Annotated in this window: 205 protein-coding genes, 3 pseudogenes, 1 riboswitch and 1 other annotated feature (2 of these 210 running past the window's edge); of the genes and pseudogenes, 132 read left to right on the forward strand and 76 right to left on the reverse strand. The window is 52.9% G+C overall.

The window, feature by feature from the left end; all coding sequences use genetic code 11:
- A protein-coding gene (locus ACKGJP_RS04625) for an MFS transporter (RefSeq protein ID WP_409344514.1) crosses the window boundary here: on the forward strand, positions 1-450 show its final stretch. 813 nt of this gene lie to the left of the window's left edge; only the last 450 of its 1,263 coding nucleotides appear in the window; the start codon falls outside the window, past its left edge; the stop codon is at positions 448-450.
- 46 nt (positions 451-496) lie between these two features.
- Positions 497-1,288, forward strand: a complete 792-nt coding sequence (locus tag ACKGJP_RS04630; protein WP_409344515.1) for an ABC transporter ATP-binding protein — start codon at positions 497-499, stop codon at positions 1,286-1,288.
- 14 nt (positions 1,289-1,302) lie between these two features.
- Here ACKGJP_RS04630 and ACKGJP_RS04635 read toward each other — a convergent pair whose 3' ends face one another.
- The 3 genes from ACKGJP_RS04635 to ACKGJP_RS04645 all read right to left on the reverse strand — a co-directional run bounded on the left by ACKGJP_RS04635 (position 1,303) and on the right by ACKGJP_RS04645 (position 4,029).
- Positions 1,303-1,866: a hypothetical protein gene (locus ACKGJP_RS04635; RefSeq protein ID WP_409344516.1), complete on the reverse strand. Its 564-nt coding sequence runs from the start codon at positions 1,864-1,866 to the stop codon at positions 1,303-1,305.
- A 185-nt stretch (positions 1,867-2,051) separates the two neighbouring features.
- The gene (locus ACKGJP_RS04640) at positions 2,052-3,605 is read right to left on the reverse strand and encodes a diguanylate cyclase (protein WP_409344517.1); all 1,554 of its coding nucleotides are present in this window, start codon (positions 3,603-3,605) and stop codon (positions 2,052-2,054) included.
- A gap of 115 nt (positions 3,606-3,720) precedes the next feature.
- The gene (locus tag ACKGJP_RS04645; RefSeq protein WP_409344518.1) at positions 3,721-4,029 is read right to left on the reverse strand and encodes a hypothetical protein; all 309 of its coding nucleotides are present in this window, start codon (positions 4,027-4,029) and stop codon (positions 3,721-3,723) included.
- Between the two features lie 63 nt (positions 4,030-4,092).
- On the opposite strand from ACKGJP_RS04645, the gene infC (ACKGJP_RS04650) reads away from it, so the two are divergent.
- The 16 genes from infC (ACKGJP_RS04650) to ACKGJP_RS04725 all read left to right on the forward strand — a co-directional run bounded on the left by infC (ACKGJP_RS04650) (position 4,093) and on the right by ACKGJP_RS04725 (position 24,619).
- Entirely contained in the window at positions 4,093-4,569 is a 477-nt protein-coding gene (gene infC, locus ACKGJP_RS04650) for a translation initiation factor IF-3 (protein WP_409344519.1), read from the forward strand.
- A gap of 21 nt (positions 4,570-4,590) precedes the next feature.
- The gene (locus tag ACKGJP_RS04655; protein WP_409344520.1) at positions 4,591-5,187 is read left to right on the forward strand and encodes a YdeI/OmpD-associated family protein; all 597 of its coding nucleotides are present in this window, start codon (positions 4,591-4,593) and stop codon (positions 5,185-5,187) included.
- 272 nt (positions 5,188-5,459) lie between these two features.
- Entirely contained in the window at positions 5,460-6,215 is a 756-nt protein-coding gene (locus ACKGJP_RS04660; RefSeq protein WP_409344521.1) for an SDR family NAD(P)-dependent oxidoreductase, read from the forward strand.
- Positions 6,205-7,242 (forward strand): S-adenosylmethionine:tRNA ribosyltransferase-isomerase, encoded by a 1,038-nt coding sequence (locus ACKGJP_RS04665; protein ID WP_409344522.1) that lies wholly within the window; start codon positions 6,205-6,207, stop codon positions 7,240-7,242. Before ACKGJP_RS04660 ends, ACKGJP_RS04665 begins: the two co-directional genes overlap by 11 nt.
- 22 nt (positions 7,243-7,264) lie before the next feature.
- Complete coding sequence (locus ACKGJP_RS04670) at positions 7,265-7,648, forward strand: VOC family protein (protein WP_409347075.1); 384 nt, start codon at positions 7,265-7,267, stop codon at positions 7,646-7,648.
- A gap of 94 nt (positions 7,649-7,742) precedes the next feature.
- Positions 7,743-8,792 carry a DUF4855 domain-containing protein gene (locus ACKGJP_RS04675; protein ID WP_409344523.1) on the forward strand — a complete coding sequence of 350 codons (1,050 nt, stop codon included), beginning with the start codon at positions 7,743-7,745 and terminating at the stop codon, positions 8,790-8,792.
- 698 nt (positions 8,793-9,490) lie between these two features.
- Complete coding sequence (locus tag ACKGJP_RS04680; protein ID WP_409344524.1) at positions 9,491-10,900, forward strand: ABC transporter substrate-binding protein; 1,410 nt, start codon at positions 9,491-9,493, stop codon at positions 10,898-10,900.
- Between the two features lie 158 nt (positions 10,901-11,058).
- Positions 11,059-13,944, forward strand: a complete 2,886-nt coding sequence (locus ACKGJP_RS04685) for an extracellular solute-binding protein (protein WP_409344525.1) — start codon at positions 11,059-11,061, stop codon at positions 13,942-13,944.
- Positions 13,945-13,959: 15 nt separating this feature from the next.
- Entirely contained in the window at positions 13,960-14,913 is a 954-nt protein-coding gene (locus ACKGJP_RS04690; RefSeq protein WP_409344526.1) for a carbohydrate ABC transporter permease, read from the forward strand.
- Between the two features lies 1 nt (position 14,914).
- Positions 14,915-15,793, forward strand: coding sequence for a carbohydrate ABC transporter permease (locus tag ACKGJP_RS04695; RefSeq protein WP_409344527.1), 879 nt, complete (start codon positions 14,915-14,917; stop codon positions 15,791-15,793).
- A 28-nt stretch (positions 15,794-15,821) separates the two neighbouring features.
- Positions 15,822-17,873: a YIP1 family protein gene (locus ACKGJP_RS04700; RefSeq protein WP_409347076.1), complete on the forward strand. Its 2,052-nt coding sequence runs from the start codon at positions 15,822-15,824 to the stop codon at positions 17,871-17,873.
- A gap of 4 nt (positions 17,874-17,877) precedes the next feature.
- On the forward strand, positions 17,878-20,442 hold the full coding sequence (locus ACKGJP_RS04705; protein ID WP_409344528.1) for a DUF5696 domain-containing protein: 2,565 nt from the start codon (positions 17,878-17,880) through the stop codon (positions 20,440-20,442).
- Between the two features lie 6 nt (positions 20,443-20,448).
- Positions 20,449-21,351 (forward strand): carbohydrate ABC transporter permease, encoded by a 903-nt coding sequence (locus tag ACKGJP_RS04710; RefSeq protein WP_409344529.1) that lies wholly within the window; start codon positions 20,449-20,451, stop codon positions 21,349-21,351.
- Between the two features lie 15 nt (positions 21,352-21,366).
- Positions 21,367-22,347 (forward strand): carbohydrate ABC transporter permease, encoded by a 981-nt coding sequence (locus tag ACKGJP_RS04715; protein WP_409344530.1) that lies wholly within the window; start codon positions 21,367-21,369, stop codon positions 22,345-22,347.
- A gap of 21 nt (positions 22,348-22,368) precedes the next feature.
- Positions 22,369-23,307, forward strand: a complete 939-nt coding sequence (locus ACKGJP_RS04720; protein ID WP_409344531.1) for an AraC family transcriptional regulator — start codon at positions 22,369-22,371, stop codon at positions 23,305-23,307.
- 238 nt (positions 23,308-23,545) lie between these two features.
- On the forward strand, positions 23,546-24,619 hold the full coding sequence (locus tag ACKGJP_RS04725) for a DUF4855 domain-containing protein (protein ID WP_409344532.1): 1,074 nt from the start codon (positions 23,546-23,548) through the stop codon (positions 24,617-24,619).
- Between the two features lie 852 nt (positions 24,620-25,471).
- On the opposite strand, the gene ACKGJP_RS04730 is transcribed toward ACKGJP_RS04725, so the two are convergent.
- On the reverse strand, positions 25,472-25,834 hold the full coding sequence (locus ACKGJP_RS04730) for a hypothetical protein (protein WP_409344533.1): 363 nt from the start codon (positions 25,832-25,834) through the stop codon (positions 25,472-25,474).
- Positions 25,835-25,956: 122 nt separating this feature from the next.
- Positions 25,957-26,123, reverse strand: a riboswitch (cyclic di-AMP (ydaO/yuaA leader).
- 499 nt (positions 26,124-26,622) lie between these two features.
- Here ACKGJP_RS04730 and ACKGJP_RS04735 point away from each other — a divergent pair.
- Complete coding sequence (locus tag ACKGJP_RS04735; RefSeq protein ID WP_409344534.1) at positions 26,623-27,465, forward strand: SDR family oxidoreductase; 843 nt, start codon at positions 26,623-26,625, stop codon at positions 27,463-27,465.
- Between the two features lie 142 nt (positions 27,466-27,607).
- On the opposite strand, the gene ACKGJP_RS04740 is transcribed toward ACKGJP_RS04735, so the two are convergent.
- Positions 27,608-28,120, reverse strand: a complete 513-nt coding sequence (locus tag ACKGJP_RS04740) for an acyl-CoA thioesterase (RefSeq protein WP_409344535.1) — start codon at positions 28,118-28,120, stop codon at positions 27,608-27,610.
- An 84-nt stretch (positions 28,121-28,204) separates the two neighbouring features.
- The gene (locus ACKGJP_RS04745) at positions 28,205-28,855 is read right to left on the reverse strand and encodes a rhomboid family intramembrane serine protease (protein WP_409344536.1); all 651 of its coding nucleotides are present in this window, start codon (positions 28,853-28,855) and stop codon (positions 28,205-28,207) included.
- Positions 28,856-29,098: 243 nt separating this feature from the next.
- Between ACKGJP_RS04745 and ACKGJP_RS04750 the strand changes: the two genes are divergently transcribed.
- From ACKGJP_RS04750 to ACKGJP_RS04775, 6 genes are all read left to right on the forward strand, one after another.
- Positions 29,099-30,838, forward strand: a complete 1,740-nt coding sequence (locus ACKGJP_RS04750) for a sensor histidine kinase (protein WP_409344537.1) — start codon at positions 29,099-29,101, stop codon at positions 30,836-30,838.
- Between the two features lie 18 nt (positions 30,839-30,856).
- Positions 30,857-32,227, forward strand: coding sequence for a response regulator (locus ACKGJP_RS04755; protein ID WP_409344538.1), 1,371 nt, complete (start codon positions 30,857-30,859; stop codon positions 32,225-32,227).
- Positions 32,228-32,340: 113 nt separating this feature from the next.
- Complete coding sequence (locus ACKGJP_RS04760) at positions 32,341-34,053, forward strand: extracellular solute-binding protein (protein WP_409344539.1); 1,713 nt, start codon at positions 32,341-32,343, stop codon at positions 34,051-34,053.
- Positions 34,054-34,256: 203 nt separating this feature from the next.
- On the forward strand, positions 34,257-35,126 hold the full coding sequence (locus tag ACKGJP_RS04765; RefSeq protein ID WP_409347077.1) for an ABC transporter permease: 870 nt from the start codon (positions 34,257-34,259) through the stop codon (positions 35,124-35,126).
- Positions 35,127-35,144: 18 nt separating this feature from the next.
- Complete coding sequence (locus tag ACKGJP_RS04770) at positions 35,145-36,035, forward strand: carbohydrate ABC transporter permease (protein WP_409344540.1); 891 nt, start codon at positions 35,145-35,147, stop codon at positions 36,033-36,035.
- A gap of 37 nt (positions 36,036-36,072) precedes the next feature.
- Positions 36,073-37,341 (forward strand): family 16 glycosylhydrolase, encoded by a 1,269-nt coding sequence (locus tag ACKGJP_RS04775; RefSeq protein ID WP_409344541.1) that lies wholly within the window; start codon positions 36,073-36,075, stop codon positions 37,339-37,341.
- Positions 37,342-37,455: 114 nt separating this feature from the next.
- Here the strand turns inward: ACKGJP_RS04775 and ACKGJP_RS04780 are convergent, their stop codons facing one another.
- The 4 genes from ACKGJP_RS04780 to ACKGJP_RS04795 form a co-directional block, all read right to left on the reverse strand.
- A complete protein-coding gene (locus ACKGJP_RS04780) occupies positions 37,456-38,361 on the reverse strand; it encodes a helix-turn-helix domain-containing protein (RefSeq protein ID WP_409344542.1) in 906 nt (301 codons plus the stop codon).
- 165 nt (positions 38,362-38,526) lie between these two features.
- Entirely contained in the window at positions 38,527-39,366 is an 840-nt protein-coding gene (locus ACKGJP_RS04785) for a hypothetical protein (RefSeq protein ID WP_409344543.1), read from the reverse strand.
- Positions 39,367-39,383: 17 nt separating this feature from the next.
- The gene (locus ACKGJP_RS04790) at positions 39,384-40,445 is read right to left on the reverse strand and encodes a Gfo/Idh/MocA family protein (RefSeq protein WP_409344544.1); all 1,062 of its coding nucleotides are present in this window, start codon (positions 40,443-40,445) and stop codon (positions 39,384-39,386) included.
- 122 nt (positions 40,446-40,567) lie between these two features.
- Positions 40,568-40,894, reverse strand: coding sequence for a YnfA family protein (locus tag ACKGJP_RS04795; RefSeq protein ID WP_409344545.1), 327 nt, complete (start codon positions 40,892-40,894; stop codon positions 40,568-40,570).
- Positions 40,895-41,195: 301 nt separating this feature from the next.
- Here ACKGJP_RS04795 and ACKGJP_RS04800 point away from each other — a divergent pair, with 301 nt between their 5' ends.
- From ACKGJP_RS04800 to uvrA, 8 genes are all read left to right on the forward strand, one after another.
- Positions 41,196-42,185 (forward strand): Rpn family recombination-promoting nuclease/putative transposase, encoded by a 990-nt coding sequence (locus ACKGJP_RS04800; RefSeq protein ID WP_409344546.1) that lies wholly within the window; start codon positions 41,196-41,198, stop codon positions 42,183-42,185.
- Between the two features lie 505 nt (positions 42,186-42,690).
- Positions 42,691-44,310, forward strand: a complete 1,620-nt coding sequence (locus tag ACKGJP_RS04805; protein WP_409344547.1) for an extracellular solute-binding protein — start codon at positions 42,691-42,693, stop codon at positions 44,308-44,310.
- A gap of 162 nt (positions 44,311-44,472) precedes the next feature.
- Positions 44,473-45,438 carry an ABC transporter permease gene (locus tag ACKGJP_RS04810; protein WP_409347078.1) on the forward strand — a complete coding sequence of 322 codons (966 nt, stop codon included), beginning with the start codon at positions 44,473-44,475 and terminating at the stop codon, positions 45,436-45,438.
- Positions 45,432-46,307: a carbohydrate ABC transporter permease gene (locus ACKGJP_RS04815; protein ID WP_409344548.1), complete on the forward strand. Its 876-nt coding sequence runs from the start codon at positions 45,432-45,434 to the stop codon at positions 46,305-46,307. Before ACKGJP_RS04810 ends, ACKGJP_RS04815 begins: the two co-directional genes overlap by 7 nt.
- A gap of 70 nt (positions 46,308-46,377) precedes the next feature.
- Positions 46,378-48,675: a helix-turn-helix transcriptional regulator gene (locus tag ACKGJP_RS04820; RefSeq protein ID WP_409344549.1), complete on the forward strand. Its 2,298-nt coding sequence runs from the start codon at positions 46,378-46,380 to the stop codon at positions 48,673-48,675.
- Entirely contained in the window at positions 48,672-49,676 is a 1,005-nt protein-coding gene (locus ACKGJP_RS04825; protein ID WP_409344550.1) for a zinc-dependent alcohol dehydrogenase, read from the forward strand. Before ACKGJP_RS04820 ends, ACKGJP_RS04825 begins: the two co-directional genes overlap by 4 nt.
- Before the next feature lie 231 nt (positions 49,677-49,907).
- A complete protein-coding gene (locus ACKGJP_RS04830; protein WP_409344551.1) occupies positions 49,908-50,870 on the forward strand; it encodes a hypothetical protein in 963 nt (320 codons plus the stop codon).
- Between the two features lie 7 nt (positions 50,871-50,877).
- Positions 50,878-53,790: an excinuclease ABC subunit UvrA gene (gene uvrA / locus ACKGJP_RS04835; RefSeq protein ID WP_409344552.1), complete on the forward strand. Its 2,913-nt coding sequence runs from the start codon at positions 50,878-50,880 to the stop codon at positions 53,788-53,790.
- A 937-nt stretch (positions 53,791-54,727) separates the two neighbouring features.
- On the opposite strand, the gene ACKGJP_RS04840 is transcribed toward uvrA, so the two are convergent.
- Positions 54,728-55,486 carry an SDR family oxidoreductase gene (locus ACKGJP_RS04840; RefSeq protein WP_409344553.1) on the reverse strand — a complete coding sequence of 253 codons (759 nt, stop codon included), beginning with the start codon at positions 55,484-55,486 and terminating at the stop codon, positions 54,728-54,730.
- Positions 55,487-55,701: 215 nt separating this feature from the next.
- Here ACKGJP_RS04840 and ACKGJP_RS04845 point away from each other — a divergent pair, with 215 nt between their 5' ends.
- The 4 genes from ACKGJP_RS04845 (at position 55,702) to ACKGJP_RS04860 (ending at position 60,097) form a co-directional block, all read left to right on the forward strand.
- On the forward strand, positions 55,702-56,313 hold the full coding sequence (locus ACKGJP_RS04845; RefSeq protein WP_409344554.1) for a TetR/AcrR family transcriptional regulator C-terminal domain-containing protein: 612 nt from the start codon (positions 55,702-55,704) through the stop codon (positions 56,311-56,313).
- Positions 56,314-56,655: 342 nt separating this feature from the next.
- Complete coding sequence (locus ACKGJP_RS04850) at positions 56,656-57,627, forward strand: ABC transporter permease (protein WP_409344555.1); 972 nt, start codon at positions 56,656-56,658, stop codon at positions 57,625-57,627.
- A 27-nt stretch (positions 57,628-57,654) separates the two neighbouring features.
- Positions 57,655-58,527, forward strand: a complete 873-nt coding sequence (locus ACKGJP_RS04855) for a carbohydrate ABC transporter permease (protein ID WP_409344556.1) — start codon at positions 57,655-57,657, stop codon at positions 58,525-58,527.
- Positions 58,528-58,561: 34 nt separating this feature from the next.
- Positions 58,562-60,097: an extracellular solute-binding protein gene (locus ACKGJP_RS04860; protein ID WP_409344557.1), complete on the forward strand. Its 1,536-nt coding sequence runs from the start codon at positions 58,562-58,564 to the stop codon at positions 60,095-60,097.
- Between the two features lie 71 nt (positions 60,098-60,168).
- On the opposite strand, the gene ACKGJP_RS04865 is transcribed toward ACKGJP_RS04860, so the two are convergent.
- From ACKGJP_RS04865 to ACKGJP_RS04880, 4 genes are all read right to left on the reverse strand, one after another.
- Entirely contained in the window at positions 60,169-62,493 is a 2,325-nt protein-coding gene (locus tag ACKGJP_RS04865; RefSeq protein ID WP_409344558.1) for an AraC family transcriptional regulator, read from the reverse strand.
- A gap of 195 nt (positions 62,494-62,688) precedes the next feature.
- Positions 62,689-64,392 (reverse strand): CotH kinase family protein, encoded by a 1,704-nt coding sequence (locus ACKGJP_RS04870; RefSeq protein WP_409344559.1) that lies wholly within the window; start codon positions 64,390-64,392, stop codon positions 62,689-62,691.
- 15 nt (positions 64,393-64,407) lie between these two features.
- On the reverse strand, positions 64,408-65,100 hold the full coding sequence (locus ACKGJP_RS04875; RefSeq protein ID WP_409344560.1) for a DUF4956 domain-containing protein: 693 nt from the start codon (positions 65,098-65,100) through the stop codon (positions 64,408-64,410).
- A gap of 2 nt (positions 65,101-65,102) precedes the next feature.
- Positions 65,103-65,822 carry a polyphosphate polymerase domain-containing protein gene (locus ACKGJP_RS04880; protein WP_409347079.1) on the reverse strand — a complete coding sequence of 240 codons (720 nt, stop codon included), beginning with the start codon at positions 65,820-65,822 and terminating at the stop codon, positions 65,103-65,105.
- A gap of 299 nt (positions 65,823-66,121) precedes the next feature.
- On the opposite strand from ACKGJP_RS04880, the gene ACKGJP_RS04885 reads away from it, so the two are divergent.
- Positions 66,122-67,348: a fibronectin type III domain-containing protein gene (locus tag ACKGJP_RS04885; RefSeq protein WP_409344561.1), complete on the forward strand. Its 1,227-nt coding sequence runs from the start codon at positions 66,122-66,124 to the stop codon at positions 67,346-67,348.
- A 16-nt stretch (positions 67,349-67,364) separates the two neighbouring features.
- Here ACKGJP_RS04885 and ACKGJP_RS04890 read toward each other — a convergent pair whose 3' ends face one another.
- The 4 genes from ACKGJP_RS04890 to ACKGJP_RS04905 all read right to left on the reverse strand — a co-directional run bounded on the left by ACKGJP_RS04890 (position 67,365) and on the right by ACKGJP_RS04905 (position 72,822).
- Positions 67,365-68,264, reverse strand: a complete 900-nt coding sequence (locus ACKGJP_RS04890; protein ID WP_409344562.1) for a cation diffusion facilitator family transporter — start codon at positions 68,262-68,264, stop codon at positions 67,365-67,367.
- Positions 68,265-68,482: 218 nt separating this feature from the next.
- On the reverse strand, positions 68,483-69,367 hold the full coding sequence (locus ACKGJP_RS04895) for an alpha/beta fold hydrolase (protein WP_409344563.1): 885 nt from the start codon (positions 69,365-69,367) through the stop codon (positions 68,483-68,485).
- A gap of 6 nt (positions 69,368-69,373) precedes the next feature.
- The gene (locus tag ACKGJP_RS04900; protein WP_409344564.1) at positions 69,374-69,997 is read right to left on the reverse strand and encodes a TetR/AcrR family transcriptional regulator; all 624 of its coding nucleotides are present in this window, start codon (positions 69,995-69,997) and stop codon (positions 69,374-69,376) included.
- Between the two features lie 1,352 nt (positions 69,998-71,349).
- On the reverse strand, positions 71,350-72,822 hold the full coding sequence (locus ACKGJP_RS04905; protein WP_409344565.1) for a hypothetical protein: 1,473 nt from the start codon (positions 72,820-72,822) through the stop codon (positions 71,350-71,352).
- A gap of 193 nt (positions 72,823-73,015) precedes the next feature.
- On the opposite strand from ACKGJP_RS04905, the gene ACKGJP_RS04910 reads away from it, so the two are divergent.
- The 5 genes from ACKGJP_RS04910 (at position 73,016) to ACKGJP_RS04930 (ending at position 78,987) form a co-directional block, all read left to right on the forward strand.
- Positions 73,016-74,197, forward strand: coding sequence for an oxalate decarboxylase family bicupin (locus tag ACKGJP_RS04910; protein ID WP_409344566.1), 1,182 nt, complete (start codon positions 73,016-73,018; stop codon positions 74,195-74,197).
- A gap of 201 nt (positions 74,198-74,398) precedes the next feature.
- Positions 74,399-75,898: an ATP-binding protein gene (locus tag ACKGJP_RS04915; protein ID WP_409344567.1), complete on the forward strand. Its 1,500-nt coding sequence runs from the start codon at positions 74,399-74,401 to the stop codon at positions 75,896-75,898.
- Positions 75,876-76,571 (forward strand): response regulator transcription factor, encoded by a 696-nt coding sequence (locus ACKGJP_RS04920; RefSeq protein WP_409344568.1) that lies wholly within the window; start codon positions 75,876-75,878, stop codon positions 76,569-76,571. The genes ACKGJP_RS04915 and ACKGJP_RS04920 overlap by 23 nt, the downstream gene beginning before the upstream one ends.
- 128 nt (positions 76,572-76,699) lie before the next feature.
- Entirely contained in the window at positions 76,700-78,202 is a 1,503-nt protein-coding gene (locus ACKGJP_RS04925; RefSeq protein WP_409344569.1) for an S-layer homology domain-containing protein, read from the forward strand.
- A 68-nt stretch (positions 78,203-78,270) separates the two neighbouring features.
- Entirely contained in the window at positions 78,271-78,987 is a 717-nt protein-coding gene (locus tag ACKGJP_RS04930) for an ankyrin repeat domain-containing protein (RefSeq protein ID WP_409344570.1), read from the forward strand.
- A gap of 472 nt (positions 78,988-79,459) precedes the next feature.
- Here ACKGJP_RS04930 and ACKGJP_RS04935 read toward each other — a convergent pair whose 3' ends face one another.
- Together ACKGJP_RS04935 and ACKGJP_RS04940 are read right to left on the reverse strand one after the other, a co-directional pair.
- A complete protein-coding gene (locus ACKGJP_RS04935; RefSeq protein WP_409344571.1) occupies positions 79,460-79,666 on the reverse strand; it encodes a DUF6444 domain-containing protein in 207 nt (68 codons plus the stop codon).
- A 166-nt stretch (positions 79,667-79,832) separates the two neighbouring features.
- On the reverse strand, positions 79,833-81,041 hold the full coding sequence (locus ACKGJP_RS04940) for a YecA family protein (RefSeq protein ID WP_409344572.1): 1,209 nt from the start codon (positions 81,039-81,041) through the stop codon (positions 79,833-79,835).
- A 199-nt stretch (positions 81,042-81,240) separates the two neighbouring features.
- On the opposite strand from ACKGJP_RS04940, the gene ACKGJP_RS04945 reads away from it, so the two are divergent.
- From ACKGJP_RS04945 to ACKGJP_RS04955, 3 genes are all read left to right on the forward strand, one after another.
- A complete protein-coding gene (locus ACKGJP_RS04945) occupies positions 81,241-81,843 on the forward strand; it encodes a TetR/AcrR family transcriptional regulator (protein ID WP_409344573.1) in 603 nt (200 codons plus the stop codon).
- Between the two features lie 82 nt (positions 81,844-81,925).
- Positions 81,926-82,480 (forward strand): hypothetical protein, encoded by a 555-nt coding sequence (locus ACKGJP_RS04950; protein ID WP_409344574.1) that lies wholly within the window; start codon positions 81,926-81,928, stop codon positions 82,478-82,480.
- A gap of 3 nt (positions 82,481-82,483) precedes the next feature.
- Positions 82,484-83,146 (forward strand): GNAT family N-acetyltransferase, encoded by a 663-nt coding sequence (locus ACKGJP_RS04955; RefSeq protein ID WP_409344575.1) that lies wholly within the window; start codon positions 82,484-82,486, stop codon positions 83,144-83,146.
- A gap of 16 nt (positions 83,147-83,162) precedes the next feature.
- Here the strand turns inward: ACKGJP_RS04955 and ACKGJP_RS04960 are convergent, their stop codons facing one another.
- Positions 83,163-83,855 (reverse strand): helix-turn-helix domain-containing protein, encoded by a 693-nt coding sequence (locus ACKGJP_RS04960; RefSeq protein WP_409344576.1) that lies wholly within the window; start codon positions 83,853-83,855, stop codon positions 83,163-83,165.
- 193 nt (positions 83,856-84,048) lie between these two features.
- Here ACKGJP_RS04960 and ACKGJP_RS04965 point away from each other — a divergent pair, with 193 nt between their 5' ends.
- Positions 84,049-85,602 (forward strand): WG repeat-containing protein, encoded by a 1,554-nt coding sequence (locus tag ACKGJP_RS04965; RefSeq protein ID WP_409344577.1) that lies wholly within the window; start codon positions 84,049-84,051, stop codon positions 85,600-85,602.
- 72 nt (positions 85,603-85,674) lie between these two features.
- Here ACKGJP_RS04965 and ACKGJP_RS04970 read toward each other — a convergent pair whose 3' ends face one another.
- The 4 genes and pseudogenes from ACKGJP_RS04970 to ACKGJP_RS04985 all read right to left on the reverse strand — a co-directional run bounded on the left by ACKGJP_RS04970 (position 85,675) and on the right by ACKGJP_RS04985 (position 88,061).
- On the reverse strand, positions 85,675-86,550 hold the full coding sequence (locus ACKGJP_RS04970; protein WP_409344578.1) for a radical SAM/SPASM domain-containing protein: 876 nt from the start codon (positions 86,548-86,550) through the stop codon (positions 85,675-85,677).
- 161 nt (positions 86,551-86,711) lie between these two features.
- Positions 86,712-86,927 (reverse strand): annotated as a pseudogene (locus ACKGJP_RS04975) (iron(3+)-hydroxamate-binding protein yxeB); the annotation flags it as partial.
- 15 nt (positions 86,928-86,942) lie between these two features.
- Positions 86,943-87,413: a VOC family protein gene (locus ACKGJP_RS04980; RefSeq protein WP_409344579.1), complete on the reverse strand. Its 471-nt coding sequence runs from the start codon at positions 87,411-87,413 to the stop codon at positions 86,943-86,945.
- A 258-nt stretch (positions 87,414-87,671) separates the two neighbouring features.
- Positions 87,672-88,061, reverse strand: a complete 390-nt coding sequence (locus tag ACKGJP_RS04985; protein ID WP_409344580.1) for an iron chaperone — start codon at positions 88,059-88,061, stop codon at positions 87,672-87,674.
- Positions 88,062-88,480: 419 nt separating this feature from the next.
- On the opposite strand from ACKGJP_RS04985, the gene ACKGJP_RS04990 reads away from it, so the two are divergent.
- Positions 88,481-89,248 carry an S-layer homology domain-containing protein gene (locus tag ACKGJP_RS04990; RefSeq protein WP_409344581.1) on the forward strand — a complete coding sequence of 256 codons (768 nt, stop codon included), beginning with the start codon at positions 88,481-88,483 and terminating at the stop codon, positions 89,246-89,248.
- Between the two features lie 176 nt (positions 89,249-89,424).
- Here ACKGJP_RS04990 and ACKGJP_RS04995 read toward each other — a convergent pair whose 3' ends face one another.
- The 3 genes from ACKGJP_RS04995 to ACKGJP_RS05005 are packed head-to-tail and all read right to left on the reverse strand — an operon-like array spanning position 89,425 to position 91,548.
- Entirely contained in the window at positions 89,425-89,580 is a 156-nt protein-coding gene (locus ACKGJP_RS04995; RefSeq protein ID WP_409344582.1) for an aspartyl-phosphate phosphatase Spo0E family protein, read from the reverse strand.
- A complete protein-coding gene (locus ACKGJP_RS05000) occupies positions 89,577-89,708 on the reverse strand; it encodes a hypothetical protein (RefSeq protein ID WP_409344583.1) in 132 nt (43 codons plus the stop codon). The genes ACKGJP_RS04995 and ACKGJP_RS05000 overlap by 4 nt, the downstream gene beginning before the upstream one ends.
- A gap of 25 nt (positions 89,709-89,733) precedes the next feature.
- Entirely contained in the window at positions 89,734-91,548 is a 1,815-nt protein-coding gene (locus ACKGJP_RS05005; RefSeq protein ID WP_409344584.1) for a hypothetical protein, read from the reverse strand.
- Between the two features lie 990 nt (positions 91,549-92,538).
- On the opposite strand from ACKGJP_RS05005, the gene ACKGJP_RS05010 reads away from it, so the two are divergent.
- Complete coding sequence (locus tag ACKGJP_RS05010) at positions 92,539-93,036, forward strand: DUF2199 domain-containing protein (protein WP_409344585.1); 498 nt, start codon at positions 92,539-92,541, stop codon at positions 93,034-93,036.
- Positions 93,037-93,107: 71 nt separating this feature from the next.
- On the forward strand, positions 93,108-93,539 hold the full coding sequence (locus ACKGJP_RS05015; protein ID WP_409344586.1) for an N-acetyltransferase: 432 nt from the start codon (positions 93,108-93,110) through the stop codon (positions 93,537-93,539).
- Between the two features lie 192 nt (positions 93,540-93,731).
- Here ACKGJP_RS05015 and ACKGJP_RS05020 read toward each other — a convergent pair whose 3' ends face one another.
- From ACKGJP_RS05020 to mscL, 9 genes and pseudogenes are all read right to left on the reverse strand, one after another.
- Positions 93,732-95,942: a hypothetical protein gene (locus tag ACKGJP_RS05020; protein WP_409344587.1), complete on the reverse strand. Its 2,211-nt coding sequence runs from the start codon at positions 95,940-95,942 to the stop codon at positions 93,732-93,734.
- Between the two features lie 59 nt (positions 95,943-96,001).
- Positions 96,002-96,709 (reverse strand): DNA alkylation repair protein, encoded by a 708-nt coding sequence (locus ACKGJP_RS05025; RefSeq protein WP_409344588.1) that lies wholly within the window; start codon positions 96,707-96,709, stop codon positions 96,002-96,004.
- Positions 96,710-97,088: 379 nt separating this feature from the next.
- Positions 97,089-97,232 (reverse strand): hypothetical protein, encoded by a 144-nt coding sequence (locus ACKGJP_RS05030; RefSeq protein ID WP_409347080.1) that lies wholly within the window; start codon positions 97,230-97,232, stop codon positions 97,089-97,091.
- A 143-nt stretch (positions 97,233-97,375) separates the two neighbouring features.
- A complete protein-coding gene (locus ACKGJP_RS05035) occupies positions 97,376-97,636 on the reverse strand; it encodes a hypothetical protein (RefSeq protein ID WP_409344589.1) in 261 nt (86 codons plus the stop codon).
- A 181-nt stretch (positions 97,637-97,817) separates the two neighbouring features.
- A complete protein-coding gene (locus ACKGJP_RS05040; protein ID WP_409344590.1) occupies positions 97,818-98,387 on the reverse strand; it encodes a hypothetical protein in 570 nt (189 codons plus the stop codon).
- A 177-nt stretch (positions 98,388-98,564) separates the two neighbouring features.
- Positions 98,565-99,494: an RluA family pseudouridine synthase gene (locus tag ACKGJP_RS05045; protein ID WP_409344591.1), complete on the reverse strand. Its 930-nt coding sequence runs from the start codon at positions 99,492-99,494 to the stop codon at positions 98,565-98,567.
- 17 nt (positions 99,495-99,511) lie between these two features.
- Positions 99,512-100,069: pseudogene (gene rlmD, locus ACKGJP_RS05050) on the reverse strand (23S rRNA (uracil(1939)-C(5))-methyltransferase RlmD); the annotation flags it as partial.
- A gap of 315 nt (positions 100,070-100,384) precedes the next feature.
- Positions 100,385-101,299, reverse strand: a complete 915-nt coding sequence (locus tag ACKGJP_RS05055) for an aminoglycoside phosphotransferase family protein (protein ID WP_409344592.1) — start codon at positions 101,297-101,299, stop codon at positions 100,385-100,387.
- Between the two features lie 126 nt (positions 101,300-101,425).
- Positions 101,426-101,899 carry a large conductance mechanosensitive channel protein MscL gene (mscL, locus tag ACKGJP_RS05060; protein ID WP_409344593.1) on the reverse strand — a complete coding sequence of 158 codons (474 nt, stop codon included), beginning with the start codon at positions 101,897-101,899 and terminating at the stop codon, positions 101,426-101,428.
- A 303-nt stretch (positions 101,900-102,202) separates the two neighbouring features.
- On the opposite strand from mscL, the gene ACKGJP_RS05065 reads away from it, so the two are divergent.
- The 3 genes from ACKGJP_RS05065 (at position 102,203) to ACKGJP_RS05075 (ending at position 106,131) form a co-directional block, all read left to right on the forward strand.
- Positions 102,203-102,427: a hypothetical protein gene (locus ACKGJP_RS05065; protein WP_409344594.1), complete on the forward strand. Its 225-nt coding sequence runs from the start codon at positions 102,203-102,205 to the stop codon at positions 102,425-102,427.
- A 150-nt stretch (positions 102,428-102,577) separates the two neighbouring features.
- Entirely contained in the window at positions 102,578-104,353 is a 1,776-nt protein-coding gene (locus ACKGJP_RS05070; RefSeq protein ID WP_409344595.1) for a B12-binding domain-containing radical SAM protein, read from the forward strand.
- Between the two features lie 857 nt (positions 104,354-105,210).
- Positions 105,211-106,131 (forward strand): nucleoside hydrolase, encoded by a 921-nt coding sequence (locus ACKGJP_RS05075; RefSeq protein WP_409344596.1) that lies wholly within the window; start codon positions 105,211-105,213, stop codon positions 106,129-106,131.
- 170 nt (positions 106,132-106,301) lie between these two features.
- Here ACKGJP_RS05075 and ACKGJP_RS05080 read toward each other — a convergent pair whose 3' ends face one another.
- From ACKGJP_RS05080 to ACKGJP_RS05095, 4 genes are all read right to left on the reverse strand, one after another.
- Positions 106,302-106,805, reverse strand: coding sequence for a DinB family protein (locus tag ACKGJP_RS05080; protein WP_409344597.1), 504 nt, complete (start codon positions 106,803-106,805; stop codon positions 106,302-106,304).
- 75 nt (positions 106,806-106,880) lie between these two features.
- Positions 106,881-107,849 (reverse strand): type I phosphomannose isomerase catalytic subunit, encoded by a 969-nt coding sequence (locus ACKGJP_RS05085; protein ID WP_409344598.1) that lies wholly within the window; start codon positions 107,847-107,849, stop codon positions 106,881-106,883.
- A 120-nt stretch (positions 107,850-107,969) separates the two neighbouring features.
- Entirely contained in the window at positions 107,970-108,548 is a 579-nt protein-coding gene (locus tag ACKGJP_RS05090; RefSeq protein ID WP_409344599.1) for a class I SAM-dependent methyltransferase, read from the reverse strand.
- Positions 108,549-108,575: 27 nt separating this feature from the next.
- A complete protein-coding gene (locus ACKGJP_RS05095; RefSeq protein WP_409344600.1) occupies positions 108,576-109,553 on the reverse strand; it encodes a TIGR01212 family radical SAM protein in 978 nt (325 codons plus the stop codon).
- 256 nt (positions 109,554-109,809) lie between these two features.
- Between ACKGJP_RS05095 and ACKGJP_RS05100 the strand changes: the two genes are divergently transcribed.
- From ACKGJP_RS05100 to trmB, 3 genes are all read left to right on the forward strand, one after another.
- Positions 109,810-110,343 (forward strand): WGxxGxxG family protein, encoded by a 534-nt coding sequence (locus tag ACKGJP_RS05100; protein WP_409344601.1) that lies wholly within the window; start codon positions 109,810-109,812, stop codon positions 110,341-110,343.
- A gap of 344 nt (positions 110,344-110,687) precedes the next feature.
- Complete coding sequence (locus ACKGJP_RS05105; RefSeq protein ID WP_409344602.1) at positions 110,688-110,891, forward strand: hypothetical protein; 204 nt, start codon at positions 110,688-110,690, stop codon at positions 110,889-110,891.
- Between the two features lie 118 nt (positions 110,892-111,009).
- Positions 111,010-111,765 (forward strand): tRNA (guanosine(46)-N7)-methyltransferase TrmB, encoded by a 756-nt coding sequence (gene trmB / locus ACKGJP_RS05110; RefSeq protein ID WP_409344603.1) that lies wholly within the window; start codon positions 111,010-111,012, stop codon positions 111,763-111,765.
- 52 nt (positions 111,766-111,817) lie between these two features.
- On the opposite strand, the gene ACKGJP_RS05115 is transcribed toward trmB, so the two are convergent.
- Positions 111,818-112,345 carry a phosphatase PAP2 family protein gene (locus tag ACKGJP_RS05115; RefSeq protein WP_409347081.1) on the reverse strand — a complete coding sequence of 176 codons (528 nt, stop codon included), beginning with the start codon at positions 112,343-112,345 and terminating at the stop codon, positions 111,818-111,820.
- Positions 112,346-113,346: 1,001 nt separating this feature from the next.
- On the opposite strand from ACKGJP_RS05115, the gene ACKGJP_RS05120 reads away from it, so the two are divergent.
- The 9 genes from ACKGJP_RS05120 to ACKGJP_RS05160 all read left to right on the forward strand — a co-directional run bounded on the left by ACKGJP_RS05120 (position 113,347) and on the right by ACKGJP_RS05160 (position 123,063).
- Entirely contained in the window at positions 113,347-114,582 is a 1,236-nt protein-coding gene (locus ACKGJP_RS05120) for a glycosyltransferase family 2 protein (RefSeq protein WP_409344604.1), read from the forward strand.
- A 215-nt stretch (positions 114,583-114,797) separates the two neighbouring features.
- Positions 114,798-114,934, forward strand: a sequence feature (ribosomal protein L20 leader region).
- Positions 114,931-115,473 (forward strand): translation initiation factor IF-3, encoded by a 543-nt coding sequence (infC, locus tag ACKGJP_RS05125; RefSeq protein ID WP_409344605.1) that lies wholly within the window; start codon positions 114,931-114,933, stop codon positions 115,471-115,473. It overlaps the preceding feature by 4 nt.
- An 81-nt stretch (positions 115,474-115,554) precedes the next feature.
- A complete protein-coding gene (gene rpmI / locus ACKGJP_RS05130) occupies positions 115,555-115,755 on the forward strand; it encodes a 50S ribosomal protein L35 (RefSeq protein ID WP_113030870.1) in 201 nt (66 codons plus the stop codon).
- Between the two features lie 112 nt (positions 115,756-115,867).
- On the forward strand, positions 115,868-116,227 hold the full coding sequence (gene rplT / locus ACKGJP_RS05135) for a 50S ribosomal protein L20 (RefSeq protein WP_409344606.1): 360 nt from the start codon (positions 115,868-115,870) through the stop codon (positions 116,225-116,227).
- A gap of 748 nt (positions 116,228-116,975) precedes the next feature.
- Positions 116,976-118,718 carry a biosynthetic-type acetolactate synthase large subunit gene (gene ilvB, locus ACKGJP_RS05140; protein WP_409344607.1) on the forward strand — a complete coding sequence of 581 codons (1,743 nt, stop codon included), beginning with the start codon at positions 116,976-116,978 and terminating at the stop codon, positions 118,716-118,718.
- Positions 118,719-118,720: 2 nt separating this feature from the next.
- The gene (gene ilvN, locus ACKGJP_RS05145; protein ID WP_409347082.1) at positions 118,721-119,197 is read left to right on the forward strand and encodes an acetolactate synthase small subunit; all 477 of its coding nucleotides are present in this window, start codon (positions 118,721-118,723) and stop codon (positions 119,195-119,197) included.
- Between the two features lie 169 nt (positions 119,198-119,366).
- A complete protein-coding gene (gene ilvC / locus ACKGJP_RS05150) occupies positions 119,367-120,359 on the forward strand; it encodes a ketol-acid reductoisomerase (protein ID WP_409344608.1) in 993 nt (330 codons plus the stop codon).
- A gap of 139 nt (positions 120,360-120,498) precedes the next feature.
- Positions 120,499-122,049, forward strand: a complete 1,551-nt coding sequence (locus ACKGJP_RS05155) for a 2-isopropylmalate synthase (protein WP_409344609.1) — start codon at positions 120,499-120,501, stop codon at positions 122,047-122,049.
- 231 nt (positions 122,050-122,280) lie between these two features.
- Positions 122,281-123,063, forward strand: a complete 783-nt coding sequence (locus ACKGJP_RS05160; protein ID WP_409344610.1) for an SDR family NAD(P)-dependent oxidoreductase — start codon at positions 122,281-122,283, stop codon at positions 123,061-123,063.
- Between the two features lie 91 nt (positions 123,064-123,154).
- Here the strand turns inward: ACKGJP_RS05160 and ACKGJP_RS05165 are convergent, their stop codons facing one another.
- Entirely contained in the window at positions 123,155-123,421 is a 267-nt protein-coding gene (locus tag ACKGJP_RS05165) for a DUF2573 family protein (RefSeq protein ID WP_409344611.1), read from the reverse strand.
- A 248-nt stretch (positions 123,422-123,669) separates the two neighbouring features.
- On the opposite strand from ACKGJP_RS05165, the gene ACKGJP_RS05170 reads away from it, so the two are divergent.
- Together ACKGJP_RS05170 and ACKGJP_RS05175 are read left to right on the forward strand one after the other, a co-directional pair.
- Positions 123,670-124,251: an RNA polymerase sigma factor gene (locus tag ACKGJP_RS05170; protein WP_409344612.1), complete on the forward strand. Its 582-nt coding sequence runs from the start codon at positions 123,670-123,672 to the stop codon at positions 124,249-124,251.
- Positions 124,241-125,032 (forward strand): DUF4367 domain-containing protein, encoded by a 792-nt coding sequence (locus ACKGJP_RS05175; RefSeq protein ID WP_409344613.1) that lies wholly within the window; start codon positions 124,241-124,243, stop codon positions 125,030-125,032. The genes ACKGJP_RS05170 and ACKGJP_RS05175 overlap by 11 nt, the downstream gene beginning before the upstream one ends.
- A 44-nt stretch (positions 125,033-125,076) precedes the next feature.
- Here the strand turns inward: ACKGJP_RS05175 and ACKGJP_RS05180 are convergent, their stop codons facing one another.
- Positions 125,077-125,619, reverse strand: a complete 543-nt coding sequence (locus ACKGJP_RS05180) for a hypothetical protein (protein ID WP_409344614.1) — start codon at positions 125,617-125,619, stop codon at positions 125,077-125,079.
- Positions 125,620-125,840: 221 nt separating this feature from the next.
- Between ACKGJP_RS05180 and ACKGJP_RS05185 the strand changes: the two genes are divergently transcribed.
- From ACKGJP_RS05185 to ACKGJP_RS05225, 9 genes are all read left to right on the forward strand, one after another.
- Positions 125,841-127,370, forward strand: coding sequence for a DEAD/DEAH box helicase (locus ACKGJP_RS05185; protein WP_409344615.1), 1,530 nt, complete (start codon positions 125,841-125,843; stop codon positions 127,368-127,370).
- Positions 127,371-127,492: 122 nt separating this feature from the next.
- Entirely contained in the window at positions 127,493-128,035 is a 543-nt protein-coding gene (locus ACKGJP_RS05190) for a hypothetical protein (protein WP_409344616.1), read from the forward strand.
- A 70-nt stretch (positions 128,036-128,105) separates the two neighbouring features.
- Positions 128,106-129,086, forward strand: a complete 981-nt coding sequence (locus ACKGJP_RS05195) for an NAD(P)H-quinone oxidoreductase (RefSeq protein ID WP_409344617.1) — start codon at positions 128,106-128,108, stop codon at positions 129,084-129,086.
- Positions 129,087-129,392: 306 nt separating this feature from the next.
- Complete coding sequence (locus ACKGJP_RS05200) at positions 129,393-130,376, forward strand: aldo/keto reductase (RefSeq protein WP_409344618.1); 984 nt, start codon at positions 129,393-129,395, stop codon at positions 130,374-130,376.
- Between the two features lie 88 nt (positions 130,377-130,464).
- Positions 130,465-131,820 carry an LLM class flavin-dependent oxidoreductase gene (locus ACKGJP_RS05205; protein ID WP_409344619.1) on the forward strand — a complete coding sequence of 452 codons (1,356 nt, stop codon included), beginning with the start codon at positions 130,465-130,467 and terminating at the stop codon, positions 131,818-131,820.
- Between the two features lie 32 nt (positions 131,821-131,852).
- Positions 131,853-132,629, forward strand: a complete 777-nt coding sequence (locus ACKGJP_RS05210) for an ABC transporter permease (RefSeq protein WP_409344620.1) — start codon at positions 131,853-131,855, stop codon at positions 132,627-132,629.
- A gap of 32 nt (positions 132,630-132,661) precedes the next feature.
- Positions 132,662-133,684 (forward strand): ABC transporter substrate-binding protein, encoded by a 1,023-nt coding sequence (locus tag ACKGJP_RS05215; protein WP_409344621.1) that lies wholly within the window; start codon positions 132,662-132,664, stop codon positions 133,682-133,684.
- 24 nt (positions 133,685-133,708) lie between these two features.
- Positions 133,709-134,482 carry an ABC transporter ATP-binding protein gene (locus ACKGJP_RS05220; RefSeq protein ID WP_409344622.1) on the forward strand — a complete coding sequence of 258 codons (774 nt, stop codon included), beginning with the start codon at positions 133,709-133,711 and terminating at the stop codon, positions 134,480-134,482.
- Positions 134,483-134,659: 177 nt separating this feature from the next.
- A complete protein-coding gene (locus ACKGJP_RS05225) occupies positions 134,660-135,514 on the forward strand; it encodes a sulfurtransferase (RefSeq protein ID WP_409344623.1) in 855 nt (284 codons plus the stop codon).
- Between the two features lie 357 nt (positions 135,515-135,871).
- Here ACKGJP_RS05225 and ACKGJP_RS05230 read toward each other — a convergent pair whose 3' ends face one another.
- Both ACKGJP_RS05230 and ACKGJP_RS05235 read right to left on the reverse strand, forming a co-directional pair.
- A complete protein-coding gene (locus ACKGJP_RS05230) occupies positions 135,872-136,669 on the reverse strand; it encodes a hypothetical protein (protein ID WP_409344624.1) in 798 nt (265 codons plus the stop codon).
- Between the two features lie 3 nt (positions 136,670-136,672).
- Positions 136,673-138,382 carry a zinc ribbon domain-containing protein gene (locus ACKGJP_RS05235; RefSeq protein WP_409344625.1) on the reverse strand — a complete coding sequence of 570 codons (1,710 nt, stop codon included), beginning with the start codon at positions 138,380-138,382 and terminating at the stop codon, positions 136,673-136,675.
- Positions 138,383-138,991: 609 nt separating this feature from the next.
- On the opposite strand from ACKGJP_RS05235, the gene ACKGJP_RS05240 reads away from it, so the two are divergent.
- The 4 genes from ACKGJP_RS05240 (at position 138,992) to ACKGJP_RS05255 (ending at position 142,604) form a co-directional block, all read left to right on the forward strand.
- Entirely contained in the window at positions 138,992-139,564 is a 573-nt protein-coding gene (locus ACKGJP_RS05240) for a PadR family transcriptional regulator (protein ID WP_409344626.1), read from the forward strand.
- Complete coding sequence (locus ACKGJP_RS05245; RefSeq protein ID WP_409344627.1) at positions 139,548-140,534, forward strand: BtrH N-terminal domain-containing protein; 987 nt, start codon at positions 139,548-139,550, stop codon at positions 140,532-140,534. Before ACKGJP_RS05240 ends, ACKGJP_RS05245 begins: the two co-directional genes overlap by 17 nt.
- Positions 140,535-140,830: 296 nt before the next feature.
- The gene (gene catA / locus ACKGJP_RS05250) at positions 140,831-141,487 is read left to right on the forward strand and encodes a type A chloramphenicol O-acetyltransferase (protein WP_409344628.1); all 657 of its coding nucleotides are present in this window, start codon (positions 140,831-140,833) and stop codon (positions 141,485-141,487) included.
- A 205-nt stretch (positions 141,488-141,692) separates the two neighbouring features.
- Positions 141,693-142,604, forward strand: a complete 912-nt coding sequence (locus tag ACKGJP_RS05255; protein WP_409344629.1) for an SDR family oxidoreductase — start codon at positions 141,693-141,695, stop codon at positions 142,602-142,604.
- A gap of 188 nt (positions 142,605-142,792) precedes the next feature.
- On the opposite strand, the gene ACKGJP_RS05260 is transcribed toward ACKGJP_RS05255, so the two are convergent.
- The 4 genes from ACKGJP_RS05260 to ACKGJP_RS05275 form a co-directional block, all read right to left on the reverse strand.
- A complete protein-coding gene (locus ACKGJP_RS05260; RefSeq protein ID WP_409347083.1) occupies positions 142,793-143,779 on the reverse strand; it encodes an NAD(P)-dependent alcohol dehydrogenase in 987 nt (328 codons plus the stop codon).
- Complete coding sequence (locus ACKGJP_RS05265) at positions 143,776-144,465, reverse strand: DUF4386 domain-containing protein (RefSeq protein WP_409344630.1); 690 nt, start codon at positions 144,463-144,465, stop codon at positions 143,776-143,778. The genes ACKGJP_RS05260 and ACKGJP_RS05265 overlap by 4 nt, the downstream gene beginning before the upstream one ends.
- 240 nt (positions 144,466-144,705) lie before the next feature.
- Positions 144,706-144,924: a helix-turn-helix transcriptional regulator gene (locus tag ACKGJP_RS05270; protein WP_409344631.1), complete on the reverse strand. Its 219-nt coding sequence runs from the start codon at positions 144,922-144,924 to the stop codon at positions 144,706-144,708.
- A gap of 1 nt (position 144,925) precedes the next feature.
- Positions 144,926-145,372, reverse strand: coding sequence for a hypothetical protein (locus ACKGJP_RS05275; protein ID WP_409344632.1), 447 nt, complete (start codon positions 145,370-145,372; stop codon positions 144,926-144,928).
- Between the two features lie 211 nt (positions 145,373-145,583).
- On the opposite strand from ACKGJP_RS05275, the gene ACKGJP_RS05280 reads away from it, so the two are divergent.
- The gene (locus tag ACKGJP_RS05280) at positions 145,584-146,015 is read left to right on the forward strand and encodes a BlaI/MecI/CopY family transcriptional regulator (protein WP_409344633.1); all 432 of its coding nucleotides are present in this window, start codon (positions 145,584-145,586) and stop codon (positions 146,013-146,015) included.
- A complete protein-coding gene (locus ACKGJP_RS05285; protein WP_409344634.1) occupies positions 146,012-146,812 on the forward strand; it encodes a M56 family metallopeptidase in 801 nt (266 codons plus the stop codon). Before ACKGJP_RS05280 ends, ACKGJP_RS05285 begins: the two co-directional genes overlap by 4 nt.
- Positions 146,813-146,991: 179 nt before the next feature.
- Here ACKGJP_RS05285 and ACKGJP_RS05290 read toward each other — a convergent pair whose 3' ends face one another.
- The 4 genes from ACKGJP_RS05290 to ACKGJP_RS05305 all read right to left on the reverse strand — a co-directional run bounded on the left by ACKGJP_RS05290 (position 146,992) and on the right by ACKGJP_RS05305 (position 151,176).
- A complete protein-coding gene (locus ACKGJP_RS05290; protein WP_409344635.1) occupies positions 146,992-147,738 on the reverse strand; it encodes a bleomycin resistance protein in 747 nt (248 codons plus the stop codon).
- A gap of 303 nt (positions 147,739-148,041) precedes the next feature.
- Entirely contained in the window at positions 148,042-148,344 is a 303-nt protein-coding gene (locus ACKGJP_RS05295; protein WP_409344636.1) for a putative quinol monooxygenase, read from the reverse strand.
- A gap of 240 nt (positions 148,345-148,584) precedes the next feature.
- On the reverse strand, positions 148,585-150,153 hold the full coding sequence (locus ACKGJP_RS05300) for a methyl-accepting chemotaxis protein (protein ID WP_409344637.1): 1,569 nt from the start codon (positions 150,151-150,153) through the stop codon (positions 148,585-148,587).
- 378 nt (positions 150,154-150,531) lie between these two features.
- On the reverse strand, positions 150,532-151,176 hold the full coding sequence (locus ACKGJP_RS05305) for a TetR/AcrR family transcriptional regulator (RefSeq protein WP_409344638.1): 645 nt from the start codon (positions 151,174-151,176) through the stop codon (positions 150,532-150,534).
- A gap of 163 nt (positions 151,177-151,339) precedes the next feature.
- Here ACKGJP_RS05305 and ACKGJP_RS05310 point away from each other — a divergent pair, with 163 nt between their 5' ends.
- The gene (locus ACKGJP_RS05310) at positions 151,340-152,890 is read left to right on the forward strand and encodes an MDR family MFS transporter (RefSeq protein ID WP_409344639.1); all 1,551 of its coding nucleotides are present in this window, start codon (positions 151,340-151,342) and stop codon (positions 152,888-152,890) included.
- A 253-nt stretch (positions 152,891-153,143) separates the two neighbouring features.
- Here the strand turns inward: ACKGJP_RS05310 and ACKGJP_RS05315 are convergent, their stop codons facing one another.
- Positions 153,144-153,794 carry a DUF2306 domain-containing protein gene (locus ACKGJP_RS05315; protein ID WP_409344640.1) on the reverse strand — a complete coding sequence of 217 codons (651 nt, stop codon included), beginning with the start codon at positions 153,792-153,794 and terminating at the stop codon, positions 153,144-153,146.
- A 349-nt stretch (positions 153,795-154,143) separates the two neighbouring features.
- Between ACKGJP_RS05315 and ACKGJP_RS05320 the strand changes: the two genes are divergently transcribed.
- Positions 154,144-155,196: a hypothetical protein gene (locus tag ACKGJP_RS05320; RefSeq protein WP_409344641.1), complete on the forward strand. Its 1,053-nt coding sequence runs from the start codon at positions 154,144-154,146 to the stop codon at positions 155,194-155,196.
- A gap of 45 nt (positions 155,197-155,241) precedes the next feature.
- Here the strand turns inward: ACKGJP_RS05320 and ACKGJP_RS05325 are convergent.
- Positions 155,242-155,562, reverse strand: a pseudogene (locus tag ACKGJP_RS05325) (hypothetical protein); the annotation flags it as partial.
- Positions 155,563-155,819: 257 nt separating this feature from the next.
- Between ACKGJP_RS05325 and ACKGJP_RS05330 the strand changes: the two are divergent.
- The 4 genes from ACKGJP_RS05330 to ACKGJP_RS05345 all read left to right on the forward strand — a co-directional run bounded on the left by ACKGJP_RS05330 (position 155,820) and on the right by ACKGJP_RS05345 (position 158,579).
- A complete protein-coding gene (locus ACKGJP_RS05330) occupies positions 155,820-156,272 on the forward strand; it encodes a MarR family winged helix-turn-helix transcriptional regulator (RefSeq protein WP_409344642.1) in 453 nt (150 codons plus the stop codon).
- Positions 156,273-156,392: 120 nt separating this feature from the next.
- Positions 156,393-157,208 carry an SDR family oxidoreductase gene (locus ACKGJP_RS05335; protein ID WP_409344643.1) on the forward strand — a complete coding sequence of 272 codons (816 nt, stop codon included), beginning with the start codon at positions 156,393-156,395 and terminating at the stop codon, positions 157,206-157,208.
- Positions 157,209-157,290: 82 nt separating this feature from the next.
- Positions 157,291-157,863 (forward strand): TetR/AcrR family transcriptional regulator, encoded by a 573-nt coding sequence (locus ACKGJP_RS05340; protein ID WP_409344644.1) that lies wholly within the window; start codon positions 157,291-157,293, stop codon positions 157,861-157,863.
- Between the two features lie 26 nt (positions 157,864-157,889).
- Positions 157,890-158,579 carry an NAD-dependent epimerase/dehydratase family protein gene (locus tag ACKGJP_RS05345; RefSeq protein WP_409344645.1) on the forward strand — a complete coding sequence of 230 codons (690 nt, stop codon included), beginning with the start codon at positions 157,890-157,892 and terminating at the stop codon, positions 158,577-158,579.
- Positions 158,580-158,666: 87 nt separating this feature from the next.
- Here ACKGJP_RS05345 and ACKGJP_RS05350 read toward each other — a convergent pair whose 3' ends face one another.
- Both ACKGJP_RS05350 and ACKGJP_RS05355 read right to left on the reverse strand, forming a co-directional pair.
- The gene (locus tag ACKGJP_RS05350) at positions 158,667-159,461 is read right to left on the reverse strand and encodes a VOC family protein (protein WP_409344646.1); all 795 of its coding nucleotides are present in this window, start codon (positions 159,459-159,461) and stop codon (positions 158,667-158,669) included.
- A gap of 261 nt (positions 159,462-159,722) precedes the next feature.
- On the reverse strand, positions 159,723-160,241 hold the full coding sequence (locus ACKGJP_RS05355; RefSeq protein ID WP_409344647.1) for a GNAT family N-acetyltransferase: 519 nt from the start codon (positions 160,239-160,241) through the stop codon (positions 159,723-159,725).
- A gap of 660 nt (positions 160,242-160,901) precedes the next feature.
- Between ACKGJP_RS05355 and ACKGJP_RS05360 the strand changes: the two genes are divergently transcribed.
- From ACKGJP_RS05360 to ACKGJP_RS05380, 5 genes are all read left to right on the forward strand, one after another.
- The gene (locus ACKGJP_RS05360) at positions 160,902-161,231 is read left to right on the forward strand and encodes a PadR family transcriptional regulator (protein WP_409344648.1); all 330 of its coding nucleotides are present in this window, start codon (positions 160,902-160,904) and stop codon (positions 161,229-161,231) included.
- Positions 161,232-161,245: 14 nt separating this feature from the next.
- A complete protein-coding gene (locus tag ACKGJP_RS05365) occupies positions 161,246-162,112 on the forward strand; it encodes a pentapeptide repeat-containing protein (protein WP_409344649.1) in 867 nt (288 codons plus the stop codon).
- Positions 162,113-162,124: 12 nt separating this feature from the next.
- Positions 162,125-162,886, forward strand: a complete 762-nt coding sequence (locus ACKGJP_RS05370) for an ABC transporter ATP-binding protein (RefSeq protein ID WP_409344650.1) — start codon at positions 162,125-162,127, stop codon at positions 162,884-162,886.
- Positions 162,887-163,654: an ABC transporter permease gene (locus ACKGJP_RS05375; protein WP_409344651.1), complete on the forward strand. Its 768-nt coding sequence runs from the start codon at positions 162,887-162,889 to the stop codon at positions 163,652-163,654.
- A 204-nt stretch (positions 163,655-163,858) separates the two neighbouring features.
- Positions 163,859-164,917 carry an NAD(P)/FAD-dependent oxidoreductase gene (locus tag ACKGJP_RS05380; RefSeq protein ID WP_409344652.1) on the forward strand — a complete coding sequence of 353 codons (1,059 nt, stop codon included), beginning with the start codon at positions 163,859-163,861 and terminating at the stop codon, positions 164,915-164,917.
- A 145-nt stretch (positions 164,918-165,062) separates the two neighbouring features.
- On the opposite strand, the gene ACKGJP_RS05385 is transcribed toward ACKGJP_RS05380, so the two are convergent.
- The 5 genes from ACKGJP_RS05385 to ACKGJP_RS05405 all read right to left on the reverse strand — a co-directional run bounded on the left by ACKGJP_RS05385 (position 165,063) and on the right by ACKGJP_RS05405 (position 170,569).
- Complete coding sequence (locus ACKGJP_RS05385; RefSeq protein WP_409344653.1) at positions 165,063-165,908, reverse strand: sulfurtransferase; 846 nt, start codon at positions 165,906-165,908, stop codon at positions 165,063-165,065.
- A 279-nt stretch (positions 165,909-166,187) separates the two neighbouring features.
- A complete protein-coding gene (locus ACKGJP_RS05390) occupies positions 166,188-167,426 on the reverse strand; it encodes a winged helix DNA-binding domain-containing protein (protein WP_409344654.1) in 1,239 nt (412 codons plus the stop codon).
- Positions 167,427-167,518: 92 nt separating this feature from the next.
- Entirely contained in the window at positions 167,519-168,751 is a 1,233-nt protein-coding gene (locus ACKGJP_RS05395; RefSeq protein ID WP_409344655.1) for a WD40/YVTN/BNR-like repeat-containing protein, read from the reverse strand.
- A 185-nt stretch (positions 168,752-168,936) separates the two neighbouring features.
- Positions 168,937-169,467 carry a TlpA family protein disulfide reductase gene (locus tag ACKGJP_RS05400; RefSeq protein ID WP_409344656.1) on the reverse strand — a complete coding sequence of 177 codons (531 nt, stop codon included), beginning with the start codon at positions 169,465-169,467 and terminating at the stop codon, positions 168,937-168,939.
- Between the two features lie 31 nt (positions 169,468-169,498).
- The gene (locus ACKGJP_RS05405; RefSeq protein ID WP_409344657.1) at positions 169,499-170,569 is read right to left on the reverse strand and encodes a hypothetical protein; all 1,071 of its coding nucleotides are present in this window, start codon (positions 170,567-170,569) and stop codon (positions 169,499-169,501) included.
- Positions 170,570-170,705: 136 nt separating this feature from the next.
- On the opposite strand from ACKGJP_RS05405, the gene ACKGJP_RS05410 reads away from it, so the two are divergent.
- From ACKGJP_RS05410 to ACKGJP_RS05435, 6 genes are all read left to right on the forward strand, one after another.
- Complete coding sequence (locus ACKGJP_RS05410; protein ID WP_409344658.1) at positions 170,706-171,668, forward strand: sulfurtransferase; 963 nt, start codon at positions 170,706-170,708, stop codon at positions 171,666-171,668.
- A gap of 15 nt (positions 171,669-171,683) precedes the next feature.
- Complete coding sequence (locus ACKGJP_RS05415; protein WP_409344659.1) at positions 171,684-172,076, forward strand: rhodanese-like domain-containing protein; 393 nt, start codon at positions 171,684-171,686, stop codon at positions 172,074-172,076.
- Positions 172,076-172,336: a sulfurtransferase TusA family protein gene (locus tag ACKGJP_RS05420; protein ID WP_409344660.1), complete on the forward strand. Its 261-nt coding sequence runs from the start codon at positions 172,076-172,078 to the stop codon at positions 172,334-172,336. Before ACKGJP_RS05415 ends, ACKGJP_RS05420 begins: the two co-directional genes overlap by 1 nt.
- Before the next feature lie 105 nt (positions 172,337-172,441).
- A complete protein-coding gene (locus tag ACKGJP_RS05425; protein ID WP_409344661.1) occupies positions 172,442-173,560 on the forward strand; it encodes a YeeE/YedE family protein in 1,119 nt (372 codons plus the stop codon).
- 100 nt (positions 173,561-173,660) lie between these two features.
- Positions 173,661-174,095: a Dps family protein gene (locus ACKGJP_RS05430; protein WP_409344662.1), complete on the forward strand. Its 435-nt coding sequence runs from the start codon at positions 173,661-173,663 to the stop codon at positions 174,093-174,095.
- A gap of 268 nt (positions 174,096-174,363) precedes the next feature.
- Positions 174,364-176,997: an Ig domain-containing protein gene (locus ACKGJP_RS05435; protein ID WP_409344663.1), complete on the forward strand. Its 2,634-nt coding sequence runs from the start codon at positions 174,364-174,366 to the stop codon at positions 176,995-176,997.
- A 507-nt stretch (positions 176,998-177,504) separates the two neighbouring features.
- Here ACKGJP_RS05435 and ACKGJP_RS05440 read toward each other — a convergent pair.
- Positions 177,505-178,257 carry a Crp/Fnr family transcriptional regulator gene (locus ACKGJP_RS05440; RefSeq protein ID WP_409344664.1) on the reverse strand — a complete coding sequence of 251 codons (753 nt, stop codon included), beginning with the start codon at positions 178,255-178,257 and terminating at the stop codon, positions 177,505-177,507.
- Positions 178,258-178,562: 305 nt separating this feature from the next.
- On the opposite strand from ACKGJP_RS05440, the gene ACKGJP_RS05445 reads away from it, so the two are divergent.
- From ACKGJP_RS05445 to ACKGJP_RS05480, 8 genes are all read left to right on the forward strand, one after another.
- Complete coding sequence (locus ACKGJP_RS05445) at positions 178,563-179,015, forward strand: GAF domain-containing protein (protein ID WP_409344665.1); 453 nt, start codon at positions 178,563-178,565, stop codon at positions 179,013-179,015.
- Between the two features lie 85 nt (positions 179,016-179,100).
- Positions 179,101-179,754, forward strand: coding sequence for a response regulator (locus ACKGJP_RS05450; protein WP_409344666.1), 654 nt, complete (start codon positions 179,101-179,103; stop codon positions 179,752-179,754).
- Positions 179,744-180,865 carry a PAS domain S-box protein gene (locus ACKGJP_RS05455; RefSeq protein ID WP_409344667.1) on the forward strand — a complete coding sequence of 374 codons (1,122 nt, stop codon included), beginning with the start codon at positions 179,744-179,746 and terminating at the stop codon, positions 180,863-180,865. The genes ACKGJP_RS05450 and ACKGJP_RS05455 overlap by 11 nt, the downstream gene beginning before the upstream one ends.
- Positions 180,866-181,107: 242 nt before the next feature.
- Complete coding sequence (locus ACKGJP_RS05460) at positions 181,108-181,989, forward strand: helix-turn-helix domain-containing protein (protein WP_409344668.1); 882 nt, start codon at positions 181,108-181,110, stop codon at positions 181,987-181,989.
- Positions 181,990-182,113: 124 nt separating this feature from the next.
- Positions 182,114-184,645 carry a glycosylhydrolase-like jelly roll fold domain-containing protein gene (locus ACKGJP_RS05465; RefSeq protein WP_409344669.1) on the forward strand — a complete coding sequence of 844 codons (2,532 nt, stop codon included), beginning with the start codon at positions 182,114-182,116 and terminating at the stop codon, positions 184,643-184,645.
- A gap of 28 nt (positions 184,646-184,673) precedes the next feature.
- Positions 184,674-186,998, forward strand: a complete 2,325-nt coding sequence (locus ACKGJP_RS05470) for a family 78 glycoside hydrolase catalytic domain (protein ID WP_409344670.1) — start codon at positions 184,674-184,676, stop codon at positions 186,996-186,998.
- A gap of 270 nt (positions 186,999-187,268) precedes the next feature.
- Positions 187,269-187,958, forward strand: coding sequence for a response regulator transcription factor (locus tag ACKGJP_RS05475; protein ID WP_409344671.1), 690 nt, complete (start codon positions 187,269-187,271; stop codon positions 187,956-187,958).
- The gene (locus tag ACKGJP_RS05480; protein WP_409344672.1) at positions 187,948-189,042 is read left to right on the forward strand and encodes a sensor histidine kinase; all 1,095 of its coding nucleotides are present in this window, start codon (positions 187,948-187,950) and stop codon (positions 189,040-189,042) included. Before ACKGJP_RS05475 ends, ACKGJP_RS05480 begins: the two co-directional genes overlap by 11 nt.
- A 95-nt stretch (positions 189,043-189,137) precedes the next feature.
- Here ACKGJP_RS05480 and ACKGJP_RS05485 read toward each other — a convergent pair whose 3' ends face one another.
- Positions 189,138-190,583, reverse strand: coding sequence for an alpha/beta hydrolase family protein (locus ACKGJP_RS05485; RefSeq protein ID WP_409344673.1), 1,446 nt, complete (start codon positions 190,581-190,583; stop codon positions 189,138-189,140).
- A 179-nt stretch (positions 190,584-190,762) separates the two neighbouring features.
- The gene (locus ACKGJP_RS05490) at positions 190,763-192,424 is read right to left on the reverse strand and encodes an FAD-dependent oxidoreductase (RefSeq protein WP_409344674.1); all 1,662 of its coding nucleotides are present in this window, start codon (positions 192,422-192,424) and stop codon (positions 190,763-190,765) included.
- Positions 192,425-192,785: 361 nt separating this feature from the next.
- Here ACKGJP_RS05490 and ACKGJP_RS05495 point away from each other — a divergent pair, with 361 nt between their 5' ends.
- Both ACKGJP_RS05495 and ACKGJP_RS05500 read left to right on the forward strand, forming a co-directional pair.
- On the forward strand, positions 192,786-194,066 hold the full coding sequence (locus ACKGJP_RS05495; RefSeq protein WP_409344675.1) for an S-layer homology domain-containing protein: 1,281 nt from the start codon (positions 192,786-192,788) through the stop codon (positions 194,064-194,066).
- Between the two features lie 319 nt (positions 194,067-194,385).
- A complete protein-coding gene (locus ACKGJP_RS05500; RefSeq protein ID WP_409344676.1) occupies positions 194,386-195,177 on the forward strand; it encodes a class I SAM-dependent methyltransferase in 792 nt (263 codons plus the stop codon).
- Positions 195,178-195,250: 73 nt separating this feature from the next.
- On the opposite strand, the gene ACKGJP_RS05505 is transcribed toward ACKGJP_RS05500, so the two are convergent.
- The 3 genes from ACKGJP_RS05505 to ACKGJP_RS05515 form a co-directional block, all read right to left on the reverse strand.
- A complete protein-coding gene (locus tag ACKGJP_RS05505; protein ID WP_409344677.1) occupies positions 195,251-195,400 on the reverse strand; it encodes a sporulation histidine kinase inhibitor Sda in 150 nt (49 codons plus the stop codon).
- Positions 195,381-195,590: a hypothetical protein gene (locus tag ACKGJP_RS05510; RefSeq protein WP_409344678.1), complete on the reverse strand. Its 210-nt coding sequence runs from the start codon at positions 195,588-195,590 to the stop codon at positions 195,381-195,383. Before ACKGJP_RS05510 ends, ACKGJP_RS05505 begins: the two co-directional genes overlap by 20 nt.
- A gap of 205 nt (positions 195,591-195,795) precedes the next feature.
- On the reverse strand, positions 195,796-195,978 hold the full coding sequence (locus tag ACKGJP_RS05515; RefSeq protein WP_409344679.1) for a hypothetical protein: 183 nt from the start codon (positions 195,976-195,978) through the stop codon (positions 195,796-195,798).
- 74 nt (positions 195,979-196,052) lie between these two features.
- Between ACKGJP_RS05515 and ACKGJP_RS05520 the strand changes: the two genes are divergently transcribed.
- The 6 genes from ACKGJP_RS05520 to phnE (ACKGJP_RS05545) all read left to right on the forward strand — a co-directional run bounded on the left by ACKGJP_RS05520 (position 196,053) and on the right by phnE (ACKGJP_RS05545) (position 202,493).
- Positions 196,053-198,389 (forward strand): ATP-binding protein, encoded by a 2,337-nt coding sequence (locus tag ACKGJP_RS05520; protein ID WP_409344680.1) that lies wholly within the window; start codon positions 196,053-196,055, stop codon positions 198,387-198,389.
- Positions 198,386-199,018 (forward strand): response regulator, encoded by a 633-nt coding sequence (locus ACKGJP_RS05525; RefSeq protein WP_409344681.1) that lies wholly within the window; start codon positions 198,386-198,388, stop codon positions 199,016-199,018. The genes ACKGJP_RS05520 and ACKGJP_RS05525 overlap by 4 nt, the downstream gene beginning before the upstream one ends.
- Positions 199,019-199,032: 14 nt before the next feature.
- Positions 199,033-199,956 (forward strand): polyprenyl synthetase family protein, encoded by a 924-nt coding sequence (locus ACKGJP_RS05530; RefSeq protein ID WP_409344682.1) that lies wholly within the window; start codon positions 199,033-199,035, stop codon positions 199,954-199,956.
- Positions 199,957-200,143: 187 nt separating this feature from the next.
- Positions 200,144-200,917, forward strand: a complete 774-nt coding sequence (gene phnC / locus ACKGJP_RS05535) for a phosphonate ABC transporter ATP-binding protein (RefSeq protein WP_409344683.1) — start codon at positions 200,144-200,146, stop codon at positions 200,915-200,917.
- The gene (gene phnE, locus ACKGJP_RS05540; RefSeq protein ID WP_409344684.1) at positions 200,914-201,696 is read left to right on the forward strand and encodes a phosphonate ABC transporter, permease protein PhnE; all 783 of its coding nucleotides are present in this window, start codon (positions 200,914-200,916) and stop codon (positions 201,694-201,696) included. The genes phnC and phnE (ACKGJP_RS05540) overlap by 4 nt, the downstream gene beginning before the upstream one ends.
- Positions 201,693-202,493, forward strand: coding sequence for a phosphonate ABC transporter, permease protein PhnE (phnE, locus tag ACKGJP_RS05545; RefSeq protein ID WP_409344685.1), 801 nt, complete (start codon positions 201,693-201,695; stop codon positions 202,491-202,493). The genes phnE (ACKGJP_RS05540) and phnE (ACKGJP_RS05545) overlap by 4 nt, the downstream gene beginning before the upstream one ends.
- Positions 202,494-202,639: 146 nt before the next feature.
- On the opposite strand, the gene ACKGJP_RS05550 is transcribed toward phnE (ACKGJP_RS05545), so the two are convergent.
- Complete coding sequence (locus ACKGJP_RS05550; protein WP_409344686.1) at positions 202,640-203,554, reverse strand: phosphate/phosphite/phosphonate ABC transporter substrate-binding protein; 915 nt, start codon at positions 203,552-203,554, stop codon at positions 202,640-202,642.
- Positions 203,555-203,725: 171 nt separating this feature from the next.
- Here ACKGJP_RS05550 and ACKGJP_RS05555 point away from each other — a divergent pair, with 171 nt between their 5' ends.
- The 3 genes from ACKGJP_RS05555 (at position 203,726) to ACKGJP_RS05565 (ending at position 209,320) form a co-directional block, all read left to right on the forward strand.
- The gene (locus tag ACKGJP_RS05555; RefSeq protein ID WP_409344687.1) at positions 203,726-205,315 is read left to right on the forward strand and encodes a bifunctional metallophosphatase/5'-nucleotidase; all 1,590 of its coding nucleotides are present in this window, start codon (positions 203,726-203,728) and stop codon (positions 205,313-205,315) included.
- A 454-nt stretch (positions 205,316-205,769) separates the two neighbouring features.
- Entirely contained in the window at positions 205,770-208,343 is a 2,574-nt protein-coding gene (locus tag ACKGJP_RS05560; protein ID WP_409344688.1) for a PAS domain S-box protein, read from the forward strand.
- 686 nt (positions 208,344-209,029) lie between these two features.
- Complete coding sequence (locus tag ACKGJP_RS05565; protein WP_409344689.1) at positions 209,030-209,320, forward strand: CD3324 family protein; 291 nt, start codon at positions 209,030-209,032, stop codon at positions 209,318-209,320.
- 39 nt (positions 209,321-209,359) lie between these two features.
- Here the strand turns inward: ACKGJP_RS05565 and ACKGJP_RS05570 are convergent, their stop codons facing one another.
- The gene (locus ACKGJP_RS05570) at positions 209,360-210,247 is read right to left on the reverse strand and encodes a LysR family transcriptional regulator (protein ID WP_409344690.1); all 888 of its coding nucleotides are present in this window, start codon (positions 210,245-210,247) and stop codon (positions 209,360-209,362) included.
- Between the two features lie 141 nt (positions 210,248-210,388).
- Between ACKGJP_RS05570 and ACKGJP_RS05575 the strand changes: the two genes are divergently transcribed.
- Positions 210,389-211,672: an adenylosuccinate synthase gene (locus tag ACKGJP_RS05575; protein WP_409344691.1), complete on the forward strand. Its 1,284-nt coding sequence runs from the start codon at positions 210,389-210,391 to the stop codon at positions 211,670-211,672.
- 68 nt (positions 211,673-211,740) lie between these two features.
- Complete coding sequence (locus ACKGJP_RS05580) at positions 211,741-212,124, forward strand: gamma-glutamylcyclotransferase (protein WP_409344692.1); 384 nt, start codon at positions 211,741-211,743, stop codon at positions 212,122-212,124.
- Positions 212,125-212,147: 23 nt separating this feature from the next.
- On the opposite strand, the gene ACKGJP_RS05585 is transcribed toward ACKGJP_RS05580, so the two are convergent.
- The 3 genes from ACKGJP_RS05585 to ACKGJP_RS05595 all read right to left on the reverse strand — a co-directional run bounded on the left by ACKGJP_RS05585 (position 212,148) and on the right by ACKGJP_RS05595 (position 216,244).
- Positions 212,148-212,522, reverse strand: a complete 375-nt coding sequence (locus tag ACKGJP_RS05585) for a helix-turn-helix transcriptional regulator (protein ID WP_409344693.1) — start codon at positions 212,520-212,522, stop codon at positions 212,148-212,150.
- 353 nt (positions 212,523-212,875) lie between these two features.
- A complete protein-coding gene (locus ACKGJP_RS05590; protein WP_409344694.1) occupies positions 212,876-213,919 on the reverse strand; it encodes an HD-GYP domain-containing protein in 1,044 nt (347 codons plus the stop codon).
- A gap of 162 nt (positions 213,920-214,081) precedes the next feature.
- Complete coding sequence (locus tag ACKGJP_RS05595) at positions 214,082-216,244, reverse strand: HelD family protein (RefSeq protein ID WP_409344695.1); 2,163 nt, start codon at positions 216,242-216,244, stop codon at positions 214,082-214,084.
- A gap of 384 nt (positions 216,245-216,628) precedes the next feature.
- Between ACKGJP_RS05595 and ACKGJP_RS05600 the strand changes: the two genes are divergently transcribed.
- The 7 genes from ACKGJP_RS05600 (at position 216,629) to ACKGJP_RS05630 (ending at position 225,675) form a co-directional block, all read left to right on the forward strand.
- The gene (locus ACKGJP_RS05600) at positions 216,629-217,537 is read left to right on the forward strand and encodes a Gfo/Idh/MocA family protein (protein ID WP_409344696.1); all 909 of its coding nucleotides are present in this window, start codon (positions 216,629-216,631) and stop codon (positions 217,535-217,537) included.
- 48 nt (positions 217,538-217,585) lie between these two features.
- Complete coding sequence (locus tag ACKGJP_RS05605) at positions 217,586-218,611, forward strand: Gfo/Idh/MocA family protein (protein WP_409344697.1); 1,026 nt, start codon at positions 217,586-217,588, stop codon at positions 218,609-218,611.
- 174 nt (positions 218,612-218,785) lie between these two features.
- The gene (locus tag ACKGJP_RS05610; RefSeq protein ID WP_409344698.1) at positions 218,786-220,081 is read left to right on the forward strand and encodes a hypothetical protein; all 1,296 of its coding nucleotides are present in this window, start codon (positions 218,786-218,788) and stop codon (positions 220,079-220,081) included.
- Between the two features lie 103 nt (positions 220,082-220,184).
- Positions 220,185-221,474 (forward strand): hypothetical protein, encoded by a 1,290-nt coding sequence (locus tag ACKGJP_RS05615; protein ID WP_409344699.1) that lies wholly within the window; start codon positions 220,185-220,187, stop codon positions 221,472-221,474.
- Positions 221,471-222,394 (forward strand): helix-turn-helix transcriptional regulator, encoded by a 924-nt coding sequence (locus tag ACKGJP_RS05620; RefSeq protein ID WP_409344700.1) that lies wholly within the window; start codon positions 221,471-221,473, stop codon positions 222,392-222,394. Before ACKGJP_RS05615 ends, ACKGJP_RS05620 begins: the two co-directional genes overlap by 4 nt.
- A gap of 271 nt (positions 222,395-222,665) precedes the next feature.
- Positions 222,666-224,324, forward strand: a complete 1,659-nt coding sequence (locus ACKGJP_RS05625; RefSeq protein ID WP_409344701.1) for a transporter substrate-binding domain-containing protein — start codon at positions 222,666-222,668, stop codon at positions 224,322-224,324.
- A complete protein-coding gene (locus tag ACKGJP_RS05630) occupies positions 224,293-225,675 on the forward strand; it encodes a sigma-54-dependent transcriptional regulator (protein ID WP_409344702.1) in 1,383 nt (460 codons plus the stop codon). The genes ACKGJP_RS05625 and ACKGJP_RS05630 overlap by 32 nt, the downstream gene beginning before the upstream one ends.
- Before the next feature lie 226 nt (positions 225,676-225,901).
- On the opposite strand, the gene ACKGJP_RS05635 is transcribed toward ACKGJP_RS05630, so the two are convergent.
- Positions 225,902-226,171, reverse strand: coding sequence for a hypothetical protein (locus ACKGJP_RS05635; protein ID WP_409344703.1), 270 nt, complete (start codon positions 226,169-226,171; stop codon positions 225,902-225,904).
- Between the two features lie 126 nt (positions 226,172-226,297).
- Between ACKGJP_RS05635 and ACKGJP_RS05640 the strand changes: the two genes are divergently transcribed.
- The 5 genes from ACKGJP_RS05640 to ACKGJP_RS05660 all read left to right on the forward strand — a co-directional run.
- Positions 226,298-227,137: a transporter substrate-binding domain-containing protein gene (locus ACKGJP_RS05640; RefSeq protein WP_409344704.1), complete on the forward strand. Its 840-nt coding sequence runs from the start codon at positions 226,298-226,300 to the stop codon at positions 227,135-227,137.
- Positions 227,138-227,212: 75 nt separating this feature from the next.
- Positions 227,213-227,890 carry an amino acid ABC transporter permease gene (locus ACKGJP_RS05645; RefSeq protein WP_409344705.1) on the forward strand — a complete coding sequence of 226 codons (678 nt, stop codon included), beginning with the start codon at positions 227,213-227,215 and terminating at the stop codon, positions 227,888-227,890.
- Positions 227,887-228,648, forward strand: a complete 762-nt coding sequence (locus ACKGJP_RS05650) for an amino acid ABC transporter ATP-binding protein (protein WP_409344706.1) — start codon at positions 227,887-227,889, stop codon at positions 228,646-228,648. Before ACKGJP_RS05645 ends, ACKGJP_RS05650 begins: the two co-directional genes overlap by 4 nt.
- 40 nt (positions 228,649-228,688) lie before the next feature.
- Positions 228,689-229,672 carry an agmatinase family protein gene (locus ACKGJP_RS05655; RefSeq protein WP_409344707.1) on the forward strand — a complete coding sequence of 328 codons (984 nt, stop codon included), beginning with the start codon at positions 228,689-228,691 and terminating at the stop codon, positions 229,670-229,672.
- Between the two features lie 198 nt (positions 229,673-229,870).
- Positions 229,871-230,686 carry the 5' end (the start) of a plastocyanin/azurin family copper-binding protein gene (locus ACKGJP_RS05660; RefSeq protein WP_409344708.1) on the forward strand. 816 nt of this gene lie beyond the right edge of the window, so the window shows 816 of its 1,632 coding nt (coding positions 1-816); the start codon lies at positions 229,871-229,873; the stop codon falls past the right edge of the window.

Raw genomic sequence — 230,686 nt, forward strand, 5'->3', positions numbered from 1 at the left:
CTGCTGGCCGGCATGGTCGGCACTTTTCTGGGCGGGCCTATGGCGGACCGTTTCGGCCGCCGTAACATGATCTGGTTCTCGATACTCGGAACGGCGCCGTTCTCCCTGTTGCTTCCTTATGCTAGCAGCATGCTTTGGGCAGTCGTGCTGTGCATCTGCATCGGCTTTATTCTGATGTCCGGCTTCTCGGTCATCGTCGTTTATGCGCAGGAGCTGCTGCCGAATAAGGTCGGAACCGTATCCGGCTTGGTGTTCGGCGTTTCATTCGGGCTCGGGGGCGTCGGATCTGCGGTGCTGGGGAAGGTTGCGGACGTTTCCGGCATTGCTTTTGTCATCGAGATTTGCGCATATTTGCCGCTGCTCGGCGTGCTGGCCGCTTTCCTGCCGACCGACCGGAAGCTGCACGCACTGTCTGCCGTACCTGAGGGGCGGCAAGCCGTTAAAGGGTAAGAAGCGTTCATGTAAGAGGCTGCGCAACCAAAAAGGGGGGACGAGCGTGACGAATGTCATCGAGGTGGATAACGTATCGTGCCGGCGCGACCAGAAGACGCTACTGCACAACGTCAGCTGGAAGGTGGCCAAAGGCGAGCATTGGGCCATTTTGGGACTGAACGGCTCCGGCAAAACGACGCTTCTGAATATGATTAACGGCTACATCTGGCCGACCAAAGGGACGATAAGCGTCTTCGAAAGGCTCTTCGGGACGGTCGATTTGCGCGAGCTGCGCAAGTCGATCGGTTGGGTCAGCTCGTCCTTGCAGGAAAGGCTGTATGCCGGTGACAAAACGCAGTCGGTCGTCCTCAGCGGCAAATTCGCGTCGATCGGACTTTACGACAAGCCGACGAAGGAGGACGAAGACTATGCGGTCGAGCTGATGGAACAGCTGCGCTGCTCGCATCTGATCGACCGGGGGTACCAGTCGTGCTCCCAGGGAGAGAAGCAGAAGCTGCTGATCGCGCGGGCGCTTATGGCTTCCCCGAAGCTGCTCATTCTGGATGAGCCGTGCAACGGGCTCGATTTTATTTCAAGGGAGCAGCTGCTTTCCAGCATCGAGCGGCTCGCGCAAAGGGCGGACGCGCCCAACCTCGTTTACGTCACCCACCACACGGAGGAAATCGTGCCGCTTTTCGGCCACTGCTTGTTGATGCGCCGGGGCGAAGTATTCCGTACGGGACGGACGGCTGACGTGCTGACGGAGGACGTTCTGACCGATTTTTTTGAGACCGGGATCTCCGTCCATTGGCATAACGGGCGCGCCGTGTTGTCGTGGAACGGGCATGGGGAGTGAAGCTGCGGTTCGGCTTATGTGGCCAGGAGCCGCGCCATTTCATCCAAATGCCCGTCCAGCGTAATCGGGTCGTAGAGCCCCCATTTGTGCTCCGTCACATAGGCGTGTCCGCTTCGGACGGCCGGCAGGCTAAGCCAATGCTCGCTGTGCATGATGTCCCGCGAAGCCCGCAAGGCGGGTTCGTCGTTCGTCACGGCGAGAAATACGCGGTCGCCCGCATAATCCTTGAGCGCTTCCGGCGGAATGGCCTTCCACCGGAAGCTTTTTTCGCTGTCGATCAGCGATCTGACGGTATCGGGAGGGGAGAAATGCAGGTCTCCGATCGTCTGGAGCCGCGTAAAGGCATCGACCGTGTAGCTGACCGCAACCGTAGGCGCGATTTTGGTAAGGGCTTCTAGGCTCTTATCCTCCAGGAAATCCGGAACAAGAATCAAGTCCGGGCTGAGGGAAAGCACCTTCTCCGCGTTCGGATTGACGCCTTCTCCGGCGACATCCTCAATGCCTTGAAGCTGCTCCTTCGTAAGAATTTGCCCTGCGGTGGCAAAATTCGTGCCGACCGGCTTCACACCGATCGCCATCGTTTCCGCGGCATAGTAATGGGCGATGATCCGTTTCGGCTGCGCAGGAATGACAACCTCGCTGATGGAGGGAAGGAGGTGTTGGACAAGGGGAAGCCGAGGGAAACGGCCGGATAAATGAAAAAAGCTCGCGGCTGTAAGCTACAGCAGCAAGCTTGGCGGTGCAGGGGCAGGTCTGACCATCCCTAGGAAGCGGACTGGTTTGCCAAGACGATCCGGTTCTTGCCGCTCTGCTTGGCCTTGTATAGAGACTGGTCCGCTTTCGCGTACAGCTGCTCGAAGCTGTACGCCTCCGGCGCCAGCTCTGCGACGCCGATGCTCACGGTAAAGCGGATATCCTCGTTGGCCGCGGTGCGGATCGCAATCGTTTCAACGGCCTCGCGGATGCTTTCCGCAACGTCTTCCGCCTGCGCCGCCGCCGTTTGCGAAAGCGTGAGCGCAAATTCCTCGCCGCCGATTCTTCCGAAAAGAAAGGACGCGCCGATGATGCGGTTGACCGTGTCGACGAAGGCGCGAAGCGCAAGGTCTCCCGTTTGGTGCCCGAACCGGTCGTTGATGCTTTTGAAATCGTCGATATCGGCGACAAGCAAGCTGAGGGCTTGTCCCTCGTCAACTGCCGCGTCTATCATTCGCTCGGTCGCCTCGATAAATCCCGCGCGGTTATAAATGTTCGTCAGCCCGTCGGTCACCGCTCTTCTCCGGAGCTCCCGCTCGGCTTCGACTTTATCCGTTATATCGGTGGCGACCGACATCGATCCCGTAAAGATGTTTTTGCCGCTCATGACCGGACTGATTTTGACGGATAAGTGGAAGCTTTCCGCGCCCGCTGCGAACGACAGCTCGATCTGTTCCTCGCTCCTCCGGCTGTGGGCTTCGATCCACGGCCTGATGCCCGAAGCGAGCTCCTCCAGCTTCTTTCCGTTCGGCTGCTGAACGGGGGAACCGCTTATTTGGGACAGCATTTGCCTTGCTGCAAGATTGGTATCCACGATCCGCGCCTCCGCATCCAGCACGACAATACCTTCCTTCATCACATCAAACAGCTTGTTGCGGGCGATCGGTACGGCTTCGAACAGCTGATACTTCAGCATGCCCCAGACCAGGAACAGGAAGCCGGGGCAATAAGTAACGGCGACGGAAGCGGCGTAGCCCGTTTCCGGAAAGAGGCCCAGATTGCGAAGCAAAGAGACGAAGAAGGGCAGGAAGAGGCCGAGAATCAGCATGAGCAGCTGTTTTCTCTGCGTGCCGTTCGTAAAAATCATCGTACGGACAAACAAAAAGAAGCTGATGACGAACAGAAAAAAGCCATGCAGCAGGAGAGCGCTGTTTAACGTCGTTTTTACGATATGCAAGGTACCCTGTGTATCTATGGAAACCGATTTACGCATCAGATGATGGTAGGAATTCGTGAAAATCAAGAGCAAAGCCGCGGTCGGTACGAGGTGTACGAGGATGAGCAGCTTGCGGGTAATCCGGCTTTCGTTCCGGGAGTAGACGAGCGCAAGCAGCAAAACCATGACGGGCGAATAAAAAAAGCCGATCTGCTGAACGTTGCGCCACCAAAGCTTCGTTTCGAAGAAGATGCTGTTGTATTCGATACTGGAGGCAAACGTAACGAGTCCTGTTAGCGCGCTCAAGATCAAAAAGTAATGCCTGCCCGGCAGCTTCTTGTATCGCCAAGCCATGATCGTTGCCGCGAAAGCGAAAATACCCGATAGCAAATACGCTAGCGTAATCACCGTACCATCTCCCCTGTCTTCCATATTATAGCATGAATGCATCGGCATTTTTTTTAATTTTCGACGGGAATCGGGGAGAATGGATAGAAACCGTTCCGGCCGGCAGCCGGACGGCTTAGCGTTTGCCTGTCTTGCGTGCGGCAATGGCCTCGGTGACGACGAAAGCCAAGTCTTCGTTGCCGAATAGGGACAGCACGGTAAGGACGGTATCGTCCGTAATGTCGCCTGCCTCTTCCTTCGAAACCGTTAGCTCGACTGCTTGCTGCAGAGCGGCGTTCGCTTCTTGCTCCGGATATGCCTGCAAATAGAGCGCAGCCGGATCGAGGCCGTTATTGACGCACCACTGGGCGAAAATAAGAATCATGGTCTGTTCGTCCCGCTCATAGTTTCGTATAATCTCTTCTTCCAGCTCGGTGCGGCGCATTGATAAATCTCCTTCCAGACGGTAAGATGGGTTCATTATAGCGAAAGTTCAGGTGTGTCCACAATGATAAAGAACGAAAAAATCAAAGCGTTCGAGGTACAATTGACAGGCGTGAACGGCGAGGATTTGGGTATCGTCCCGACGTCGGAGGCGCTGGCCATGGCGCGGAAGCTGAAGGTGGATCTGGTATGCACGTCGATGATGAGCAGCCCTCCGCCCTGCAAGCTGATCGGCGCCGGAGCAGCCAAGCAGGAGGCCCAGCAGGCGCGCAAGCAGGAGAGGGCGCCGAAGCTCAAGGAAATCCGCCTTACTCCCCATATCGAGGATCACGATTATGAAACCAAGCGCCAGCAGGCGGAACGTCTGCTGAACGCCGGCGACGCGGTTATGCTTGTCGTCAAGATTCAAGGGAAGGAAGGCGCCAAGGCGAAGGAGCTGCTGGAAGCGCTGGTCAAGGAGCTCAAACCGTCAGGCAAACCGAAGACCGGCATTCAGCTTAGCGGCAAGCAGGCGGCGGTTCAGCTCGATCCGTTGCAATAATCGATAAGGGAGCGATCATCGATGGCCGAATCTATGAAAGAACCGGCGCAGCCTGCCTTCTTCGCGGCGCCTTCCGATTTCGGAGCGTGGCTGGAAGAGCATCACGACAAGTCCAAGGAATTATGGGTCGGCTACTATAAAGTCGGTTCGGGCAAGCCGAGCATGACCTGGCCGGAGTCGGTCGACGAAGCGCTTTGCTGCGGCTGGATCGACGGTCTTCGCAAGGGCATCGACGACATCAGCTACATGATCCGCTTCACGCCGCGCAAGCCGGGAAGCATATGGAGCGATGTCAACGTTGCCCGCGTGACGGAGCTTACGGCGCTAGGCCGTATGCGGCCGGCAGGGCTGAATGCCTTCGAGAAGCGTAAGGCGAATAAGTCCGGCATTTACGCTTACGAGCAGAAGCAAGAAGCGAAATTGAGCGACGCGCAGGAAGCGGAATTTCGCGCCAACAAGCAGGCGTGGGATTTTTTTCAGTCGCAGGCCGCTTCGTACCGCAAAACAGCCATTTGGTTGATCGTCAGCGCGAAGAAAGAAGAGACGAGAAGGAGCCGTCTAGCCGAGCTCATCGAAGATTCGGCGAACGGACGAAAGATTAAGCGGCTGTCGTATTAGGAGGACGTTAAGCTCAAGCGCCGGGGCTCCGTCCAGCCGCATCCGTTTCCGGCAAACAGGCCGAACGGTCTACAGGGTAAGCCGTGTCATGTCATCAAACAAGCAGTCCCATGCAAAGTCTGGAGTATTCCGAACGAATCGGATTCCCGGGCTTTTTGTTTTTTCAAAAAAATGGTTTACAAATCGGGAAACCAGCCATATTATATACATAACAAACATATAAGTATATAAAGTATCTGAAGTGTGGGTTCAAAACGAGAGGAGAGGTTACGATGACAGGAAGAGACTTGAACGGGAACGTTGTGATGATAACGGGGGCTTCCAAAGGTTTGGGGAGGGCGCTCAGCTTCGCATTTGCCAAGCGAGGCGCCAAGCTTGCCATTTCGGCGCGCGGAGAGACGGCGCTCATGCAGGCGAAGGCGGAGCTGGAAGCGTTAGGCGCCGAGGTGCTCGCCGTAGTCGGCGATATGTCCGTGTCCCGCGACGTCGAACGGTTCGTGGCTACGGCGGAAGACGTATACGGTAAAATCGATGTGCTGATCAACAACGCCTCCATACTGGGTCCGAGCCCGATGCCTCTGCTGCTCGATTTCCCGGAGACGGACTTTGCCGAAGTGCTTCGGGTCAATGCCGTAGGGCCCTTCCTCATCACCCGGCGCGTCATCGCGAATATGCTTGGCCGCGGCCGCGGTTCCGTCATTAACGTCACCTCTGCTGCAGGGAGCGTCGGTTATGCGGGATGGGGGGCCTACGGGATTTCAAAGTTCGCTCTGGAAGGATTGACGGAAACGTGGGCCGATGAAGTGCAAGAGACCGGGGTTCGCGTCAACATGGTGGATCCCGGGGAAATGGACACGGATATGCACGCATTGGCCGTTCCGGACTGCGATTATGAACTCGCGAACCCGAACGATGTGACGGACGTGTTCCTGTATCTGGCTTCCGACGATGCAAAGGATGTAAACGGACAGCGTTTGGAGGCGCAGGAATTTGTGCGGCCCGAAGGAGAGGAGAACCATGAACGCTAAAACGGCTGTATTCGAGCTGCCGGAAGAGCTGAACGCCGCGATGCCGCCGGAGCGTAGAGGGATTCGGCGGGATCATGTCAAGATGCTGGTTCTGGATCGGCAAAACGGGCAAGTATCGCATACTCGTTTTTACGAGCTGGATCAATATTTGCGAACAGGGGATCTGCTTGTGTTGAATGCAAGCCGAACGATTCCCGCCGTGCTGCACGGCAAATGGATAAGGAGCGGCGTCGTTCTGGACGACAACGCCGAGATCCGGCTTGCCCGGCGGGTGGACGAACGGAAATGGGAGGCGCTGGCGGTAACGGCAAACGTGATTGCAGGCGATACGTTTGAATTTACCCCGGCTTTGTCCGCAACCGTGACGGATACGTCGCCGAAGCCGTTTGCCGCCATTGTTTTTTCCGTGCAAGGAGCTCTATTGATCGACCGGATTTACGCCCTCGGGGAACCGGTTCGCTACGAATACATCTCCCACCCTTGGGAGCTCGATTACTACCAAACCGTGTATGCCTCCATCCCGGGTTCGGTCGAAATGCCGTCTGCGGGCCGAGCGTTTAGCTGGGAATTGCTTTTTAGACTGCGGCGCCGCGGCATTCGTATCGCTTACGTTCAACTGCATACCGGTCTCAGCTACTTGCTTGAAGATTCCGGGCATAGGAGTCCGAAAGAGAATTTCGAACAATTCGATGTGCCGTCCGAAACGGTGGAAGCCGTTAAGCAAACCAAGCAGGCGGGCGGAAAAGTCGTTGCCGTCGGCACGACAGTCGTTCGCGCGCTGGAATCGGCCGTCGCTCCGGACGGAAACCTTGCCGCCGAATCCGGATGGACCAACTTGATGATCGACCGCTCGATGCCCCTAAGGGTCGTTGACGGGTTGATTACCGGATTTCATGAACCGGAAGCGAGCCACCTGGACTTGCTGTCCGCGTTTATCGATCCGGATCTGCTGGTAGGGGCTTATCAAGAAGCGATTGAGCGCGGCTATCTGTGGCATGAATTTGGCGATATGAACCTGATTGTATAGCGGAGGAGGTGTCGGCGGAGTGATGAAGGGGCATCATTTTTCAATCGAAGTCGGCAATTTGGAAAGATCCGTATCTTTTTATGAGAGAATCATGGGCTTCGTTCCCGAAATGCGGCTGCAATGGGAGGACGAACGGATCGCTTTTCTGACGCTCGGGCATTTCCGATTGGAACTGGTGCAGCCGGAAACGTTCATCTATATGCCTTCCAATACGCATATGGCTTTTGAAGTCGATGATTTGACTCGTCTGTGCGAATGGTTGGTAAGCGAAAGCATTCCGCTCGTCGAGAAGCCCGTGATCCTGGACAACGGCTGGAAAAGCGTCTTTGTGTCGGGTCCCGACGGCGAACTGCTAGAATTCTTGGAAATCCCCCCTCTCAAAATCGTGGAGGATATCACAAGTTAACTGATCTATTGTTAAAAGAATATTTCAGAAAGCCTTATATAATGGGGTTCAGTTACCTATTCCAGTTTTTATCAGAGCAAGGAGTCGAAAACCGATGGCTAGCGATTATTTGCGCTCGGGCGAGCAAACCGGCGGCATTCGGAATCTGATGTTGTTCTATAACGGTCACTACGAGAACGGAGCGGGCGTTTGGAAGAAGGGCAAATTTCTCCCTTACGTCGCTTACTTGAATCCCGAAGGGGAGCCGCTCGAATGGTTGTTTGACGGCGGGCTGTTTTTGGCCAAATGGTCGTTCGCCCGTCACGGCTTTGAGGAGTCCCACGACCCGACCGACATGCGCGACTGGCTCTGGTATTTGGACAAAACGTTCGCGCCCGGCGGCGATTTGGCGGAGCTGAACGCAGCCGTTGCGGAAGCGGGAGAGAAACTGGGTGACGCCGGGTATCGGATGAAGGTCGTGCTGATGATTCCGTATCCGGCGCCGAATCAAGCGTTGTTCGGGGAGCTGGACGGCCGTATGCTTTGCTTCGATCATGCGGCCGCAGGTCCGGAGGAAGCACAGCGGAACAAGCGGCATGCGCTCGATTGGTACGTGGCCGAGCTGGCGAACCGCTGGCGCATGGCGGGTTTCAACCGGCTTCGCCTGAGCGGGCTGTACTGGATGAATGAAGCGGTGCGCCGGGATGTGCCGGGGGAGGAAGAGCTGGTCCGTTACGCGGGAGAGCTCGTTCACAATTTGCAGCTTCGCTACTTCTGGATTCCGTATTTCCGGGCGGAAGCGTTCGAGTCGTGGGCCGGCTACGGGTTCGATGCCGCGGTGCTGCAGCCGAACCACTTTTTCTCGGAAACGACGGACGAAGGGCGCATAGCCGAGTCGGCGCAGCTTGCCAAGCAAGCCGGCATGGGAGTAGAAGTCGAGGTCGATTTCCGCATATGGGAGGCGGGCGGAAAATTTCGCCGCAAGTATCTCGATTATTTGAACGGCGGCTTGAAGCACGGGTTTGACGGCGACGTGTTCCGCGGGTATTACCAGGATGTCGACCTGATGGCGGCTTCCGCCTACAGTAAAGATCCGGCACGCCGGGAAGCGTACGATTGGACATACCGGTTCGTGAAGGGCAAGTTCGAACGGCAGGACGGTTGATGATCCCCCGCACAATTGGCGCTATGCACCGTTTGGGAAGAAAATGCTGAGTTTCAAGTTTTTATTTTCGCCAATTCGGACGTCGGCATTCATATGCCGTTAATAAGGTCGAGGTCCAAAAACCATTCCTCCCCTCATGGGGAGGAATGGTCTTTTTTGTAGCTAAAGAAAGCTTATATCCTTTATGGAACTAAAGCGTAATAGTGTTTCTTCGTGATTGGACGGAACGTCGATCTCTTATTTCTCTTCGCAGTCGATGTTATCGTCGCTTCGCGAAAGCGCGCCAACGCCTCCCGTCACCGGCGGCAGGCCGGGCATTCCCGCTTTTAACGGGCCAAAAACGAACTTGAAACGGCAAATCAATACCCGAATTTATGCCATCTGAGAACTCGATCGGACAATTGAGAACTATTAAAAAAACGATCACGGGTGCTACGATTTTCATACCGCAAAGGGAGATTGGGTGATATTGGATGATAATACAACTTCCTTGAACAATAGATAAAACATCCTAGTGCGGACACTCTCTATAATAGGTATTGTTTCGAAATGCATCGCTGCGGCTTCATAAAAAAGAAATTTTGTCTTTGAGGATTCGACCAAGAGCTTGAGGAGGTGATCCGGCATCGTTTGATGGAAGTCTGACTTGGCGTTTGTTTTCTGATTGACAGCAATACAACTTGGGGAGGGTATTGTCAATGCGCAAGTTGAAAACGTTTGCATCCATCATTTTAGGACTCGTACTTATTTTTATCACCGCGTGCACAGGTTCGGGAACAACGGACACGGGGAAGGAACCGGCGAAAACGGAAACGCCAAAAGCGGAATCGCCAAAACCGTCGGCATCGAATTCGCCGGCCAAAACGGAAGAACCGAAAGTCGATCTGGGCGGCAGAGAAATCCGCATCCTGCTCGACGACGCCGAACAGCGCGCTCTGGGCGCTCCGGTTGCAGGAACGAAATTCGGCGATATGCGGCTAGCCAAGCAAAAAGAAGTCGAGAAAAAATATAACGTAAAAATCGTTTACCAGCCGCTGGGATGGGGGCAAGTCAGCGAGAAGCTGGTTAACGCAGGGCTTTCCGGCGATTCGGTTGCGGACATCGTCGCGTTTGACAAATATTTCGCGATTCCGCTCATCAACCAAGGATTGCTGCGTCCGGTCGACGGTTTGTTCGATTTTAACGATCCGAAATGGCCCAAAGGAATTAAAACGTTCGGCGAATGGAACGGCAAAATGTACGGGTTCATGGATTCGGTCAATGCCGGCGCCGGCATTTATTACAATAAAACATTATTTAAACGCGAAGGCTTGCCTGATCCGCACCAACTGGTCAAAGAAAACAAATGGACTTGGGATGCGTTCCTCGATATTGCCAAGAAAGCGACAAAGGATACAAACGGCGACGGCAATATCGACCAATGGGGTCTCGCCAACCATGCTCCGATCCTTTCTCGTCTGATCATGCATTCGAACAATGGATCGCTGATTACAAAGAAAGACAACAAATGGGTATTCAGCGGCGATGAGCCGAATGCGATCGAAGCCATGCGTTTCTTGAACGATCTGGTCAATACGCACAAAGTCATGATGCCGAACAAAAACGGCAGCTTCGACGATTACAACGATTCGCAAACGGCATTTCATACGGGCAAAGCGGCAATGGTATCCGGAGAACTGTGGGAAGCCGGAGGCCGCGGTAAAATGACGGACGAATTCGGATTCGTCTACTTCCCGAAAGGTCCGAAAGCAACCGAATACGCAAGCTATCTGGTCAACTACACCGAATATTTCATACCGGCCAACGTGAAGCAGCCGGAAGTCGTAGCGAAAATTTGGGATGAACTGACGCTGTGGAGCGAGCTTCGCAACATTCGCAAAGAGTATAACGAAAAATTGATGCAAAGTCCTGAAGACGTCGAGATTGCATTGAAGATAGCCGATTACGCATTCCCTGTTCCATGGGCCGGGGTAGGCAGTATTGAAGGAACCGTGTCCAAAGCCGTCTGGGGCTTCGTGAGAGACGGCGGTGCGCCGGAATCGGAAATGGAAAAAGCCAAACAGCCGATTCAAGCCGATCTGGATAAAGTGTTGAATACAAAAAAATAATTGATTCGGATGGATACCGTTCGTATATCCCCGCCCGCTCATGAAAAAATGGCAGGATGCTTCAAGTTATGCAGTGCGATGCTGCCGATTGAAGGGCGGGGATTCCTTATCGATACGAAAGGGGCCGGGATTGATTATGCAGGAGAGGAGAGCTAGCGGTGCGGATCTTAAAGAGAAAGCTTGTTGCTGCTGTTTCCATCATGGCTATCGTTTCCGTATGGATGATCGGTTCCTTCGTGTCGGCGGACCAGCCGGCGGGAAGCGGGAAGGGAGCGGAACAAGCAAAGTCGTCGGCGAACCAAGCTGAAGATGCTGCGGATGCCCAGTCGTCAACGCTTCGCTATGAACAGTATATTGGCCGATACTCGAAAGCGGCGCATCCCGAGGTTACGCAGCGGATCGAAGCGGAAACGTTTGCGGGAACGGAAGGGATGAAAGCGAGTATTCTGGATGCATTCGAGCATGCAACGAGCCCCGTCGTGCGAACGGAAGAAACGGGCTCCATTTACTGGAATATCGAGGTGCCGGAAGACGGATTGTATCAGTTAGGGATTCGCTATTTTCCTGTGGAAGGGAACAGCTCCCCGATTGAAAGGGAACTCCGGATTGACGGTGCCGCTCCGTTCGACGAGGCAAACAGGCTCGTATTTTCTCGGGTATGGCGCAATGAACTGTCGGAAGTGCAGCGTGACCTTAACGGCAATGACTTGAGGCCGAGGCAAATCGAAAGTCCCGCGTGGCAGGAAAAAAGCTTTAGCGATGCGGAAAGCAACTACCAGGAGCCGTTCTCCTTTTATTTGACGAAAGGCAAGCATCGCATCGAATTGGGTTCGCTTCGTGAGCCGATGGTCATCGATTATTTGCAATTGTTTCATGAAAAAGCGCCGATTCCCTATAAAGAGTTGGCCGGTGACTATCGTACCCAAGGTTACCGGGAAACGAAGGATATTCTGATAAAGATTCAAGGCGAAGATGCCGTCACCAAATCCAATCCTTCCCTTTATCCGATCAACGATCGAACAAGTCCAGGTACGGTCCCCTACCACGTATCCAAAATTCGGATGAATTCGATCGGCGGGGTCAATTGGAAAGTACCGGGCCAGTGGATTTCCTGGGAAGCCGACGTCCCCGAAGACGGCTTGTATCAGATCGGTTTCCGCTACAAGCAGAATTTGTCCCGCGGCGTCAATGTTGTGCGCAAGCTGTATATCGACGACCGGATTCCGTTCAAGGAAGCGGAACAAGTATCCTTCCAACACGGCGGCGCCTGGCAAATTGGCGTTACCGGACAAGAGGATCGGCCGTATTTGTTCTATCTCACCAAGGGCAAGCATCGGATCAAGCTTGAGGTGACGATGGGGGACTTATCGGAAGTCATTCAATCCGTACGGAAGAGCATTCTGGAGCTGAATGCCCTGTACAGGAGAATCATCATGATCACCGGAACGCAGCCGGATACCTTCCGCGATTATCAGCTGGAGAAGCTCATTCCGGGATTGGCGGACATGTTCCTCGGACAAAGCAAATCACTCCATGACGCAGCCGACCAGATGGACCGATTGATCGGAAGATCGAGCGAAAGCGCAACGATTCTGCGAACGACGTCGTTCCAACTGGACGATCTTGGCAACCATCCGGAAACGCTCACGAGCCGATTGAAAAAATTCAAGGACAACGTATCCTCGCTCGGGACATGGCTGTTAAGCGTCAATCAACAGCCGCTTGAGCTCGATTATTTGTTTCTCAAATCGCCGAGTGTCGATACGCCTCCGGCGACGACCGGCTTTATCAGCCGCATGAAGCACGATGTGCTTTCCTTCTGGTATTCGTTCTCCGAGAACTATAACAATGTCGGAAGCGGCATCAAGGGCGATGCGGTGACCGTGTGGGTAAACGGCGGCCGGGATCAGGCGCAGCTGCTGCGGTCGATGATCGACAATTCGTTTACACCGAAGACCGGAATTACGGTTGATTTGCAGCTGGTCGACAGCAAAGTGCTGCTGCCGTCGACATTGGCCGGCAAAGGCCCCGATGTGGCGCTAACGACCACTGACGTCGTCAACTTCGCGATGCGGAACGCTCTGGAGGATTTATCGACTTACCCGGGCTTCGATAAGGTAAAGCAGCGGTTTATGGATAGCGCATTTGCCGGATTCACGTATCAGAACGGAATTTTTGCGATTCCGGAAAAGCAGACTTTCCCGATGCTGTTCTACCGTAAGGATATCCTTGACGAACTTAAGCAAAAGGTTCCCGATACGTGGAAGGATTTGTACCACGTCATTCCCGAGCTGCAAAAGCATCATATGCAAATCGGGATGACGCCGACGCCCGTATTTGAAATGCTTCTCTACCAAAACGGCGGCCAGTACTACAAGGATGGCGGGAAATCGACCGATCTGGGCTCTACGGTCGGGATTACGGCGTTCAAGAAGTGGACGGAGCTGTACAACAACTATAGCCTCCCGCAGGAATTCGAATTTGCCAACCGCTTCCGAACAGGCGAAATGCCGCTCGGGATTGCGGACTATACGACTTACAATACGCTGACGGTCTTCGCGCCGGAAATTCGCGGGCAGTGGGGCTTTGCTCCCGTTCCCGGCGTGCTTGGCGAAGACGGCAAGGTTCATCGCGAAGCGCTGTCGATAAGCGCCGGAACGGTCATGTTCAAAAGCGCCAAAAACAAGGATGCGGCATGGAAGTTTATCAACTGGTGGACCGATACGGAAGCCCAGGCGACATTCGGCCGCGAATTGGAGGCGCTGCTCGGGGAATCCGGCCGGTATGCGGCGGCGAATAAAGAAGCGATGAAGCAGCTGCCATGGTCCGCCAGGGAGTACAACAATCTGTTGTCGCAGTGGCAATGGGTGCGCGGGACGCCTGAAGTTCCGGGCGGTTATTCGTTAACGAGGCATTTGCAGAACGCATTTTATGCGGTCGTTCAAAATAAAACCGACGCGAGGGAAACGCTTCTCGATTACGTGCGCACCATTAATGAGGAAATTACGATTAAACGCAAAGAGTTCAAGTTACCGACAGAGTAGAAGGGAGGGCGACGCATGATTCCATTAAGCCGGAAAACGGGTGAACTTGTACAGGACCGGAAAAAACCGTCGGTGCTTGCAAGGAAGGTAAGCGAGATGAAACAAAGCCGTACCTTGTATTTAATGATTGCGCCATATTTTTTGATCTTCTTCGTCTTTACGGTTTTTCCCGTTTTCCTGTCGCTCTTGGTCAGCTTTACGAATTTCAACATGCTCGAGTTCCCCGATTGGGTTGGCTGGCAAAACTACGCCCGATTGTTCGTCCGGGACGATATCTTTCTGCTCGCTGTGAAAAATACGATTTTTTTTGCTGCCATTACGGGACCGGTCAGCTATATTTCTTGTTTTTTGCTTGCTTGGGTTATCAATGAGCTGTCGCCCAAAGTTAGGGCGGTGGCGACACTTGTCTTGTATGCGCCGGTATTGTCAGGCAATGCCTACATCGTATGGACATTATTGTTCAGCGGGGATTCTTACGGCTATATCAATTCCTTCCTGATGAAATATCGCATCATCACGGATCCGATCTTATGGCTGAAAGATCCGGAATATATCATGACGATCATTATTATCGTACAGCTCTGGCTCAGTCTCGGCACCAGCTTCCTCGCCTTTATCGCGGGATTGCAAGGTCTGGACAAGACATTGTTCGAAGCGGGGGCGATTGACGGCATTCGTAACCGGTGGCAGGAGTTGTGGTTCATTACGCTCCCTTCGATGCGGCCCGCGCTTATGTTCGGCGCCGTGATCCAGATCACCTCGTCGTTTGCCGTCGCCGAGGTCGCGACAACGCTTGCCGGGTTCCCGAGCGTGCAGTATGCGGGCCATACGATCGTGACGCACTTGATGGACTATGGCAATATCCGATTCGAGATGGGATACGCCTCTTCGATCGCAACCGTATTGTTCGGCATCATGCTCGGCTCCAATTTGCTAGTGCAGAAGCTGTTGAAGAAGGTCGGTGAATGAGATGAATGTCGCAGTCAAGCTTCTGCGAGGGAAGAAAGTGAACCGGTCGCGCGTAGGGGATTTCCTGCTTTTTTTGTTCATTGCGGCGATCGGTTACTTCATGGCGCTGCCCCTTGTGTTCGTAATCAGCAATGCCTTTAAACCGATCAACGAAATCTTGCAGTTCCCGCCGAAATTTCTGGTTCGCAACCCGACTTTGAACAACTTTACCGATCTATATTATTTGATGTCAGGCACATGGGTACCGTTTACGAGATACATGTTCAACACGTTTTTCATTGCATTCGTCGGGACGGCAGGCCATGTCGTTATCGCATCGCTCGCCGCTTACCCGCTGGCCAAACGGAAATTTCCGGGCAAGTCGGTATTGTTCACCATCGTCGTCCTGTCGCTGATGTTCTCCGGTACCGTAACCCAAGTGACGAACTATATGACGATGTCTTGGCTCGGCATGATCGATACGTATTGGGCGGTCATCATTCCGGCGATCGGCTCGTCGCTCGGCCTTTACTTGATGAAGCAGTTTATGGAGCAAATTCCGGATGCGCTGCTGGAAGCGGCCCAAATCGACGGCTGCAGCGAGTTTCGGATTTTCTGGAGCATCGTCATGCCGACGGTTAAACCGGCGTGGCTGACGCTGATCATTTTCTCGTTCCAAGGCTTGTGGGGAGCCGGAGGCGCCGCCGGATCCATGTATATTTACAGCGAGCAATTAAAAACGATCGATTACGCGCTCGGTCAAATTCTTGCCGGGGGCATTATCCGTACGGGTCCTTCCATGGCGGCAACGCTGCTCATGATCTGCGTTCCGATCATCATCTTCGTGATCACGCAAAGCAACGTCATCCAGACGATGTCGACCTCGGGCATGAAGGAATAAGAGAAAGGAGAAGCCTATAGTGAAGCGAATGCGCAAGATTGTGACGCTTTTCCTGTTCTTGTTTGCAGCGTTTGGGGCCGTGCCTACGACATTCGCCGCTCCGTATGACGGATACAACTATGGAGAATATGGCGAGCCCGAAGCGGCGCCGGCCCCTTATTTGCCGGTCAGGCAAATAACCGGCACCGGCTTGAATATCGGCTCCTTCAAAACGCCGGAAGATTTCCATATTTCGAAAGACGGCCATATCTTCCTTCTCGATTCAGGGAATGGGCGCATTGTCGTGACGGATAAAAATTGGAACGTGCTGCATGTGATCGATCGTTTCCAGAATGGGGACAAAAACGATACGTTCAAGGATCCGCAAGGCATCTTCGTCAGCGACCGCAATCGCCTGTTCGTTGCCGACACCGGCCATAACCGGATCGTGGAGCTGGAGACGGACGGCCGGTTCATTCGGGAAATCGGGCCGCCGAAAGCGGATATTCTGCGCGACAATTTCAAGTATGTACCGACCAAGCTGGTTGTGGATACGGCAGGACGCTTCTATATCGTCAGCAAGGGGGTATTCGACGGCATTATCGAGCTCGATGCAGACGGCAAGTTTACCGGATTCATCGGCGTGAATCCTGTCAGAGTCGATCCCGTCGAATTGTTCTGGAAGCAGATCTCCACCAAAGCGCAGCGGGATGCGATGGCCTTGTTTATCCCGGTGGAGTTCAACAATATCGATATCGATGGCGAAGATTTTCTGTATGTTACGACGAGCGACGGCAGCTCGTATGAACCGGTTCGGCGTTTAAATCCTTCGGGAGCCGATGTGCTGAGGCGAGAATTTTGGTTTCCGCCAAGAGGCGACATCAAATTTACTTTCAGAGGAACGCGACAAGGACCTTCCACGATCGTCAGCGTAGCCTCGGATACGAATGGCATGTACAGCATCTTGGACAGCAAGCGGGGGCGTATTTTCAGTTACGATAAAGACGGTAAGCTGCTATATCAATTCGGGGCGCTCGGCGAGCAATTCGGCCAGTTCAAAACCCCCGTTGAAGTCGGTATTTTGGGCGATGACCTCGTTGTGCTGGACCGGGGCTTGAATCATCTGACCGTATTCGAGCCGACAAGATATGGGAAAACCATACGGGATGCCGTAATCGAGAACGATCTCGGCAATGACGACAAATCCGTCGTCTTGTGGCAGAAGGCCCTAAAGTTAAACAGAAATCTGGAGATGGCTTACCTCGGTATCGGCAAAGCGGAGCTTGTTCAGAACAACAACTACTCGGCGATGGAAAACTTCAAACTGGGGGTGCATCCGGAATATTATTCCCGTGCATTCGACCGGTACCGGAAGGAATGGCTGTGGGATCATTTTCCTGCCCTTGCAACGGCCGGCATCGTCGGGATCGCTATGCTGATAACAGCCTTCAAAGTCATCCGGGTTAGCGACAGGGAACCAGGGGCAGTCCGCTCGGCATGGCATACCGTTTTCAGACCGTTTAACGGATTCTGGGATATGAAATATGAGCAAAAAGGGAGAGTTTGGTTAACGCTTCTGATCTTGCTGCTGCTCACCGTCATGTATATTTTGAAACGGCAGTACTCGGGATTCATCATAAATCCCGTGAACGATGTTGTCGTCAACAGCCTGGATGAACTTAAATTTATCGTCATTCCGTTTTTCCTCTGGTGCGTGTCCAACTGGGCGATTACGACGCTTATGGACGGCGAAGGGAAGTTCAAGGAAATCGTCATGGCGACGGGGATCGCATTGATTCCGCTGTTGCTTGTTCAAGGACCGCTCCTTCTCTTTTCCAGAGTGCTTACCTTAAAGGAAATATCCTTCTACGGCTTGATCGAAACATTCGGCTTTATGTGGTTTATCTGGCTGTTGTTTATCGGAATGCTGACCGTGCATCAATACAACATACCGAAAACGATTCTAACCATCCTGCTGACGTTGCTCGTCATGGGGATTATCATCTTCCTGGGCATGTTGGTCGTCAGCTTATTGCAGCAAATCGTATCGTTCGGAACAACGATCTATCAAGAGATCATGTTCCGGATCGGGGAGGGATGAACCGATGACAGTACACCGTAAGCGCATCGTTGCGGTATTATCCTTGCTGGTTGTTCTTGTTGCGGCCATATTCGGAGGTACCGTCCTGTCTTCGAAGCCGACTCGTTCCGGAAGTCTGCCTGAAACCTACGAATCTCGTGCCGAACGGAAAACCGCGTCCAATGACAAGAAGGTGTCGGTCGCATCGGTCGAGGTACAGACGCCCGAAGGCATGGAGCCAGTTCTGGAGAACGAGACGCTTCGCTTGTATATCAACCGAACGACAACCGAGGTTGCCGTATCGGACAAACGAAGCGGACAATTATGGAGATCCAATCCCGCTGACCGGGAGAAGGATCGACTTGCCACACCGGAAATCAAATCGATTCTTTCTTCTCAATTGTTGTTGACGTATTTTGTGCAAAACAATCAGACGAAAACCTACAACAGCTATTCGGACAGCGTGCAGTATAAACAGTTCAACATTGAGAAAACAGACAAGAGCGTTACGGTTACCTATCAATTTGGGAGTCCGGAGAAAGGCATCGAATCGATTCCGCTAAAAATAAAAAAAGCAAGATATGACGAAAAGTTGAAAAACCGTCTCGACGACCCGAACGATAAAGAGGAACTGGACAGCCGGTTTAAGTTTAATGAAGAAGCGCAAGTATACGAGCGGCGGGAAGTTCCGAAGGCGGCTGTCAAGCGGCTGATCGCGCTGTTAGAGAAAGCGGGTTACGCCGAAGAAGATTTGGCGCAGGACAATCAGGAGAATGGGGTCGAAAGTACGGGCGAAGGCGGAGGAAGCGCCAAATTTACGGTGCCCCTGCAGTATTCGCTTGATGGAGACAGCTTGATCACTTCGGTCGATACAACCAAAATCGAGGAAAACAAATCCAATGCCCTTCAATCGATCAAGTTGCTTGGCAGCTTCGGAGCGACCGGATTGAACGATAAAGGCTATATGCTTGCTCCCGACGGATCCGGAGCGTTGATTTATTTGAACAACGGCAAGCTGCTGTCTCAACCGCTGATCATTCCGATTTATGGCGACGACGATTCGATAACGAGAGAGGAAAAGGCTTTTACCGTCGAAACGAACCGGATGCCGGTGTTCGGCATGAAACGTGGCGACGCCGCATTTTTCGCCGTCATCGAGGATGGCGAAGCTCTCGCGAAAGTAAATGCGGACATTAGCGGCAGGTATCATGATTATAATACGATCGGAAGCGAGTTTACGGTTCGAGCTAAAGACATTGTGAATTTGAACGAATCCGAGCAGTTGGTCAAGACGCCAAAAGAAATGTACCCGGGAAAGCTGCAAATAAGGTATGGGTTCATGGACGGCGATCAGGCGACTTATTCGGGAATGGCCGCTTATTATCAGAATTATTTGGAACAGAAGATTGGACTCAAGAAGCAGCAATTCCAAGGCGATACGCCGTTTTATATGGAATTGTTAGGCAGCATGTCCAAGCCGGACAGCTTTCTCGGGATTCCTTACGATTCGCAGGAGACGTTAACCGATTTCGCGCAGGCGAATCAGATCCTTGACGAATTGAACGGGCAAAATATCCGCAATATTCGAGTTAGCTACAACGGTTGGTTTAACGGCGGACTGGATCATCGCATTCCGACCGGCGTGAAGCTTGAAAGCGCGCTGGGTACCCGGAAAGAATGGGAAGCGCTGGGAGCCAGGCTTGCGCAAAACGGGGGAGGCTTGTACCCGGGCGTATCCTTAGTCAAGGTGCATCGCAAATCCGGCTTTAATCCCGCCCGGGATGCTGCGCAATTTTTGTCACGGAAAATTACGAAGATTTTCGACTATAATTTGGCGACCTATCGGAAGGATTCCTACGAATTCTCCCATTACAATTTGTCGCCGAATAAGCTTGACGGGGTCGTAAGCGATTTCCTTGAGGATTATAAGGACTACAATCCGGGCGCGATTTCTTTGATTGATCTCGGGGCGAATATCCATTCGGACTTCTCGGCTGGGGAAACGGTCGACAGACAGCATTCGTCCAAAATCAATGCCGCGGAGGCCGAACGCATTCATAAGGAGATTTCCGACATCATGGCAAGCGGAGGCAATGCGTCTGTGCTGCCGTATACCAGTCATCTAGTGAATGTGCCGCTTGACAGCAACCGGTATCAATTGGCTGATGAATCGGTTCCGTTCATGGAAATGGTCCTGCATGGATATGTGGAATATGCCGGCAAGCCGTTTAATTACGCCGACGATCAAGATGTCCGAAAGCTTGTGCTGAAATCGCTGGAGACGGGAGCAAACGTGTACTACAAGTGGATGTATAAGGACCCTGCTTCGATTAAGCCGAATGTATACAAGGAACTGTACGCGACTTATTACAAAGACTGGTTTGATGAGGCCTCGCAAGCTTACCGGGAGGTAAACGAGGTGCTGAAGCAAGTTCGCGGGCAGCGTATCGTTTCTCATGAGAAGCTGAAGGACAACGTCTACAAGACAACCTATGAAAACAGTCTGGAAGTCATTGTGAATTATAACCGGGAACCGGTTGTGATCGACGGCGTAACCATTAAAGCCGAGCATTATCATGTGAAGGGGTGAATGCGCATGGCGCAAAAACGACTGCTCAGCCTGGAAAGAAAAAAATCGATTTTTGGCGTGTTGTTTATTTCCCCCTGGTTAATCGGTTTTTTGCTTCTGATGGTTGTACCGTTGTATCATTCGATTCAATTTAGCTTCAGTAAATTGACCATTACGGGGGCGGGGTACGATCTCGAATATGTCGGATGGGACAATTTCAATCAAGCGTTTTTCGTAGATACCAGCTTTAACCGGGCTTTAGTGGAAGCGATCACCAAAATGCTGCTGAACGTGCCGCTTATTATTTTTTTCAGCTTGTTTACGGCGACGCTGCTCTCTCAAAAATTCAAGGGAAGGATGATCGCCCGTTCCATCATCTTCCTTCCCGTCGTCATGGCATCGGGGATCATTGCCGGTCTGGACGGTACCAATTTATTGGCTAATATGATGGGCGGAGCCGCTACGGAAGCGGAAGGCAACTATACCGGGCTCAGCGGCTTCGATGTGATCCCGTTTCTGCTGGATGCCGGCATAAGCAGATCCGTCGTCATGTATTTCGCCGAGGCGATCAATCGGATTTATCAAATCGTGACTTCTTCCGGCGTGCAAATTTTAATTTTTCTTGCCGGAATCCAGTCCATTTCTCCATCCTTATATGAAGCTTCGAAGATGGAGGGAGCGACCGGCTACGAATCGTTCTGGAAAATTACGTTTCCGATGATGACCCCGCTCATTTTGACAAATACCGTTTATTCGATCGTCGATTCCTTCTATAAGAACAACGTCACGAATTATATCAAAAATATGGCGTTCGGTACTTTGAATTTCGGATTAAGCTCGGCGATGTCATGGGCGTACTTTGTCTTGATCTCCATCATCCTGCTGATCTCGACCTACCTCATTTCCAAAAGGGTGTTCTACTATGATTAAGGCGGGGGGATTCGAATGAAAGCGGCAATGAACAACCGTGCGGGCGCAGCTGCCGCCGCCGTCGTCAAATGGAACGGCGTGCATCGTCCTGTCGATAAAGTCAAGCACTGGTTATGGATCATTTCACGATTCATTCTGCTATTCGGCATTTGTTTCATCATCATCTATCCGATCCTGACGAAATTGTCGCTTGCCTTCAGAAGCAGGGAGGATCTGTTCGATGCGACCATCGTATGGATTCCAAGACACTTTACGCTCGACAATATTTTCAAGTCGATGGAGCTGCTGAATTACTTCAAGGCCTTGAAGAACACGTTCATACTCAGCGCCGGAACCTCCATCCTGCAAGTCGTCTCCTGTGCGCTTGCCGGTTACGGATTTGCGAGATTGAAATTTAGGGGCAGCGGCATCTTGTTTGCGCTTGTCGTATTCACGATCGTCATTCCTCCGCAAACGATCATGATTCCTACTTACCTGCATTTTCGATTTTTCGACGTATTCGGCTTGGTTCATTTATTCACCGGCAAACCCGGCGTGAACCTGCTGGAAACCTTCTGGCCGTTTTTTATATCGTCGGCGACGGCGATGGGGATGAAGAACGGGTTGTACATCTTTATATTCCGGCAATTTTTCCGCGGACTGCCGAAGGAGCTTGAGGATGCTGCGTACGTGGACGGAGCGGGCGTACTGAAAACATTTTACCGGGTCATGCTGCCGAATGCGATCCCTGCGATGGCGACTGTCATTCTGTTCTCCTTCGTCTGGCAGTGGAACGACGATTATTTCACCAATTTGTATATGGCCAATTCCGTGACATTGTCAAAAATGCTATATATGCTCACATGGAATCTCCTCAATATCCGGTATGAATACGCTTATGTGTCATTGCTCATTAACACGGCCACACTACTCGCCATTGCACCTATTTTCCTGCTGTATATGTTCGCGCAAAGATATTTCGTCGAAAGCATCGAGCGAACGGGTCTTGTAGGATAAAAAGGGAAAAGGGTGATCCGCATGATTGCGTTTGTCATCGATAACCATCGGTTGTACTTGGGCGGCAAGCGATTCTTCTATTCCGAGCTGGAGCTAAGAAGCAAATTCCCGTGCAAGCTGTACAAGATCGACGAGACGTTCGAGGCGGTTCAGGAAGATCATTCCCACGACTATATCCAGATTTGGTATGTCAACAAAGGCGAATTCATTCATTGCATCAATAATCAGAAGTACAAGATGGTAAAGGGAAATTTGTTCGTCATTCCTCCCTTTGCGATCCATCGCGTCGAATGCTTGCCCGGCAAGGAGCTGGAAATTATCGGCTGCGAGTTTACCCCGAATTTTATCAATGACCGGTACCGGCAATCGCCCGTTAAGAACGATTTTTTCGATTACGCTTACTTGGAGCAGTTTCTGACGGCGGAGGATAAAGTGAAACCGAAAATCACGCTTACGGGCAGCATCGACCATCAGGTAAGCCAATTGCTATACGGCATGTTGGAGGAATACACGGCCCGGGATTCTTACTACGAGCTGATGATCAAAGGCAGCCTGCTCAAGCTGCTGTCCGTCATTATCCGGGCCTACCGCGAAGACGCCGTCAAGGAAATGGGCGATAAAGCGGACAAATACCGGCCGCTCATCAAGGCTGCGATCGATTACATGCATCAGCACTACGATCAAGAAATCCGGCTGGACCAGATGTGCAAAATAACGATGCTGTCGAAGACGTATTTTTGCGATTTGTTCAAGCATCTCACCGGCAAAACGTTCAACGACTACTTGATCAACCTGCGCATCAAAAAGTCGACGGAGCTGCTCGTTCAGGCAAACCTGACGATAACGGACGTTTGCTTTCAAGTCGGCTTCAACGATTTGACGTATTTCTCCCGCATTTTCAAAAAGCATACGGGCATTTCCCCGTCCTACTACAAGAAATACGCGGCGTCGAGCAGGTAGAAGCGCGGGACGGCTGTCGGTAGGCAAATTTGGACACATCGACAGCAAATGGAGATAATAGGTCAACAATTTTGTCCGATAGTTCAATCATTGCGTTGCCTCCGGCTTTATAATCTAAGGAAAAAGCCCTAAGAGCGAGCGTTCAAAAAGTCGGCTTATCGGCACCGAGAAGGCAAGCAGAAGGAGAGTACAGGGTAGGCGACTTCTGAGAACAACCTCTAAGAAGGAGTAGACGGCGTTGTCGAATATCGGCGAATACATGCAAGGATATATGCCGCAAGGCAGCAAACGGGCAGCCGGAGCCAAACACATTCTGCTCGTCTATTGCGGTTATTACGAGAAGAAGGGAAGCGGCAAGCTTCCTTGCGGCCAGTGGACGAAAGACACGTTCCGGCCATACGTGGCACATTTGGATAAATCGGGCGAGCCCGACGACTTCTTCTTCGATACGTTCCTGTTCCTCGCGCTGCGAACGCCGGCCAGTGGCAGCCTCCACCGGTTCTACGAGTGGGTGATCGACTCGGTCCCCGGCGCGGCGGACGACTGGGGATGGATCATTCGCCGCGTGTTCGAGGAGAACCGGCAGCTGTTCGCCTTGAACGAGGCGGTCGCGGAAGCGAAGGAGAAACTCGGGCGCCCGGACCATAAAACCAAGGTCCTGATGATGCTCCCGTTCCCGGACAGCCAGAGCGTCCGTTTCGGTATCGGTTCGCGGGCGGTTCCTTATAGCCTGAAATCGACGGAAAGCCGGAATGCCGCCGTCCGCTGGTATATCGATGCGTTCCTGGAAGCCTTCCGCAAAGCGGACTTGCAGCATCTTGAGCTGCTCGGCTTTTACTGGATGCAGGAAGATGTCGATCCCGGCATTACCGGCGAGCTGGACAATATACGATTTACGCTTGATTATTTGCACGGGCAAGGACTCGTTCTCGGCTGGACGCCTTGGTGGGGAGCGGAGTTTAAAGCGGACGCCGAGCGGTTCGGCTTCGACTTCTCCATTTTGCAGCCGAACCATTACACGCAGGAGGAAACCACGTACGAACGGATTCGCGAAGCCGCTCAGCTCGCTGCACAGACGGGCCAAGGCATCGAGGTCGAGCTCGATTCGGCCGTTCTTTCCAGCCAAAAGCACCGGGAAACGTTCTACCATTACTTGAAAGGCGGCGTTGCGTTCGGCTACATGCGGGAGGCGGTAATGGCCTACTATCAGGACGTTCATGCGCTGTATGAGCTGTACCACGAGGGCGGCGAACGCGGCCGGAAGGTGTACGACGATATTTATGCGTTCACGAAGGGGACGTATATCGGCTGAGAGAAAGGCAAGTTGACGCGGCTGCAGAAAGCGTCCGGTTACGGAAGCAGGCGGCGTCAAGCCGCTGAACGCGAACTCAATTCGACTGCAAGAGCTTCAACAGTCGTGGTACGCGAATGGGAGCAGGGGTGTCCAGTCTGGGAATGAGATGGAGGCTGTCTCGAAAGCCATGAAAATGGCGGAGGGATTGCCTCTTCGCATTAGTAAGCCAACCGGAGATTTTTTGGTTGGCCTTCTTTACGATTCGTGTATCCTGTTTGCTGCCAAAAAATATGCTCTTCTCGGATGAAGCAACTGGAAAAACTCCATTTATTATGGCCAGTTTGATCTGCAGCTTGGAGTTAAATGGATTTTCTCCATCTTATTCCGCATGTTACTTACACAAATGGGAGAATTCTCAGAATGAACGGTAAGTTTTCCAGTTAGATGACGTTACGAAGCCCGTAGGAACAATAATTAACAGCATGTTTTCCAGTTAAAAGATCATGCGAATACGCACGAATAGTGTGTGTTTAAAAAGGCCACTTTTCAGAACCGAGAAGGTTGGATGAATCCGAGGAACGAGGACACGGAGCGTAGGCAAAACCTACGTGAGTACCGCAGTTACCGGATGAATTCAAGATTCGATGTCGAATAACCCACCTGTTCTGCTTCGTTATCAAAAGGGGGCTTTTTAAACAACCTCGAATAGTGTGTGTTTCAGAACCGAGAAGGTTGGACGTATCCGAATAAATCCCCCACAGCTACGAACGTTGGTAAGCCGCGAATGTGCAGCTGCGGTACGCATGCAAAGAGCCTCCGAATCCACAGCTGGTGGAGTCGGAGGCTCTTAGTCTTTGAGAGCGGCGACGGTCAGTCGCAAATGAATTTGCTTTCGACATCCGATTCAAAATGAATGAGATCCAGTTTCTCGCCCGTGTCCAGATAGATGTCGGATTGAATGGACGTCACTTCAAAGCCCGTGATGTCGGTCAGCTTCTGCTTCAGCAGCCCGTGCAGCCGGTCGCGATCCGTTTCGAGCGCATGAGGGTGGCCGTCTTCGCCGTATACGGGGAGCGCCATAGGGGATTGCCCGGTTTCGTCGCCGTCGATGCGCATGATCACGATATGATTGCGCACGATGCGGACGTCCATGTCGCTTACCTGCAGGCCGGATACTTCCAAGTGGCATTGCAGATAGGCAGCCTCGATTTGATTGCGCAGTTCGTTCATCATAATGCTTCTCTCCTTTTTGATGAAAGTTGGTCTAAAATGAATGCAAAAAAGAAGCCTAAAGAGCAGAGAAACTCTGCTCCGGCTTCTACGATTAGCGAAATAAGCGGTAGAGGCGCGAGTAGCGGTTCTCTCTCAAAGCGCTTACGAGGTTAGCTGTCGGATTCGGGCTTGAGAGTGCCCTACCCGAGCATACGAGGTATGCTCAAGATTCACCCCATGAAACCGGATTTGCGAACCGGCTTCGAATGGTTCCCCCGCTTCCCTTTCGGGAACTCAGCGATAGTTAAATCATGAAACTATTTAATCCTATAATACCGTGATTAGTCGGCAAAGTAAAATGAAAAAATTATACTTTCGTTTCCGTGCGCCGGGTCTAACATCCACGTCGAACGCTTCGCCATATATTTTGCGGGGACCACACCGGGGGTTCGCCTGCAGCTGCTGCGGAACGTCAGTGCCTTATTTCGGTTAGTTAGCGAGTAGATAGGCATTTCGCGGAACGAGGTGCCTTATTCACGGTAATATCGGCGATGTAGAGCGAATTACGGCCGAATAACGAACTGTCGTTCCGCGGCGTATCGCATTCAAGGGACTTGCTGCAAAATAGCGCATCTACGATCCGCTTAAACAGGAAACCGAGAGGATGTAATCACCGCGCTGGAGTCTTGAGGCCGGAACGAACGTAACCGATTAAACTGCATATCCGTTTCTCCTTGAATGTTCTTGCAAAACGGACTACCATTGATCTTATCGGGATATTTTGTGCGAAGAAAGCGGGAGGATCGGTCATGACGATGAACGGAAAAATAGTGATGGTTACCGGAGCGAACTCGGGGATCGGCAAAGCGACTGCGCTGGGCCTTGCCAAGCAAGGGGCCGCGGTTGTTATGGTAAGCCGCGACCGCGGCCGCGGCGAAGCGGCCCGCAAAGAAGTCGCCGAGCTTAGCGGGAACGGCGATATCGAGCTCCTGACGGCCGACTTTTCGTCCTTGGAGGACGTGCGGGAGCTGGCTCGGAAATTCCGGGAACGCTTCGGCAAGCTGCATGTACTGGTCAACAATGCGGGCGGCATGTTCTCGAAGCGCGAAAGCAGCAAGGACGGCTTTGAGATGACGTTCGCCGTCAATTACTTGGCGCCGTTCCTGCTCACCCACTCGCTGCTGGACACGCTCAAAGCGAGCGCGCCGTCCCGTATCGTGAACGTGGCCTCGCAGGTGCAGGCCAAAACGATCAACGCCGATACGGCGCTGAATCCGCCCGCCTATAAGGCGTTCGCCGCCTACGGCGAGGCCAAGCTTGCCGTCATCATGATGACGTATACGCTTGCCAAGAGGCTGCAAGGCTCTGCGGTAACGATTAACGCGCTCCACCCGGGAGCGGTTTACACGCCGCAATCGGCCAAGTTCGCGCCGGCCCCGCTGCGTCCTCTCATGCGTTTGTTTATGAAGACGCCGGAACAGGGGGCGCAGACGTCTTTGTTTCTCGCTTCGTCGCCGGAAATGGAAGGCCGGACCGGGAAGTATTACAAAGATTTGCAGATCAAGCAGACGGGAGCCGCTTCCTACGATATCGCCCTGCAGGAGCGGCTGTACGCCAAAAGCCTCGAATGGACCGGCGCAGAGCGGCCGTAACTCTTTATTGCCTGAAGAGGCTTCGCTCCCGAATGGCGGCAGGCGAGCTGATCCACGAATTCACACGTCGCGACGGGTACAGAAAAGGGCTATCCAAGATGCTCCGGGAAGGAGACTTGGATAGCCCTTTTCTTGCTTACGCTTATTCCCAAGGGAAGTTCATGATCAAGTGGTCGGAAAACTTCTTGCTTTCCTCCCGCCGGTATTTCCGCATTTCCGCCCGCTGCTTCGCGGATTCGTGGAGCATGATTTCTTCGTTCGTCTCTGGAACGACCTGGGGAATGGGCGCCGGCTTTTTATTCTCATCGAGCGCGACGAAGGTCAGGAATGAAGTGGCGGCAATGTCGCGCTTCCCGCTTCTTAAATCCTCCGTAATGACCTTGACGAACACCTCCATCGAGCTTTTGCCCGTCCAAGTGACGAACGATTCCAAGCATACCGAATCCGTCGGACGGATCGGGGACAAGAAGTCGACGGAGTCCGTCGAAGCGGTAACGACCGAGCAGCGGCTATGCTTGCAAGCGGAGATGGATGCGATATCGTCGATATACGACATCAGTTTTCCGCCGAACAGCGTGTTGTGATTGTTGACGTCCGTCGGAAAGATGCGCGACGTTTTGTAGGTTCTCGATTCTTTGACGTATCTGGTTTCCATGTTTGTGCGACCCCTTTTGTCTTGAAATATACGTTTATGTGGTGGATGCTTTGTAAACGGCGTGAGCTGCAAAGGAAACCGGTTTTATTCTTGGGCGTGCTCTCCGGGCTCTTGGCGTTCGATCCGGTTCCGGTATCTGCGTTTGATGGACAGCGCGATCAGCGCAATCGTAATAAACCCGCCCGCGAATCCGCCGAAATGGGCGTACAGATCGATGTTCGGCACGATAACCGAATACAGGAAGCCGATCACGATAATCGTAACGATCGTCTGCTTCGTCTGCTTGTCGATGATGTCTCTGCGGAAAATCGCCAAGTACAAGTAAGCGGCGTAGATGCCGTAGATCGCGCCTGACGCGCCCGCCGAGACGAAATAATCCGGGTGCAGCCACATGCTGGCAATATTGCCAGCAATCCCGCTGATCAGATAAAAAAGGACGTACCGCCATCTGCCCAGCATGATCTCAAGCGGAGGCGCAAACACGTAAAGCGTAAAGCTGTTGAACAGCAGGTGCGAAAAGCCAATATGCAGGAATATGGCCGACACGTACCGCCAAGGCTCCGTCGTCACACCCGGCAGCTCGAACAGAGCGCCGAACCGGAGAAGCGTTTCCGTGTCGCGGGAGGAGCCGTACCACTCCATGAGCCCCATGAGAATTAGATGAATGACGATTAAAGCGGTCGTAACCGGATACAGCCGGATATATTGCTTTAAGCTTTCCGTTCTGGCGAACATCGCCGATCCCTCCTTTCTATGCTGCGATGGTCTTGATGGAACAGTCGATCGTACGGGAAAGTTCTTTGTAAAACCCTTCTTCCCAACAGTATACCAAGAAGCAGGCGAATAATCACACTGTCTTCACGGGGACGACAGGTAAACATACAAGAAGGAAGTAAACAAATTGATATTGCTGCCGGGAACGCTTGGACTCTATGATAGAGTGGCACCTTTTTTTCCGTATTTCTGAGGAGGGGTTACGTGAAGCAGCCGCGTTTCAAGCTCGAGCTTTTCGTTTATCAAAAAATCATAATTTTATTTGCCGCGCTGATCCTTTCGGTATATTTGATTAATCTATGGATCAATATGACGGGGCTTTCCTTCATCAAGCAGCAGGTGACCAGCTCGATTACGACGAATGCGCAGTTTTACTCCAAGCAGCTGAACGATCAAATTTCCTTTATCCGCAATCAGCAGCTGCAAGCGCTCAACGATTCCGATCTGCAGAAGCTCAGCTTCATAGCGGGCACGCTGGAAGGCTATGAGGAAGTGGAGCTTGTCAACCGGGTGAAGGAGCGTATCGCCACGGTCCATAACTCAAGCGCTTACATCGTCAATGCCGGCGTATATATCAAGTCGCTCCGTAAAACGATTTCGACGAAAGGCGGCATATCGGCGCTGCCGAACGAAGAGTTCGACATGATTGACAGGTTGTTCGATCCGAAGGAGAAGCCGCCGATTTATCAGGAGAACGAGAAGCTTTTTTTTATCGAGCCGGCGAACAATGCAAGCATCATCCTCTATTTGGAGTTATCCAGAAGCATGCTGCTGGAGACGCTGCGCCATTTGGTTGACGCGAAGAACGACTCCGGCGCGCTGCTTGCGGACGACTCCTTCCAGAACATCATTACGCTCGCCCGGAACGAGCAGGTCTTGAGCAGCTTGAAGGCGGTCGGATCCCCTGACGGCATCGGCTATTACGGCAGCAACGACGGCAGCGGCACCGTCATGAAGGCCGGCAATCAAAGCTACAGGGTCACCTATAACCGGATCGGTTCTTTGGGCTTAACGCTGTACACCTATATGAATCAGTCGGAAATTACGGGGCCGCTCAAAAAGTTTAACGTCTGGTTCGGCCTGTTGTCCGCGTTCTCCGTGATCGTGATCATCGTATTTTCCCTATTCGGCAATGTGATGATTCACAAGCCGCTCAAAAAGCTGATCAAAGCGTTCCAAAGCCTTGAAACGGACAATCTCGACGTCTTGATCGAGGTGAAGGGAAATAACGAATTCGGTTATTTGTACCGAAGCTTCAATCGAATGGCCGAGAAGCTCAAGCAATCGATCAGGCAAAATTACGAGCAAAAAATCGCTCTCCAGCTGTCGGAGCTGAAGCAGCTGCAATCGCAAATCAATCCGCATTTTTTGTATAACAGCTTTTTTAATATTTATATGATTTGTAAAAGCGGGGATGTCGAAAACGCCTCTACGCTTGCCCAGAAGCTCGGAAGCTACTACCAGTTCGTGACGCGCAACAGCTCGGACGAAGTGCCGCTCATGAAGGAATACCGGCATGCGATCGACTATTGCGAAATTCAGAACATCCGCTTTTCGAACAGGATCGAGGTGGATTTCGACGAGCTGCCGGACGCATGCAAGCCTTTATCCATTCCCAGGCTGATCATTCAGCCCGTTGTGGAGAATGCCTTCGAGCATGCCTTCGAGAACGGGCTGCGCCGCGGCCGCGTGAGGATCAAGGTTGCGTTCGCCGACCGTACGCTGCGGATCGGGGTGGAGGACGACGGCGATACGTTGACCGCGGAAGCCTTGCGCCTGCTTCAGGAGAAGCTGGCCGACTCGTCCGATCTCATCGAGAAGACGGGACTTCTCAATGTCGGCAGACGTATCCGGTTAAGATTCGGGGACGAAAGCGGCGTTTTTTTATCCCGCAGTCCGCTTGGCGGCTTGCATGCGGAAATCGTAATCCAATACAGGATGTAATCGTGGGAGGGACGGAATTTGTACAGACTTCTGATTGTGGACGACGAGCCTGCCATCGTGGACGGCTTGGTGCAGCATTTTCAAGAGAACGAAGAGCTGGAACTCGACATTTGCAAGGCATACACCGCATTCGAGGCGCTGGATATCGTCAAAAAAACGAAGATCGACATCGTGCTCAGCGACATACGGATGCCGGGCAAGAACGGTCTGCAAATGATCGACGACCTGCTGTTTTACTGGCCGTCCTGCCGGATTATTTTTTTGACGGGGTACAGCGAATTCGACTACATCTACTCGGCGATCCGCAAAAATATCGATCATTACCTGCTGAAGACGGAGGGGCTGCCCGCCATTTCCGACGCAGTCCGGGATGCCGTCCGCAAGCTGGAGGAAGAGAAGAGGAACAGCGAGCTGCTGGAAAGAGCCCAACAGCAGATGATGCTGACGGGAACGCTGCTGGAAAGAGCCCAACAGCAGATGATGCTGACGGGAACGCTGCTGAAAAAAGAGATGCTGGAGGCGATCCTGCTCGGCGACAGCGCGGCAGCCGTTTTTGCCGATGCGGGACTCGGGGAAACGGAATGGAACGTACATACCGACCGGCGGATGATCTTGCTTGCCGGCAAGGTTGACGGCAGTTTGGATAAATACGCGTACACTCAAAAGCTGACTCTTTTTTACGGGATACGCAGTGTGCTGGAAACGCAGCTTCCGGATTCGTTCCGCTCGGAATTTCTTATTCACGATCATGCCGTGCTCGTTTGGTATATGCAGCCGGACCGGTCGGAGGAACGGTTCCGCAATGCGGCCGGAGAAACGGACTGGAGAGGGATGATCACTTATTTGAAGGGGATTTTGGAGTCCGTTCAGAACGAGTGCCGGGATCGGCAGGGCGTCTCGGTTTCTTTTGCGGTATCCAGCGGAGCCGTGGACTGGGAAGAGGCCGGCAGCCATTTTGCAAGCCTTCGGGAGCTGATGGAGAAACGTGCGCTTTCCGGATACAAAATGGCGGTCATCGATCCGGGGATGCCGGACAGCTTGGTCAAAGCGGAGCCTGCGATGCTGGTGGACCGCATTCACCGCTTTATCGCGGATAACCTCGGCGGCGATCTTTCGCTGGTCCGAATCGCGGAAATCGTCTATTTTAACCCGTCCTACCTGTCGCGGTTCTACAAACAGACGACCGGGCGCAATCTGACCGAGTATATCAATGCCGAGAAAGCCCGCGCGGCCTCCGACATGCTGGCCGACATGCAGCTCAAAATCAACGAAATCGCGCTAAGGCTCGGCTTCGAGTCGCCATCTTACTTTACGTCGTTCTTCAAAAAAATGCGGGGAGCGACTCCCCAGGACTTCCGTGAAGCGATCGTTCAGCGGAATAACAGGTAAAAAAAACGAAAGCAAGTAAAGAATTTAGGATTTCGGCGGAATACCCCGAGGTTTTACAATAAAAAGCGTAGAGCTCGATCCTGCACCGAACACTCATAATGGGGGGAAATCGCTTGAAAAACAAAATAATCGGTACCGCTTTGATTGCGGCTCTAGCGGCAACGTCGCTCGCAGCTTGCAGCAAGAAAGATGAAAACGCTTCAACGACGCCGTCGTCAACCCAGCAAACAACCGGCAATGACGCAAAGAAAGCCGAACCGGCCGATCCGATGGGGAAATACGCCCAGCCCGTTACTGTTACCGAAGTGCTCGGTTTCCGTCCTCCCGAGGATCCGAAGACGCCGAAGGGCATTACGCCTGAGCAGAACGCTTACTTGAAGGACTTGAAAGAAACGCTCAATATCGACTTGAAATATTTGTGGACCGTGCCGTCCGACCAATTCGAGCAAAAGTTTTCGCTCGCCCTCGCTTCCGGCGATCTGCCGGATATTCTCGATCTCGATATGCAGCAATTCGAAAAGCTGAAGGGCCAAGGTATGCTTGCGGATTTGACGGAGGTATACGAGAAGTACGCGTCGCCGGCACTCAAAAAATATATGCAATCCGACGGCGGGTTCGCCATGAAGACGGTTGCTTCGGACGGCAAGCTGCTGGCCATTCCGGGGTTCGAGGATCCGTATTTGTCCACCCAGATTTTATGGATTCGCAAGGACTGGCTGACGGGCCTTGGCCTGCAGCCGCCCAAAACGATCGACGAGCTGGAGAAAATCGCGGAAGCGTTTGTCAGAAACGATCCGGACAAAAACGGCAAAAACGATACGTACGGCATATCGATGCAGAAGAAGCTCAGCTTCTGGGGATTTGACGCGAGAGGGCTTTTTAACGGATTCGGCGCTTATCCGAACGCATGGATCAAAGGCAAAGACGGCAAGCTTGCGGCCGGGGAAGTGCAGCCGGAAACGAAGAATACGCTGGCGAAGCTGCAAGCGTGGTACCAAAAAGGCATTCTCGACAAAGAATTTGCCCTGAAGGACGAAAATAAAGCGGTCGAAGACATCGTCGCCGGGAAGGTCGGGATTTCCTACGGCGAATGGTGGTATCCGAACTGGCCGCTCAATATGAGCGTCGACAAAGACCCGAAGGCGGAATGGGAAGCGTATCAAATCCCCTCGCTCGACGGACAGCCCGGCAAATCGCTTGTCGGCAAAGTGCGGCTCAGCCACGTGATCGCCGTCAACAAAAAGGCGAAAAATCCGGAAGCGGCCATTAAGATGATCAACTTCTATATGGAAATGGGCAAGAAACAATATCTCGAGAAGAACAAGGCGGAGAACGGGTACGTGTACAACTGGTTTTCCCCGAGAATTTACAACCCCGCTCAAATCGATACGATCTATACGGAAGTCAACAAAGCGCTGGATGCCAAGCAAGAAGCGATTACGCTCGATGACGAGAATTACAAGAACGTCGCGGACGTCTTTAAGGCGACTAAGGATTTCTTATCGGGAGACACGAAAACGAACACGAAGGGCGCGAACTGGGGCCAATACTACAGCCGGGCTGCCAAGAACGGGGGCTGGGGACTGACCCGTCAGATCCGTGAAAGCAAGATGGTCGTCTTTAACGAGTTTTACGGCAATCCGACCGAAACGCAGGTGGAAAAAGGACCGCAGCTGGAAAAGCTGATGGACGAAACGTTTACGAAAATCATCATGGGCTCGCCGATCGGCGACTTCGACAAGTACGTGGAAAGCTGGAAGAAGCTGGGCGGCGACGATATCACGAAGGAAGTCAACGACTGGTATGTTAAGAGCGCAGTCAAATAAGAGCGGCCGCGAACCGGAGGGGGAGAGAACAGTCGATGCTCTCTCCCCGTTCCATTGGAACGTATCGGGACTCGCCGTCATGCAAGCGGAAAAAGCATCATAATCGGGCTTCACGTTGGAGAATGTAGCAGCTCGAACTTTCGGTAAAAGGGAGGCACCAATACGTGAACAATACGATCGGCACGAGAAATCGGAAACCAACGATGCCGCTGCACCTGATGCTGCTCCCGGGTGTGCTGGTTACCCTCATATACGCTTACGGACCTATGTTCGGCATCGTCATGGCCTTCCAAAAGTTTGAGCCCGTGCTCGGTTTTTTTAGATCGAAGTGGGTCGGGCTGAAAAATTTCAGATACGTTTTTAATTTGCCGGATTTTAATCAAGTCCTGTGGAATACGGTGTTGATCGCAACGCTGAAGGTTGCCTTGATCCTGATAGTGCCGCTTGTTCTGGCGCTGCTTTTGAACGAAATCACGAAAAATTGGTTCAAACGGCTGATCCAGACCAGCGTATTTTTTCCGTTTTTTCTATCGTGGACCGTGCTCGGAGGAGTCGTTCTTGAGCTGTTTTCGTTGAAGGGCCCGGTAAACGGCTTGATTTCAGGTTTCGGTGTGGAGCCGATTATGTTTATGGGGAGCAACAACTGGTTTCGTGCGATTATCGTCGGCTCGGATGTTTGGAAGGGCATGGGCTACAACATGATTATCTTTTTGGCAGCCATAACCGCCATCAATGCGAATTTGTACGAAGCGGCGGAGGTGGACGGAGCGGGCAAATGGAAGCAGATGATCCATATTTCCTTGCCCGGCATGATGCCGATCATCATTTTGCTGACCACGCTAAGTCTCGGCAACATCTTGAACGCGGGCTTCGATCAAATCTTGATCATGTATAATCCGACCGTCTATGAAGGCGGCGATGTCATAGATACATTCGTCTACCGGCTCGGCTTGTTCAGCCAGCAGTACGGACCTGCGGCGGCAATCGGGCTGTTCAAATCGGTCATCTCCGTAGGACTGGTGTCGATTTCCTACTACATGGCATTTAAGTTCAGCAATTATCGTATATTTTAGCTGCCGGAGGATACTCGCATGGTGTATAAACAATCGCTTAGCAGAAAGCTATTTATCGCTGTGAATGTGACGGCGCTGACGCTCATCACGTTTCTTGGGATCGTGCCCTTCATTCATCTGTTGTCGGTTTCGTTAAGCTCCAATACGGCGGCGATGGCCGGCGAGGTCAAGCTTTGGCCGATAGGCTTTACGCTGGACGCTTACCGCTATCTTGGCGACAAGGTTGAGTTTATCCGATCGCTGGCCGTTTCGGTCGAAAGGGTTGTTCTCGGTACCGCGATCAACATGTTCTTGATATTCATTACCGCCTACCCCCTCTCCAAATCGACGGAGCAGTTCCGCTGGCGAACCGTGTACGTATGGTTTTTTGCAGTTACGATGTTTTTCGGCGGAGGGCTGATCCCGACATATATTATCGTAAAAGAGACCGGGCTGATCAATTCGATCTGGGCGCTTATTTTGCCGGGCGCGCTGAATGTGTGGAATATGGTGATGATGCTGAATTTCTTCAGAGGCATTCCGAAGGAAATGGATGAGGCGGCGACCATTGACGGAGCAACCCACTGGCAGCTGCTGTGGAAAATTTATTTGCCCGTATCGCTCCCGGCGATTGCGACTATCGGGCTGTTTACGGTGGTGGGGCACTGGAACTCCTGGTTCGACGGCATTCTGTATATGAACTCGCCGGAAAAATATCCGCTGCAAACCTACCTTTCCACCTTGATTACGGCCGTTAATGCGCAAATGCAAGCCGTATCGATCGAGCAGCTGAAGGCGCTCGAAAATATAAGCGAGAAGACGCTAAGAACCGCGCAAATATTCATGGGCGCGCTCCCGATTATGCTTGTCTATCCGTTCCTGCAAAGATATTTCATCAAAGGGATGACGGTAGGCAGCGTCAAAGAGTAGCGGTGATCGTAACCAAGGACGGAAGGAAGGATGCATCGTGAACAAAAAGAACGGCTTAAAGGGATTTCCGGCTAACCCGCCGGAAAAAGCGGGATGGCAGCTTGTTTTTCGGGAGGAATTCGACGAACCGACGCTTGACGACAGCAAGCTGCTGCCCTACGGGCTTGCGCACTGGTACGAGCCCGAAGCGAGCCTTGCGGCCTACGAGCTTCGCGACAGCTGCATCGTGCTGCAGCTGCCCGGTCCCGACAAGCGGATATCGGCTATCGCAACCGGCATGCGGGACGGTCTGCACCGGTTCTGGGATGAGCTGGAGCTGCGGCATCACAAGCGGGCTGCAATGAATCTCGTTACGCAATACGGCTATTTCGAGCTCCGGGCCAAGGTGGCCAAAGGGAGCGGGCTCAATTCCGCATGGTGGATGATCGGCTTCGAAAATCAGCTGCAGCAAAACGCCGAGGTCGATATTTTTGAAATGCTCGGTAAAGATACGCGCGTCATGAACTCCACCCTGCATGCGCTGCGGGATTCGAGCTTGCAGTACGACCATTTGCCCTACGAGTCGGCTGCCGATTTATCCGAGCAATTTCATGTGTACGGCTTCGAATGGGACGAGAGCGGGATGACGTTCTATTTGGACAACAAAAAGATCTGGCACACGAAGCAGTCTCCGAATTATCCGATGGTTACGCTGCTGCAAATCAATGAATCGGATGGCGGCTGGGTCGGGGAGCTGGACCGCAGTATACCTTACCCGAAGGAGTTTGCTATCGATTACTTCCGCGTTTATAAGCGCGAAGGAATGCCGATGGAGTTAATTCCTTCCGAGCGTCCGCAGGATGGCGATAATTTGGCGCGCTTGGCGGTTGCAGGCAGCGGCAATGACATCGTTTGGGGAGATTTGTATGAGGCCAATTCCCATATATGCGCGCTAAATGACGGGCAGTCCGATACGTTCGTCGTGAGCAAGCCCGGCGAGCCCTTGCCTCATCTTTATTATTTGGATTGGATGGAGCCGAAATCATTCGATACGGTGACGGTAACGCTTGCGGCAGAAGGGCGCGGCGGATGGACGGACTGGGCGGTCGAGGTGTCCGAGGACGGCTTGGGCGGATGGCGCAAGGCGGCCGATTCGAGCCAGGCCAGGCAGCTTGCCGGGGACGGGGAGTTAGCGACCTGCGAGGTTGCTTTCCCGGCGGTACACGGAATGAAAGCGCTCCGGCTCGTCGTCAGCGGCACCGCAGACGGAAGCCAAAGCTACCGCATCGGCGATTTGGCCGTATACAGGCGCGGGGAAACGGGTTGACGGCGTGACGGCGGCGGGTATCTCTAGGAGGAGCGTGAGCGCAGGAGATACCCGCAGCCGAATCGCCTTCTCTGTTTCGATCTTTCCCTTTATCGCCGCCAAAAAGAAGCCGAATCATTCCGATTCGGCTTCTTGGCGCTGCAAGGCGACGTAGTGGGACGGCGGGTAGCCCATAATGCGCGAGAATGCTTTGCTGAACGACTGAAGCGTCTCGTAATGGAGTCTCGAGGCGACCTGCTTTACGGAGAGATTGCCGTATTTGAGCAGCTCGAGCGCTTTTTCCACTTTCTTGTGATTGATATAGCGCTGCAGGGTCATTCCCGTCTTATCCTTGAACGTATGGGACAGGTACGTATAGCTGTAGCCGAGATCCTCGGCGATCGTCCGGATGCTTTTAAGCTCGAAAATGTTGTTTTCGATATAACGGATAACGGAATAGACCGTGTAGCCGACCGATTGCGCCGATTTTTGCGGGGCATACCGCGTAATTTTGCCGTCCTTTTCCGTAAAGGAGCGGTAGGCGAGCACGATGATTTCTTCCAGATAGTTTTTGATCATGATGCGCGAATAAGGCTTTTGCGAATAGAACTCGTCGATATTGCGGAGAAAAGGGATAATTAGGTTGTAGGTGTCCTTTGCATGGCGGTAAGGGGCGGATTGCAAAAAAGAGTGGATGTCCGCGAACTCCTCTCCTGCCTCCTTGTTGAACATGAAGCCCATGTAGACGAAGCGAAGCATGCTGGACGCATCCGTCCGAATGGCGTGCGTGTGGCCGACGGCATTGCAAATGATGTCCCCTTCGCCGACCTTAATCTGCGTATCGTCAATATAGAAATATCCGCTCCCGGAAACGATGTAGCTAAACTCCAGGCATCGCTGATCGTGCGCGAGGATTTCATAGCCGCATTCGCAGCATATTTCCCCGATTTGATACAAATCGATGCCGCCGAAGGTCATTTGTCCTTTGGCAAACACATTGTCGAAGTGAAAAAGACAGCCCGCATGTCCCTTTTCGTTCATCCCGTCTCCCGCTTTATCCGTTTTCGGAAAATTGTATCAGATTATGGACAAACAAGCTATGACGATCGGACGCAAAATTTGCAGGTTCTTCTATTCGGCAGCGGCAAAAACGCCCACATCGCCGCATCCGCAAGGGATACGCCGTTGGGGCGTTTGGCTTGAAGCTTAATTCCGCGGAAGCTCGACCCATTGGTACGGGGTCTGCATCGCCTGAAAGCCGTATTGAATGATGGTGATTACCGCAATCGTCTCGCTCGGATCGACCGTCGTCTCGCCCGTTTCGAAAAAACGGACCAGATCTTTAATAAATTCGGCGAAAAAGTTGGATTCGGCCTTAAGCGAGACCGATTTGCCCGTTTCGTAGCCGACCGACAGGCTGAACCCGCTGTCTCCGAAATGGTGGATCGTGGCGGTTCTGCCGCCGGAAAACCCGATCAGCAGCGCCGTGGAGCGCTCCGTGCCGATAAACATGACGCGCTCGGCTTCGCTGCCCATCAGCGATACGATCGGTTCGATCTGATGGATCGAATAGTTGTCGTATTTTCCCGGCCCTATGCTGGAGATCGTATCGATTCCTTGTTTGTCCGCACCGGCGTATTCCGTGGCAAACCGGAGAGCCGAGGAAGAATAAAGCGGTGTACCGTGCTTCGCGGCCGTATCGAACAAGAGCTTCGCCGTTTGGCGGTCGGGTGCGAACGTTTTGTCAACATAAGTCGGTTTGCCGGATTGCAGCGGAAGCATCGCAAGCTCTTCGTGGAACTCGGGATAGTCGGGCGACAGCACGATCAAATAATCGCTCTTCGCGACGACCTCTTCGATCGAGCCTAACAGCTCGATTCCTTTGTTCCGGCACCAGGCGGCATTGTCCAGTCCGTTCTCCGAATCGACTTTGCCATAGGCGTAAGCGACCTTCAGGCTTCCCCCGGACGCTTGCTCGATCCACTCCGGATATTTATTCGCATGCCACTCGTCGAGAAAATAATCGATGAACCCGATCGTTTTCATTTATTACGCCCTCCATTCTAGCCCAGCGAAATTTCCGTACGCTGCTCGGAAGAATCGTAGATCGCCTGAATGATTTGCGAAGAAAGAATGACGGTATCGATGTGGGACGCCGCTTTTTCGCCGGTGCGCACGCATTCCAGGAATGCGTCGATTTCGTTCTGGAACATGTCGCGCGATGTGAATTTAGGCGTCGTTTCGAGCAGGGCCCCGTCCTTCGCGCTATAAATTTTAAAGTCCTTGCCGTATTGCAGACGAATGCCGGCTTTGTCGCCGAGGAAGTCGATGTACATTTCGTCTACGCCGATGTTTTGCGCCCAGGCGCCGTTCACGGTAATCGTAGGCCCCTCGGTGCGGATCATGGCGGTTACGAAGTCGTCCACGTCGTACGTGCCGTTATAGTTCGGCGGGCCTGCCCACATGCTGACGTACGTATAGTTTTCCATGTCGCGTCCCAACTTGCTGTAAGCCTGGCCGGAAACCGTCTTCGGCTTCGGATCGCCTGCACAATACATGACGACGTCGAGGAAGTGAACGCCCCAGTCGATCAGCGCGCCGCCGCCTGCGATGGCTTTCGTCGTGAAAGCGCCGCCGAGTCCGGGGATGGAGCGCTGCGAACGGAAGCTGATATAGACGTGATAAAGTTCGCCCAGCTCGCCGTTTTGGATCATTTTTTTGATCATGTTGACGCCTGTGTTGAACCGGTTGACGACGCCGATGTTGAGCACCTTGCCGGTTTCGTGCTGAACCTTCTGCATTTCGAGCGCTTCCGCATACGTTCTGGCCGCAGGCTTCTCGCAAAGCACGTTTTTGCCCGCGCGCAAAGCGTCGATCGTGATGGAGGCATGAACGTTATTCGGCGTACAAATCGAAACGGCTTCGACCTCCGGATCGTTCAGAACGACGTGATAATCTTCAACCGCTTCGCCGCAGCCGTAATCTTTCACGGCCTTTTCCGCTCTCTCCTTATTAATATCGCAAAAATATTTGATCTCCGCATTCGGATTCCCTAAGTATGACCTGATGTGCGCGCTGTTGGCGATCGTGCCGCAGCCGATGATGGCAACCTTGATTTTACTCATCGTTAGTCCCTCCCAAATAAGTGTAGACATGTTCAATTGTAGTCCATTGCCTAAAATAAACAATAGATAAGTTCAACTATGCGCTTATCCCAATTTGCTTTTTGATCGGGGATAGGGCGCTTTCAGCTGCGCGGCGCCCAAAGCATGATGGAAACGCCCAGGATGCATACCGCCGCACCGACCCAATCGTAGAGATCCGGCGTCTTTTTGTCTACGAGCCATCCCCACAGAACGGCGAGAATAATGAAGACGCCTCCGTAAGCGGCGTAAACTCTGCCGAAGGAGGGGAATTTCTGCAGCGTGGGAATAATGCCGTATGCGATCAGAATGACGCCGCCCGCCAGTCCGTACCAGCCTGGCTTGGACTCCCGCAGCCACAGCCAAATCAAATACCCGCCGCCGATTTCCGCCAGGCCCGCGACGACAAATAACAGTACAGCCATGATCATTGAGCCGATCCTCCCGAATATTCGATACATTGAAGATACGGAACGAACGCTTTTTTGTAAAGAGCTTGTACGGGGTCCGAGGTTCGCGTCCGGCGGGGGGCCAGTGCACGATTCGCGGGCGTTGACAGGCCGTTCAACTCGGGTTATCGTTACAGAATAAACGTACGCGAGGAAGCACCTCCGACAGGCATTGCCTGCTTTGGGGGTGCTTTTTTTCATTTTTCGATCAAAAGGAGGGGGAAACAGGCGGTTTACGCGGCAAAACGCCCGCCGATTTGGTATACTCAAAGGAGGGAAACGGTTGGACGCTAGAGAGTTGTTGAAGGATCATGACCGGTTATTCAAGGAACTCATTCAGACGTTTTTTGAGGAGTTCATGCTTCTCTTCTTTCCCGAAGCGCACGAGGCGATCGATTTCTCGGAAGCCGTGTTTTTGTCGGAGGAAGTGTTTACCGATATTACGGCAGGGGAGAAGCGGCGGGTAGACCTGCTGGTGCGGACAAGGCTGAAGGGTGAAGAAGGAATCGTTATCGTACACATCGAGCCGCAGTCGTATAAGCAGGCCGACTTTAACAAACGCATGTTTATTTATTTCAGCAGGCTGTACGAAAAATACGATCAGCGGATTTTGCCGATTGCGGTCTTTAACAACGGCCGGGTCGGCGAGGAAGCGGATGTGTTTTCGGTATCTTTCCCGTTTTTGAACGTGCTGCAATTCCAGTTCTATAAATTGGAGTTAAATAAAAGGGAATGGCGAGACTATATTCATCAAAATAATCCTGTTGCCGCAGCGCTGCTTAGCAATATGGGCTACCGGGACGAAGAACGGGTCGAGGTCAAAAAGGAATTTTTGCGCATGCTCGTCCGTTTGCGTCTCGATCCGGCTCGAATGTCGCTGATTGCCGGTTTTTTTGACGCTTACCTGAAGTGGGGAGAGCAGGAGGAACGGCAGCTCGCCGACGAGCTGCATAAATTGGAGGCCGGTGAGGAGGCGCGCATTATGGAGCTGAAGACGTATTGGGAGAAGGAAGCGGAGCTAAAGGGGAAGCATGAAGGAAAGCTTGAAGGAAAGCTTGAAGGAAAGCTTGAAGGAGAGGCTATCGGAAAGAGGGAGTTTATCGGCAAATTTCTGCATGCCCAATTCGGCGAAGCGGCACAAGAGCTGTGCGAAGCGATCGCCAAAGTGACGAATCCGGAGCTGCTTGACCGCATCGTAGATCCGTTGTTCCATACCCGAAGCCTGGAAGAGGCGGAAACGATCGTGAGGCGCGCACTGCAAAGCAGGAAATAAAGGTGGGACCCTTCTAGCATAAAACCCGCTCATGCGAATGAACTTCGCGTGAGCGGGTTTCTTTCATAAGCCTAATCGTTCAAGACGGTCAAATATAATAACCTGTTTCGGCAGGACGGCTCATGGGGGACAATGGGGCTCAAACGATGCGTTTTGGTCAGAGGACGGACTTCTAAGGATGACTTTTCGGGCGTCACGGCATCCGAGTACAGTCTGCAAAACTAGCCGCCGTTGTTGTGCGCTTGACGCGAGTGATACTATAAAGCAAATATGTTTTATTGATCATTTTCCACCTCTTTAGCATTTTCTACACGCGAAAAACCCTTATGAACCAAGGGTTTTTCGGTTCGTTAAGCGGTTTCTGGCGAAAAAACGAAGCCGAATGAAAACGCTTCGTTTACAGTTCGTGAAAGCGTTTTTACAATGGGGAATGTACCCGGTGACAGCCGAATGGGATGAACCGGGAAGCAAGCCAAGCACCACAAACAAAAGGGAGGAAAAAGAAATGTCGAAAAAGAAAAAGCATCTCGCCGTTCTTTCCGCAATCACGCTGGTCGCATCGTTTGTTGCCGGCTGCGGCGGCGGCACGAAGACAGAAAACGGAGGGACGTCGTCATCTCCATCCGCATCGCCGTCTGCATCCGCTAACGCCAACGCGAAAAACGTCGGAGATACGGGCGGCCTCAAGCTGCCGATCGTCGACAAGCCGACTACCTTAACATGGATGCTCGTCAGCGACAACACGAATTTGCCGAACTCGATGGTCGTTAAGGAAATCGAAAAACGTACGGGGATCAAGCTCGATATTCAAGCCTATTCGTCCCAAACGTATAAAGATAAATTGAAGATCGTCGTCGCATCGGGCAAGCTTCCGGATATTTTCCACGGCCTTACGCTTAACGAAGCGAACAAAATGGGCTTGCAAGGCGCACTGGAGCCGATCAACAAGCATTTGAACGACCTGCCGAACTTTAAGAAGCTATACGCCGATAATCCGGAAAACAGCTGGGTCATGAAATCGTACTCGGACGATAAAAACAACCTGTACACTTGGCCGGTCTACGGCTTGCAGCGCGACGTCAACCACGGCTTCCTGTACCGGAAGGACATCTTCGACAAGCTGGGCATCAAGGAATGGACGAACACCGACGAGTTCTACCAAGCGCTTAAGAAGCTGAAGGAAGCTTATCCGCAATCGTATCCACTCGCTTCCAAAACGAAGGAAATCATTTTCAGCGATTGGGCCTACGGCTGGGGAATCGGCGGCGGAAACTTTCCTGCTTATTATGACGAAAAATCCAAAACATGGAAGCTTCAATACTTGCAGCCCGAATACAAAGCCATGCTCGACTACATGAAGAAGCTGTATAACGAGGGGCTTATGGATCCGGAATTCATTACGGATACGGACGCTTCCTGGACAGCAAAAATGACAACGGACAAATCGTTCGTCACCTTCGACTGGATCGGAAGGCTCGAGCAGTTCGCCACTCAAGTCAAGGCGCAAAACCCGGCCTACAACCTGCGTTACGGAAATCCGGTCGGCCCGACAGGCAATATCCGGACGCTGCCTAAGATCGACAACTTCAGCATCGTCGTATCGAACAACGAGAAGAAAGACATCGCACTCAAGCTGCTTGACTACTTGACCAGCCCGTCCGGCTCTTCGCTCGTCACGATGGGCGTTGAAGGCGAAACCTACAATCTCGTGGACGGCAAACCGGTTTATCCGGAGCTGAAAGATGTCGCGAATGTCGATATCAAAACGCTTGATGCAAAGTACGGCATGTGGCTCGAAGTCATGTACCTACGTCCGGACAAGCGCAGCGTATACTACAAGTTCACGGAGAAAGAGCAAGAAGCCCAAGACAAGATCGTCAAGGCTAAGAAATTCGAAGCGGCCGATCCTGTGCTGAAATTCTCGGATGAAGAAACGAAAACGATTGCGGAGCTCCGCGCTTCGATCCTCAAAGCCGCTAACGAATTCAGCACGAAGTACGTCATGAAGAAAGAATTTGGCGACGCGCAGTGGGAAGAATGGAAGCAAACGGTTGAGAAGCTGGGTGCGGCTAAGTTCATCGAGTCCTTCAACTCGGCGCAGAAGCGTTACGACGAAGCGAAATAATAGAGGAACGCGTTTGGCCGGCGGCACCCGGATATTATCGATTCGGGTGCCCCTCTCTTTCACCATTCGGAAGATGATACCACGATGAAATGTTCATCGCCTCGGTAACGCACGGCAGCACAGCCGCCGGACGTTTACCTTTGTAATCGGAGGGATTTAATGATGCAAACAACACATTCGGAGATGAACCCCCTGCCTAAAGTAGAGAAACCGCGTTCCGGGTTCGCTTCGTTATGGAAAAATATACGGCGGGACCGGCAACTGCTTATTTTGTTCATTCCTTGTATCGTTTTCTATGCTTTGTTCCGGTACGGTCCGATTTACGGGCTGATTATCGCCTTTAAGGATTACAGCGTTTATGAAGGCATAATGGGAAGCAAGTGGGTCGGCTTCGAGCATTTTCAGCGTTTTTTCGATAGTCCGGATTTTTGGCTGTTGTTCAAAAATACGTTCTTGCTGGGTCTTTTCACGCTTATATGGGCGTTTCCGTTCCCGATCATATTCGCGCTCCTGTTAAACGAGGTCCGCGGCATCAGATTCAAGAAAACCGTGCAAACGTTCAGCTACCTTCCGGCTTTCTTGTCGGTCGTTATCGTCTGCAGTATGGTGATCGACTTTCTCTCCCCGACGAACGGTCTGATCAATACGGCGCTCAAAGCGATGGGCTTCGAGGGCATTTATTTCCTGGCCGCTCCGGAGTGGTTCCGTACCATATTCATATCGTCCGAGATATGGCAGCATATGGGTTACGAAGCCATTATCTATCTTGCCGCCATTGCCGGCATCGATCCGACCCTGTATGAAGCGGCCAAGGTGGACGGCGCGAAGCGCTGGCACATGATGCGGTACATTACGCTTCCTAGCATCATGCCGACGATTCTGATTCTGTTTATTATCAAAAGCGGCTCCGTCTTCCGGATCGGCTACGAGAAGGTGCTGCTGCTCTACAATCCGATGACGTACGAGGTGGCGGACGTATTCTCCACTTACGTGTATCGGAAAGGGATGCTCGAAACGAATTACAGCTATGCGGCCGCGGTCGGCCTGTTCGAAGCGGTTATCGCTCTCGTCATGCTGCTGATTTCCAACACGATAAGCAAGAAAGCGGGAGGGAAAGGGCTATGGTAAGAAGAGGCGCCCTGGGGCAGCGATTTACTCTGTTTGATTTTTTCCTCACCGTGGTATTAAGTTTGGTCGCCATCGTAACGGTGTATCCGGTCGTTTATATCGTGGCGGTATCGTTCAGCGAAACGTCCTACATCGTGCAGAACAAAGTGTTTTTATGGCCGAGAGGGTTCAACTTCGATGCGTATAAGGAAATTTTGGAGAGTCCGCGCATTCCGAGGGCGTACCTGAACACGATTCTCTATACCGCGGTCGGCACGTTCATTAACCTTCTGATGACGGCCATAGCGGCGTATCCGCTGTCGCGGCATGGGTTTGTGGGCAAGAAGTTTTTTATGGTGGCTATCGTGCTTACGATGTTCTTGAACGGCGGCATCATTCCGACCTTTTTGATCGTACAAAAGCTGAACCTGATCGATTCCATCTGGGCGATCGTGCTGCCGAATGCGATCTGGACGGTCGAACTTCTCATTATCAAGAGCTTCTATGAGGCGATGTCTCCTTCCCTGCGCGAATCCGCGGTGATGGACGGCGCTTCCGAATACCGGGTCTTGTTTAGCATCGTCATCCCGCTTTCCAAGCCTGCCCTCGCGTCCATCGGACTGTTTTATTTCATGGGCCATTGGAACAGCTTCTTCATTCCGATGATTTATTTGAATGACGCCAAGCTTTATCCGCTGCAGGTCGTGCTTCGAGATATGCTGTTTTTCGATACGAACAAGCAGTCGGGGCTGATCGAGCAGGCGCTGTTAGCGCCGCAAGCGCTGAAGAATGCGACGATTTTCATTTCCATGGTGCCGGTCTTGCTCATCTATCCGTTTGCCCAGAAATATTTTGCCAAAGGCATTATGTTAGGGTCTGAAAAGGGATAGCTCCCCCTTTGTCGAAAGAGTAAGGAATGTGACGATTTTTGTCGTTTGCATTCATGGGGGGTAGGGCTTGATGACAACATTGCGCTGGATGGCGAACAGAGGCTTCCTTAAAATTTTCACGGCATTGCTGTTGATTGTAATCATTATGTTCGTTTCCAACTACATGGTGTATAAGAAGTCGCTTTCGGGCATTTACGATCAGGTCAGCGAAAACAATAGGCTTGTCGTTAAAAACACGATTCGCGTCTTCGACGAAAGCTTCAAAGATATTAACGATATCATCTATTCCATCCAGTCCCTTCCTTATATCACTTGGAAGATAACGGAGTCCAGCTTAGGAACGGAAGATTTGCACGAAGTGTACTTGATGAGAACAGAGATTAGTAAGATCGTTACCCGGGTCGATTACATCGAAGAGGTAGTCGTCTTTCACAACAATTCCGATCTTGCCATCACGACGGCCGGGACGATCCATCTGAAGGATCTGTTCCGGCTGAAATTCAGCAACCAGATGTACAACTCCGAATTTTGGATGTCCTTCGGGCGGAATACTCACACGTCGAAAATATTCCCATCGCAATGGTACGGCCAGTGGAACAGCGAGACGGGAGCGATCAATGAGAAGCTCCGGAAGCTTCTCGTCGTGGCAAGCGGAAATCAGATCTACAATCATAATGTCCTCGTCTTTCTGAACGTGGACAAACTGCTGCAGCACGTCAACCAATCGGCGATGATGCAGGGCACCTCGCTGGTCGTACTCGATCAGGAGCGCAACGCCATTCTGAGCACCGAGGAGTCGCTCGATCTCATCAACGTATTGAGCGAGCTTAATGGAAAGACAGGGCAGGAAGTTACGCTCAAAAAAACCGGCAACGAATACAACCTGTATAAATCCGACTTTAACGGCTTTACCTATGTCAACAAGGTGCCGTATCAATTTGCGGATATGAAGCCGGTCAGTGAAGCGAACCGCCGTATCATCATGATTGCGATTATATTCGCGGTCATTCTATCGGGCGTGCTCAGCTTATATTTATATAAGCCGATGCGGGTTATTTTCAAGCTGATGGGCGGGCGGGATCCGCGGGAAATCGATTTTCGGCGGATCAGTTCGGGCATCGTCAAGCTCCGGGAGGAGAATGAAGCCTTCAAAGCCCGGATGGAGGAAATGGATGCGGATATGGTAAAAAGCGCTTTCTTGAATACGCTCGAAAACCGGGTCCAATCGCAGGAAGCGGAGTTCCGTATGCGGCGCCGGTTTACCGAAGAGTTCAAGGAGTCGTATTTTATGCTGGCTGCCTTTCATTTCAAGCGGGCTGGAGAAAGCAATGAGGCGGGCTCCCTGGATCCCGGTTATACGACGGATGCCATACGCGACGGTTTGCAGGCCGAAGTCGGGTATAACGCCGTATTTCATGCCGGGCGGGAAACGTTCTTGGCCGTTATCGGCGTCGTTTCCTCGGCGGAGCGCGAGAATGCGGTCAGAAGGCTTCGCAGTTATGTGAAGCATGCGGAGAAGGATGTGTGGAACGATTTTTCGATGCTCGTTGTGGTCAGCCGGCTCTACCCGTCCAAAATCGAGCATTGCAGCAAAGCTTACCGGGACGTAACGGAAGGCCTGTCTTACCGTAACGTAGGAGCCGAGGGCCCGGTGATCGACGTGCAAGCTATCCGATATACGTGGCGGGTCTATTTTCCGCTCGATGAAGTCGAGAAGCTTTCCCATTTCCTCGCCAGCGGCAACGAGCGGGAGTGCATCCGGATCATCGACGACATTTTCGCCAAAAACGCGGAACGGCGCATCCATCATCATCAGCTGATACCGGCTGCGAAAATGATGTTTTACGATATGTTGAAGCTGCTTGATAGTAACGATGCCGATCCGAAGGAGATCATGCAGGCGGAGACGGCTTTTCTTGAGAAAACGGCGTCCGCCTTCCGTCACGAGGATATTCGCGACGCGCTCGTTCAAGCGGCGAAGGGAATCGCAGAGAGCGCCAAGCGGGAGGCCAAAAGCAAGCTGAATGCGGCATCCATCGCCAAATATATCGATAGCCACTATATGGACAATCTGCATTTGGACCATATGGCGGAGCAAATGGAGACGAGCCCCAAATATTTCTCCAACTACTTCAAGAAGACGTTCGGCGTCAACTTCGTCGATTACATCAACAAGGTGCGCTTGTCCCATGCGAAGGAACTGCTTCGAAGCACGGACTTGTCGGTCGCCGAAATCGGGGAAAAAACCGGTTATTTAAATTCGTCCACCTTTACAACGACGTTCAAAAAATATTACGGCATTTCGCCGAGCGAATATCGCCGAAATGTGTCAGGCGAATACTTGCAATCCGGAGGGAAAACGAAATGAAAGCGATTGTCGCCCGCAACGGGTCGATTTATACGATGGAGGTTGAAGAGCCCGAGCTGCTTCCGGGACATGTGCTCATCCGCACGGAATATACCGCGGTAAGCCCGGGTACGGAGATGACGGCGGTCAGAAGGTCGTCGGATGCCCCGGCTGCATTAGGTTATAGCGGCGTTGGCATCGTCGAGCGGACGGCTGACGACGTAGCGGGTCTGAGAAAGCCGGGGCAGCGAGTGGCATGCTATGGCGGCCCTTATGTGCGGCATGCGGAGCTGCTGGCCGTTCCGGTCAATCTGACCGCACCGGTTCCGGATCATGTCAGCCCGGAGGAAGCCGCTTTTTGCGGTCTTGGGGCTATCGCCATTCACGCTTTGCGGACGGCCGATTTACGGTTCGGCGAGAACGTCGTTGTGGTCGGGCTCGGCATTCTCGGGAATTTAACCGGCCAAATCGCGGCAGCTGCGGCCTGCCCGACGATCGGCTATGACCGGAACGCTTACCGCGCGTCGCTTCTGCAGCAATGCGGCATCAAGCATGCTTATGCGGAGCAGGAAGACGTGGAGGATGCCATTGCCCAAGTGACGGACGGCTTCGGGGCGGACAGCGTGCTGCTGTGCGCGAGCGGGAACGGCGAGGCGATGATCAACAGCGCGTTCGATTGGATACGCGACAGGGGCAAAATCGTAGTAGTTGGCGACGTATCGACCGAATTTTCGCGGGGCAAAATGTTCGGCAAGGAAGCGCAGGTGCTGATCTCGCGGGCTGGTGGTCCCGGCCGGTACGATGCGGCTTACGAGCGGGAAAACCGCGATTACCCGGTAGGCTTCGTTCGCTGGACGGAAGGACGAAACATTCGGGAGTATATCCGGCTGCTGGACGAAAAGCGGGTCGGCGTGCAATCGCTGATCAGCGGCATTTATGCCGCCGCGGACGCTCACAAGGCGTACGAGGAATATGCATCGTCATCGACGACGGCTATGGGGACGCTGTTCCGGTTCGCCTAATCTCCGTTTTCGATTTCGGAATAAAACGGTAAGTTATCTAGGGCTCAAGCATGAACCATGCTTGAGTTTTTTTATTATGGCGTCAATCTCAATAAAATAAAAGGATAATATATACATGAGAACGTATGTTTGATAGAATGGTTAAAAGTAAATATTTTGAAAAAAAGGGCATTGGACTGACGATGAATATTTGCGATTGCTGTACATCAATTGTCATGCAAGGAGGTTTATATGGAGAACGTAAAAGCCGCGGGCGACATAACGGTCCTCTACCGCGAAGCGCTGAAAGCCTTCGTCGATAAGATCAAGCGTGACGAGCAAGTGATTGCCGCCGTCCTGCTCGGGAGCTTGTCGTACGACCAGGTGTGGGAGAAGTCGGACATCGATCTGAAGATTATCGTGCACGATCAGAAGCTGAGGAGCGGCTACATGTGCTTCGTCGAGAACGAGGTGCCGATCAACGCGGGCATTCAGACGCGGAACGAGTTCAAGCGCTGGATGGAACGGTCGGTGCAAAGCTCCATAAGCCATTCGATGCTCATTCGCAGCACGCTGCTGTTCACGAAGGATCCGTCGATCGCCGAATATTTCGAACAGATCCGCTACGTAGGGGAGCGCGACCGTCAGCTGCAGCTGATCCGTCTCGGGGGATATACGCTCGGTTTGCTCGCCAAGGCGGAAAAATGGCTGTACGTGAAGCAGGATGTGACCTACAGCGCTTTTTGGCTGATTAAAATGGCTGATGTGCTCGCGCAGGTAGAGGTGGTGCTGCACGGGGAGGTCCCGATGAGGGAAGCGGTTCAACAGGCGATCGCGCTTAACCCGGCTTTTTTCCGGAGGACGTATACGGAGCTGGTTGGCGGCGAGGTCGATCGGCAGCAGGTGACCGGTGTCATTCAGCTTATCAATGAATACCTGAACGAAAGGGCCGAGCGTCTGTTCAAGCCGGTTCTGGATTATTTGAAGGAAGAAGCGGATATGCGTACCGTTACGGATATCGCGGAGAAGTTCGGGGTGGTCATCGAGCTCGATACGGGCTCGGTCGCGACGATATGCGACTGGCTGGCGGAGCGGGGACTTCTGGCAAAGATGGAGTCCGAGACGAAGGTGACGCCCAAGAGCAGGCTGCAGGTAACGGAGCCGGCTTATTTCTATGAGGATGCAGAAGACTCGATGCCGGGATGGGAGACGTGAGGAGCAGGTGAAGCAATTTATCGAAGTGCGCGGGGCCAGGCAAAACAATTTGCAAAGCATCGACGTGGATATTCCACGGGATAAGCTGACGGTCATTACCGGGGTTAGCGGCTCGGGAAAGTCCTCCTTGGCGTTCGATGTCGTGTATGGCGAAGGACAGCGCCGGTTTCTGGAATCGCTTTCTACGTTCGCCAAGAGCCGGATGAATCAGCTGAAGAAGCCGGATGTGGACTTCGTCTTCGGGCTATCTCCGGTCATTGCCATCGAACAGAAGAAAGGGATTGTCAATCCGCGCTCGACGGTCGGCACGATGACCGACATGTACGACTTTATGCGGCTTCTCTTCGCATCGTCCGGGGAAGCTTGCTGCCCGTTCTGCGAACATCCCATTCCGATCCGTACGGCGGCGCAAATGGTGGATCATATGCAGCGGCTGCCCGAAGGAACGGAGCTGGAGGTGCTGGCTCCGATTTACAAAATTTACGGCGAAAATTATGAAACGACGCTTGATGAAATTCGCGCAAAAGGTTTTCGTACGGTCAATATCGACGGTGTGCGGCACAGCCTCGGCGATCCGCTTGAGCTTGATGAAGAAGCCGATTACCGGATGGAGATCGTCGTTGACAAGGTGGTCATCCAGCCGAACGTGTTCAAGGTGCTGACCAAGACGATCGAAAACAGCCTGAAGCTGGTTGGAGAAGGTTATATCCGTTTTGAAATCGCCGGCCAGCCGAAAGGGAAAGGAAAAGGGAAGGCATTCGATATTGAAGATTTTTACCGGGGCTTTGCCTGCCCGGAGCATCATCTTACGATGGGCGAACTGCAGCCGAATTTCTTTTCCTTCAATGACCCTGACAGCGCATGCCGGACTTGCGGGGGGATCGGGACCTTCATGCGTTCGGAAGCGCGTTTCCTGATCAAGAACGGGGACAGGAGCATCAACAAGGGAGCGATCGATCCGAAGCTGCTGAACACGAGCAACCCGGGGACATGGCTGTGGACGCTCGTGCGAAGCATGGCCAAGCATTACGGCTTCAGTCTGGATACGCCGCTGCAGGAGCTGCCGGAAACGGTCAGGCGCATGTTGTTTTACGGTACCGCGGGAGAGAAATTCCCTTTTCTTCCCGAAGGCGAAGCAAGCAAAACGCAATCGCGTCATGCAGGCAAGCTGATGAGCTTCGGCGGCTTCGTTCACATTATCAATTGGTGGTATAAGCTGTACTTGAAGCGCAATGCGAAGAGCAACACGGAAGACGAGTTCTACAAGCGAGCGATGGTGGAGCATGTATGTCCGGACTGCGAAGGGAAGAAGCTGAAGCCGCAGCGCTTTTTCGTCAAAATCGGCGGCGCCGACATCCATGAGCTCTGCGACATGCCGCTCAAGGAGCTTAGCCGGTTTCTGGAAGGCGTTACGTATTTGCCGGAAAAGGCGCATGTCGGGCGTCAAATCGCTCACGAGATTCAATCCCGGCTGAACCTGCTGCTCGACATCGGGCTGGACTATTTGAGTCTGGGCCGGCGTTCGGACACCATCTCCGGCGGGGAGGCGCAGCGTATCCGGCTTTCGACGCAGATCAGCTCCGGGCTGATGGGGATGCTCTATGTGCTCGATGAGCCGAGCATCGGACTGCATGCAAGGGACAGCATACGCATTATCGATACGCTGAAGAAGCTGCGCGATATCGGCAATACGATCATCGTCGTCGAGCATGATATCGATACGATTTGCAGTGCGGATCATATTATCGAGATCGGGCCTGGACCCGGCAGGCACGGGGGGCGGGTGATTGCGGAGGGAACGGCGGATAAGCTGCGGGCGAATCCCGATTCCATTACCGGCTCATTCTTATCGGGCAGCCGGAGAATCGAGGTGCCGGCCGTACGCCGGCGCTCTTCCGGTTTGACGCTGTCGATCCGCGGGGCAAGGGCGAATAATTTGCGGAATATCGACGTAACCATCCCTCTTGGCGTGATGGTCTGCATCACGGGCGTATCCGGATCGGGCAAAAGCACGCTGATCAACGAGGTCATGTGCAAGCAATTGTTCTCGCTGTTCCACGACGCGAGGATCGTTCCCGGCGAGCATGAAGCGCTGGAAGGACATGAGCATTTGACCGGTATCGTCACCATCGATCAGTCGCCGATCGGACGAAGCACGCGTTCCAATCCGGCTACGTATGTCGGCTTCTTCGATAAAATCCGCGAGTTGTTCGCGGATGCCGCGGCTGCGGCGGGTAAAGAGCTGAGCAAGAACGATTTCAGCTTCAACCAGAAAAACGGCGGCCGCTGCGAGCATTGCCAAGGCGAGGGCATCGTCACGACGCAGCTTCAGTTCATGCCGGATGTCGAGTCCGTCTGCCCGGCGTGTCAAGGCGCAAGGTTCAACGCCGATGTGCTGGACGTCCGAATTCACAACATGCACATCGCGCAAGTGCTGGACATGAGCATCGAGGAAGCGGTCGTCTTTTTTGCCGATCAGCCTTACATTCTGCATAAGTTGAACGTGCTGAACCAGCTGGGACTCGGCTATTTGCGGCTCGGCCAGTCGTCCACGACTTTGTCGGGCGGAGAGGCCCAGCGAATCAAGCTGGCGACCGAGCTAAGCAAAATCAAACGCGGCTCGCATAACCTGTACGTGCTCGACGAGCCTACTACGGGATTGCATTTGCGCGATATTCAGAAGCTGATCGATTGCCTTCATCAGCTGGTCGATGCTGGACACTCCGTCGTGGTCATCGAACACCACTTGGATATGATCAAGGTCGCCGACCATGTCATCGATATGGGACCCGAAGGCGGCAAAAACGGCGGACAGGTCGTCGCGTCCGGCACGCCGGAGGATGTGGCGCAGACGGAAGGCTCGCTGACCGGAACGTTTTTGAGGGAGATGCTTGTGCCGCAGGAGGCCGGCGCAAGGTAAACGGAATTCGTTCTCGCCCGAGTTCTTTTATTTCCAAAGGCTATAGCAATGTCCTTGTCGCCGGCAAAAAACGTAGGCGCTACGTCGCATACGGCAGCGCGCGCATTCATACGTGAGGGAATCGGCATCATCGAGGGCAACAATAGCTAGAGTCGCGAGAAATAAAAGCGGAAACGCGTTCAGATTAACTGGAAAAACTCCAGTTAAAATGGCTTGTTTTGTGATTGTACGTTCATTGAGATGGATAACCTACAGGTAATTCGGACGATCAGCCGCTATTTGCAAAGAATCAACCGATTTACCTTCAGGAAATCCAGTTAGTTCAATAGGGATGTTAGTCTGAGCAGCAGCAACTGCAGGTTTTCCATTTAGGTTGTCCGTGCAGCGTAGAGTTACTCTCCAGTTTACGATGTAGAAGCCGTTCGCCAGGTACCGGGCAAGGTTACTCCTAGTTAACCCTGTAGAGTTACGCACCAGTTTCCCGTGAAAAGCTCATCCCGGTCTATTGGCTAAAAAGCTACGCACCAGTTTCCCGTGAAGAGCTCATCCCCGGTCTATTGGCTAAAAAGCTACGCACCAGTATCCCGTGAAGAGCTCACCCCCGGTCTATTGGCTAAAAAGCTACGCACCAGTTTCCCGTGAAAAGCTCATCCCGGTCTATTGGCTAAAAAGCTACGCACCAGTTTCCCGTGAAAAGCTCACCCCCGGTCTATTGGCTGAAAAGCTACGCAACAGCTCACCCTGGAGAGCTCCTCTCCAGTTTATCTGCTAGAGGCGTTCACCAGTCCTCCGGCTAGAGCAGCACGCCAATTCTACCAAAAAAAACCGGCAGTCCGAACCCATATAGGTCCGGACTGCCGGTTTTTCGTTTCTGCACAGCGCAGCTCTCAGCGAGCGGTGGGGCGATACGTGTTGGTTGTCAACCACACGTTCCCCGTTAGATCGCCGTCCAGCCTGCATCGGCCGTAACGACGATTCCGTTCACGAAGCTGGAATCGTCCGACGCGAGGAAGAGCGCCACCTGTGCGATTTCCTCCGGCTCGCCCACTCTCGGCATCGAACCCATGCCGGGCATAGACCGTTCCATGCCGAACGGATGAGGCTCTTTGCTGCCGGTGCCGATGCTCGTGTTGACGCCGCCAGGTGCGATCGCGTTGCAACGGATGCCGAGCTTAGCGTATTGATAGCCGACGTTCTTGGTCATGCCCACGACGGCGTGCTTGGAAGCCGTGTAAGCCGTACCGGCCCGCGAGCCGAACAAGCCGCCGACCGATGCGATATTGATGATGCTGCCTTTGCCCTTGGCTTTGAATATCGGCAGCGATTTGCGGATGGCGCGCATCGGCCCCGTCGTATTCACGGCAAAGACGCGTTCCCACAGCTCGTCCGTCAGTTCCTCGGCAGGTACGAAGCCGTCCATAATGCCTGCATTGTTAACCAGAATATCGAGGGTTCCATACCGTTGAAGCGCCATGTCGATCATGCGCTGCACGTCCGCTTCCAAGGCCACGTTCGCCGCTACCGCAGCTGCGCTGCCGCCGTTCGCTTCAATCTGCGCGACCGTTTCTTGGGCCGCCTCCGAATTGATGTCGGAGACGACGACCTTGGCGCCTTCCTGCGCATAAAGAACCGCAATCGCTCTGCCCATTCCCGAACCCGCGCCTGTCACGACCGCTACTTTACCGCTTAGCTTCATTGTGTACGACCTCCGTTAGGATATATTGTGGTGTTCGCTTAAAGGAAATAATCATATGGTAAACAGCTGTTCGTTATTCAACAACTGTTTATATTTCAAGTATAATGAGAATGGATTGGGCGAACAATCATCAAAAAACAGCGCACTGTCGGTAAACGTACAAATCGGGGCGATCTGTTCGGGAAGTCCACAAAATAACACAAAGGTGATAAGTCATGTCGAAGAACGAGCAGCGCGTCGACCGGAGAGTCGCTAGAAGCAAGCACGCTTTTAAAGCGGCATTATTGGCCTTGCTGGCGGAGAAAGATTTTCAGGACATTAAGATCACCGAAATCGTGGACCGCGCGGACTTTAATCGCGGCACTTTCTATGCGCATTACGTGAATAAGGACGGGCTGCTCGACGATGTGATCGACGACGTGCTGTCCGGTCTTCGCGATTCTTTTCGGGAGCCGTATAAGCGTTTGGAAGAGTTCCATCTGGACGAATTGTCCGGAAATGCGGTCAAACTGTTCGATCACATTTATGAGAACGCGGATTTTTATACGACGATGCTGAAGGCCAAGGGCATAGCCGGGTTTCAGGAGAAAATGTTTCAAGAGCTGAAAACCGTTTCGCAGGAGGAGTTGACGGTTGTTTCTGCCGATACGCCTCCGAACCTAAATTCGGATCTTCAGCTTACGTATCAGATTTATGCGCTGCTCGGCATGATCGTGTACTGGGTGGGAGAAGGGTTCAACTATTCGCCCGGATACATGACGGAGCAGCTGCTGCTTATTCTGAACCGCAAGCCGAATCAAACGATTGTGAAGCGCAAGAAGGAATAATATCGGCTGTATGTACCGATAGCATCTTTTTGCACGATGCAGTTTCCTGGCTTCCGTAAGGCCGATTTCGGCCTAGGCGGGGGCCTTTTTCATGGCGGGGCAAAAAAGTGCTATCGTCCGATCGAACCGGGGGAAAGCCCGATACCAAGGGACTTTTGGCACCCTATCTCAACAAATACAGGGTTGTCCGGTCAAAAAAGGATCAGGCAAAAACTTATCATTGTGCGAAATGACGCACGTTTGTAAAGTAAAACATATGAAAACGAGGTGCGGACGAATCGGACCGAATGGAAGCGCTTCTGTCAATTAGGAAACATACCATCTAAGAAAGAAGGGGTCCCGATGAGTTCACATGTTTCGGAGGTTGGAACAAATCCGAAAGCGGTACAAACGCCGAGTGCGTCGAAACGGCTTTGGTTTGATTTGAAACGCGATAAATACTTATATTTGCTTGCGCTTCCCGGCCTTCTCTATTTTCTGGTCTTCAAATATATCCCGGTCGGCGGCTTGGTCATCGCTTTCCAGGATTACTCGCCTTATCTTGGCATTACGAACAGCGATTGGGTTGGTCTGGAGCACTTTCAGCGGTTTTTCTCCAATAAAGATTTCGTGATGCTGCTCCGCAATACGCTGGCTATCAGTTTGCTGAACATCGTCTTCTTCTTTCCGTTCCCGATCGTCGTATCGCTACTGCTCAACGAGCTGCGCAGCATGGTGTTCAAACGTCTCGTGCAGACGGTCATCTATATCCCGCATTTCTTGTCTTGGGTTATCATCGCCGGTCTGACGTTCCTGATGATTTCAGAGTCGGAGGGCCTCATCAATAAAATATTAGAAGCGCTCGGCATGGAGAAGATAGGCTTCTTGACGGAACCTAATTATTTCTGGGGCCTTGTCACGATTCAGTCCATCTGGAAGGAAGCAGGCTGGGGAACGATCATCTTCCTCGCCGCCATCGCCGGTGTCAACCCGCAGCTGTATGAAGCGGCGGTCATGGACGGCGCAAGCCGCATGCGTCAAGTATGGCACATTACTTTACCGGCTATCCGCAATGTCATCATCATTCTGTTTATTTTGCGCCTCGGCTCCATCATGGATACGGGCTTCGAACAAATTTACTTGATGATGAACAACAATGCGACCGTAACCGAGGTTGCCGACGTATTCGATACGTACGTGTACCGTTCGGGTATTCAGCAAGGCCAGTTCAGCTATAGTACGGCGATCGGCTTGTTCAAATCGATTATCGGCATAACGCTTGTCACGATTGCCAATAGAGCCGCGAAGCGTTTTGGCGAAGAGGGCGTTTATTAGAAATCGGGCAAATAGGAGGTCAGCAGCATGAGAAGCAAAAGCTTATCCGGACGAATATTCGATACGTTAAACGTGACATTTCTCGTCATCGTATCCATCGTAACGTTTTTTCCGATCTACTATACGGTGGTGCTGTCGTTTACCGATCCGGTTCAATACTATCAAGACAAACTGATTTTATTCCCGAAAATGTGGTCGCTCGAAGCTTACAAAACGCTGCTTTCGACCAAAACGTTTCCGAGCGCAATCGGCGTGAGCACGTTTCTGGCTACCGTCGGTACGGCGATCAGCCTGATCGTGACGTCGGGTCTGGCCTATGCCGTATCCCGCAGGCGGCTTCGTTTCCGCAGATTCATCATGTTCCTGCTTATGTTCTCGATTTTGTTCCAGCCGGGCCTCATTCCTTCTTATTTGGTTGTACGGGAGCTGGGCTTGATCGACAGCATCTGGTCGCTCATTCTTCCGGTTATGACCAGCGGTTGGTACGTGCTCTTGATGAAAGGGTTTTTCGACAGTATCCCGGACAGCCTGGAGGAAGCCGCACGAATCGACGGCGCCAACGAAATCGGGATATGGTTCCGGATCATCCTGCCGTTGTCGCTGCCTTCCCTGGTCGCCTTCGGATTGTTCTATGCAGTCGGCTACTGGAACACGTATTTCAACGCGCTCATGTACATTAACGATTTCACCAAATGGCCGCTTCAGGTCGTGCTGCAAAACATGCTAGTCGATCCCGCTTCGGCGACAGGCAATATCGATTTCCGTTCTAACAAGCAAATGCCTACGGAAACACTCAAAATGGCTGCGGTTGTTATCGCGACCGTTCCGATCATGCTGGTGTACCCGTTCCTGCAGAAACATTTTGCCAAAGGCGCAATGGTTGGTTCTGTCAAGGAATGATCACAATATAAACAATCAAATGGGAGGTTTGGTCATGAAAGTAAAGAAAATGGTAAGTCTCTCTTCGGCTCTCGTCCTGTCCTCGTCCCTCGTGCTAACGGCATGCGGCTCGAAGGATAACGCATCTTCCGGCGGCGACGGCGGCAAAAACGCAGCTCCAACGGATATCAACATCTCGGTTATCAGCTATGCGGACGAGTTCATCGACAACACGAACAGCTTGTGGCAGGAATTCGAGAAGAAAACGAATACGAAGCTGAAAATCAACTGGATTTCCGCAACGACGTTCGAAGACAAGATCAACGTATTGCTGGCATCGGGCAACTTGCCCGACCTGACTTTCGTAGAGGACATTACGGCTGCGCCGGTAGGTCCCCAAATCCGCAATATGATCAAGCAAGGCGCTTTCTGGGATCTGACGCCGTTCCTGAAGGATTACCCGAACCTGAGCGCGCCTGAATTGAAAGAAACGTTCGATAAATCCAAAATCGACGGCAAAAACTATACGATTCCGCGGTACTACCCAAGCTACGGCGGCGGCGTATTCCCGATCCTGCGTCAAGATTGGCTGGACAAGCTCGGCCTCAAAATGCCGGAAACCGTCGACGAATTCTACAACGTGCTGAAAGCGTTTAAGGAAAAAGATCCGGACGGCAACGGCAAAGCGGATACGGTTCCTTATGCGGCAAGCCCGGCTTACATCGGCTTCATGTATAACGTATTCAACGATACGCAAGGCGCCTGGAAGCTGCGCGACGGCAAGCTGAATTCGATCCTGACCGAAGATGCTTCCAAGGATGCGATGCTGTGGATCAAAAAAGCGTATGACGACGGCCTGTTCCCGGCTGACTTCGCAATCCTGAACTTCTCGCAAATCAACGACGTATTCCAAAGCGGCAAAGCCGGCGGCGGCGGTTATGCGATGAACAACGCTTGGAGCCGTCTGGCACCGATACAGAAAGTCGATCCGAAGGCTGAGCTTGTTCCGGTAACGGCATTGTCCGGCCCGAGCGGCAATAAATATACGCCATCCGGTTCGCCGTTCTACGGTCACTACCTGATTCCTAAGAAAGTGTCGGAAGACAAAGTCAAGAAAATTTTGGCGTTCATGGACTACGGCTACGGCAAAGAGGGCAACAAGCTGGCACGTTACGGGATTCCGGACGTCCACTACAAAGAGGAGAACGGCAAAATCGTTCCGACGGAGCAAGCGAAGAAAGACAAAGTTACGACGAACCTGATGGATTCGCTTTTCCAAGAAATCAACCCTTACTCGGCTGTTTATGCTCAAGGCATGACGGATGAGTTCCTGACGCGTCAGAAGAAAATTGTCGACGAGCGCACCAAAGTAAAAGTGGCGAAGCCGGACGACGGTCTTGTCTCCGATGCGTACAACAAGTACTACAGCGAAATTAAGAAAAAGACGGATGACATGCGCGTAAAAGTCATTCTCGGCAAAGCAACAATTGCAGAGTACGACAAATTCATCGCCGATCTGAAAGCAGATCCGAACATGCAGCTCATCACCAAAGAAATGAACGAAGCGTACCAAGCAGCTCAGAAAAAATAAGCTTGAATTACGAAAAACGGTCAAATCGCTCGATGCGATTTGACCGTTTTTTTGTGCGGCGCCATGTAACGCTACCCCTGCTGCGCATATTTGTCCCGGTACTGCCCCGGCGTCATACCCTCGTTCTTTTTGAAAATGCGGATCAAATAGGAAGGCTGATAGCGAAGCAGCTCCGCGATGTCGTTGATCTTCAGGTCGGTCGTCAGCAACAGCTCCTTGCACCGGTTCAGACGCAGCCTCGTTACGTAATCGATAAAGTTGGTGCCCGTCAGCTGTTTGAACGTTTTGCTGAGCTTATAGGGGGTCATGTGCAGCTCGTCCGCATACGATTCCAGCGAGATGTCGGAGAGGAACTCCTCCTGCAGCCGCAGCAGCAGATTATCGATCAGCCGCTTCAACGCCGGATCGTAAGCGAGCGACAGCGTTTGAATATAAGGCCCGACTACCGTCGTCCGGAACCAGGCGAGCATTTTTTGCGGTTCGCGGATTTGCATCAGCTCTTCGTACAGATGGGTGCCCTCGTACAGCGTATACGGGTTCGTATCGTTGCGCATAATCGCGTTAAGGATGCTGCCGAGGAGCAGCAGCATGCTTTGATGGACGATCAGTTCTTGCCTGGTGTTCTGCTGCAGCTGGCGCAGGAACTCCCCGATCAGCCGAATGGCCTCTTCTTCCTGCCCCATCCGGACGGCTCCGGTAATCTCGCGTTCCAGCTCGAACGGATATTGCGCGGCGTTGCTCTCCTCCGTCTTGAAATCGCTCATGCTGAGCACTTCATTGGTACGCTCGATGTCGCGGAACAATAACGCTTTGCGGGACTGCTCGAGCATGTCCGGCGTCTGAACAATCGAATCGGTGATCGGACTGATGACGATCGTCGCTTTGACGCTCAGCACCTCGTTGATCGCCTGTATCATTTGCTCGGAGAGCGCGTGCAGCTGGCTCGACGATTGCTCTTCCGTTTCATCCCCGTCAAGCACGATCAGCATCGAAGCGGACAGATCGTGGAAGTCGATGACATGGTTTTGCGGAAAACGGGAGGAAGCCAGCTCCTGTACGATTTTAGAAGCGGCGAAGGAGACGAGCTGTTCGTCCTTCTCGGAGAACTTCCCTTCGGAGCTGAACATGCCCTGCAACTGCACCATAATGAAGGCAAACCTTTTGTCGAGAATGTCCCAGTCGAGCTGGTTCATCTTCTCGATAATTTCGGATTCGGAATAATAGTAGTGATGTCCCTGCAAGAACTGGTTCAGGAAGCCTTCCCTAAGGCGGGGCAGCACTTCCTTCAGCCTGGTGGACAACGTTTCGTTCTGCAAAAGGTTATGCTTCCACTGGCTTTCGAGATAGGCGAATTCATCTTTGCCTTCCGGTCTTTTGTCGCCTTCGATCAACCGCATGAGCCTCCCGATCGGGTCGTATATACGGCGGGATGCGAACCAGGCGAGCAATAAGGCCGCCAGCAGCCCGATGCAGCTGATGACGATGATGGATGTGGACATCGAGTTGAAAGGCGCCGTAATATTCGATAGCGGCGTGGCCGAAATGTACGTGAACGTGGAGACGAGAAACGCCATTTTACCGTAAGATACGGAGTAGCTCTCTCCGCCCCACTCCATGACGAACGTATTCGAGTCGTGTCCTTCTTTCAGAATACGGGTTTTCAGCGCTTCCTCGAAGCTGCTGGCTGCTCCGTTGTCGGCCGGACGAGGAGAGGTGATATACTCGCCGCTGCGGTCGATTAAGAATGCGGCTCCGTCTTGGGAGGTCAGCTTTTCTACGAGTTCGTTCAGCCTTTGCTGATTGATGTAGATGATGAAAGCGCCGTACGAATTTTCTTGATAGCCGCCGCCCGGCAGCTTGATGACGATCGCTTTTTCGGGGGAATCGGGCCGGTCGATACGCTTAAGGCCGTTTTTCCAATAGATCCCTTCCATAGGAGCAAGCAGAGAAAGAAACAGCTTCTGGTCTTCCGCATCCGTGATCCGTCTGACGCCGGCCGCATCTCCGATGAGGCTGTTTTGGTCCTTCAGGTACAGAAACACGCTGCTGATGAACGGATTCGTATCCCGCATCAAGCTCAGCGACTTGAGCAGTTCTTTCGTCTTCTCGAATTGGCCGACGAAATCGAGCGTTTTGATAGACTCGTCGAAGCCGGGGTTAAACGCCAGCTGCGTGGAATACAGCTCCAATTGCGAGAAATAGTCGTTCATCCGCTGAATCGACTGATTGAGCTGGACCTGATGCGATTTGTTCAGCTCGTTCACGATCCGGCCGCCGCCCGCATAGTACAGGCTGATACCGATGAACGTAACGGGCAAACAGGTTATGAGCAGAACGAGGATTAAGCTTTTGCGGTAAAAAGACCCCTTTTTTATGTCAAGCCGTCGGATATTCACTAATTAAGATCACTTCCTTATTTTAAAGACGAACCAATAATATTCTATAAGTATGGTCGAAAATCCTGTCGATCATTGCGATCCTCAAAAAATTGTCACAAATGCAAAACAGCCGTAGCAGGAAGAGCGGCATGGATAAACGGGTTAGGAATGCAAAGGGGGTGTTCCGTTATCCCGGAACACCCCCCTTTGCAATTATATTCGCTTCTTCTTGAATGTAGCGACGAATAGACAAGCTAACGCAAGTACCGCAAGCGCGATAAGCGTCGCGAGCGCTTCGGCTGCGCTGCCCTGCGGTGTTGCGGCGCCGGGCGCGGCCTGTCCGCCGAAGCCGCCGGGCCCTCCCATCCCTCCGCCCATGCCGCCCGGAGGGCCCATGCCGCCTTGACCGCCGCCGAAGCCGCCTGGGCCTGGGCCCATGCCCTGCTGGCCGCCTTGCGCTCCCGCCTGCGGCTGCAGAGCTTGCTGGCCGCCTTGCGCCCCCGCCTGCGGCTGAAGAGCTTGCTGACCGCCTTGCGCTCCCGCCTGCGGCTGAAGAGCTTGCTGACCGCCTTGCGCTCCCGCCGCGCCTCTGCCGCCTCTGCCGCCGCCCATACCGCCACCCATGCCGCCTCCGCTTCCGCTACCGTTGTTGGTGGAAGCGGCTTTGCCGTCAAGCTGCTGGGTAACCGTGCCGCTGTAGGTCGCGTTGAAAGCCGTCAGCGTTTGTATGCCGCTCCGGAATTGATCGTACGTGTAGAAAGGCCGCGGGTCCTGCTTGACGGAGGCGGAGATCATGTCCGCTATTTCCTGGGCGCGCGCCGTAAAAGCATCGGGAGCCAAGTAACCCTGCAACGCGCTGCGGATGATGTCGTGATATTTCTCCTTGTACTTGTCTACGGCAAGCAGCTTTGCGATCAGAGGCCGCTCGGTTACCGCGCCCTGGGTCGGCTCGTCGATGTAAATTTGCGAGCCGCCGAAGCCGCCGAACGCCATGTTGTAGTCCCACGGAAGCACCGAGAATACGCCTTTATTTTCATACAAATAATAATTTTGCTTGTTGGAGCCAAGGTAGCTGTCCATATTCGAGGTGACCGTATTGAGGGCGATATATTTGAGCGCCTCCTCGACGTCCAGCACGTTTTCGTAATCCGTTCCGTTGTTCAGCTCGTCGAGCATCCGGATCAAGGCGTCGCCGCCCGAGGACGCCGACTTTTGTACCAGCGCCGGATAGGACGAAAGCGAGCTGTCCTGCCATTTCAGATCCCCGCCGTTCCCGTTCATTTCGGCTTTGTACAGGGCGCCGGAGGAATCGCCGAAATTCCGCTCGAGATAAGCGTCACCGATCTGCTCGACGGCCAAATAGAACCCCCAAAGCTTATCGTTCACATACACGTTCACAAAAGAATACCCTGGCACAGGAAGACCCATCTGTTCGGCTAGCTCGTAAGTCATAAACTCCCGCATGTAGGTGGCGTCGCTGTAATTGTTGTTCAGGTTGATTTTGCCGATGCCGTAGAGCGTTTGATTCGATAAATATTCGTCAAACGAAAGCTTGAAGCTGTACCGGTCCGACTCCGAGTTCACGACGCTTCGCAAGGACAGATTCCCTTTGGTGCGAATGCCGATATTGTCGTAATGGATGCCGTTATAGTCGACGGAAGCCGTCTTCAGCTCTTCCGCCGCCGCATTGTCCAGCATACTCTGAAAATCGTTTTCGTCGATCGTTATTTTGACGTCGATCACTTTGTCCTTCGGAAACACGTTCTCTTGGATCTTGCTGGCGTTCGCTGTCGCCGACGTGTCCGCTTTCCCGTCCGGGCTGCCGCCGTTATCCGGCATAAGCGCAAGAGCAAGTCCGATGATCAGCACGGCTGCACAGGCAAGCGCGATAACGGGCAGTCTCGATTTCTTTTTCATGATCGCCACCACCTGTTACTGGGATACGTAATCGCCGCTGTAGCTGATCAGCACGGCGTTCCTTACGCCGTCAAGCTCGGTAAGCTGATTGACGAAGCGGGGCTCGTTCTGGCCGAGGCGCAATTCCACCGTCATTTCAATGTTGTCGGACGTAATCGTTTTTTGCTTGACGTTATAGCGTTTGACCAGCGAATCGAGCTTCTGGACGATCGCTTGCTCGCTTTGATCGGAATCGCAGTTGACGACGAGCAGGTAAGGCGTTTCGAAGGAGGCTTTCTTGATAAAAACGAACAGCACCAGACCGACGATCACCGAGCCGATCACCGCGAGCGTATAGAAGCCGGCGCCTGTGACGATTCCCGCAACGGCTGCCCAGAACAGGAAGATCAGATCGGTCGGATCTTTGATCGGCGTACGGAAACGGACGATGCTGAGCGCGCCGACCATGCCGAGCGACAGGACGAGATTGGAATTGATCGCGATAATGACGAGCGCGGTAATGAGCGTCATGCCGATCAGAGATACGTTAAAGCTCTTCGAGTACAGCACGCCGCTGAATACCCGCTTGTACAGCATGTAGATAAACAAGCCGATCAGAAAGGCGATGGACATCGTAAGCAAAATTTTGACGATGCTGATATCCGAGCTGAAATTGGAGAGCACCGACTTTTTGATGACGTCGGTGAAGTTGGTCGTGTTTTGATCCATCGTTATTGATCCTCCCAGGAGTTGGATTTAAGGAATTTTCTGCAAATGACGTATTTCGAGTTCGATTGCCTGATCAAGCCTTCGGCCTGTATGGCGGTGCGGATATATTCGGGAAGAAACTCGTCGTACTTCACCTCGAACACGATGAAATTGTTGTCGTAGGCGTGAATCGTGCTAAGCTCCGGGTTGAAAATATCGACGCTGTTCAGGCCCGTCCTGAGCTGCTTATCGAAGGTAATGCGGACATTGCCCGCATACGAGATATAGGCTTCGCGAATGTAATCGACGATGACCTTAGGCCGGAGCAGCCTGCTTTTCATTTCGCGGTACACCTCGTACAGCAGGGGCTTTTCGGGTACGTTCAGCACCTCGTAGTCGCCCGCCAGTATGGCGTCGGCCATTTCCCTCGTCAGACGTTCCTTCACCTTGGCGATGTAATCGTTCTTTTTGATTTTTTTCTCCAGATGAATGACTTTGTCCGAAAAGTTGTAAATGCGCATCCGGTATTTTTCACGGTCGCGGACGCCGCCGAGCTTCTCATGCAGCGCTTTGTTGTCGATATCGTCGAAGTATAGGCTTCGAATATGATAGTCGCCGGCGGCATCCGCATTTCTGTCCCTCTTAAGCAGGTGTTTCAGCTGCTGGCGGATGATTTGATATTGATGATGGTTCATGTAATATTTCAATTCGTGACGATATTTCACTTTGGGATTTGCGTTCATGATCAAGGGGCACACCTCTTTCTCCATGTTCTATCCGCTCGCAGGGACGATGCTCGCGTTCGCTTGTTATTTCAGGCATGCCGGAAGAGCGGCTTGCTTTACAATTACTTTACAATAGGTGAATGAACGTACCCTGAGCGGAGGCTGAACGGAAACTGAAAGTTGATCGTATCCGGTAAAATGGAAGATAAACGCTCCCGGCTGTCGTGAGATGCGGCCAAGACGGATTTTTTTGACTTGAAAGGCGGTTCCCGGTAATCTCGGATGAAAGAGGTTGCGTACGGTAAAGGAGGAGCGGTGTGGGCGGACAAAAAGGAATGTGGATAGTAGGCGGGCTGCTCGTATTGTCGATTGCGGCGTTCGCGGGCGTAGAGCTGCTGAAGTCCAGAGCCGCTTCGCCGGCAAAGCCGAAAGCTCTGGTGACGACCTTCAAGGGAGATCCCCGGACAAGCAGGGCGTTTACGTGGCATACCGGAAATCCGGAAGCGGCGGCGGTCGTTCAAGTGGTCAAGGGAGCGGAGAATATCACCTTCGAGGAAAAAATGACGATGACGATAAAAGGGGAGACGACTTCCATCGAAGTCGCCAAGGGCCGGCGGCAAGGCGTGCATAAAGCGATCGTCACCGACCTTGAGCCCGGAGCCGTTTATACTTACCGGGTAGGGAGCGGGGAAGCGGGCGGCTGGAGCGAACCGGCTATTTTCATGACGGAGCCGGAGGCCTTGACGGATTTCACCTTCCTGAATGTGACGGATTCGCAAGGCGTGACGGAGAATGATTTTGCTTTGTGGGGGAAGACGCTGGATAAAGCTTTTGCGGTTTTTCCGGAGGCTGGTTTTATCGCGCATAACGGGGACTTGACGGAGAACCCGGAGGACGAGTCGGCTTGGGACGCATTCTTCGGCAAGGCCGGGCGCTGGCTGTCGCGGTTTCCGCTTATGCCGGTGACGGGTAACCATGACGAGGCGGACAAAAAGGCCGACCGGTTTGTCTCGCATTTCAGCCTGCCCGATAACGGAGCCAAAGGCTCGATCAATGGAACAAGCTATTCGTTCGATTACGGCTTGGCTCATTTTGTCGTCCTGAATACGGAATCCAATGGGAAGGAACAGACGGAATGGCTCCGCAGCGATCTTGCCGGGTCACAGAAGATGTGGAAGATCGCCTTGCTGCACCGCGGGCCTTATGGGGGCAACCAGGACGAATCGGTGCTCCAGCGCTGGGTGCCGGTATTCGACGAGTTTGGCGTCGATCTGGCGCTGCAGGGACATAACCACGAATATTCGCGGTCGTACCCGCTTAAGGACGGCCAAATCGTCCGAGAAGGGGAGGGCACCGTGTATGTCGTCACCAATACGTCCGGCCCCAAATTCAATAAGAAGAAGGCCGATCAGTTTTATCACCGGGTCCATTTTCAGAACGGCAAGCAGATGTTCGCCGGAATCCGGGTGAACGGCAATGCGCTTACCTATCAGGCGTATGACGTAGACGGGAACATGCTTGACGCCTTTACGCTGCAGAAGTAAGCGCTTTGTGCCTGTCTTACGTATGCTTGGGTCTCTTAAACTTGGCCGGTGTGATCGGTTCGATATGGATGTGAACATGCGAGATGTTATGCGACTCCAGTATTCGTTTCTCGATATGCTCCGTAATGTCGTGGCTCTCGCTTACGTTGAGATTGAAGTTTACGCCGATGGTGGCGTCGACGAGCGTGTTGTTTCCGTGGATACGCGCTTTGACGTCGATCAGCTTCTCGACGCCCGGCGTTTCCCGGATCGTCTGCTTGATCGTTTGCAGCTCCCCGTCGTCGAAGCCGTCGGTTAGCGCATGCGAGGCGTCGCGGAAAATGCTCCACGCCGTTTTGCAGATGATCGCCCCGACGAGCAGCGCCGTCAAAGGATCAAGCCACGGCAGTCCGAACTGGGCGCCGACGATGCCGATGAACGCGCCGATGCTGACCAGGGCGTCGGCGCGGTTGTCCTGCGCCGCGGCCGTCAATGCGCTGCTGTTAATCTTTTTTGCCAATCTGATGTTGAACCTATAAACAAGGAACATAACGAGCGCGCAAAAAAGCGCGGCCCACGCCGCGAGCATGCCGGGCGTTTCGAAGGTCCACGAGGTGAACTTAACGACCGCTTGATACAGCACCTGAATGCCGACGGCAATCATGATGAAGGACGCGATCAGCGCCGCCACGGTTTCCGCCCGGTAATGACCGTAGCGGTGATCCTTGTCGGGCGGCTTGCGCGATATTTTGAGACCGGCCAGCACCGCGATCGAAGCGATGATGTCGGTCGAATTATTCAAGCCGTCGGCCAGCAGAGCCTCGGAATGGGCCGCATAGCCGATCGCCAGCTTCAGGGCAGACAGGCAAATGTAGACGATGATGCTGAGCCAGGCGCCCTTTTCTCCCTGTTTGATGTCCTCGTATGTGTTCTCCATTTCAGCAATCCCCACTCACTTCGCAATGTCAAAACTTATGGTACCCGAAGAAAGTCGTGTGGGTCTAGAGAAACAGTGTTGTCGCCGCGCTGTAAACTTTGAACGGCCAAAGAATGTTGTACGAGTCCAAGTATGGCCCGGCAGCTTGCGGCTGCGGAAGACGGGCGGTTGAGCCGCGGCATATCGTTCTATCCGTACGTCTTTTTAGCGCTTACCGGCTAAGGAATGTAAGCCTTCTCTTCCAGCAAAAAGCGAATCATTTCCTCGTGCACCTTCTCCGGCTGCTCGTGATTGATGCCATGGCCGGCGCTTTTGACGATCCGGTAGGTCAGTCCGTGTACCTGCAGCGCCTGGATCGCTTTGGGATAGTTGGACAGCCGGTCGAACTCGCCGATCAGGAACAGCGCTTTTTCCCGTAAAACGGCTAAGTCCGCTTCCGTGAACGGGACGTATTTATGAACCATCATGGAGCGGTTGTTAAAATATTTCAGCAAATAGCTCCAGTGAAGCAGGAGCTCGGGGTTGCTTTCGAACGCATCGGAGCCAGGCGCCGTCAGCTTGCGCAGCAGTCTTCTCGTATTGGCTTCGGTAGGAAAGAGCGCTTCCGGCAAAAAAGCGAGCAGCATCCGTACCGGACTGATCTTGATCCCGCCGGCCATGCAGACGACGCCCCGCACCTTGTCCGGATGTTTAGCCGTATAGCAGCCGGCCAAATAAGCGCCGTTGGACACTCCCGCTATATGAGCCTTGTCCAGACCGAAATAATCCCAAATCGAATCGATCCAAAGAGACTGCTTGAAATGCTTGAAATAAGCCTCGTTCGGCTCGCTTTTACCGGGACCCCCGATCGTATCTACGGCAATGACATAGAAATAACGGGCCAGCTCGCGCATATTGTAGATCCACATGAGTGCGGCATTATCGCCGACGCCGTGGAACAGCAGCAGCGGAGGATTGTCCGGGTTCCCGCAAACAATGGCATGCGTCATGCCGTAAGGGGTTTCGAAATCAAGCTCTTTTTTGTCTACTCCCCATTGCGCCAGCAAGACGTCGTAGGAATCGTAAATCAATGCTTTGCCTTCCGCTTTTTTGAACCGCTGCATGGCCGGCTACCTCCTCAAGAAACGAAGCACTAGCTCCGTGGTCGGAAAAGGAATGTCTCTTCCGTGCTGCATTCTGGTAATCCCCAAGCCTTGGATAATGGAAAAATAAGCGATGGCCAGCACAAGAGGGTCTTCCTTGACGATTTGCCCCGCTTCCTGCCCCGCGATCAGGATGGGAATCAGATGCTCGAACGGCTTTTTCATCTTTTGTTCGATAAGCCGCTTCGCTTCCTCGGGAATCGCGTCCGAAGTGGAGGCTTGCACCACGATGAGCCTCCAGTGCTGCATGGCGATGCTGTCCGGCGATAAGAACGCTTCCGTCAGCCAATGGATTTTATCGTAGGGCGATCCTTCCAGCTCCGCTGCGTATTGGACGGACCGACCGGCGCCATCTGCCGCCAAATCGACGATTTTGGTGAAAATATCGTCCTTGGACGAAAAATAGTTGTATACGAAGCCTTGGCTGAAGCCCGCTTTCTCCGCAATATCCTTGATCTTGGTCCCGGCAAGTCCTTTCTTGGCAAACACCTCCACCGCATGGAGCAGAATTTGGCGTGTTTTCTTATCCGGAACGGCTTCTTCAAAGCCTTCCATAAACTTGCTTTCCAATCGTTCGCTTTGTGTGGACATAAGGAGCCTCCGTTATGAAGTCATTATGAATGAACGTTCATTCATAATATAGCGTGGCGGGGTGATTTGGTCAATCCTGGAATTGTGCGAATGTGGCTTTTCGGCAGCACGAATAAGCATCGTCCCCAACGAACGAACTTACTTGAAGGCAATCGAAGCTTGGAAGGAGCATGCTTATTTGAAGCGGGAGAGACAAGGATGAAAGGAAATTCAGGAGCATTTCGCAAGCTGCTCGATCGTCAGACCAAAGGATTTGAAGCGGATAGCCGCGCTCGGCGCCAGAGCGTTCATCGGTGAGCCGTAGGGTGCCAAAGCGTAGTGCTCCTCCGTGGGACGCCAAAGCGTATGACAAAAGAGAGGCCTGCTAGGCCTCTCTTTCGGGGGGGACTGCACTAACTGCTGAAGGGAAGCAGGATGCGCTTCCGGCTGCCGCAATGCTTTTTACAGCAGGGTGATCTGCTGGGCAGCTCTAACTCTGACTCTGACTCTGACTCTGACTCTGACTCTAACTCTAACTCGAACTCTGACATTTGTGCTAACTGGAAAACCTCCAGTTATTTTGATGTTAAAAGAGGAATATTAGAGGAATAAATGGAAAACCTCCATCTATTTCTTCCCATATTCGGTGATTAGGCCATTTCCGTCATATTCAACGGGAGGAATTCCAGTTAGTTTAAAGTCATTGGCTTTTGAGCGGTATTAACTGCATGTTTTACAGTTAGCTTCTATGGCAACGGCAATCGTTTAGGCAGCTGCTAGCCAACCCCCTCCGAATCGCCCTCGTGTTCACGCCAGTCAATCCACCGGATGCTCTTTCCGGGCCACTCGCTCGGTCGCGTTTCCGGGGAGCGCGCTTTGCCGTCCGGCCAGCTCGGGCCAGCGTGTATTCGCTAGGCACCTCCCCGGTATCGCCCTCGCGTTCACGCGACGTCGCCCTGCGCAAGTATGCGTGCGACTTCGCCGAGCGCCGCCAGCCGCCGGCACGTACCGCCGTCGCCCTGCGCAAGTATGCGCGCGACTTCGCCGAGCGCCGCCAGCCGCCGGCACGTACCGCCGTCGCCCTGCGCAAGTATGCGCGCGACTTCGCCGAGCGCCGTCAGCCGCCGGCACGTACCGCCGTCGCCCTGCGCATGTACGCGCGCGACTTCCCCGAGCGCCGCCAGCCGCCGACACGTATCGCCGTCACCCTGCGCATGTATGCGCGCGACGTCCCCGAGCGCCGCCAGACGCCGGCACGTACCACCGTCGCCCTGTGCATGTACGCACGCGACTTTGCGAGGCCGCCAGCCTCCGTCCTGCCCTTGCGCGCCGCCAGCCGCCGGACTCCTTCCGCCGCTCCCTGTCTCCTACGGTTACTGCGCCACTCCGCCGGCCGCTTCCCGGAGCTCATAGTCCCACCAGAAACGGCTTTTGCCGGTAAAGAGCTCGGTTACCGTATTGTTCGCCTGCACGAACAAGCGGTGATCGCCCGTCGCGTAAGCGTTGTTCGGGTAAAAGCCGGCGACGGTGTCCTTGATCTTCTCGTAGGTGCCGTTCTGATGCAGGCGGTAATAGCCGTGGGGCTTGGATTCCCGGTCCTCGCCGATCAAATTGTACGCTTGGGCGATGACGTCGCCGCCGTTCACATCGAGGCTGGCCAAATATTGCACGCCAAGCACGTCGTTCCACAGACGGACTGTGCCGTCATGGCCCAGCCAGACGATCTTGCCGAACGAGCCGGCATTGCTTGCCCTGATTTCCTGAGGCGAATAACTCCATAGCCAGAAGCCCTTTTCCGTTCGGGATACGTTCTGAATGCGCTGATCGAAGCCGTTCACTTGCTCCGCTTTGCCGTCGCGCACGCGGAACAGCAGGTCGCTGTGCGGTGTGTACGGGCCCGGAATATGCATGAGCGTATAGATTCGGACGGAGACGAGGGTATCCTTATCCCCAGGGGGGTATACCGACGATTGAATAGCGATATCGTGCCGGCTGTATTCCGGATTGGCGTCATAATAGGCGTTATTTTCGTCAATGATCGGTTTGAGCGGGAGCAGCTCCAGCCCTTCGAAGGTGAGCGCTCCGTTTTTTTGCTCCGTCTTGCGTGCCTCATCGGGCTTCAGTGCAGAAGCTGTCCCGGCCGCTTCGCGTTTCTTCCAGATGGCCGCCGTTTCGGCCTTGCCGAGGTATTCCGGCGTCCCGTCCAAATTTTTGGAGATCCGGAAGAGGCCGTTCAGGCCGTTATAGCCGGTGGTTACATAGAGCGACGTTTCATCGTCGTACAGGATGCCGCTTAAGTACGGAATCTGCCACGTTTGGATCGAGAAACCGGCTTGATCGTCCCATGCGGTTTGCCAATTGAACGACTCGACCGCAAAATGCCAAGTCATCGGAAAATAGGTAATATCCCGAAACAGCAGCAGCGGATACGTCTCGGAGGCATTGTCGACATATTCGGAACCGACCTGAACCGGGAAAGACGCGACCGTAGCCGAATACCTTCGGTTTAGGCTGTTGTCGCCGCCTTTTTCCATTTCGAGCTTTGCTTTTTGGCCGAATCCGGGACTAATGTTCAGTCCGGCTTTCTCCGACCAGTCGATGGACAAGCCCATGCCTTGCCCGACATTCCACGTCATCGGGAAGTACGTAATGTCTTTGTAGACGAGCAGCGGGTATTTTAATTCGCGGCTGTCGATCTTCTGTCCGTCTATCGTTACCGGGAAGCCGGGAATCGTAACGCTTACTTGTTTACCGGGCGTTTCCGCGGATGCGGTCGCTCCGAGCATGCTCAGCATGAAGCCGATGGCTAACAGCAGGGAAAGTCCCTTTTTCCATTTGAATACCATTTACTCATCCTCCATTCGATCCTCCGCAGGGAAGCTATTCTATTAGACATTCGGTATTTCAAAAATGTTGCAAATATGCCTAGGGCAGCCCGGTCGTCTGCAGCATACGGCCAAACCCCCCTCTCATACATTACTTAAATGACCCGTTCGGTTCCCTTTGTGCGTCCTAAACAAGCGAAAGGAGCATGTCACTATGGAGAAGAGGCCCTTGCCCCGGAATGGAAAAATACAAATACCGCAGCCTATACGCGAGGACGGTGCCGGAGCCACCGATTTCGGACCTAGAGACGTGATGCGGGATATGGAAAATCCCGACATGCTGGTACCGCCCGCAACCGATGCCGGCATGATGCCGAATTTGAAGTTCTCTTTCTCGGATACGCACATGCAGCTTAATCACGGGGGCTGGTCGCGGGAGGTGACGGTGCGGGAACTGCCGATCGCGACCACCCTGGCGGGCGTCAACATGCGCCTCACGGCGGGCGGGGTTCGCGAGCTGCACTGGCATAAGCAAGCGGAATGGTCGTACATGATTTTGGGACGGGCGCGCATTACCGCGGTCGACCAGGACGGGCGTAACTTTATCGCGGATGTGGGCGTAGGCGATTTGTGGTATTTTCCGCCGGGTATTCCTCACTCGATTCAAGGACTGGAGGAAGGCTGCGAGTTTTTGCTCGTCTTCGACGACGGGGGCTTTTCGGACATCAATACGTTCTCGTTCACCGACTGGTTCGCGCATACGCCGAAGGACGTGCTGTCGGCTAATTTCGGCGTGCCGGAAAGGGCGTTTGCGCATTTGCCGAAGGAGCAGCGGTATATTTTTCAATCCAAGGTGCCCGGGTCTCTCGAGAGCCAGAAAGTAGAGGATCCGTACGGTACGGTGCCGCGAACGTTCACCCACCGGCTGCTTGCCCAGGAACCGATTCGGACGCCCGGGGGAACGGTGCGCATCGTCGACTCGAGCAATTTCCCCGTATCAACCGCGATAGCGGCGGCGCTCGTGGAAGTGAAGCCGGGCGGCATGCGGGAGATGCACTGGCATCCGAACAATGACGAATGGCAGTATTACTTGACGGGAACGGCCAGAATGACCGCGTTCGCAGCGCAAGGAACGGCGCGCACGTTCGATTACCGGGCGGGAGACGTAGGCTATGTGCCGTTCGCATACGGCCACTACATTCAGAACACCGGCGATCAAAACCTCTGGTTTCTGGAAATGTTCAAGAGCGACCGCTTCGCCGACGTATCGCTCAATCAATGGATGGCCCTGACGCCGCAGGAGCTTGTTCAGGATACCCTCCATGCAAGCCCGGAGCTGATGGGCGCCCTGCGAAAGCAGAAATGGCCGGTCGTCAAATACCCGGACAACAAGTAGCGTTAGTACGCCTAGAGCAGCCCGTTTTTGCGAACGGCTGCTTTTTTTGCGCCATTTTTCCGCTGGACTGGAAGATCGGAGGGGTGATAAAATGTCTGGCAAAGCATAGGGAGCCGGCTGCCGGGCGGCAGCGCCATAAACGTTTGCGGCTTCACCCGCTTGTGTATAATGGACCATGTCGGGAGATCGAGAGGTGAAATCATGTCCATCCGCATTAAATTACTATTGTCTTATACGGGAATGCTCGTCATCAGCCTGCTGATGTTCGTGCTTACCGCGCTTCTCTTTACGGTTGCTTCGACCGGGGATATTCATAATCTTCGCGATTTCTATAAAGTGCATTATCAGCTGAATCCGCTGACCGAGCAGGAGGAATCCATTTTTCTCGAACTGAAATATTTGGCCAAGAACGATCCGGACGCGCTGCAAAACGCGCAACTGATGCGGGATTACGATTATAAGCTAAGAACGGAGAAAGCCGGTCTGTTCGTCCGCCGGGAAAGCAATCAAATCTATGAATCCATTACATTCGTTCAACCTCAGCTGAAGGAGGCTTTGCCTCCATACGATCTGAACAACAATCAGATTCGGAGCACGTTTTATATCGGAGAGCGTTTCTATGCGTACGCCAAATTCGACTTTAAATATTCGGACGGGGCGAAGGGGAGCGTATTCGTCATCCGGGAGCGGAGTCCGTTCGCGGGCTTGACGCGCAAGCTGCTTCCCGTGCTGTCGCTCATTTTGATCGGCGTGCTGGTCGTTGCGAACGTGCTGCTGTACCGTTGGATCACGAGAAGCGTCGTTAAACCGCTTAATGTGTTAAGGAGTTCGGCAGAACGCATTGAGGAGGGGAATCTTCAATTCAAGCTGGATCTGCATTCGAAGGATGAGATCGGGCAGCTGAACGATGCGTTCGAAAGAATGAGGCAGCGGCTGCAGGACTCCGTAAACCTTCGTCTGCAATACGAGGAGAACCGGAAAGAGCTGATATCGAACATTTCGCATGATTTGCGGACGCCGATCACGAATATTAAAGGCTATATCGAAGGGATTCGGGACGGGGTTGCGGATACGCCCGAGAAGATGGAAACGTACGTCAACATTATTTATGCCAAAGCCGTCGACATGGACAAGCTGGTGGACGAGCTGTTCTTGTACTCCAAGCTGGATCTGAAGCAGGAGCCGTTTACGATGGATCACGTGGATATCGTCGCCTTCCTGGACGATTTCATCGATGAGCTCCGGTACGATCTAGTGGAGAAGGGCGCGACGATCCATTGGAACCGTGAAGCTCTGGGAAGCACCGAGGTTGTTGCGGATTTGGAAAAAATAAAACGCACGATGCTTAATATTATCGAGAATGCCGTGAAATATTCGAATAAGCCGGATAAGCATATCGCCATCTCGCTTCAAGCGGATTCCGAATGGGTAACGGTTGAAATCAGAGATAACGGCATGGGGATTCCGTCGGAAGCCGTCCCTCATATCTTTGAACGTTTTTACCGTGCCGAATTGTCGCGGAATTCCTCGACGGGCGGGAGCGGTCTGGGACTTGCCATCGCACGCCAAATAATCGAAGCGCATGGCGGCTCCATATGGGCAAAGAGCGAGCAAGGAACCGGCACGAGCCTGTTCTTCACCTTAAAGCGAACATCGACAGAGGGAGGTTCCGAGCAAAGTGACCCGCATACTCATCATTGAAGACGAAACGACTATCGCTCAGCTGGAGCGGGACTATTTCGAATTGAACGGGTTTTCCGTCGAGCTGATCCACACCGGAGACGAAGGGCTGAAGCGGGCGCTTGAAGAGGAATATAGTCTCGTTATCGTCGACCTGCAGCTTCCCGGCTTAGACGGCTTTGAGCTATGCCGCCGTTTAAGGGAGGCGAAGGAGGTTCCCATCTTAATCGTATCCGCCAAAAAGGAGGAGATCGATAAGATTCGGGCCTTTAAGCTGGGGGCCGACGACTACGTCACGAAGCCGTTCAGCCCGAGCGAGCTGGTCGCGCGGGCAAAAGCGCATTTGACGCGGTACGAGCGGCTGCTCGGCAAGCAAGAGACGGCGCGCAAGAACGATGAAATTCATATTAGAGGCATTGTCATCGATAAAGCTTCGCGCCGGGTATACGTCCGGAACAAGGAAGTCGTGCTTCCGACAAGGGAGTTCGATCTGCTTGAATTTATGGCGAGCCGCCCGAATCGGGTTTTCAGCAAGGAGGAGCTGTTCGAACGGATATGGGGAATGGATTCGAACGGCGATATTGCAACGGTTACGGTTCATATCCGCAGGGTGAGGGAGAAGATCGAGACGGATCCCTCCAATCCGCAGTATATCGAGACGGTATGGGGAGCGGGCTACCGTTTTACCGTGTAAGCCAGTCATTAACGAGGAATTAATACGCCGTTTAGATTTTGTTAATATCTCGTTTCTAGGCAGTTTAAGTCTATCCCTTATGATGAAGTTGTAAGCAGCAAACAACTCATTCGAGGAGGACATATAACATGAAAAAGCATACACAAAAAATTGCCGCCGTTTTGGTGGCGACGGCACTTGGAACTACATCGCTGCCTTTTGCGGTAATGAATGTACAGGCCGCTGCAGACACGAAAGCAGCCGTTACGGCTCCAGCCGGCAACCAGTCGATCGAGGCGGCGGTCAAAGCGCTTATCCAATTGGGCGTACTCCACGGCTATGAAGACGGTTCGATGCGCGAGCAAAATCAAATCACCCGCGCCGAGCTGGCGAAAATGGTGCTTCTGACGTTCGGTCTGCAAGGCAAAGCGGATAAACCCGCCCAGTTGTCGGACGTGAGCGCGGATGCTTGGTACTACAGCTATGCGAACGATGCAGTCGGACAAGGCATTATGGCGGCCGATAACGGAAAATTCAATCCGGCGGCAACGGTGACGGGCGATGAAATCATCCAAACCGTATCCAAAGCGCTTAAACGCGACGTGAAGTCTTTGCAGCACTGGATGGGCCAATCGTATGCGGCGAGCAAAACGATCACCCGCGGCGAAACAGCCGTTCTGCTGCAAACCGCGCATCAAGCGATTCCTTCCGAAAACGCGAAAATCACCAGCGTAAAATCGCTGAATGCGATCACGCTGATCGTCACCTTCGACGCTCCGCTGACATCGGCAAACGAAGCGTTCGACAAAGCCAAAGCGGATTTCGCCTTCAATGACGGCTTGACCCTTACCAACATGCCGCGCCTGAAAACCGGTTCGGTTGCAACCTACATCGTTCCGACATCGGTGCAAAAAGCAGGCACGACGTACAACCTTACGTACAAAGGCGCGCAGGTAGGCACGTTTACGGGCAACGAAACGAAGCTTGATATGACGGAAACCAGACAAGTGACGAACGACACGTTCGAGATCGAAGCGCTGAAAGCGAACGGAGTCGTAGACTACGGATACATCATTTCCGCTTACAGCGGAGGCCGCGGCGCCAACGCCTTCGTCATGAACGACGACAATACGGCGGACGGCAAATCGTATCAAGTCATTTCTTCGATGCAAGCCAGACAGGTAACGATTACGCCGGAGGGCGGACAGCCGATCGTCGCCAAATACGTGCCGTTTACGCAATCGACGGACGGCAAGCAGGAGCCGAAATTCCGGCTGCCTGAAGGGCAAGTCTTGACTCCGGGCGTCAAATATACGGTAACGTCCGATTGGGCGAACATTGCGAATCCAACCTTCGTGGCCAAAGAATTCGCAGCGCTGCAGCTTTCCGGCGCAGAAGCGGTCAGCGCAACGTCGATCAACGTTTCGTTGACGCAGGATCCGGGCGACGAGTTGTTCTCCGGACGCAGCGTCGAGCTAACGGCTCCGAACGGCGACAAGCTGACAGCTACTTATAAATACTCCAGCCGCAAAGGCGCGGTAGGCGTATTCGATCTTCAGAAGGACGCAAAGCTGGTTTCGGGTACGGCTTACACGGTCACTCCAGTCGGAGCATGGGCGACTTCCTCCGCAGTCACTTTGACGGCGAAGTAATAGCCGGCCGGCGGTTTGGATCGGATCGGATCGGAGCGTCCGAGGGATAGGAAAGGTGTTGGTTTCTTATGCTGCGCCTAATCGTATTGCTGGTAGTTCTTGTAGTAACAGGGTGTCAGGTGGATTACGGCACCCTGTTAACGAATGAAGAACAGCAAGCTGCCCAATCGGTGAAAAATGAAAAGGACAAGTTGAATCAGGCTCTGCTTGAAGCCGCCGCTAAAGGCGATCAGGCTGCCATTGCGAGTCTGCTTGCGGACGGCGCGGATATTGACGCTACGGACGATCGCGGCAGAACATCGGCCATGATTGCGGTTCACACGAAGCAGCTTTCCATCTTTACCTTGCTGGCGGAGAAGGGAGCTAACATTAATATTCGCGACGAACGCTCGGATAATCCGCTTCTGTACGCAGGCGCGGAGGGGTTGCTCGACTTTGTGAAAGCTTCGCTTGCCGCGGGAGCCGATACCCGGCTCACCAACCGGTTCGGCGGAACGGCCCTGATTCCTGCCGCTGACCGCGGTCATGTAGATGTCGTGAAGGAGCTATTGGCCCATTCCGACGTGGCGGTGGATCATGTCAATAATTTGGGCTGGACCGCATTGCTGGAAGCGATCATTCTCGGCGACGGCGGAAACGATCATCAAGCCATCGTGAGGCTGTTGATCGAACACGGAGCGAACGTAAATCTCGCCGACCGTGAAGGCGTAACGCCGCTCAAGCACGCCGAGACAAGAGGCTATAAAGAAATGGCTAAAATGTTGACGTTAGCCGGAGCGAAATAACGAATAAACCTCCAATCCCGCAGGCGGGTTGGAGGTTTATTTGCATTTCTGGGAGGGCTGATCTGCCCTCGCTGAATTAGCTTAGAGCGGGTGCGAAGCAAAGTTCACTATCGGCCACCAGCGAGCGTTTTCCAAGCAAATAGTGAACTTAGGCTCACTAATAGTGAAGTAAAGTTCACTATTCGGGTGCGGAAGTGAGCTTTACCGGCTAATAGTGAAGCAGACGTCGCTATTTTGCCGTGAGGTTCACTAATAGTGAAGCTGGGTTCACTATCGGCCACCAGCGAGCGTTTTCCGAGCAAATAGTGAACTTGGGCTCACAAATAGTGAAGCAAAGTTCACTATTCGGGTGCGGAAGTGAGCTTTACCTGCGAATAGTGAAGCAGACGTCGCTATTTTGCCGTGAGGTTCACTAATAGTGAAGCTGGGTTCGTCGGGGGCTCGACACAGCAAAGGTGTGCCGTTGCGATGTTTAGGAGCTCCCTTTTCTTTTACCACCTGATTGCCGTAGGTTGGTCGGTTTGCTTAATCCGTCGCTTGACGGAGGTTTTCTGCTATTTTTATTTTTTTGGTTCAGTTGGTGTTCAAGGTCCTGTACGCGGGCTTCCAGTTGTTCAATCCGCTGGGTCAACATCGTGATAAAAGCAGCGATTTCCGTATCACCCTTGCTGATCTGCAAAATTTGCTCTTAGCTCAGTTTCACGATAGGTTCCCTTTTTTTCAGTTATTCTCACTATAACTTACTTCCAATCGGTTTAACCGGAGGTACCCTGGGTTCACTATCGGCCACCAACGAACGTTTTCGGATATTGCCCTCTCGAGCACGCCGCTAGCCCGGTCTGCCATTACTTGCCGCAGCATTTTTTAAACTTCATGCCGCTGCCGCAAGGGCAAGGATCGTTTCTCCCTATCTTCTTCTTCGAAGCGAAGTCGATGACTTCTCCTGCGGGGCCTTTTGACCGCTCTTGCGCCGGATTCCGCGCTGCGGAAAGCTCGTCCGGCGAGTAGCCTTTCAACGTCCACTGTTTCGTATTATTGTGTAGCAGGACGAGATGGTCCATGAGAGCCTTTGTCGCTTCGAGGGTGGCGATATTGAGAAACTGCTGCAAATATTGAAACAGCTGGCTTGGCGTTTGATCGATCCGTATTGCGTATACGCATTCCTCGGCAAGCTGATCCGCCTGTTCCCGGTTATAGGGATAGTTTTTGATAATAAAGCTGACGAATGCCTCATAGGCGGGGTTCCGGTCCACGAAATTCGGCTCTCCGGCCTTCAAGAGCTGGGCTTTGGTGAACGGATAGAACGTCAGGCTGGATCTGAAGGCATGCCCTTTGATAAGATCTTCTGCGTTCCATACCCTGCTGTGATAGAACCCTGCGGCATCGTGTCTGATCCCTTGATCGTATTTGATGGCATCCAAAATGATATCCAAATAATCCTGCGGTTTCGGCTTCTCCCCCGTATATGGGGTCAGCAACGTTTCGAGCTGATCCAAGTTCAGCATACCGTAGTAGTGCAGCATGCCGTACGTGAGCTTGATCCACTCCGTGTTGCGGCGAAGTGTTTCACGATACGAGTTGTGGTTCAGCGCCGTGAAAGCCTTGGCAATTTCGACAGGCATAACCAACGTTTTTTGGCCATTAAAGGTCCCTGGAAAAAGGAGACCTCGATCCGTAAAGTAGCCGATCTGACTCGAGTCAAGCGGCAAGTAAGCGTGCCCGCCGCGTTCGGCGATATGCTTTAAGACTTTATACCGGTCTTCATCGAAGCTTATAAGTAGAGCTGGCAGCGCACCGGGAATCTGCTGCGCCAATACTTCGGCCAGCTCTTGCTTCTTGAGCGTGCTCGCTCCCTTGATATCCAAGTTTACGCGTATGTCCGTCAGATCGTTTTTAGTTAGTCGTACCAGAGCGTCTATGAGGGGAAGCGGGGTCTCGATTTCCGACCACCTTTTGTCCTCTTGCTTAGCCGCCATTTGCCGGCTAGCCTCTTTTGCGCTCTCTAATGCGTTCAGCAGCGTCTTTTGGTCTTTGGCGCTTAGCTGCTTGTTCATGCGCTCACCCCTTCCAAACAAATGAAAAACCCATCCGCGCAAGTGCGAGGATAGGGATAGTTAACTCTAACATACTATACCGAATTTCGACATGCATATCCAGCCCCATTTATTTGAGACTACCGGATCAGTACATGTCCAACATATTGACTGTACGAACGGTCAGTTATATAATGGAGGAAATTGGAGGCATCGGTTCATGGATACAAATCCGCTTGATAAGCGAATGGAGAAGGGCGAGCAGACGAGGGCGCGCATCTTGAATGCCGCAATAGCCGTCATTGCCGAGAAAGGCATCAAAGAGGTTTCTGCCGCGAAGCTGGCGAGCGCTACCGGCGTCAGCAAAAGCAATATTTTTCATCATTTCAAATCCGTTGACGAGATCCTGATCGGCGTCCTGCATATTATTTTTAATGAGCTTCTGGAGTCGATGACGCGGGCTTACCCGGATACGGAACAATTTCTGAATGCGCTTGGCGACGCTATTTTCCACGTACCCGAAGAGGATAGGAGGCTGTTTAAAGCTTTCTTTTCGTTTTATTATGAAGGCATGTTTAACGCTGAATTTCAAAAAGCGCTGGATTCCTACCTGAATCAAATTACGCAGCTCATTCAAAACCGGCTTGCACGGCTGGCCTCGCGATCCGTTGCCGAAGAAACCGTTCAAGCTGCGGCCTCGCTAGTGCTGTCGTCTTTGGACGGCATGGGCCTGCATTTCTTGCTGAATGGAAACGCAGCGCATTATGAACGGGCATGGCGGCTTCAGGTGCGGATGATTGCCCGGCTCTTATCGGAACCGTAAGCCCGACTTGTGCGGGACTTACGATTTCAAATAACTGACCGATCGATCGGTCAATAATAAAGTGAATTGGAGGAGATCAGGAATGAAAACCGTCAAAATACCGTCCTTTTTTCACGAGGTTTTTGGGGAAAAGCAGACTGCTGCGGAGTTGTTCTTCATCATAGTGTTCGGTGTGGGCATGAGCGGATTGATGCTTGCTTGCACCTACCCGGAGTGGGGCGGCCTCGCATGGTGGAAAATCGGATGTCTCGCGCTGCTTGCGCTAGATATCAATGGAGGAGTCGTTGCCAATGTAACCTTGTCGACGAACAATTACTACAAGGCGAGTTCGAGAGCGAGACTTCTTTTTATTGCCATTCATGTTCAGCCTGTCTTATTGTCTCTTATATTCGGAGAGTCCTTGCTTCTCTGTCTTCTCGTCTGGGGTTATACGATCGGCTCGGCACTCGTCGTTAATGCCCTGATTCGATATCCGGCCCAGCGTACGGTTGCCGCCGTTTTGGCTGCTGCGGGGTTCGGAGGACTGCTTATGCTTCCGGGCGATATGCCCAAGATCCTTATCGTCACGCTGCTTTTCTATATGTTTAAGGTCATTTACAGCTTTGCGGTCGATCATTATGCCCAGAGAGGAGAGTAAGCGATGGATAATGAACGACTATCCGGCGGAAGCAGGGAAATCGTGCGTCTAAAGGAAGAGCATCGACAGCAAGCCGTAGCGATGCTGCCGGAGGCTTTCGCGAACGACCCGTTGTTTCACTATCTGTTTGCTGGTGCTCCTGCGGGACGGAAAATACAAACGCGGCAGTTTTTCAGCTTTTTGTTCGATAAAAGCCTCATACTGAAAGAAAGTCTGATTGGCGCCACGGAGAATGGCGTGCTCTGCGGCGCAGCGAGTATAGAGCTTCCAACCAGCACAGCGGGAGCGGGGGTGCTGCTCAACCCGTTATTTCTGTATCGGGCCATGCGGTTGTTCGGCAGCATTCCCATACGTTCCTTTACCATGCTTAACCGGTACATGCAGCTTACCGTTTCGGTTCGGCCGAAGGTTCCTCATCATTATTTAGTTTTCTTGGGCGTTGCGCCCGAGCGCCAAGGGAAGGGGCTAGGCAGCATGCTTTTACACGAAATTCACGAGATGGCGGATCGGGATCCGTCCTCGGCCGGCATCGGACTAGACACCGAAAATCCGGAAAACGTAAGGCTGTACGAACGTTTCGGCTATCGAGTCGTTGCCGGGAAGAGGCTAGGCGGCATTATGGTATACGGCATGTTCCGACCGAGCCGAAGAGGTGTTGTCACTTGATCAACGCCCGCTGCCGTTATGATTTTGCCGCTTTAATCAGCTCGTTGCCGTTAATCTCGAGCAGTTCGTACGCCCTGCTAACCATTTCTTGATCTTGTCCGAACAGATGGATGGATCTGATGCCGCTTTCGGATGTAACATGATTAAGTTGCTGCACCATAAACGCCGAATTGCACAACACGACAACCCTTTTGCTGTAGGTCATCAACCCTTGCTGAAAAATGACGGCTTGCTCCGCGACATCCGGAGAATAAACGGCAGGCTCGCCATCCGCAGTTTTCATTTCCCGGTGATCGACCAAGATTTCCAGCTCCTCCTTGCCGTAGGCGGAACAAATACCGAGCAGAGTCGAGGCCATATACTCCACGTTTTCTTTGCTCAGCAGTCCGGTTACTTGGAAGGACAGCACTTTCTTTTCTTGGTCGAGATGATATACAAACCGCTCCGAGAAAGGGACGCTAAAGTCTTTTTGCAAATAGGCCGGGTTGGTCGAAAAGCGTTCGTTCGAAAACATATATTCGATGGATACGTTAAGAGCGGCGGCAATCCGCTCGATATTGACCAAGCTGACGTTGCGCTCGCCCCGTTCCACCCCGCTTATATAGGTTCTGTCCAGTTCCGATCGCAGCGCGAGCATTTCCTGCGACATGCCGCTGCGCGCGCGAAGCTCCCTGACCCGCAATCCGAATTGTGAGCGGATGTCCAACAATACCTATCTTCCTTTCCAAATAGGATCCAATATATACAAATATATATCGGTTAAATGGGTCTTGAGATGTAGAATTTTGTCATTTTCGATGGATGTGACTTATAGTCCGTGGAAAGGGAGAACGATTTCCCGGTATCCTTGAATTTAGGTATGCCATTCTTACCTAATCATTATGAAAGAGGAGACGATTCGATTGAAAAAGGTTGTAAGCTTGATGATGAGCCTGGCTTTACTGCTGGGCATCGTGCCGATGGCCTATGCCGAGACGGCGCAGCCTTTCGCAATAAGTCCGCAATATGACGACGCGAGAAGCTTCAGCGAGGGTTTGGCGGCGGTTCAAATCGGCGGCAAATGGGGATACATCGACCATACGGGAAAAACAGTAGTGGAGCCCAAATATAAGCTGGCGAACAACTTCAGCGAAGGATTTGCTTCCGTTCAACTGAACGGCAAATGGGGGTTCATCGACAAGTCCGGCCAAGAAGTCATCAAGCCCGCCTATGAGGGCATTTATGGCAGCCCGATGCCGATGGCTTTCCGAGAAGGACTGTCAACGGTTGCGGTGGACGAGAAAATAGGGTTTATCGACAAGGCCGGCAGCATGGTGATCGAACCGAAGTACGACCTTGCCTATGGCTTCAGTGAAGGCCTGGCGGCGGTGCTTGTAGACGGAAAGCTCGGCTTTATCGACAAATCGGGCAAGGAAGTAGTGAAGCCTCAGTACGAGGTGGATGAGGACGAGTACAGCGAATTGCAGCCGATTCTGTTTAGCGGCGGTTTGGCCAGAGTTAGCAAAGGCGGCAAATGGGGCTACATCGACAAGACCGGCAAAGAGGTAATCGCGCTGAAATATGAAGGGGCGTACGCCTTTAGCGAAGGCATGGCCGCTATTGTGGTGGAAGGCTATGTAGGCTTTATCGATACGACGGGCAAAGAAGTGATTCCTCCGACGTATGCCCGTTTCTATACGGACGATTACAGGTTTCAGGAAGGGTATGCTCTGGTTGCCCACGATGACGAATCGTTAAGCTTTATTGACAAGGAAGGCAAGCCGTTTATGTCCCACGGTTACTATACGGCGTTTACCGAAGGGCTGGCAGGCACATATAAGGAAGAGGGGCTGGGCTTTATCGATAAAACCGGTAAAATCGTCGTACAGCCTCAGTTCGAAAACTTTTACACGCCCGACACCTACGAAGAGCATTACCGGTTTCAAGAAGGACGGGCTGCCGCTTATTGGGGCGAAAAGTGGGGATACTTGGCGAGCCCGCTTGCATCGTCCGAAACGGCTAAGCCGGGTGCCGTCGAATCCGGAACGAAGTCGGCCGCCCCGACAGCCTCCAAGGTCGTCGTTGACGGCAAGGAAGTGGCATTCGAAGCATACCATATCGACGGAAACAACTTCTTCAAATTGCGTGATCTCGCGATGGCGGTGAACGGAACCGGCAAGCAGTTCGAGGTGGGCTGGGATAACGCGAAGAATGCGATTAACTTGGAGTCGGGCAAAGCGTATACGGCAGCCGGCGGCGAGCTTACGGTTTCCGGTCAGGCATCGGCCAAAGAAGCGAAGCCGACCTCCTCGAAATTGTTTATCGACGGCAAAGAAGCTCAGCTTACGGCTTACAACATTGACGGCAACAACTATTTCAAGCTGAGAGACATAGCGAAGGCGATTAATTTTGGCGTGACCTGGGACGGAAGCAAAAATCAAATCGGCATCGATTCGAAGCTGAGCTATACGGAGTAACCATGCAAAAAGCACCTTCAAGCGCCGGTAAACGGGCCTGTAGGTGCTTTTTTCTTGGATAGGAGGATAGGATTACGTCCCGAATCTTTGCCTGTAGCCGCATTTGCGGCATAGCTCCTCGACGGCTTCCCTGCGCGAAAATCCGTAGAAAAGGTTGTTCGCCCGTTCGCTCTCCACGATCTCCGAGAACGGCGTCGTGTGAACGTTCCCGAGGTTGATGACGCCCTCGCCATCCAGGCAGCAAGGGATGACCGTCCCGTCTACAAGAACGCCGGCTTGCGTGCGAAGCCCGTGACAAAAGCCTTTGCCGTCGTCCTCCGGCGCTTGCAGACTTGGCCATTGGAATTCGTATTCCTGATTCAAATAAATATTTTTCGCAATCTTGACGCCGCTGCCCGGCTGGACCTTTTCTTCGATTTTGAAATCGAGGTTGAACTCTTTCTCGAGAACCTCCAGCGTTTCGCGGTTTCGGTTCCGCTGCATGTTCGTTTCGTTGTCCTGATCCAGGTTCCACAGCCGGAACGAAATAATCACATTATGCTCCGCCGCTTCCCGTACGAAGGAAAGAATATTGGCGAGGTATCCTTCCCTGTCGACGGAGCCTTCGTGCCCGTCAAAGCTATGGAGCGAGAAGTTCATTTGACGCAGCGCCGGCTTGCCGAGAAGCTTGTGCCGGTTTTTGACGATGAGCGTGCCGTTAGTCGTGATGTTTACCTTAAAGCCTTTGGCATGGCTGGCGTCGAGCAGCTCGTCGATTTTGGGATGAAGCAGCGGCTCGCCCTTCACGTGAAGATAAATATGGTTCGTATGCGGCTTGATCTGATCCAGCACATGGTTAAACGTATCCAGTTGTATGAATTTAGCCTGCCTGCTCGTTTGCGGACAAAAGCTGCAAGCGAGGTTGCACACGCTGGTCACTTCGATGTATACCTTTTTGAACGTCTTCAAGACTTGATCCCCATTCCGTAGCTTTCTGCGATATATACAGGCTGCGATTTTTGTCCGGTAAAAGAGCCCAAGCATCGTTTCACTTGAACTCTACCTAGTATTCTATCACAGGAAAGGGGACGGCTTGATAGGAAAATATTAAAGGTGCGGCGCGGCAACAGTTATTTTTTGTTCTCTTTGCTTCTCTGGAGCAGCATATCGACGATCAGATCGATTTGCCCCATAATCGCGATCGGGTCGTACCGGTAGAACGTATCGAAATCGTTGTAGAACAAGGTGTTGTTCTTGGCGGCGTTCAAGCTTTGCCAAACCGCGGAGTTCTTCCGTTTTTTGAGCTCATCGCCCTTTTTCTCGGGACCGTAGGTCGTCAGGAACATAGGTCATACCGTACCTTACCCCTCATACGCTTGCTTTAGAACGGCAATGTCGATTTTGTCCATTTGAAGCATAGCCTTCATGACTCTTCCCGCCTTCTCGGGATCCTTGTCATGCATCAGCTTGCCTAACGCAGTGGGAATGATCTGCCAGGAGACCCCGTATTTGTCCTTAAGCCAGCCGCATCTTTGCTTTTCTCCGCCCTCGGAAAGTTTCTCCCACAGGTCGTCCACTTCTTCCTGCGTCTCGCAGTTTACGAATAAGGACAGAGCCGGCGAGAAGGTAAACTGCGGACCGCCGTTTATCGCCATAAAGGATTGTCCTTCCAGTTGAAACGTGCCGGATATGACCGAACCCTTCGATTCGGGACCTTCCCCTCCAATGCGAATCATGCTCTCGATCTTGGAATTGTTGAAGACGGAGGTGTAAAAAAGTATCGCCTCCTCGGCATTGCCGTCGAACCACAGGAATGGGGTGATTTTTTGCATGTTTTTTCGCTCCTTTTTCTTAAATAATGGAGTGCTGGTGATCATTTATGCAAAAACCGGTTGTTATCTAGGCTGCTGCAAGCTCCTCGAACGATTGTCGCAGGGGGACTTTTATCACCGCCATTGACAAGATAATAGTAGCATAAACGATTGGCCGAAATTTCTTTTATATTGCGGTATGCATAAACGATTTTCCGATTAAGCAAAAACCCCATCCGTCATGTAGATGGGGTAGTGCTTGCTGCTGACTGATGCGGGTTATTTCTTCTTTTTAGGCTTGTTTTTTGCTTTTTCCAGGTTCCCGGCAACCCTATATTTCACGATCCTGCTTATCAATTCATAGGGCAGCGGCTTGTCTAGGGGGAATCGTATCGCCCCTTTTGACCGCGGATATGCGGATAACTCCTCTTCAAACTCAGTAATCCCGCTCGGAGCCGGATAAAATCCGATGTGATTCTTATAAGCCGCAAAATGCACCAGATTTCCATGCAGCTCAAAAGTAGGCATTTGATAACTGATCTTTTCTTTTGCGTCCGGTGCCGACTCCTTGATTACGTTTCGCAACGTTTCCAGTATGCCCTGAACTTCGGCAGGAAATGTTGAAATATAGGCATCGATCGATGCATACGTGATTTTGTTTTCTTGCATGGTTTCTCCTTTCACAGGTTTTTGTTTCGAACCGACGGCTTGGTCAAAAAGCCTACCTTCAGCTTAGAAGCCTTAACCTTTTTGGCCAAGGCAGTCGGAGGGCGGATAATAAAAACGACTGTTGTCAGCCGCTCGGATAGTATAATCATTTTGATGTAAGAAGGGATAGAGCTGCTTGGGGCAATTGATTGCTTACCTAGCGGCATTGTTGTTATTGACTAGCTTGTAAAGCTTGTAAAGCTAACAGCTTATGAGCTATTATCATGATAAACTTCCCCGCGTATATGCTATATTTTCCTGTTGCCTCTTAATCATACTATATGTGGGAACTTTCATCCAATTTGTTTAGGATCCCTATCTTAGGAAGCCAGAACACGAGTTCATATTAAACAGAACACCCACAACCAGGAGGAAATCACATGAAAAAAGCAATCATCGCTCTTCTAACTGCCGTTACATTGGTAGCGGCAACACCGGTAATGGCGGCAAGTAAGTTTTCTGATGTAAAGGAGACGAACTGGGCCGCCCCCTCCATCGACTTCATGGTGAATAAGAAGGTTCTGAGCGGATATGAAGACGGCACATTCAAACCTGAAAATCCAGTAACGAAGGCCGAGCTTGCTCATATGTACCGCGCCTTATTCCCGACAGCAGGCAGCAGGGCGACCGAGGAGCTCCCTTTCGTCGATATAAAAGGACACTGGGCGTCCGAAGACTTCTCCGTTCTTTTCAGTGAAGACTATTGGTCTTTTGCTGATTACTTTGATGAAAACGAGCAACCGTACTTGGCCCCCGAAAAAGAACTTACCCGGTGGGACGTCATGATGATGATTGGCTTGCTCACAAAAGAACTCGATCTTACGTCCGATAACAATGGGATCGTTGTGGTAGGCGCTGATGAAGTGCTTACTACCATAGCGCAGTACAAAGACATAAAAATAAGCCCCATGGTAAGCTTTGAAGATTCGAGCTTTTACTCCCCTGAAATTCTTACTTACACGTTCGAAGGAGACGAGACTACATACGCAGGCGATGTAGAGAACATTAAAGCAATTCTCCTCTACTCCATTATCAAGAGCGGAATCATGGTAGGCGCTGACGGGAACTTTAGGCCGAAGGATAAAGTAACGCGGGCTGAGGCCGTAACGATCTTACACCGCGTCTATACGAAATTAGGAAACAAATAGGCAAAAAGGACCCTTAAGGGGTCCTTTTTTTGTCCGGTCGGCAATCAATAGCGAGTATAAAAGCTGAACCCGGAAAGCGTGTCACCGATGGATACAATAGGCTGCTCGGCAATTCCCTCCTCAATGGTGAACGCGCCTTTTTGATGAAAAAGTTCATTTTATTCGTAACTGTAGCCTTATTTGGATGAAGCTTTTCTTCGCAGTATTCTCTTCATGTAGTGCGCGATAAGCTTGTCCAACTGTTGCGATTTTTTGATGACCAGGGGATCCAGCAAGCTACGCTGTTGCGTAAGCTGGTTGAGTTCGCTGCGCAATCTCTCGATTTTTTTCATATGGCATTATACTCTTCCAGAATGCCGACTGTTAATATTTCCGCATGCGCTTTGTTATCCCATTGAATCATCAATAATCCGAACATCAAGCCATGAAGAACAATACCGAAAGAAATGCTTTTTCTCATATCCTTCCACATCCTTTTCTCATTATTAATTCATAATTGAGAAAAGGATGTGCCTAGGCGGCTTTATGGGAGGCTCGTTAGCCCATTTGGTGATCAATCGTCTTGTGTTTTTGGCATATATTCGTTTACTCGCCAATTTGAATGAAATGCTTTCCTCCAGCATCGCATCCGGACTGCCCGTCAGATGAGGACCGCCGCCGGCCGATCCGGATTGACTTTGAACAGGCTGTTTGACTGAGATGGTTGCCGGGGGCATGACGGGTATATCCCTTTTATGATACGGCAGGGGAGATTTTGGCTTGCTTGGCATTGCAGTCTTTGAGGCAACTGCCGTTTGAACGCCGCCGTTTTCGTCGGACTTTCTCGACAAATGAATATCATTGCTTGGATTGTCGGCTGTTTGTTGTTCAGTGAAGATAACCGATCCGTCTCTTGCAGCTTCAGAAGGGGACCTGCAATCGGTTACATACGGCCGGCTAAGGTCAGGGTTATCGGCAGATTCTTTAGGGCTGCTAAAACATCCTGTCTGCTGCCTATATCTTGGTTGGCCGTCTGCGTGTACTTCATTGGCGCTGCTCTTCTCATGATTGGCAGAAGCATAGTTTTGCACTTCATCCACTCGGGTATTTTCCTGATCAACAGGAGGTTTGTCTTGCACTACATTGGCATTGTTTCCTTCTTGTTCGGTATAAGGCTCCCGAACGCCGTCAGTTTCGGAAGACTCTTGGTCTACAGGAACATCGACTGGTTCTTCAACCGGTGGAACTGAGGGGCCGCCTTCATCCGTTTTAGAGCCAATCAGTTCATCGATAGCATGTCCAACGCCATCGACCACGCCGCCGACAGTATGTCCTACGCCATCAACCACGCCGCCGACAGTATGTCCTACGCCATCGACCACGCCGCCGACAGTATGTCCAACGCCATCGACCACGCCGCCGACAGTATGTCCAACGCCATCGACCACGCCGCCGACAGTATGTCCTACGCCATCGACCACACCGCTGACAGTATGTCCTACGCCATCGACCACGCCGCCGACAGTATGTCCTACGCCATCGACCACGCCGCCGACAGTATGTCCTACGCCATCGACCACGCCGCCGACAGTATGTCCTACGCCATCGACCACGCCGCCGACAGTATGTCCTACGCCATCGACCACGCCGCCGACAGTATGTTCTACGCCATCGACCACGCCGCCGACAGTATGTCCTACGCCATCGAACACACCGCTGACAGTATGTCCTACGTCATCGACCACGCCGCCAGGAGTATGTCCAACGCCATCGACCACGCCGCCGACAGCATGTCCAACGCCATCGACCACGCCGTTTACAATCCCGCCCGCAGCTATACCTGCACCGCCCAGCCCGTCTAGGAGTCCCGGCAGTAGCCGGTTCGAGGAGGAAACTGCGGATTTTGCGATAGGTGCCCCGGAATCAGCAACGCCGGAAGCGCCGTTATCAGATTCGACAAGACCTTGCTCCGCTGGAGGTCCCTGTTCCAAGGACAATACGGAGCTTAATCCGGAGGTTTGCTGGATGGCATCTATCGCAGGTTCTGCAATTGTCGCTACTTGATCAATCGTCTCAACAAGTCCGGGAGACGGCATTTCCTCCAAAGGAAGGGCTTTGACGACATTGGAGGTTGTCACTTCCAAAATGTCCGCTATGCCTTTAACCGCATTAAGCAGTCCGAGGCCCTTCGGCGTTTGTTCTGCGGAATCCTCTTTGCCTGTCTGAAAAGCTGATTCACGAGCCTCTGCCGTGCCGACCAAAAAAGAACATATGCAAGCGGCCAGCAAGAAGGTGCATAAGCATTTGATCCATACGCTCATTAAGATCACCTCCTTTCGGTTTCCAAATATTTGAATACACTGGATATCGAATATTATAGAAAACTGTCGAAGAGTTGTCATCGGAATAAAGACGCAGCCGGGCTGGGCGAGTCAGATAAGAGAATTTTGGATATATCGCTTTCGAATACAAAAAAAAGTCGAAAATTATTAAGTTATCTCCCAGTTCATGGTCGATAGTCCCGAACTTGTCGATTATGGGACTATTTTTGGGGAGGACTAAGACCCAACTCCGGCCAACGGGACCACCTTGATTTATTTAATTGGTTTAAACTTTATCCAATCAAACACAATTTATAATTTGAATAGCAATTTTAGTAATATCAGCTGCGACTTTTCAATCAGCAGGTGGATCTGGGATGAAGTTCAGAACTACTGAAGATTACCTCGATCCATCATTGATTGGTAAAGACTGAGACTAAAAGCTATACTTACCGAGATGGGGACGGAAAGACTGCGCGAAATGTTGCGGATGAACTAGGCGTTACTTACGCTTTGAGCGAATATCCAAATACACAACTCATTAATAAGATAGCCAAAGATTTTGACATTTTCATTGGAGAAACAAAGAAAGAAATAACCACAATACTTAATGAATCAAATGGTGGGAACGGATATCATGATAGTGAAAAATAGTTGTTCTCAGATGAACAGGTCAATTTTATTAAGAAATCAATAGTAGCTATGGACGTTCACGATGAAAATGGTGTCTATCATTATGAAGGCATTACTTTCCGTAAAAACAAGAAACTGAAAATCGAAGGACAATAAAACGGGGATTTCAATTTGATGTAATGGGGGAACCTTATGCCAAGCATATCTGAGAGCAGTCAGAAAAAACTAGAAGCATTCTTTCTGAGAAGGGCTAAAGAATGGGCAAATAGCCTTAATGATAAACATAGAGGCATGGATGTGTGGGAACTAATAGGTCGGTCGAAGGAAATTGATGGTTTATAAGGAGGAGTAGAAACAATGAAATGCCCTCATTGTAACAACGAATTAAGAGAAGTTCCTTTATGTTACGGAATTGAAGCGCCGTACTATTTTTACAAGGTGCCAGAAGAGAAAAGAACGGAGTTAATTAGAGATTTTTGCGTAATTGATGAACAGTTTTTTTATATTAGGGGACATATTGAAATACCGATAATTGATAGTAAAGAAAAATTTATATGGAGTGTTTGGGTTTCACTTAGTGAAGAAAATTTTTTTAAAGCCAATGAATTATTGAATGTACAAGGAAGAGAAAAGGAACAACCATATTTTGGTTGGTTGTCGACGGAACTTTCAATATATCCAATAACTACACTGTCGTTGAAAACAAGGGTACATACACAAGAAGTTGGCGCTGTTCCGTTAATAGAACTAGAACAGACTGATCATCCACTTGCAGTTGAACAAAGAGAAGGAATTACAATGGAGAGAGTAACAGAGATTGCTCACTTAACAAATCACCACATGAACGAAAAATAAAAAATGAAAACTGACTTTCATAGGAAAATGAAAGGGATGTAAATCAACCGATTATTTGGAGGAGTATATAAATGAACATAAGATTATATACAGAAAATGATGTAGATAAGATGGTAGAGATTTGGTTTGAAGGTTCTAAGCTAGCACATAATTTCATAAAGGAAGATTATTGGAAATCAAATCAGTCAGCAATGAAAGAGAAGTATTTTCCAATGTCTCAGTCGCATGTTCTTGAAGTGGATGGTATTATAGTGGGGTTTATTTCCATGATTGATGACTACCTAGCAGCTTTGTTTGTAGATCCTAATGAACAAGGTAAGGGATATGGAAAGATACTTCTGAATTATGTTAAAGACCAGAAAGCATGTATGAGCTTACAAGTATATCATGAGAACGAAAGCGCGATCAGATTCTATCAAAAAAATGGTTTTATTATCTCAAGCGAGTCAATAGATGAAAATACATCTGCAAAAGAATATGTTATGACATGGAAAAAAGAGTAGTAAGCAAATGAAAGGTCAATTTTATATGGAAAGAGGTGACAGGAAAAAGTGATTCGCCTTAAGAAGGCATCCATTGACCAAAAAAGAAGAATGGTTGAGCAGGCATTGCAAGCTGCTCAACCATTTTTTTGTTAGACCCTCTAAAAATCGCTTTACATGCAATTGCTTCCCACTAGCGAACGTGAACAGGGATCACCTTTCGATTAATCTGATCGTGATTTTCCAAAAGGTATCATCTTGGTAAGTCTTTACTTGTACGTGATGATTCCGGCTTTTACTTATTTCAATGATGGAAGAGCCGTTGTCACTAAAGCCGACGGATTCCTCCGTCGATTTTGCTTTCACGTAAACACGCACGCTGCCCATCCCCTCGAACTTCACTTCATACATCCCTTTTCGAAAAAAAAGATCTTTAAATACTTGCTGGTTCATGCCTGTAAATTCGTATTCCTCCGGTATACTATCCACGCCCGAGCCGGCAATTTGAATATCCTCCAGATGGTCCTCCAAGGCGGACGCCGACTGTTCATAGGCATAGACCAAATCGTTCAACTCCCGAATACGCGCTTGGATCGTTTTGAGTTCTTTTTTCAATTCTGCCGAAATTTCTTTAGCCGAGTATGTCATGCCATCGCCTCCGTTTGCTGTTCGAAGCAGGGTTTTCTTGGTGACTGTCACAGCAGCCTGTACGTATTGTTTCAAGTCGGGGGCCGGTTGTGTCTGATCGTTCTCATGCTCGGTTAGCCTTGCGTCTTCCAGCTTATCAGGCTCATGCGTCTCCTCTGTTCGAAAGCGTTGCAGATGCTCACTCGCCATACTGCTAATTCGCTCAAGAGCCTGATGAACATCGGAGGACTGATAGTCGATCATTATTTGTTCAATGGAGCTTGCGTAAAAATGATGCAGTTGACGAATATCCTCTTTATGCTTATCCGAGACAGATGGATTATTGAGAAAGTCAGCAGCCGTCCGGACGTGGACCGTTCGATTAGGAATCGGCTTCAACTCTAAATAATGGAGATCTTCCAAAATCCAATATTCCAGCCTTTCGCAATATGGAAGGTACTTGGCAGTCGTATGGTTGTTGTATTCCGTAATCTCTTTACCTCGTTGCGGAGGATCCTCTCGAAAAATAAATTTATCACTCTTTTTACACTCGATCATGAGAGCAGCATGCGTTAGTTTCCCATTCTTGTATGTGACGTTTTCATTCACTACGATATCGGGAATAAATCCGTTGGGAAGCTCAGGATGAATCAGCACTTCACCGTACATATCCTGCGCAATATCGCGGCAGAGCGCCTCCCACCTGTTGCCGGTTTGAATATCCAAGTTGTCCGCAGGATCTTCGGACTCTTCAGGCAAACCGAATATTTGATAAATGTGAATTGCGAAATCGGGCAACTGCCGCTCATGCTCGTAATAATACCGGCAAATGTGTTCAAACAAGCGCAGCGCTTCAACGTCGCCTGCCACCAGCAGCGCTTTAAGAGCTTTAGTATTCGGTGAAAAATTAAAGTCCTGTACCGCAATGGATGTATACCAGGCAGGGTTTTCTTGAATCGAACTCCATAGAGACTCAGGGGGAGTTGATCCAATCTGCCGATTTATATAGTAAGCTGTCTGCGGGATCATCGCAATCATACCTAGTACGAGATCCCGAAAACGCGAATCCCCAGAGCAAATTTTATCCAGCACCACATTGTCCTGCAAGGATACGACATCATCCAGCGAAAACAACGGCTCCTTGTTTTCATGAATCCAGTCGAAGCTGAGCTCACGGAACAGAAGCAGCCAGAACTGATAAAATTGCAGTTTGCGGACTATGCTATTCCGCAATGAAGCTGGAAGATCCGATATGACGTAAGCTTTGTCCTCAAACTCGGAATGCATAGCGGATGCGAGTTCTTCATCGCTGAGAATCCGCCAATCGCCAAGTCCCATGCCTCTGCGGAAGTCTTCCAGAGCTGCCGGATGCTGCTCCCGCAAGGTTATCAGTAAAGTGGTTCGGAACCCGACAGCTTCAAGGTGCAGCTCTTGCAAATACTCGTACAGGTCAGCAAAACGGATATGGGCAGATATATATTTTCTTGTTGAACGGATGAGCCTAAGGCCAACATTGTCGACGCGATCCAGTTCATGCTCGTCCATTATCGGATTGTATTTGTCCCGGTATTCACGGAGCCAGTTGAGCAGCAAACAGCTGGTTGCCGGACCGGATCGACACATGATTTGAATGATACTGCTGGTTTTATCCGAGTTATCCCCCATGAAGTGGGGAAAAAGCTCGTCGACCGGCATACTCCCGTTAGCCAGTAAGGCAATTACGCCGTCCACAGCCTTTTGTCTCGTACGCTTCCGCTCGACAGCTAGATCCTGCAGTAGTTCTTGATGGCTGTTCATGGTACGACTCCTTATCGAATCCCTGTATAGGAATAGCGTTACGGCTTTTGTTGCAACAATTAACACCTTACATATTTTCGTTTGAAACCAAGTTGCCCTCTACCTATTGCTTTTTGAATATTTTCGGAAGCGAGCAGGAACTTGCTTTTTGTCTTGTCCCGTTGGACTTCTACTGGGCCTACTGCCTTTGCGGTCTCGACCGCCTTATCATGGAGCGGCAAATAGGATATCCCCACTGTGTAAATAAAATTATTCATTGCGTATTTCGTTCGTTCGGGGGAATCGTGTATCGTATTTTCTACAAGTTCAAGCATATTGGCAATTTTGCTTTCGGAAAATTCACTGTCCGGTCGATTACCCAAAAGCCAGCAGTAACAACTCCAGCCCGCTGACATTCTCAGCTCTTCGCCGCTTGAGATCCATTTATCGGCTACTTTTTGTGCAATATCAGTTTCCGCCAAGGTTACTGCAACCACATAATCGGACAGCATATAAAAATAAGCCGCATCGATCCAACGCTCAAAATCCGCTTCAGTCATCGCTTTTGGGTCTGCAATGATGCCGGCAAAGTACATGGCGTCGTAGTTCCCTGTGGCGTAAAGCTCCTCAGCCAAAGGCTGGTTTTTTTTAATTTTCTTGACGATGGGCTTCATCTCGCCTGTAGCCACGCCAAAAAGCGGTTCATGCGCACCATTGGATCCGTAAATTTTCTTGGTTCGTTCCTTACCGAGAGCTTCAAGCTCCTGCATAACCATTTCAAAATTCATTGTTTCACACTTCCTTCTTTTTGGAGGTTTTGCCCTTAAGGTTTAAGCCCGGGAGGAACGAACGTTACTTAATAAAATGCGGAAACTTTTCAGCGCTATTCGAATTTCCTTGGCTAGACGCTCATATGCTTCAGTCAATTTTATAGATCGAACTCTCATTGCCTTTTGATCGCAAGGTTCGATAAACTCTTCTTACCTCCAACGAATTACTTTTTCCCTGACGGAACGATCCGACAAACGAAGGAGTTCCCTCAGTTCGCTTGTCGTAATTGAATCCTGTTTAAAGGTTAGTTGAGCAAAAATCATCCTCTGCTGAGGGCCTCAAAATAATAATTGTGATGCAGTCCCAATTGAAGTCTGCGGTAGCCACGCGGGGATCTCAACTTCGGCGGCGCCGACGCCGAAGTTCTACATTCATAATGCCGTTTATCTCAGCAGTACGCTTCGCGTACGCGATCGCCTCTGGCACGGTCAAGATACCATATACCTTGCGGGTATGCTGCGCAAGGAACAACGAAATCATTCCGATGCTACAAAAGACATCGATCAATACTTCATTGCTGAGTCAACCTGACGTACACCAACGCTTTAATATTTCCAAGCAAACATAATGATCTTGGATGCGAGGTTCTTACAAGTTAAAGTTACAGGTTTAGCAACCTCAATTTATATTGGTCCTCCAATATGATAATACTCTGGATCAAGTATAAACTCACTACCCGTATTATCGAGCCAATCATTACTAATTTGAACCATTTTACATATACACTCACTAAAAGTTTCCGAATTAGCTGGGTTTAACTTGAAATATGAAATTAGAAAATCCTTTTCAACCTTTATCATTGTTCCAACATTTATTACATGACCTTGTTCTTCATCAATCTTTTTTAATAGGATATAAGAATCATCTCTATTAAATTTGTTCATTTTTCCTGCATGGACAACAATATATGCTCTGTCAGGGTCTAATTTCTTGATATATACCGGATATTCTCTTCTAAATGAAGTGTGCCATTGAAAACTTTAAGAACAACCCTGATACAATGTGCCCCCATCAAAACCATTCACGGATCTCAAATTACAATCTTTCAATGAAAGTTATTTATTTTCACAATGTACTAAGCCGTAATTCATAAAAATACTGCACAATTGGATGCTTTATCTTCATCTTCTCGGACATGTTTAAAATTCGCTTTTTCCCAACTCGTCTGTCCACCAAAGCTAGAATATTCAATAAGATAACATTGCTCTCTATGCTTTCTTCTATAGAAATAGATAAAAACTTATTAGCTACAACGATAAAATTTGATTTACTTAATGAAGCCTGTGCTGACAAAAGCTCTTTTGCATATACAGATATTTTTCTATTTCTTGCAATTACTATAAGACGATCTTCCGGAACTTTCCCCTTGGTATCTTTTCTGACCGCTTCAATTTCTTCATTGTTGATAGGAATTTGGATATCTAAATCATTCTTAATTTCCAGCTCCGTCTGATACCATTTGATTAAGCTAGTTTTATCACTCATATTGAATATGTTCTTTTTATCTACCGAAATATAACAAAGTCCCACTTCATTAGGTGAATAATAGTAACTGGTTGCACGATATTCGACCCTTCCATCTAACGCAGGACAGAGAAAACTCTCCAGTTGTTGCTTCAACTTGCTCCAGGACATGTATCCTCCTATGTTCTCAAAGCCTGACTACAAGTATTTGCGACTGTCAGGCTATCTTTTCGAAACAATACCTCGTTTAATGATGGCTTATGACAGTTGGGTAAAGAAATCCCATTATATCCACTGCGATTCCGAACATGGTTTCAGATTTAAAAAGACAGATATCCTCGTCAACGGTTAATTTGATTCAGAAGAAGATTGTCGAAAAGGGTTAAGAAACGACTTGGGGATGTCAGTTTCAAAACGCAAGAGATGACCTTTTGTAGGATGTATAAAAGCTAACACTCGAGCATGGAGACCGAGTCGTTTAATTGGATTTGACTTCGAACCATATTTTTTATCCCCCACAATGGGATGCCCTATGTCTTGCATGTGGACGCGTATTTGATTTTTTCGCCCTGTTTCGAGTCGGACCTCCGATAAGGTAAAGTTACTATTGGATTGAATGATTTTGTAATGTGTCACAGCGTGTTGACCGTCATTCGGACGATTACTGGAATACATTTTTAGTGTGCTGCTTTCTTTCAACCAAGACGAAATCGTGCCTTCCGGTTTCTTAATCTTTCCTTCAACCAATGCAACGTATGTACGCTCCTTTACGGTGTCTTGCCAGGAGTTCTGAAGCAATTGCTGAACCCTCTCGCTCTTGGCGAACATCATCACACCGGAAGTATCTCGATCCAGACGATGAACGACAAAAACCCTGCTTCCAGGATCTTTAATTCGAACATGAGCCATTAGCTGCCGGTAAGCTGTCATTTCGTTTTCTTGGGGAGATGCGATCGACAGCAAACCGGCATTCTTCTGAATGACGATGATATCCTCGTCCTCATGCAGGATAGATAGCCCGACGAGCAGCGGTTCTTCAACAGCCTTATCCTTTCGAATGGTAACTGTTTGTCCAGGCACAAGGGGACAATTGTATTCTGTCACGACCCGATCGTTGACCGTTACTTGTCCGCGGGCTAGTAAGGCTTTAACGGAGTTCCGGCCGAGTTTGGATTGTTTTTGCAATAAAAAAAGCAGCAGTTCCGTCGGTTCTTTGACGGTATAAAGACTGAAATTGGGACGGTTGACTTTAGAGTAGTTCGTTTTTTTCTTATGCATAATCGGGACCTCCTGCTTCAACTGGTTAGTGAACAGCACTCAACATGTGCCGTCTGGGGGAACATATCGACGGGCTGCGCCCATTCGATTCGGAAGCCGGCGTCAAGCAGGACGGCACAGTCTTTCGCAAGCGTCGACGGGTTGCAGGAGACGTAAACGAGCCGCTTGGGCTTAGCCGCAGCGATTGCGTCCAGCAGTTTGCGGTCGCAGCCGGTGCGGGGCGGATCGACCACAACAACGTCGGGACGGATGCCGGACCGCACCCATTCGGGAAGCAGCTGTTCCGCTCTACCCGTATAGAAGCTGGCGCGGTCCGCGCCGCTCAGCTGCGCGTTGCGGCGGGCGTCCTCCACGGCATCGGCGATGACTTCGATGCCGCGCACTTCTCCGGCGAACGGCGCCAGCCAGAGCCCGATCGTCCCGGTTCCGCAGTAAGCGTCGACGACGAGCTCTGTGCCGGTCAAGGCAGCAGCTTCCTTGACCGCGTCGTAAAGACGCAGCGTCTGCTGCGGGTTCAGCTGGAAGAAGGCGCGAGGCGACAAGGAGAGCTCGACGTCCTGCTTACTCCGTTCTATCATGCTTCCGCACGATCCAGCCCCTTCCGAGGCCATTCGCTCTTTTTTTTCCTACTATACCGCATCGGACGTCAAAAAGCACCCGGTCCGGTTTGCCCGCGAGCCGCTTGTAGAGCAGAAATAGGGGCCAGTCGGCCCCAGTTCAGAATTATGCTATTTCGGTGTTAACGCGGTCAATTGTTTGGCAAAATGGATGCCATAACATGCGGCTAGCCCCGGCCATCCTTTCCAATAAAAAACGAAAAACCCCGTTGAAGGGGTTTCGGTTCGGCGTCGGGTCTGTTGAAACGAAATTACCTCGCCACAAGTGAATCGCTACGCTATTTCTTCCATAAGCGACTCGAACAGCAGTGCCGTATCGATCGCATCGTCGGCTCCGTCGGTCTGATCTTCGATGCACCACCATGCGGACAGGACGGCATGGCAGAACGACCACTCGGCGATTCGTTTTTTACGGAGGCCCAGCTCATCTGCAAAAATCGAGATTCGCCGCCGAATGATTTCCGCTGCGTTATGCTCCGGCAGATGGTTCATCAGATAAGGGATAACGCCGTACTCGGCCTCTCCGATCAGGCCCTTCGGATCGATTGCGAGCCAGGGCTCGCGCTCCGCGGACAAGATGTTATCGTGGTGCAGATCGCCATGCAGCAGCAGCGGATTTGCGGCAGTTTCGTGGAGCTCGGCAAATAAACGTTCAGCTTTACGAACCGCGCGCTCGGGCAGCGGCCCTGTTCCGCCGTCGTACCGGATGCGCAGCTTGTTAAGCCCTTTGGCACAGTCGGCGGTAGATGGAAAAAGTGTCCCGCTCGGCGCGGGAACATGCAGTTTGCGCATGACGCTCGCTGCGGCCATGGTTGCGGCTTCGTCGTCCTCCACCGATTTTAGCGTGAGCCCCGGTTTGACGCGCTCCAGAAGGAACGCCCCTTGCTCCGGGTCGGCGTCGATCAGTCGGGCCATCCCTTTCCCGTCATAAAGACGAACCGCGGCAATCTCCATATCCATATCCTTGCCGGGCACGCCCAGCTTCAGAACGGCATCCGAGCCGTCGATCCGAATGACGGGGGCGACAACGTTATAAGAAAGCGGAAAGGGAGCGACGTCTGCGGGCCGGAGAGACCACTTGTCCAAACACCGGAGTACCAGCTCGTCATAGCGTTCCAGCCAGCGCCGGCCTTTCTCTTGGTGAACGCCGGCTATCGTGCGAGCTACATGTTCGGGGATAGGGATCAAACGGTGCACCTCCATCACGAAGTAAGTGGAACGTTACAGCATGCCGTTCGCCCCTTCAACCGGCAATGCCAAGCCGGGGCATGCTGAACCTGGCATTGTTCAAGGCTTGTCCTGCTTTCATTAAAGCTATGCTTTTGCGGTCGCTTCTGCGCCCGTGCTGCCCGCCGCTTCCAGCTCGGCTGTGCAAAATTTGCAGCGCGTCGCTTTGATCGGCACTTCCGAAATGCAGTGCGGGCACGTTTTCGTCGATGGCGCGGCAGGCGCTTCATCTTTTTTGCGGAAACGGTACAACTGCTTAACGACCATGAAAATGACGAAGGAAACGATAAGGAAGTCGATCAAGGTTGTGATGAACGCGCCGTAGTTAAATGTGGCAACGTTATCGTCTTTTGCGGCCTGAAGTGTTGCGTAATGTTTACCGTTCAGCGCGATGAACCGGTCCGTAAAATTCATTTTGCCGACGAGAAGACCGATTAGCGGCATCACGAGATCGTTGACGATCGAGGTGACGACTTTACCGAATGCAGCCCCCACAATAACCCCGACCGCGAGATCAACCATATTTCCTTTGAAGGCGAAATTTTTAAAATCCTTTAACATATCAAATGCTCCTCCTAACGCTATTATTGCTTCCCATTGTAACCAATCGGAGACTGCCCGGCAACGGAAAAAAGGCGACTCCAAGCGGCGCTTCGCCTTTTTTCCTGCGAAACCCAATCCTTTCTTGAGAACGTTTCATATTTCATGTATAGGGCGGCGGCGGCAAGGAAACGCTTTAATGGAAGGGGTGTCACAAAACCGTCATCGTATCTTCACTTCGTTTTAACTTTACGGTAATCTGGCCTTCATAGTTGTGCAGTAAGCTAGTTGTATACGAAGATTAAGGAAAGGTGGCCAACGATCATGATTTTGTTCCAGATGGCGAAATGGATGGAGGAGCATACGCAGCTCAAACGGTCGATTTCGGAAAACCAGGGAGACATGCTGATGCTGGAAGACAAGAGAGGGCAAGTGGAGGGGCAGCTTCGGGCGCAAGCGAACAAATGGCTGGAGGAAGACGCCGAGCCGGCTTTTTTCGCGGGAGACGACGTTTCGGGAAGACAGGCGCAGGCCGAATCGATTTTCTAAATTCCTCTCAACCAACATGCAGCTTTTACTTCGATCGTTAGATCCTTGGAATGAAGGAACATCAGGTGCCAAAAAACAGCTTTTGTGTTTGCCGCTTCATCCATGTAGAATAATAGGAACCGATACTATAGGTAAATGAGGTTCCGTAAAATGAAAGTTGTCGTTTCCACCCTGAATGCGAAATATATTCATACGTCGCTGGCGCTTCGTTATTTGAAGGCGTTCTGCGAGCATGATTTCGATATCGAGATTGCCGAGTATACGATCAAGGATCCGTTCATGAACGTCGTCTCCGACCTGTTCAAACGGAAGCCGGACGTACTCGGCTTTTCGTGCTACATCTGGAACATCGAAGAGACGATCCAGATCATCAAGATGATCAAAAAGATTATGCCCGAGCTGCAAATCGTGCTTGGCGGTCCGGAAGTGTCCTACGACACCGACTACTGGATGAACCGGGTACCGGAGGTCGACTTTATCGTCATGGGCGAAGGCGAGGAGACGCTTCACCATCTGCTCACCGAAATCCGCACGACCCGCAAATTTCATTTCGTGTACGGCGCCGCATACCGCAAAGGGAAAGAGGTCATCCTCAATCCGGGCCGTCCGAAGCTGAAGCTCGACGACATTCCGTCGCCGCATTATTTTGCCGAAGACGTGCCTGCGCTTGCGAACCGCGTCGTCTATTTCGAAACGAGCAGGGGCTGTCCGTTCAGCTGCCAATTCTGCCTGTCAAGCATCGAGGTCGGGGTGCGTTATTTCGACATCGAGCGGACGAAGAAGGACATTCTGTACCTTATCGGCGCAGGAGCGAAGCTGATCAAGTTCGTCGACCGGACGTTCAACATCAAGCGCGAATACGCGATGGAAATCTTCCAGTTTCTGATCGACAACCATCAGGGCTGCGTATTCCAGTTCGAGATCACGGCCGACATCATGCGTCCGGAGGTGCTCGATTTCCTAGCCGAAAACGCTCCGCCCGGGGTGTTCCGCTTCGAGATCGGCGTCCAGTCGACGAACGACGAGACGAACGAAATCGTCAAACGCCGGCAAAATTTCACGAAGCTGTCGCGCACCGTCAACACGATCAAGAACAGCCGCAAAATCGACCAGCATCTCGATCTGATCGCAGGTCTTCCCGAAGAGGACTACAACTCGTTCCGCAAAACGTTCAACGACGTGTTCGATCTTCGTCCGGAGGAGCTTCAGCTCGGCTTTCTGAAAATGCTGCGAGGCACCGGCATGCGTCATGACGCGGACAAATACGGTTACAAATATATGGATAACGCGCCATATGAAATTCTCGGCAACGATATTTTGCCGTTTACCGATCTCGTCCGCATTAAGCGGGTGGAGGACGTACTGGAGAAATATTGGAACGCCCACCGGATGGACAACACGGTACTCTTTCTGATCGAGCGGGAGTTTGAATCGGCATTCGACTTTTTTCAGCAATTCGGCGACTACTGGGAGGAGCGGGGCTGGCAAAAAATCGGGCATCAGCTCGAAGATTTGTTCTCCCGCCTGCACAGCTTTTTGTCGGATCGCGGAACGGCCCGCATGGACGTGATCGAAGGGTTGATGAAGCTCGATTATTTCCTGGGACATAAATATAAGCCGCGCAAAATTTGGTGGGAATTCAAGCTCGATAAATCGGAGCTTTCCGCCATTTTACGACGTATTGCGGAACAGCCGAATCTGCTGCACGGGGAGACGGATTTCGCAGCGCTCGGGCTGACGGAGAAGGATTTGCACAAGCATGCCGTCGTCGAGGTTGTGCCTTTCCATCTGCAGGCCTACCTGCAGAACGGCGACATACGGTCCGGCGAGCCGACTGTCATGCTCGTCCTGTTCGACCCGGAACGCGCGCCCAAAGCGCAGGTGTTCACGATGGAGCCTGCCGAAATAACGGCAGCGCTGACTTGAGCGTTAGAAAAAGAGATCTCCTGTACCGCCCTTACGGGCGGGGCTGGGGATCTCTTTTTCTGTTCAGGCGCCTCTGCAGCGCAAAACGCGCCACAGCTTATCCAAGCGCTCAGTGCAGCGCAAGCGAGAGCGTGCGCCAGAACGGGCGGTTGAGGAGGGAGCGCGAAACGTTCCACAGCATAACCGAGCGCTCGGTGCCGTGCGGAAAAAGCGTAAGCGTAGGCCCCTTGGAGTTGGAACGGCCGGATGAGGAGGGAGCGCGAAACGTTCCACAGCATAACCGTGTGCTCGGTGCCGTGCGGAAAAAGCGTAAGCGTAGGCCCCTTGGAGTCGGAACGGGCGCTTGAGGGGAGCGTGAAACGTTCCACAGCATAGACGAGCGCTCGGTACAAAGCAGGAGAGTGTGAGCTTAAGTCCCTTGGCGTTTTGCTCGAAGGAAGTAGGCGTCAAATTTACAATAACGGACTTTCAAGGCGTTATAGGATGCATATGCGAGAGTTTGGGAGCATTAGCGGATTTTGGGGGTCTTATCTGGGCATGTGCAAGTGACTTGCGACGGGATTTGGCTCAATAGCGCCTTGAAAATCCGTTACTTTCTCCAGCCCGGGTCTGTCCAAGAAATAGCGCCTTGAAAATCCGCTATTCCTCCAGCCCGATTCTGCCTGAGAAATAGCGCCTTCGCTTCAAAGCTAGGGGCCCGCTGCGGAGCTGTTTTTGAACGCTTATTCAAGCGTATCCACGAGCGGGAAGAAGCGCTGCTTCCCATCCTATATTTTCCTTTAACGAACAACGGCCATGCGCTATAATGGGCTCGAATCGACCGATCAATAGGATTAGGAAACGAGGGAGCTGCCCAGATGAAAATGCCTGTAAGGATCATTCTCGACACGGATATCGGACCGGATTGCGACGATGCGGCGGCGCTTTCCATCCTGCATGCGCTTGCGGACCGCGGAGAAGCGGAGATTGCGGGGATCACCCACTGCACGTCCAGTCCATGGGGAGCTGGCTGCATCGACGCCATCAACCGGTACCATGGACGTCCGGATATTCCGATCGGCACCTTGAAGGAGCACGGTTTTCTGGATGAGGAGCAATACCGGAAATACAACCGGCACATAGCCGAGACCTATCCGAACCGGTTCGGCGACGGCAAGGAGGCGCCGGATGCGGTCGGGCTTCTGCGCGAGCTACTGGCCAAGGAAGCCGACGGCAGCGTCATATTCGTCGCGATCGGACCTTTGCCGAACCTGCGGAACCTGCTTCTGTCCGGGCCGGATCGCCATTCGGAGATGGATGGGGCCGAATTGGTTAAGCGAAAGGTTGCCGAGCTTGTCGTCATGGGCGGCGCCTTTCCGTCCGGAACCGAATGGAATTTCGAGATGTGCCCGGAATCGGCCCGGTACGTAACCGAACATTGGCCGACGCCGGTCATGTTCAGCGGCTTCGAACTCGGCTACGATATTCTCACCGGGGGACGGCTGCCCGAGGAAGCGGGGGAAAGCAGTCCGGTCAGCAAAGCGTACGAGCTGTATTTGGGACAACCGGGAAGCCGGCACAGCTGGGATTTAACCGCCGTATTGTACGCGGTTCGCGGTCTGGACGACTATTGGGAAGCGGAAACCGGGGGCTGCGCCGAGGTTGGTCCAAGCGGCGAAAACCGCTGGCTGGATTCGGTAAACAAAGATCACAGCTACTTAAAGCGCAAAATGGATCCGGGCCGGCTCGCCGGTCTATTGGACGATCTTCTGGCCGAAGCTCATACGGGCAAACGGTAAGCGAAGGGCGCAAAATATCCGAGGCAGCCGTTCCCCTTTCCTCGCGCCGACGAGCGAAACCACGAGATGCTTGAGCAGTACAAGAATAGGATTCATGATATGTAATTGCGCTCATGTAAAAGAAAAGCCATCGTACAAGGGGATGCCCTTGCGCGATGGCTTCTTTCGTTCTAAACCTTAGGCGGCTCCGCGCCCATTAAAGACCATTCTTCTCGAGCCGGTCCGTACACGCCGGGCACCTTCAAGCCGGCTTGGCGCATCAGAACGGTTATTTGTCCGCGGTGATGGATCTGATGGGAGACGAGGATGGACAGCGTCAAGCCGTTCGGCCACGACTCGCCGTAAAGATTGCTCTGCTCCAGCAGCGAGGCGTCCGTCCACTGGCTTTCGATTGCGGCGATCATAGCCGCGCTTGTTTGCCGGTAGCTGTCTGCAATCGTCTTGGCGGAGGCTGGAACGTCGGCATCATCCTCGGGCGCCTCGAAGCGGAGGCCTGTCCGCGACATCATTTCGTGCAGGGTGGTGACGAGATGCCAAGCAATCCGTCCGAGCGTACGGTCCTGGGGCGATACTTCCTGCGACAACGATTCGTCCGTCAACGCATCGAAAATTTTTTGCGTAGAGCCAGCTTCATGATGCCAATTTTGTACAAAATCGCTGATCTTCAAGAACATTTGATATCCTCCTTGATAAATGGTCTTTATGTATGATGCCCATCGTTCAGGCTCATCACTTTGCGGATTGCGCTTTTACGGCAGATAGCTTCGCAAAAGCGTGGCTTGTCCGGAGAGTTTGTACTCGCCGAGAGCGGCCGGAAGCAGGAAGCAGTCGCCGGATTTCAGGCCGAGTTCTCCTTCGTCCCAGCGAAGCGTTCCCGTGCCTTCGCAGACGACGAGCAGCGTAAAGCTTTCGGTGCCCGAGGCAAGGAGCCACTCGTCCCGGAGCATCCCTTTTTCTACAATGAAATAGGGCGATGCCGCTAGCTGCAGCCAATCGTTCGGCCGTTCAAGCTCCGTCGTCATGCGGGTGGCCCCGGAGCCTTCATAGGCTATTACATTCAGCGAATCTTCGATATGCAGATCGCGAGGCTTGCCATCCAGACCGGGACGGTCATAGTCGTATAACCGGTAGGTCGTATCGGAGTTTTGCTGAATTTCGGCGACCAGCACGCCCGAGCATAGGGCATGGACGGTTCCCGCCGGGATGTAGAACGAATCGCCTGCCGCCGCCGGCACCTCCTGCAAGCAATCCATAATCCGATTCGCGCGGATTGCTTCGCTCAGCGTCTCGCGGGTGACGCCGGGGCGGAGGCCGTAAATGATTTTGGCGCCCGGCTTCGCGTCCAGGATGTACCACATTTCCGTTTTCCCAAGCTCGCCTGCGGGGAGACGGTCGTAAAGATCATTCGGGTGAACCTGGACGGACAGATCGTCCTGACAGTCCAGCAGCTTGAGCAGAAGCGGGAAGCGCCCGGTCTTGGCAGAAAAGCCCTTGGCACCGAAAAATTCGCAGCCATACCGTTCCCTGACCTCGTCAAGTCCTAGCCCTGCGAGCTCGCCGTTCACGACCTTTGTCGTGCCGTTCGGGTGATCCCCGATCATCCAGCCCTCGCCGATCGGGCGTTCTAGCGGGAGCTCGAAGCCGAATTGCTCCAGCGCCCGTCCTCCCCACACTCTCTCTTTAAACTCCGGTTGAAACTGCAAAGGATAAGGTTTCATGGTCAAGTCCCTGCTTTCAATGAATTGGTATGATTGCGGTCGGGGCGCTGATCGTCGGGTCGAAGGCTGCAGGATGTCCCCGGGAATTGCGGAATAATCGTTTGTAATCGAAATTCGAATCTAGCGCTTCTCCACCGCTATGACATATGGAGGATTGTTGAGCGCGTTGAGAAACCGGTAGCATAGCGACTGGAACTCGCTCTGCGGCAGCTGCACGGCCCATTGCTGCACGGCTTCCGCTTCCTCGGCCCCGCCTTCGTGGCCGGGATACAGTACGACGGTTACAATGCCTCCTTTGCGAAGGAGGGTCAGAGCGGCGGTCAGCGCCGGCAGGGTGGAGGCCGCCGTCGTAATGGTCGCGTGATCGCCTCCCGGCAAATAGCCGAGATTGAACATCACCGCTCCCACTTGGCCGTGCAAGCTTGCGTCGATATGATCGAGCATGCGTTCATGCGAGGAGCAAACGAGCGAGACGCTCTCAGCCGTTCCCAAGCCCGACTCCCGCAGCCTTTCCTGTGCTTTAGCCAGGGCAGCCTCTTGGATATCGAAGCCGTAAACGCGACCTGCCGCGCCTGTCAGCTTAGCCAGAAACAGCGTGTCCACGCCGTTGCCGACAGTTGCGTCGACCGCCGTTTCGCCGGAGCGCAGACGTTCCTCCACAAGCTTATGCGCACAGCTTAATACGGATAAAAAACCCATTCCTGTACCTCCGAAACTCACTTTTTGCTAAGGCGCCCATGTAACCAGCTGCGGCTGCGGAGTCCAGAGCTTCCCTTGCCACGTGTCGCGGCGCTTCAATTCATCGTCGATGGCGTTGAGCACTTCCCACTTTTTGAGACTCCACATCGGGCCGATCAGCAGATTGCGCGGGGCGTCGCCGGTCAGACGGTGCACGATCATTTCCGGAGGCAGCAGCTCCAGCGTATCGACAATGAGCTTTACGTATTCGTCCTGCTCCAGAAAGCGCAGCAGCCCCGCCTCGTATTGCTTGACCATGGGCGTTTTGCGCATGAGGTGCAGCAGGTGGATTTTAATGCCCTGCACATCCATTCGCGCTACGGCCCGGCCGGTTTCCAGCATCATGTCGTGCGTTTCTTGCGGAAGTCCGTAAATGATGTGCGCGCACGTCCGGATGTTATGCTTGCGCAGCTTTTCGACCGCATCGAGATAGCACTGGGTGTCGTGCGCCCGGTTGATGAGTGTCGAAGTCGATTCGTGTACCGTTTGCAGGCCCATCTCGACCCACAAATATGTCCGCTCGTTTAGCTCGGCGAGGTATTCGACGACATCGTCGGGCAAACAGTCGGGACGGGTGGCGATGGACAACCCGACGACGCCGGGCTGCTGCAAAATAAGCTCGTAGTATTCGCGGAGCTCCTCAACGGGAGCGTAGGTGTTGGTATAGGCTTGGAAATAACCGATATATTTCGCGTCCGGCCATTTTTTATGCTGGAGATCCCGGATGCTGTTGAATTGGGTAACCAGATCGTCTCGGCGGCTTCCGGCAAAATCGCCCGATCCCCGCGCACTGCAAAACGTACAGCCCCCGGCAGCGATGGAGCCGTCCCTGTTCGGGCATGTAAAGCCGGCATCCAGCATGACCTTGAACACCTTGGTCTGGAAATGCCCGCGCATTTCGTAATTCCATGTATGAAATCGTTTGTCGGCCCACAGCATCGGCTGGGATTCGTTCGGTTGAAGCATAACTTACTTCCTTTCTAATATAACCTTCATTATATATAGCAGACGCTTAGGTCATTGGAGTGATTCGGCTACAGGCGTTTTCCCCATAGATTGTAAATCGAGCTCACTTGCTATTTTAACGAAAAGCGGCCCAAAAAGCGACAGCCTCCGCGCCGACCTCCCTTCCAGCAATCATGACGGTTATTTTATTGGCCGGAGCCAACAATAACGTTGCGCAATTTAAATTCTTTTCTTATTGAGAAAGGGGACATGCCGCGTGAAAAAGCTTCGTTTATGGAGCGCCGCCGTTGTAGTTGCTTCCTTGTTTGCGGGATCTCAAGCCGCTTACGCGAACACGGGCACGAATACCGGGACTGACACAGGCGCGGATACCGGCCTTCATTTAATGGGCAAGCCCGGAAATGCGATAGGTACGCCTGCGCCGGGCAATCCGCCGGGCAATTCTCAAATGATGAACAAGCCGTCATCGGATACCGGCATTTACAGCAATACCGGCAATGTGTACGACACGACCCGCGTGTACGGTCCGAATCCTACGGGTACGCCGAATGCGGCGTACAGGATGCAATCGACGACGACGCTAGACCCGAATCTGGGCAAAACGGCGCCGTATCCAGCGGTCAATACGCCTCAGCCGAACAATTACGGGAAGGGCAAGTACAATATGAACGGCTATCAGATGCAGGCGGCGCCGAACCGGAATTTCAACTGGGGCTGGCTTGGCTTGCTCGGTTTGTTCGGTCTTGCGGGTATGCGCAGCCGGGGACGGGATTACGACGACGCCAAATAAGGATTGCCTCCACACCCCTCTGCCTGAACGGAGGGGTGTTTTTCGCGTATTCCGGAGGCTGTCGGCGAGGCATGGCCGAAATCCGTTTGGCGCATCCTATTGCTAACGGAACGATCCGCCGTAAAAACGTTTGTTTTTACAATCTCAGAAAAATGTACCTCCGCTGGTTGTTCGATTTTTCGGTATACGTCTGGCGCCAAATATCGCCGAAAGGCGTTTTTTCTTGGCTTTTTCGCTTGCAAAACCTAACATGATGTGTTAAATTGAAAGTGAGAAAAATCAAGGGTTTCCAGCTTATACGCACCAGAATTCGACGTTCTAAAATAACCGATGAGGTGAGTGCTATGAATACCCAAGTTACCATTCCGCAAGGCGAAGAAATGATAACGGTTAAACTTTCGGTCAAAGAAGCCATCGCATTGAGCGGCGTACGTTTTAACCAGCAACCGAAGCTCGCGGCGGACGCCAGGAAGAAGCTCAAGAAAGCGCTTGAGCACGAAATGCTTCCCGCATCGGACAGCATTCACTTTCACACGTTAGAAATGTAACCCGAACATTCCTATATTTTCAGGAAACCCTGCCTATCGGCGGGGTTTCTTTTTACCTGCGGACAGTTGTATAATCGAACTGGTTTGTACATGTTGGAACGAAATGTGGGGGATCGCCGTGAGACTACGTGGCAGAAAAGGAATACGCGAAGATATCGAAAGTCAGCCGGAACTGGTTGTTTTGAGTCCTCAGGACTATAAAGGGAAATGGTCGTCGTTTTTTGGCAACGACAACCCGATTCACGTCGAGCTTGGCATGGGCAAAGGGAAATTCATAAGCGAGATTAGCCGCAATAATCCGCAATTCAATTATATCGGCGTTGACATGTATGACGAGCTGATGCGCAAGGCGAGTGAAAAAGCGCGCGCAGCGCATGGCGTCGAAGAAGGCAAATTACCCAATTTGGCGATTGCGCTGTTTAATATCGAAAAGCTGGAGGACGTGTTCGCGCCGGACGAGCTTTCGCGCATTTATCTTAATTTCAGCGATCCGTGGCCGAAGAAAAAGCATGCGAGGCGCAGGCTCACGCACGCGAATTTTGTCAATAAATACAAAAGCGTCCTGAACGCGGAGGGCGAGATTCATTTTAAAACGGACTCCCGCACGCTGTTCGAGTTTTCGCTCAATTCGTTCGCCGACATGGGGCTTCGCATGCGCAATATCGCACTTGATTTGCATGCGGAGGAACGCCGCGAGGATCTCGTGCTGACGGAATACGAATCCAAATTCATTGGACGGGGCATGCCGATTTACCGCGTGGAGGTCGTGATCGGGCAGGCGGCATACGACAAGCATTTGCGCGCCCTGGAGGAAGCAAACAAGCGTCAGGCTCTGGAACCCGAAGAACCGGACACGGAGCAGGACGAAGATTAGAAGCATGCCAAAAACGCCGTCATCCTTATCGGATGGCCGGCGTTTTTCTTTTTTAGCCGATCAGCATGGAGGCGAACATTGCGGCGGCGGAGCCGATCGCCGCTCCTGCGGCGCAATCGGACGGATAATGCAAACCGAGATACACGCGGGACAGGGCAACCAGACAGGCAAGCGGGACGAGGAGAAAGCCAAGCGGCGGAAACAGCAGGACGAACGGCATGACGACTGCGAATATGGCTGTCGAATGGCCGGACGGAAACGAGTGGTCGCTCAGCGGATTGCGGCAAATGTTCGTGTCCGGAAGCACCATATAAGGACGTAGCCGCGGGTATTTTTTCTTGATGAAGGCAACCGGCAGATGACTCGCCGCAAGCGCGGCGGCGCTCTGCCAGGCGGCCAGCCGCCAATCTCCCGATGCGAATAAGGCGATGGCCAGCGTGACGATGATGGTAGCGGTGGCTCCGCCCAGATGGGTCAGCCGGACGAAAGCATAATCGAGCGCGGCATGGCGGCTCTTATGGTTAACCAGACGAAACAACTGCGTCTCATGATGCTGCAGCCAGTGGACGACTCGGCTAATCGGAAACACCTCCTGAATCGATTCTTTCTTCACTCGTTGCTTTCGGTAATTAGTGGGAGATAGGCATACCGGCAGGCTTGCGGGTACGTGTTTATCTTACCTCGCGAATGTTAAGGCAGTGTCAACCGGATGCGCAATTTTATTCAAAACCCGATGATGCCGGGGAGGGTGCTGCCGCTATTCTATATAGGGCGCTTGGCCCGCCTCCGGGAAAGCGTCCGGGAACGAATGGCCTATTTTTCGATAGCCGATGCGCCATCCGGGCGAATGACGGATCGCCGCGCGACGGACCCTTATCCGTACCCTTTCGCGAAAAGGTATAAAGAGATTGCAACATTTCGCTGCCTTGATTCGTACAAGGTATTGAGCCGGGCATTTATGCGCGGCTGCGGGGCTGCACGTTTTTCCTTTGGGCTTGTAGGCAATGCCGTGCTGGTGACGATGGCCGGGAACGGCCGCAATCGGGCTGCTGCCGGGGGAGCGGCATACGATTGCATAAGGTGCCGGCGTATTTTTCGCTGGACTTTGCAAACTTATACGGTTTTCGCAAGGGATCCATGATGATGAACGGCTGCTTGTCCTCGCGTGCTGTACAGAACGGAACAGTCGTGAAAGCACATTTTTCATGCCTGCTGGATAGCTTTTGCGAGGTGTCGGGAATCCTAGAACAGAAACGTCCGCCTCTTACCGTAACGATTTCGTCTATGCAGGTGTCATTTGTTTTGTCCACATCAGTTGATTATAATAAGACCGGATCATGAAAAATGATGAAAACGCGACTTAATCGAGGTTGAACGCAAGAACTTACGCAAAAGTACGATTGTTTTCACGAGATTAAAGCCGATCCGGCGATCCATCGTCTTTTCAGGGTTTTGACAAATTGCCTTAAACAAGGGAAAATCAATCTCGGCGTTATTTTCATTTTATGTTTTCATAACCAAGACTAACCGAATTATCCATACAGAGAGAAAAAGGGTAAAAGTAAAAAAGGGGGTTTTTGCATGTTGGACAACATCTTTTTCGTCCTGCAGATCGTGCTTGCTTCCATTGGCGTGTACCAGCTTATCATGACGTTTTTCGGATGGTACCGTAACAAGAGGAAAGCGGAGTTCGAACCGCAGAAGTCATTCGCCATTCTGGTAGCCGCTCACAACGAGGAAGAAGTCGTCGGCGCGCTGCTGGAAAACCTGAAAAAGCTTGATTATCCGAAAGAGCTTTACGACGTATTCGTCATTTGCGACAACTGTACGGACAAGACGGCGGAAATTTCCCGCAGTCACGGCGTGTATGCTTACGAGCGCCACAACAAAAATTTGCGAGGCAAAGGGTACGCCATCGAATGGATGCTGAAAGAGCTTTGGAAGCTGCCGCGTACATACGACGCTGTCGTTATGTTCGACGCCGACAATCTCACGAATGACGATTACCTGCGCCATATGAACAATGATTTGTGCTCGGGTTCCAGAGTCATTCAAGCGTATCTCGATACCAAAAATCCGCACGATTCGTGGATCACGTCCGCGTACGCGATCACGTACTGGTACTGCAACCGTCTGTGGCAGCTGCCGCGCACGAACCTGAAGCTGGCCAGCTATCTCGGCGGCACGGGCATGTGCTTCGACGCTTCTCTGCTTAAAGAAATGGGCTGGGGCGCGACAAGCCTCGTCGAGGATTTGGAGTTTACGATGCGCTGCGTACAGCGGGGCATTAATCCGGTATTCAACTACGATGCTAAAGTTTACGACGAGAAGCCGCTTACGTTCAGTGCTTCCGCCAGACAGCGTCTGCGCTGGATGCAAGGGCATTTCGACGTAGCGAGACGCTATTTCTTCCCGCTGCTATGGCAGGGGATCAGAGAGCGCAGCTGGGCCAAAATCGATACGGCCATTTATGCGGCCAACGTATACAACCTGTTTATCAGCTCCATCGTCAGCATCATTCTCTGGATTGACGTTGCATTTCCGGGCGCGCCGGTGTTCAAGTCGCTCTTCCAGGTATCGCCGTTCTTGTTCATGTTCATTTCCGTGGCAAGCTACGTGCAATTCCCTTTAGCGCTCATCATCGAGAAAGCGCCGCTCAAGTCCTACCGCTACCTGCTGCTGTATCCGGTATTCCTGCTTTCGTGGTGGCCGATTACGTTCTATGCGTTCTTCACGCAAAACAACAAGCAATGGAGCCATACGAAGCATACGCGCGTCATCCGTTTGGAAGACGTGAAGACCAAGCAAGCGAGCTAATGCGTCTTCGCTGAGGCGGAGCGCTCTTGAAACTGCCGGTGCAAGCCGGCAGTTTTTGTTTGAAGCTCGGAAACGTGCAGACATCGCGGCATGTTCGATTTTCGGCGACTTTGCCTGAACGTATGCTCCTAAGAGCGAAGCCGATTCTCCTTTCCGCCGTTCGATTTTGTTTGTGTTGACAATGCGGGATGATGATGGTAAACTGTTTCAGTACTACGAAAAAGCAGAGGCGCCCGCTTCTCACCTGACCGACTGACGTTGGCTGGTATGGATCCATAACATCATCAATCTCGACTTTTGATGCGATCTTGGAAGATGTGGGCTGAAGAAGCTTACATCTTTTTTTAGTTGTCAAATATATCGAGGAGGTGGCAGGTTATCAGTAAAGATCATTTAATCAACGATGAGATCCGTGTCAAGGAGGTTCGCCTGATCGGGGCAGACGGGGAGCAGCTCGGCATTAAGCCGATTCGCGAAGCTATGCAGATCGCACTCGATGCAAGCCTTGACCTTGTCAACGTCGCTCCAACGGCTAAACCGCCTGTATGCCGCATCATGGACTACGGTAAATTCCGGTACGAGATGCAGAAGAAAGAAAAAGAAGCCCGTAAAAACCAAAAGATTGTCGAGCTCAAAGAAGTGCGCTTCAGCGCGACGATCGACGAGCACGACTTCCAAACAAAGCTTCGCAACGTTCTGAAGTTCCTGAACGAAGGCGACAAAGTAAAATGCTCCGTACGTTTCCGCGGACGGGAAATCACCCATGCCGAAATCGGCAGAAGAGTGCTTGAGCGCGTTTCGAAGGAAGCGGCAGAGCTTTGCAACGTCGAGCGCATGCCGAAGCTGGAAGGCCGAAGCATGATCATGATTTTGCAGCCTAAGCAACAGTAATCAGCCGCGATGCCGGGCACCGGCAGCCGGATTGGGCTTTACCGACAGGCATTACTTCATTTTCAAGGAGGACAAATCACCATGCCAAAAATGAAAACTCACCGTGGCGCCGCAAAGCGTTTTTCCAAAACGGGCACCGGTAAAATCAAAAGAAGCCACGCCTTCAAACGCCACATTCTCGAGAAAAAATCTCCTGGACGCAAGCGCGCACTGGGCAAATCGGCTATCATGGCCAAAGGCGACGTAAAACGCATCGAGCAAATGATCGTTTACATGAAGTAGTCATCTTCTTGTAAAGCGGATCTTCTAAACAGCAGGGAACGCCGATGGGTGCCGGTTAACGTGCGACGCAGGCGGTAACCAATAATTCAATATTTTCAGGAGGCTGAACACTATGGCAAGAGTAAAAGGCGGGTTTGTCACTCGTCGTCGTCATAAAAAGATTTTGAAGCTGGCAAAAGGTTATTTCGGTTCGAAGCATCGCCTGTTTAAAACGGCAAATCAGCAAGTGCTGAAATCCCTGATGTACGCATACCGGGATCGCCGTACGAAAAAACGCGACTTCCGCAAACTGTGGATCGCGCGTATCAACGCTGCAGCACGCATCAACGGCTTGAGCTACAGCAAGTTCATGCACGGCTTGAAGCTGTCGGGCATCGACGTTAACCGCAAAATTTTGGCTGATCTCGCCGTAACGGATGCGAAAGCATTCGCCGACCTGGCAACGGCAGCTAAAACCAAAGTGAACGCTTAATCGCGATTGCACAGCGTCCTTTCGGACGCTTTAAAGACCCTCTTGTCCGCTCACAGCGGGCGTGGGGGTCTTTTTTTGCAATTGGCGCACCTACGTTCCGCCTGCCCATGCAGGAGTACATTTATTTTTAGTCCGTGGAATACCTTCTTGCGGCCGGAAATATATAATTACTGGAAGTGAAAATTGTGTGAAGCGGGGAAATTCCTGCACGGTATCTGCTTTCCAGGGGTTTGACGGTCTCCATTCCACGTCGAAATCGCGGAGAGGATCATTCGGCACCACGTTAAAGGGTTGACGAACCGCCGTAAACTGCATATAATAATCCTTAATTATTCTTTCTAAACGTTATCGGCAATGACGAGGACGAAGCACTAAGGGCTCTTATGTTCCAGAGAGTGTTCGGATCAGCTGAAACCGACGCCTTAATCCCTTATTCGCGAGCTCACCTCTGAGCTGTTTCCTTGAACAGCAGACGCAACTGTAATTGCGGCTGGTCATTAGGGGAAATCGGAGTGGCACACGTTACCGTGCTTTAGGTTGCAGGCAGGCTGTGTGCCGTACTGCATACTTATTAAGGTTATGTGCTGCGAGGCGCATAACAAATTCGGGTGGTACCACGGAAGCTACATCCCTTTCGTCCCTTCGATGCCTTTTGGCATGCGGGACGGAAGGGATTTTTTATTTTTTGCCGTCCGATTGGAAACGCAAGGATCAATGGTTTCGTTAATTTTTGAGGGGAGGGTTCAGGATGAGTGTTCAAAGTCCGACGAAAGTACTGAAAGAAGAACTGAAAGAGAAACTGATGAAGCCCGATTACATCTCCGGTTCGGAAATTTTGCTTCGCAGCCTGCTGCTGGAAGGTGTAGATTGCGTGTTCGGTTATCCGGGCGGCGCGGTGCTATTCATCTATGACGCCATGCATGGCAATCCGGATTTCCATCACCTGCTGACCCGCCATGAGCAGGGCGCGATTCATGCGGCTGACGGGTACGCCAGAACGACAGGAAAGGTGGGCGTCTGTATCGCGACTTCCGGTCCGGGGGCAACCAACCTGGTAACGGGGATTGCGACCGCCTACATGGATTCGGTACCGCTCGTGGTCATTACCGGAAACGTAGCGACATCATTGATCGGAACCGATGCCTTTCAAGAAGCGGATATCGTCGGCATCACGATGCCGATCACGAAGCACAGCTACTTGGTTCGCGACGTCGAGGAGCTGCCGCGGATCATTCACGAAGCGTTCCATATCGCCAACACGGGCCGTAAAGGACCGGTGCTGATCGATATTCCGAAGGACGTTTCGGCTCACAAAACGACGTTTAAGCCCGTGCAAAGCGTAAGCGTGCGCGGCTATAACCCGACCGTGGATCCGAATAAGCTGCAAGTAGACAAAATGCTCAAGCTGATCCAGGAATCCGAGCGTCCGGTCATCCTGGCCGGAGGCGGGGTCGTTTATGCGGATGCTAGCGAGGAGCTTCTGGAGTTCGTCAACAAAACGCAGATTCCGGTTACGACGACGCTGCTGGGCCTCAGCGGCTTCCCAAGCGGCCACGAGCTGTGGATGGGGATGCCGGGCATGCACGGGACGTATACGGCGAACAAGTCGATCCAGAGCGCGGATCTGCTGATCTCGATCGGCGCACGCTTCGACGATCGCGTGACGGGCAAGCTGAGCGGCTTCGCGCCGAAAGCGAAAATCGTCCATATCGACATCGATCCGGCGGAGATCGGCAAGAACGTCGAAACGCTTATCCCGTGCGTAGGCGACGTCAAGCACGTGCTGCAATACGCGAATACGAAAGCACAGCCGGCGAAGTCGGAGGAGTGGATCGCGCAGATTCAAGAAAGCATGCGCCAGTATCCTTACTCCTATAAGGACTCGGAAACCGAACTGAAGCCGCAATACGTAATCGAGATGATTAACGAAACGACGAAGGGCGACGCGATCGTCACAACGGACGTCGGCCAGCATCAAATGTGGGCGGCCCAGTATTACCGTTTCAACCGTCCTCGCTCGTGGGTCACATCGGGCGGTCTGGGCACAATGGGCTTCGGCTTCCCGTCGGCGATCGGCGCGCAAATGGGCAATCCGGATAAGCTGGTCGTCTCGATCAACGGCGACGGCGGGATGCAGATGTGCTCGCAGGAGCTGGCGATCTGCGCCATCAACAACATTCCGGTCAAGATCGTCGTCATCAACAACCAGGTGCTCGGCATGGTGCGTCAATGGCAGGAGCTCATTTACGACAACCGTTACAGCCATATCGATTTGGCGGGCAGCCCGGACTTCGTGAAGCTTGCCGAAGCGTACGGCGTGAAGGGGCTTCGCGCGTCGAACAAGGAAGAGGCGCAGCGCGCATGGCAGGAAGCGATGGATACGCCGGGACCGGTGCTGGTCGAATTCGTCGTACGCAAGGATGAGAACGTCTATCCGATGGTGGCGCAAGGCAGCACGATCGATGAGATGATCATGGGGGATGCGGAATGAACATGAGAAGACATACGATTTCCGTTCTGGTGAACAACCAGCCGGGCGTGCTGCAACGGGTTTCCGGCCTGTTCGGCCGCCGCGGCTTCAATATCGAGAGCATTACGGTAGGCGCTTCGGAGGAGCACGGCTTGTCGCGGATGGTTATCGTGACGACGGGCGACGACCGGACGCTCGAGCAAGTGTCGAAGCAATTGTATAAGCTCGTCGACGTCATTAAAGTCGTCGACTTGAGCGCCAACCCGATGGTAGCCCGCGAACTCGCGCTGATCAAAATCAGCGCGGTTCCGGCGCAGCGTCCGGAAATTCTCGGCATCGTCGAGACGTTCCGCGCGGCCGTCGTCGATATCGGGCCGCACTCGCTTGTCGTGCAAGCGGTAGGCGACACGGACAAAATCGACGCGATGGCCGAGCTGCTTAAGCCATACGGCATTCGCGAGTTTTCACGCACCGGCGTAACGGCAATGACGCGCGGGTAACCCCGCAAACTAGCCATAATAAATACGTTATGATTCCCGCGTGAGCGGGGGTTTGAGCGAGCGGCGCGACGGCTTGTCCGCGCAAGGCTCTTCCCGGTAAACGAAAGGCATCGTTCCGTCGTTCAAACGCCCGCTCACAGGGTTTTAAATCAAAGGAGGATATCATTCCATGGCAGTAACATTGTACTACGAAAAAGATTCAGACCTTAGCGTTCTTCAAGGTAAAACAATCGCAATCATCGGCTACGGCAGCCAAGGCCATGCCCAAGCGCAAAACCTGCGCGACAGCGGCCTTAAAGTCATCATCGGTCTCCGCAAAGGACGTTCGTGGGATCAAGCGGTTAACGACGGCTTCGAAGTTTACTCCGTTGCGGACGCGGCTTCCCAAGCGGATCTCGTACAAATCCTGATGCCGGACGAAACGCAAGCAAAAGTATACAACGAAGAAATCCAGCCGAACCTGAAAGCCGGCGCTTCGATCGTTTTCTCCCACGGCTTCAACGTTCACTTCGGACAAATCAACCCTTCGGCCGATAAAGACGTATTCCTGGTTGCTCCGAAATCGCCGGGCCACATGGTTCGCCGCGTATTCGTAGAAGGCTTCGGCGTACCTGGACTTATCGCGGTACACCAAGACGCTTCCGGCAAAGCGAAAGAAATCGGTCTCGCTTATGCAAAAGGCATCGGTTGTACGCGTGCAGGCGTTATCGAAACTTCTTTCAAAGAAGAAACCGAAACCGACTTGTTCGGCGAACAAGCCGTATTGTGCGGCGGCGCATCCGCGCTCGTTAAAGCAGGCTTCGAAACGCTTGTCGAAGCTGGCTACGCTCCTGAGATGGCTTACTTCGAGTGCTTGCACGAGCTGAAGCTGATCGTTGACCTGATGTACGAAGGCGGCCTCGCTTCGATGCGCCACTCGATCTCCAACACAGCTGAGTACGGAGACTACGTTACCGGACCTCGCATCGTGACCGAAGAAACGAAGAAAGAAATGAAACGCGTTCTCGAAGATATCCAACAAGGTAAATTCGCTCGCGACTTCATCCTCGAGAACCAATCGAATCGTGCGTTCCTGACGGCTACACGCCGCAGAGAAGCCGAGCATCCGATTGAAGTTGTCGGCGGACAACTGCGTGAATTGATGCACTGGATCAAGAAGTAAGACAAGAACTATCCGCATACAGTAATAGGGATGCGGTCTTATAGGTAGGATGCGGGGAATATATCCGAACGCCGATCGCTGGCGGGTGGTATGTTCCCTGCTCTTTAACGAGAGCATAACCAAGCAGGAGGTGACAGGGATGAGGAAGATCTATATTTTCGATACGACGCTGCGTGACGGGGAGCAATCGCCCGGGGTCAACCTGAATACCCAGGAAAAGGTGGAAATCGGCCTCCAGCTGGAGAAGCTCGGCGTAGACCGGATCGAAGCCGGTTTTCCTGCGGCGTCTCCAGGAGACTTGGCCGCGGTTAACGCGGTTGCGCGCTCGGTTAAGAACGCTACGATTATCGGCTTGGCGCGTTCGCGCGAAAAGGATATCGATGCGGTGTACGAAGCGCTTAAGGGTGCGCAGGATCCTTGCCTGCACGTGTTTTTGGCCACCTCGCCCATTCACCGGAAGCATAAGCTGCGGATGGAGAAGCAGCAAGTATTGGAAACCGCGGAAGCGGCAATCAAATACGCCAAAAAATATTTCAGCAAGATCGAGTTTTCCGCCGAGGATGCAGGGCGTACCGAGCTCGATTTTCTCTGCGAAGTAACGGAGCTTGCGATTCGCACCGGCGCTACGGTCGTCAACATTCCGGATACGGTCGGCTACATGAATCCTAGCGAGTACGGCAACATTTTCAAGACGCTCAAGGAAAACGTAAAGGGCATCGAGAAAATCCAGCTTAGCGCGCATTGCCACGACGACCTCGGAATGGCGACGGCGAACGCGCTGGCCGCTATCCTGAACGGCGCCGATCAAATCGAGGGCACTATCAACGGCATCGGCGAACGCGCGGGCAATACGTCGATCGAGGAAGTCGTCATGGCTCTCGAAACGAGATCCGAGTTCTTCCAAGCGAAATCGTCCCTGGTGCTGAACGAGATCTACCGTACGAGCCGTTTGGTCAGCAAGCTGACGGGCATGGTCGTGCCGGGCAACAAGGCGATCGTCGGGGCGAATGCTTTTGCCCACGAATCCGGCATTCACCAAGACGGCATGCTGAAGGAAAAAACGACATACGAAATCATGTCGCCGGAAACGATCGGCCTCAAGGAAAGCAAGCTGGTGCTCGGCAAGCACTCCGGACGCCATGCGTTCCGCGAGAAGCTGACGGATCTCGGCTATGAGCTGAACGACGAGCAGGTCAACGCGGCGTTCGCGAAGTTCAAGGACTTGGCGGACAAGAAGAAGGACGTATCCGACGAGGATATCCGTGCACTGATCGAAGAGAAGCTGGTTTCCACGCCGGATGTATTCGTACTGGAGACGATTCAAGTTTCGTACGGCAACCAATCCGTGCCTTCCGCTACCGTGCGTATTCATACGGCGGAAGGAAACGTGCTGGAGGAAGCGGCGATCGGCAACGGCTCGGTCGATGCGATCTACAAGGCGATCGACAAGGCGTCGCAGGAAGAAGTCGAGCTTGACGATTATTCGATCAAGTCGGTTACCCACGGCAAAGACGCTCTCGGTGAAGTGCATGTCGTGCTCAAACAAGGCGACTATTCGGTTCAAGGCCGCGGCGTCAGCACCGATATTTTGGAAGCGAGCGCCAAAGCGTATATCGATGCGCTGAACAGGCTGATCGACAAGCGCAAGACAGGCTCGACGCGCCGCGACAGCAGCGTGACACTAATATAAACGGTTAAGGCTGCCGGGGATCCCGGCAGCCTTTTATTGTAAGTTCTTTCCGCCGGACACCCCCTACTCCTTTGCAGCAGCGTGTTATAGCCGGCCACTTTCTCATTGCAAGCAGGCTCCCGGAACGCCACGGCAGCCTTTTTGGGATGAGAAAGGGAGAAATCGACAATCGCCCGAACATCGGGTACAATGAGCACAAAAAGGACATGGACAAGACGGGGAGGAAGCGCGATGAGCAATCGGTTAACCGGGAAAGTCGTGGTCATTACGGGGGCATCCAGCGGCATCGGAGCGCTAATGGCGGAAGGTGTAGCACGGGAGGGCGGGATACCCGTCCTGATGGCGAGATCGACGGACAAGCTGGAGCAGGTGGCCTCCCGCATGAACGGAGAGTTCGGCATCCATCGGCTCGACGTGACATCGACGGAGCAAGTCTATACGGTGATGGAAGCGGTGCTGGCCAAGTACGGGAAGATCGACGTTCTCGTCAACAACGCGGGCTACGGCGTATTTGAGACGCTCGAGAAAGCGGATTTGGGGACGATTGAGGATATGATGGACGTCAACTATATGGGGACGGTACGCTGCACGAAAGCGGTGCTGCCCGCGATGCTGAAGGCGGGGAGCGGCCATATCGTCAATATCGCGTCGATGGCCGGCAAGATCGGCTCCGCCAAGTCGAGCGGCTATTCGGCGACGAAGCACGCCGTCCTTGGCTTTACGAACTGTATCAGGCAGGAGCTGCTGCGCTCCGGCATCGCGGTTACGGCCGTTAATCCCGGGCCGATCGATACGCCTTTCTTCGACCGGGCGGATCCGAGCGGGCAATACGCCAGCAGCGTCAAATGGTTCATGCTGCGTCCCGAACGCGTGTCGGAGGCTGTCATAACGGCGATCGTCAAGAGGAAGGCGGAGATCGACCTGCCGCTCATGGCGGCGGCAGGTATCCGCTTGTATCAGCTACTCCCGCGGGTGTTCGACCGGGTAGCCCACAAGATGCTGAACAAAAAGTAAATGACTCCGCAAGCGAGGAGGAGTTCAAGCGGACTCGCAGCAGCTTGCAGGGAGTAGTCCGGCCGGAAAAAAACAGGCGCAAACGCAGAGTCTATTCGGACTCGGCATTTGCGCCTGTTTTGGCCTTCAGCGCGGCATTCAAATCGCGGATTTCTTCGAACAATCGGCGAATGTCGGCTTTCCCTTCGGGATGCGTTTGGTTCCAATGGCTGGCCAGGGCGGGCATCGTCTTGTGGATCTGGTTATAGAGGGCCCACTTTTTCACTTTCGCGATCATGTCGGGAGAAGTATCGCCGGTCAGCAGCTCCGCGTATTTCTCGAGAAGCGCTTCAAATTGATCGTCCACCGGGTTGCTCATCGGGAAGACTCCTTTCTAAAGCCGGATAATGTTTATAGGTATGTATGGGGGCGCGATGCCTTGGGATGCTAGTTACTAGTCTAGCGAACCGCTTAAAGGATGTCAAAATTGCCTATGCAGGACGTCTTATAACGCAAATTTGCAACTATATGCAATAATCTTGCATAAGAATACTTGCTCTGGCGCAATATTTGGCCTAATATGGAAATTGATGCCGTCTATGCTTGTCGATTTTTTGGAGGTCTTTTATGCCAAGCCAATTGGTTCTGATGTTCTCATCCGATTTCCATGCGTTTCCGCTCGCATTGCAGCAGCAAGTATATCACGAGTTCTATAAAATGGTATACCCGATGGTCTACGGTATCGTCAGGGATCACGGGCTTACGGAGGATCTTATCCAAGAATCGTTTATGCGCGTCATGCGCAAAGCGGATCAGCTCCAGGAAGCGGACAAGCTGGAGTGGTGGTTGAAAGTGCTTACAAGAAACGTGACTCTAAACTATTTGCGTAAAATCAAACGGAATCGCGATGAGCTGGAGTCGGAAGGCGTTTTTGTCACGAGAGAAATTGCCAGTACCGCTATGGAGGTGCCGGTCGAGCAAGAAGTGGAAGCGCGCATGATGAAAGAAGCGATATCCAAATATTTATTCAAGCTAAAGCCGGAGCATAGGCAAATTATCGAGCTGAGGTGGATGCACCAGCTCTCCTACAAGGAAATCGGATTGATTCTGAACTTGTCGGAAGAAGTCGTCCGGCAGAAGCTGTTCCGGGCAAGAGAAAGCATTCGGAAGCGTCTGAAGGAAGATTGGGGAATCGAGCATGGCTCCTGACAAGTTCGACCGCATGTTCGACGAAGCGTTCGACGCCGCCGTAAGAGAGAGCCAGCGCACCTCCATACCTTCTCCCGATCCGTCATGGGAACGTATTCGCCGGCTGCTCGAAGCACAAAAAAAGCGGAGTGCGCTGATACGCAAATTTTCCATGCTGGGAGCGATCGTCGCTTCGCTGCTGATCGGAGCGCTGCTTTTCGGCCAAGCGCAGGTCACGGACGCTTTTCAGCCGTTTACGAAGTTTTTCAAGGACGATGCGCTTTCTTTCTTTAAAGGCGTTTCGGAGCCTACGGGCGCCGAAGCGCTGACGGCTCCGCCTCCTACGGAGGAGAACGCTCCGCCCGGGAACGCCGCCGTATCGTCAGGGGGAAGCGCGGAACAGAAGATTACGGTGTATTCGCTGGAGGAAGCCAAAAAGCTGTCGCGCATCCCCGTATTCCAGCCGGCGTTAGTGCCGGAAGGCTACAAGCTTTCGTACATTTATTTGTTTATGGATAAAAGCAAGCAAGTATCGAGGGTCTATCAGCGGTACGAGAACGACGAAGGCAAATACTACCGGTTCGAGCAAACCAACCAGTCGCTGGATTCATGGCTGACGCATTTTTTTAATAAAGAAAACAGCAAGCTGGAGGATGTTACGATCGGCGATGAGAAGGCCAAAAAAATGACAGACCCCAAGGGCAAGCTCACACTGATCTGGACATATGCAGCCGGTACCGTAAGTTTAAGCGGAAATACCGAGAACAGCGTCCTTATGGAGCTTGTCGGTATAAACAAATAAACGGGGGAGCCATCCGGCTCCCCCTTGCTTTCTTTTCCCGCAGGTTAATTGATAAGACCGGCCGTGCCGGTTACGACGCCTGATTCGTATGTGCCCAGATGGCTGACGTAATGAAGGCTGACAATGCGGTAGTAGTAGCCCGTGCTGACCGGGACGACTTTGCTGCCCGCGTGATAAGCGGTGTAGTTGGCGATGTAATAGCCGCTGGTGTCGTAGTTGACCCAGGAGGTTCCGTTCCATCTTTGAAGAGTAAGCTGAACGCCTACCGTCTCCGCATTTACGGTTGAGAACGTGGCGCCGCTCATGTCGATGCTTCCATTATGCAGGTTGGACAGAAGATTGTTGCCGTCTTCCAAATAAATATGGCTGGGATCAAAGGAAAAAGGTTGAATGCCGCCGTCCGTACGTTGGGCGGGAGTGCGGATGAGTTTCCCTGCATCCGGATTCTCGGGCGGAGGAGGCGTTAACGCGCCGTTCTCGTATGGAGCCGAGGGGGCGGAAGCGGAAACCGTAACGGCGGACATCATGCTGATGATGAGCGCTAGCATGAGGATTATTGCTCTTTTGGCGCTTAAAGCTTTCAACATAGGTAAATCTCCCCTTTGCAAATGATTTTTATAGGTCTTTCACTGATATAGACAAGCGGCGAATCGACTGTATTACGGTACCATTTGTCAGGTTTTGAAATAAATTGAACGAATGTGCGGAATTGGCGGGGCTGGCTTCCGGCGGCATTTGTGATCGGTCGGGCAGTGGCATATAATAGAATCACTTTGACCCCACCGAACATAAGGAAAAGAGGATGTACATGTCTGAAAATTTTGAGACTTTATCCATACATGAAGGTTTGGCCCGGAAACTGCGGGAACGCGGCATCGAGGAGCCGACCCCTATTCAAGCGGAGGCAATTCCGCCCATTCTGGCCGGAAAGGACGTCGTAGCCCAATCTCAAACCGGAACGGGCAAGACGCTAGCCTATGCGCTGCCGATCGTCCAAAAGCTGGATCCGGAGCTTAAGAAGCTGCAGGCGCTCGTCATTGTGCCGACGCAGGAGCTCGGCATGCAGATCGCCGCAGTGCTGGACGATTTGACAGCTGGGACGGGGCTTGTCGCCCAAACGCTCATCGGCGGCGCTTCGCTGCAGCGGCAGCTGGATAAGCTGAAGCTTCATCCTCAGGTCGTTGTCGGAACGCCGGGACGCGTGCTGGAAGTGCTGAGACTGAAGAAGCTTTCTATGCACAACGTACGGACGATCGTCGTCGACGAGGTGGATCAGGTGTTTGCGCTCGGCGCGATGAACGACGTGGAGACGATCTTCAAAAGCGCGCTGCGCGACAGGCAGCTGCTGTTCTTCTCCGCGACGGTGCCGGACACGATGCAGGCGGTCATCGAGCGCTGGATGCGCGAGCCTCATCATGTAAAAGCGGGTGCCGGCGGAAAAGCGGCGGGTACGCTTGAGCATCTGTTCGTCGTGTGCGAGGAGCGCAACAAGATCGATACCGTACGGCGGCTCGTTCGAATGTTCAATCCGAGATCGGCGATCGTATTCACGAACGAGATCGACAAGCTGGCGGAAATCGTGGCGAAGCTGCAGTATGTAGGCTTGTCGGCGGAAGCGTTGTATGGGGAAGCGGGCAAGCAGGAGCGCGAGCGCGTCATGAAGGGCTTCCGGTCCGGAAGGTTCCAGCTGCTGCTCGCAACCGACGTCGCTTCCCGCGGGCTCGACATTCCGGATGTGACGCATGTCATTAACCTGGATTTGCCGATCGACGCGGACCATTACGTTCACCGGGCCGGCCGAACCGGCCGGATGGGACGCTCCGGAACGGTGATCTCGATCAGTTCCTTGCGGGAGCGGTTTATTATCGACAAGTTCGCCAAGGCGCTGGACGTGCCTTTCGTCCAGAAGGAGCTGTTCGGGGGCTCGCTCGTGGATCCGGCACGCGCCAAAAGACCGGCGGCCGGCGGCGGAGATCGCGGTCAGGCGGGACAGGAGCGAAAACCTTTCGCGGAAACGGCTGGGCGTACCCGAGAGGACGGGCAGGAACAGCCGGATCGCAATCGTAAACCGGTGAGCGGCGGCGAAGGCGGATTCTCCCCTCGGACGGAGCGGACCGGAGACGACAAAGCCGTTCGCCATACGGCGGAAACGAAAGGCGTAAGAGCGTCGTCGAAGGAAGCCCCCAAGCGCGGATTGCAGCCGAAACCGGATAAGGGACGCGCGGCTTCGCCGGCTAACGGAGCGGGCAAGGCCAAGAGCGACAGGCAGCGCGACCGCAAAAACAAAGGGGCTCCCCGCTGGCTGAAGGAGAAATCGGAGCAAGACCGGACGACATAAGGTTCCCAAGCGGGGCCTTTTTCTTTAGCAGCCGGCATGATTTTGCGAAATGCAGGAAAACGTTACTCTTCGCGTAGAAGTAGAAGAAGAACAAGAAGAGCGACCAACAGGGAGAGGGAAGCATGAGAAAAGCGCTTTTGACGGCCGGGGTGCTGCTGCTGCTCGCGATTGTCGGGATTGCGGCGTTTCTCTGGTACATCCGCCCGGAGGAAAAGCTTGATTTATCTTACCGGAATCTTTCGGTGCTGGACAAAATCGGCGAGATGGTCCGCAAGCGCGAATTGACCGTCGAGCTATCCGATGAGGAGCTTGGCGATTTGGTGCGCAAAGCGATTGCCGGAAAGCCGCAGCTTTCGGATTCCCTGCGGGTAACCGGCGCTCGGACCGAGGTGGAGAACGGCACGCTTGCCGTTCATATCAATGCGCTTGCAGGCGGCTTCGTGAAGGCGGGCGCCACCATCTACGCTAAGGCGGAATGGCAGGAGCCGAACCTGCTGATCACGCTGGAGCGAGGCGCCGTCAAGGGAATGGCGATTCCGGCCGGTCTGCTTCCGCAGCAAACCTTTGTCGTTCCGTTATATGATAAGCTGCCGGCTATCGTGGGAATAAGAGATATCGAGCTTGCGGACGGCAAACTGCGGATCCTGCTGAAGCTGCTGCGATGAGCGATCCGGATTCGGCGTAAACGTCAGGTCTTTATGGAAAAGGGCACGTATCATGACTGGAGGGATCACGATGAAAGCGGTATTGGTCGACAAGGAGTCTCGGAAGCTGTACATAGGGGAGTGGGAGGAGCCGGCGCTGGCGGACGACGAGCTGCTTGTCAGCGTCAGAGCGACCGCTCTGAACAGAGCCGATTTATTGCAAAAAAGAGGCCATTACCCGCCGCCGCCTGGGGCCTCGACGATTATCGGCCTGGAAATGGCCGGCGTCGTGGAGAAGGCAGGCGGCTCCGTGACAGGCTGGAAGCCCGGAGACCGCGTCTGCGCGCTGCTTCCCGGCGGAGGCTACGCGGAGAAGGTTGCGATCCCTGCCGGGATGGCGCTGCGGATTCCGGACGCGATGTCGTTTGAGGAGGCTGCTGCCGTTCCCGAGGCGTTTCTGACCGCCTATTTGAATCTGTTTATGCTTGGCGGTCTGCAGCAGGGGCATACCGTGCTCGTTCACGCCGGCGCAAGCGGCGTCGGAACGGCGGCTATTCAGCTTATACGCGAAGCGGGAGCGACGGCTATCGCTACTGCGGGCAGCGAGGACAAGCGGGCGGCCTGCCTCGAGCTGGGCGCAAGTCTGGCGATCGACTACAAAGCGGGCCCGTTCGCGCCGCTTGTGCGGGAAGCGACCGGGGGAAGCGGCGTGGCGATCATTCTTGATTTTGTGGGGGCTTCCTATTGGCAGCAGAACATCGAGTCGCTTTCCATAGACGGGAGGCTCATTCTGATCGGCATGATGGGCGGGGCCAAGCTCAAGGACGTCGATCTCGGACCGCTGCTGATGAGGCGTCTGCAAGTGATCGGCACGACGCTTCGCTCGCTGCCTGTAGAGCGCAAAATCGCGCTGACCAAGGAGTTCGAAGCCTTTGCGATGCAGCGGCTCGGGGACGGGCGGCTGAAGCCGGTAATCGATTCCGTATGGGATGTCTCGGCCGTGAATGAAGCGCATGAACGGATGGAGTCGAACGCGAATACGGGGAAAATCGTGCTGCGCATGAATCCGTAGAGCGCTTGACGGTACGTAAGAAGGCGTCTTGCCTTTAGGGAGGGCGCCTTTAACATCCTCCGGAAATGCGAAATTCATGGGTTGACGATAAAGGAAGTCGATGCTATACTCGACTTATCCGATAAGATAAATCGGTATTATGAACGGCATCCATACATGGTTAGGGAACGTTAACAAACGCTTGATGATCATAGACGATAACTTTAGTGATTCGACCGGACAACCGGAGACGCTGCCTCGATTAGGGCTGTCTTCGGTTGTTTGTCGTGTTTGTGCCCGGCATGGAAGTACGGAAGGGGTGGACGCATGCAGTTTAGAAAATTGGGAAGAACGGGCTTGAAGGTGTCCGAGGTCAGTCTCGGCACGATGGCCTTCGGCCGCTGGATCGATGAAGCGGCTTCGGATGCCGTATTGGGGACTGCGCTTGAAGCGGGTATCAATCTTATCGATACGGCGGATGTTTATGGGAAAGGGATGGATGTCGGCGATCCGGGGCAAACCGGCGAAGCCGAGACGATACTCGGAAGGCTGCTCAAAGGCAAACGGCAGGATGTCGTACTGGCGACAAAGGTTCATGCGAGGGTCGGCACGGGCGTCAACGATGCGGGGCAAAGCAGATACCACCTTTACCGGGCGCTGGAGAACAGCCTGAAGAGACTGCAGACCGATTATATCGACTTGTATCAAGTGCATGGCTTCGATACGGACACACCGCTTGAGGAAACGCTTGGCGCGCTCGACGATCTGGTGAAGCAAGGCAAAATCCGCTATATCGGCTGCTCGAATTATGCGGCCTGGCAGATCGCCAAGGCGCATGGGATCAGCGCCCTTCACCGGCTGCACCGTTTTGAGAGCGTGCAGCCGGAATACAGCCTGATTACGCGGGACATCGAGCGGGAGCTCGTTCCATTCGCACAGGCGGAGAAGGTGGGCGTCATCGTCTACAGCCCGCTGGGCAGAGGGATTTTATCGGGCAAATACCGCCAAGGAGAAGCTCCGCCGACGGGTACGCGGCTGGCGGCGGGGGAACAACGGTTGAAGCTCCTACTGGAGGCCAATCCCGCGCTTGCGCTTGTAGAGGAGTTGCGTCCGTTGGCGGACCGCCGGGGATGGACGCTGGCGCAATTCGCCTTGAACTGGGTTTTAAGCCGCCCGGCCGTATCGTCGGCGATTCTGGGAGCCTCGAAACCGGAGCATATTACCGATTCGTTGAAGCATGCGGAGGAACGCTTGACCGCAAAAGAGTTGAGCGAGATCGACGAGATCGCGGTCAAGCTGCTGCGAAAGTAGTTTTTTGCTTTAAATCCGACTAATTATATTGGGAAAGTATTTATATATTCCTTTCTATCCTACAAAACGACTGGAGAAGGTGACGGTAATGAGTAAGCCGAAACGTCAATTGCATCTTGGACTTTTTCTATTTGCTACAGGCTATCATCCCGCAGGCTGGCGTCTTCCCGAGGCGCGGACCGACGGGGCGTTCGATCCGAAATTTTTGCGCGAGGTGGCGCAGAAGCTGGAGAAGGCGAAGTTCGATTATTTCTTCCTCGGCGATAATCTCGCTTCGAGCGCGGATATGCAGTACTTGTTTCCCTCCCAAATGACGAGGCTGGAGCCGTTTACGATGATCGCCCATATCGCCGCCGCTACGGAGAAAATCGGGCTGATCGCCACGGCGAACACGACGTATGCCGAGCCGTATCATATCGCGCGTTTCACCGCCTCGCTCGACTACTTGAGCGGGGGCCGCGCCGCTTGGAATATCGTGACGGGAGCCGATCCGCGGGCTGCGCTCAATTTCAGCAGGGACGCGCATTGGGACAACGCGCACCGTTACGACCACGCGGAGGAGTTCGTTAAGGTCGTGCAAGGACTGTGGGATACGTGGGAGGACGACGCGCTTCCGCGGGACAAGGAGTCGGGCGTATTCGCCGACGGCAGCAAGGTCCATCAGCTGAATCATCAAGGGAGGCATTTTCAGGTCAAAGGGCCGCTTAACGTGGCGCGTCCGATTCAAGGACAGCTGCCGCTCGTTCTAGCGGGAACGTCGGACCGCGGTCAGGACTTGGGCGCGGAGGTGGCCAACGTCATCTTTACGGGCCAGCGGACGATCGAGGACGCACAGCGGTTCTATAAAAGCATCAAGGGCAGGCTGCCAAAATACGGACGCACGCCGGACGACATGATCATCATGCCGGGACTCGTGCCGATCGCGGGACGCACGGACGAGGAAGCGCGGGAGAAATACAACAGGCTGAACGAGCTTCTTGTGACGAATTACGATCTGACCGAGCTTTCGAAGCGCATCGGGTTTGAGCTCGCGGGCTACCCGCTCGACGGGCCTCTGCCGGAGGAGTTGCTGACGGACGCCGCGCCGAAGGAAGCTCGGGATTGGATCGGGCTGGCCTTGAAGGCTACCGGACTCCCAACGTTGACGGTGCGCGATCTGTTCTATTATTTCACGGTTACCGTGCGCGGCCATTTGCTGTTAGTAGGCAGCGCGGAGCACATCGCCGACCTGCTGGAGGAGTGGCTCTTGAACGATGCGGCCGACGGTTTCAACGTGTGCCCGCCGTTCATGCCCGGAGGCTTGGACGATTTTCTGGAGCTGGTCGTGCCGGAGCTGCAGCGGCGCGGTATTTTCCGCACCGATTACGAGGGCAGCACGTTTCGCGAGCATCTCGGGCTGGCGCGTCCGGAGAACCGTTTTGCCAAAGCGGCTGCCCCGTCTTGAGCGGATGTTTCGGTAGGTGAGGGGGGCATGACGTGGGTTCCAAAAAGAAAGGACTAACCGGCAAGCTGGTCATCGGTCAGTTGGCGCTGCTGCTGCTTTTTCTCGGCATATGCGAATATGTCGTCAGACAGGAGATCGTCGGAAGCCTCTATTTATCGGCGCCGACCGCCGTTGTCAAGGAGCTGGGGCTGTTTTTCCGGCATGAGGATATTTACCGGAGCTTGTATGTGACGTTGCTCGAATTTCTGATCGGTTATTTGATCGCCGCTGCGGCGGGAATTGGGCTCGGGATGGCGCTTGTGCTTATTCCGCGGGCCGAGGCTTTCTTCAAGCCGTTCCTGTCGGCGCTGCTGGCCGTGCCGAAGGTGACGATCATTCCGCTGCTCATGCTGTGGCTGGGCATCGGCATGCCGCACAAGGTGGCGATCGTGTTTCTATTTTGTTTTTTCACGATTATTTTCAATACGATTGCCGGCATCAAGCAAACCGCCGAAAATCATCTGAAGGTGGCCCGCGTATTCGAAGCGACGCAGCTGCAGATTGTGGCGAAGGTCATTCTGCCCTCGGCGGTGCCGACGATATTCGCGGGATTGCGGGTGGCTGCCGCTACCGGGCTCGTGGGCGCGCTGTTCGGCGAAATGCTGGCGTCGAAGGAAGGGCTCGGCACGCTGCTGGTCAAAGCGACGTCGTTGTATAATACGGCACAAGCTTTTGCGCTCATCACGGTCGTGACGGTCGTATCCGTGCTCTTGATCGCAGGGATCGACTGGCTGGAGAAAAAAGTGTTTTTGAAATGGAAATCATCTTGATCGTCTTGAGGATCGAATAGGGAGAGATAGATATGGCGACACGGTATCGGTCAAAACGGTTTACGATAGGGGCGCTGCTCGCGGGCCTTGTACTGGCGGTCGGCCTGACGGGCTGCGGGAACGGAACGGGCAATGCGGCGGAAACGGCGGCCAAGGGGCAGGCGAGCCCGCAGCCGGACAAAAAGCTGGAGAAGGTGAAATACGCCGCGTTCAACGGGGTGAGCGGCTTGGCCGTTCGCTTCGGCGCGGAGAAAGGTTTTTTTAAGGAGGAAGGCATCGACGTCGAATTCATCAGCACGTCCGACCCGGTTGCCGGGCTGACCAGCAAGGAGATCGATATCGCGGACGTCAATACGACGGCGGCGATCGTGGCGGGAGGCAAAGGGGCGCCGATCAAAATCGTCTCCTCCATGTTCCGCACGAAAGGTCCTTTCTACCTCGTTGCGAAGCCGGGCATCAACAGCATCGCGGAGCTGAAGGGCAAGAAAGTCGGCGCAGCCGCCTTCGGCAGCGGTCTCGACGCGTATACGAAGGTGATTTTGAAGGCCAACGGGCTGGGCGCGAACGACGTTACGTTCATCGCCAACGGCGCGAACGAGGCGGCTTACGCAAGCCTCGAGTCCGGGCAGGTCGACGCGACGATCATCCATGAGCCTTTTGCTTCGCTGGCGGAGAAGAACGGCAAGGGCAAGCTGCTCGCCAAGGGCTGGGATTACCTGCCGACGTTCCATACGGGCGTCCTCGCATCCAACACGACGTTTATCGACAAGCATCCCGAGCTCGTGGAAAAGCTGCTGCGGGCGTACTTCAAATCCCAAGATTACGCGAAAAATCATTTGGACGAATACAAGCAATACTTTCTGAAAAATGTGAAAATCGACGCCGACGTCTTCGACAAAGCGTTCGAACGCGAAAAGGTGCTGTGGGAGAATAATCCGAACGTCGACGTGAATGCGCTGAACGACACGCAAAAGACGCAAAAGGAGCTCGGCTTCCAGGATCAAATTTACGACGTCAACAAACTGCTGGATTTGCGCTTCATACCGAAAAAATAAGGCGTCGCTGGGAGGGAAGACCCGATGGCAGGATTTACGATTAGCGGGTTGTCGAAGGTGTACGACGGCGCGGTTCCGGTCGAGACGCTGTCGGATATTAACCTGACGGTGCAAGACGGCGAGTTTCTCTGCATTTTGGGGCCGAGCGGTTGCGGCAAAAGCACGCTGCTGGAAATCATGGCCGGCTTGCAGAAGCCGACGCGCGGAGAAGTGCTGTTCGGCTCGAAGAGGCTGCAGGGGCCGGACCGGAAGCTCGGCGTCGTCTTTCAGGACCCGTCGTTGTATCCGTGGCGGACGGTGTTCCAGAACGTCGAGCTGGGGCTCGAAATAAGCGGCGCGGGCAAGCAGGAGCGCAGGCAGAAGGCGGAGCGGTATTTGGCTATGGTCGGCCTTCGCGGCTTTGAGCGCAAGTATCCGCATCACCTGTCCGGCGGGATGCGGCAGCGGGCGGGCTTGGCTCGGGCGCTGGCCAACGATCCGGAGGTGCTGCTGATGGACGAACCGTTCGGAGCGGTCGATCATTTGACGCGGCTGCGGCTGCAGGACGACCTGCTGACCATATGGGAAGCGGAGAAGAAGACCGTCGTCTTCATCACGCATGACGTGTCGGAGGCGGTCTTCCTCGGTACCCGTGTCGTACTGCTCTCGCCGAGGCCAGGCCGGATCAACTCGATCTTCAACATCCCGCATAAACGGCCGCGGAAACGGGACGATCTGGAGCTGCTGGCGATCCAGAACAACATTTATGCGGCGATTCACGACATCAAGACGCAGGCGGATTTGGAATTTACGATCTAGCGGCTTGGCGGGAGCTATGTATGGCGAGCAGGCTATAGCTGTTGGCGAAAGCAAGAAGAGCGTGCACCGAGGAGAAGATTTGAGAGGTAGAGAGATGAGAGAAGTCTATGGGGAGATAGGCTTGGGTGCAGCTGTTTGGAAAGAGAGGACGTACTAGTTAGGGAGAGGAGCGGGAGCATGTCCAATATTGTGAAGGCGGAATGGGTTCGAGCGCGACTGGGAAGCGGGGAGATCGTCATCGCCGACGTTCGTTTCACTCCGGGTGACTCGCTGGCGGGGAAAGAAGCTTATCGCAGTGGTCATATACCCGGCGCCGTATTTTTGGATGTAAAAACGGATCTGTCGGGTCCGGCGGGCGAGCACGGGGGACGCAGTCCGCTCCCCGAGCCCTCGCAGCTTGCGGAGAAGCTCGGCAGCCTCGGGTTCGACCGGTCGACGCCGGTCGTCGTCTACGACGGCTACGGAGGACCGGCTGCAGGGCGGCTGTGGTGGCTGCTGAAGTATTTGGGGCACGATGAGGCTTACGTGCTGGACGGCGGATACAGCCACTGGGCGGCTGCCGGGTTGCCGGTAACGAGCGAGGAGGCTGTCGTGGCGCCGCGCGTTTATGAGCCGGCGCTTCGGCCGGAGCTGCTGGCGGATGTGAACGACGTGAAGGCCGCGCTCGGCCGGAAAGACGTGAAGCTGATCGATGCGCGCGACGCAAGGCAGTACCTCGGCCTGGAAGCGCCGCAGGATCCGGTAGCCGGCCGCATCCCGGGAGCGGTCAACGCCTTCTGGAAGGACGCGCTCGGTGCGGACGGGCTGTGGAAGCCTGCGGCGGAGCAGCGGGAGCGATTTGCCGGACTGTCGCCGGACGAGGAGATCATCGTCTATTGCGGCTCAGGCGTGTCCGCTTGCCCGAATGCGCTGGCGCTGAGCGAAGCCGGCTTCGCGAACGTGAAGCTGTATGCGGGGAGCTGGAGCGATTGGATTAGCTTCCCTAATAATCCTATCGCCACGGGCAATGAAGAAGTATCGAAGGAAGCATAGCAGTAGTTCAATTCTAAATACATCGCAAGTGGCAAAGACGCCCTGGCGATGTAAATGCACAAAAGTCAACACGGAGTCAACAATTAATTTGAAGAAATTGTTTATATCGTGATACCAAAGGATTGGCTTCACACTAACTGAAGATTCACAAACAGTGTTTCTCGAATATACATATCCATTGAGTCAACATATTTAAGATTGATTGGGGCAAATCAACGAAGAGTCAACAATGTGGTGTTGAGGATTAAACGAGTTGAACCGTACTCTAAATAAGGGCAAGTTCCAGTACTGTTAACAGCTCATCGATATTATCCGATGAGCTGTTCAAGAGAGACCATACTACAATAAGAGTAAGGACTAGGTTAATTTAGGTACTGAAGTTCTATATACTTTGTTATATTCACAGGGACCATTATCAATCTTAGACCAAAAGATATTAATTAACTGAGTAAATTGACGCTTTTCTTTTATCCACTCACCACGGAAAGGAGAAGGAATCCACTTCTTAAATGTTTCATTAAAAGCATATTGATTAAAGGCTCTTACGAATGAATGGCATATTTTAATTGCGTCTTGTAATGTTACTGAATTGGGTTGTAGTTTTTTACTAACGTAATCTTTTGATAGTCCTAATTCCTTGGCATTATGTGCATTTAGCGTTCCACCACTATGGATGGCACAATGTCTTAGATGGCAGACTGAATTGAAGTTTAGTAATGCTACATTGATTGAGGATGTATCGTTAAAAGTCATACCAAGGAGTTCGCGTGTTTTACTCTTAGTTTCTGCATGTGAAGCAAATGATCCTGTGTCAAATAGGGCTTCTGCCAGTCTGCTAAAATCATAGTAATCCAGTGCTCCAAATCTTATTTGTTTAGATGAAGCATTACTTCTTGCGTAAGGACATTTATCCAGTAGTTCACAAAAGATCGACCTTAAGTAACCTTCTACTGCAGATACAAGGCCTAAAATAATTAATTGACTGAGCACCGGATTATCATCGAGTAGATTAGGGTCGGTTAACTTTATAATTTCTGTTGTTACTTTATAATATTCGTCAATAGGACTCTCTGAGTAAATGGTTTGAGAGACGAAAAAGTCTGTAATGGTCAAGCTAATAGTTTCCTCAGGCTTATTAACTATCGGAGTTGGCATATATTATCCACCTACAAATTCATCAGCAATAGATCGTATTTTGTTTGCCCAGTAACCCTTTATTCCCTTAACCTTTTTAATTTCAACTCCATTTTCATCCATAATAATATCTTTAATCGTTTTAATTTTAGAGCCAGATTTTATACTTTTAATTTTTTTAGAGCTTAAAGGCAGTATGGAAATATCCCGTTCAATAATCTCGAAGAAAATAGAGGCACTCCTTAGTTCGGTACCACAGTAAGTACAGAATCTGGCATCTTCTAGGATTCTAGGTTTACCACATGAATGACAAGGTGGGAGCACGAATTTACATTTTTCTTTTAAATCCTTACCGAAAAAAGAGTTAGGATTAATTTTTTTGAACTGTCTTATCTTGACTCTTCGCAAACATTCACTAATATAAGCTAAAGTTTTACCATGTCCCTCAAAGAGTGCATTATATTGAATTATTTTTCCCATATGAACTAAATATCTGGTAAATACCCCTTTAGTCCCTTTGCTGATATCTTTTTTTTCGGTAAGTAGACCTGCATACTCGAGGATATTAATCACTCTTGTTATTTCATTAGGTATGGGATTTGATAGACCAAAATAAACAGCTTTTTTATCAATATCTTTTTCCTTATTAAAGATCTTTATATTGCTAAGTACTTGTTGCAACAATTCAGTTCCTGAATCAATAAACATTGTATATCTAGGTAATCGAGTTTTTAATGAGGTGTGAAACTTATCTACTGCATCCATCCACTCATCGATCGCATCAAAATAATCCTGTTTAGAAATCTTTCTATCGTCATCTTCACCTAATAAATATTCCGACATTACAATTAATCCACGTGGAATACCATTACATGCATAGTAAAGTGTTGTTAAACCTTCTCTATTAGCTGAAAGTAATGAGAAGTGTTCTTCTCCTAACCGTTTATATAAGAGGTCGTCACAAAATTTAATATAATCATCGGACTCGGGTGAATATCCCGACTCTAAGAAGAGAGCATCATGACCAATATTGAAATAAGGGCTATAGGATGTTAGCCCTGGATAAACAGCTGCTTTCCCAGATATGTTTGTGGTTTTTAAAATTCTGAAGATATCGAAAAACTCTTTTTGTAAGTTTGCAGAAAAAGCGTGTGCAGCATCATCAAGAAGCAAGATAGAACGACGTCTTCCAGTGCGGTCTACTAGTACAGTAATAAATTCGAGCACTTTACCTACACTGATATCTATACTACTCAGGGCAGATAAATAATTAATATCTGAAATTGTACCGCCTTCCAACTGATAAGATAATACTTTTAGTTCTTCAAAGTTTACGGTAAATAAAGAAAACACCAATTGATTGAAGCTCTCTTTTTCGTAAGCACCACAATCTTGAAGGGATTGGGCAGACTCAACAATTATCTTAGACAGTACCCATTTGATAAAAAGAATATTGCCATTTGAAGTCTTATGTAGTAAAGGTTCTAAATGTAAATACTTTTCGAAGTTAACGTAAATTGGTAAAACCTCTCTAGAATCTCCGAAACATGAATAATACGCATACCTCATCAACATGCTTTTCCCCGATCCCCGAGGACCAATTAGTAGCTTTGTAGAATTACCCAGTAATTTTCTTACAGTTTGCATGTCATTACTGGTAAGAGAAATCCACTCTTTTAACTCATCAGAAGAAAGTTTTTCGGCTCTTTCTTGGAAAGTGTTCTCACTTGACAACGTTCTCACCCCACACGAATCTAATATGTTAATATTATCATTTATTATTATAACCAGAAAGAATTAAAAACTTGCTGTTATGGATAGTGCGGTGAACCGTATCACAAGTAGGGTTTAGAGGTTTTGTAGGATGATGGAGGAAGGTGCGGCTTCAAAAAACACATTAAATGGGGCTTTGGGGCTCGCCTCGAGGTACACTCAACAGCCTTCTGGAACCAATTCTACAGTTGGAGCGATTGGATTTCCTACGCGGACAATCCAGTAGCGACAGGAGAAGAGCAAAAGCCGAGAGACCGCGTCAGACGCGGGTTTGGGGGCTGTGACAGGTTGCCGGAGGGTAGGCTGTTGCAGTCCTCTTTGGGCTTTTCTGTCAACAGCTTGCAAACAAGAAGCCGGAGAAAACAGTTGCAGCAGGCCCAGAGCCAGCCACGGTTCAACAATTGAGACAGGTTACTGTTGAAAAGCTCGTCCAGTATATCCATCCACAAACGTGCGGGGTGTCTTTGGCTTGGGAGCAAGAGTCCGACCGTCATGCTAGGGTAGCTCTTCTTGATTTTATATTTCACTAGTGTTATATTACACATATGAAATATAAAAAGGAGATAAACAATGAATCGTCTTTCCAACGTGGAATTTATGTTGCTGCAAATTATTGCGGAATCCAAACAAGCGTCGGGGTATCAAATCAATAAGTTGATAGAGCTTAGAGGCTACAGGGAATGGGCGAATATAGGTACGACTTCTATTTACGCCGGATTGCAGAAACTGAAAGACAAACGACTGATCCGATCCGAAGATTCCGTCCATAAGTCTGGCAAAGGACCTGTGCCGTCTACGTATGTCATGATGGAAGCGGGGATAGAAACATTAAGGAATGAAATCATCGTAAGCCTAACTTCTGCGCGGGAACGGGATAACCGTTTCGATCTCGGACTCGCGGCTCTCCCTTTTATAGGGGAAGATGAAGCCGTGGAAGCTTTGCGGAAACGGCAGAACTTTCTTGAGGAGACATTGAGGAACATAGGTCAGAAATATGAATCGCAAGGCGGCTATCGATTGCCATTGCACGTTAGGGCTCTTTTCCTTCACCCGATGAGTCTCATCGAGACTGAAAAGACATTTGTCGCAAATCTGATCAGTGAACTAACAGGGCAACTGGAGGGACATGCCCATGTTGATTGAAGGTTTTGCTCTTTTTCAGGGAGAACACTGCGAGACGACAGCGATGGGTAATCTCCTTAAACATAAAGGTGTTCGATTATCGGAGCCGATGTTATTCGGTATTGGGCAAGGTTTGGGATTCATTTATTGGGATTCGAAGGGAATGGACTTTCCTTTTATTGGGGGTAGAGTAAAGCCTGATGAACTGTCTGCTTGCATAGCATCCCGGCTCAATTTGAATATCAGGGTGCAAGAAACCTCGTCTGTTACAAAAGCATGGCAGAACGTGCAAAGCTGCATAGACCGTGGAATTCCTGTGGGACTTAAATTAGATTCGTATTATTTAGATTACTTTACGAACAAAATACACTTTGCAGCCCACTATGCGGTGATATATGGCATGGATGACGAATATGCCTATATGGCAGACACAAGCCAACAAGGCGGACTCGTGACAACGCGATTGTCGAATTTGACTATGGCAAGAAACGCAAAGGGGCCCATGAGCTCCAGGAATCGCTCCTTTACGATCGAGCAAACGGATACCCTTCCGCCGCTTGCACCCGCCATACGATCATCCCTTATCAACAATGCTCATGACTATTTGAATCCGCCTATCCGCAATATGGGCAATAAAGGAATCAAAAAAATGAGCGGTGAAATCCTGAATTGGTCTTCTAGAAGCAAGGATTTAGAGAAAGATCTGTGTTTGACCGCTTTATTGATGGAAAGGGCGGGGACCGGCGGCGCCTTATTTCGAAACCTGTATAGAGATTTTCTAAAAGAATGCGTGGATTTGTTCGGTGATTCTAAATTAGAGCAGGCATACTTTCTGTTTACGGAAATCGCGCCGATGTGGAACGGTGTTTCGGCATCGATTGATAATGCGGGAAGAACCGGAAATCAACAGGAGCTAAGACTTGCATCCGAGCTTCTAGTCGACATTGCGGAGAAAGAACGATTAGCGATGGAGTTTTTATTGACAATTTAACTTTATAATTGGCAAGGTTGCCGGTTGGTGACCTGTTGCAGCCCTTTTTGGCATTCTCGTTCAACAGCCTGCAAACATAGGAAACAAAACAATCAGGACGTTAGCCAATAATGGAGGAAGGTATGATAAAATGGCAAGAACAAGACGAAATAATCGAGAGTCAATTCAATTTTCTGCAGTTGGAAATTTACGAAGGAAACAGCGGACAGTACAAAAATAGACGAGGAATGTGAATGAGGATATGGTTAAAGCAGTGGATGGTCCCTCCTAAAATAATAATTTTAGGAGGGTAAAAAATGATATTCAATCCGATTGATATGGAAAGTTGGACCAGAAAACCTTATTTTGAACACTATTTGAACCATGTCAGATGTACCTACAGCATGACAGCCGATATTGACATCACCCTGTTGCGGGCAGAACTTAAGTGCATGGGGATTAAGTTATATCCGGCCTTGATCTATATGATTACGACGGTGGTTAATCGCTACCGCGAATTCCGAACTTGCTTGGATTCAGAGGGACGATTGGGCGTTTGGGATCGTATGTCTCCCAGCTTCACAATATTTCATGAGGATAAGACTTTCTCAAGTATTTGGACTCCGTTCAGCGAGGAGTTTCATACGTTTTACGATCATTACCTTCATGCGACAGAAACGTACAAGAATGCGAAGCAGTTATTCCCGGACACGAACGAACCGGCGAACACGTTCCCAATTTCCAGCATCCCTTGGGTTAGCTTTACTGGATTTAACCTGAATGTCTACACCGGGGGAACCTATTTACTGCCCATTTTTACTATGGGCAAATACCATTGGCAGGACAAAAAGATACTGCTGCCTTTATCGGTACAATTCCATCATGCAGTTTGCGACGGTTACCATGCCGGTGTGTTATTTAATGAACTTCAAGAATTGGCGGTGGGTTGTAAGAGTTGGCTGGCAGGTAAATGATCGTATGGGGGTTGTGACAGCTTGCCGTGAGGGGAGCTGTTGCAGCCCTCTTTGGGTTGTCCTAAGAGAAAGGTGCGGCAAGGTATTTGCGCTAAGGGGCAGCAAAGTTGAAAAATGATCGTTGCAAGGTTTTAATATGACATCCCTTGTCATACTAGGGCTTTATAATAGAGAAACAGTCAATGAAAGGAGTTGTAACAAGAACATGAAACGATTGGATGGAAAAGTAGCTTTGGTAGCAGGTGCAACACGCGGCGCTGGCCGAGGAATAGCTGTTGAGTTAGGAGCGGCGGGAGCGACCGTTTATGTGACTGGACGCACGACAAGAACACAAACCTCCGAGTACAATCGTCCTGAAACAATTGAAGAAACCGCTGAGCTTGTAAGCCGTGCGGGGGGCAGAGGGATAGCGGTTCAAGTGGATCATCTTGATCCCAATCAGGTGCAAGCTCTAATTGCACGTATTGAGAGCGAACAGGGGCGACTGGACGTGCTTGTCAACGATATTTGGGGAGCGGAGCATCTGATACAATGGAACGTGCCGGTATGGGAGCATTCGCTGGAAGGCGGGCTTCGCATGCTGCGGCTTGCGATTGACACACATGTCATTACGAGCCATTTCGCGCTGCCCCTGCTGATCCAGAACGGGAACGGGCTTGTAGTGGAGATGACGGACGGCACGGCCGCGTACAACAATCGGAACTACCGGTTGTCGTTGTTCTACGATTTGGCGAAAATGTCCGTTATTCGCATGGCCCAATCGCTGGCCCGCGAGCTTCAGCCGCATCAATGTACGGCCGTAGCCGTTACACCGGGCTGGATGCGTTCCGAGATTATGCTCGAACACTTCGGCGTTCGGGAAGACAATTGGCGCGATGCTCTCGAGAAGGAGCCGCATTTTATCATCTCGGAAACGCCTCGATTCGTAGGGCGCGCGATTGCCGCACTGGCAGGCGACCCGGAGGTTGCCCGCTGGAACGGCCAATCCGTATCGAGCGGCGAACTCGCACCAGTATATGGTTTTTATGATCTTGATGGCTCACAGCCGGATGCCTGGCGGTATATCGTAGAAGTACAGGAAGCAGGTAAACCGGCGAACGCTTCCGGGTACCGCTAATATTCCATTACGATGGCTTGCAAACAACCGTTCAACAATCTGCAAACCATAGAGCAAGAGACATCCGCCCCTTTGGGGTGTTACGCTCCAAGCTCACTACATTCTCCAATGAAACCGTCCATGCCTCCCGGATGCTTTCGATCCCGGAGGCATCCATCTTGATAAACGGAGCATATGCTATGACTAGATTAGATTTTGATAGGATGATTCAAAGTGATGACGACATTTCCTTTCTTGTGGCCTTGATCGACATACCGGTGCGCCTCGACCATTTGCTCCAGCGGATAGCTGCGGTCGATAACCGGTTTCAACCGGCCCGACTCAGTAAGTTCTTTGAGAAAAACCAGTTCTTCTTTGCGTGGGACTGCTGTCCCGCCGATGACTTTCTTGTCTGTTGTCATCGAATACCAGAGCCCTTTAAACTCTGATCCCGCCATGCCCGTATGCAAATAATATCCTTTGTTCTTCAGCGACCTTTTACATTGGGGGAGCGTAGTCTTGCCTGCCGCGTCAAAAATAATATCGTAGGTCTCGCCGTTTTTCGTAAAATCCTCTTGCGTGTAGTCAATGACCCTGTCAGCCCCCAGTGACTTTACCAAATCTACATTGAGGCTACTGCATACCCCGGTCACTTCCGCTCCAAAGTGCTTGGCAAGCTGTACCGCAAAAGTGCCCACACTACCCGAGGCGCCATGGATGAGAACCTTGTTTCCGGGCCGGATGTTGCCTTTTTTGAGGAAATACAGAGCGGTATTTGCTCCAATAGAAAGAGTAGCGGCTTCCTCGTAGGTCAAATTATCCGGTTTTGTTACCACGGCTCCATCCTCGGGCAAACATTTATACTCGGCATGGGCACCGAATTTCGCCTTGAAGGTCGATGCAAAAACCGGGTCACCTGCCTTGAACCGCTTAACGTCTTTGCCGACTGCTTCAACTTCGCCGGCCAGTTCCATTCCGAATATCGGATTTCTCGGTCTTATGAACCCTAAAGCGATTCGCCCGGGGAGCCAGAACATGGGGGGAACCGTAAAGCTCCGCATTCTACAGTCGCCGACGTTTACGGTAGTCGCAAGCACTTTTATCAATATTTCATTGTCTTTGGGCGCAGGTTTTTCGACCTCTTTGAGCTGAAGAACATCGGGCCGCCCGTATTTTGTCGCTGCAATTGCTTTTATAAGTACTCCTCCTTCGATAAACGGAATCCTTTCACGATAAGCCATACCGCTAGAACCATTTCATATGTGGCTACCGGAATCGCCAAAACGGCTCCCCATGCTGAACGTTGAAGGATGATGCCGAACATTTCCAACAAGGCTGCACTAAAAATGAGCGCTGCTCCGGTAAGACCCATAAGCGATATAAATCGGGGAACGAGTTTTGATTTGTAGAGTAAATAACTGCACATCATCGTATTTATGCCCAGCATGAAATTAGGCCCAAGCATAAAGGTCCAGTCATGAACGGCTTTTAATAATGTACCTGAAGCATGATAAGAGGCTGCGTTCGGATCCGCTGCTTTTACAAAATCCTGACTTAAGGTCAACAGGGATAATACGCTGACTACGCCGACAGTAATGATAACGGCCTCTAGAAATCTGAAACAAACATACCCGAGAGCTATACTTTCATTGTGCCTTCTTAATAACGGAAACAACAGAATCGAAGTGCCGATAGCGGAACAAACCAGAATTAGCTCCATAAGCGCTCCCAGTATCACTTGGTTAGCGTTCTCGGCACCTTTCATAAGGTAGTCGGGACCATTAAGAATCGGATCGTATAAAAGAAGACCTATGATTGACGTAACTGTCGCAAGTATAAACAGGACACCCACCATGATTGCGGTTTTTCTGTAGGTATTCATTCGGTTGTCTCCTTCTATATAATGCGTGTTTAAAAGGGCTGCTTTTCAGAACCGAGAAGGTTGGATGAATCCGAGAAACGAGGACACGGAGCGTAGGCAAAACCTACGTGAGTACCTACAAGCTTTCCGGAGGAAAGCTGCCTCGGAAGCATATGCTTTACCGGATGAATGCAAGATTCGATGTCGAATATCCCACAGTTCTGCTTCGTTATCAAAAGGGGGCTTTTTAAACATCCTCTATTACGATTGATCCCCATAAAAGAATACCTCCTCCAAAGGCAAGTCGAAGGCGAGTGCAATGCGAAAAGCCAGCTCCAGAGACGGGGAGTAGTTTCCCTTCTCTAGGGCCACGATGGTTTGTCTGGTTACGCCCACCTTGTCAGCCAGTTGCTGCTGGGTCATTTCATCGTGGTTGAATCGTAATTTTCGGATGTGATTGCCGACAAGATTGTTGCCCATATTAGACTCCTCTCCGATAGTGATAAAGTTTCGTAACGGAGCCGGTCACCTCGGAAAGGAAACCGGAGCCGATCAGGATCATGAACATCACCTGTAACGGCTGCTCGATGACCAGCGATCCCATGGCGAGAAGAAAGCCGACGACAAACGCGTAAAAAGAATTTCGGGTCGCCTTCAAGTCGATGAGCTTATCCAGTTCATCCGCAAATGTCGGTTCCTTTTCTCTGGTCGTTATTCGAAAGACGATGTTAAAAATAATGCTGATCAAGATATGCGCGACGATTGAAATCAAAATCAAGATGAGGACGAAGGAACCCCAATAGCGAAAGGTTTCCGTCGAAGCCAGACCCCCATCGGGGTACCGCGGGTACATGTACAAGCAATAAGATCCGAAAATGAGGATGGCGCTGATCAACGATACGATGCTCTTCTTTTCTTGATAGGTCATGGTTGTGCCTCCTGTACGTTATTCTTTACTTCAAGTTAAGTGTTATGTACATAATGTAATAAAAATCATTCATAAAGTAAAGTTTACTTTACATTGATTTGCAGTGTAGAAGCCCCTGACCCAGCCGCATTATAACCACGAAGCCTAAGATTGACATTTTCAAAGCCCATATACTACACTATGTAGTATCAGCGTGTGAGGATGTGACGGTTTGAAGATTAAAAGACTGAATGTGAGCGAAGAGGGGCTGAATCGCTTTTTTGGGCCGCTCGAAGCCAAGATTATGGACATTCTCTGGACTTCCGACGGTTTGAGCATCAAGGAAGTGCAGTCGGTCCTGAATCAGGAAAATCCGATTTCGGTTAACGCGGTGATGACGGTGATGAATCGGCTGCTGGACAAAGGTCATCTTAAGAAAAGGCAGACCGGAGTCGGCAGAAACCAAGCAGCGCAGTTCAGCACCGTGCAGTCAAAGGAACAGTTTCTCTCGGAACAGACGAAGGCGGTATCACAGGGACTTATACAGGAATTTGGAAGTTTGGTCGTGAGCCACATGATCGATGCGCTTGACGATGTCGATCAGGAGACAATCGCGAAGCTGGAACGCAAATTAAGCGAAATTAAAAGAGGAAAAAAAGAATGAACCTTCCAGTTAAGTTGAAATGGTGCATGACACTGATGGCCGTCTTCCTTGCTGTATTTTGCGTGCGGATGGGGATGTTCGTCGCTCATCAAACGGGAGACGGCAGGCTGCAGGACGTCACCTTATCATACGTCGTAATCGACCTAGTGATCGGGTACACGCTTATAAGGGCGATCTGGCGAATCCTTGCGCAAACGTATTTATCGCGGAAATGGCTAAAGCTGTTTCGCGCCGCCAAGCACGACAAACTAACGAAACGTCTTACCTATAAGTACCGCAGCTTAAAAACGGAAATCATCGTCGTGAGGGACGAGGCGCTCGTCGCGCTGGCGATCGGGATGCGGAGACCGAAAATTGTTGTCTCGACCGCAGTTCTCGATACATTCAGCAGTGAAGAAGTGAAGGCGATTTTGCTGCACGAATGGCATCATTGCCTCAATCGCGATAATGCGAAAATGTTTCTAACGACTCTGCTGGCGGAAGCTTTCGGGTATTGGCCGATTATGAAGCCGATATTTCGCTACTACCGAACGTGGACAGAACTGCTCGCCGACCGCTTTGCGATCCGTCAGATGGGGACGGAGCTGCCTTTGGCCAGCGTACTTTTGAAGCTGTCGAAACTGGGGAACATGCAGCAACATGCGGCATCCGTTCATTTTGCAGCCGCGGCGATGCATTATCGAATCATGCAGGTTCTAGAGCCGGACAAAACCGTAAAGGTAAAGCTGGCCTTGCTTAGACCCTTGCTTGCATCCATTTCGCTGCTGCTGCTCTTTATGCTGAGCGGGGATTCGTAATTTTTTTTAAGTAATTATACTACACATTGTAGTATGGGGAAAGGACTGCTAGTAGCGATAGGGACTTTGGGAGGGAAACGTCGAGAGCGGGATCAACTGCAAATAGTAGCGAAAACCGACGTACGCCGGATGGTTCGGTGCGGCAAGCCGTACTTTTTGCAGATGTTCCCCCGAACCTGTTAGGAAGATTGGCTGTGCCCAAAAGTCGCTTTAAGTTCATCTAATCTTTCGGTTGCCTCCGTCACTTCTTCAAGCTCTTGATCGGATAGCAATAAATGATCCGCTTCTTTCATAAAAGTTCTCGCAAGATTTATCTCGTCCATTGAGCATGCGATATCGGCTCGCAATACATAAGCCTTGTAGCGGAGCGTTACCGATGCTTCTTCGCGCTTCGAAAAAACAAGATCCAGTACTTTGGCTGCGTCTGCGGGTTCGTCTTTGGCATACGCCAATCGGTACGCAGTATCGAACGCATTTGTAAACCTTGACGAGTGCGCCACAGCGTATTGGCCGTGTCGGGTTGACTCGGAAGAGCCGTGCTTCTGACCAATCAACAAGCGATTTCCGGCAGGATCGATGAGATTGAATCTTCGGTCTTCTGTAAGATTATTCAGTTTGGTTATTCTCGGAAACCCTTTGGAGGGAACCTTTTGATAAGCCTTTTTTGCATTTTCGCAAAATTCTTTGTACACGGCATCCACATCAGGAACGTTTACATAGCACATGCTGTAAGAGTTGGAAGGATCCAATGATTTGAGTACAAAAAAATGCAATTCCACAATACGGTGACGGACGCAAGCGTATAAGTTTGGTTTGGCTTGCCTGTAAGTCACTTCAAAGCCTAATGCTTGGTAGAAATCCAACTGTTCGTCTATGGACCTGCAAGGAAAAATAGGAATTGCTAAGCCGATCCGATTTGTTGTCAAGTTTCCAACCTCCGCGCCCTAGGTAATTACGTTCCGTAACCATTTTTTCATTAGTGAATCAGCTTACCCCCTTATCGTACAACATTAGTGCAAATGCTAGTGTTTTAGTGATTTTATCCTTGTATTCCGTTAAAAACCCGTCATGTGATGAATGGATGGAGGAGTCGCTGAAGGATCATTCGCTTTCTCCGGTTGAACGCATCAAGCGCTACTTGGAGATGGTTACGGGAAAGCTGGAATCCCGCGACTGGACTCAAGATGTAGGAACCCAAGCGACCGGACATGAGGCTCAAAGACGTCCGGTTACAGTCCTTTACCGCCAACAGGCCTAAACTTGGCAGCTTCGACTCCTGCTATTAGCGGCATTGCGCGTTGAATCGATGCTTTTGTTTCTTCGTGAGCGAGGGAGGTCTCATGCGCTTCCGAATTGCTCCATACCTCCGTTACCCATAGGGTATCAGGCTCGGTATCGGAAATACTGACCAAGTATAACTCGCAATCCTTCATGGACTGCATGGAAGCTATTCCGTCTAACAGGATGTCCGCCAGAGTGTCCCGCTGACCGGATTTAGCCGTAAATTTAACATTCATTCCGAATCTGCCCATTATGATCACCTCTACATGTATTGGCTGCTGACAGCATTGCAGCTGAATGCAGACAACTATTATTATAGGAACCATTGAACGCCTCGTATTGTAAAAACGCGACAGTTTTACTACAGAGAGATCATGGAGAGTTATAAGGAACAGCAAAAAGCCGTCTTTCCGTACTCCGGTTAGACGACTTTCACGGTATATTCGAACGTTAGACGGCCTTGTTCCAACGCCAAGTTATGATGGATGGGGCTACACCCGGAACGCTCCGACATACGTTTGAAGCTTCTCCGCCATATGTGCGAGGGACTGCGCGGACGCCGCCGTTTCCTGGGTTGCCGCCGCCGTTTGCTGGCTGGTTGCGGCGATGGCTTCGACGGAACCGAGCACATCCGACGACTGTGCCGTCTGCTCTTCCGTAGCCGCAGCGATTTCCGTTATTTTATAGGACGTGTCCTTCACGATGGACAAAATCTGATCGAAAGCCTTGCCGCTCTGCTGCGAAGAGACGACACCGTTTTCTACCGCAGCGACGCTAAGCTTCGTATTATTCTGCATGCCTTCGATAATTCCGGTAATCTGCTTCGTCGCAGCGGCGCTCCGCTCGGCAAGCTTGCGCACTTCGTCGGCTACTACGGCAAAGCCGCGTCCTTGTTCGCCGGCCCGCGCCGCTTCGATCGCGGCGTTCAGCGCAAGGAGATTGGTTTGAGCGGCAATTTCGTCAATTACCTCGATGATATCGCCGATTTGCTCGGAATTGTGCGCGAGCAGCGTCATTTGTGCATTCAGCGCCGTCATACCTTCAATCGAAGCGAATATGACGGAGCCGCCATCCTGCGCGATCTTCGTTGCTTGCTCCGACAAGACTGCCGCTTGCTCGGCATTGCGCGCCACCGTGTCCATTCCTGCGGTCAGCTCGCGGAACAGCTCGTTGATCGTAATCGTCGCATGCGATTGGTTTTGCGTACCGCTGGCCATTTCCTCGGTTGTCGCGGAGATCTGCATTGCGGCAGCGGATACGCTTTGCGCAGAACTCATAATATCCCGGACGAATTGCTGGTAATTGCCGAGCATCCGGTTGAACGAACCGGACAATTCGCCGATTTCGTCTTTGCTCGTCACCGGCAGCCTCGCCGTCAAATCGCCTTCGTTCTCCGCAAGCTGGCCGAGCTTGTCTACGACAAGGCGGAGCGGCTTGATTTTGCGGAACAGCAGCGCGACGAACAGGATCATGGAGACGGAAACGACAATGACGATGACAATGACCGCGTACAGAACCGTATCGAATCTTTTCTCGGCGGCAGCGGTATCGCCCTCCGCACGGCTGTTCATCATCGTCTGGAACTGATCGATCGGGGACATAATCCGCTTGACCGCCTCATTGTATTCCTTGCCGAACATCAGCTCGCGCGCGGCTTCGAACTTTTTGCCTTCCACCGCTTTCATCGCCGCTTCTTCCGTCGATACGAGCGTGTCCGAATTTTGCTTCGCCCGCTCGATCAGGTCGAGCTCCTGCTTCGGAGCACCGAGTTCCGTCAGGCGGGAGACGACGCGGTCCCTGGTTTTCGTCTCGTTGACTTCGCGCCAGTAGTTGTCGTAGTGGACTTTGTCGCCGAATTGAACGTATGCCCGGGCCTCGTCTGTCAGCAATTTGGAGCTGTTTACCAAGTCGAAGCCGAGCTGCTTAAATTCCGCTTGTCTCGTTTTCGCTTCGTGCACGTCTCTGAAGTTCGATTGCAGCAGCAAAACGCCTCCTACAAGCAGCACTGACAATACGACAAACGCAACTCCCGTCCATTTCAGCAAAACGGATATTTTCATATGAACCGTCTCCCCCGTACCGTTTATGAAAGCATGACGGCACTTCCCATTGCCGAGTATCGCCGCGACGGTAAATGCCATCAATATTACCGATTTAAGAGTATGTGCCGATCCGTTTTCGAGAACAAGGCGGTCGTGATAACACTTTTTATTGTGAACGAAATGACGACGAATTCCTATCACCTTGCATTCCTTTTACCCTCCTTTAGGCCTAGGAATATATTCCTATTCGATATTCGTATCCGTAATCTTCGATTGCAACGTATGCACATCAAAACAGCCGGCCTGCACGCATGATAGCGCTGCAGGCCGGCTGTAGAACCGCATAAGGTGAACCGTCAAACGTCAATCGGCAAACATGACAGGAAAAAGCGCCTGTTACCCGCCATCCTCCCCGTACTGCTCTCCGCGTGCGCGGATCCCTTCTATAAACAAGCGGCAAACGCCCGTTTGATATCGCTCTCGGGTGTAACCGAGCGTATCGCGGTGGTACAGGTATTGCTCGGGAGAAAGCGCTGCCAACAAAAAGCCGGTCGTAAGCGTGACATCACAATCGCGGGTTTCCCCCTGTTCCGCGGCCCGTTCGAGATAGGCGCCGACAAGGCCCTGCAGCCTCAACGTAATGGGGCGCTTATGCGGCAGGAAGTTTTTTTTGCCTGCATACATGCAGTTGATTGTGGTGAGCAGCTCCGCATTGCGGTCGATATAATCGACGAGTCGGATGATGACGTCGCTGAGCCGGTCGAGGGGGGAAGAGGAAGGAGCTGCGCAACTCTGCTGCGCCTCCAGTTCATCGAGAAATTGTTCCACGCTTGTCCGCAGAATATCGGAATAAATCTCGCCGGGATGGCCGTAACGCCGGTATAACGTTCCTTGCCCGATGCCGGCTTCCTGAGCAATCTGGTACATATTGACCGAATCGATGCCGTTGCGCTCGAGCAAACAACTGGCAGCCGAAAGAATGCGGCGGCGAAATTCCACATCGCGTTTTTCTTTCTTTTCGGTTTCTTTAAAGGGTTCCATGCCAATTCTCCTTTCGGAAAAAAAATCCAAATGTTCAATTGACTTCGCGGACAATTGTCCGTTATATTTTAAATTGCAGACAATTGTCCGCAACTAAAATATAACACATTCGACGGTTCATGTGCCTGTCAACTAAGGAAAAGCGAGCAGGAATTGCAGCGCCATGCAGAAGTTGAACGTGGGAGGAGTGAAAGAGATGGAGCAAACGGCAGTTGCCGGCAATCCCCAGCCGGAATTTCGCATGATCCGCTTGCTGGTCCCCCTGATCGCCCTTATATCGGGCTGCTTTATGGTGATTCTGGATACGACCGCCATGAACGTCGCCTTGTCGAAGCTGGTGGAAGAATTCCATGTGCAGCTTGCTACGCTAGAGTGGACGGTGACCGGGTACATGCTGGCGACCGCAGCCGTCATTCCTTTGGCCGGCTGGCTGTCCGACCGGTTCGGAGCCAAGAACGTATTCCTAACTTCCGTCATTTTGTTTACAATCGGCTCGGCGCTTTGCGCAACGCCGAACAGCGCCGAATGGCTCATCGTGTTTCGCATTATCCAGGGCCTCGGCGGCGGCTTCGTCATGCCGGTTGCGATGGCCTACGTTTATCGGCTGAGTCCGAGCAACAAGATCGGTATGGTCATGGGCATGCTCGGCATGCCGATTTTATTCGCGCCTGCGATCGGACCGATCGTATCCGGTTGGTTGGTGGAATACCATTCCTGGCGGTGGATTTTCCTGATCAATATTCCCGTCGGCATATTCAGCTTTATATTCGGGCTGTGGAGCTTGCCGAAGATCGCAAAGAACAAGGTCGCCGGCTTTGACCTTCCAGGCATGATTCTCGGGCCGATCGCGTTCGCGGCGCTATCTTACGGCGTAAGCGAAGGCGCGAGCAGCTGGACGTCCGGCAAAACGCTTGCGGGCCTTATTGGCGGAGGAGCCGCTCTGGTTGCGTTCATTATTGTTGAACTGCGGGCCAAAATCCCTCTTCTCGAGCTTCGCGTTTTCCGTTCGGCGGACTTCTCGTTCGCGATATTCGTGCAGTGGATTGTCCAGTTTTCCCTGTTCGGCGCTATTTTCCTAATGCCTCAATTTCTGCAGCAGGCTAGAGGCTTCGGAGCATTCGACACGGGGTTGACGTTGTTCCCGCAGGCGCTTGCATCGGCCTGCATGATGCCGATCGGCGGATTTCTGTTCGACCGGATCGGCGTACGGTGGCTGGTCGTGATCGGTTTAAGCCTCGTATCCGGGGCGATCTACCAGTACACGTTCGTGGATATGACGACGGAGGGCAAAGATCTGCTGCTCCCGCTCATTATGGCGGGCAGCGGGATGGGGCTCATGATGATGCCGCTGAACTCGCATTTGATCACGAAGGCGCCGAGAGAGCTGGTAAGCCGGGTCACTTCCTTGACCAATGCTTTGCAGCAGGTGATCAGCTCGCTTGCCGTGGCGACGGTCGTGACCATCCTGACATCGCGGCTCAAAACTCTTGCCGAAAGCAATCCTGCAGCGCAAGGGGGGAACGAGGCGGATACGATGAAGGCGATGCTGTCTTTGGCGCCGAAGGCATTCGATTATACGTTTAGCGTCATGTTTGCCGTCGCCTTATGCGGGATCGTGCTCGGATTGCTGCTTAGACGCGGCGCGAAGCCTTCGGATGACGGCGCCGAGAATACGAAAGCGGAGCGTGCGGTCGAAGGGCTCCATATGGGTTGAACGACGAGCTTTCGTTTCGTTTTGAGAGGGGCGAGGGTCGGCACAGAAGTAATGTTGAATGGACAAGATGAAGCCTCCAGCCCGCTCCGATAGGGGCGGTTTTGGAGGCTTCATTTTGCGTTTCGGGGACCGGTTCTTGCCGCTCCTTTTTGTTTACGGAGAGAATGATGATTCATATAGGTAAGAGGAAAAGCGGGTGTGGTTCGGGAGGATCGGAAGCCCGTAGCAACTTTTTCTAATTGCGACGGCCTGGTTACGATCTTGCGGCGGCGGCATTCCTTCTGCCGATCAGCCGTTCCGCAATCAATAAATTCGGTATCCAGGCAATCCAGGCGATGACGGCAAAAGTATCGTTCGTATCGGTTAGCCCGAAGAGTACCGCTGCCAGCGGAATATAGAGCCGAAGCGAGATTGCCGCACAGGAGAGGGCGTAATTGCGTACCATCCAGCGGCCGTGCTCCCTCGGATCGCGATCGACGAGGATGCTTTTGAGACTGCGATAGAGGGTGTATAGCCACAAGACCGACAGCGAGCCGAAGCCGGCTTGCGCGATCCAGCCTCCGTTTGCATAGAAAGCCAGGTATAGGCCGGTCATGCCTCCGATCGCGATCATGACGGCATATACGCAGCCGATCGCACGGTGAACGCCGGGCATTCGAAGGCGAAGCCTCTTCATAAATTGAAACCAGCCGACAGCGAGGGCAACCCCCGCCGAAACCGCATGCGCGAACAAGACGTTGTACCATAGTTCCGGAAGAGCGCCCTTTTCGGATACGAACATCCGCTGCCGAAGCCCCTCGGGCGTTCCGTACAGCACCAAGGCGTATGCGCCGATCGCTAAAGCCAAAAAAGCCAAAACGCCGAATCCCCATCCGCGAAACGCTCTTTTTCTCACATTCATCATCGATTCCTCGCAGTCCATAAAGTAGATAATCGCATTTTATCACCCGGATGTTCCCTCTTTGAACCGTCCTGCGAAGGGCAGCCGATCCGTCGGAAGTCGGAGATTTTCGCATGTCGGAAGGTGGAACAGCAGGTTGCAAGCGGCGAAAAATAAAGCCTTTTCGAGATTAGCAGCCCGGTACTGCGATCAGATCCCGCGGGCAGACGGTTGCTGTTTATACATTCGTGCACATCATGCGACGGTGGGGCTAGCGTGTAAGAAAAAGGAAGATAATATGGAACTTATTGACATAAGAACGCGTGTTCTGTATGATTGATGGTATCGAAACGCATTGTCCGGAGGGAAGAAGATGACGAAGAACGAAACCTGCAATCGCACTTTTGGTCCGAACCGATTGGCTTGGAGTTTGTGGGATGACCTGGTGCACTTTGATTTAGGCGAATCAGGCGCTACCCCGCAAATATGGCGTGACCGAGAGGCGCTTTATTTGGAAAAGGCTTCTTCTGCCGTATTTCTTCGTCATGACGTATCTTTCGATTGTTTCCGTCTTCAGGCCGAGGTCGCCATTCCCGGGCATGCAGGGTTTATAGGACTTGTCTTCGGAGCCCGGGATTCCTCGAACTTTGAGCTGGCGTACCTTGCTCCCGAAGAAATTCAATATGACCCGGTCATGAACGGCTCGATGACTTGGCAGGTCTATAACGGCCCGTCCTACCAGAAGCCTTTGCCGAATACGACCGGAGTCTGGAGGACATTGGCTGTGGAAGTCCAACCGTCCGGCGCAGCGGTTTACTTGGATGACGATCCGGAGCCGCAGCTCGTCGTTTCCAACCTTCAGCATGGAGGAGCCGCGGGACAAATCGGCTTTTGGAACTTTTTGCCGTGCTACATACGCAATCTATCCGTGACAGAAATTCAACCGTCGCCAATCGTACGAACAAATAGGGAATTTCATCGGCTGCTTTCGGAAACCTTCGTAATGGAATGGATGGTTTCTGAGCCTTATCATAAGAACGGACATTCCGTTGTCTTGCCCGGCCGGACCAAAGCATATGTGGAGGAGAACGGAACCCTGAACATAAACAGAATGTACTCGGCCGAACAAGGAGCTACGGTACAAGCTTTTAGCGCGTTTTCTATTTCCGAGGAGAAAGAAACCTTGGTAACGTTCGGCTTCAGCGACCAGCTTCGTTTATGGGTCAATGAAGAAGAGGTGTACGAAGGGAAGTGGGGTTGGAGTCCGCCGGCGGGGGACGGCAGAATTCGTCCCGACTTTGCAGGCGTTCCTATTCGCTGGAGAGCCGGTTTGAACACGATTCGAGCTGAAATAACGAATCACGAAGGTTTTGGCTGGGGGTTAAGCCTCAGAACGGGGCTGTCCGGCGTTCAATTTTCGGAATAGCTGAAGGCGTTCAAGGGAGGCCGCGCTACGCGTATACATTTGAGGGAACGTCTCCCGATTCAGCGCATAGCTGAACTTTTCACGATCCATATCTTTGATATGGCTCTGAAAGCCGTCACATTCCAGTCCGAAGCGGCCAAACGGTGGAAGAAAAGCAAGGTCGAGAAATTGCGATTTGCGGTTCCAATCGTAGATTTCATACTCCGGGTGCAAATGATCGAAATTACCGAATAGCGGCCACCAGACATGCTGGAGAAGCAGCTTTTCGGCATAGTTGTGTCCCCTAAGCAATCGACCTTTCCGCTCCCCGCTTCTAAGAGCAAGATGACGTTCGAGAAACAATTGATGCGCGCTCTCAAAATCCATGAATACCCTCCTTTCTAAATAAAAAAAGAACATCCCCTATGCCATCATCCGGCTAAAAGGACGTTCTTCGTCTGATGAAAATTATACCGCATGCAGTGTTTGTTTGGAAGATCCGTCAGGCTGTAAAACGCCGTACGGATGGGTATGCGCGAAAAGCCGAATTAGAGTAAACCTATCTGCATCGTGCCGCAGTTGACAATCTTAACATTCTGCGATATTTTGTAGTTAAACATTTAATTAATTGGAGCCGAAGCCTCATGACAACCATTCAGCAGTACGTGACGCAGCATTCGCTTGAAGTGCAAACCTTTTTTGCCATGGTGGATACGACGGCCCGGATGATCGGCTACTCCGAAAAATATTGGTTTTCCAAAGGCTTGAACGGGGCGCGGATCCGGCTGCTTGTCGAGATCGCGAAGGAAGGCGGCTCGATTCTGCCGTCTGCGCTGGCAAGCCGGATCGGTGTGACGCGAGCCAACATCAGCGTACTGCTCGTTCCGCTCGAGGAGCAGGGATATATTCGAGTTTCTAGCCATCCGGAAGACGGTCGCAAACGGAGGATCGTACTGACGCCGGAAGGGGAAAGCCTGCTCTGGGATGTGCTTCCCGGTAACCGCGACGTGATAGCCGAGAAGATGAAGGTGCTTGACGACGCGGAAATGAGGCAGCTGTTGGCGTTGTTTAAGAAGATGACGGAAGGAACGAATTGAATCGTTCACTTCCGCTTCCTTCCGAGTTCTACCGCGTCCTACTCGCCCTTCCCTTTCTCTCTTTTTCGACAAAAAGTTAAATATTTAACTAAAATCAAAAATACGAGAGGGTGTAACCAAATGAAAATAGCAATAACCGGAGCTACAGGGAAGCTGGGCAGACTCGTAGTACGGCAGCTCTTGTATCGAACACCGCCGCATAACATTGCAGTCAGCGTCCGGAGGCCCGAAGCGGCCCGGCGTTTGGCCGAACAAGGAGTTGCGGTAAGGTATGGCGACTATGACGACCCCGGATCGCTTGAGAAATCGTTCGCCGGCGCACAAAAGTTGCTGCTGATCTCTTCCTCGCATCCCGATGACACCGTCCGCTTCCGACAGCATACTGCAGCTATCGATGCCGCGCGGCGAGCAGGGGTAGCGCACATCGCGTATACAAGCATCGCTTTTGCAGAGAAGGGCAGACTGCCGCTGCATCGCCTCCATCTGAAAACAGAGCTGGCTATTCGCGAATCGGGCATCCCGTATACGATTTTGCGAAACGCTTATTACATGGATGTTATTCACTTCCTCCGTGTCCGGGAGGCGCTCGCCAGCGGCGTTTTGCTTAGCCCGCCCGGAGAGTGGGCGTTCAATACGGCATCCCGAGAGGATTTGGGCGAGGCAGCCGCTGCTGTGCTCACGGAAGAAGGACACGGGAACCGCGTCTACGAATTGACGTCGCCTCGTACCTGGAACTTGGATGAGCTCGCTCGCGCGCTTAGCGCCGCGTCGGGTCGCCGCGTCATTCACCGTTCGGATCCGGCAGCGGTAAACGAAATATTCAAGCTGCTGCCTTGCTCCGACATGAAGAGCGTTTCTCCCGACCTTGAGAGGCTTATCGGACACTCTCCCCGTACGGTGGAGGAGGAGGTACGGCTTATGATCGAGCCACACTAAATCGTCCGGTAGTCGGCATACGGTATTATTGCAAGCCGTCATCATTTTGACATTTAATCGAACGATCGTTTATTATAGGGCCATGAGACACAAAGACACGAATAAAAGCGAAGCCATCCATCAAGCCACGATCGAGCTTCTGAACGAAATCGGCTTTTCCGACATCTCGATGTCCAAAATAGCCAAAAGAGCGAACGTATCCTCTTCGACGATCTACGTATATTTTGAGAACAAGGAAGATATGCTGGGCAAGCTGTACGTGAACGTCAAAAGGAAAATGAGCCTGCAAATGCTTCAGGACGTTGACGAAACGACCCCGGTACAAGCCGGATTCGAATTGCTCATGCGAAACTTGGTTGCGTTTATTGTAGACAACAAGGATTATTTTTTGTTTCTGGAGCAGTTCACCAACTCGCCGCTGATCGAGAAATTACGTTTGGAAGAGGGCGCCGAGTTGTTCAAGCCGGTTTTCGATCTCATCGAGCGGGGCAAAAAAGAAAACGTGCTGAAACAAGCGGACACCGCTCTGCTGTTGATGTATGGCTATTTTCCGGTTGCCCAGCTGGCGAAGGAGCACTTTAAAGGGAAGCTTTCCTTCCATCCGGACACCATCAACAAAATGATCGAAATGAGCTGGGATGCTGTCAAAGCATGATCAGCCTAAGAAAGCAGGGATCGCGCATGCAAAAGCAAGTGAATCCGCTAAAACGCGGAATCCGGGTTTTGATTACAGGTGTAACCGGTATGGTGGGAGAGGGCGTACTGCACGAGTGTCTTTTGCATCCGGAGGTCGAACAGGTGTTGGTCGTGAACCGGAGACCATGCGGCGTAAAGCATCCCAAGCTAACTGAAATTTTGCATGCCGATTTCCTTGATCTGACGAGCATTGCGGACCAGTTGCAGCCTTATGACGCTTGCTTTTTTTGTCTGGGCGTTTCGTCGGTCGGCTTGAAGGAGGAGGAGTACTCGCGGCTTACGTATGATCTCACCTTGCACATGGCGAAGCTGCTATCGGACCGGAACCCGAACATGGTCTTCTGTTACGTATCCGGAATCGGGACGGACAGCACGGAGCAGGGAAAGAGCATGTGGGCGAGAGTCAAGGGCAGGACGGAAAACCATCTCATGCAGCTGCCCTTTAAGAAAGCGCATATGTTCAGACCGGGCTACATTCATCCGACAAAAGGGCTAAAGCATACACATAAGTATTACACCGCGTTATCGTGGCTGTACCCGGTTTTGCGCCGGCTTCTGCCCCGATATACCGTTTCGCTCAAAGAGTTGGGGCTCGCGATGATTCATACGGCAACCCAAGGCTATGACCGATCCATCGTAGAACCGAAGGATATCGTCAAGCTTGCGGAAGGTTAAGCACAAGGAAGCACGAGAAAGAAACGTAAAGTCCGCCTTCGGCGTATGCCGCTAGGCGGATTTTTTTTGCGAGTGTCCGGGCTGGGATTAGATCGAGAAGGGAAGGTTCAAGCGGGGAAGCAGCTCGGGATCAAACGTGGAAAGGGTCAATCGCAGGATATAACCGTCTTTTACGATGCAAAGACCCGTATCGGTTTCGCTGAAGCTGCAGCTGCTGTCTTTCTGCAATAACGATTTGACCTTCTCTATCGGACGGGGGGAGGATACGCCCAAGGTTACTTCCATTTTTGGCGGCAGGGCGAGCATCGCTATCGGAATCCATTTTCTTTGCTTCGAGACGACGACGGCATGCGCGGTTCCTCCGATCGCAAACGTAAAGGTTTCGGATACTTTATCCATTTTCATGCCGAATAGCTGCTGCAGCCAATCCCGGAACAACGGGACGCTTTCGACGGGAAAGCCGATTTCGCGAAGGTATAGGAGATGATAGGGCCCGCTGGGCTCGAGTATGTTTTCTTGGATATAGGGATGCGCGATCAGTTCCAGCAGGTTACCGTCGCAATCGCGAAAGTAGACGTTTTTTCCCGTTTCGAAGGAGTCGATTTCCCGGCCGTCGCTCCAGGCTTGAAGTAGAATGCCGTTATGCCGAAGCATCTCAATGGCAAGATCGAATTTGGAGTAGGGAACCTCGAACGCAAAATGAGCGGGTGCGACGGGTTCGTACACTTCCCTAAACGTCAATGTAACATGCGGGGTAGGCTGAAAACGAATTCGGTCATGCGACTCGTGCACGATTGGAAACTGCAGCCGCTCATGGTAAAACCGCTTCACGCTCGGAATCGATACCGTCTGCAGCTGCAGGTCGGCAAAATGAGTAATCAAAGCGGCTCACTTCCTTTAAGGATTTTTCTTTTATTAAACTTAATATACAACAATATATGTAAAGTAGCTATGGTTTTATTCTATTCACGTGTAAGGCTTCAATATAGCGGTCTTACTGGGTGTAAGTGCAGAACACCCTGCTTGTCGCCGCCGGTATTTCCTCAGTGCTGCCCGGAAGGTACGAGTAAGCCTGATCAAGCGATCAGGCTTGCCGAGATGGGGGCGATTTCTTTTGTACGGAAGGGATGCGCATGGGAGCGGTCAGCGAACTTTGCATTCGTAAAATGCAGTGGGATACTTGCCATAAAGCAATTGCTCCCTTACTCTTACGAATCCGTTGCGCTCATAAAAATCGCATAATTTAGGACGATCGGCAGCACAATCCAGTCGTACATAGCTCTTGCCGAGTGTTATCGCCAACCGCTTAGCACACTCAATCATTTCTTGAGAACATCCGTTTTTTGCGTATTGCCTCTTAACAGCCAGTTTGTGTAAGAACAAAGATTCATTAGCGGCTATGTCGGACCACATAGGGTCTTCTTCTTGAAGAATCATGGTAGCCGCTGCTTGATCTTCCAAGCGACCGATATAGACGTTACCGATGCCATAACGCTTTAAGAGTCCGGCAACCGAGTACTGGTTCTCGCTCCACATTTCTTGGTCGATCTTCTTTAGCCATATCGCGGCCTCTTCAAGAATGGTTGAAGCTTGCTCAATCTCCTGTTCCATCGCTTTCGAGATTTGGAGCAGGTTGCCTTTGCGTGGATTCGGATCGGCCATAGATACCTCCGTAAGGTTTTTCAACATTTTAGCATAAACCGTATCCACTTACTTCCCGATCTAATGACGCCATTTCAATAGATAAATTTCCGATGCTATTGCTTTCCTCATTTAGCTTTTTCCAAATATCTTCTTCATATAGGCTACCGATACCGGTTTCGATAATGGATAGCCGGGTATCTAATGATGCCTCCAGTGATTAGAGTTTAATCCATATACCGCCACAACCGCCATCGGCGGCCGTCACAGCCCTCAACTCCGCGTCTGACGCGACTCTTGCTTTTTACTCTTCCCCCGTCGCAATCGGATTCTCGCTATACGTGATCCAATCGCTCCAGCTTCTTACTCCTCCACGAACCCCTTTACTCGGATAGTTCCGAAACAAAAAAGTGGGGATTCCAACCAACGCGGCGGGAATGCCTCAGAGGATATGCCAGCATACATGTGCAACGACCTCCCTTGCCTACGCTTGGAAGCAATCGGGGAGCAAGAAGCCCGTGGGCGACGGGGCTAACAAAACAATACGGTTGGAGCCAAGGCTGGGTATTCACCTGTGGCTGGATCAAGCCATATCATGTTTTTCAAACAAAGTATTAAATTTAAAATAGTACCTTGACTATCACAGTACTATATCGTATTATACAAATGCGGGGTGATTATATGAGCGAGAACAAAATTACATCCGACCTGCTGCGCGGACATACCGATACGATGATTTTACGGCTCTTATCCGAAGCTGACCGCTACGGGTACGAAATTGTCAAACTGATTGCCGAGCGCTCGGATGGTGAGTATGAATTAAAGGAAGCCACGATGTACTCCAGCGTCCGCCGGCTTGAGGTGGACGGTGATATCGAGTGGTATTGGGGCGATGAATCTCAAGGCGGACGTCGTAAATATTTTAGGATTACCGAAAAGGGTAAGTCGACTTACGACCGCAACAAAAGCAACTGGGAGTACGCAAAGCGCGTGCTTGAAAACTTATTATAAGGAGTGTTGAGGTTATGAATGAGAAACTGACCAACTATTTGAACGGTGTTTTCGCACCATACGATGGGGTAAAAAGCGTCATCGAATTAAAGGCCGACCTGCTTTCCGATTTGCAGGAGCGGTTCCGCGAACTCAAAGCCGAGGGCAAGGACGACGAAACCGCTTTTGAGATGACCATTGACAGCATCGGCGACATTGAGCAGACGGTACAGGAGGTCGCTAACCTCTCCCGCTCGCTGGAGCGGCAGGTGGTGACGAACTTTAGCGCGAGTAACCTGCCTAAGAGCGACTTTGTGGGCGTTATCGCGCATAAAGGAAAATTTACGGGGAGCGCGTTGCGAGGTTCCGACTTCACGAACGCGGACTTGACCGGCAGCTCGTTTGCGAGCAGCGACGTGCGTGATGCCAATTTTGACGGCGCAAACCTAACCGACTGCAACCTATCCGTCCTTGACCTTTCGCATGCGAGCTTCAATAAATCAATCCTTGTACGCACTAACTTCAGCAAGTCGGGACTGGACGGAGCAAAATTCACAGGTGTAAAACTGACCGACGTCACGCTCTCCATGACCGACCTCAGAAAAACAATCTTTGAAAACTGTATCTTTGACGGCGTGGAGTTCAAATCTTCCGATCTGGGAGGGCTGTGTTTTGACGGGCAAACTTTTATCGGCGTTAAGTTTGACAAGTCGGCATTAAACGAAGTTTCGTTTAGGGGCGCTACACTCAAGAATGTGTCTTTTCAGGCGTATTTTTCGTTGACCAATAAGTATTACCGTTCCATCAAAACCATCTGCTTTGACGGCGCAGTCATGGATAAGCTGACCTATGCTGCGCTTAAAGGCATAGGGGCCGATTTGTCCAAGGTTACTGTTCGATAAGGAGGGGAAGTTATGCAGAAAAATTCGATTCAAGTCATTGGACTGCAAAAGTCCTACAAGCAGCTGCAAGTCCTAAAGGGCGTAGATTTCGAGGTGGAAAAGGGCAGTATTTTCGCCCTGCTCGGCTCCAACGGGGCGGGCAAGACAACGGTTGTCAAAATCCTCACCACGCTGCTCAAACAAGATAGCGGAACCGTCACCGTAAACGGATTCGATGTTGCGTCAAAACCCGAGAATGTGCGGCAGGCGATCAGTCTGACCGGGCAATTTGCCGCCGTGGACGAAATTTTGACCGGACGGGAAAATCTCATCATGATCGCCAAGCTGCGATACCTCAAAAATCCGCGTCAGGTTGCGGACGACTTGCTTATACGCTTCCGCCTCACAGACGCCGCCGACCGCAGGGTGTCTACTTATTCGGGCGGTATGCGCCGCAGGCTCGACATCGCCTTGAGCCTTGTGGGAAAACCGCAGATCATTTTCCTTGACGAGCCGACTACCGGGCTTGACCCCGAGTCGCGAATCGAGGTTTGGAAGATTGTCAAGGAGCTTGCCGACGGCGGCACTACAGTACTTCTAACCACGCAGTATTTGGAGGAGGCCGAGCAGCTTGCCGACCGAATTGCCATTCTGCATGAGGGTAGGATTATCGCCAGCGGCACGCTATCGGAGCTAAAAATGCTGTTCCCATCCAAAAAGGTGGAGTATGTTGAAAAACAGCCGACATTAGAGGAGATATTCCTCGCAATCGTCGGCAAAAAGGAGGGCGCGTAAATGGAGACGGCAAAAAGTCACTTTTTCAGCGATATGGGCGTTATGCTTGGACGTTCCATGCGCCATATTGTCCGCAGCATGGACACCATCGTCACTGTCACCATCATGCCGATCGCGATGATGTTGCTGTTCGTCTATGTGTTCGGCGGTGCCATTCAAACCGGAACGGATAACTATGTGAATTACCTGTTGCCCGGTATACTACTGATTGCTATTGCTAGCGGTGTATCCTACACGGCTTTCCGCTTGTTTACGGATGTGCAACGGGGCATATTCGAGCGGTTTCACACCATGCCGATTTCACGTTCCACCTTACTGTGGGGGCATGTGCTGACCTCGCTGGTATCCAACGCCATATCGGTTCTCGTCATCATTCTCGTATCGTTGATTATGGGCTTTCGTTCGCCGGCGGGGATATTGTCATGGCTTGCAGTAGCCGGCATACTCGCGCTGTTTACGCTAGCATTAACTTGGGTCGCAGCAATTGCCGGACTGACCGCAAAAACGGTGGATGGCGCAAGCGCCTTTTCCTACCCGATTATCTTCCTGCCGTTTATCAGCTCGGCTTTTGTGCCGACCGAGTCGATGCCGTCGGTCGTTAGAGCCTTTGCCGAAAACCAGCCGGTAACCTCGATCGTGGAAGCCATCCGTGCGTTACTGTCAGGTCAACCGGTGGGCAATGATATATGGGTCGCTCTTGCGTGGTGCGTCGGGATTTTGTTCGTAGCCTATTTCTTTGCAATGAGGGTGTATAAAAATCGGGTGTGATTATATCCTTTACAAACAAGAAACAAGAGACCCAAAATGGCTCGTGAGGCTATGGCTTCGCGGGCTGTTTTCTTTGTTGTCGTCCCCCGTAGCAATCGGATTGTCCGGTTACGAAATCCAATCGCTCCAGCTGTCCTCATATGTTATGACGTCGGATTATTATGATGCCTATGCTACAATAAGGTGACAAAGGGGGAGACATTATTGAGTAAACAAAAAATCGTGATTATTGGCGCAGGAATTGTCGGGGCGTCCGTGGCCTATCATCTGGCCAAACGAAATCAAGATGTAACCGTTATTGAACGACACCCCGCCGCGGCGCGTGAAGTCACGGAAAAATCGTTTGCCTGGATACATACGACGCATAGGGTGGCTCCCGAATACTGGCATTTGTACGATGCGGCTTGTGAAGAATATCATGCGCTTCAGCAAAATTTGTCCGAACTGCAAATTCATTGGCACGGGGCGCTGACTTGGGACAATCCGCCCCTAAGGGAGCAACTCCGTTTTCAAAAATTAAACCGGGAGCAGCTTGAGGCATTGGAACCGAATCTGAAGGAATATCCGGATGAAGCGATGTTTGTCAGCGAAGAAGGTGCGGTGGACCCGATAGGGTTAACGGATCTGTTGTTGAGCAAAGCGCAGGAGTACGGAGCAAAGGTTCAGTTCGGTACCAACGTTACACAGCTGCAGCAAGAAGATTCCTGCCTGGTCGGCGTCCACACGTCCAAGGGTTTTCTGGAGTCGGATGTCGTGGTATTGGCCGCAGGTACAGGCATACCCGAACTTTGCAACCCGTTAGGTTGTCCCGTGCCGGTAACGCCGTCGCCTTCCATTCTGATTCGGATGAAAACTGCGAATAAGCTGATACGCACATTAATCTCAAATGCGCAATTTGAAGCGCGTCAACTGACGGATCAAACGCTGCTGGCTGCGGAAGATTATATCGACGAGTCGGAAGAAAATGGGCCAGAGGCGGTCGGCAAGCGAGCGTTCGAGACGTTGCGTCGCAGTCTGAAGGGCGGGAATCAATTGGAACTGGAAAGCATCCAGGTCGGGATGAGACCAATGCCTGAAGACGGCTATCCGATCGTGGGCTTCCATGATCACATAAAGGGACTTTATCTGACAGTGATGCATTCTGCAATTACGCTGGCGCCGCTGATTGCGCGTCTGGCTGCAAGTGAAATAATCAATCGGGAATCAAGAAGCGAATTAGTCCCTTGTCGACTCTCCCGTTTTAAGGACACACACGAGGGATGACCCCGCTGTTTCTCGCGCGTGAGGTTGTGAATCAAGTGGAATCGCATGCACGTGCAAATTGACCTCGATACTCCTGGACACAAAGCAAAGGAGTACATCGTCACATGAGCGACGACGTACTCCGTGTTACAACCTGTATAACTGCTTACGCCTTCTCCTCTTCCCCCACCGCAATCGGATTCTCCTCATAGCTAATCCAATCGCTCCAGCTTCCGGCATACAGCTTAACCTTATCGAACCCTGCCGATTTGAGGGCGAGGACGTTCGGACAAGCCGTGACGCCGGAGCCGCAATAGACGATGATTTCGTCGTCGCGCGACAGATCGGCGAAGCGTTCCGCTTGCTCCTCCGGCGATTTCCAGGAGCCGTCCGCCCGCCGGCCTTCGGCCCAGAAGCGGTTGATCGCGCCGGGAATATGTCCCGCCGTACGATCGATCGGCTCGACCTCTCCCCGGTAGCGGGGGGCCTCCCGGGAATCGATCAGCACGACGCCAGGCGCGTGCAGCTTAGCCTTTACTTCCGCGGCATCAGCGGTAAGAACGGTCTGTGGCCGGGCAATGAAGGAAGCCGGTACGATCACCTTTTGCTCGGAAGAGACGGGGAAGCCGGCTTGCTTCCAAGCACTGAAGCCTTCATCCAGCACATATACGGCTTCATGTCCCAAATATTGCAGGAGCCACCACAGCCTTGAAGCCATTGCACCGCCTTGATCGTCATAGACGACGACGCGGGTGTCGCTGCCGATTCCCGCTTTGCCGAGGCGTTTGGCCAGAGCGTCCATATCCGGGAGCGGGTGCCGGCCTCCGTGCTCGCCGATCGGCGCGGAGAGGTCTTTTTCCAAATCAAGATAGACCGCGCCTGGAATATGCGACTCTATGTAAGCTTCGTGTCCGGCATCGGGTTTACCCAGTAGGAAACGGCAATCCGCGATGACGATGTCCGGCTCGTACAAGCGAGCCAATAACCAGTTTTTAGATACGATTGCATGCATGATTCGATAAACCGCCTTTCTTGCCTGAGTAGGCTTTTGACTCCATTATAGACGAATTTCGGGGCAAAACCATTAGACTTCTTCAGCTTTCTCGAACGCGGCCGTCGAACTGGCCTGCAAGCTCCGCCTGCAACTCCTCCGTCATCTGCCGGACAAGCCCGGGCTTTCCGTCAAAATGGGCGGGGGAAGTGTTCTTGAATAGGACTATTTGCCGGCTGCTGGATCTCGGAGCATAAGTTTCCGCCTCCGTATGGGAGCAGCCGCTGCAAGATGCGTGTGCTAACCTTGCTTTCCGACGACGAAACGGATGTCCCGGTTTGCCGAGTCTGCTGCGGCGAATGCCAGCAAACGGGAGCCCTCCTCCGTCAATTCGTTTTCCACTTGCTTGGAAAGGGGCTCGAAGGGTTCGATGACCAGTGAGGCGGAGTCTTTGCCGCGCTCGATTCTCCATATGCCTCGCACAAAGCCGTCGACGAGGATGGTCGCTTTGACGATCCCGTTAACGGTGAAAACGAGCGGACGATGCTCATCGGCGATAATTCGGGTGCGGTCGGCGTATGAAAGGAGCATGTTGTCGAACTCGCCGAGAAAGCGCGGCGGGGCCGCCGTATCCGGAGCGGGACGAGGCGCATCCGGCAGGTCGAACAGCTCGCTGCCATGTTCGTCATGGAAGACGAGCAAGCGCGGCCGCAGCGTTTCGACTGTTTCGCGCAGCCGGGTTAGTCCTGACCAAGCTTGCATGTCTTTGACGGAGGCCGGGCCGAAAGCGGCCAAATAGCGTAAAAGGACAGCCTCCGCCGAAGGCTCGGAGGACAAAGGGAGGCCAAGCCACGCTTCGGCCGACGTATGGGCGGCCGGTCCGCTTTCGCCCCAAAGGCCGCGCGGGGGCACTTGGACGAGCGGCACCAGCGTGCGGATAGCGGCGCCAAGCGCTTCGGCGTTACTGTCGGGCCACCGCTCCAGCAATAGGACGCCTAGCTCTTGGAACGTACGCGGCCGCTCCTCGACCAGTTCTCTGCCGGCTGCCGCAAGCGCCCCGGTATCGACACCCGCCAGGGAACGTCCGTAGGCGCCTTTCAGCCCGCGATCCAAGACGGGCTGAAGGAGCGGGCGAAAGGACAGGCAATCCCGGGCGCTCACCAAGTGTATGGTGGACCGCATCAGTCCGATTCTCACGGCGCGCCGCTCGGTAAGGAGCTCGGCCAGCTCGTCCTGGCGGAAGCCTGCGAGCCTTGTCCACAAGCCGAAATAGGGCGGATTGGGCGCCTGCGCTTGAAGACCGGCCAGATGCTCGATCGCCTCCAAAGCGCTCATCTCGGCGCGGCGAAGCAGCAGCTGCCTCTCAAGTAGGGCTCGGTTGAGCGCGCGCCTGCTTAGCTGGGGAACGCTTGCTTTTCTAGCTCCCTCAGCGGATGAAGGAGAGAGGGGCGAAAAGTTCGCCTTTTGCTTTTTGAGCGGCATTGTCGCTCGGCTTTTACCGGAAAGGGTTTCGTCTTCCGACGGGGTGGGAGAAAGCATGTTGCAACGCCTCCTGACGTAGGGTTCAAGTTTCCTCTATTATAATGCGAAAGCCCTGACAACAAGTTGTCAGGGTTTCAGCATGTTTTCGGTCAAGAAGCGGATTTCGGCTTATCGAAGGTGTGCGCCTTCGACCAGTGGGCGCCTCCGTCGGAGGTCGTATACATGACCGACGGCGCGGTATTGTCCGTGCCGATCCACCAGCCCTGCTTGTCGTCGGCCATTGCAAGGAGCGCTCCCGCGTAGCCTTCGATCGATTGGGCGCCGTTGATCCACGTTTTGCCGCCGTCCGTCGTTTTGCCTACCGTATTGGGCAGATCGCACGCTCCGCAGTAGCCGCCCATGAAAGCCGCGCTTGGGTTCACTACGTAGAGCGGTCCCGGTCCGGAGCCGGCATTTTTGGCGCCTTGCTTGTCATCGATGGCGATGCCCGGAGCAGGGCCTGCGCCGGCCGTCGAATTGGCAAGCACCGTCTGCCACTGCTTGCCACCGTCGGAGGAGTGGAACAAGGAATAGGACGTCTGCGTCATGCCGGAGCCGCCGATCCATTCCACCCAAGCATCGTTAGCGCCTGCAGAGCGAATGACCGTTCCGGCGAGAGGGTCGGCAATCGGCCGCGACATGACGGTAGTCCACGCTTTGCCGCCGTCCGTCGTACGGACGATGCTTGCTTTTTCTTTGTCCTGCGTTACGGCCCAGCCGTTCTTGGCGTCGTGGAAATAGGCGTCTCCCACCATGCGCTCGGGTACGGGGAGCGAGCTCCACGTTTTGCCGCCGTCGGTTGTCTTGGCATTGGCGCTGTACGCTTCCGACTTGGAAACGAAGTGCAAAAATCCTTGGTTCGGCACCGCGCCGGTCTTAGCCCAATGCTTGCCGCCGTCGGCAGTATTCAGCAAGGAATAGCTGCCGGCTTCGCTGCCTTCGTTGCTGCCGTCCAGCGTTGCCCAAGCGTCTTGTCCGTTCAATGCAAACAATTGACGCACGGTGCCCGCGCCTTGGTATTGCATGCTCCAAGTTTTCCCCGCATCGTCGGTTCGGGCGATCCAGCCTTCCCCGCCTGTCCAGCCTGACTTGGCGTCAGCCAACCGGACAGCGGTCACCTTGCCGGTGTGCGCCGCAGCCGTCGGCTTCGCGGAAGGCGCATTAGGCGTTCCTGCGTCAGCGGGAGCCGGGCTCGGGCTCTCTTGGTTGGAGGGAACCGCGGATGGCGGAAGCGTCCTGCCTTCCGTCCCTTGCGGTGTTCCTGCCGATCCCCTGCAGCCTGTAATTCCGATAAATAAGGCGGATGCGACTAGCGTAAGCTTCATTTTTCGTAACATGGACATGTCCATCCCTCCGTCATTGGATTTTGTATATCAGTCTACGTGCTCATAGACGAACAAAAGACTATAATTGTTTTCCATTATTCCTCGCGATTGTGTCCGATAAACCGATTCGTTACCGGGGATAATGCAAAAAGGCTGCTCCCGTCATCGTCATGACGCGGGGCAGCCCTTGCTCGTTTCGTTGATCAGTTAATGAGAGGCGTAAGCTTCTTTTCCAGTTCGGCAGGCTCCAGGACGTGAAAGACGTCCGTGATTTTGCCGCTACGATCCACCAGGAAGCTTGTCGGAATCGACTGGAATCGGTAGGCATCGAGCGCGGCTCCCTCCTGATCGAGCAAGATAGGGAAAGTGAAGCCGTACGTTTTGGCGAACGCCTCCGCCTCTTTGCGCGTATCCTGACTCGTTACGTTCACCGCATACAAATCGAATTTGCCTTGAAACTTCTCATACAACGCTTGGATATCCGGCGCTTCGATCTGGCAAGGGATACACCAGGAAGCCCAGAAATTGACCAGCACCGGCTTGTCGCGTTCGCCGCCGACCCGGTATGGTTTACCGTCGAGCGCCGTCAGCTCGAAAGCGGGCGCGTTAAAGCCCACCTTGGGAGCCGAATCGGCGGGAGCGGCGGCCTTGCGGGACAGCTCGCCCATATGCTGATAGATGGCGGCGCCGGCGAGAACGGCCACGATGGCGAGCACGATCCAATTTCGTTTCATAGGCTTCCCCCTTTCCGTCCGGGCGACGGCATCAGCAGCTTCCGCCGATGCCCGGCAGCGCCTTGAGCTGGATGCCGTGCGGCGTTTGCCCTACCTTGATCCGCTCGACGGCTTGCTTGGAGGCCGTATCGATGACGGCTATCTGATCCGTGCCGCTTAGGGTAACGTATGCTTTAGACTGCTGACGGTTGAAGGAAATATGTCTGGCACCTTCGAGTCCGGTCAGCTTCGTTATGACTTTATTGCCTTTCAGATCGACAAAGCTGACCTCGCTGCTCTCCATGCCGGTGACCACGGCGGTTTGCCCGTCCTCGGTGACGACGACGTCGGTCGCGCCCTTCAGGTCGGCGATTTTACCCTGCGGCTTGCCGTCGGCCGTGTTGTAAATTTCGAGCGTTCCGTCGCCTGCGCACGGGACGAAGAGCGTTTTGCCGTCGTCGCTGAGTTTGATGGCGCGAGGCGTTTTCCCGGTCGGGATCGTCAGCTCGACCTGTTTGGTTTTTACATTGACGACGTATACCTTATTGTTCTCATGATCGCTCACGTACAGCTTGTCGCCGAACAACACCAAATAATTCGTGTGCGCGCCCGTGCCAAGGTCGATCGTGCCGGCTTCCTTGCCCGCCTTCGTATCGACGAGGTAGACGAATTGATCGGCCACTGCAGCTACATAGAGCGTCTTATTGTCGGGCGACAGAGCCATGCCGTGAGGCATCGGACCGACGGGAACCTCTTTCTCGACCTTGAGCGTTTGCGTGTTAATGATGGAAACGGAACTGCTATTCATATTAGCCGCATACGCTTCGCGCATCGTGCTTGAGAAGATGACGGTGGAAGGCGCTTCCGACAAGGCGACGCTGCCGACTACTTTGCCGGTAGGGACGTCGATGACGGACAAGCTGTTTGTTTTCTCGCTGGGCACGTAAAATTGAATGTTCGTAAGCTTGCCTGCATCCGTTTGAACGGCGCCTGCACCTTCGTTATTTTTGGAGGCTCCGGCGTTCAAGCGCTGGGCGGCTTCTTCTTTCGACTCGAGCGCGCAGCCGCTTGCCAGCAAGGTGAGGGCAATCGCAAGCGACAATGCTTTCTTACGGTTGATCATGGCGTATTCTCCTAGGTGGATGACTTTTATTCAAAATAAAACATTGTAAAACACTCGGAATAAATGTTATTATACGGGGCATAAGGTCAAAAAATCAAGTACATCATCGTTCGGCAATAGGGGAGGAGAACTAAAAATGAAGAAGAAATTAGCGCTAGCCGCACTGACTGTATTGGCCATGGTGGCCGCCGCTTGCGGCAATAAAGGAGAAAGCGCGAATACGAACGCCGCGGCTACCCCGTCGGCTAAACCCGAGCAAAGCACTCAGGTTTCCAAGGCTTCCGATACGTACGAGAACGCGCAGCTGCTTGCAGACGTGAAATGGGTGGAAGAGCACGCGAAGGATAGCAAGGTGAAAATTATCGACGTCCGCGCAAAAGGGTACGAGCAAGGACATATTCCGGGAGCGATCGCCCTTAACTCGGGACTGCTGAAGGATGCCAAGAACAATACGATCGTGACCGCGGATAAATTCCAGGAAATCTTCCAAAACCTCGGCGTCAACACGGATACGACTATCGTGCTGTACGATGAAGGCAACTCGCTCAATTCCGGACGCGTCTTCTACGGTCTTGAATATTATGGCCACAAGGATAAGGTAAAAGTGCTTAACGGCGGCTATGCGGCTTGGACGGCTGCTTCCAAAGACGTTTCCACCGAAACGCCGGCTGCGGCGAAAGGAACGTTTACCGCTAAAGCCAATCCCGATCTGGTGACGACGAAGGAACAGATCAAGCAATTGAACCTGCAGGCTTGCGTGCTGTTAGACGTACGCTCCTCGAAAGAATATACGGGCGAAGATTTGCGCGGCAACCAAAAGGGCGGCCATATCGACAAAGCGGTTAACAAAGAGTGGAGCGATGCCATCGAGCAAAACAAAGACGGAGTGCCTGTCTTCAAGAATGCCAAAGACTTGCAAGCCGCTTTCAGCAACCTGGGCGTCGACAAGAACAAAACCGTCGTCCCTTATTGCCAAACGAACGTGCGCGGCGCGCATACGTATTTGACGCTTCGTTTGCTCGGTTACAAAGACGTGCGTCCTTATGAAGGCTCCTTTGCGGAGTGGGGCAACGCCAGCGATACGGAAGTCGTGAAATAATAGGAGGAACGAACCGTGGCAGAACTCATCGAAGGCATTTCGCATCTGGATGCTAAGGAACTGCAGGCGATCGTAGCCGATCCTGCGAATCCGGTCGTCGTCATCGACGTTAGAGAGCCGGAGGAATATACGGAGGCTCATATTGCAGGGCTTCCTCTTATCCCGATGGGCGATATTATCGACATCGTCGACCAGCTGGACAAATCGAAGGAATACGTATTCGTATGCCGCAGCGGCCGGAGAAGCTTTGAGGTGGCCAAATTTTTCCGCGCTCAAGGCTTCGAACAGGTACATAATTTCAAGGGCGGCATGCTGGATTGGCAGGAGCAAGGGCATGAAATAGCCGCAGGGGAAGACCATATCATCGAAACATTCAGCCCGGAACAACTGGAAAGGAAGCGGTCCTAATGAGTTTAACGGAAAAAGAATTGCTGGCCCTGAAGCCGGATCATATTGTCGATGCAATCGGAGAGGTTTGCCCGCATACGCTCAATCTTGCGCTGGCCGGACTCAAAAAAGCGCAGCCGGGAGAAATCGTCGTTGAAATTACGGATCACTCGATTGCGACCAAAACGATTCCCGCAGCCGTCAAAATGAACAACTACGGCGAATTTCTCGGCGTAGCCAAGCATAAGGGCAATTATCATATCTTCGTTAAAAAACACTAGAAGCGGTTTTCAAAAAGTCGCCTATGATCACGAAGCATATCGAGAAGAGGCTTCGACATCGAATCTTGCGTTCAACTTCGAAAATGACAAGGATGGATGGCTGAAATGGCATTTACAATAGACTTTTTCATAATGGCCGCCGTCTTCGGTTTCCTGTACGGGTTTTTGCTGCAAAAGGCCGACTTCTGCTTTACCGCCTCCGTCCGCGACTGGATTAGCGTGAAGGACACGCGAATCATGAACGGCGTGCTCGTGCTGATCGCGACTGCGCTGATCGGCTGGGGCATTGCGCTTGCAACGGGAATGAAAAGCGCAGCCGACGTATGGACCGTGCCGCTTGGCGGCGCGAATCTGATCGGCGGCATCCTGTTCGGCATCGGCATGACGTGGGCGGGCGGCTGCGGCTCCGGTACGTTGTACCGGGCCGGAATGGGCTACATGCAGTTCTGGATCGTACTCGCCGCTGCGCTTGCGGGCAATCTGTTGTTCGCCTTCCTTTATGATCCGTGGGCGAGAGCTGCCATCGAACCGCTGACGATCGTGGAAGGCGGATATACGCTGTATGACTGGCCGCTGCCTTCGCTTGTCATCCCTGTGCTTATCGTCGCATTGATGGTAGGCATCGCGGTTTACCGGCACGGCTTCAAGGGCTTCCTGCAAGGAATCAAGGAATCGCTCACAGACTGGGAGAAAAATCCGTTCAAACAGTCGCACTGGGACATTCGGTTTGTCGCCTTCCTGATCGGCGTTATTGCGACCGTTCAATTCGTCTTGATGTCGAACGTCGGCATTACCGGACCGGAGACGCGAATCGCCGCCGTGGCGATGGCGCAAATTTTCGGCGACGACACCGTGTTCGGCAATACGTATTTGAACGCATTGTTCGCCGATTTCCCAAGAATCGGGCTCGGTCCGGAAGAGACGCTCGTCATCTTCCTCGTGATCGGCTCCTTTGCGGCATCGATGCTAAGCGGCAGCTTCAAGCTTCGCAAGCCGCGGTTGTCGAGGCTGCCGGCCGCGATCGGCGGCGGTCTATTGATGGGCGTTTCCTCGCGGATCGCTCCCGGCTGCAACATCGCGAACGTGATTACCGGTATCGGCGGTCTGTCCCTTAGCAGCGTCGTCGTGCTGATCGGCATGATCATCGGCATCGTTATCGTCGTCGCATTCGTCTTCAAAATGCCGCTGATGCTGTTCCAGCGCGAAGAGACGTTCCGCGGTTAAAGGCGGAAGCCATGCCGGCTATTGCGAAAAATCGTAATAATTCGCCTCCATTCTGTTCAAACTACCGAAGGGTAAGTTTACCAGAGTGGAGGTTTTTGCCGTGGAAACACTTTTTCAGGAACTGAACAGACAGCTTGCGAGTTGGAGCGTCATGTACGTCAAGCTGCACAATTACCATTGGTACGTGAACGGGCCGCAGTTTTTTACGCTGCATGCGAAATTTCAAGAGCTGTACGAGGAAGCCGCGCTGCATGTCGACGAAATCGCCGAGCGGATTTTGGCCTTGCACGGACGTCCGATAGCAACGATGAAGCAGTTTACCGAAACGTCCTCGATCGCGGAAGCGAACGGAAGCGAAAACGCCGAGCAAATGGTCGAGGCGATAGCGGGGGATTTCACGACGCTGATCGGGGAACTGAAAAGAGCGATGGCGATCGCCCAGGAGCTCGGCGACGAAACGACGTCCGATATGCTGCTGGCCATTCATACGGGGCTCGAGAAGCATGTGTGGATGCTGAGATCGTTCTTGAAATAGGCTTGCGTACGATTGAAGAGGATAGGGGGAGTGATTCCCGCTGTCCTCTTCTTTTTTATTGTGAAACTTCTTCAATAATCCCCTGTACAATCGTGACAATTTTATGATCATTACGTAAAACGGCCCTGATTGTCCGGCTAAAATCTAAACATTTGCCCTCCTCCTGCCGATAGAGTAGCTATAGGTGTGCCCAATCCGATTGTCTCTGTTTTTCCCTGAGGCTCCGGGATGCAGACAGTTAGCAGAAAAAAACGGAGGAGATCAAGAAATGAATGTCAAGAAAGCAAGACTGACGGCATTATTACTCGTCATTTTTTTGATTGCTAGCAGCTTTGGCGCGGTGCAGGCAAGCGCGGCAAACGAAATTTCGATGCTGGTGCTGAATAAGAACGAGGTAGCGCTGGAGGTCGGATCCACGGCATCGCTTACGGCTACGGCCGTTTTTGTAAACGGAGCGACGGAGAACGTCACGCTCAAGACGGACTGGAGCACGGGCGACGCTGAGAAAGCTTCCGTCTATGCCGGCGTCATTACGGCTAAGAAAGAGGGCAAAGTCGTCATTACCGCGACGTATATGGAAAAGCCCGTGATCGTTACCGTCACGATCAGCAAAAATGTGCGCTCGCTCGTAAAGGACAAGCAGTCCCTTAACTTGCGTAAAGGCCAGCCGGAGCAAATCGGGCTGACCGCTTATTACGGCGACAATACGGAAGAAGACGTCACGAAGAAAGCGACGTGGAGCATCGACAACGGTTCTGTAGCTACCGTATTTGACGGTATGGTAAAGGGCCTTGAGTCCGGTACGGCCACGATAACGGCTAAATATAACAGCCAAACCGTAACGATCCCGGTCAGCGTGGAAATCGCCAAGCGGGTCGATCTGAATCAATCCGCCGTTTCGCTGCTGCTCAAGGATCCGCATAAAGTCACGTTGAAGGCGACTTATCCGGACGGCACGGACAAAGAAGTGACGGATATCGCGCTCTGGGAGTCGGATAACCCTGAGGTGGCCGACGTCATCAAGGGCGAAATAACCGGGTACAGCGCGGGACAGGCAAAGATTACCGGTACCTACGGAACGAAGTCGGCGACGATTGTGGTCGACGTTGACAAAGCGCTTAAGCTGGAGCTGGACAAGCAGAACGTGCTTATGAAGATCAAAACCAATCCGACCGAGCAGCTGAAGCTGACGGCTACCTTCGCCGGCAGCGGCGAAGAAGAGAATGAAAGCACGGACATTACCGAACGCGCCGAATGGACTTCGAGCAACGAAAGCGCGGTAAGCGTCGTGAAAGGAAAGCTGATCGCGAACGGCAGCGGCCAAGCGACCATTACGGCAAAGTACGGAGAGAAAACGGTGACGACGCAGGTTGACGTCGATGTGCCGAGAAGACTGGAAGCGGATAGCGAAACCCGTTATTTGCAGATCAATCAGCCGGAGAGCAGCACCCTTCCTACGGACAGCATCATCCTGACGGCGACCTATGCGGACGGCTCGAAGGAAAATGTTTCGGCTATCGCCGAGTGGTCGTCGGACAATGAAGCTATCGCGGACGTATCCAAAGGCGTAGTAAAAACCTACAAAGCCGGCGAAGCGAACGTTACGGCCAAATACGGCGGCAAAACCGTGAAGGTGAAGCTGCTCGTCGACGTCCCGACCCGGATTACGCCGAATACGAAGACAGTCAACTTCCAGATCGGAAGCTCGGAGCAAATTGTACTGAAGGCGCTCTACACGAATGCGTCCGACGTTGACGTTACGAGCAAGGCGGAATGGACGACAAGCGCTCCTGAAATTGCGGAGGTCCGCAATGGCCAGATTACGGGTATCGGTACCGGTACCGCGACGATCACAGCCAAATACGGCACAAGAACCGCAACCGTTCAAGTATCCGTCGGCGTTCTGAAAAGCTTGACTACGACAAGCGAGCTTACGCTGCCGCTGAACAAGGGCGACAAGCGAAACATCGATTTGAAAGCGACTTATACGGACGGCACGACCTCCGATGTTGTGGCGGAAGCGGTATGGGCAAGCTCGAACGAAAAAGCGGCGACAGTCGATCAAGGCGCTATTACGGCCGTTGCGGCGGGTGAGGCTTCCGTTACCGCAACGTATGGCGGCAAAACGGTTACCTTGAACGTCAAAGTGGATATGGCCGATAAGCTGAAAGCAAGCTCCACCCTGCTCCTGTTCGATCTGGGAGAGACGAAGTCCGTCGTTCTGACGGCGACGGATTCCAAGGGCAAAGAAGTGAATGTGACCAAGGATGCGGAATGGAAATCGGCCAACGAGGCGATTGCCGAGGTAACCGAAGGCGTGATTACGCCGATATCCAGAGGGAAGACGACCGTTACGGCTAAATACGGCGGCAAGACGGTTACGATTACCTTGGAGATCGGTATCGTCCAATCGCTGACCGTCGACAAAAAGTTTATCGTGACGAAAACAGGAGAAACGGTTCAGCTTCAGCTTTCGGCTGAACTGACCGACGGCAGCAAGAAGGATGTAACCGATGAGGCCGTATGGAAATCCAGCTCCTACAAGATAGCGGATGTTACGAACGGCATGGTGACGGCGATGGCTTCGGGCACGGCCAACATCTCCGCTACTTACGGAGGAAAGACGATTACGGTACCGGTTGAAATCAACAAGCTTAAGTATTTCAAAACGGACAAGATTCTCGTTCAAATGACGACCGGCGGTCAAGAAAACGTGAAAGTAACCGCTACGTTCGAAGACCAGTCCGATCTGGATGTGACGATTCCGTCCTTGTGGACGACGTCCAATATTCGGGTAGCCGATGTCAAGGACGGCGTCATTAAAGCGATCGGCAAAGGAAAAGCGACGATTACGGTGACATACGGCAAAATGAAAGCGACCGTGTATGTGACGGTAAACTAATAAACGCAGCGTGTGTACGCTGCGGAACGATAAACCCTCCGGAGCAGGAAGCTACGGAGGGTATTATTTTATATGAAAGTGCATCGCGAGCGCATTCGGAACGCATCGATTTACGAGGACCGCGAAATATCTTATTCGACGGAAGGCGGCCCCACTTCTCTTAATGGAAGCGGTGATCATTCTTCGTTAGTAAGCGTGCGGCTATGCAAACATCGGCAGCTGTCTTCCCTTAATGACTACGCGTTAAATGGTTGAGCCAGTCGTGAACATGATGTTGTACGGAATACAATATTTTGGACCGTGCGGAGTCCTTTTCCTTACCAATGCTGCATTTTTTACAACAAAATAGCTCAAAAAAGCTGAAAACGACTTCGCAGCGCTCGATTTGTTGTATTTTCTGCAACATGCAGCCTTTTATCAATCGGAATGATGAAAAATGCTGCATGTCATGCAGCATTTCATTAATATCACATCCCGAGCTGCGGGAAGAAGCGGGATAGCGGTTAGCTACATTCTGCAAATATCAAGCGGACATGCAGAACAGTTGCAAATGCTGCGCAGGTTTTCCAGCCGGCGGATAACGATTTTGCCGTCCCGCAGCTCGATGGTTCCTTCGTCTTTGAGCGACGCGAGCATCCGATTGACGCTTTCGCGGGCGGTGCCGATCATATCGGCAAGCTCGTTATTCGTCAGCTTAATATCGATAAAAATGCCTTCCGAAGTGGAGACGCCGAAGCTGTTGCCCAGCCGAATCAGGGTCGAGGCCAGAGCGCCTTGCTTGCCGAAGAGCAGCAGGTCGCGTATTTTGGATTGCGTTACCCGGTTCATATGTCCCAGCCAGTTCATGAAAGGAAAGGCGAGGCTGCCGTTCGCGGCCAGCAGCCGTTCCAGCTCGTTCCACGGCAGAACGCCGATCTCGGCATCCTCGATCACCTCCGCGCTGAAGCCGTACGCCACCATGCCGCCGCATGCCATTTCGCCGATCAAGTCGCCTTTCTGCATGAGAGAGAGAATGAGATCCTTCCCTTCCTCCGTCGTTTTCCGCAGCTTGACGCGGCCGGAGCGGATATAATAAAGGCGGCTTGCGTCGTCGCCTTCCCAGAATAAGTAAGAGCCTGCTTTCACCCGTTTGGGGAGCATGATGCCGCTCAGCAAATCCCGGTGCTCGGCGGACAGAAAAAGCGAAATGCCACCTTCGAATTCGTGGTCCTTTCGTTTCATCGGTTCGTTTACGTTTTTTGCGGGACAGTTGATAGCCATCTTTGCTTCCTCCTCCGTTTGCTTTCCATGTCTTTATTTTACGGCATCGCGCTTTGTTTGGTTATTGGGGAAACTCCTGAACTTAGGGAGAGCATTCCCCTAATTCCCCGAGTGCGTCCGTTCCTCTTTGTGACCGATATCACAGCGCGTCCTCCGTGTTTTCGCTTAGAATCGGCGCAGCACGGGGCAGCGAGGCGGAGTATCGACTCCCTTAACCGTTTTTCAGGGTTTTCCCTGACTTACATGGAGAAGGATAAGGTTTAGAATAAAGAAGAATGCGGAGTCGGACCGTAGGAGGAAGGCGAATGGAAAACGACCGGGCGAATGTCAGCGGGGAACTGGATGCGATTCGTTTGCTGACGGCGAGCGATGTTACGGCTTTAGCTTGGGTGGAAAGCGGCCAAAAGCGTATCCGCTGGTCGCATATGTCGGGAAACGACAATGAACGCTATAAGCATATTGCCCATAGATCGAATCAAGGGATTGCCGGGACCGTCGTCCGGACGGGACGTTCAGTCAAGAGCGATACGTCGGATGCCGCGCTTGCGAAGGTGTGCCGCGACGATCCGCTGATGATCGCCGAAAAGCTGAATGCGGTCATGGCGGCGCCGATCGTGCGGCAAGGAGAAGTGCAGGGCGTGCTGCTGGCGGGCAAACGGTCGGGAAACGCGTATTCGAGCGCGAATATGGAGCAGCTCGTACAGGCCGGGAGGCGACTGGCTTCGCTGTTATTTGGCGGAGAGCTAACGAACGGATGATGCGGTCTCTGCTGTCGGCATCGGCCATCGTCTGGTATGATGAAAGAGTGCGAGTAAAACTCAGCTTAGCATCGGGAGGAGAACCATGATTCGTGTTTTGATTGCCGATGACCATGCGGTCGTCAGATCCGGTCTCATCATGCTTTTGGATGGCAAGCACCGGATCGAAATCGTCGGAGAGGCGGCGGACGGCGACGAAGCGATAAGGAAAGCGGCGGAGCTCCATCCGGATGTCGTCCTGATGGATTTGAGCATGCCGCCGGGCAAAGACGGCATGACGGCGACCGCCGAGCTGAAGAAGCTGCTCCCGGATACGTCCGTGCTCATTTTGTCCATGCATGACGATGATGAATATTTGTTCCGATCCATTCAAGCAGGGGCTTCCGGGTACGTATTGAAGAGCGCCCCGCACGAGGAACTGCTGGTTGCGATCGCTTCGGTTGCCGGAGGCAACGCCTACTTGTATCCGAATGCGACCAAGCGGCTGATGAGCCAATATGTCGATAAGCTGAAGCACGGCGAGAATGCCGATACGTATGGATCACTTTCCGAACGGGAAAAAGAGGTTTTAGCCAAGGTTGCTCTTGGCTATGCGAACAAAGAGATCGCCGAGCAGCTGATCATTAGCGTGAAGACCGTAGAGACGCACAAGAGCAACCTGATGGAGAAGCTCGGCCTGAAGACGAGAGCGGATCTCGTGAAATACGCGCTGAAGAAGGGGCTGCTGCATGGTGACTAACGATCGGGAGGAACGGTATCCGGAAGTGATCGCGCAGCGCGTCAGCACCCTTATGGCGGAGCTTCACGAGCATGTCGCCGAACCCGCATTTCGCGAAACATTGACGCAGTCGCTGAAGCAGCTGGCCGATCTGAAGTTCGCGCTCGACGAGTCGTCGATTGTGGCGGTAACGGACAACCGCGGCACGATTCAGTATGTGAACGATAAGTTTTGCGAAATATCCAAATATGCTCGGAATGAGCTTATCGGACGCGATCATCGGATCATCAACTCCGGCCATCACGACAAGGCGTTCATGCGGGAGTTATGGCGGACGATCGGGAACGGAGGCGTTTGGCACGGCGATATTAAGAACAAGGCGAAGGACGGCTCCTATTATTGGGTGAATACGACGATCGTGCCGTTTCTGGACGAAACGGGCCGTCCTTATCAATACTTGGCTATCCGCAACGAAGTGACCAGGCTGAAGCGGGTGGAGGAAGAGCTGCAGCTGATGATGACTCAGGTTATGCGCATTCAGGAGGAGGAGCGCCGGCGGTTCTCCCGGGAGCTGCATGACGGCATCGGGCAGAGTCTGTTTTCGCTGCGTATCCGGCTGGACCGGCTTGCGGCCGATCCGGAGCAGGAGGAACTGCTTAAGCTGCGGGAGGACGTTTCCTTGATTATGGAAGACGTAAGAAGCTTGGCTTGGGAGCTGCGGCCGTCCGTCCTGGACGATCTCGGCGTCGTTCCCGCCATTCGTACGTATGTGGAGAATTACTCGAAACATTACGGCATACAGGTCAAGCTGAGCTGCAGCCTGAAGAAGCGTCCGGGCCTGCAGGAGGAAACGGTTATTTACCGCGTGATTCAGGAGGCGCTTACGAATGCCGCCAAATATGCGGACGCCTCCGAAGCGGAAGTGACGGTAGCGGACGGGGACGAAGGCGTGACGGTGCGCGTTGCGGATGCGGGCAAAGGGTTCGTTCGGCAGAAGGACACGAAGGGCGTCGGATTGTTCAGCATGGAGGAGCGGGCCAGAGGCGTAGGCGGCCAGCTCGACATTCGCTCCTTGCCCGGGCAAGGTACCGTCGTCACGCTTCTTTTGCCGAACCGGCAGCAGGTGGAATAAGCGCTGCACGCCCCTCCTTGAAACGCTTGGCGAGTAAACCGCGGTTACCGTAAAAGGACAAGGCAGCAGACTTCATGTCGGCCGCTTTGTCCTTTTCTTCATCTCGCTTGCCATGTATGAGCCGGCGCAAGGTGCCATGTCTCTTCCGGCCCGATGTGATATGATAAAAGCAGCTATAGAAGAAGGCGCTTACAAGCAAGATTAAAGCAACTGCAGCGAACGAACGAAACGAGGTGACTGGCTTGGAAAAAAAGTCGATGAACCTGTACGCCTACCCCGGCGATTTCCCTTTCTGGATCCAGCGCAACCGTCACGATATAAGGGACATGCCCGGCATGCATACCCATGAATTCGTAGAATTGATCTACGTGACGGAAGGACGCGCGACGCACTTGTTTCAAGATATTTCATACGAAATTCGCGCTGGGGACGTTTTCGTCATTAATCCGGGTGAAATGCACGGCTATGCGGGCGAGCCGGATCAGCACATCGAAATCGTAAACTGCTTGTTCGAGCCCGGCTTTATTCAGACCTCGCTTCTGCGCGAGCTGAACATTTCCGATTCACTCGATTTTTTTTACGTGCAGCCGTTCTTTCAGAAGGAGACGCGCTTCCACCACAAGCTCAATCTGCGCGGGACGGAAGCCGCCGATATCATGGACATTTTGGAGCACATCCATGCGGAAATGGGCCGGCGCCGTCCCGGGTTCCGGCCGCTGATTCAGCTGAAAATGATCGAACTGTTCATTTTGCTGTCCCGGTATTACAACGAACGGAAAACGAACGCCGGCTCCGTCCCGCCCGGAGAACTGCTCGTTCTTCGCGTATGCGGTTATGTGGACCGGCATTATAATGAAAAGCTTACGCTTCCCCTGTTCTCGGAATTGTTTCATATCGGCGTAAGGCAGCTGAACCGGTACTTCAACCGGTATGTCGGCTGCAGCGTGATCGAGTACGTTCATCGAATCCGGATGGAGAAGGCTAAGCGGCTGCTGGCCGAAACCGGCGAAAAAATCGTCGTCGTGGCGGAAATGGTTGGCTACGAGGACCCCGCTTTTTTCAGCAAGCTGTTCACGCGGACGGTCGGATTTTCCCCCGGCAAGTACCGCGAAGCGAACAGGTAAACAAGGGTTTTCCATATGTCCGAATCGCCAATGATCATGTCCGCATCGCCAATGGCCTTTGCGGGCCATTTTGCATATCGTTAAGGTGACAACCGTCCATGAGGCGGCGAAAAGGGGATAACCGATGACGACTGTACACGATGCGGAACTGGACGCCCTTAGACGGCAGTTCCTGGATCCGGACGACGAGTATTCGCCGGTTCCGTTCTGGTTCTGGAACGATCTGCTCCAAGAAGAAGAGCTCGTAAGGCAAATCCGCGAGTTCAAGAGCAAAGGGGTGGCGGGCTTCGTCATTCATCCGCGACTCGGGTATTCCGAAACGATTCCGTATATGTCGGACGCATACATGGATAAGGTGGAAACGGCCGTAGAGGAAGCGGAGCGGCAAGGGATGAAGGTGTTTTTGTACGATGAAGCGATGTATCCGTCCGGTTCGGCGATGGGAAGGGTCGTAGGCGAAAATCCGGACTACGCGAGCCGCGGGCTTCGGATGGAGGAATTTCCATGCAACGGCGCAGGGATGTTTCCCGTCATGCTTAAAGACGGAGAGGCGCTCGTATCCGCGCAGGCGGTGGAGAAGCTATCCCCGACAACGGTGAACCTGGATCGGGTCGTGCTGCTGGAAGCGGATCTGGAGCGGGGACAGGTCTGCTTTATTCCGCCTGTTGAAGGGGAATGGTCCGTCCTTTTGTTCGTCGAGACGTTCTCCAAAGGAACGATCCGGGGGCTTTATTTCGGGCAGGACGACTTGGAGCCCGGTGCGCCTCCGTCGGCGGATCTGCTTAACCCGAAGGCGACGGAAACGTTTATCCGGCTGACCCATGAAATTTACTACAAACGGTTGAAGCGGCATTTCGGACATACCGTTCAGGCGATGTTTACGGACGAGCCGAATATTTTGGGCAGATGTCCTCTCCCGGGCTTACACCCTTGGACGGGAGGATTTCTGGAATATGTCGGTTCGCTCGGGCTGAAGGAGAAGGATATATCCGCGCTATGGTTCGATGCCGGTGAGCAGACGGAAACGGTAAGAGATTCCTATGAGAAGGCGGTGAACCGGAAGCTGGCGGCAAGCTTCTACCGTCCGTTGTCGGTTTGGTGCGAGGAGCGGGGGATCCAATTGACGGGCCACCCGGGCTTGAGCGACGAAATCGGCATGCTCGACTATTTTCATCTGCCGGGTCAGGATATCGTCTGGCGCATGGTGGAGCCCGGTGCCGGCAAAGGGATTACGGGAGCGGACAGCACGCTAGGCAAATGCTCTTCCGATGCCGCCCGGCACCGAGGCCGCAGGCGGAATATGAACGAATGCTTCGGAGCGTGTTTCCAAGGCGGCATCGGCTGGCATTTTACGGCGGACGATATGAAATGGTACATGGATTGGCTGTTCGTCCGCGGCGTCAATATGCTCGTTCCGCACGCCTTCTATTATTCTCTCGAAGGGCGACGGAAGGACGAGAGGCCGCCCGACGTGGGATTGAACAGCATATGGTGGCCCCATTACAGGACGATCAGCGCGTACATGAGGCGGATGAGCTGGCTGATGACCGATTCCGTCAATGCGGCGAAGATAGCCGTTCTTTGCGAGGAAAGCCGGCTGCCGTGGGAAATGGCCGTGCCTCTTTACGAAAATCAACGGGAATTCAACTACTTGGAGGAACGGTTGTTTTTGCTCGACAGCACGATAGGCGAAGACGGAACGGTGCGGATCGCAGAGCAAAAGTATTTCGTCATCGCGGTGGACCGGCCCGAGCGCTTTGAAGAAGAGACGCGCCGCAAGCTGCTGGAATTCGAACGGGCAGGCGGTACCGTGATTGTTTGGCGCCATGAGTCCGCGGCATGCGGTTCTTGGGCCGCACTGGACGAAAGAGCGGAAGCGGAGTCAGCTTCTTCGGGATCGGCCGCTGTTTGGGAGCGGCGCATACCGCCGGATGTCCGGCTGGAGCCCGCCGCGCCGTTTATCCGCGTCAGCCATGTGCGCAAGGGCGGCGTTCATTTCTATTTGTTTGTGAACGAGGGCGAGCTAGGCTACGATGGCGCCGTCAGGCTGGAAACAAGCGGAAGCCTGGAGAGATGGGACCCGTGGGAAGGGACGGCCGCCGTGCAGCCGGTCGGGCAAATGCTGCGGGACGGAGGCGTTCTTGTGCCGCTTGCTCTCGACAGGAGACAAAGCGTCATTTATTGCGTAAACCCGTCGGGCAGCCCCGCGGTGGCGGTGGCGCCGAAGAGCCGCCCTGTCGTAAAGGCGGTGCCTATCCTGGAAGGATGGACGGTGCAGAAGCAATCTGCCGTTCCGTCACGCCTCGAGCCGGCCGGGCTAGAGTCATGGACGGAATGGGACGGAATGGCTCATTACTCCGGCACCGTCGAATATGCCGGCGAGTTTCATTTGGATCCCGTCGATGCAGACGCCCATACGATCCGGCTTGATTTGGGAGACGTTCGCGAGATGGCCGAAGTCCGGCTAAACGGAGTAGACCTCGGGGTCCGGATGTGGCAGCCATACCTGTACGCCGACATAACGGAGGCGATTCGGCCTGGGACGAATAGGCTGTGCATACGGGTAACCAACAGCTTGGCGAATGCGTATAACCGCGTATCGCTGCCTTCCGGCTTGTTGGGACCGGTATGCGTGGAAGTGACGGCTAAGCCATAATCGCAACCGATAGCGGGGGGAGAAAAGGATGAATAAAAGTTGGCGCGCCCGTTGGATTTGGGCCGACGTACCCTCCGGTACGCCGAACGTGTACGTGGAAACGAGAAAAACATTTCGTCTTGCCGAGCTGCCGGAGCGCGCTTTGCTGCGCATTACGGCGAATCAGGAATACGAGGTGTTGCTGAACGGAGAGCGTGTCGGGCGCGGACCTTCGCCATCCGACGACGCCTGGAAATATTACGATACAAGGGATGTCGGCAGCCTGCTAGTAAGCGGACGGAACGTCATCGCGATTATCGCTTACAATTTCGGCACCGCGGATATCGTCACGGAGCAAAGGCAGGGGCCGGGCGGCGTTCTTGCGCAGCTGGATATCAGCGATGAGCAAGGCGGGAGTACCGAGTGCGCAGTCGCGACGGACGGGACTTGGACGTGCAGACGTTCTCCCCGCTGGGTCGCGAATGTCAGCAGACAGCACCAATGGAACGGGTTTCGCGAAGTGTATTTGGCGGATAAGGAAGACGGCTGGGAGCTGCCGGAATACGACGATTCCGCATGGCCGGGTGCGATAGTGGTCGCACAGGCGGAAGAGGCGGATTCCCCTTGGCCGCGGCTGCTCGAGCGGGACATTCCCTTTTTGCGGGAAGGGTACGCGGAGCCTGCGGTCATCGTCCGTACGGAGGATAACTTCGGAACGGTGCGGCATGCGGAAACGCTGCTCCGCGGGCAGGATCCGGGATCGCAAGGCTCGCCCGCCGGAGGCGGAATGATCGTCGATGCCGGCGCGCCTGGCGCGATACCCGCGGTCGTATTCGATTTCGGCCGCGTAACCGCCGGGTATGTCCGCTTGTCCGTCGAGGCGCCGGAAGGCGGCGTCATTCAGCTGCATTACGGGGAATCGCTCGATATGGCGTTGTACGACACATTTTTGCTGAAGAAAGGCTTGAATGTGCTTACTCCGTTCGACCGAAGGGCGTTTCGGTTCATGAAGCTGACTTTCCAGGCGCTGCCGGTACCGGTGCGGGTTACGGAATGCTCGCTCCGATCGGTTCATTACGATTTTAGCGAGACCGGAGCATTCGTCTGCAGCGATCCATTGCTGAACGAAATTTGGCAGGTGGGCTTATACACGACAACCGTTAACAGCCAGGACCATCTGGAAGATTGCACGCTTCGCGAAAGGGCGCTTTGGGTCGCCGATGCGGTCGTTATGGCCAAAGTCATTTATCATGCGTTCGGCGATACGAAACTCATGCGCAAATGCTTGCTTCAGGGCGCGCGCATTCAGCATGAAGACGGCGCCATTCCCGGGACCGGCCCGGAGCGGAACGGCAAAGTGCTGCCCGATTTTTGCGCGCACTGGCTGTTCGGGGTGTCCGCATATTGGAGCTATACGAAGGACCGGGCGTTTCTGGACGAAATATGGCCCGCCGTCATGAAGCTGATGGACTGGTTCGAGCGTCAGGAGGATTCGGTCGGCTTGTTCGCCCGGGCCGACAGACGGCCGTGGTGGTGCTTTATCGATTGGGCCGATTATCTCGACAAGCGGGACCGGGTGACGGCGTTGAACTGTTTTTACTATAAGGCGCTTATGGAAGCGGCGGTGCTGGCCGGCGAATCGGCGCGCGGCGATTTGGCGGAGCGCTGGCGGGAGAGAGCGGACAGACTGCGACATGCGATAAGGACGCGGCTATGGTCGGCGGAGAAAGGGGCTTTCGCCGATTGCAGGACGGAGGACGGCCTTTCGGATGTCGTGACCGCACAAACGAACTTTACGGCTATGTGGACCGGCGTTATGGAGGAGGCGGATGCGCGCCGATTCTTGCTTGACGTTTATGACCGGGGAGCAACCCGGCCGTTAAAAGGCGCGTTCTTCTATCATATCGTGCTGGAAACGATGTTCGACCGGGACCGGGGGCAAGACGCCTTGGCCATCATGCGAGCCTACTGGGGGGAAATGCTTGCCCGCGGAGCGACGACCTGGTGGGAAACGTTCGATCCGCAGACGCCGCACGGAACGATTCCGAGCCCTTATCAAGGCAATACGCCTACGTTTCTGAGGGACAACGTTCCGGTAAGTCTATGCCACGGCTGGGGAGCGGCTCCGACTTATTTGCTCACGCAGCGCGTTCTCGGCATCGACGTATCCGAATTGGGGCAGGGCCTTATCCGTTTCCGGCCGAATCCCGGCAATCTCGAGTGGGCGCGCGGCGAAGCGCCAACGATATGGGGAGCCGTTCATGCGGAATGGAGCCGGAAGGAAGGCGGCGGTCTGCAGTTCCGTGCGTCCGTTCCGACAGGACTGCGCTGGACGTATGAAGGGGATGCCGGCGATACGGTCGAGATCGTCTAATCCCGATAAACGCGTATGGAGAGGCTTATTCAGGCCTTTTTGTACGCGTTTTTTTGCTCTATAGATGTTGATAGCCGTCTCTTCATATATTCTTTAGTTTTTTCGCAACAAGATCCTAAGTTTTTTGGATTATGATAATATAGGGGCTTGCTGTACGCTACGGCTCGGAGGCTCTCCGGCTGATTACGACTTGCGGCTTTACCAGCCGTGCAAGGCGTTATTGATTTTCCCGGAAAATATAAATATCGGAGAATAATCGGGGGGCTAAAGATGAATAAAATCACCGTCTTGGTTGTGGATGACGATTCCGAAATACGGGACGTTATTCATGTCTACTTGCGCAATGAAGGCTACCATGTGCTCGAAGCGGAACATGGCTTGCAGGCGTTGGAGATTGTCAAAGCAACATCCGTACAGCTAATTATTTTGGATGTGATGATGCCCCATATGGACGGGATCAGGACATGCCTGAAAATCAGGGAAACCTCAAGGGTCCCCATTATCATGCTGTCCGCAAAGGAAGAAGACATCGACAAAATAACCGGGCTTTCTACAGGAGCGGATGATTACGTCACCAAGCCGTTCAGTCTCATGGAATTGATGGCTCGCGTTAAGGCGCAGCTGCGCCGGCAAAGCTACAACGTCAAGGACCGGGAGGAAGCCGTCATATATGCCGGCGACTTGATCATTGACAAAGCTCAGCATCAGGTAACCGTAAAGGGGAAGATCGTAACCCTGACCCCTATTGAATTTTCCATACTCGAACTGATGGCATGCCATCGCGGATATGTGTTCAGCGCGGATAAAATCTACGAACGGGTGTGGAAAGAACCCAGCGGTTTTTCGGACAATACGGTTGTCGTTCATGTCCGAAACATACGGGAGAAAATAGAGGAAAACCCCCGGGAGCCCATGTACATCAAGACAGTCTGGGGGAGGGGATACAAATTTGAAAAATAAATGCCTTGCCTTGATTTTCGGAAAAAACAGCATTCGTGTGCGCATGTTTTGGTCGTTCCTTCTTAGCCTAATCATTGCGATGTACGCATCGTCGTTTGTCGTCAACTATTTACTAAGCGATCTCTTAAATACGAGCCGATTCCCCAACATGTCAAACGTTTTATCTAGCGTTTTCTCGATTGTTTCGTTTGTCGGTTCGTCTATTTTCTGCTTTTCCTTCCTGACCAGGCGCTTCTTGCACGATCTGCTTACTCTGGCGGACGGCCTTGCTTTTATCGCCAACGGTAATTTGCATTATCGCGTTCCGCTCTCGAGGAAAGACGAATTAGGCAAGGTCGCGGAAAATATTAATGCAATGGCCGAGAAACTGGAGCGCCAGCTCGAGAAGGAACGGCAAACCGAAAAGTCCAAAATGGACTTGATTACGGGCGTATCCCACGATCTGCGAACTCCGCTCGCCAGCATCATCGGATATGTGGAGTTGTTGAAGAACAAGGGTTATCAAAATGAGCAGGAGCACGAACGTTTCGTTGACAATACCTACAAAAAATCCATTCAATTGAAAAAACTCATTGATGACTTATTTGAGTACACCCGTCTTACAAGCAGCGAAGTCAAGCTCGAAACCAGCCGGGTTGACGCACGGGAGCTGCTCACGCAAATTTTGGCTGAGTTTCACCCCTTCGCCAGAGAACATGGAATTACTGTGGAAACCTATTTAACGCATGAGACTTTGCCAATACCCATGGACCCGGAAAAAATAAGGAGGGCCATCGACAACCTTTTGATGAATGCTTTGAAGTTCTCGGTGAAGCCGGGCGTTGTGCGCGTGTCGCTGAAAAAGCGTTTCCCTATCGTTGCCGTCACGATTGAGAATGAAGGCGTTCCGATAACGAAGGAACAGGAAGAGCAATTATTTGAGCGGTTTTATAAAGCCGATCATTCGCGAACGGTCCCAACCGTCCAGTCCGGCTCGGGACTGGGGCTGTCCATTGCGAAAAATATCGCCGAACGCCACGGCGGCACATTAAGCCTGGTTCATTCCTCGGGTCATTATGCATTCACTCTTGAACTTCCCGCATAAACGCCGGTGAGCCGGCCGAAGCGGAGGATGCCTCCGGACTCCTCGATCTGTTTGCCATCCAGTAGGCGCTCGACCGGCTTTAAGCGGGTGCATGCTTATTTGTTCGCTTGAAAATGTACTTCCGGGTATTTGGCAGCCAAGCCTTGGAGCGCAGAATCGTCTTTTCCTTTTAGGTACCGATCGAAAAAGGCGACGCTGAATTCATTCACGATACGATGTTCCCTCCGCGGATCTGCGCCGCTTAATCCCAAGAGCGGAGAGAATAACGCAAGATCGGAGTAGCTTGCATGCTTGGAACCCGGAATGAGTAAGGATAAACCGCCGCCAGCCAAAGCACGGCCCGACTTTTGGATGTATTCTTTCCTGGGCGCTTCGAACGCTTCCCGCCTCCCCACGCCCGCCTTGCCCGCGACATCGTCGAAAGAGGTCATAACCTTCTTGTACGTCTCCTCCGAATACATCATGAAGAACGGCTTTCCGAGTCCCTTCTCGGAAACCGGCTGCCCATAAAACCCGCCGTCCATGCTCAGGGCGGCTTTCACGCGAGAATCGTTCTTTATCATTTGCAGAGTAACGGCTCCGCCGAACGAATGTCCGAGCATGCCGATTCGTTCGATATCCAGTTTGCCGCTAAAACGGCCGGCCGGATCGTTTCGGTTGAGCGTTTCCGCTTGATTGAGCACAAAGTTGGCATCGGCGACCCATAGCGGGAGATGTTCCTCGTATTTGGCATTGGAAGTCAGGTCGGGGCCGGTTCGGCTCAAGGCTACGCGTCCGTCAGGATAGACGGTGGCAGCCGCTTCATAGGCGTAATCGATACCCATTACGATATAGCCGTGACTTGCTAGATTCTCGATTTGAAACATATTTTGATTGCGATATCCGGTCATCCCGTGGGAAAAAATCAATATGGGATAACGGCTTTCCGAGTCCGAAACCTGGGCTTCCGGCAAAGAATAGGTTTTGACCAATCCCAGATGGTTTAGCATGAAATCTGGAAGTCCCATCATTTTTGATGAGATGGCCCCGCTTACTTTGGATGCGTTCCGGAGATAGGGGCTACGCTTTTTCCCGTCGCCTGCGGCTGCCGGGTACCAAATCTGCACCATCAGCTCACGCCGGTCGTTTGGGTTCTCCGTATACGTTTCGCCCCGGTTTTCGTCTATCCAGTGATACACGGCCGTTCCGACCGGATAAGGCCCCGTCGGTTTCTCGAACGAGAATACAGGCATGACAGCGGGCAGTGCGACCGAGATCAACAAAAATACGGACAACAGCCCCGCTTGAACCGTGAGCGCAACCCGGCTTCTGCCCCCCTCCTTCCGCTTGCCCAAAAAGAAATAAACAAGCAGAGTGAATGGCGTCAAGTAAGCGGGAACCATTTGCCAGCGTCCGCCTTCCGCGGCAAGCTGCACAATAACCAAACCGAGGGCAACCGCCAAGGACATGACGGAACTTTTCCCGGGCTTCCGGTTCGAAATAAATGCCCAATACAGCAGGCCAAAATTAATAACCAGCAGACAAATTTCCCAAATCCTCATCTTGATCTTCCTCCTATGAAACTCAACTGGTTTCATCGTACAGGAAAATGATGAAGATAAAGTCGGGGAAGTAATGAATGTAAACTAAAGAATTCCGATCCGTCGGAGGCGGGCGAAACATGACCGGATCGGCATAAAAAATGGATTGATCGACAAGGAAAAGCCGCAGCGCAATCGCGCTACGGCTTTCTTTTTTTGATATAGGTCGGATAGACGATTTCGCCCGTATCGAGCTTCTTGATCTCATCCTCGGTCCAGCCGGCGATCTTGTTGTTGCCTTTGACGCCCGTAAGCTTGAGTTGGTATTTCGTTTCCAAATACGGATGCAGCTTCGTCCAGTCGGAAGCATCGAGCTGGCGCAGCTTCTTCTTGTCCTTGATCTGGCCGAGAATGACGCCGATGGACTCGGCCGCAAGCGCCGTGTTCGGCTGGATACGAGCGCTGCCGTATGCAATCGCGGAGGAGCCGACGTTTTTGCCCGCCATGATGACGTTCTCGTAGTTTTTAAGCAGGAAGCTCCTCAGCGGCATGCCGTACTTGTCAGGCCGTCCCATCTCGATGCCCCATTTGTTCGCGCTCGTTCCCTGCAAATCGAGCGGGTACCCCGCGATGCTTACGTTGTCCTCGAACATCCGGGCTCCGAGTGCATCCGATACCTTCAGCACGTAATCCGTCTCGTAATGATTGAATTCGCGAATGTACAGGTACGGCGGGAAGCCGTTCAGCTCGGCTTTCTCCCAGCCGGCGATCGACTTGCGGAAATGGTTCAGGATGAGCGGCATTTCCTTCTTCCCGAGCTCGATGGCTTCGTCTACGGATTGCTGGTTGGACGGGTCGACCGTGTAGATCAGGAAAGCGTTGATAATGACCTCGCCGTCGCGCTGGCTAACGGCATTGAGCCCCCTCAGGAACACCCGGTCGTTCGACGGTTTATAAGCGCTTGTCATGCCGCTCAAGCCTATGGCGTAGCTTTCGTTGACATAGCCGCCGCCGTATTTTTTATTTTTCTCCTCCTGGGATAAGGCGTTGAAGGAGGCATTGAACGTTTTCCAGTCGACGTTCTTGAATTTCATCATCATGCCGGCGCTCATGTATTCGATGTTGTCCTGTCCGTAAAACTTCTCCAAGCCCGGCAATCGCGTTACCTGAAGCTTGCTGGCGAAAGCGGCGTAATCGCTGTTTTCGACGAAATAGGAAGCGGTAATTTTCTTCTTGGTTTTTTGGCCGTCCGTATAAACGAGCGATTGAATCGCTTGGCTGCCGTTCAGGCCCGGTGCCGTCTCGATGCTGTCGATGGCGATGCCGCTCTCGATCGGGATGTCCTTGCCGAGCTTCTCGAAATAGGACGTAAACTCGGAGAGCTTACGAATTTTGCCGTTACGGAAGCCGTCGAACAGCTCCTTCGCGCGGCCCTGCACCATCAAGCGTCCGGCATCGTCCTTCGTTTCGTCCAGAAACAGCATTTCCCCCTGGATCAGTTGGCCGCCCGCTTTGGCCCGGGGATCCAAAATCTTCACGGTCAAGCCTTCGTCCTTGGCTGCGCGCGCCAGATACATGCCTTCCATCTCGCTGCCGATCAGCACGACATCGACCTTTTCCTCCGGAAGCGGCGGCGCCGGGGTCGGAGTAGGCGATGCGGAGGATTTCGGAGAAGCCGTCGCGGCAATCGGCGAAGGCGACGTTTCCGATGCCGTTCTTGGTTCTTCATCATTTTTATTGCTCCAAAAGGCGTATAAGCCGAAGGCAAGCAGAATGACCGCAATCACGCCGCCCCCGATCAGCCATCCGCCCCTCTTTTTCCCGCTTGCGCCTATACGTTTATCCTGTCGATGTTGTCGCATTTGAACAATCCCCTGCTTTCTTATGTATGGCTCAAAATCATTACGGCGAACCCGCTTTAGCCCTAAAACGCCGAGTGTCCTACCCTAGTCTACCATTTTCGCGGATGGTGAGAAAGTCCTTGTCACAGCGCGGTGCGAGCCGGTTTATGCTGCTCAAGTCCCTGACGTATCCGGTTACATTTTGTCGGTGTACCCCCATAAACAAAATGACCTCGGCGAAACCTTGTAGCATAACCGGGCAACCGGAACCTCCTTCGCGAAGAGAGTTCAGTTCCCTCCATTCCTACAAACCGACATGGCCGCCGGTTTCGAAAGGAACGTACATCCGAGAATATCCAATAATATCCAAGGAGAGTGTAACATGAACAAGTTTAAAGTGATTAGAAAACTGACAATTTCGAGTTTGGCCGCTGCGATGGTGCTGGGCGGTTCCGTATCCGCTTTTGCCGACGGCAAAGGGAAAGGGAACGACAAGGACGACTGGAAAAACCGTCCCTCGATCATCAAAGGTCATAACAATAACAATAACAATAACGGCAACAAAGGCAACTCCGTAACGAACAACTATGTGCAAGTAGGCAATAATAACGTGCAAATCATTCTTGATTTTGACGACGTTCGCGGCGGTGACGTGGAGTGGGCGGTCAAAAACATCGCAAGCCTCGCATCCAAGCGTGTATTCGAAGGCTACGAGGACGGCACGTTCCAACCGCGTAAACCGATCAACCGCATCGAAGCGATTACAGCAGCCGTTCGTCTGATGGGACTTCGCGATAAAGCGGAATCGCAAGAAGAAATGAAAACGCAGCTGAACTTCAAGGACGCTGACAAAATCGCCAGCAAATATCCTTGGGCAGTCGGCTATGTAGCCGTTGCGGTAGAAAACGACCTGTTCCTAGAAACGGATTCTTCCGTTCAACCGGATAAAGCGGCGGACCGCCTCTGGGCAACGATGCTGCTCGTTAAAGCTTTGAAGCTTGACGGCGAAGCAAAAGCGAAAATGAATACGAAGCTGACGTTCAAGGATGCGGATAAAATCCCTGCCGGCGCTGTAGGCTATGTAGCGGTTGCGGTAGAAAAAGGTCTGATCAACGGCTACGAAGACAACACGTTCCGTCCTGACCGTACCGTAACGCGTGCCGAGCTTGCCGCACTGCTTGACCGCACAGGCGATCAAATGAGCGATAGCGCAGCCATCGAAGGCAAAGTTAGCGCAGCCTTCAACAACGGGGTGCTGTCCGTACTCCGCAACGGCCAAACCGTTAACGTTACGCTCGACCCGGGCGCCTTTATTTACCGCAACGGCGTTCGCATTAGCGCAACCGATCTGAAAGTCGGCGACGAAGTGAAAATCCGTTCCTTCAATAATGTTGCGATCTTCGTCGAAGTGACGAAATCCGGAACCGAAACGCCGGCTACCGGTTTTACGGTAACGGGCTCGGTTTATGACAAAGTGGTCAGCAGCAACGGAAAAATCATTCAAATTACGCTGAACCAAGCGGTTAACGGTTCGGTTGTGCAAGTTCCTTACGCCGTTTCTCCGGATGTTGTCATCAATCCTGCCGGAGCACAGCTCAACGTCAACCAAAACGTGGAATTGAAAGGCGATAGCAACGTCGTCAAAACGATTACACTGAAGTAATGAAAGCATAAGGGAGCGGAAGGCCAGGTACCCGCAGAATCCGGCACTTCCTTCCCGGCAAACAGCTTCGTTCCATGCGGCACTGCCGCAAGGGACGGAGTTTTTTGTTGTCTGCCGATAAGCGGTTGGACCTTACTTTATGATCGATGGTAGTCGAGTAGATGGCCGTATTGAAGACAATGATACGATCATTCGATCGAAGGCTCATTATGGTGGTAATTGGAGGTGCGATTGTGTATGCTAGTGCTAATATGGGCAATTAGCGGCGTATCTCACGATGATTAGCTGCTTGCTAGGTTAATTAGGAGGATTCTATAAGATGGACAAGGAGCATCGTTCGGCAAACGGCGAGGCATGGAATCAAGGACCGTACGCCGCATGGCTGCAGCGATTCGGGACGCCGCGCGAGGCGGCCGATAAAATAAAGGCGAACCCTGCCGCGAGGCTAGGCACGCTTGCTTCATATATGGGCGAGCTGAACGGGAAAAAGACGGCGAATCTGCTGGGCTCCCACGGGGGCAAAGCGGTTGCGCTGGCGCTGCTTGGCGCGGATGTGACCGTGGTCGACATCGCGGCGGAGAATGCGCGGTACGCGGAGGAGGTCGCGCGGGAAGCGGGGGTTCCGCTTCGCTACGTGGTGGCCGACGTTCTGGAGCTGCCGGAGACGGAAAGAAGCGGCGATTACGATATCGTGCTGATGGAGTTCGGCATCCTGCATTATTTTACGGAGCTCGCTCCGCTCATGAGGGTTGTGGCCGATCTGCTGAAGCAAGGCGGACGGCTTGTGCTGCAGGATTTCCATCCGATCACGACGAAGCTGATTTCCTCCAAGGGCACCCGTCATACGATCCGCAAGCATAAAGTGGACGGCGATTATTTTGACGAATCGGTGCATGAGGTCGAGGTGCCTTACGAGAAGTTTTTGCCCGGGTCCGACCCTGCGCCTCTCAAAAAAGTGCTTCAGCGCCGCTGGACGCTTGGCGAAATCGTCACGGCGGTCGCGGCGGAAGGACTGTACATCAGGACGCTGCTCGAAGAGCCGAACCGTTCGTCCGATGTGTTCGACAAGGGGATTCCGAAGTCGTTTCTCATCGCGGCGGACAAGCTGTAGTCCATGACGGGGCATTCTTCGCGTGCAAGACAAAAAGAAAGGACGGCTGCATCATTTGCAGTCGTCCTTATTATTAACGTTGTTTAGAGAATCCGCCGTTGCGAAAGTCCAGCTTGCGCTTCCTCATCTCTTCCTGCAGCAGATGGATGAAATCAGCGTCCAATTTTTGTTCTAGGGCCTGATTATAGACGTGAATGAGCACTTCATTGCTTAATACTTGCATTGATCCATTCTCCTTGCGTCCATACGGTTTGTAGTAGCCTCTGCTGCCGTTCTTGCTCCATCCGTTTGCTAACTACGGACCAGGAGGCTTGAATAACGGAGTCGGGCGGCAATTCGATTTGCGTGGTCTGCTGTGTCAATACGTCGCGGAAAGCTTGATCGAAGCATCGGTTGAATTGTTTAGTATCCATAGGTTCGTCATCCGTTTCTAGCAGATTTATAATTTTATATTACAGGTAATTTGTCCCAATAGCAGCACAAAACGGATGCGCACAACCGTAAAAATTTTGGTGTTTTTGCGCAAAATGCTTGCTCGAAAAATAGAAAACGAGATCGTATATTGGACTTCGCCAATATACAATCTCGTTTTTGTTTGGTAAAATATTGAACAATGTACTACATCCAAGCTTCTTTTACTTCGATTTTGCGATCGGTCTCGGAGTCAAATGCATTTCTTACAGCCTTTTCTTCCGCTTTCGACAACGAATGACCAAACTGAGCGGATACTACTTCGGTTTTGGAAGACTTCAAGCTTTTGACAATGTTGCTTAATTGCGGTGACCAGACGACAGCTTGCATGAATCCATGACCCCCTTCGACAATTTTTTACAAGGCTATTATATCAAATAAAGGTAATGATAAGGAGATATTTTATGAGACGAAATAAAATATTCATTATTGTGCTAGCCTCCTGCATTATTGCGCAATCTTGGTTCGCCTTCATTGCACTAAAATCTCCTTATCTAGGTATAGCCGTCGAGCAGAATAAAGCGCATGAATGGGTAGTCCGCTCTTTCGATAAAGCCAGCGAAGCGCAGAAATTAAATATTCGAGTGGGAGATGTCGTCCGAGCCATCGACGGGAAAGATCCAAACGAGCATACTTCCGTCATGAAATGGCGCTACATCGAGCAAGCCGATACGGTCCTTTTCGAACGCCATGGCGAACGCATTTCCGTAAATATGAAGGACGTACCGCGTAACGCCTTGTTCAATTTGGTACCGATTGTTGCCGAAATCGTATGTTTTTTTCTAGCGCTTCTTTTATATATGAAAGCAGGGCATTCCGTATCGGCCAAATACTTATCCCTCGTGTTCCTGAACGGAGCCGTTGCATTTATGAGCAACGGAGCGTCTATTCGGGGAGATGCACTCGGCAAGCTGTGTATTGCGACTGCCGTTACGCTGGTTCCGACATTGTTTTTGCATTTTTTGATCGTCTTTTTCAGGGATAGGGGCAGCATTAAACTTAACGCTCGTTTCCTCAAGTACTTGTATGCGGTTCCTGCAGCTTACGCTCTGATCAAATCCTTCTTCTTTTTGGATGGGGCTTATGCTTATTCGGCTTACCGAATTGCCTCCAAAACGGATACCGCTTTCTTTATTGCCGGCATTTTAATCATTTTCTTTTTGCTTTCCCATCTTCTTATCAAGTACCGGAAAGAGCAATCGTACGCGTCCAAGCTGGTCCGGATCGTGTGGATTTCGTTGTTCATTTCCTTCTCTCCGATGATCTTATTCTCGTTCCTGCCTTTGCTGCTGACAGGGAAACTCATTATCAGCTCGGCCTATACCAGCTGGTTCATCCTGTTCTTCCCGGTTTCGTTCGCTTATTTAATGATGACCAAGCAGCTTTACGACATCGACATCGTCATGCGGCGCATCATGCTCACGACGCTCGTTTCGGTTGTGCCGAGTGCGATGATTATCGGCCTTATCGCGCTTAGCTTTCCGGGCGAAGCATCTGCCGAGCGACTGCTGCTTTTGTATATTTTTATCGTTTCGATCACGTCTTTCGTGCTGTACTCGCTCGAATATTTTACGACGAAGCTGGAGCCCGTCATTTTTCCGCGCAAGCATCATTTGAATCAGGCGCTCAAAAAAATCTCCAAAACGCTCGGCTCCATCTCCAGCTTCCGGGATCTGAAGGACATCGTGCTGGTCGATCTTGTCGGCATCCTACAGGTTTATGGCGGCGTCATCGCCTTCAAATATAAAGAGAATATCGAACTGATCAACGCCGGTGAAATCGATTTGGAGGAGGTAGAGAAGCTCGTGGCGGAGGGGCGGCTCGATCACCCGTCTTTTACCTGCTTTGAAATTAACCGCCATGAGGAATATACCAGCTTTCTCATCATGACGAAGAAGAAAACGAGCACGATGCTCGGGATGGAAGAAATTCAGTGGCTGAATTTGATTATTTCGTATTTGGCCGTCAGCTTGGAGAACCTGTATCTGATCCGCAAGCTGACGGTAAGAATGCAGGAATTGGCCGCGAATATGCCGAGCGACGAAAAGGCTGCGAACGAATTCGTCTGGTTCCGCAAGATGATGTTCGAGCTGCAGGAGAAGGAACGCATCCGGATCGCGAACGATTTGCACGATACGACGATGCAGGATTTGTTTTTCCTGAAACGGCGGATTTCTACGGTCATGAAGCGGTATGCGATGACGAAGGAGGATACCGAGCAGATGGACGGCATGATCGAATACGTGGAGATCATCAACACGAATTTGCGGCAAAGCTGCTTCGAGCTGCACCCGCATTTACTGCAGGAAGTCGGTTTAATCCGTACCGTACGCAAGGTTGTTGACCAAGAAGCGCTGCTGTGCCCGTTCGAACTGGAATTCCGCGCGGAAGGAGCCGATGGCATCGAATTAAGGGATATGGAGACGAAACGCCATGTTTTCCGCATGATTCAGGAGCTTATTAATAATGCAAAGAAGCATTCGCAAGCAACGAAAGTCAGTATCAAACTGTCGTCTATGAAAGGGGGCTTTCGTTTAATGTACGAGGACGACGGGGTCGGGTTCGATACCGATCGGGTTGTCGTCAGGGACATCGGCGCTTCAGGCATCGGCATGGAGCAGCTTAAAAGCCGCGTGCTTTATTTAAACGGTGAACTGGAGCTGGATACAGGCGTCGGTAGGGGCGTCAGGTATACGATAACGCTGCCGATGAACGGCATGGATGGAGGATTAACGGCATGAGCGAACTTGTAAAAGTGCTTGTAGTGGACGATCATCCTTTGGTGGCGCAGGCGACCAAACAATTGCTCGAGCAAATCGAACGCGTAGAAGTGGTCGGCATAGCCGGAACGGGACAGGCGTGCCTAGATTTTTTGGAAAACAATCAACCGGACATCGTGTTTCTCGATTATCAGCTTCCCGATCATCCGGGGACCGTGGTGACGGAAGCCATCAAAAGCCGCTTTCCGGGCATACATGTCGTGATCTTTACCGGGAAGGAAATCGGCGATCTCGTCAACTCTTTCCTGGAGCTTAAGGTAAGCGGTATTATTTCGAAGGAATCCGGCGAAACGACGATTCTTAACGCTTTCCGCTGTTTGCTGGACGGGCAGACGGCCATCCCGATCTCCATGTTTCAGCAAATGCGGATGTTCAATCCCCATTCGACGGGAGAAACGCTGCTGACGCCGGAAGAGCTGACGATCATGAATTTGATTATCGAAGGGGACACGCACGAGCAGATCGCTTCCAAAATTCACATGAGCAAGCGTTCGGTGGACAACTATTTGAAAAAGATATACGAAAAGCTCGGCGTGAAATCGAAAGCCCAAGCCATCGAGAAATATGTGCAAAGCAAAGCCGGATCATAGAACGGGGGAAAATGATGAGGGAGCAAGTCCGAGCTGAAGTGTATGCGGTCATCGACAGCTATTTTAAGCCCGGCGATCTGCGCGAGTGGATGAAAAGGTTTGCGGCGGACAAGGCGGAGGAACGTTCCGTCTGGTCCGATCTGACCCTGCTCGTTCACCGGATGCTGGGCGGGAATTCCCCTCATCTGTACCGGATTGCGGCATTGACCGAAATGATTGCCTTGGCCGCCGATATTGCCGACGATTTGCAGGACAAGGACAACAAGGAGAAAAGCTGGATGCTGTGTCCGCCCGAATACGCCTGGAATGCCGTACTTGCCTTTCTCGTGGGGGGGCTTGCCGAGCTGGGGCGGCTGATGCCGCAGGAAAATGAAACGGGTATGCCGTTTGCCGACGTATGCCGAATGGTAGCCGAGTCGATCGGCGGGCAGCATAACGACGTGAACGGCTCGGTAGCGAGCGAGCAGGACTATATTCAAATGGTTACGGATAAGGCAGGGGCGCTCGTGCGCTTCGCTTGTTACATGGGGTATGCGTCGACCGGGTCCACCGGCCGCGAAACGGCTGTACGGATGGACGAAGCGGCTTGCTGTATCGGGATTGCTTCGCAAATCCGCAACGACGCGCGAGATGTGGTGCGCTTCGACGACAAGAGCGACGTGCGGCGCAAAAAAAAGACGCTTCCCGTTTTCTTTCTGCTCGAGCACTGCCGCGAAGAGCTCCCGTCCATTGCCGGCTATTACGAAGGACGGTTGTCGGAGGAAGCCTTCTTGGCGGACGCGGAATCCGTGGCCCATTCCATCAAGGAGTCGGGCTGTATCGAATATGCGCATGTGATCCAGTCGCTCTATACACAGCGTGCCCAAACGCTCTTAGATGAGCTGCCTGCCCTATCTCCGTGGAAGGAACAGTTCTGCGAAGCGGCGATGGTGCGTTAGAACCAAGCGGCCTAGGGGAAGTATCCCAAATATTTCTCAAGAGAGCGACGAGCGGAGATCAGGTTTCTACATTTCGGTAGAAAGGCTGGTCTTTTTGACGTTTGCAATTTCTTTAAAAAGGAAAAATACGAAAAATAGCGAATAGTATCCATGATATCACCACTGACTTGGAGAAGGCGGGTATTCGATGATTCAATTTAACCATGTGTCAAAAATGTATCCGAACGGTACCGTAGGCCTCAAAAATATTAACCTCCGAATCGGTAAAGGCGAATTCGTCGTCATAGTCGGGCTTTCGGGAGCCGGAAAATCGACCATGCTGCGTTCCATTAACCGCCTGCACGAAATTACGGAGGGTGAAATATTGATCGACGGCAAGTCGATAACGGCTGCTTACGGCCAAAATCTTCGCCATATCAGGCGGGATATCGGGATGATTTTCCAAAGCTTCAATCTCGTCAAGCGCTCTTCGGTTATCCGCAACGTACTCTCGGGCCGAGTAGGCTATCATTCTACGATTCGCACGCTGCTCGGGCTGTTTCCGAAGCAGGACGTCGAGCTGGCGATGCAAGCGCTGAACCGCGTAAATATTTTGGAGAAGGCGTATGTCCGTGCGGATCAGTTGTCCGGCGGGCAGCAGCAACGGGTTTCGATCGCAAGGGCGCTTGCTCAGGAGGCCAAAATCATTTTGGCGGACGAGCCGGTCGCCTCTCTCGACCCCTTGACGACGCAGCAGGTCATGGACGACCTGAAAAGGATCAATACGGAGCTGGGCATCACGACGGTGGTGAATCTTCATTTTGTCGATTTGGCGAGGCAATATGCGACCCGAATCATCGGGCTGCGAGCCGGCGAGATTGTGTTCGACGGGCCGGTATCGGAGGCGACCGACGAACGGTTTATGGACATTTACGGACGCCCTATCAAGAAGGACGAGGTGCTGGGAGGGGCCGAAGCATGACGAATTTGCGGTTGCCCGAAAAACCTTCGAATATAAAAACGATCATGACGGTTGTGCTGCTTATCGTTCTGCTTGGCGGCAGCGCCTATCAAACGGAAGTGACCCTGCTCGAGTTTTTCCAGGGGTTTCCCGAGATGGGCAGCCTGATCTGGGAGATGCTTCCGCCCGATTTGGCCTATCTCGACAAGGTTTGGAAGCCGATGCTCGAAACCGTGCAGATGGCGGTAATCGGGACGACGGCCGGTGCGCTTGTCGCCATTCCCATCGCGCTTCTCGCCGCGCGCAACGTGACCAAATCGCCGTTTCTGTATTTGCCCGCGCGGTTTATTCTCAATCTGGTACGGACGATTCCGGATCTGCTGTTCGCCGGTATTTTCGTCGCCGTGTTCGGGCTGGGTTCGTTCGCAGGGACGCTGGCGATCAGCTTTTTTTCCTTCGGGCTTGTGGCAAAGCTCTCTTACGAATCGATCGAATCGATCGATCCCGGACCGCTGGAAGCGATGACCTCGGTAGGAGCAAGCAAATTGCAGTGGATCCATTTCGGCGTCATTCCGCAAGTGACGGCACAGTTTACCGCTTATTTGCTGTATACATTCGAAGTAAACGTCAGGGCGGCCGCCGTGCTCGGGCTGGTGGGTGCGGGAGGAATCGGCCTGCTCTTGAAAGGATCCCTCGATCTGCTTCGCTATGACCGGGCTAGCACGATTATCCTAATGACGCTGGTAATCGTCATTATTATCGATTATGTAAGTACTAAAATCCGGGAGAAACTGCTATGAAAACGTCGAACCCTATCCTAAAACCGAAGCGGTTTCGCATCCGTTTCTGGCTCGTCGCCGTCTTTTTATTCGCGCTGTACGCTTGGTCGATAACGGGAATCGATTTTTCGGGCTTCAAGGAGACGGCGGGGACCGTCTCAAGGTCGATCGCTTACGGCTTGTTTCATCCGGACTGGGATTACGTGTATTTACCGGAAGGGGAAGATCTCCTTCGGGGACTTCTCGATACGCTGGCGATCGCCGTGCTGGGGACGTTCGTTTCCGCCGTATTGTGCGTGCCGTTCGCGTTCTGGGCCGCAGCCAATATGAGCAAGCGCAAATGGATGACGGGAAGCGGCAAGTTCGTGCTCAGCGCGATCCGGACGTTCCCGGAAATCGTTATGGCGATCCTGTTCATCAAGGCGGTAGGTCCGACTCCTTTCGCAGGGGTGCTCGCGCTCGGCTTGCACTCCATCGGGATGCTCGGCAAGCTGTACTCGGAGGGTATCGAGAATCTCGATCTCGGTCCGGCTGAAGCGCTCACCGCCTGCGGGGCCAATCGGCTGCAGACGATATGGTATGCAGTGCTGCCTCAGGTTTTGCCGGATTTCATGTCGTTCACGCTGTACCGTCTGGAAATTAACGTGCGTTCTGCGTCGATCCTCGGGATGATCGGAGCGGGCGGGATCGGGACGCCGCTGCTGTTTGCGCTGGAGGGGAGAAGCTGGCCGCGCGTCGGCATCATTTTACTAGGCATCATCGTGATGGTCACGATCATCGACCTGATCTCGGGGTATATCCGCAAGAAGATCGTATAAGGGCCGCAAGGCTTTAGAAGGAGGCTGTCCCGTCTTAGGGGGCGGCCTTTGTTTGTCTTGGGGCAGTGCAGCAGCGGAGGCTCGGAGCAAACGGGAAAGGGACTGTCCGATTCGGACAGTCCCCTGGTTCTTGAGCATAAGCGCCATTATTTAAAGCCGATTTTTTTCGCAACTTCGCGTACGGAGTCGAAGTTTTTGTCTTCCGTTACGACATAGCCTTGATGCGTGTATACGTCGGCGATTACTTTTTTGCCTTCCGGGTCGTTGCCGATGGCGATAAAGGCGTCGGAAATTTTCTTTCTCCATTCTTGGCTCATGTCCGTACGGACGCTGATCGTGTCGTTAGGAATTGCAGCGGTGTAGGCAAGCACTCTTGTTTTGGAGAAGACGTCCGGAACGTCCTTAAGCACGTTGTTGCGGGCATCCTGGAAAATGGCTGCAGCGTCGACGTCGCCGTTCAGAACGGCGAGCACGCCCTTGTCATGTCCTTGCACGACAGTACCCTTTACGTCCTTTTCCGGATCGAGGCCGACTTTCGTCAGCTCGTAAGCCGGGTAAACGTATCCTGCCGCCGACGAGGTGCTTTGCCAAGCGATTTTTTTGCCTTTCAGATCCTTCAATTCTTTGATCGGGGAATCGGCTTTGACGATAATCATGGATTTGTAGAAATCAACGAGCTGGGTCGTCGCTTTGCCGGTTCCGTCCTCTACGCCGAAGCGCTGTGCTTGGAGCAAAAGATCGGCCGCTTTTTTATTGTCGTGAGCAAGTACGTACGTGCTTGGCGTCAGGAAGCCGACGTCTACTTTTTTGGAGGCCATTGCTTCGATGACGGTATTGTAGTCTGTCGAGACGCTTACTTTAACAGGGATGCCGAGTTTGTCGCCAAGCAGCTTCTCGAGCGGTCTCGCTTTCGCTTCCAGCGTTTCCGCGTTTTGCGAAGGGACGAACTGGACTTTCAATTCCTTCGGAACGTAGCTGCCTCCTTCTTTCTTGGTGCATCCCGTGAACACGGTAGCGGCCAGCACTGCGGAAAAGCCGATAGCTGCTAATTTCTTAATCATAAAAATTTGACCTCCTGTTAAATTTATGATCTCAGACGTAATTAATATAGCACATTCCTGTAGGGAGAAGAGTGAAATTATTGTAAAATATCGACAAAACCTTTCAATCTCCAGTAGGCTTTATGCTATAGTATGAAGCAAAAGAATACACGCTATGGAAGGCGGATGGCGATGAGCGACGATAGTCGGAAAAGCAGGGTGACGATCCTGCAAACAAGCGATTTGCACGGCACCATTTTGCCGATTCAATATGCCAATAACGAGCTGATGGAAGCAGGCTTAGCCAAAATTGCCACGCTCATCCGACGCGAACGGGCGCTCCATGCAAACGTGCTGTTCGTCGACAACGGCGACTTGATTCAAGGGACGCCTCTGTCTTACTATCATGCCAGAATCGATAATGAACCGGCCGATCCATGCGTTATCGCATTGAACGAGCTGCAAGCGGACGCCGCTGTTCTCGGCAATCACGAGTTTAATTACGGCATGGAGGTGCTGACCAAGGCGGTGAGCGAGTCCCGTTTTCCATGGCTAAGCGCTAACATTGTTGACTCTGCGAGCGGCGAGCCCTTATTCGGGAAACCTTATATCGTGAGAACGTTCGGTGACGGCATCCGCCTGGCACTGCTTGGCTTGACGACTCCGTATATCCCGAATTGGGAGAATCCGCTTCATATTGCTGGGCTGGAGTTCCGGGACGCCGTCGATACGGCGAAAGAGTGGGTGCCATACATCAAGCGGGAGGAGAAGGCGGATATCGTCGTCGTCGCTTATCATGGCGGCTTCGAGCGCGGGCTTGAAACCGGCGAACCGACGGAGCCTCAGACCGGAGAAAACCAAGGCTATCGGCTGTGCATGGAGGTGGAGGGTATCGATGTGCTGCTGACCGGTCACCAGCACCGCGCGATCGCCGGTGCTTCCATTAACGGCGTGACGGTCGTTCAGCCCTCCAATCAAGGGCGCTACGCAGGGAAGGTGGATATCGTTTTGGAGCTTGGGGAAAGCGGCTGGCATATTGTCGGCAAAACATCGCAGCTGCTTTCCGTGGACGGCGTCGAAGCGGATTCGGCGATCGTCGGACTTGTGAGCGAGTATGAAGCGAAGACGCAGCTTTGGCTGGACCAGCCGATCGGACGGGCAATCGGAGATATGACCGTGGCAGACCCGATGGAGGTGCGGACACGCGATACGGCGCTGATCGAATTCATCAACAAGGTGCAGATGGAGACGGCCGGCACGGAACTTGCAAACACGGCGCTGTTTGACAATACTTCGCCCGGTTTTAAGCCGGAGATTACGATGCGGGATGTCGTCTCCAATTACATTTACCCGAACACGCTTAAAGTGATCCGGGTTACAGGACAGGATATTCGCGATGCGCTTGAACTGTCGGCACAATATTTCGATACGTATTCCGGAGACGGCTACCGCGTAAGTCCCGCCTTCAGCGAGCCGAAGCCGCAGCATTACAATTACGATATGTGGGAAGGCATCGAGTACGAGCTGAACGTTTCCCGTCCTCCGGGGGAGCGGGTGACGGTTTTGCGGTACCGGGGAGAGCCTATCGACTTGCGGGCGGAGTTCGACGTGGCGATGAATAACTACCGTGCAGGCGGAGGAGGCTATTATACGATGTTTCAAGGCAAGCCGGTCGTTCGCGACATTCCGACGGACATATCCGAGCTTATCGCGAATTATATTCTTGAGCGCGGAACGATCGAGGCAACCGTTAACGGGAATTGGCGGGTTGTTCACGACTAGAAAGCTTCATAAAAAATTAACGAATAGCCCGCATCTTCCGGATCTTTCGGAGCCGTGCGGGATTTTTATGTTTTCTATCGTCTCTTCAAGGTCGGCCTTGAAGCGAATGCTTCTCGCAGTGGCATTTCATGTGATAAAATAAACCTGCACTAGTAGACTCCTACACAGTAGAGGGGCGTTTGTTATGACTAACAAATTCATCCGTAATCGTGCACCCCTTAAAGAAGATCGAGTGACGCTAGAGCGCGAATGGGAAAAGTTTATTACCGGAAGCCAGTCGCAACTCAGTATCGAGTCTTCGACGCATGCTTCTTGGAAGCGCTGTCTTGACCAAGGCGTGAATCCTTTGCATAGCAAAGCTTCCATAAACTTAGCAATAGATGAGGTTCAAGAGTTTGTTGCCTCCGATCCTTATTTTCGAATGGTAGAACCGCTTCTAAAGAAGTTGAAGAACGTGGCTGTTGATAGCGGTTATTTAATGACGTATTGCAACTCGGCCGGCGAAGTGGTTTACTGTGACGGCAAATTGCCTTTGTTATTGAAAGCGGAGGACGTTAACCTTTCCCTCGGCTCCGATTGGAGCGAAGGAAGCGCAGGAACGAACGGAATCGGAACGGCACTGGCCACCAAAGCGCCGATTCAGGTGTTTGCCAGCGAGCATTTTTGCCATGAGATACAATCCTGGAATTGTTCCGCCTCCCCCGTACGCGATCCGGCAACGGGCAAAATCATCGGTATTGTCAATGTATCTTGCTTTTGGACGTCGAATCCTCCGAAAATGCTCGATGCCGTCGTTTCAACGGCCCAAGCGATCGAAAATATGTTGTGCAGCCAACTAAAGGCGGACCGCTATCGGCTGTCTCATCACTTTGGGGAATTGACGAGAAAGACGACCCTGCCGCTGGCCGTATTGGACCGAGGGGGGCGAGTCGTCAAAGCATCCCGTCAGTTATACGAAGAGGGGTGGATCCACCCCGACCATCGTTTGCAAAATACCCCGTTCATTCAGCAATCTTTTCCATTCAAAGGTAACTGGGAAATCGGAATGTGGCAGTTTGAGCTCTCGCCCTATTATTATGGCGGAATGCCTATCGGCTCCATCGTGCATGTCCTTCCGCCGGATATCGGCTGCTTTACCGATTTGCCGAATCTTCACCTTTTCCCTGCAAACCGGGCGCATCTTATCGATAACGAGGCTCCTCCAAGCCAAAAAGCTCCGCAGCAAGATCAATTGTACATGTCGTTTTTCGAACACCATCCGGATGCCATTTTCTCTTACGATTTAAAAGGAACGCTTACCGATGCAAATCCGGCTGCCGCAAGAATGCTCGGTTTTGAGGAGGAGGAGGAGCTAAGAGGCGCGAATCTCCATAGTCTTATCGTCCCGAAGAACGAAGATCAGCGATTGCGGGCTTTTGCTCATGCGGCTGGGGGGATGCATTATGAATACGAAGCTGCTTTCCGGCATAAACAGGGGCATGTTCTGGATGTGATCGTCAAAAGCTTTCCGGTCATCGTGGAAAATGAAGTTGTGGGCGTTTTTGAAACGGCGCGCGACATTACGCCCAGTCAGCAAATTTTCGAAGATCTGAAATCTACTAAAGAACAACTCGAGTTTTACCTCCGGAACACGGAAGATGCTATCACTGTAGTCGACTCCAATCTTCGTGTCGTAAAAGCAAATAAATCGTTCGAAACCATTTTCGGCTGGACGGAGAAGGAACTGCTGGGCAAAGAACTCCCTACTATCCCCGATCACCTGAAACAGGAAATCGAGGATATTCAAATCAAACTGCTTCATTCACAGAACGTCATCGCCTACGACACCATTAGACAACGCAAAGACGGCAGTCTGATCGATATCAGCAATTTCGCCTCGCCCCTCTTTGACAGCAAAGGCAATCCGGTAGCCTATGTCCTCATATCCAAAGACATTACGGAACGCAAGCGAATGAGCGAAGCGCTGATGGAAAGCGAGAAACGGCTTAGAACCTTAATTGATGCCTTGCCCGATATTGTCGTCTTTAAGGACGATCAAGGAAGATGGATAGAAGCCAATCATACTGCGCTTGTCACGTTCCAATTGGATAACGTCGACTATCAGGGCAAAACGGACAGTGAGCTTGCCGAATGCAACGGGTTTTATCGGGAAACATTGCTGCAATGCATGGTTTCCGATCTTTTGGCCTGGGAAACCGGCAGCCTGATAAGGGGACAAGAAAACATCCCGAAGCTGAGCGGAAGGGACACGGTTTGCGATATTTTTAAAATTCCCGTCTATCATACGGATGGCGCGCGCAAAGGGCTTGTGGTCATTGGGCGCGATATTACCGAATTGAAGCATACGGAAGCATTGCTGCGCAAATCCGAGAAGCTTGCCGTTGTCGGTCAGCTGGCGGCAGGGATTGCCCACGAAATTCGCAACCCGCTCACGACGCTCAAAGGCTTTCTAAGCTTGCTGGAGTCCCAACTAAACGCGAAAAGCAGGAATTACCTGGACATTATGCGGTCCGAAATCGAACAAATGGAATGGATCACCAATCAATTTATGACCGTAGCGAAGCCGCAAGCGGTAAGATTTCACCGGCATGATTTAAGGGTGTTAATCGGACAAGTCACCACTTTACTTTATCCGTATGCCACCATGCACAATGTGCAAATTACGATGGAAACGGAAGCCGATTTTCCTTTCGTCGAATGCGATGGCAATCAGCTTAAACAAGTATTTATCAATATTTTGAAAAACGCCATAGAAGCGATGCCTCAGGGAGGCCAAATCGAAATCAAGATGAAACGGATCGGGCCGGACACGGTTTCGGTTCGGATAACCGACCACGGCTGCGGCATACCGCAGGATAGAATCCTTCATCTAGGTGAACCTTTTTATAGCCTGAAGGAAAAAGGGACAGGGCTGGGCCTGATGGTTTGCTATAAAATTATGAAAGAGCATTCGGGAACCGTACATATTGAAAGCGAAGTAGCCCGGGGAACGACCGTTGAAATTAGATTGCCGCTTACGCACGCTTGATAGCCGCACTAGCGCGCCGTGCATGATTGAGCAATTTCTATGGGAAAGATTCCTTATAAGCGTTCTCTCCCTTGAGGAGAAGCTTGCATTCATGCGTTAATATAGATGCCGGCATATCCCATTGTCCGGTTTCGGGAACAGCGCCCGGGGCTGGATGCGAGAAAGGAGAGTGGTCAAACGTGATTACTACAGCTGAGGTGATCTTCGCTTAGCAGCGAAGAGACATTCTAAGCGAGGGAGGCTCTCGGGCCTCCCTCGATAAAATTTTTACGCTCTATTTCAACTCCGATACATAGCGATTCGGGGCTGACTCAAGCTCCTTAATGAAAGTTAAGCTTGCAGCAGCACCATTTATGTTATATAATGGGAACGTTTCCCTATAACCAATGAACTTAAATCCAGGTGAAAGGAGTGATTGCAGTGGTAACATTTGAGAGTGCATTTCCTATTGGGGTGTTAACTGAATAGCCGCGCAAGTCGATGTAACCGTCACCTGACCGTATATGCAGTACGCACAGGCACGATTATGGTTATCGTGTTTTTTTTATTGTCTTTAATAAACCCAAAAAATAAAACGAACAGAAAGGAGAGGCTTAAAATGAAAGATCGGACTTTTGCAGGAATCGCAGTATCGGAAGTAAACGCAGCCGTCAAACAAAGCACATTAATCGAGGAGGTAGTTCGTAGTGAGCTACAAAAACGGAAAGGATATTCTTCCCCCTAGCCTGCTTAAGCAGCTTCAGGAGTATATTCAAGGAGAAATCGTATATATCCCCAAGAGAGAACAAAAACGCGCGGGCTGGGGAGAAAATAACGGAACGAAACTGATCATCGAGCGGAGAAACAAAGAAATATACCGGTTATACAAAAGCGGCTGGACGATCATGGAATTGATCCAGAGCTATCATCTGTCGGAAGACAGCATCCGCAAAATCATCGTGAAGACGCGGGATGTCATGAAAAATACGGCGACATAGAAGCAGAGGATCCTTATCCCCTGCTTCTTTTTTTTTGGTTCAAGGCAGCAGGGCGATCAGCTGCTTGGCCGCGGGGGAAAGCGGCACGTCCTTGAGCGTAATCAAGCCGACGTTGCGGGGAGGGATCGGCAGCTCCAACCGGATCGGATACAGCGGAGAACCGGAACCGCTGCCGGTGTCGACGAAGTCTTCGATGACGCAAGCGATGCCGAAGCCGCTTCTGGCAAAATCGGTCAGCAGGTCGACGCTGCCGAGCTCGATTTCGGGCTGCAGGACGATATCGTGGCTCAGAAAAAAGCGGTCGACGTACCGGCGCGACGCGCTTCCTTGCTCGAGCATGATGAGAGGCAGCCCGCGAAATTGCGGGAGCGGGAGGGGCTTGCCGGCCAGATGCTTGTACCGCTCGCCTGCGACGAAGCCGTCCCGGATTGGAATGCTGGCTTGTACGGCAAGCATGCTGTCGGCAGCGGGGAGCGGAAGGTTGACGATGCCGAGGTCGATTTTGCCTTCCTTCAGCAAGCTGACCGTCTCCTTCGTCGTCCGGTTCGTCACTTGGATGTTTACCTGCGGATAGGATTGATGAAAGGAAGAGAGGTACGGCAGTAAAAAGTGCTTGCACAGCGTGTCACCGGCGCCGATGCGCAGCTCGCCGGCGAGCAGGAGATGCATTTCGGCGATTTTTTTCTCGGCCGTCTCCACGAAGTTATAAGCCTGCTCCACATATTTGAACAAAACTTCCCCTTCGGCGGTCAGCTTCACGCCCTTCGGCGTGCGGAAGAAGAGCGCGCCTCCAAGCTTCGATTCCAACTGTTTGATCGAGTGGCTTACGGCAGGCTGCGTGATGAATAATTGCTCCGCGGCTTTGGATAAGCTTCCCGCTTTGGCGGTAAAGTAAAAAACGCGGTACCAATCCATGTTGGCGATCATCGGGATCTATCTCCCCCTTGCATTAGATATTAGTAATTTTAATATCAACTATATAAAATATCAATTTTATTTATATGCAAGGGTCGGCTACAATCAAGTTGTAAGCTAGCAGCAATCATTCCGAACGGAAGGGGAATTGATGTGACGGTAACGGCTATAGTAGGTGCGAATTGGGGAGACGAGGGTAAAGGGAAAATGACGGATTTGCTGGGGGAGGATGCGGATTTCGTCGTGCGTTATCAGGGAGGCGGCAATGCGGGACATACGATCATTAACGAGTATGGCAAATTTGCGCTGCATTTGCTGCCCTCCGGCGTATTTCGCCAGCGCACGGTCAATGTGATCGGGCCAGGAGTTGCGCTTGATATCCGGCAGCTGCTTACGGAGAGGGAAAGGCTGCTGGCGCGCGGCGTGCCGGAGCCGCAGCTGCGGGTTTCCGACAGGGCGCAGATCGTGCTGCCCTATCACAAGCGATTTGACGAGCTGGAGGAAGCGCGTCTCGGAGACCGGGCGTTCGGATCGACCAAGAGCGGGATCGCGCCTTTCTATGCGGATAAATATATGAAAATCGGCGTTCAGGTAGCCGATCTCTATGACGAAAGCCGGCTTCGCGCCAGACTGAACGCTTCGCTCGCCGCCAAAAACGTGCTGCTGCGCGAGCTGTACGGCGAGCCTCCGATCGATGCCGAAGCGCTTCTGCCGCAGCTTCTAGACGATGCGGCTCAGCTTGCGCCGTTCGTCTGCGATACGACGGCGCTGCTCCGGGAAGCCGCCGGGAACGGCGCGAATATTTTGCTGGAGGGCCAGCTTGGAGCGCTGCGCGATCCGGATCACGGCATCTATCCGTTTACGACGTCGTCTTCGACGCTGGCCGGCTATGCAGCCGTCGGCGCAGGCGTTACGAGCGCTTCGATCGGGCGGGTCGTTGCGGTCACGAAGGCTTACTCGAGCTGCGTCGGCGCCGGTCCCTTCGTGACCGAGCTGTTCGAGGCGGAGGCTGAAGAGCTGCGCAAGCGCGGCGGCGATGCGGGCGAATACGGCGTGAAGACGGGAAGGCCGCGCCGGGTGGGCTGGTTCGACGCCGTAGCGACGCGTTACGGCTGTCTCGTTCAGGGGGCGACGGAAATCGCGCTGACCAATTTGGATGTGCTGGGCTATCTTGCCGACATTCCGGTTTGCAGCTACTATGAAATAGACGGTCAAAGAACGGAGCTGTTCCCGGCTTCCGTCGGACTGGATCGAGCGAAGCCCGTCTTCGAAACGATGCCGGGCTGGCAAACGGACATTTCGCATATTCGTACGTTCGGCGAATTGCCTGAGAAAGCGCAAGCGTACGTCCGTTACGTCGAACGGCAGTGCGGCGTACCTGTCAGCTGCGTTTCCGTCGGTCCCAGACGCGAGCAAGTGATCCGGTTGGGCTGTTAACAAGTGTAACGGGCATAACGGGCATAAGGATAGGATTAGGACGGCTTGGAAAGGACGGCGGAAACGGAATGAACCGCGTTTTCGTATATGGTACGCTTTTGAGCGGACAATCAAACAACCACATAGCGGCTCCCTATACGACAGCTTCAACGCCGGGTACGCTGCGCGGCAGGCTGTACGATATCGGGGACTATCCGGCGCTCGTGCTCTCGGAGGACGGTCTGGACGTCGCGGGCGAATGGATCACCGTTTCGGATGAAGGACTGCGGGCGATGGACGACTTGGAAGAGTATTACGGACCCGGACAAGCGAACGTTTACGAGCGCGTTTGGATCCAGGATGCTTACGAGTCTTGGGAAGGCTGGGTATATGTTTGGCTGAAGGCGGAAGGCTATCCCGAAATCGCCCCCGCTTCATGGCGCCTTTACCGAATGGGCCAGGCACCTTTGTAACGGGAGTGAACGATAAATCGGCTTTACTTTCGGTTAATGACCAGGGACATCAGCTCCCTGGTCGATTTTGTATTGGTTTTGCGCTGGACGTTGGCGATGTGGTTTTTGACCGTTTTTTCGGAGATGACAAGAACGCTGGCCAGCTCCTTGTTGCTGAATCCGTAGAGGGACAAGTGGAAAAGCAGCTCGAATTCACGCAAAGTCAGTTGAAACTCATGAGCGATTTTTTCGCAGGCCGAGCTGACTTCCTCCGATTGAAACGTTCTTCTGAATAACTCGTTGCGCATGCCGGACGATTGTTCATTCGGGTTGCTTGACGGTACTTGCTGACTGTCGGCCATTTCCGTAAGACTCTCCATGACGCGGCCAGCACCTGACATTTTTTCTAAATAACCCATAATACCCCATTCCTATTCCGTAAAGCCGGTTCCTCTGCAAATACGGTAATGAATTCAATTCGTTATCTTGATGTCGGAAATTCCAACTAAAAAAACGCAAAAAAGAGACATCGTCTACCCCGCGATGATTATCTAGGACTAATAGACCATGCCACATATCATATCATATTCAATTGACCATTGGAATTTGAAGTGGAAATATATGTAAATACTTTAGGGTATCTTTAGAAAACGTAAGAAAAGCGGAAGGATAGACGTTTGGTATACGGCTAAACCCACACTGCAGTAGGGAACTTCTGTCTTATCGGTCTCTATTTTGCAATTATGACAATATTGTGTCTTTCCAATAAAAGCTAAAGACCGGAAGCAATTCCAAGCACGCGCGATATTTTGAGTTCGGGAATTTTCTTCAGATCGATAAAGTCGGTTAACGTCTTGACTAGCGGATTGAACGGATCGTCGTGATGCACGAGCACGACTTCGGCCTCGGAGCCGTCCGTCAGGATGACCTTGGAGCCGACGAACTGCTTCATTATATTGTCCAGAAACGCGAATACGACGGTCGAATCCAGCTTGCCGAACGCATCGGCGCGCAGCTGGTCAAGCGCTTCGTAGAACGGGATAGCCTTATGATACGGGCGATCGGAAATCATGGCATGGAATACGTCCGCCACTGCGACGATTTTGCTGAACAGATGGATGTCGCCGTTCTTTTTGCCGTGCGGATAACCGCTCCCGTCCATTCGTTCGTGATGCTCGAGCGCGACGCGGGCCATCACGTCGGTCGTGCCCGGACATGCCCGGATCAGATCGTGGCCAAGGACGGTATGCGTTTTGAGCAGCTCGAACTCTTCGGCGGTAAGTTTGCCCTTTTTGTTCAAAATCGATTCGGGGACGAGCATTTTTCCCACGTCGTATAGGGTAGCGGAAACCATCAGCTGGGCTTGCTCCTCCTCCGACAGCTTCAGCCACTTGCCGAGCAGCGCGGACAACACGCCGACGCCGATATTGTGACGGTACGTATAGTCGTCCTTCGATTGCAGGTCCGTAAGCAGCAGGAACAGGTCCCTGTAATTATGGGTAGCGCTTTCAAGCGAGGGGATGACGTGCTCTTGGATATCGTGAATCGGGATCGTTTGCTTGTCGCGAATTTCATCGAAAATGCCCTTGATTCGTTCAGTCGCTTGCTCGACCTTCGATTCATTCGCGGATAATCCGATATGAGCTGCCGGTTCCTGCTCTTCGGGATGCAGATCGAGCGGGCTTATCTCTACCCGGTGCTGAATCAGCTTTTGCCAGTGCTCGGGTTTAAGGCGGGTTTCTGCGGCAATCAGAACCGCTCCGAAATCATTAACGATATCACGCTTCAAGCGTCTGCCGATTAGCGATTGGTTCATAGGTGCTCCTCCGAAAGTTGGGTCGTAAGCATGGAATTATTTACCGATACCTATCAATGTAACTGGAAAAGGACTATCTGACAAGAGCATTTTTGCGGCCGGCATCCCGAATTCGACAATAAAAGAGGACTTCGGAATCAGCTCCGAAGCCCTCGACGGGTGCTATAGATCCTGGACAGTCCCCAGAAGAGGGGAGGGGGTGCCCGTGTAGAAGAGGCTCAGCCTATGCAGAGCGCGGGTGCACGCTACGTATAGAAGCTTGGCGTCCCTTGCGCTAGCTTCATAATGCCGGTCGTCCGCGTCGGCAATCAGAACGGCGTCAAATTCGAGACCCTTGGCCAAATACGCGGGCAGAACGGACACGCCGCCCTTGTATTCCCGCTGGCGCGCATCGATCAGCGTAGCCGCTATGCCTGATGCTTCCAGCAGCTTTTGCAGCGCCGCGCAGCTTTCCTCCGTTCGCCCGATCACCGCTACGGTGTTCGCGCTGCCTTCCGCAAGCTCCCGCTCCAGCGCCGCGACGAGCTCGCGGTCCCGATCCTTCGGCGCCACGCAGGTCACGCTGACTTTATCCCCGCTGCGGAACACCGGGACGGCAAGGGGCAGCGTTTCGCCGCTGCGGGACAAGACGGCATTGGCGAAATGGATGATTTCCATCGTCGATCGGTAGCTTCGTTCGAGCTGGAAATACCCTGATTGTCCGCTATCGAACAGGGAGAGAAATTCGTCCCAGCTCCAGATGCCTTGATAAGCGTGGATGCCTTGGGCCAAGTCGCCGAGAATCGTGAACGAGCCTCCGCGTGTTTGTCGGCTCAGAAGCGCGATCTGGAACGGCGAAAAGTCTTGCGCTTCGTCCACGACGACATGATCGAACATGCCGCCCTCCGTCCCGGAAAGCCGGCTGCGGATCAGTAAAAGAGGCGGGAGGTCTTCGGGCTGCACTTCTTTTTTCTTCCATGCCGGTTCGGTAGCGGCAATGACTTCCGGCGGTATACGCAGAGGCTGGCCGCAGGTGTCGCCTGCGTCATGCTCTTGCGCCGCAGCGCCGCTCGAAGCGGCTTGCTCGAACAGCTGCTTATACAGCGTCAGCGGAGTTGGGGACTGCCAGCTTTTCAGGAACGTCTTGAGCCGCTGTCCCGCTTTCTTTTTTTGCTCTTTCCGGCGTTTCGGATCCCCGATTTTGTCGAGCTCCATGCCAAGCCAGCGCTCGATGCGGGCGACTGTGCGCTCCCGGCGTTTGAGCAGCGGATAATGCTTGTACTCGACATAGAACCATTCGCGGATGCGCGCGGACGCCAGCTTGCAGCCTTCCCAAGGCTCGAATTCGGCATGCGGCACATAAGTTTGTTCATAGGCGTCGAACCAAGCCTCAATCATGCGGAGGAAGGCTATCGAGCCTTTAAAGCGGCCGGGAGCATGATCGTCCAGAGCCGGACGTTCTTTGCCCACCGCGAACCAGCGGCGGAGCGCAGCGGACGGGTCCGCAAGCTTCCCTTCATGCTCGAGCAGCTCGAGCGCCCAATCCGCAAACGTGGTCTGCTGGATGTTGCCGACTCCCAGCTCGGGAAGGACGCCGGATATATAGTCGAGAAACATCGAGTTCGGCGCGAAAATGATCATGTTCTCCGCTTTGACGTTCTCGCGGTATTGATAGAGCAAATAAGCCAGCCGGTGCAGCGCGACCGTCGTTTTACCGCTGCCCGCGACCCCTTGGATGACGAGCGCCGAGTTTTTGGCGGCCCGTATGATTTGGTCCTGCTCGGCTTGAATCGTCGACACGATGTCGCGCAGCCGGTTGTCTTTGTTCTCGCCAAGCCGGTATAGCAGGAACTCGTCGGCGACGGGCAGCAGATCGCTGCCGCGCTCGTACGTGTCGACTACCCGCTGCAGCGCTTGCTTGCGGATGACTAAATTTCGCTTCAAATAAACGAGGCCGTCGATGATGCCTTCGGGCGATTCGTAGGAGGCCGGAAGCTCGCCGCCGGTGAACGAGTAAAACAGGCTTGCGATCGGCGCCCGCCAGTCAATGACAAGCGGGTCGTTCGATTTCGGATTTTCCACGCCCGCCTTTCCTATATATAGCGGCTGCGTTTCCGATTTCCCCGTTTCCTGAAAATCCAGCCGTCCGAAATAAGGCTCGTTCGCCGCAACGGCAAGCGTAAACTGCTGCTGCTCGCGCCGTACGTCCAGCGCTTGCTCCGTCAAATCTTGGCCGAAATAGCGGGGAATCGCCCGCAGCTTGGCAAGCTGCTCGTCGATGATGCCCGATGTTTCCTCCAGCCGCTCGAGTTCTTCATCGAACGGATTTTGCCGGGTTTTCTCCATAGGGGTGGCCTCCTTCGTTAAAACAAGTAGTTGTGATCGTAAACAAGAAACGTACTGGTTGGCAGGCCGGAAGGAACAAAATTCAGCGCGCGGGCTTCCTATTGGCGTGAAACGGCGGAAGCCGCTGCGCCGCTGCTCTCCCGGCGTTCTGCGATAAGGATATTATTATAGTGGAAGCAAATCCGATTTTCCACCCGAGCGAATCGTTATAATGAAAAACTCCTATACCTGGGCGCAACCGAGAGTCATTTATAGATAAATAAAACAAGGAATACAGCACCCAGAGAGAAGAGAGCGCGAAAACGGTATGCTATACTTTGGGCAAAGGGGACGTTTCGGACTTGACCGCGTTGCCCGAACCATTATGCGGAGGGGAATAACCATATGTCTAAGCAGTTGACCATCGGCCTGATCGGCCTCGATACGTCTCACGTTACCGCCTTTACCGAACTGTTGAACAACAAGGAGAATCAGTATCACGTACCGGGCGGCAAAGTCGTCGCAGCGTTTCCAGGCGGCTCTCTCGATATTGAAATGAGCCACTCGCGTGTACCGGGATTTACGAACGAGCTGAAGGAGAAGTTCGGCGTGCAGATGCTGGATTCGGTGGAAGCGGTTGCGGAAGCTGCCGACGCGATCATGATCGAGGCTGTCGACGGACGCACCCATATCGACTACTTCCGCCGCGTTGCGCCATACGGCAAGCCGGTTTTTATCGACAAGCCGATGACGGTAAGCTCGAAGGAAGCGCTTGAAATCGCCGAGCTGGCGAAAAAATATAACATTCCCGTTATGAGCTCGTCGTCCCTCCGTTACTCGGAAACGCTCGTACAGGCGATTGCCAGCACGGAGAAAGGCGCCATTCTGGGAGCCGACGTGTATGCGCCGATGGCTCTGGAGCCGACGAACCCCGGCTACTACTGGTACGGCATCCATTCCGTAGAAATGGCATTTGCCATTCTCGGACCCGGCTGCGAGCATGTAACGGCATCGGTCAGCGAAGATTTTGACGTGGCTGTCGGCGTATGGAAGGACGGAAGAATCGGAGTCATTCGCGGGAACCGCAAAGGCAACCACGGATACGGCGCCCTGATCCACCACGAGAAAGGTCCTCAAGAGGTTGTCGCATACGGGCCGGGGATTAAACCGATGTACGCCAGCATGCTGGAAGCCGTTATGGGCATGTTCCAAACCGGCCAATCGCCGCTGCCGGTCGAGCAATCGGTGGAAATCATGCGTTTTATGGAAGCCGCCAACGAAAGCCGCGAATCCGGCAAACGGGTTTATCTGTAAGGCGCTTCGCAGCTGACCGGCGATAAGTTTGGATGTGGAGGAACGCTCGTGAACAAAACATACCGTTTTGGCATATTGGGGGCGGGAGTCGTCGCCCAGTTCCATGCCCGGGCCATTAAGCTGAGCGAACGCGCCGAGCTTGCCGCCGTTTGTTCCTCGCGGCTGGAGAAGGCGCAGGAATTCGCAGGGGAGTTCGGTGCGGAGCAGGCGTATGACGATTATGCGCAAATGCTGAAGAGGGACGATATCGACGTCATCTGCATTTGTACGCCTAGCGGGAATCACGCCGCAGCCGGCATCGCCGCCGCGCAAGCGGGCAAGCATGTGCTGGTCGAGAAGCCGCTCGATATCGCACTGGAGCCGATCGACGCTTTGATCGATGCGTGCGCCCGCAGCGGCGTCAAGCTCGGCGTCATCCATCAGAGACGTACCATGCCGGCGGCCGTCGAGGCCAAGAAGGCGATCGAATCGGGCAAGCTTGGCCGGATGGTGCTCGGCGACGCTTATCTGAAATATTATCGCAGTCCGGAATACTACAAGGGTTCGACATGGCGGGGCACTTGGGAAATGGACGGCGGCGGCGCGCTGATGAATCAGGGCATCCACGGCATCGACCTGCTGCAGTGGATGATGGGAGGCGTGAAATCGGTCTTCGCGTATGCCGCCCCGCTCGTCCGCGACATTGAAGTGGAAGACACCGCCGTAGCCGTCGTCCGTTTCCGTAACGGGGCATTCGGCGTCATTCAGGGAACGACCTCCGTGTATCCGGGACAGGAAGCGCGATTCGAGCTTCACGGGGATAGCGGGACGATATCGTTCAGCGACAGCGGCATTAAGCAATGGGTATTGTCGGACGGAACCGGGGAGATGCCGGAGGTGGCGGAAGCGCCGTCGTCCAGCAGCGATCCGGCCAACATTTCGATTGCGGGCCACTCGATTCAACTGGAAGACATGATCGATGCCATTGCCTTGAACCGCGAGCCGATGGTGAACGGCGCCGAGGCGCGCGCGGCCGTACAATTGGTGCTGGCCATCTATGAGTCGGCGAAGACCGGCAAGGAAGTTTTCCTGTAACAGCTTGAAGATTATTTCCGATTCGTCGCATTTGCCGATAACCTGGCAGTACTAACGAGAGAACAGGATACGAGGGTGACGGGTGCTCGCTCCGGCGACGGCTACCCGGATCATCCTTTTCCGCTTTCCGGAACGGGCTCTGCGCATCGATAGGTAACTTGGGAGTGTATGTGAATGATAGCCATTAACGAAACGGTCCACGCAATCGAAAAAGAGCCGCTTCTTGCTCCGTTCGGGTTCAAGGGCGGCTACTTGACCGAGCTTTGGCAGTCGGTCGTACGGCTTACCGGAGCATCCGGCCATGAAGGGATCGGTCTCAGCATCCAGAGCATTCTATGGTCGGACCCGGCGGTTTTTACCTCGAGCGGCGAAGCGGCCGGAAACGAATATATGAGGCAAATTACGCAATATGCGCTGGAAGAAGCCAAGAAAGAGTCTTTCGCGACGCCTTTCGAGCTGCTTGATGCCTTGCTTCCGAAGGCTTATGCTTACGGTAAGCAACTGACGGGCAATGAAAAGCTGCGGCTGACGTTCGTGTTGAACGCGCTTGTCCCCGTCGATCATGCCGCATGGCTCCTATACAGCGGCGAAACCGGAGCCTCCAGCTTCGACGAGCTGCTGCCGGCACCATACCGCAAGGCGTTGTCGCACCGGCATTCCGCCGTTGCCGAGGTGCCGGTCGTCGCTTACGGCACAAGCGAGGAAGAGCTGGAGCGCATGCTTGATGCGGGCAGCTTCGTGCTCAAGATCAAAGTCGGAGCGGATCCCGACAAGGACGGGGATCCGGATAAAATGCTCGAATGGGACAAAAAGCAGCTTACCAGGATTCACATGATCGCAAAGGCGCATACCAGCCCGTATACGGCGAACGGCCGGATCGCCTATTATTTGGATGCGAACGGCCGCTACGACAGCATCGACCGCGTGAGCCGGCTGCTGGAGCATGCGGATGCGATCGGCGCCTTGGAGCAAATCGTGCTGTTCGAAGAGCCGTTCGCGGAGGAGAATAAGCTCGATGTCAGCGGGTTGCCGGTTGCCGTAGTCGGGGACGAGAGCGTGCATAACGAGCAGGATGCGATCGAGCGGATCGAGCTCGGATACCGGGCGATGGCGTTGAAGCCGATCGCGAAGACGATGAGCATGAGTCTCCGGGTGGCCAAGATCGCCGCCGAGCGAAACATCCCGTGCTTTTGCGCCGATCTGACGGTCAATCCGTTTATGGTCGATTGGAACAAAAATGTGGCTGCCCGCCTCGCGCCGCTTCCCGGCCTGACGATCGGCCTGCTCGAATCGAACGGCCCGCAAAACTACAGGAACTGGGAAACGATGCAAACCTACCATCCGCTCGCCGGATCGCCGTGGACGCGTACGGACGACGGATTATTCCGGCTGGGCGACGATTTCTACGAGCGAAGCGGCGGCGTGTTCGAAACGAGCGGCCATTACGCTTCGCTCGTTAAGCCGCTCTAAGCGGTTCGAGTTTGTGGGAGGCTTCACGCCGCGCAAGCATGAGGCGGCGCGCTAGCCGTCCGGGAAACAGTCTGTTCACTTTCAGCGGGGAGGAAAACGACCGATGATTACGATCAAGCATGCCGCTGCGGCGATCGAAAGAGAGCTGCTTTCTTCCCCTCTCGGTTTTAAGGGTGCGTATTTAACGGAAGTGTGGCAAACGATCATCCGTCTGGAGAGCGCCGGAGGGGCGTCAAGCATCGGACTTGGCGTACAAAGCATTTTGTGGTCGGACCCGGGTGTGTTTGCGAAATTCAGCGAGCTGCACGGCAATACGATCATGCATCAGCTTACGCGCCATGCGCTGCAGCTGGCGAAGGAGACGCCGTTCGATTCTCCGCTGGATTTGATGGACCGGCTGATCCCCGCCGCCTACGATTATGGGAAAAAACGGCTCGACGACGGACTGAAGCCTGCGTTCGTGCTGAACGCGCTGGCGGCGATCGACCACGCCGCATGGCTGCTGTACGGCGAGGAACGCAAGCTTCCGTCTTTCGGCGAGCTGCTGCCGGAGGCGGTTCGGCCGGCGCTGGCCAGCCGGCATCATGCGCTGGCAAGCATGCCGCTCGTCTCGTACGGGATGACGGAGGCTGCGATTGAAGAGCTGCTGGAGCAAGGCTTCTTCGTGCTGAAAATAAAGCTTGGCTATGACCCGAACCAGGACGGCGACCCGGCGAAAATGCTCGACTGGGACAAGCGGCGCCTTTCCGTCGTACACCGGCTGGCCCGCGAACGGGAGTGCGCATATACCCGGAACGGCCGAGTCGCTTATGTGCTCGATGCCAACGGGCGCTATGACGGCAGGGAACGGTTGCTGCGATTGTTCGAGCACGCGGACCGGATCGGCGCGCTGGACCGCATCCTGCTGTTCGAGGAGCCGTTCGCTCCCGAATGCTATGAAGCGGTAGGCGATATGCCGGTTCGGATGGCGGCGGACGAGAGCGTTCATGACGAGTGCGATGCGCTGGAGCGAATGGATCTTGGCTATTCGGCGATAGCGCTGCAGCCCGCCGCCAAGACGATGAGCGTTTGCCTAAGGATTGCAAGCGCGGCCAGGGAAAGAGGCGCCGCCTGCTATGGCAGCGATCTGACGGCCAATCCGTTCATGGCCGAATGGAGCAAAAACTTGGCGGCCCGCCTGGCGCCGCTTCCGGGCATGAGCATCGGCCTGCTGGAATCGAACGGCGAGCAGAACTATGTCAGGTGGGAGAAAATGCTCAGCTACCATCCATGCAGCGGAGCGACGTGGACGGATAACGCAAACGGTTTGTTCCTGCTGGACGAGACGTTCTATGCGAAGAGCGGCGGCATATTCGAACGCAGCGAGCATTACGCCAAGGCGGCGGGGCGATGACGGGACGGGAGCGTATGGCCTACGAAGGGGTACTCGCGCAGTTCGACTACCGGATCGCGCCGGAGCGGCTCTGCGATCCGGAACCGTCAGGCGATTCCGGCCGGGCTGCAGCGATGCAGCGGCGAACGAGACGGGCCTCGGCTCCGGGGAAGCATACGGTCGTTTACGTGCATGAAGGCCGCTGCGTCCACGAGCAGGGGCAACAGCATGACATACTGGAAGCGGGGAGCGTGCTGCTGCTGTCCGGGGATCGTCACGGCACCGGCCGATTGGCCGCCGAGACGCCGAGCGGCGGCGGGAACGATACGTTCGTCACGGCCGTGCAGTTCGATCCGGCGGCTATGCAGCCGCTGCTCAAGCAGCTGGGTCCGGTCGATGCGCTCCAGCTCTTCGAAGAGCGTAGCCTCGGCAAGCAGGTTCTGCCTGCCGAGGCTCAGGAGGAGATGGAGCTGCTGCTTGAGCGGCTCGAACGGCTGCGGAGCGGGGATCCGGGGCCGCTGCGGCAAGGTCGGCTGTTAGCGGCGCTGGCCGACCTGCTGTTGTTTATTTGCGAACGGAGCCAGGATGCGCCTCATGCGGAGAGAACGCCGCCGACCGAGAAGGAGAAGGTCGTTCGCGAAGTCATCGCGTTCATCGAAGCGAGGTATATGGACGATCTGTCGATGGAACGGCTGGAGACGCATATTCATCTGAGCAAATATTACATGATGAAGCTCTTCAAGGAACTGACGGGCATGACGATTTTTCATTATTTGAACCATTTTCGCATCAATCAAGCGAAGGTGCTCATCTTTACCCATCAAGAGCTGTCGATCACCGAGATCGGCTATCAGGTCGGCTTCAAGCAGCCGTCGCATTTCAGCCGCAACTTCAAGGAGATCGTCGGTCTGTCTCCCGAGCAGTACAGAAGGCTCGTGTAGGAGGCCGGCGAACATACCGGACGAATCCGTTCTGCGCCATACCGGTGCAGGACTTTTTGTCATATCGTCCGAATTGAGACATAATAGAGGTTGTTTAAAAAAGCCCCCTTTTGATAACGAAGCAGAACAGTGGGTTATTCGACATCGAATCTTGCATTCATCCGGTACTCGGATTCATCCAACCTTCTCGGTTCTGAAAAGTGGCCTTTTTAAACACGCACTATATAGAAAATACTGCTTGCGGCACGTCCGCGTATTCGGAGGGAAAGCCATGAAGCGCAAATACCCCTTTCTTCGTACCATCCCGGCCTTGATTGCGCTGGTTGCCGTTTGGGCCGCCGCTTATGGGACGACGTTCAGCGCTTCGGCTGCCGCCGTTCCTTCCTCCGAGGCGCGCCAAACGATTCGCGTGGCGGGCGATAACCGCTTCCCGCCCTTCGAATTCGAAGCGAACGGAACGTTTCAAGGCTTCAACGTCGACATTATGAATGCGTTATCGATCGAAACGGGCATCTCGTTCGAGTTGTATCCGATGCCGTGGAGCGAAGCGCTGAAGGCGCTCGAGTCCGGCAAGGTGGACGCCATCCAGGGGATGAAGCACAGCAAGGAGCGCGCTTCGCTGTATTCCTTTTCGGAGCCGTATTTTACGAGCACACAGTCTATCTTCGTCTTGAAGGACAATTACTCGGTCCGCTCGCTCGACGATCTTCTGGGCCGCAAGGTGGCCGTCCAGGAAGGCGATATTAGCCGGGAAGTCTTGCAGCGGCTTCCAAATGCATCCGTCCTGGCCGCGGAAAATCAAGAAGAAGCGATCCGCCTCCTGCTGGAGCGGAAGGTGGACGCCTTCATCGGCAATCAGATTACCGGGCAGTACGTGCTGCAGACGAGCGGCCAGCAGGATCAAGTCAAGCTCGTCGGCGATCCGATCTCGCCTACCGATTACGGCCTGGTCGTGCTGAGACGGAATGCCGGCATGCTGGAGCCGATCAACGCCGGTCTGCGCCAAATCAAGAGCAGCGGCACCTATGCCAAGATCGAACGCAAGTGGTTCGGCGAGTATATTTATCCGTCATCGCGCAATTTGCGCGGCCTGCTGACGTCCATCATCATCGGGCTTGTGGCCGTAACTTGCGTGCTGCTTCTCATTTTATGGTGGAACTTTACGTTGAAAAGAGAGCTGAGAAAGCGCGTCGACGCCTACAAAAAAACGCTCGACGAGCTGGCCCGCAAAGACCGGCTGCAATCGCTGGGCCAGCTGGTCGCCGGAATCGCGCATGAAATCCGCAATCCGATCACTTCCATTCTTTCTTATGCCCAGCTATTGCCGGTCAAATACGACAATAAAGAATACCGGGAGTTTTTCGCGGAGCATGTGACCGGGGAAGTGAACCGGCTGAACAGAATCGTCGGCGAGCTGCTCGATTTTGCGCGCGACAAGCCGCCCGAGAGTACGATGTTCCGGATCGGCGAAACGGTTCAAGCGGTCGTGCTGCTCTTCCATCAGCTGCTTGAAAAGCAGCGGATCGACGTCAGGCTCGACGTGCCGGAGTCCTGCGCCGCGTGGGCGGATGCCCAGCAAATCAAGCAGGTGCTGATCAACGTAATCAAAAACGCGATCGACGCCATGGAGGGCGGCGGTCAACTGCGCATTTCGGCATATGGCGAGGGAAGCCATACCGTCCTGGCGATCGCGGATACCGGCCGCGGGATCGATCCTGCGGACCTGGCGAACATTTATGAGCCGTTTTTTACGCGCAAAGCCGGAGGGGTCGGACTGGGCTTGTCGATCTGCTACAGGCTGATGAGCGAGAACGGCGGGGAAATCGAAGTGACGAGCGAGAAGGGCGCCGGTACCAGCGTAAGGCTGAAGCTTCCGGCGGAGCGGGAGGAGAACGGCAATGACGAAACCGAATCTGTTGATTCTCGATGACGAAGCGGCCATCTGCAAATCGTTATCGTTCATACTGGAGGACGATTATCAAGTCTATACGTCCGTGGATCCCGACGAGGCGACCGCATTGTTCGCGCAGCTATCGTTCGCGGTCGCGCTGCTGGATCTGCGCATCGGCATGCGGGACGGCATCGAAGTGCTGCGGACGATCAAGCGGCTGTCGCCCAAGACGGTCGTCGTCATGATGACGGCGTTCGGCAGCATTGCCTCGGCGGTCGAGGCGATGAAGCTCGGTGCCTTCTATTACGTGCAGAAGCCGATCGATATGGAGGAGCTCAAGGTGCTGGCCGGCCGGGCCTTGGAGCAGCACTTCCTTCATTCCCGCGTGGAATGGCTGAACGAAGAAATCCGCAAGGCGTACGACGTGCACGGCTTGATCGGCGAAAGCGAGCGGATGAAGCCGGTATTTACGCTGATCGACAAAGTGAAGAACATCGACTCCGGCGTGCTGATTACGGGAGAAAGCGGAACGGGGAAAGAGCTTGTCGCCCGGGCCGTCCATTTTGCAGGAGAGCGCCGCGAACGCGTGTTTTCGACGATCAATTGCGCCGCCATCCCGGCCAATTTGATGGAGTCGGAGCTGTTCGGGTACGAGAAGGGAGCTTTCACGGGAGCGAATGCGCGCAAGGCGGGCATATTCGAAACCGCGGACGGCGGGACGCTGTTTCTAGACGAGATCGGGGAACTGGACATCGGCCTGCAAAGCAAGCTGCTGCGGGTCATTCAAGAAAAGACGGTGACCCCGATCGGCGGGCACAAGGAAAAAAGGATCGATGTGCGCATCATCGCCGCCACGAATCGGGATCTGAAAAAAGAAGCGCAGCAGGGCAAGTTCAGGGAAGACTTGTATTACAGGCTGAACGTCATCCCGATCGAGCTGCCGCCGCTTCGGGAGCGCAAGGAAGACATCCCGCCGCTCATCCGGCACTTCATGGACAAGATCGGCGGGAAGATGTCGAAGCAGATGAAGGGCATTTCGCAGGAAGCGCTGCAGCTGCTGACCGGTTATTCGTTTCCGGGGAACGTGCGGGAGCTGCAAAATATTATCGAGCGTTCGATCGCCCTGGCGGACGGGGACATGCTTACGATACGTGACATGCCGATGGATTTGCGGCAGGAGCGCGGGCAAGGGCAGGCGGCGGAAGGCGACGGAAGACTCGTGCCCGTCTATGTGGGGGAAACCGTTGAAGAAGCGGAAAAAAAGCTTATTATGGCGACGCTCCGCGCACTCGACGGAAACCGCCGCAAAACCGCCGACACGCTGGGCATCGGCGAGCGGACGCTGCGCGACAAGCTGGCGAAATGGAAAGAGGACGGAGTCAACACGTAGGGGAGCCTGCGTGTTTTTTGTGGTTTTTTTTCGATTGCTTGTGGTGAGAATAGGCAACACTCCTCGATAGCGGATTTTGGAGGCCTTAATTGCCGCCCAGTACCCCGCATCGGAATCATAGCGCCTTTTCGGGTCGTTATTTATCGCCAAATGTATCGATAGTAGTCCATTTTTACCCGATAACGCCTCAAAAGACCGTTATTCCTTTACATTTATCTATTATCCTTTAAATAACGCCCTCAAAATCCGTTATGCCAATGGGGCTGTCAAAAAGTGAAGACGAGAAATTACGCTTAAGAGAGGTTGTCCCAAGCGGGATAGCCTCTTTTTTGAATATTAAGAATTTATATGTTTCACCTATCAAGTGCTCATATTTCAACGGTAAACGCGCTCGTCCAGAAGGACGGCGAAGCCGTTTATCCTTGTTTGATAACAACCGGCAAAATCCGCCGCCCCGGCAAAAATGGCCGCTTTTTCGTGCCGCTTGTCCGTTCATTTCGCTCGCCACTTTATGAAAACCCTTACAAAATCCGAATCTTTTTGCCTCCGCAATCGATTGGCACGAAACTTGCATGTTATTTAAACATGCAACAGCAAACACATTTTATAGGGGGAATCGTTCATGAGTAAAAGAAAACAAACGAAATGGTCCGCGCTGCTCGTCATGCTGTGCGTTATCGCGCTTTTTGCAACCGCTTGCGGGGGAGGGAAAGCAAGTACGGCGGCAGGCGGACAATCCGCGTCGCCTAGCGCGCAGCCAAGCGGAAGCAAGGATGAAGTGCTCCAGAAGATCGCCAAAACGAAAACGCTTACCGTCGGTACGGACGCTACCTTCAAACCGTTCGAATACAAATCGGGCGACAAATTCGAAGGCTTCGACATCGAACTCATCCAGGCGGTTGCCAAGGAGCTTGGCGCGGACAAGGTCGAATTCGTCGATACGGAATTCAAGGGACTCATTCCCGGCTTGCAGGCGAAGAAATTCGATCTGATCGTTTCGGCCATGTACATTACCGACGAACGGAAGCAGACGATCGACTTCTCCGAAACGTATTATCCGGGCGGCCTGACGATCATGGTCAAGAAGGACAACGACAAGATCAAGGGAATCGAGGACTTGAAGGGCAAGAAGGCAGCCGTGCAGATCGGCACCAAGTCGGTTAAATTCCTGGAAGAAAACCATAAAGACATTCCGCTCGTCAAAGTGGAGAAAAACACCGAAATGTTCCTTGAACTCGAAACGGGCAAAGTAGAAGCGGTCGTCACCGGCGGTCCCGCAGCCAAAACGTACGCCAAGGAAAAAGGAACGGTCAAGGTGCTGCCGAAGGAGCTGACCGAAGAGTTTTACGGCTACGGCATCCGCAAGGACAACCAGGAGTTCAAGAGAGCGGTCAATGAGGCCATCGTGAAAGTAAGATCGAACGGCAAGTACAACGAAATCGTCAGAAAATGGTTCGAATAATGCGGTTGAACGGAATGATGGCCGCCGCGAAACGATTCCAACAAAACGGTCGCATACCGGGAAATGAGGCTTGTCATGCAGCAATTCGATTTTAGCGTACTAGCGGAGTGGGAAAACGTCCGGCTGCTGCTGCAGTCGTTATGGTATACGGTCATCTATACGCTGGCCGGATTTGCCCTCAGCATCGTCGTCGGAACGGCTATCTCGTTCGGGCAGATGGCGCGCAGCAAGCCGGTCAGGCTCCTGTCTCTCGCTTATTTATCCTGGTTCCGGGGAACGCCGCTGCTCGTGCAACTGTTCCTCTTGTACTACGGCTTGCCGATCATGTTCGGCATCGACACGGTACCGTGGGTGTCCGGCATTATCGCTTTGGGCATGTACGGCGGGGCTTACTCGTCGCAGGTCATACGCGGCGCGATTCAGTCGATCGATCGCGGCCAGATGGAAGCCGGACGCTCGCTCGGCTTCTCGCACGCGCAGACGATGCGCAAAATTATCGTGCCGCAGGCCGTTATCCGGATGCTGGCACCGATGACCAACGAGCTGATCTCGCTTACCAAAAACTCGTCGCTGTTGTCCACCATTACGGTGGTGGAGCTGTTCCGGCAGGCCAACATCCTGATCGCGGACACGTACAAAACGCTCGAATTTCTGTTCGCCGTCGCGGTGCTTTACTACTTGGTCAACAACGTCATCGGATTGGTTGGCATGAAACTGGAGAAACGTCTGAGCACAGGGGAGGATATGCGATGATTCGAATCACGGGTCTGCACAAAACGTTCGGGAGCAACCGCGTTCTGCGCGGCGTGGATCTGCAGGTGAACCGCGGCGAGGTCGTCGTCATTCTCGGCCCGTCGGGCTCCGGCAAAAGCACGCTGCTGCGCTGCATCAACTATTTGGAAACGTTCGAAGAAGGACATGTCTTCATCGAAGGCAAGTCGATCGGCCGCATATTGAGCGGCGCCCGGTCGAAGGAAATGCCGCAGGGCGATCTGAATGCGATGCGGCAGGAAGTCGGCATGGTGTTTCAATCGTTTAACCTGTTCCCGCACATGTCCGTCATGCAAAATATTACGCTGGCTCCGATATCGCTTCGCGGCGTGCCCAAAGACGAAGCGGAAAGGCTTGCCGTCGAGCTGCTCCGCAAAGTCGGGCTGGAAGAGAAGGCGCACGCCCGTCCGGCTAGCCTGTCCGGCGGCCAGAAGCAGCGCGTCGCGATCGCGCGCGCCCTGGCGATGAAGCCCGGCGTGATGCTGTTCGACGAGCCGACATCGGCGCTCGATCCGGAAACGGTCGGCGAAGTGCTGCAGGTCATGCGGAATTTGGCGCAGGAGGGCATGACGATGATCATCGTGACGCACGAGATGGGCTTCGCCCGCGAAGTGGCCGACCGCGTCGTCGTCATGGACGGAGGCGTCATTATCGAAGAAGGCGCCCCTGCCGCCATTTTTACAAGTCCTTCTCACCCGCGTACGCAAACCTTCTTGAGCCAGGTGCTGCAAAACCATTGAGCCGGGTCTTCTTCGGCGTCAACCACGACAGGAGGCATCGATGATGCACAAGATCCCTTATTTACAGCGGCCGAGTCTCGTGTATACGTTCGGTCAAGCCGATCCGAACGTGACGCGGCTCAGCGATTGGATATCCGAATGGGACGGCTCCGAGCCGTTCCAGGCGGCCGTAATCGGCGCGCCGCTCTCGAAGAGCTCGATCAGCTTCTCGGGCGCCCATATGCATCCGAACGTATTCCGTCAGCTGTTCTCATCGTTCACGACCTATAACTTTGAAGACGACGTCGATTTGCAACCGCTGCGCGTCCGCGATATGGGCGACATCGTCATGCATACGACCGATATACCGGAATGCCATTCCCGCATCGAGCAGGCGTTCGCGGAGGTGGCGGAGCGGCTGCCGTCCGTCGTGCCGTGCATGGTGGGCGGCGATCACTCGATCACGTATCCGGCGCTGGCCGGCATGAAGCGCGCGCGCGGAGAGCGCATCGGCTTGATCCAATTCGACGCCCACCTGGACGTGCGGGATACGGCCTCCGGCGGCAGATCGAACGGCACGCCCGTCCGCAGCTTGCTGGAAACCGGCGTCGTTCGCGGCGAGGATGTCGTGAATATCGGTCTTCGCAGCTTCGCCAACTCCAAGGCGTACCGGACCTACGCCGAGCAGGAGGGCGTTACGCTCTACACGGCGAGGGACGTAAGGGAGCGCGGGATCCGGACGATCTTAAACGAAGCGGTGGAGAAGCTGTCGCCGAACGTCGATTCCGTTTACGTCACGTTCGACATCGACGTGCTCGACCAGTCGGATGTTCCGGGCGTGCCGGCCATCGGCCCCGGCGGCTTGTCTCCGCTCGATTTGTTCTACTGCGCGGAAGCGCTGGGAGAGTGGGAGCGCGTCATCGCCATGGACATGGTGTGCGTGGACCCGAATCGGGATACGCGCGACCGGACGACGCGGATCAGCATGCATGTGTTTTTGTACTTTTTGACGGGGCTCTACAAACGGCTTGTCTTATTAAAATGAAAAGAAGTCCCCGGAAAGCCGCGCTTTCCGGGGACTTCTTTGCAAGGGGGGAAGTATTTGCCCCATCCAACCGTATATTCCCCGGCCGCATGCGAAAATTTTTTCGTTTGTTCTAAAACCGTTTTCCGGTTTGCTCCGTTACCTTGCATGTAGGCGTTTCATGGGTAAGGAATACATAACCGGGGAGGAATAATGACAATGAAGAAGCGTAATCGTAAGGCGGTTTGGCTGCTGGCAAGCACGCTCATGCTGGGCTCTGCCGTTCCGGCTTGGGCGGCGGACGCTCAGACAGGGACAACGGCGGCTCCGGCAGCAGCCAACGTGAAGACGGATGTACAGATCGTAACCGAGCTGGGCGTTCTTCAAGGAGAAGGAAGCGGAGTGACCGACAGCTACTTGGCCAAGCCGACGACGCGTTTGCAGGCAGCTATTTTGTTTTTGCGCCTGAAAGGGCTGGAGAAGGCGGCACTCGATTACAAAGGGACGGATAACTTTACGGATGCAAGCGCCGTGAACGAAGCCAACCAAGCGATTTTGGCTTATCTCAAGGCAAATCCGCAGCTGGGCTGGACGGGAACGGGCGGCGGCAAATTCGAGCCCGCTGGGCCGATTACGGATCAGCAGTATTATAAGGTGCTGCTGGAGGCGCTCGGTCAGAAGCAGGATACGGACTTTACGTATGGGGATGTGCTCGCCTTCGCCAAAAGCCAAGGGCTGTCGCAAATCGCGGGAGCGGGCGCGCTGCGCAACCGCCATATCGCGTCGGCCACCGTGGAAGCGCTGAAAACGAAGGTGAAGGGCGGCGCGAAAACGCTGATCGATGCGCTTGTCGAGCAGAAGGTTGTCGATGCGGGCAAAGCGTCCTCGGCCGGCTACGCTTCGATTCGCTTGGCGCATGACATGAAGCTCGGCGCCTATTTGACCGACGAAGCGGGCAAAACGCTTTATTATTTTACGAAGGATACGGCGAACACGAGCGTTTGCGCCGATCAATGCGCGGCCAACTGGCCGGTC

Origin of the sequence: Paenibacillus litoralis, assembly GCF_046244365.1 — a bacterium.
Lineage (GTDB): Bacteria > Bacillota > Bacilli > Paenibacillales > NBRC-103111 > Paenibacillus_V.

What these genes read in the sequence shown, in the direction of transcription:
- ACKGJP_RS04635 (WP_409344516.1), bottom strand. Translation starts at nt 1,866, where the DNA reads ATGGCGATCGGTGTGAAGCCGGTCGGCACGAATTTTGCCACCGCAGGG.
- ACKGJP_RS04645 (WP_409344518.1), bottom strand. Translation starts at nt 4,029, where the DNA reads ATGCGCCGCACCGAGCTGGAAGAAGAGATTATACGAAACTATGAGCGG.
- infC (WP_409344519.1), top strand. Translation starts at nt 4,093, where the DNA reads ATGATAAAGAACGAAAAAATCAAAGCGTTCGAGGTACAATTGACAGGC.
- ACKGJP_RS04655 (WP_409344520.1), top strand. Translation starts at nt 4,591, where the DNA reads ATGGCCGAATCTATGAAAGAACCGGCGCAGCCTGCCTTCTTCGCGGCG.
- ACKGJP_RS04660 (WP_409344521.1), top strand. Translation starts at nt 5,460, where the DNA reads ATGACAGGAAGAGACTTGAACGGGAACGTTGTGATGATAACGGGGGCT.
- ACKGJP_RS04665 (WP_409344522.1), top strand. Translation starts at nt 6,205, where the DNA reads ATGAACGCTAAAACGGCTGTATTCGAGCTGCCGGAAGAGCTGAACGCC.
- ACKGJP_RS04670 (WP_409347075.1), top strand. Translation starts at nt 7,265, where the DNA reads ATGAAGGGGCATCATTTTTCAATCGAAGTCGGCAATTTGGAAAGATCC.
- ACKGJP_RS04675 (WP_409344523.1), top strand. Translation starts at nt 7,743, where the DNA reads ATGGCTAGCGATTATTTGCGCTCGGGCGAGCAAACCGGCGGCATTCGG.
- ACKGJP_RS04680 (WP_409344524.1), top strand. Translation starts at nt 9,491, where the DNA reads ATGCGCAAGTTGAAAACGTTTGCATCCATCATTTTAGGACTCGTACTT.
- ACKGJP_RS04690 (WP_409344526.1), top strand. Translation starts at nt 13,960, where the DNA reads ATGATTCCATTAAGCCGGAAAACGGGTGAACTTGTACAGGACCGGAAA.
- ACKGJP_RS04695 (WP_409344527.1), top strand. Translation starts at nt 14,915, where the DNA reads ATGAATGTCGCAGTCAAGCTTCTGCGAGGGAAGAAAGTGAACCGGTCG.
- ACKGJP_RS04700 (WP_409347076.1), top strand. Translation starts at nt 15,822, where the DNA reads ATGCGCAAGATTGTGACGCTTTTCCTGTTCTTGTTTGCAGCGTTTGGG.
- ACKGJP_RS04705 (WP_409344528.1), top strand. Translation starts at nt 17,878, where the DNA reads ATGACAGTACACCGTAAGCGCATCGTTGCGGTATTATCCTTGCTGGTT.
- ACKGJP_RS04710 (WP_409344529.1), top strand. Translation starts at nt 20,449, where the DNA reads ATGGCGCAAAAACGACTGCTCAGCCTGGAAAGAAAAAAATCGATTTTT.
- ACKGJP_RS04715 (WP_409344530.1), top strand. Translation starts at nt 21,367, where the DNA reads ATGAAAGCGGCAATGAACAACCGTGCGGGCGCAGCTGCCGCCGCCGTC.
- ACKGJP_RS04720 (WP_409344531.1), top strand. Translation starts at nt 22,369, where the DNA reads ATGATTGCGTTTGTCATCGATAACCATCGGTTGTACTTGGGCGGCAAG.
- ACKGJP_RS04730 (WP_409344533.1), bottom strand. Translation starts at nt 25,834, where the DNA reads ATGATGAACGAACTGCGCAATCAAATCGAGGCTGCCTATCTGCAATGC.
- ACKGJP_RS04735 (WP_409344534.1), top strand. Translation starts at nt 26,623, where the DNA reads ATGACGATGAACGGAAAAATAGTGATGGTTACCGGAGCGAACTCGGGG.
- ACKGJP_RS04740 (WP_409344535.1), bottom strand. Translation starts at nt 28,120, where the DNA reads ATGGAAACCAGATACGTCAAAGAATCGAGAACCTACAAAACGTCGCGC.
- ACKGJP_RS04745 (WP_409344536.1), bottom strand. Translation starts at nt 28,855, where the DNA reads ATGTTCGCCAGAACGGAAAGCTTAAAGCAATATATCCGGCTGTATCCG.
- ACKGJP_RS04765 (WP_409347077.1), top strand. Translation starts at nt 34,257, where the DNA reads ATGCCGCTGCACCTGATGCTGCTCCCGGGTGTGCTGGTTACCCTCATA.
- ACKGJP_RS04770 (WP_409344540.1), top strand. Translation starts at nt 35,145, where the DNA reads ATGGTGTATAAACAATCGCTTAGCAGAAAGCTATTTATCGCTGTGAAT.
- ACKGJP_RS04780 (WP_409344542.1), bottom strand. Translation starts at nt 38,361, where the DNA reads ATGAACGAAAAGGGACATGCGGGCTGTCTTTTTCACTTCGACAATGTG.
- ACKGJP_RS04785 (WP_409344543.1), bottom strand. Translation starts at nt 39,366, where the DNA reads ATGAAAACGATCGGGTTCATCGATTATTTTCTCGACGAGTGGCATGCG.
- ACKGJP_RS04790 (WP_409344544.1), bottom strand. Translation starts at nt 40,445, where the DNA reads ATGAGTAAAATCAAGGTTGCCATCATCGGCTGCGGCACGATCGCCAAC.
- ACKGJP_RS04795 (WP_409344545.1), bottom strand. Translation starts at nt 40,894, where the DNA reads ATGATCATGGCTGTACTGTTATTTGTCGTCGCGGGCCTGGCGGAAATC.
- ACKGJP_RS04805 (WP_409344547.1), top strand. Translation starts at nt 42,691, where the DNA reads ATGTCGAAAAAGAAAAAGCATCTCGCCGTTCTTTCCGCAATCACGCTG.
- ACKGJP_RS04810 (WP_409347078.1), top strand. Translation starts at nt 44,473, where the DNA reads ATGCAAACAACACATTCGGAGATGAACCCCCTGCCTAAAGTAGAGAAA.
- ACKGJP_RS04815 (WP_409344548.1), top strand. Translation starts at nt 45,432, where the DNA reads ATGGTAAGAAGAGGCGCCCTGGGGCAGCGATTTACTCTGTTTGATTTT.
- ACKGJP_RS04820 (WP_409344549.1), top strand. Translation starts at nt 46,378, where the DNA reads ATGACAACATTGCGCTGGATGGCGAACAGAGGCTTCCTTAAAATTTTC.
- ACKGJP_RS04825 (WP_409344550.1), top strand. Translation starts at nt 48,672, where the DNA reads ATGAAAGCGATTGTCGCCCGCAACGGGTCGATTTATACGATGGAGGTT.
- ACKGJP_RS04830 (WP_409344551.1), top strand. Translation starts at nt 49,908, where the DNA reads ATGGAGAACGTAAAAGCCGCGGGCGACATAACGGTCCTCTACCGCGAA.
- ACKGJP_RS04840 (WP_409344553.1), bottom strand. Translation starts at nt 55,486, where the DNA reads ATGAAGCTAAGCGGTAAAGTAGCGGTCGTGACAGGCGCGGGTTCGGGA.
- ACKGJP_RS04845 (WP_409344554.1), top strand. Translation starts at nt 55,702, where the DNA reads ATGTCGAAGAACGAGCAGCGCGTCGACCGGAGAGTCGCTAGAAGCAAG.
- ACKGJP_RS04850 (WP_409344555.1), top strand. Translation starts at nt 56,656, where the DNA reads ATGAGTTCACATGTTTCGGAGGTTGGAACAAATCCGAAAGCGGTACAA.
- ACKGJP_RS04855 (WP_409344556.1), top strand. Translation starts at nt 57,655, where the DNA reads ATGAGAAGCAAAAGCTTATCCGGACGAATATTCGATACGTTAAACGTG.
- ACKGJP_RS04860 (WP_409344557.1), top strand. Translation starts at nt 58,562, where the DNA reads ATGAAAGTAAAGAAAATGGTAAGTCTCTCTTCGGCTCTCGTCCTGTCC.
- ACKGJP_RS04870 (WP_409344559.1), bottom strand. Translation starts at nt 64,392, where the DNA reads ATGAAAAAGAAATCGAGACTGCCCGTTATCGCGCTTGCCTGTGCAGCC.
- ACKGJP_RS04875 (WP_409344560.1), bottom strand. Translation starts at nt 65,100, where the DNA reads ATGGATCAAAACACGACCAACTTCACCGACGTCATCAAAAAGTCGGTG.
- ACKGJP_RS04880 (WP_409347079.1), bottom strand. Translation starts at nt 65,822, where the DNA reads ATGAACGCAAATCCCAAAGTGAAATATCGTCACGAATTGAAATATTAC.
- ACKGJP_RS04890 (WP_409344562.1), bottom strand. Translation starts at nt 68,264, where the DNA reads ATGGAGAACACATACGAGGACATCAAACAGGGAGAAAAGGGCGCCTGG.
- ACKGJP_RS04895 (WP_409344563.1), bottom strand. Translation starts at nt 69,367, where the DNA reads ATGCAGCGGTTCAAAAAAGCGGAAGGCAAAGCATTGATTTACGATTCC.
- ACKGJP_RS04900 (WP_409344564.1), bottom strand. Translation starts at nt 69,997, where the DNA reads ATGTCCACACAAAGCGAACGATTGGAAAGCAAGTTTATGGAAGGCTTT.
- ACKGJP_RS04905 (WP_409344565.1), bottom strand. Translation starts at nt 72,822, where the DNA reads ATGGTATTCAAATGGAAAAAGGGACTTTCCCTGCTGTTAGCCATCGGC.
- ACKGJP_RS04910 (WP_409344566.1), top strand. Translation starts at nt 73,016, where the DNA reads ATGGAGAAGAGGCCCTTGCCCCGGAATGGAAAAATACAAATACCGCAG.
- ACKGJP_RS04915 (WP_409344567.1), top strand. Translation starts at nt 74,399, where the DNA reads ATGTCCATCCGCATTAAATTACTATTGTCTTATACGGGAATGCTCGTC.
- ACKGJP_RS04925 (WP_409344569.1), top strand. Translation starts at nt 76,700, where the DNA reads ATGAAAAAGCATACACAAAAAATTGCCGCCGTTTTGGTGGCGACGGCA.
- ACKGJP_RS04930 (WP_409344570.1), top strand. Translation starts at nt 78,271, where the DNA reads ATGCTGCGCCTAATCGTATTGCTGGTAGTTCTTGTAGTAACAGGGTGT.
- ACKGJP_RS04940 (WP_409344572.1), bottom strand. Translation starts at nt 81,041, where the DNA reads ATGAACAAGCAGCTAAGCGCCAAAGACCAAAAGACGCTGCTGAACGCA.
- ACKGJP_RS04945 (WP_409344573.1), top strand. Translation starts at nt 81,241, where the DNA reads ATGGATACAAATCCGCTTGATAAGCGAATGGAGAAGGGCGAGCAGACG.
- ACKGJP_RS04950 (WP_409344574.1), top strand. Translation starts at nt 81,926, where the DNA reads ATGAAAACCGTCAAAATACCGTCCTTTTTTCACGAGGTTTTTGGGGAA.
- ACKGJP_RS04955 (WP_409344575.1), top strand. Translation starts at nt 82,484, where the DNA reads ATGGATAATGAACGACTATCCGGCGGAAGCAGGGAAATCGTGCGTCTA.
- ACKGJP_RS04980 (WP_409344579.1), bottom strand. Translation starts at nt 87,413, where the DNA reads ATGCAAAAAATCACCCCATTCCTGTGGTTCGACGGCAATGCCGAGGAG.
- ACKGJP_RS04985 (WP_409344580.1), bottom strand. Translation starts at nt 88,061, where the DNA reads ATGCAAGAAAACAAAATCACGTATGCATCGATCGATGCCTATATTTCA.
- ACKGJP_RS04990 (WP_409344581.1), top strand. Translation starts at nt 88,481, where the DNA reads ATGAAAAAAGCAATCATCGCTCTTCTAACTGCCGTTACATTGGTAGCG.
- ACKGJP_RS04995 (WP_409344582.1), bottom strand. Translation starts at nt 89,580, where the DNA reads ATGAAAAAAATCGAGAGATTGCGCAGCGAACTCAACCAGCTTACGCAA.
- ACKGJP_RS05000 (WP_409344583.1), bottom strand. Translation starts at nt 89,708, where the DNA reads ATGAGAAAAAGCATTTCTTTCGGTATTGTTCTTCATGGCTTGATGTTC.
- ACKGJP_RS05005 (WP_409344584.1), bottom strand. Translation starts at nt 91,548, where the DNA reads ATGAGCGTATGGATCAAATGCTTATGCACCTTCTTGCTGGCCGCTTGC.
- ACKGJP_RS05010 (WP_409344585.1), top strand. Translation starts at nt 92,539, where the DNA reads ATGAAATGCCCTCATTGTAACAACGAATTAAGAGAAGTTCCTTTATGT.
- ACKGJP_RS05015 (WP_409344586.1), top strand. Translation starts at nt 93,108, where the DNA reads ATGAACATAAGATTATATACAGAAAATGATGTAGATAAGATGGTAGAG.
- ACKGJP_RS05020 (WP_409344587.1), bottom strand. Translation starts at nt 95,942, where the DNA reads ATGAACAGCCATCAAGAACTACTGCAGGATCTAGCTGTCGAGCGGAAG.
- ACKGJP_RS05025 (WP_409344588.1), bottom strand. Translation starts at nt 96,709, where the DNA reads ATGAATTTTGAAATGGTTATGCAGGAGCTTGAAGCTCTCGGTAAGGAA.
- ACKGJP_RS05030 (WP_409347080.1), bottom strand. Translation starts at nt 97,232, where the DNA reads ATGATTTCGTTGTTCCTTGCGCAGCATACCCGCAAGGTATATGGTATC.
- ACKGJP_RS05035 (WP_409344589.1), bottom strand. Translation starts at nt 97,636, where the DNA reads ATGAACAAATTTAATAGAGATGATTCTTATATCCTATTAAAAAAGATT.
- ACKGJP_RS05040 (WP_409344590.1), bottom strand. Translation starts at nt 98,387, where the DNA reads ATGTCCTGGAGCAAGTTGAAGCAACAACTGGAGAGTTTTCTCTGTCCT.
- ACKGJP_RS05045 (WP_409344591.1), bottom strand. Translation starts at nt 99,494, where the DNA reads ATGCATAAGAAAAAAACGAACTACTCTAAAGTCAACCGTCCCAATTTC.
- mscL (WP_409344593.1), bottom strand. Translation starts at nt 101,899, where the DNA reads ATGTTAAAGGATTTTAAAAATTTCGCCTTCAAAGGAAATATGGTTGAT.
- ACKGJP_RS05065 (WP_409344594.1), top strand. Translation starts at nt 102,203, where the DNA reads ATGATTTTGTTCCAGATGGCGAAATGGATGGAGGAGCATACGCAGCTC.
- ACKGJP_RS05070 (WP_409344595.1), top strand. Translation starts at nt 102,578, where the DNA reads ATGAAAGTTGTCGTTTCCACCCTGAATGCGAAATATATTCATACGTCG.
- ACKGJP_RS05075 (WP_409344596.1), top strand. Translation starts at nt 105,211, where the DNA reads ATGAAAATGCCTGTAAGGATCATTCTCGACACGGATATCGGACCGGAT.
- ACKGJP_RS05080 (WP_409344597.1), bottom strand. Translation starts at nt 106,805, where the DNA reads ATGTTCTTGAAGATCAGCGATTTTGTACAAAATTGGCATCATGAAGCT.
- ACKGJP_RS05085 (WP_409344598.1), bottom strand. Translation starts at nt 107,849, where the DNA reads ATGAAACCTTATCCTTTGCAGTTTCAACCGGAGTTTAAAGAGAGAGTG.
- ACKGJP_RS05090 (WP_409344599.1), bottom strand. Translation starts at nt 108,548, where the DNA reads ATGGGTTTTTTATCCGTATTAAGCTGTGCGCATAAGCTTGTGGAGGAA.
- ACKGJP_RS05095 (WP_409344600.1), bottom strand. Translation starts at nt 109,553, where the DNA reads ATGCTTCAACCGAACGAATCCCAGCCGATGCTGTGGGCCGACAAACGA.
- ACKGJP_RS05105 (WP_409344602.1), top strand. Translation starts at nt 110,688, where the DNA reads ATGAATACCCAAGTTACCATTCCGCAAGGCGAAGAAATGATAACGGTT.
- ACKGJP_RS05120 (WP_409344604.1), top strand. Translation starts at nt 113,347, where the DNA reads ATGTTGGACAACATCTTTTTCGTCCTGCAGATCGTGCTTGCTTCCATT.
- rpmI (WP_113030870.1), top strand. Translation starts at nt 115,555, where the DNA reads ATGCCAAAAATGAAAACTCACCGTGGCGCCGCAAAGCGTTTTTCCAAA.
- rplT (WP_409344606.1), top strand. Translation starts at nt 115,868, where the DNA reads ATGGCAAGAGTAAAAGGCGGGTTTGTCACTCGTCGTCGTCATAAAAAG.
- ilvB (WP_409344607.1), top strand. Translation starts at nt 116,976, where the DNA reads ATGAGTGTTCAAAGTCCGACGAAAGTACTGAAAGAAGAACTGAAAGAG.
- ilvN (WP_409347082.1), top strand. Translation starts at nt 118,721, where the DNA reads ATGAGAAGACATACGATTTCCGTTCTGGTGAACAACCAGCCGGGCGTG.
- ilvC (WP_409344608.1), top strand. Translation starts at nt 119,367, where the DNA reads ATGGCAGTAACATTGTACTACGAAAAAGATTCAGACCTTAGCGTTCTT.
- ACKGJP_RS05155 (WP_409344609.1), top strand. Translation starts at nt 120,499, where the DNA reads ATGAGGAAGATCTATATTTTCGATACGACGCTGCGTGACGGGGAGCAA.
- ACKGJP_RS05160 (WP_409344610.1), top strand. Translation starts at nt 122,281, where the DNA reads ATGAGCAATCGGTTAACCGGGAAAGTCGTGGTCATTACGGGGGCATCC.
- ACKGJP_RS05165 (WP_409344611.1), bottom strand. Translation starts at nt 123,421, where the DNA reads ATGAGCAACCCGGTGGACGATCAATTTGAAGCGCTTCTCGAGAAATAC.
- ACKGJP_RS05170 (WP_409344612.1), top strand. Translation starts at nt 123,670, where the DNA reads ATGCCAAGCCAATTGGTTCTGATGTTCTCATCCGATTTCCATGCGTTT.
- ACKGJP_RS05175 (WP_409344613.1), top strand. Translation starts at nt 124,241, where the DNA reads ATGGCTCCTGACAAGTTCGACCGCATGTTCGACGAAGCGTTCGACGCC.
- ACKGJP_RS05180 (WP_409344614.1), bottom strand. Translation starts at nt 125,619, where the DNA reads ATGTTGAAAGCTTTAAGCGCCAAAAGAGCAATAATCCTCATGCTAGCG.
- ACKGJP_RS05185 (WP_409344615.1), top strand. Translation starts at nt 125,841, where the DNA reads ATGTCTGAAAATTTTGAGACTTTATCCATACATGAAGGTTTGGCCCGG.
- ACKGJP_RS05190 (WP_409344616.1), top strand. Translation starts at nt 127,493, where the DNA reads ATGAGAAAAGCGCTTTTGACGGCCGGGGTGCTGCTGCTGCTCGCGATT.
- ACKGJP_RS05195 (WP_409344617.1), top strand. Translation starts at nt 128,106, where the DNA reads ATGAAAGCGGTATTGGTCGACAAGGAGTCTCGGAAGCTGTACATAGGG.
- ACKGJP_RS05200 (WP_409344618.1), top strand. Translation starts at nt 129,393, where the DNA reads ATGCAGTTTAGAAAATTGGGAAGAACGGGCTTGAAGGTGTCCGAGGTC.
- ACKGJP_RS05205 (WP_409344619.1), top strand. Translation starts at nt 130,465, where the DNA reads ATGAGTAAGCCGAAACGTCAATTGCATCTTGGACTTTTTCTATTTGCT.
- ACKGJP_RS05215 (WP_409344621.1), top strand. Translation starts at nt 132,662, where the DNA reads ATGGCGACACGGTATCGGTCAAAACGGTTTACGATAGGGGCGCTGCTC.
- ACKGJP_RS05220 (WP_409344622.1), top strand. Translation starts at nt 133,709, where the DNA reads ATGGCAGGATTTACGATTAGCGGGTTGTCGAAGGTGTACGACGGCGCG.
- ACKGJP_RS05225 (WP_409344623.1), top strand. Translation starts at nt 134,660, where the DNA reads ATGTCCAATATTGTGAAGGCGGAATGGGTTCGAGCGCGACTGGGAAGC.
- ACKGJP_RS05230 (WP_409344624.1), bottom strand. Translation starts at nt 136,669, where the DNA reads ATGCCAACTCCGATAGTTAATAAGCCTGAGGAAACTATTAGCTTGACC.
- ACKGJP_RS05240 (WP_409344626.1), top strand. Translation starts at nt 138,992, where the DNA reads ATGAATCGTCTTTCCAACGTGGAATTTATGTTGCTGCAAATTATTGCG.
- ACKGJP_RS05245 (WP_409344627.1), top strand. Translation starts at nt 139,548, where the DNA reads ATGCCCATGTTGATTGAAGGTTTTGCTCTTTTTCAGGGAGAACACTGC.
- catA (WP_409344628.1), top strand. Translation starts at nt 140,831, where the DNA reads ATGATATTCAATCCGATTGATATGGAAAGTTGGACCAGAAAACCTTAT.
- ACKGJP_RS05255 (WP_409344629.1), top strand. Translation starts at nt 141,693, where the DNA reads ATGAAACGATTGGATGGAAAAGTAGCTTTGGTAGCAGGTGCAACACGC.
- ACKGJP_RS05265 (WP_409344630.1), bottom strand. Translation starts at nt 144,465, where the DNA reads ATGAATACCTACAGAAAAACCGCAATCATGGTGGGTGTCCTGTTTATA.
- ACKGJP_RS05270 (WP_409344631.1), bottom strand. Translation starts at nt 144,924, where the DNA reads ATGGGCAACAATCTTGTCGGCAATCACATCCGAAAATTACGATTCAAC.
- ACKGJP_RS05275 (WP_409344632.1), bottom strand. Translation starts at nt 145,372, where the DNA reads ATGACCTATCAAGAAAAGAAGAGCATCGTATCGTTGATCAGCGCCATC.
- ACKGJP_RS05285 (WP_409344634.1), top strand. Translation starts at nt 146,012, where the DNA reads ATGAACCTTCCAGTTAAGTTGAAATGGTGCATGACACTGATGGCCGTC.
- ACKGJP_RS05295 (WP_409344636.1), bottom strand. Translation starts at nt 148,344, where the DNA reads ATGGGCAGATTCGGAATGAATGTTAAATTTACGGCTAAATCCGGTCAG.
- ACKGJP_RS05300 (WP_409344637.1), bottom strand. Translation starts at nt 150,153, where the DNA reads ATGAAAATATCCGTTTTGCTGAAATGGACGGGAGTTGCGTTTGTCGTA.
- ACKGJP_RS05305 (WP_409344638.1), bottom strand. Translation starts at nt 151,176, where the DNA reads ATGGAACCCTTTAAAGAAACCGAAAAGAAAGAAAAACGCGATGTGGAA.
- ACKGJP_RS05310 (WP_409344639.1), top strand. Translation starts at nt 151,340, where the DNA reads ATGCAGAAGTTGAACGTGGGAGGAGTGAAAGAGATGGAGCAAACGGCA.
- ACKGJP_RS05315 (WP_409344640.1), bottom strand. Translation starts at nt 153,794, where the DNA reads ATGATGAATGTGAGAAAAAGAGCGTTTCGCGGATGGGGATTCGGCGTT.
- ACKGJP_RS05320 (WP_409344641.1), top strand. Translation starts at nt 154,144, where the DNA reads ATGACGAAGAACGAAACCTGCAATCGCACTTTTGGTCCGAACCGATTG.
- ACKGJP_RS05330 (WP_409344642.1), top strand. Translation starts at nt 155,820, where the DNA reads ATGACAACCATTCAGCAGTACGTGACGCAGCATTCGCTTGAAGTGCAA.
- ACKGJP_RS05335 (WP_409344643.1), top strand. Translation starts at nt 156,393, where the DNA reads ATGAAAATAGCAATAACCGGAGCTACAGGGAAGCTGGGCAGACTCGTA.
- ACKGJP_RS05340 (WP_409344644.1), top strand. Translation starts at nt 157,291, where the DNA reads ATGAGACACAAAGACACGAATAAAAGCGAAGCCATCCATCAAGCCACG.
- ACKGJP_RS05345 (WP_409344645.1), top strand. Translation starts at nt 157,890, where the DNA reads ATGCAAAAGCAAGTGAATCCGCTAAAACGCGGAATCCGGGTTTTGATT.
- ACKGJP_RS05355 (WP_409344647.1), bottom strand. Translation starts at nt 160,241, where the DNA reads ATGGCCGATCCGAATCCACGCAAAGGCAACCTGCTCCAAATCTCGAAA.
- ACKGJP_RS05360 (WP_409344648.1), top strand. Translation starts at nt 160,902, where the DNA reads ATGAGCGAGAACAAAATTACATCCGACCTGCTGCGCGGACATACCGAT.
- ACKGJP_RS05365 (WP_409344649.1), top strand. Translation starts at nt 161,246, where the DNA reads ATGAATGAGAAACTGACCAACTATTTGAACGGTGTTTTCGCACCATAC.
- ACKGJP_RS05370 (WP_409344650.1), top strand. Translation starts at nt 162,125, where the DNA reads ATGCAGAAAAATTCGATTCAAGTCATTGGACTGCAAAAGTCCTACAAG.
- ACKGJP_RS05375 (WP_409344651.1), top strand. Translation starts at nt 162,887, where the DNA reads ATGGAGACGGCAAAAAGTCACTTTTTCAGCGATATGGGCGTTATGCTT.
- ACKGJP_RS05385 (WP_409344653.1), bottom strand. Translation starts at nt 165,908, where the DNA reads ATGCATGCAATCGTATCTAAAAACTGGTTATTGGCTCGCTTGTACGAG.
- ACKGJP_RS05390 (WP_409344654.1), bottom strand. Translation starts at nt 167,426, where the DNA reads ATGCTTTCTCCCACCCCGTCGGAAGACGAAACCCTTTCCGGTAAAAGC.
- ACKGJP_RS05395 (WP_409344655.1), bottom strand. Translation starts at nt 168,751, where the DNA reads ATGTCCATGTTACGAAAAATGAAGCTTACGCTAGTCGCATCCGCCTTA.
- ACKGJP_RS05400 (WP_409344656.1), bottom strand. Translation starts at nt 169,467, where the DNA reads ATGAAACGAAATTGGATCGTGCTCGCCATCGTGGCCGTTCTCGCCGGC.
- ACKGJP_RS05405 (WP_409344657.1), bottom strand. Translation starts at nt 170,569, where the DNA reads ATGATCAACCGTAAGAAAGCATTGTCGCTTGCGATTGCCCTCACCTTG.
- ACKGJP_RS05410 (WP_409344658.1), top strand. Translation starts at nt 170,706, where the DNA reads ATGAAGAAGAAATTAGCGCTAGCCGCACTGACTGTATTGGCCATGGTG.
- ACKGJP_RS05420 (WP_409344660.1), top strand. Translation starts at nt 172,076, where the DNA reads ATGAGTTTAACGGAAAAAGAATTGCTGGCCCTGAAGCCGGATCATATT.
- ACKGJP_RS05425 (WP_409344661.1), top strand. Translation starts at nt 172,442, where the DNA reads ATGGCATTTACAATAGACTTTTTCATAATGGCCGCCGTCTTCGGTTTC.
- ACKGJP_RS05435 (WP_409344663.1), top strand. Translation starts at nt 174,364, where the DNA reads ATGAATGTCAAGAAAGCAAGACTGACGGCATTATTACTCGTCATTTTT.
- ACKGJP_RS05440 (WP_409344664.1), bottom strand. Translation starts at nt 178,257, where the DNA reads ATGGCTATCAACTGTCCCGCAAAAAACGTAAACGAACCGATGAAACGA.
- ACKGJP_RS05445 (WP_409344665.1), top strand. Translation starts at nt 178,563, where the DNA reads ATGGAAAACGACCGGGCGAATGTCAGCGGGGAACTGGATGCGATTCGT.
- ACKGJP_RS05450 (WP_409344666.1), top strand. Translation starts at nt 179,101, where the DNA reads ATGATTCGTGTTTTGATTGCCGATGACCATGCGGTCGTCAGATCCGGT.
- ACKGJP_RS05455 (WP_409344667.1), top strand. Translation starts at nt 179,744, where the DNA reads ATGGTGACTAACGATCGGGAGGAACGGTATCCGGAAGTGATCGCGCAG.
- ACKGJP_RS05465 (WP_409344669.1), top strand. Translation starts at nt 182,114, where the DNA reads ATGACGACTGTACACGATGCGGAACTGGACGCCCTTAGACGGCAGTTC.
- ACKGJP_RS05470 (WP_409344670.1), top strand. Translation starts at nt 184,674, where the DNA reads ATGAATAAAAGTTGGCGCGCCCGTTGGATTTGGGCCGACGTACCCTCC.
- ACKGJP_RS05475 (WP_409344671.1), top strand. Translation starts at nt 187,269, where the DNA reads ATGAATAAAATCACCGTCTTGGTTGTGGATGACGATTCCGAAATACGG.
- ACKGJP_RS05485 (WP_409344673.1), bottom strand. Translation starts at nt 190,583, where the DNA reads ATGAGGATTTGGGAAATTTGTCTGCTGGTTATTAATTTTGGCCTGCTG.
- ACKGJP_RS05490 (WP_409344674.1), bottom strand. Translation starts at nt 192,424, where the DNA reads ATGCGACAACATCGACAGGATAAACGTATAGGCGCAAGCGGGAAAAAG.
- ACKGJP_RS05495 (WP_409344675.1), top strand. Translation starts at nt 192,786, where the DNA reads ATGAACAAGTTTAAAGTGATTAGAAAACTGACAATTTCGAGTTTGGCC.
- ACKGJP_RS05500 (WP_409344676.1), top strand. Translation starts at nt 194,386, where the DNA reads ATGGACAAGGAGCATCGTTCGGCAAACGGCGAGGCATGGAATCAAGGA.
- ACKGJP_RS05505 (WP_409344677.1), bottom strand. Translation starts at nt 195,400, where the DNA reads ATGCAAGTATTAAGCAATGAAGTGCTCATTCACGTCTATAATCAGGCC.
- ACKGJP_RS05510 (WP_409344678.1), bottom strand. Translation starts at nt 195,590, where the DNA reads ATGGATACTAAACAATTCAACCGATGCTTCGATCAAGCTTTCCGCGAC.
- ACKGJP_RS05515 (WP_409344679.1), bottom strand. Translation starts at nt 195,978, where the DNA reads ATGCAAGCTGTCGTCTGGTCACCGCAATTAAGCAACATTGTCAAAAGC.
- ACKGJP_RS05520 (WP_409344680.1), top strand. Translation starts at nt 196,053, where the DNA reads ATGAGACGAAATAAAATATTCATTATTGTGCTAGCCTCCTGCATTATT.
- ACKGJP_RS05525 (WP_409344681.1), top strand. Translation starts at nt 198,386, where the DNA reads ATGAGCGAACTTGTAAAAGTGCTTGTAGTGGACGATCATCCTTTGGTG.
- ACKGJP_RS05530 (WP_409344682.1), top strand. Translation starts at nt 199,033, where the DNA reads ATGAGGGAGCAAGTCCGAGCTGAAGTGTATGCGGTCATCGACAGCTAT.
- phnC (WP_409344683.1), top strand. Translation starts at nt 200,144, where the DNA reads ATGATTCAATTTAACCATGTGTCAAAAATGTATCCGAACGGTACCGTA.
- phnE (WP_409344684.1), top strand. Translation starts at nt 200,914, where the DNA reads ATGACGAATTTGCGGTTGCCCGAAAAACCTTCGAATATAAAAACGATC.
- phnE (WP_409344685.1), top strand. Translation starts at nt 201,693, where the DNA reads ATGAAAACGTCGAACCCTATCCTAAAACCGAAGCGGTTTCGCATCCGT.
- ACKGJP_RS05550 (WP_409344686.1), bottom strand. Translation starts at nt 203,554, where the DNA reads ATGATTAAGAAATTAGCAGCTATCGGCTTTTCCGCAGTGCTGGCCGCT.
- ACKGJP_RS05555 (WP_409344687.1), top strand. Translation starts at nt 203,726, where the DNA reads ATGAGCGACGATAGTCGGAAAAGCAGGGTGACGATCCTGCAAACAAGC.
- ACKGJP_RS05570 (WP_409344690.1), bottom strand. Translation starts at nt 210,247, where the DNA reads ATGATCGCCAACATGGATTGGTACCGCGTTTTTTACTTTACCGCCAAA.
- ACKGJP_RS05580 (WP_409344692.1), top strand. Translation starts at nt 211,741, where the DNA reads ATGAACCGCGTTTTCGTATATGGTACGCTTTTGAGCGGACAATCAAAC.
- ACKGJP_RS05585 (WP_409344693.1), bottom strand. Translation starts at nt 212,522, where the DNA reads ATGGGTTATTTAGAAAAAATGTCAGGTGCTGGCCGCGTCATGGAGAGT.
- ACKGJP_RS05590 (WP_409344694.1), bottom strand. Translation starts at nt 213,919, where the DNA reads ATGAACCAATCGCTAATCGGCAGACGCTTGAAGCGTGATATCGTTAAT.
- ACKGJP_RS05595 (WP_409344695.1), bottom strand. Translation starts at nt 216,244, where the DNA reads ATGGAGAAAACCCGGCAAAATCCGTTCGATGAAGAACTCGAGCGGCTG.
- ACKGJP_RS05600 (WP_409344696.1), top strand. Translation starts at nt 216,629, where the DNA reads ATGTCTAAGCAGTTGACCATCGGCCTGATCGGCCTCGATACGTCTCAC.
- ACKGJP_RS05610 (WP_409344698.1), top strand. Translation starts at nt 218,786, where the DNA reads ATGATAGCCATTAACGAAACGGTCCACGCAATCGAAAAAGAGCCGCTT.
- ACKGJP_RS05615 (WP_409344699.1), top strand. Translation starts at nt 220,185, where the DNA reads ATGATTACGATCAAGCATGCCGCTGCGGCGATCGAAAGAGAGCTGCTT.
- ACKGJP_RS05620 (WP_409344700.1), top strand. Translation starts at nt 221,471, where the DNA reads ATGACGGGACGGGAGCGTATGGCCTACGAAGGGGTACTCGCGCAGTTC.
- ACKGJP_RS05625 (WP_409344701.1), top strand. Translation starts at nt 222,666, where the DNA reads ATGAAGCGCAAATACCCCTTTCTTCGTACCATCCCGGCCTTGATTGCG.
- ACKGJP_RS05630 (WP_409344702.1), top strand. Translation starts at nt 224,293, where the DNA reads ATGACGAAACCGAATCTGTTGATTCTCGATGACGAAGCGGCCATCTGC.
- ACKGJP_RS05635 (WP_409344703.1), bottom strand. Translation starts at nt 226,171, where the DNA reads ATGAACGGACAAGCGGCACGAAAAAGCGGCCATTTTTGCCGGGGCGGC.
- ACKGJP_RS05640 (WP_409344704.1), top strand. Translation starts at nt 226,298, where the DNA reads ATGAGTAAAAGAAAACAAACGAAATGGTCCGCGCTGCTCGTCATGCTG.
- ACKGJP_RS05645 (WP_409344705.1), top strand. Translation starts at nt 227,213, where the DNA reads ATGCAGCAATTCGATTTTAGCGTACTAGCGGAGTGGGAAAACGTCCGG.
- ACKGJP_RS05650 (WP_409344706.1), top strand. Translation starts at nt 227,887, where the DNA reads ATGATTCGAATCACGGGTCTGCACAAAACGTTCGGGAGCAACCGCGTT.
- ACKGJP_RS05655 (WP_409344707.1), top strand. Translation starts at nt 228,689, where the DNA reads ATGATGCACAAGATCCCTTATTTACAGCGGCCGAGTCTCGTGTATACG.